This window comes from Sinisalibacter aestuarii (assembly GCF_027923545.1).
Classification (GTDB): domain Bacteria; phylum Pseudomonadota; class Alphaproteobacteria; order Rhodobacterales; family Rhodobacteraceae; genus Sinisalibacter; species Sinisalibacter aestuarii.
This window is the reverse complement of record NZ_BROH01000004.1, coordinates 54,246-250,582: the sequence shown is the minus strand read 5'-3', so window position 1 is coordinate 250,582 and position 196,337 is coordinate 54,246. Positions and strand designations below refer to the sequence as shown.

General features: G+C 66.2%; 206 protein-coding genes, 9 tRNA genes and 3 pseudogenes (1 of these 218 only partly in view). 76 read left to right on the top strand and 142 right to left on the bottom strand.

Going from position 1 to position 196,337, the window contains the following annotated elements; genetic code table 11:
* Positions 1 to 414: 414 nt before the first annotated feature.
* The 4 genes from QMG28_RS09640 to QMG28_RS09625 form a co-directional block, all read right to left on the bottom strand.
* Positions 415 to 491, bottom strand: a tRNA-Arg gene (locus QMG28_RS09640).
* 91 nt (positions 492 to 582) lie between these two features.
* Positions 583 to 1,077 (bottom strand): 30S ribosomal protein S9, encoded by a 495-nt coding sequence (gene rpsI, locus QMG28_RS09635; RefSeq protein WP_281842035.1) that lies wholly within the window; start codon positions 1,075 to 1,077, stop codon positions 583 to 585.
* 2 nt (positions 1,078 to 1,079) lie between these two features.
* Positions 1,080 to 1,544 carry a 50S ribosomal protein L13 gene (gene rplM, locus QMG28_RS09630; RefSeq protein WP_281842034.1) on the bottom strand — a complete coding sequence of 155 codons (465 nt, stop codon included), beginning with the start codon at positions 1,542 to 1,544 and terminating at the stop codon, positions 1,080 to 1,082.
* A gap of 127 nt (positions 1,545 to 1,671) precedes the next feature.
* Positions 1,672 to 3,138, bottom strand: coding sequence for an aminotransferase-like domain-containing protein (locus tag QMG28_RS09625; protein ID WP_281842032.1), 1,467 nt, complete (start codon positions 3,136 to 3,138; stop codon positions 1,672 to 1,674).
* A 95-nt stretch (positions 3,139 to 3,233) separates the two neighbouring features.
* Here QMG28_RS09625 and QMG28_RS09620 point away from each other — a divergent pair, with 95 nt between their 5' ends.
* The gene (locus tag QMG28_RS09620; protein WP_281842030.1) at positions 3,234 to 3,467 is read left to right on the top strand and encodes a DUF1127 domain-containing protein; all 234 of its coding nucleotides are present in this window, start codon (positions 3,234 to 3,236) and stop codon (positions 3,465 to 3,467) included.
* A 91-nt stretch (positions 3,468 to 3,558) separates the two neighbouring features.
* On the opposite strand, the gene QMG28_RS09615 is transcribed toward QMG28_RS09620, so the two are convergent.
* Together QMG28_RS09615 and QMG28_RS09610 are read right to left on the bottom strand one after the other, a co-directional pair.
* Positions 3,559 to 4,527: an SLAC1 anion channel family protein gene (locus tag QMG28_RS09615; protein WP_281842029.1), complete on the bottom strand. Its 969-nt coding sequence runs from the start codon at positions 4,525 to 4,527 to the stop codon at positions 3,559 to 3,561.
* Between the two features lie 79 nt (positions 4,528 to 4,606).
* Complete coding sequence (locus QMG28_RS09610) at positions 4,607 to 5,029, bottom strand: PaaI family thioesterase (protein ID WP_281842028.1); 423 nt, start codon at positions 5,027 to 5,029, stop codon at positions 4,607 to 4,609.
* Between the two features lie 57 nt (positions 5,030 to 5,086).
* Here QMG28_RS09610 and QMG28_RS09605 point away from each other — a divergent pair, with 57 nt between their 5' ends.
* Positions 5,087 to 5,881 carry an enoyl-CoA hydratase gene (locus tag QMG28_RS09605; RefSeq protein WP_281842027.1) on the top strand — a complete coding sequence of 265 codons (795 nt, stop codon included), beginning with the start codon at positions 5,087 to 5,089 and terminating at the stop codon, positions 5,879 to 5,881.
* A gap of 184 nt (positions 5,882 to 6,065) precedes the next feature.
* On the opposite strand, the gene QMG28_RS09600 is transcribed toward QMG28_RS09605, so the two are convergent.
* From QMG28_RS09600 to QMG28_RS09590, 3 genes are all read right to left on the bottom strand, one after another.
* Positions 6,066 to 7,454 (bottom strand): cytochrome P450, encoded by a 1,389-nt coding sequence (locus QMG28_RS09600; protein ID WP_281842026.1) that lies wholly within the window; start codon positions 7,452 to 7,454, stop codon positions 6,066 to 6,068.
* Positions 7,451 to 8,713, bottom strand: coding sequence for a hypothetical protein (locus QMG28_RS09595; protein ID WP_281842025.1), 1,263 nt, complete (start codon positions 8,711 to 8,713; stop codon positions 7,451 to 7,453). The genes QMG28_RS09600 and QMG28_RS09595 overlap by 4 nt, the downstream gene beginning before the upstream one ends.
* A 62-nt stretch (positions 8,714 to 8,775) precedes the next feature.
* Positions 8,776 to 9,675 carry a LysR family transcriptional regulator gene (locus QMG28_RS09590; RefSeq protein ID WP_281842024.1) on the bottom strand — a complete coding sequence of 300 codons (900 nt, stop codon included), beginning with the start codon at positions 9,673 to 9,675 and terminating at the stop codon, positions 8,776 to 8,778.
* Between the two features lie 108 nt (positions 9,676 to 9,783).
* Between QMG28_RS09590 and QMG28_RS09585 the strand changes: the two genes are divergently transcribed.
* Complete coding sequence (locus QMG28_RS09585) at positions 9,784 to 11,064, top strand: gallate dioxygenase (protein WP_281842022.1); 1,281 nt, start codon at positions 9,784 to 9,786, stop codon at positions 11,062 to 11,064.
* 70 nt (positions 11,065 to 11,134) lie between these two features.
* Here the strand turns inward: QMG28_RS09585 and QMG28_RS09580 are convergent, their stop codons facing one another.
* From QMG28_RS09580 to QMG28_RS09570, 3 genes are all read right to left on the bottom strand, one after another.
* Positions 11,135 to 11,887 carry a cytochrome c biogenesis CcdA family protein gene (locus QMG28_RS09580; RefSeq protein WP_281842020.1) on the bottom strand — a complete coding sequence of 251 codons (753 nt, stop codon included), beginning with the start codon at positions 11,885 to 11,887 and terminating at the stop codon, positions 11,135 to 11,137.
* A gap of 109 nt (positions 11,888 to 11,996) precedes the next feature.
* The gene (locus QMG28_RS09575) at positions 11,997 to 14,672 is read right to left on the bottom strand and encodes an Rne/Rng family ribonuclease (protein WP_281842019.1); all 2,676 of its coding nucleotides are present in this window, start codon (positions 14,670 to 14,672) and stop codon (positions 11,997 to 11,999) included.
* A gap of 516 nt (positions 14,673 to 15,188) precedes the next feature.
* A complete protein-coding gene (locus QMG28_RS09570; protein WP_281842018.1) occupies positions 15,189 to 17,705 on the bottom strand; it encodes a penicillin-binding protein 1A in 2,517 nt (838 codons plus the stop codon).
* Positions 17,706 to 17,888: 183 nt separating this feature from the next.
* On the opposite strand from QMG28_RS09570, the gene QMG28_RS09565 reads away from it, so the two are divergent.
* Positions 17,889 to 18,515, top strand: a complete 627-nt coding sequence (locus QMG28_RS09565) for a class I SAM-dependent DNA methyltransferase (protein ID WP_281842017.1) — start codon at positions 17,889 to 17,891, stop codon at positions 18,513 to 18,515.
* Between the two features lie 218 nt (positions 18,516 to 18,733).
* On the opposite strand, the gene QMG28_RS09560 is transcribed toward QMG28_RS09565, so the two are convergent.
* From QMG28_RS09560 to cysS, 4 genes are all read right to left on the bottom strand, one after another.
* Entirely contained in the window at positions 18,734 to 19,489 is a 756-nt protein-coding gene (locus tag QMG28_RS09560) for a squalene/phytoene synthase family protein (protein WP_281842015.1), read from the bottom strand.
* Positions 19,486 to 20,196, bottom strand: a complete 711-nt coding sequence (locus QMG28_RS09555; RefSeq protein ID WP_281842014.1) for a class I SAM-dependent methyltransferase — start codon at positions 20,194 to 20,196, stop codon at positions 19,486 to 19,488. The genes QMG28_RS09560 and QMG28_RS09555 overlap by 4 nt, the downstream gene beginning before the upstream one ends.
* Positions 20,193 to 21,836 (bottom strand): citramalate synthase, encoded by a 1,644-nt coding sequence (gene cimA / locus QMG28_RS09550; RefSeq protein ID WP_281842013.1) that lies wholly within the window; start codon positions 21,834 to 21,836, stop codon positions 20,193 to 20,195. The genes QMG28_RS09555 and cimA overlap by 4 nt, the downstream gene beginning before the upstream one ends.
* A 196-nt stretch (positions 21,837 to 22,032) precedes the next feature.
* Positions 22,033 to 23,502, bottom strand: coding sequence for a cysteine--tRNA ligase (gene cysS / locus QMG28_RS09545; RefSeq protein ID WP_281842012.1), 1,470 nt, complete (start codon positions 23,500 to 23,502; stop codon positions 22,033 to 22,035).
* Between the two features lie 177 nt (positions 23,503 to 23,679).
* Between cysS and QMG28_RS09540 the strand changes: the two genes are divergently transcribed.
* A complete protein-coding gene (locus QMG28_RS09540; RefSeq protein ID WP_281842011.1) occupies positions 23,680 to 24,027 on the top strand; it encodes an MmcQ/YjbR family DNA-binding protein in 348 nt (115 codons plus the stop codon).
* A 65-nt stretch (positions 24,028 to 24,092) separates the two neighbouring features.
* Here QMG28_RS09540 and QMG28_RS09535 read toward each other — a convergent pair whose 3' ends face one another.
* The 8 genes from QMG28_RS09535 to QMG28_RS09500 all read right to left on the bottom strand — a co-directional run bounded on the left by QMG28_RS09535 (position 24,093) and on the right by QMG28_RS09500 (position 30,951).
* Positions 24,093 to 25,103 (bottom strand): TDT family transporter, encoded by a 1,011-nt coding sequence (locus QMG28_RS09535; RefSeq protein ID WP_281842010.1) that lies wholly within the window; start codon positions 25,101 to 25,103, stop codon positions 24,093 to 24,095.
* 87 nt (positions 25,104 to 25,190) lie between these two features.
* Positions 25,191 to 26,012: a sulfite exporter TauE/SafE family protein gene (locus QMG28_RS09530; RefSeq protein ID WP_281842008.1), complete on the bottom strand. Its 822-nt coding sequence runs from the start codon at positions 26,010 to 26,012 to the stop codon at positions 25,191 to 25,193.
* Positions 26,013 to 26,325: 313 nt separating this feature from the next.
* A complete protein-coding gene (gene dusA / locus QMG28_RS09525; protein WP_281842007.1) occupies positions 26,326 to 27,354 on the bottom strand; it encodes a tRNA dihydrouridine(20/20a) synthase DusA in 1,029 nt (342 codons plus the stop codon).
* Between the two features lie 93 nt (positions 27,355 to 27,447).
* Positions 27,448 to 27,792 (bottom strand): DUF3817 domain-containing protein, encoded by a 345-nt coding sequence (locus QMG28_RS09520; RefSeq protein ID WP_281842006.1) that lies wholly within the window; start codon positions 27,790 to 27,792, stop codon positions 27,448 to 27,450.
* Between the two features lie 289 nt (positions 27,793 to 28,081).
* Entirely contained in the window at positions 28,082 to 29,191 is a 1,110-nt protein-coding gene (locus tag QMG28_RS09515; RefSeq protein WP_281842004.1) for a hypothetical protein, read from the bottom strand.
* Between the two features lie 2 nt (positions 29,192 to 29,193).
* Entirely contained in the window at positions 29,194 to 29,430 is a 237-nt protein-coding gene (locus tag QMG28_RS09510; RefSeq protein WP_281842003.1) for an acyl carrier protein, read from the bottom strand.
* A 2-nt stretch (positions 29,431 to 29,432) separates the two neighbouring features.
* Entirely contained in the window at positions 29,433 to 30,377 is a 945-nt protein-coding gene (locus tag QMG28_RS09505) for a ketoacyl-ACP synthase III (protein ID WP_281842002.1), read from the bottom strand.
* Positions 30,367 to 30,951 carry a hypothetical protein gene (locus QMG28_RS09500; protein WP_281842000.1) on the bottom strand — a complete coding sequence of 195 codons (585 nt, stop codon included), beginning with the start codon at positions 30,949 to 30,951 and terminating at the stop codon, positions 30,367 to 30,369. Before QMG28_RS09500 ends, QMG28_RS09505 begins: the two co-directional genes overlap by 11 nt.
* Positions 30,952 to 31,081: 130 nt before the next feature.
* Here QMG28_RS09500 and maiA point away from each other — a divergent pair, with 130 nt between their 5' ends.
* On the top strand, positions 31,082 to 31,729 hold the full coding sequence (gene maiA, locus QMG28_RS09495) for a maleylacetoacetate isomerase (RefSeq protein WP_281841999.1): 648 nt from the start codon (positions 31,082 to 31,084) through the stop codon (positions 31,727 to 31,729).
* A 53-nt stretch (positions 31,730 to 31,782) separates the two neighbouring features.
* Here the strand turns inward: maiA and QMG28_RS09490 are convergent, their stop codons facing one another.
* The 7 genes from QMG28_RS09490 to purC form a co-directional block, all read right to left on the bottom strand.
* On the bottom strand, positions 31,783 to 32,550 hold the full coding sequence (locus tag QMG28_RS09490) for an SDR family NAD(P)-dependent oxidoreductase (protein ID WP_281841998.1): 768 nt from the start codon (positions 32,548 to 32,550) through the stop codon (positions 31,783 to 31,785).
* Between the two features lie 67 nt (positions 32,551 to 32,617).
* Positions 32,618 to 33,397 (bottom strand): HpcH/HpaI aldolase family protein, encoded by a 780-nt coding sequence (locus QMG28_RS09485; protein WP_281841997.1) that lies wholly within the window; start codon positions 33,395 to 33,397, stop codon positions 32,618 to 32,620.
* Positions 33,398 to 33,472: 75 nt separating this feature from the next.
* A complete protein-coding gene (locus QMG28_RS09480; RefSeq protein ID WP_281841995.1) occupies positions 33,473 to 34,807 on the bottom strand; it encodes a sigma-54-dependent transcriptional regulator in 1,335 nt (444 codons plus the stop codon).
* Positions 34,808 to 34,877: 70 nt separating this feature from the next.
* The gene (locus QMG28_RS09475; protein ID WP_281842050.1) at positions 34,878 to 36,614 is read right to left on the bottom strand and encodes a sensor histidine kinase; all 1,737 of its coding nucleotides are present in this window, start codon (positions 36,612 to 36,614) and stop codon (positions 34,878 to 34,880) included.
* A 100-nt stretch (positions 36,615 to 36,714) separates the two neighbouring features.
* A complete protein-coding gene (gene purQ, locus QMG28_RS09470) occupies positions 36,715 to 37,383 on the bottom strand; it encodes a phosphoribosylformylglycinamidine synthase subunit PurQ (RefSeq protein ID WP_281841994.1) in 669 nt (222 codons plus the stop codon).
* A complete protein-coding gene (gene purS, locus QMG28_RS09465) occupies positions 37,383 to 37,616 on the bottom strand; it encodes a phosphoribosylformylglycinamidine synthase subunit PurS (RefSeq protein WP_281841992.1) in 234 nt (77 codons plus the stop codon). Before purS ends, purQ begins: the two co-directional genes overlap by 1 nt.
* 152 nt (positions 37,617 to 37,768) lie before the next feature.
* The gene (gene purC, locus QMG28_RS09460; protein WP_281841991.1) at positions 37,769 to 38,533 is read right to left on the bottom strand and encodes a phosphoribosylaminoimidazolesuccinocarboxamide synthase; all 765 of its coding nucleotides are present in this window, start codon (positions 38,531 to 38,533) and stop codon (positions 37,769 to 37,771) included.
* A gap of 190 nt (positions 38,534 to 38,723) precedes the next feature.
* On the opposite strand from purC, the gene QMG28_RS09455 reads away from it, so the two are divergent.
* From QMG28_RS09455 to bmt, 3 genes are all read left to right on the top strand, one after another.
* A complete protein-coding gene (locus QMG28_RS09455; protein WP_281841989.1) occupies positions 38,724 to 39,038 on the top strand; it encodes a DUF1476 domain-containing protein in 315 nt (104 codons plus the stop codon).
* 142 nt (positions 39,039 to 39,180) lie between these two features.
* Positions 39,181 to 41,094, top strand: coding sequence for a phosphatidylglycerol lysyltransferase domain-containing protein (locus QMG28_RS09450; protein WP_281841988.1), 1,914 nt, complete (start codon positions 39,181 to 39,183; stop codon positions 41,092 to 41,094).
* Positions 41,095 to 41,177: 83 nt separating this feature from the next.
* A complete protein-coding gene (bmt, locus tag QMG28_RS09445; protein ID WP_281841987.1) occupies positions 41,178 to 42,215 on the top strand; it encodes a betaine--homocysteine S-methyltransferase in 1,038 nt (345 codons plus the stop codon).
* A 148-nt stretch (positions 42,216 to 42,363) separates the two neighbouring features.
* On the opposite strand, the gene QMG28_RS09440 is transcribed toward bmt, so the two are convergent.
* On the bottom strand, positions 42,364 to 43,449 hold the full coding sequence (locus tag QMG28_RS09440) for a PA0069 family radical SAM protein (RefSeq protein WP_281841986.1): 1,086 nt from the start codon (positions 43,447 to 43,449) through the stop codon (positions 42,364 to 42,366).
* Positions 43,450 to 43,654: 205 nt separating this feature from the next.
* Here QMG28_RS09440 and QMG28_RS09435 point away from each other — a divergent pair, with 205 nt between their 5' ends.
* The 5 genes from QMG28_RS09435 to QMG28_RS09415 are packed head-to-tail and all read left to right on the top strand — an operon-like array spanning position 43,655 to position 45,747.
* The gene (locus tag QMG28_RS09435) at positions 43,655 to 44,356 is read left to right on the top strand and encodes a corrinoid protein (protein WP_281841985.1); all 702 of its coding nucleotides are present in this window, start codon (positions 43,655 to 43,657) and stop codon (positions 44,354 to 44,356) included.
* 4 nt (positions 44,357 to 44,360) lie between these two features.
* Positions 44,361 to 44,537: a hypothetical protein gene (locus QMG28_RS09430; protein WP_281841984.1), complete on the top strand. Its 177-nt coding sequence runs from the start codon at positions 44,361 to 44,363 to the stop codon at positions 44,535 to 44,537.
* Between the two features lie 51 nt (positions 44,538 to 44,588).
* Complete coding sequence (locus QMG28_RS09425) at positions 44,589 to 44,804, top strand: hypothetical protein (RefSeq protein ID WP_281841983.1); 216 nt, start codon at positions 44,589 to 44,591, stop codon at positions 44,802 to 44,804.
* On the top strand, positions 44,801 to 45,118 hold the full coding sequence (locus QMG28_RS09420) for a YbjQ family protein (protein WP_281841982.1): 318 nt from the start codon (positions 44,801 to 44,803) through the stop codon (positions 45,116 to 45,118). Before QMG28_RS09425 ends, QMG28_RS09420 begins: the two co-directional genes overlap by 4 nt.
* Entirely contained in the window at positions 45,115 to 45,747 is a 633-nt protein-coding gene (locus QMG28_RS09415; protein WP_281841981.1) for a DUF1638 domain-containing protein, read from the top strand. Before QMG28_RS09420 ends, QMG28_RS09415 begins: the two co-directional genes overlap by 4 nt.
* A 77-nt stretch (positions 45,748 to 45,824) precedes the next feature.
* On the opposite strand, the gene QMG28_RS09410 is transcribed toward QMG28_RS09415, so the two are convergent.
* The gene (locus QMG28_RS09410; protein ID WP_281841980.1) at positions 45,825 to 46,235 is read right to left on the bottom strand and encodes a SufE family protein; all 411 of its coding nucleotides are present in this window, start codon (positions 46,233 to 46,235) and stop codon (positions 45,825 to 45,827) included.
* Positions 46,236 to 46,370: 135 nt separating this feature from the next.
* Here QMG28_RS09410 and QMG28_RS09405 point away from each other — a divergent pair, with 135 nt between their 5' ends.
* Positions 46,371 to 46,841 (top strand): hypothetical protein, encoded by a 471-nt coding sequence (locus QMG28_RS09405; RefSeq protein WP_281841979.1) that lies wholly within the window; start codon positions 46,371 to 46,373, stop codon positions 46,839 to 46,841.
* Here the strand turns inward: QMG28_RS09405 and rnd are convergent, their stop codons facing one another.
* From rnd to purM, 3 genes are all read right to left on the bottom strand, one after another.
* Positions 46,842 to 48,002, bottom strand: a complete 1,161-nt coding sequence (gene rnd / locus QMG28_RS09400; protein ID WP_281841978.1) for a ribonuclease D — start codon at positions 48,000 to 48,002, stop codon at positions 46,842 to 46,844.
* A gap of 108 nt (positions 48,003 to 48,110) precedes the next feature.
* Positions 48,111 to 48,704 carry a phosphoribosylglycinamide formyltransferase gene (purN, locus tag QMG28_RS09395; protein WP_281841977.1) on the bottom strand — a complete coding sequence of 198 codons (594 nt, stop codon included), beginning with the start codon at positions 48,702 to 48,704 and terminating at the stop codon, positions 48,111 to 48,113.
* Entirely contained in the window at positions 48,701 to 49,747 is a 1,047-nt protein-coding gene (purM, locus tag QMG28_RS09390) for a phosphoribosylformylglycinamidine cyclo-ligase (protein WP_281841976.1), read from the bottom strand. The genes purN and purM overlap by 4 nt, the downstream gene beginning before the upstream one ends.
* Before the next feature lie 102 nt (positions 49,748 to 49,849).
* Here purM and QMG28_RS09385 point away from each other — a divergent pair.
* Positions 49,850 to 49,926: transfer RNA gene (locus QMG28_RS09385), tRNA-Ile, on the top strand.
* A gap of 73 nt (positions 49,927 to 49,999) precedes the next feature.
* Here the strand turns inward: QMG28_RS09385 and QMG28_RS09380 are convergent.
* A complete protein-coding gene (locus QMG28_RS09380) occupies positions 50,000 to 51,538 on the bottom strand; it encodes a trimethylamine methyltransferase family protein (RefSeq protein WP_281841975.1) in 1,539 nt (512 codons plus the stop codon).
* A gap of 135 nt (positions 51,539 to 51,673) precedes the next feature.
* Between QMG28_RS09380 and QMG28_RS09375 the strand changes: the two genes are divergently transcribed.
* The 4 genes from QMG28_RS09375 to QMG28_RS09360 all read left to right on the top strand — a co-directional run bounded on the left by QMG28_RS09375 (position 51,674) and on the right by QMG28_RS09360 (position 54,495).
* Positions 51,674 to 52,579 (top strand): MBL fold metallo-hydrolase, encoded by a 906-nt coding sequence (locus tag QMG28_RS09375; protein ID WP_281841973.1) that lies wholly within the window; start codon positions 51,674 to 51,676, stop codon positions 52,577 to 52,579.
* 62 nt (positions 52,580 to 52,641) lie between these two features.
* Positions 52,642 to 52,716 (top strand) — tRNA-Asn (locus QMG28_RS09370).
* 285 nt (positions 52,717 to 53,001) lie between these two features.
* Entirely contained in the window at positions 53,002 to 53,148 is a 147-nt protein-coding gene (locus tag QMG28_RS09365) for a hypothetical protein (protein ID WP_281841972.1), read from the top strand.
* Between the two features lie 426 nt (positions 53,149 to 53,574).
* Complete coding sequence (locus tag QMG28_RS09360; RefSeq protein ID WP_281841971.1) at positions 53,575 to 54,495, top strand: CE1 family esterase; 921 nt, start codon at positions 53,575 to 53,577, stop codon at positions 54,493 to 54,495.
* A gap of 88 nt (positions 54,496 to 54,583) precedes the next feature.
* Here QMG28_RS09360 and ndk read toward each other — a convergent pair whose 3' ends face one another.
* Positions 54,584 to 55,006 carry a nucleoside-diphosphate kinase gene (gene ndk / locus QMG28_RS09355; RefSeq protein WP_281841970.1) on the bottom strand — a complete coding sequence of 141 codons (423 nt, stop codon included), beginning with the start codon at positions 55,004 to 55,006 and terminating at the stop codon, positions 54,584 to 54,586.
* Positions 55,007 to 55,207: 201 nt separating this feature from the next.
* On the opposite strand from ndk, the gene QMG28_RS09350 reads away from it, so the two are divergent.
* Positions 55,208 to 57,055, top strand: coding sequence for an ABC-F family ATP-binding cassette domain-containing protein (locus QMG28_RS09350; protein ID WP_281841969.1), 1,848 nt, complete (start codon positions 55,208 to 55,210; stop codon positions 57,053 to 57,055).
* A 3-nt stretch (positions 57,056 to 57,058) separates the two neighbouring features.
* On the opposite strand, the gene QMG28_RS09345 is transcribed toward QMG28_RS09350, so the two are convergent.
* Positions 57,059 to 60,454 (bottom strand): indolepyruvate ferredoxin oxidoreductase family protein, encoded by a 3,396-nt coding sequence (locus tag QMG28_RS09345; protein ID WP_281841968.1) that lies wholly within the window; start codon positions 60,452 to 60,454, stop codon positions 57,059 to 57,061.
* A gap of 203 nt (positions 60,455 to 60,657) precedes the next feature.
* On the opposite strand from QMG28_RS09345, the gene QMG28_RS09340 reads away from it, so the two are divergent.
* The 3 genes from QMG28_RS09340 (at position 60,658) to purL (ending at position 65,120) form a co-directional block, all read left to right on the top strand.
* On the top strand, positions 60,658 to 61,551 hold the full coding sequence (locus QMG28_RS09340; RefSeq protein WP_281841967.1) for a LysR family transcriptional regulator: 894 nt from the start codon (positions 60,658 to 60,660) through the stop codon (positions 61,549 to 61,551).
* Between the two features lie 23 nt (positions 61,552 to 61,574).
* Entirely contained in the window at positions 61,575 to 62,681 is a 1,107-nt protein-coding gene (locus QMG28_RS09335) for a hypothetical protein (protein WP_281841966.1), read from the top strand.
* A gap of 273 nt (positions 62,682 to 62,954) precedes the next feature.
* A complete protein-coding gene (gene purL, locus QMG28_RS09330; protein ID WP_281841965.1) occupies positions 62,955 to 65,120 on the top strand; it encodes a phosphoribosylformylglycinamidine synthase subunit PurL in 2,166 nt (721 codons plus the stop codon).
* A 16-nt stretch (positions 65,121 to 65,136) separates the two neighbouring features.
* On the opposite strand, the gene QMG28_RS09325 is transcribed toward purL, so the two are convergent.
* Complete coding sequence (locus QMG28_RS09325) at positions 65,137 to 66,129, bottom strand: LLM class flavin-dependent oxidoreductase (protein ID WP_281841964.1); 993 nt, start codon at positions 66,127 to 66,129, stop codon at positions 65,137 to 65,139.
* Between the two features lie 131 nt (positions 66,130 to 66,260).
* On the opposite strand from QMG28_RS09325, the gene QMG28_RS09320 reads away from it, so the two are divergent.
* The 3 genes from QMG28_RS09320 to grxD all read left to right on the top strand — a co-directional run bounded on the left by QMG28_RS09320 (position 66,261) and on the right by grxD (position 67,473).
* A complete protein-coding gene (locus tag QMG28_RS09320) occupies positions 66,261 to 66,767 on the top strand; it encodes a GatB/YqeY domain-containing protein (RefSeq protein ID WP_281841963.1) in 507 nt (168 codons plus the stop codon).
* Positions 66,768 to 66,839: 72 nt separating this feature from the next.
* Positions 66,840 to 67,082 carry a BolA/IbaG family iron-sulfur metabolism protein gene (locus tag QMG28_RS09315; protein ID WP_281841962.1) on the top strand — a complete coding sequence of 81 codons (243 nt, stop codon included), beginning with the start codon at positions 66,840 to 66,842 and terminating at the stop codon, positions 67,080 to 67,082.
* Positions 67,083 to 67,113: 31 nt separating this feature from the next.
* Positions 67,114 to 67,473, top strand: a complete 360-nt coding sequence (grxD, locus tag QMG28_RS09310; RefSeq protein ID WP_281841961.1) for a Grx4 family monothiol glutaredoxin — start codon at positions 67,114 to 67,116, stop codon at positions 67,471 to 67,473.
* Between the two features lie 72 nt (positions 67,474 to 67,545).
* Here grxD and QMG28_RS09305 read toward each other — a convergent pair whose 3' ends face one another.
* Positions 67,546 to 67,926: a cell division protein ZapA gene (locus QMG28_RS09305; RefSeq protein ID WP_281841960.1), complete on the bottom strand. Its 381-nt coding sequence runs from the start codon at positions 67,924 to 67,926 to the stop codon at positions 67,546 to 67,548.
* A complete protein-coding gene (locus tag QMG28_RS09300) occupies positions 67,919 to 68,449 on the bottom strand; it encodes a hypothetical protein (protein WP_281841959.1) in 531 nt (176 codons plus the stop codon). Before QMG28_RS09300 ends, QMG28_RS09305 begins: the two co-directional genes overlap by 8 nt.
* A gap of 210 nt (positions 68,450 to 68,659) precedes the next feature.
* On the opposite strand from QMG28_RS09300, the gene tkt reads away from it, so the two are divergent.
* The gene (gene tkt, locus QMG28_RS09295) at positions 68,660 to 70,681 is read left to right on the top strand and encodes a transketolase (RefSeq protein WP_281841958.1); all 2,022 of its coding nucleotides are present in this window, start codon (positions 68,660 to 68,662) and stop codon (positions 70,679 to 70,681) included.
* A 283-nt stretch (positions 70,682 to 70,964) separates the two neighbouring features.
* On the opposite strand, the gene QMG28_RS09290 is transcribed toward tkt, so the two are convergent.
* Complete coding sequence (locus tag QMG28_RS09290) at positions 70,965 to 71,942, bottom strand: DUF808 domain-containing protein (protein WP_281841957.1); 978 nt, start codon at positions 71,940 to 71,942, stop codon at positions 70,965 to 70,967.
* A gap of 185 nt (positions 71,943 to 72,127) precedes the next feature.
* On the opposite strand from QMG28_RS09290, the gene gap (QMG28_RS09285) reads away from it, so the two are divergent.
* From gap (QMG28_RS09285) to QMG28_RS09270, 4 genes are all read left to right on the top strand, one after another.
* Positions 72,128 to 73,126 (top strand): type I glyceraldehyde-3-phosphate dehydrogenase, encoded by a 999-nt coding sequence (gap, locus tag QMG28_RS09285; protein WP_281841956.1) that lies wholly within the window; start codon positions 72,128 to 72,130, stop codon positions 73,124 to 73,126.
* Between the two features lie 64 nt (positions 73,127 to 73,190).
* Entirely contained in the window at positions 73,191 to 73,334 is a 144-nt protein-coding gene (locus tag QMG28_RS09280; RefSeq protein ID WP_281841955.1) for a glyceraldehyde-3-phosphate dehydrogenase, read from the top strand.
* 123 nt (positions 73,335 to 73,457) lie between these two features.
* On the top strand, positions 73,458 to 74,462 hold the full coding sequence (gap, locus tag QMG28_RS09275; protein WP_281841954.1) for a type I glyceraldehyde-3-phosphate dehydrogenase: 1,005 nt from the start codon (positions 73,458 to 73,460) through the stop codon (positions 74,460 to 74,462).
* Positions 74,463 to 74,649: 187 nt separating this feature from the next.
* Positions 74,650 to 74,814, top strand: a complete 165-nt coding sequence (locus tag QMG28_RS09270; RefSeq protein ID WP_281841953.1) for a hypothetical protein — start codon at positions 74,650 to 74,652, stop codon at positions 74,812 to 74,814.
* A gap of 125 nt (positions 74,815 to 74,939) precedes the next feature.
* On the opposite strand, the gene coaD is transcribed toward QMG28_RS09270, so the two are convergent.
* The 4 genes from coaD to QMG28_RS09250 form a co-directional block, all read right to left on the bottom strand.
* Positions 74,940 to 75,434, bottom strand: coding sequence for a pantetheine-phosphate adenylyltransferase (gene coaD, locus QMG28_RS09265; protein WP_281841952.1), 495 nt, complete (start codon positions 75,432 to 75,434; stop codon positions 74,940 to 74,942).
* 90 nt (positions 75,435 to 75,524) lie between these two features.
* On the bottom strand, positions 75,525 to 75,959 hold the full coding sequence (locus QMG28_RS09260; RefSeq protein WP_281841951.1) for a CBS domain-containing protein: 435 nt from the start codon (positions 75,957 to 75,959) through the stop codon (positions 75,525 to 75,527).
* Positions 75,960 to 76,017: 58 nt separating this feature from the next.
* The gene (locus tag QMG28_RS09255; protein ID WP_281842049.1) at positions 76,018 to 76,914 is read right to left on the bottom strand and encodes a LysR family transcriptional regulator; all 897 of its coding nucleotides are present in this window, start codon (positions 76,912 to 76,914) and stop codon (positions 76,018 to 76,020) included.
* Between the two features lie 2 nt (positions 76,915 to 76,916).
* Positions 76,917 to 77,402 (bottom strand): cupin domain-containing protein, encoded by a 486-nt coding sequence (locus QMG28_RS09250; RefSeq protein WP_281841950.1) that lies wholly within the window; start codon positions 77,400 to 77,402, stop codon positions 76,917 to 76,919.
* A gap of 117 nt (positions 77,403 to 77,519) precedes the next feature.
* Here QMG28_RS09250 and QMG28_RS09245 point away from each other — a divergent pair, with 117 nt between their 5' ends.
* From QMG28_RS09245 to QMG28_RS09220, 6 genes are all read left to right on the top strand, one after another.
* Positions 77,520 to 79,019, top strand: coding sequence for a CoA-acylating methylmalonate-semialdehyde dehydrogenase (locus tag QMG28_RS09245; RefSeq protein WP_281841949.1), 1,500 nt, complete (start codon positions 77,520 to 77,522; stop codon positions 79,017 to 79,019).
* Positions 79,020 to 79,099: 80 nt separating this feature from the next.
* Positions 79,100 to 79,528 (top strand): hypothetical protein, encoded by a 429-nt coding sequence (locus QMG28_RS09240; protein WP_281841948.1) that lies wholly within the window; start codon positions 79,100 to 79,102, stop codon positions 79,526 to 79,528.
* A 112-nt stretch (positions 79,529 to 79,640) separates the two neighbouring features.
* Positions 79,641 to 80,069: a hypothetical protein gene (locus QMG28_RS09235; RefSeq protein ID WP_281841947.1), complete on the top strand. Its 429-nt coding sequence runs from the start codon at positions 79,641 to 79,643 to the stop codon at positions 80,067 to 80,069.
* A gap of 108 nt (positions 80,070 to 80,177) precedes the next feature.
* The gene (locus QMG28_RS09230) at positions 80,178 to 80,762 is read left to right on the top strand and encodes a L,D-transpeptidase (RefSeq protein ID WP_281841945.1); all 585 of its coding nucleotides are present in this window, start codon (positions 80,178 to 80,180) and stop codon (positions 80,760 to 80,762) included.
* A 92-nt stretch (positions 80,763 to 80,854) separates the two neighbouring features.
* Positions 80,855 to 81,271, top strand: coding sequence for a hypothetical protein (locus QMG28_RS09225; protein ID WP_281841944.1), 417 nt, complete (start codon positions 80,855 to 80,857; stop codon positions 81,269 to 81,271).
* A gap of 90 nt (positions 81,272 to 81,361) precedes the next feature.
* A complete protein-coding gene (locus QMG28_RS09220; protein ID WP_281841943.1) occupies positions 81,362 to 82,495 on the top strand; it encodes a carboxylate-amine ligase in 1,134 nt (377 codons plus the stop codon).
* A 237-nt stretch (positions 82,496 to 82,732) separates the two neighbouring features.
* Here the strand turns inward: QMG28_RS09220 and speB are convergent, their stop codons facing one another.
* The gene (gene speB / locus QMG28_RS09215) at positions 82,733 to 83,695 is read right to left on the bottom strand and encodes an agmatinase (RefSeq protein WP_281841942.1); all 963 of its coding nucleotides are present in this window, start codon (positions 83,693 to 83,695) and stop codon (positions 82,733 to 82,735) included.
* 60 nt (positions 83,696 to 83,755) lie between these two features.
* Positions 83,756 to 84,916 carry a M20 aminoacylase family protein gene (locus QMG28_RS09210; protein WP_281841941.1) on the bottom strand — a complete coding sequence of 387 codons (1,161 nt, stop codon included), beginning with the start codon at positions 84,914 to 84,916 and terminating at the stop codon, positions 83,756 to 83,758.
* Positions 84,917 to 84,981: 65 nt separating this feature from the next.
* Here QMG28_RS09210 and mazG point away from each other — a divergent pair, with 65 nt between their 5' ends.
* The gene (gene mazG / locus QMG28_RS09205; RefSeq protein WP_281841939.1) at positions 84,982 to 85,806 is read left to right on the top strand and encodes a nucleoside triphosphate pyrophosphohydrolase; all 825 of its coding nucleotides are present in this window, start codon (positions 84,982 to 84,984) and stop codon (positions 85,804 to 85,806) included.
* A gap of 90 nt (positions 85,807 to 85,896) precedes the next feature.
* Positions 85,897 to 86,901, top strand: a complete 1,005-nt coding sequence (locus tag QMG28_RS09200) for a Fe(3+) ABC transporter substrate-binding protein (protein ID WP_281841938.1) — start codon at positions 85,897 to 85,899, stop codon at positions 86,899 to 86,901.
* A gap of 23 nt (positions 86,902 to 86,924) precedes the next feature.
* Here the strand turns inward: QMG28_RS09200 and QMG28_RS09195 are convergent, their stop codons facing one another.
* The 5 genes from QMG28_RS09195 to QMG28_RS09175 all read right to left on the bottom strand — a co-directional run bounded on the left by QMG28_RS09195 (position 86,925) and on the right by QMG28_RS09175 (position 92,997).
* Positions 86,925 to 87,809 (bottom strand): hypothetical protein, encoded by an 885-nt coding sequence (locus tag QMG28_RS09195; protein ID WP_281841937.1) that lies wholly within the window; start codon positions 87,807 to 87,809, stop codon positions 86,925 to 86,927.
* Positions 87,810 to 87,844: 35 nt separating this feature from the next.
* Entirely contained in the window at positions 87,845 to 88,744 is a 900-nt protein-coding gene (locus QMG28_RS09190) for a patatin-like phospholipase family protein (RefSeq protein ID WP_281841935.1), read from the bottom strand.
* Positions 88,745 to 88,843: 99 nt separating this feature from the next.
* A complete protein-coding gene (locus QMG28_RS09185) occupies positions 88,844 to 89,269 on the bottom strand; it encodes an NUDIX hydrolase (RefSeq protein WP_281841934.1) in 426 nt (141 codons plus the stop codon).
* Positions 89,266 to 92,148 (bottom strand): excinuclease ABC subunit UvrA, encoded by a 2,883-nt coding sequence (gene uvrA / locus QMG28_RS09180; protein ID WP_281841933.1) that lies wholly within the window; start codon positions 92,146 to 92,148, stop codon positions 89,266 to 89,268. Before uvrA ends, QMG28_RS09185 begins: the two co-directional genes overlap by 4 nt.
* Before the next feature lie 117 nt (positions 92,149 to 92,265).
* Positions 92,266 to 92,997 carry a hypothetical protein gene (locus tag QMG28_RS09175; RefSeq protein WP_281841932.1) on the bottom strand — a complete coding sequence of 244 codons (732 nt, stop codon included), beginning with the start codon at positions 92,995 to 92,997 and terminating at the stop codon, positions 92,266 to 92,268.
* Positions 92,998 to 93,141: 144 nt separating this feature from the next.
* Between QMG28_RS09175 and QMG28_RS09170 the strand changes: the two genes are divergently transcribed.
* On the top strand, positions 93,142 to 95,649 hold the full coding sequence (locus QMG28_RS09170) for a vWA domain-containing protein (RefSeq protein WP_281841931.1): 2,508 nt from the start codon (positions 93,142 to 93,144) through the stop codon (positions 95,647 to 95,649).
* Positions 95,650 to 95,871: 222 nt separating this feature from the next.
* Positions 95,872 to 96,240, top strand: coding sequence for a rhodanese-like domain-containing protein (locus tag QMG28_RS09165; RefSeq protein ID WP_281841929.1), 369 nt, complete (start codon positions 95,872 to 95,874; stop codon positions 96,238 to 96,240).
* A gap of 134 nt (positions 96,241 to 96,374) precedes the next feature.
* Here QMG28_RS09165 and lpdA read toward each other — a convergent pair whose 3' ends face one another.
* From lpdA to QMG28_RS09145, 4 genes are all read right to left on the bottom strand, one after another.
* Positions 96,375 to 97,769: a dihydrolipoyl dehydrogenase gene (gene lpdA / locus QMG28_RS09160; RefSeq protein WP_281841928.1), complete on the bottom strand. Its 1,395-nt coding sequence runs from the start codon at positions 97,767 to 97,769 to the stop codon at positions 96,375 to 96,377.
* Positions 97,770 to 97,933: 164 nt separating this feature from the next.
* Entirely contained in the window at positions 97,934 to 98,506 is a 573-nt protein-coding gene (locus QMG28_RS09155; protein WP_281841927.1) for a DUF924 family protein, read from the bottom strand.
* 76 nt (positions 98,507 to 98,582) lie between these two features.
* Positions 98,583 to 99,872 (bottom strand): MFS transporter, encoded by a 1,290-nt coding sequence (locus QMG28_RS09150; protein WP_281841926.1) that lies wholly within the window; start codon positions 99,870 to 99,872, stop codon positions 98,583 to 98,585.
* A 172-nt stretch (positions 99,873 to 100,044) separates the two neighbouring features.
* Positions 100,045 to 100,674 (bottom strand): helix-turn-helix domain-containing protein, encoded by a 630-nt coding sequence (locus QMG28_RS09145; RefSeq protein ID WP_281841924.1) that lies wholly within the window; start codon positions 100,672 to 100,674, stop codon positions 100,045 to 100,047.
* A 116-nt stretch (positions 100,675 to 100,790) separates the two neighbouring features.
* Between QMG28_RS09145 and QMG28_RS09140 the strand changes: the two genes are divergently transcribed.
* Positions 100,791 to 101,465 carry a DsbA family oxidoreductase gene (locus QMG28_RS09140; RefSeq protein WP_281841923.1) on the top strand — a complete coding sequence of 225 codons (675 nt, stop codon included), beginning with the start codon at positions 100,791 to 100,793 and terminating at the stop codon, positions 101,463 to 101,465.
* A gap of 120 nt (positions 101,466 to 101,585) precedes the next feature.
* Here the strand turns inward: QMG28_RS09140 and QMG28_RS09135 are convergent, their stop codons facing one another.
* From QMG28_RS09135 to ypfJ, 3 genes are all read right to left on the bottom strand, one after another.
* Entirely contained in the window at positions 101,586 to 101,948 is a 363-nt protein-coding gene (locus tag QMG28_RS09135; RefSeq protein ID WP_281841922.1) for a DUF6538 domain-containing protein, read from the bottom strand.
* Positions 101,949 to 102,036: 88 nt separating this feature from the next.
* Positions 102,037 to 102,123: transfer RNA gene (locus QMG28_RS09130), tRNA-Leu, on the bottom strand.
* A gap of 39 nt (positions 102,124 to 102,162) precedes the next feature.
* The gene (ypfJ, locus tag QMG28_RS09125; protein ID WP_281841921.1) at positions 102,163 to 103,005 is read right to left on the bottom strand and encodes a KPN_02809 family neutral zinc metallopeptidase; all 843 of its coding nucleotides are present in this window, start codon (positions 103,003 to 103,005) and stop codon (positions 102,163 to 102,165) included.
* Between the two features lie 110 nt (positions 103,006 to 103,115).
* On the opposite strand from ypfJ, the gene QMG28_RS09120 reads away from it, so the two are divergent.
* Both QMG28_RS09120 and QMG28_RS09115 read left to right on the top strand, forming a co-directional pair.
* Positions 103,116 to 103,694: a YqaA family protein gene (locus QMG28_RS09120; protein ID WP_281842048.1), complete on the top strand. Its 579-nt coding sequence runs from the start codon at positions 103,116 to 103,118 to the stop codon at positions 103,692 to 103,694.
* Positions 103,691 to 104,182: a disulfide bond formation protein B gene (locus tag QMG28_RS09115; RefSeq protein WP_281841920.1), complete on the top strand. Its 492-nt coding sequence runs from the start codon at positions 103,691 to 103,693 to the stop codon at positions 104,180 to 104,182. Before QMG28_RS09120 ends, QMG28_RS09115 begins: the two co-directional genes overlap by 4 nt.
* Positions 104,183 to 104,490: 308 nt before the next feature.
* On the opposite strand, the gene QMG28_RS09110 is transcribed toward QMG28_RS09115, so the two are convergent.
* Positions 104,491 to 105,228: an RNA methyltransferase gene (locus QMG28_RS09110; protein WP_281841919.1), complete on the bottom strand. Its 738-nt coding sequence runs from the start codon at positions 105,226 to 105,228 to the stop codon at positions 104,491 to 104,493.
* Positions 105,229 to 105,294: 66 nt separating this feature from the next.
* Here QMG28_RS09110 and QMG28_RS09105 point away from each other — a divergent pair, with 66 nt between their 5' ends.
* Complete coding sequence (locus QMG28_RS09105; RefSeq protein WP_281841917.1) at positions 105,295 to 105,624, top strand: TfoX/Sxy family protein; 330 nt, start codon at positions 105,295 to 105,297, stop codon at positions 105,622 to 105,624.
* A 52-nt stretch (positions 105,625 to 105,676) separates the two neighbouring features.
* Entirely contained in the window at positions 105,677 to 106,297 is a 621-nt protein-coding gene (locus QMG28_RS09100) for a thiamine phosphate synthase (protein ID WP_281841916.1), read from the top strand.
* 251 nt (positions 106,298 to 106,548) lie between these two features.
* On the opposite strand, the gene olsA is transcribed toward QMG28_RS09100, so the two are convergent.
* The 3 genes from olsA to QMG28_RS09085 all read right to left on the bottom strand — a co-directional run bounded on the left by olsA (position 106,549) and on the right by QMG28_RS09085 (position 108,471).
* Positions 106,549 to 107,391 carry a lyso-ornithine lipid O-acyltransferase gene (gene olsA, locus QMG28_RS09095; protein ID WP_281841915.1) on the bottom strand — a complete coding sequence of 281 codons (843 nt, stop codon included), beginning with the start codon at positions 107,389 to 107,391 and terminating at the stop codon, positions 106,549 to 106,551.
* Entirely contained in the window at positions 107,388 to 108,158 is a 771-nt protein-coding gene (olsB, locus tag QMG28_RS09090; protein WP_281841914.1) for an L-ornithine N(alpha)-acyltransferase, read from the bottom strand. The genes olsA and olsB overlap by 4 nt, the downstream gene beginning before the upstream one ends.
* Before the next feature lie 139 nt (positions 108,159 to 108,297).
* Positions 108,298 to 108,471: a DUF3553 domain-containing protein gene (locus QMG28_RS09085; RefSeq protein ID WP_281842046.1), complete on the bottom strand. Its 174-nt coding sequence runs from the start codon at positions 108,469 to 108,471 to the stop codon at positions 108,298 to 108,300.
* Positions 108,472 to 108,512: 41 nt separating this feature from the next.
* Between QMG28_RS09085 and QMG28_RS09080 the strand changes: the two genes are divergently transcribed.
* The gene (locus tag QMG28_RS09080; RefSeq protein ID WP_281841912.1) at positions 108,513 to 109,154 is read left to right on the top strand and encodes a histidine phosphotransferase family protein; all 642 of its coding nucleotides are present in this window, start codon (positions 108,513 to 108,515) and stop codon (positions 109,152 to 109,154) included.
* Here the strand turns inward: QMG28_RS09080 and QMG28_RS09075 are convergent.
* The 10 genes from QMG28_RS09075 to QMG28_RS09030 all read right to left on the bottom strand — a co-directional run bounded on the left by QMG28_RS09075 (position 109,114) and on the right by QMG28_RS09030 (position 117,007).
* The gene (locus QMG28_RS09075; RefSeq protein WP_281841911.1) at positions 109,114 to 110,367 is read right to left on the bottom strand and encodes a glutamate-5-semialdehyde dehydrogenase; all 1,254 of its coding nucleotides are present in this window, start codon (positions 110,365 to 110,367) and stop codon (positions 109,114 to 109,116) included. The two genes, QMG28_RS09080 and QMG28_RS09075, sit on opposite strands and share 41 nt — an antisense overlap.
* Positions 110,368 to 110,493: 126 nt before the next feature.
* The gene (gene proB / locus QMG28_RS09070; RefSeq protein ID WP_281841909.1) at positions 110,494 to 111,600 is read right to left on the bottom strand and encodes a glutamate 5-kinase; all 1,107 of its coding nucleotides are present in this window, start codon (positions 111,598 to 111,600) and stop codon (positions 110,494 to 110,496) included.
* On the bottom strand, positions 111,588 to 112,634 hold the full coding sequence (gene obgE, locus QMG28_RS09065) for a GTPase ObgE (protein ID WP_281841908.1): 1,047 nt from the start codon (positions 112,632 to 112,634) through the stop codon (positions 111,588 to 111,590). Before obgE ends, proB begins: the two co-directional genes overlap by 13 nt.
* A gap of 111 nt (positions 112,635 to 112,745) precedes the next feature.
* Positions 112,746 to 113,249 (bottom strand): GNAT family N-acetyltransferase, encoded by a 504-nt coding sequence (locus QMG28_RS09060; RefSeq protein WP_281841907.1) that lies wholly within the window; start codon positions 113,247 to 113,249, stop codon positions 112,746 to 112,748.
* A complete protein-coding gene (locus QMG28_RS09055) occupies positions 113,242 to 113,757 on the bottom strand; it encodes a GNAT family N-acetyltransferase (protein WP_281841906.1) in 516 nt (171 codons plus the stop codon). The genes QMG28_RS09060 and QMG28_RS09055 overlap by 8 nt, the downstream gene beginning before the upstream one ends.
* Positions 113,747 to 114,271, bottom strand: a complete 525-nt coding sequence (locus tag QMG28_RS09050) for a GNAT family N-acetyltransferase (protein WP_281841905.1) — start codon at positions 114,269 to 114,271, stop codon at positions 113,747 to 113,749. The genes QMG28_RS09055 and QMG28_RS09050 overlap by 11 nt, the downstream gene beginning before the upstream one ends.
* Before the next feature lie 6 nt (positions 114,272 to 114,277).
* On the bottom strand, positions 114,278 to 114,862 hold the full coding sequence (locus tag QMG28_RS09045; protein ID WP_281841904.1) for a GNAT family N-acetyltransferase: 585 nt from the start codon (positions 114,860 to 114,862) through the stop codon (positions 114,278 to 114,280).
* A 184-nt stretch (positions 114,863 to 115,046) separates the two neighbouring features.
* Positions 115,047 to 115,316 carry a 50S ribosomal protein L27 gene (gene rpmA / locus QMG28_RS09040; protein ID WP_281841903.1) on the bottom strand — a complete coding sequence of 90 codons (270 nt, stop codon included), beginning with the start codon at positions 115,314 to 115,316 and terminating at the stop codon, positions 115,047 to 115,049.
* 12 nt (positions 115,317 to 115,328) lie between these two features.
* The gene (locus QMG28_RS09035) at positions 115,329 to 115,937 is read right to left on the bottom strand and encodes a 50S ribosomal protein L21 (RefSeq protein WP_281842045.1); all 609 of its coding nucleotides are present in this window, start codon (positions 115,935 to 115,937) and stop codon (positions 115,329 to 115,331) included.
* Between the two features lie 239 nt (positions 115,938 to 116,176).
* Positions 116,177 to 117,007: a hypothetical protein gene (locus QMG28_RS09030; RefSeq protein ID WP_281841902.1), complete on the bottom strand. Its 831-nt coding sequence runs from the start codon at positions 117,005 to 117,007 to the stop codon at positions 116,177 to 116,179.
* Between the two features lie 150 nt (positions 117,008 to 117,157).
* On the opposite strand from QMG28_RS09030, the gene QMG28_RS09025 reads away from it, so the two are divergent.
* The 3 genes from QMG28_RS09025 (at position 117,158) to QMG28_RS09015 (ending at position 118,533) form a co-directional block, all read left to right on the top strand.
* Positions 117,158 to 117,247 (top strand) — tRNA-Ser (locus QMG28_RS09025).
* A 166-nt stretch (positions 117,248 to 117,413) separates the two neighbouring features.
* Positions 117,414 to 118,157, top strand: a complete 744-nt coding sequence (locus QMG28_RS09020) for a GIY-YIG nuclease family protein (RefSeq protein ID WP_281841901.1) — start codon at positions 117,414 to 117,416, stop codon at positions 118,155 to 118,157.
* Between the two features lie 178 nt (positions 118,158 to 118,335).
* The gene (locus QMG28_RS09015) at positions 118,336 to 118,533 is read left to right on the top strand and encodes a hypothetical protein (protein WP_307726348.1); all 198 of its coding nucleotides are present in this window, start codon (positions 118,336 to 118,338) and stop codon (positions 118,531 to 118,533) included.
* A 5-nt stretch (positions 118,534 to 118,538) separates the two neighbouring features.
* On the opposite strand, the gene QMG28_RS09010 is transcribed toward QMG28_RS09015, so the two are convergent.
* Both QMG28_RS09010 and QMG28_RS09005 read right to left on the bottom strand, forming a co-directional pair.
* Complete coding sequence (locus QMG28_RS09010) at positions 118,539 to 119,255, bottom strand: RlmE family RNA methyltransferase (RefSeq protein ID WP_281841899.1); 717 nt, start codon at positions 119,253 to 119,255, stop codon at positions 118,539 to 118,541.
* A complete protein-coding gene (locus QMG28_RS09005) occupies positions 119,255 to 120,370 on the bottom strand; it encodes a Ppx/GppA phosphatase family protein (protein ID WP_281841898.1) in 1,116 nt (371 codons plus the stop codon). The genes QMG28_RS09010 and QMG28_RS09005 overlap by 1 nt, the downstream gene beginning before the upstream one ends.
* Positions 120,371 to 120,601: 231 nt before the next feature.
* On the opposite strand from QMG28_RS09005, the gene QMG28_RS09000 reads away from it, so the two are divergent.
* From QMG28_RS09000 to QMG28_RS08990, 3 genes are read left to right on the top strand one after another with little or no spacing between them, the layout of a single operon-like run.
* Positions 120,602 to 120,898, top strand: a complete 297-nt coding sequence (locus QMG28_RS09000) for a virulence factor (RefSeq protein ID WP_281841897.1) — start codon at positions 120,602 to 120,604, stop codon at positions 120,896 to 120,898.
* A gap of 10 nt (positions 120,899 to 120,908) precedes the next feature.
* Positions 120,909 to 121,568 (top strand): HAD family hydrolase, encoded by a 660-nt coding sequence (locus QMG28_RS08995; protein ID WP_281841896.1) that lies wholly within the window; start codon positions 120,909 to 120,911, stop codon positions 121,566 to 121,568.
* The gene (locus tag QMG28_RS08990) at positions 121,565 to 122,617 is read left to right on the top strand and encodes a methyltetrahydrofolate cobalamin methyltransferase (protein ID WP_281841895.1); all 1,053 of its coding nucleotides are present in this window, start codon (positions 121,565 to 121,567) and stop codon (positions 122,615 to 122,617) included. Before QMG28_RS08995 ends, QMG28_RS08990 begins: the two co-directional genes overlap by 4 nt.
* A 33-nt stretch (positions 122,618 to 122,650) precedes the next feature.
* On the opposite strand, the gene QMG28_RS08985 is transcribed toward QMG28_RS08990, so the two are convergent.
* The 6 genes from QMG28_RS08985 to QMG28_RS08960 form a co-directional block, all read right to left on the bottom strand.
* Positions 122,651 to 123,145: a P-loop nucleotide/nucleoside kinase family protein gene (locus QMG28_RS08985; protein WP_281841894.1), complete on the bottom strand. Its 495-nt coding sequence runs from the start codon at positions 123,143 to 123,145 to the stop codon at positions 122,651 to 122,653.
* A gap of 207 nt (positions 123,146 to 123,352) precedes the next feature.
* On the bottom strand, positions 123,353 to 123,937 hold the full coding sequence (locus QMG28_RS08980) for an HNH endonuclease (protein ID WP_281841892.1): 585 nt from the start codon (positions 123,935 to 123,937) through the stop codon (positions 123,353 to 123,355).
* Between the two features lie 237 nt (positions 123,938 to 124,174).
* Complete coding sequence (locus tag QMG28_RS08975; protein ID WP_281841891.1) at positions 124,175 to 124,852, bottom strand: alpha/beta hydrolase; 678 nt, start codon at positions 124,850 to 124,852, stop codon at positions 124,175 to 124,177.
* Positions 124,849 to 125,478, bottom strand: a complete 630-nt coding sequence (locus tag QMG28_RS08970) for a DNA-3-methyladenine glycosylase family protein (protein WP_281841890.1) — start codon at positions 125,476 to 125,478, stop codon at positions 124,849 to 124,851. The genes QMG28_RS08975 and QMG28_RS08970 overlap by 4 nt, the downstream gene beginning before the upstream one ends.
* Positions 125,475 to 126,206 carry a cobalt-precorrin-6A reductase gene (locus QMG28_RS08965; protein WP_281841889.1) on the bottom strand — a complete coding sequence of 244 codons (732 nt, stop codon included), beginning with the start codon at positions 126,204 to 126,206 and terminating at the stop codon, positions 125,475 to 125,477. The genes QMG28_RS08970 and QMG28_RS08965 overlap by 4 nt, the downstream gene beginning before the upstream one ends.
* Entirely contained in the window at positions 126,203 to 127,252 is a 1,050-nt protein-coding gene (locus QMG28_RS08960) for a cobalt-precorrin-5B (C(1))-methyltransferase (protein WP_281841888.1), read from the bottom strand. Before QMG28_RS08960 ends, QMG28_RS08965 begins: the two co-directional genes overlap by 4 nt.
* A gap of 205 nt (positions 127,253 to 127,457) precedes the next feature.
* Between QMG28_RS08960 and cobA the strand changes: the two genes are divergently transcribed.
* From cobA to QMG28_RS08945, 3 genes are read left to right on the top strand one after another with little or no spacing between them, the layout of a single operon-like run.
* Complete coding sequence (gene cobA / locus QMG28_RS08955; protein WP_281841887.1) at positions 127,458 to 128,300, top strand: uroporphyrinogen-III C-methyltransferase; 843 nt, start codon at positions 127,458 to 127,460, stop codon at positions 128,298 to 128,300.
* A complete protein-coding gene (locus QMG28_RS08950; RefSeq protein WP_281841886.1) occupies positions 128,297 to 129,601 on the top strand; it encodes a cobyrinic acid a,c-diamide synthase CobB in 1,305 nt (434 codons plus the stop codon). Before cobA ends, QMG28_RS08950 begins: the two co-directional genes overlap by 4 nt.
* Positions 129,598 to 130,824 carry an MFS transporter gene (locus tag QMG28_RS08945; protein ID WP_281841885.1) on the top strand — a complete coding sequence of 409 codons (1,227 nt, stop codon included), beginning with the start codon at positions 129,598 to 129,600 and terminating at the stop codon, positions 130,822 to 130,824. Before QMG28_RS08950 ends, QMG28_RS08945 begins: the two co-directional genes overlap by 4 nt.
* Positions 130,825 to 130,837: 13 nt before the next feature.
* Here the strand turns inward: QMG28_RS08945 and QMG28_RS20960 are convergent.
* From QMG28_RS20960 to QMG28_RS08870, 16 genes and pseudogenes are all read right to left on the bottom strand, one after another.
* A pseudogene (locus tag QMG28_RS20960) lies at positions 130,838 to 131,218 on the bottom strand (transposase); the annotation flags it as partial.
* A 231-nt stretch (positions 131,219 to 131,449) separates the two neighbouring features.
* Entirely contained in the window at positions 131,450 to 131,860 is a 411-nt protein-coding gene (locus QMG28_RS08940; RefSeq protein WP_281841884.1) for a c-type cytochrome, read from the bottom strand.
* A 19-nt stretch (positions 131,861 to 131,879) separates the two neighbouring features.
* Positions 131,880 to 132,788 (bottom strand): FAD:protein FMN transferase, encoded by a 909-nt coding sequence (locus QMG28_RS08935; protein WP_281841883.1) that lies wholly within the window; start codon positions 132,786 to 132,788, stop codon positions 131,880 to 131,882.
* A 9-nt stretch (positions 132,789 to 132,797) separates the two neighbouring features.
* Positions 132,798 to 133,334, bottom strand: coding sequence for a nitrous oxide reductase accessory protein NosL (locus tag QMG28_RS08930; RefSeq protein WP_281841882.1), 537 nt, complete (start codon positions 133,332 to 133,334; stop codon positions 132,798 to 132,800).
* Positions 133,331 to 134,158, bottom strand: coding sequence for an ABC transporter permease (locus QMG28_RS08925; protein ID WP_281841881.1), 828 nt, complete (start codon positions 134,156 to 134,158; stop codon positions 133,331 to 133,333). Before QMG28_RS08925 ends, QMG28_RS08930 begins: the two co-directional genes overlap by 4 nt.
* Complete coding sequence (locus tag QMG28_RS08920; RefSeq protein WP_281841880.1) at positions 134,158 to 135,048, bottom strand: ABC transporter ATP-binding protein; 891 nt, start codon at positions 135,046 to 135,048, stop codon at positions 134,158 to 134,160. Before QMG28_RS08920 ends, QMG28_RS08925 begins: the two co-directional genes overlap by 1 nt.
* A complete protein-coding gene (locus tag QMG28_RS08915) occupies positions 135,017 to 136,345 on the bottom strand; it encodes a nitrous oxide reductase family maturation protein NosD (RefSeq protein ID WP_281841879.1) in 1,329 nt (442 codons plus the stop codon). Before QMG28_RS08915 ends, QMG28_RS08920 begins: the two co-directional genes overlap by 32 nt.
* Complete coding sequence (gene nosZ / locus QMG28_RS08910; RefSeq protein WP_281841878.1) at positions 136,342 to 138,288, bottom strand: TAT-dependent nitrous-oxide reductase; 1,947 nt, start codon at positions 138,286 to 138,288, stop codon at positions 136,342 to 136,344. Before nosZ ends, QMG28_RS08915 begins: the two co-directional genes overlap by 4 nt.
* Before the next feature lie 12 nt (positions 138,289 to 138,300).
* Positions 138,301 to 140,445 (bottom strand): NosR/NirI family protein, encoded by a 2,145-nt coding sequence (locus QMG28_RS08905; protein ID WP_281842043.1) that lies wholly within the window; start codon positions 140,443 to 140,445, stop codon positions 138,301 to 138,303.
* 80 nt (positions 140,446 to 140,525) lie between these two features.
* Positions 140,526 to 140,906, bottom strand: a complete 381-nt coding sequence (locus tag QMG28_RS08900; RefSeq protein ID WP_281841877.1) for a hypothetical protein — start codon at positions 140,904 to 140,906, stop codon at positions 140,526 to 140,528.
* Positions 140,907 to 141,266: 360 nt separating this feature from the next.
* On the bottom strand, positions 141,267 to 142,178 hold the full coding sequence (gene ubiV / locus QMG28_RS08895) for a ubiquinone anaerobic biosynthesis protein UbiV (RefSeq protein WP_281841876.1): 912 nt from the start codon (positions 142,176 to 142,178) through the stop codon (positions 141,267 to 141,269).
* Between the two features lie 5 nt (positions 142,179 to 142,183).
* Complete coding sequence (ubiU, locus tag QMG28_RS08890; protein WP_281841875.1) at positions 142,184 to 143,182, bottom strand: ubiquinone anaerobic biosynthesis protein UbiU; 999 nt, start codon at positions 143,180 to 143,182, stop codon at positions 142,184 to 142,186.
* A 19-nt stretch (positions 143,183 to 143,201) separates the two neighbouring features.
* Positions 143,202 to 143,663, bottom strand: coding sequence for a ubiquinone anaerobic biosynthesis accessory factor UbiT (gene ubiT, locus QMG28_RS08885; RefSeq protein ID WP_281841874.1), 462 nt, complete (start codon positions 143,661 to 143,663; stop codon positions 143,202 to 143,204).
* Between the two features lie 41 nt (positions 143,664 to 143,704).
* Positions 143,705 to 144,310, bottom strand: coding sequence for a hypothetical protein (locus QMG28_RS08880; RefSeq protein WP_281841873.1), 606 nt, complete (start codon positions 144,308 to 144,310; stop codon positions 143,705 to 143,707).
* Positions 144,311 to 144,844, bottom strand: a complete 534-nt coding sequence (locus QMG28_RS08875; protein WP_281841872.1) for a DUF2478 domain-containing protein — start codon at positions 144,842 to 144,844, stop codon at positions 144,311 to 144,313.
* A 9-nt stretch (positions 144,845 to 144,853) separates the two neighbouring features.
* Positions 144,854 to 145,369 carry a hypothetical protein gene (locus QMG28_RS08870; RefSeq protein WP_281841871.1) on the bottom strand — a complete coding sequence of 172 codons (516 nt, stop codon included), beginning with the start codon at positions 145,367 to 145,369 and terminating at the stop codon, positions 144,854 to 144,856.
* A gap of 68 nt (positions 145,370 to 145,437) precedes the next feature.
* On the opposite strand from QMG28_RS08870, the gene QMG28_RS08865 reads away from it, so the two are divergent.
* A complete protein-coding gene (locus tag QMG28_RS08865) occupies positions 145,438 to 145,851 on the top strand; it encodes an RrF2 family transcriptional regulator (protein WP_281841870.1) in 414 nt (137 codons plus the stop codon).
* Positions 145,852 to 146,517: 666 nt separating this feature from the next.
* On the opposite strand, the gene QMG28_RS08860 is transcribed toward QMG28_RS08865, so the two are convergent.
* Together QMG28_RS08860 and QMG28_RS08855 are read right to left on the bottom strand one after the other, a co-directional pair.
* Positions 146,518 to 147,741, bottom strand: coding sequence for an N-acetylmuramoyl-L-alanine amidase (locus QMG28_RS08860; RefSeq protein WP_281841869.1), 1,224 nt, complete (start codon positions 147,739 to 147,741; stop codon positions 146,518 to 146,520).
* Between the two features lie 47 nt (positions 147,742 to 147,788).
* A complete protein-coding gene (locus QMG28_RS08855) occupies positions 147,789 to 148,931 on the bottom strand; it encodes a pyridoxal phosphate-dependent aminotransferase (RefSeq protein WP_281841868.1) in 1,143 nt (380 codons plus the stop codon).
* Between the two features lie 140 nt (positions 148,932 to 149,071).
* Between QMG28_RS08855 and QMG28_RS08850 the strand changes: the two genes are divergently transcribed.
* Positions 149,072 to 149,827, top strand: coding sequence for a DsbA family protein (locus QMG28_RS08850; RefSeq protein WP_281841867.1), 756 nt, complete (start codon positions 149,072 to 149,074; stop codon positions 149,825 to 149,827).
* A gap of 64 nt (positions 149,828 to 149,891) precedes the next feature.
* On the opposite strand, the gene ispG is transcribed toward QMG28_RS08850, so the two are convergent.
* From ispG to QMG28_RS08830, 5 genes and pseudogenes are all read right to left on the bottom strand, one after another.
* Positions 149,892 to 151,010: a flavodoxin-dependent (E)-4-hydroxy-3-methylbut-2-enyl-diphosphate synthase gene (ispG, locus tag QMG28_RS08845; RefSeq protein WP_281841866.1), complete on the bottom strand. Its 1,119-nt coding sequence runs from the start codon at positions 151,008 to 151,010 to the stop codon at positions 149,892 to 149,894.
* A gap of 332 nt (positions 151,011 to 151,342) precedes the next feature.
* Complete coding sequence (locus QMG28_RS08840) at positions 151,343 to 152,299, bottom strand: DUF4115 domain-containing protein (protein ID WP_434784437.1); 957 nt, start codon at positions 152,297 to 152,299, stop codon at positions 151,343 to 151,345.
* A gap of 48 nt (positions 152,300 to 152,347) precedes the next feature.
* Positions 152,348 to 152,464: pseudogene (locus QMG28_RS21035) on the bottom strand (helix-turn-helix domain-containing protein); the annotation flags it as partial.
* Between the two features lie 222 nt (positions 152,465 to 152,686).
* Positions 152,687 to 153,916: a 5-aminolevulinate synthase gene (hemA, locus tag QMG28_RS08835; protein WP_281841864.1), complete on the bottom strand. Its 1,230-nt coding sequence runs from the start codon at positions 153,914 to 153,916 to the stop codon at positions 152,687 to 152,689.
* A gap of 164 nt (positions 153,917 to 154,080) precedes the next feature.
* The gene (locus QMG28_RS08830; protein WP_281841863.1) at positions 154,081 to 154,434 is read right to left on the bottom strand and encodes a hypothetical protein; all 354 of its coding nucleotides are present in this window, start codon (positions 154,432 to 154,434) and stop codon (positions 154,081 to 154,083) included.
* A gap of 115 nt (positions 154,435 to 154,549) precedes the next feature.
* On the opposite strand from QMG28_RS08830, the gene QMG28_RS08825 reads away from it, so the two are divergent.
* The gene (locus QMG28_RS08825) at positions 154,550 to 155,929 is read left to right on the top strand and encodes a M20/M25/M40 family metallo-hydrolase (protein WP_281841862.1); all 1,380 of its coding nucleotides are present in this window, start codon (positions 154,550 to 154,552) and stop codon (positions 155,927 to 155,929) included.
* 62 nt (positions 155,930 to 155,991) lie between these two features.
* On the opposite strand, the gene QMG28_RS08820 is transcribed toward QMG28_RS08825, so the two are convergent.
* From QMG28_RS08820 to QMG28_RS08805, 4 genes are all read right to left on the bottom strand, one after another.
* A complete protein-coding gene (locus tag QMG28_RS08820) occupies positions 155,992 to 156,231 on the bottom strand; it encodes an RND transporter (RefSeq protein WP_281841861.1) in 240 nt (79 codons plus the stop codon).
* A gap of 26 nt (positions 156,232 to 156,257) precedes the next feature.
* Positions 156,258 to 156,334 (bottom strand) — tRNA-Asp (locus tag QMG28_RS08815).
* 31 nt (positions 156,335 to 156,365) lie between these two features.
* A tRNA-Asp gene (locus QMG28_RS08810) sits at positions 156,366 to 156,442 on the bottom strand.
* Positions 156,443 to 156,550: 108 nt separating this feature from the next.
* Complete coding sequence (locus QMG28_RS08805) at positions 156,551 to 157,132, bottom strand: histidine phosphatase family protein (RefSeq protein WP_281841860.1); 582 nt, start codon at positions 157,130 to 157,132, stop codon at positions 156,551 to 156,553.
* A gap of 161 nt (positions 157,133 to 157,293) precedes the next feature.
* Here QMG28_RS08805 and QMG28_RS08800 point away from each other — a divergent pair, with 161 nt between their 5' ends.
* On the top strand, positions 157,294 to 158,073 hold the full coding sequence (locus tag QMG28_RS08800; RefSeq protein WP_281841859.1) for a polysaccharide deacetylase family protein: 780 nt from the start codon (positions 157,294 to 157,296) through the stop codon (positions 158,071 to 158,073).
* 36 nt (positions 158,074 to 158,109) lie between these two features.
* Here QMG28_RS08800 and QMG28_RS08795 read toward each other — a convergent pair.
* The 7 genes from QMG28_RS08795 to QMG28_RS08765 form a co-directional block, all read right to left on the bottom strand.
* A tRNA-Val gene (locus QMG28_RS08795) sits at positions 158,110 to 158,185 on the bottom strand.
* Positions 158,186 to 158,287: 102 nt separating this feature from the next.
* Positions 158,288 to 158,362: transfer RNA gene (locus QMG28_RS08790), tRNA-Val, on the bottom strand.
* Positions 158,363 to 158,382: 20 nt separating this feature from the next.
* A complete protein-coding gene (locus tag QMG28_RS08785; RefSeq protein WP_281841857.1) occupies positions 158,383 to 158,922 on the bottom strand; it encodes an HU family DNA-binding protein in 540 nt (179 codons plus the stop codon).
* 137 nt (positions 158,923 to 159,059) lie between these two features.
* Positions 159,060 to 161,465 carry an endopeptidase La gene (gene lon, locus QMG28_RS08780; protein WP_281841856.1) on the bottom strand — a complete coding sequence of 802 codons (2,406 nt, stop codon included), beginning with the start codon at positions 161,463 to 161,465 and terminating at the stop codon, positions 159,060 to 159,062.
* Between the two features lie 277 nt (positions 161,466 to 161,742).
* Positions 161,743 to 162,873 (bottom strand): tRNA guanosine(34) transglycosylase Tgt, encoded by a 1,131-nt coding sequence (gene tgt, locus QMG28_RS08775; RefSeq protein ID WP_281841855.1) that lies wholly within the window; start codon positions 162,871 to 162,873, stop codon positions 161,743 to 161,745.
* A gap of 84 nt (positions 162,874 to 162,957) precedes the next feature.
* Positions 162,958 to 163,293, bottom strand: coding sequence for a 4a-hydroxytetrahydrobiopterin dehydratase (locus tag QMG28_RS08770; protein ID WP_281841853.1), 336 nt, complete (start codon positions 163,291 to 163,293; stop codon positions 162,958 to 162,960).
* A 71-nt stretch (positions 163,294 to 163,364) separates the two neighbouring features.
* On the bottom strand, positions 163,365 to 164,225 hold the full coding sequence (locus QMG28_RS08765) for a LysR family transcriptional regulator (protein WP_281841852.1): 861 nt from the start codon (positions 164,223 to 164,225) through the stop codon (positions 163,365 to 163,367).
* A gap of 109 nt (positions 164,226 to 164,334) precedes the next feature.
* Here QMG28_RS08765 and QMG28_RS08760 point away from each other — a divergent pair, with 109 nt between their 5' ends.
* The 3 genes from QMG28_RS08760 (at position 164,335) to QMG28_RS08750 (ending at position 166,360) form a co-directional block, all read left to right on the top strand.
* Complete coding sequence (locus QMG28_RS08760; protein ID WP_281841851.1) at positions 164,335 to 164,808, top strand: c-type cytochrome; 474 nt, start codon at positions 164,335 to 164,337, stop codon at positions 164,806 to 164,808.
* 116 nt (positions 164,809 to 164,924) lie between these two features.
* Positions 164,925 to 165,818, top strand: a complete 894-nt coding sequence (locus tag QMG28_RS08755) for a cytochrome c (protein WP_281841850.1) — start codon at positions 164,925 to 164,927, stop codon at positions 165,816 to 165,818.
* A 74-nt stretch (positions 165,819 to 165,892) separates the two neighbouring features.
* On the top strand, positions 165,893 to 166,360 hold the full coding sequence (locus QMG28_RS08750) for a GyrI-like domain-containing protein (protein WP_281841849.1): 468 nt from the start codon (positions 165,893 to 165,895) through the stop codon (positions 166,358 to 166,360).
* A 59-nt stretch (positions 166,361 to 166,419) separates the two neighbouring features.
* Here QMG28_RS08750 and lipA read toward each other — a convergent pair whose 3' ends face one another.
* The 5 genes from lipA to prfA all read right to left on the bottom strand — a co-directional run bounded on the left by lipA (position 166,420) and on the right by prfA (position 171,313).
* Positions 166,420 to 167,370 (bottom strand): lipoyl synthase, encoded by a 951-nt coding sequence (gene lipA / locus QMG28_RS08745; RefSeq protein WP_281841848.1) that lies wholly within the window; start codon positions 167,368 to 167,370, stop codon positions 166,420 to 166,422.
* 91 nt (positions 167,371 to 167,461) lie between these two features.
* Positions 167,462 to 168,388: a LysR substrate-binding domain-containing protein gene (locus tag QMG28_RS08740; RefSeq protein ID WP_281841847.1), complete on the bottom strand. Its 927-nt coding sequence runs from the start codon at positions 168,386 to 168,388 to the stop codon at positions 167,462 to 167,464.
* Positions 168,389 to 168,638: 250 nt separating this feature from the next.
* Positions 168,639 to 169,196 (bottom strand): DUF4167 domain-containing protein, encoded by a 558-nt coding sequence (locus QMG28_RS08735; protein ID WP_281841846.1) that lies wholly within the window; start codon positions 169,194 to 169,196, stop codon positions 168,639 to 168,641.
* 231 nt (positions 169,197 to 169,427) lie between these two features.
* Entirely contained in the window at positions 169,428 to 170,261 is an 834-nt protein-coding gene (gene prmC, locus QMG28_RS08730; RefSeq protein ID WP_281841845.1) for a peptide chain release factor N(5)-glutamine methyltransferase, read from the bottom strand.
* Positions 170,258 to 171,313 (bottom strand): peptide chain release factor 1, encoded by a 1,056-nt coding sequence (gene prfA / locus QMG28_RS08725; RefSeq protein WP_281841844.1) that lies wholly within the window; start codon positions 171,311 to 171,313, stop codon positions 170,258 to 170,260. The genes prmC and prfA overlap by 4 nt, the downstream gene beginning before the upstream one ends.
* Positions 171,314 to 171,374: 61 nt before the next feature.
* On the opposite strand from prfA, the gene QMG28_RS08720 reads away from it, so the two are divergent.
* On the top strand, positions 171,375 to 171,692 hold the full coding sequence (locus tag QMG28_RS08720) for a hypothetical protein (protein ID WP_281841843.1): 318 nt from the start codon (positions 171,375 to 171,377) through the stop codon (positions 171,690 to 171,692).
* Here the strand turns inward: QMG28_RS08720 and QMG28_RS08715 are convergent.
* Positions 171,603 to 172,025: a DUF1499 domain-containing protein gene (locus QMG28_RS08715; protein ID WP_281841842.1), complete on the bottom strand. Its 423-nt coding sequence runs from the start codon at positions 172,023 to 172,025 to the stop codon at positions 171,603 to 171,605. The genes QMG28_RS08720 and QMG28_RS08715 overlap by 90 nt on opposite strands.
* A gap of 61 nt (positions 172,026 to 172,086) precedes the next feature.
* Between QMG28_RS08715 and QMG28_RS08710 the strand changes: the two genes are divergently transcribed.
* From QMG28_RS08710 to QMG28_RS08700, 3 genes are read left to right on the top strand one after another with little or no spacing between them, the layout of a single operon-like run.
* Positions 172,087 to 172,443, top strand: a complete 357-nt coding sequence (locus tag QMG28_RS08710; protein WP_281841841.1) for a hypothetical protein — start codon at positions 172,087 to 172,089, stop codon at positions 172,441 to 172,443.
* 40 nt (positions 172,444 to 172,483) lie between these two features.
* On the top strand, positions 172,484 to 173,107 hold the full coding sequence (locus tag QMG28_RS08705; RefSeq protein ID WP_281841840.1) for a MarC family protein: 624 nt from the start codon (positions 172,484 to 172,486) through the stop codon (positions 173,105 to 173,107).
* A gap of 52 nt (positions 173,108 to 173,159) precedes the next feature.
* Positions 173,160 to 173,738 (top strand): retropepsin-like aspartic protease family protein, encoded by a 579-nt coding sequence (locus QMG28_RS08700; protein ID WP_281841839.1) that lies wholly within the window; start codon positions 173,160 to 173,162, stop codon positions 173,736 to 173,738.
* 84 nt (positions 173,739 to 173,822) lie between these two features.
* Here QMG28_RS08700 and QMG28_RS08695 read toward each other — a convergent pair whose 3' ends face one another.
* The 3 genes from QMG28_RS08695 to QMG28_RS08685 are packed head-to-tail and all read right to left on the bottom strand — an operon-like array spanning position 173,823 to position 176,261.
* A complete protein-coding gene (locus QMG28_RS08695; RefSeq protein ID WP_281841838.1) occupies positions 173,823 to 174,284 on the bottom strand; it encodes a GFA family protein in 462 nt (153 codons plus the stop codon).
* A gap of 38 nt (positions 174,285 to 174,322) precedes the next feature.
* Positions 174,323 to 174,781: a DNA polymerase III subunit chi gene (locus QMG28_RS08690; RefSeq protein ID WP_281841837.1), complete on the bottom strand. Its 459-nt coding sequence runs from the start codon at positions 174,779 to 174,781 to the stop codon at positions 174,323 to 174,325.
* Between the two features lie 7 nt (positions 174,782 to 174,788).
* Entirely contained in the window at positions 174,789 to 176,261 is a 1,473-nt protein-coding gene (locus tag QMG28_RS08685) for a leucyl aminopeptidase (protein WP_281841836.1), read from the bottom strand.
* 307 nt (positions 176,262 to 176,568) lie between these two features.
* Here QMG28_RS08685 and QMG28_RS08680 point away from each other — a divergent pair, with 307 nt between their 5' ends.
* From QMG28_RS08680 to rsmA, 3 genes are read left to right on the top strand one after another with little or no spacing between them, the layout of a single operon-like run.
* The gene (locus tag QMG28_RS08680) at positions 176,569 to 177,834 is read left to right on the top strand and encodes a peptidylprolyl isomerase (RefSeq protein ID WP_281841835.1); all 1,266 of its coding nucleotides are present in this window, start codon (positions 176,569 to 176,571) and stop codon (positions 177,832 to 177,834) included.
* Between the two features lies 1 nt (position 177,835).
* Positions 177,836 to 178,795: a 4-hydroxythreonine-4-phosphate dehydrogenase PdxA gene (pdxA, locus tag QMG28_RS08675; RefSeq protein WP_281841834.1), complete on the top strand. Its 960-nt coding sequence runs from the start codon at positions 177,836 to 177,838 to the stop codon at positions 178,793 to 178,795.
* Positions 178,792 to 179,649, top strand: a complete 858-nt coding sequence (gene rsmA, locus QMG28_RS08670) for a 16S rRNA (adenine(1518)-N(6)/adenine(1519)-N(6))-dimethyltransferase RsmA (RefSeq protein WP_281841833.1) — start codon at positions 178,792 to 178,794, stop codon at positions 179,647 to 179,649. Before pdxA ends, rsmA begins: the two co-directional genes overlap by 4 nt.
* Before the next feature lie 21 nt (positions 179,650 to 179,670).
* On the opposite strand, the gene QMG28_RS08665 is transcribed toward rsmA, so the two are convergent.
* Positions 179,671 to 180,768 (bottom strand): anhydro-N-acetylmuramic acid kinase, encoded by a 1,098-nt coding sequence (locus QMG28_RS08665; RefSeq protein WP_281841832.1) that lies wholly within the window; start codon positions 180,766 to 180,768, stop codon positions 179,671 to 179,673.
* Between the two features lie 64 nt (positions 180,769 to 180,832).
* Between QMG28_RS08665 and tyrS the strand changes: the two genes are divergently transcribed.
* On the top strand, positions 180,833 to 182,086 hold the full coding sequence (gene tyrS, locus QMG28_RS08660) for a tyrosine--tRNA ligase (protein ID WP_281842041.1): 1,254 nt from the start codon (positions 180,833 to 180,835) through the stop codon (positions 182,084 to 182,086).
* 133 nt (positions 182,087 to 182,219) lie between these two features.
* Here tyrS and QMG28_RS08655 read toward each other — a convergent pair whose 3' ends face one another.
* From QMG28_RS08655 to yajC, 10 genes are all read right to left on the bottom strand, one after another.
* Positions 182,220 to 182,762: a DsbE family thiol:disulfide interchange protein gene (locus QMG28_RS08655; protein WP_281841830.1), complete on the bottom strand. Its 543-nt coding sequence runs from the start codon at positions 182,760 to 182,762 to the stop codon at positions 182,220 to 182,222.
* 1 nt (position 182,763) lies between these two features.
* A complete protein-coding gene (gene ccmD, locus QMG28_RS08650; protein WP_281841829.1) occupies positions 182,764 to 182,922 on the bottom strand; it encodes a heme exporter protein CcmD in 159 nt (52 codons plus the stop codon).
* The gene (locus QMG28_RS08645) at positions 182,915 to 183,691 is read right to left on the bottom strand and encodes a heme ABC transporter permease (protein WP_281841828.1); all 777 of its coding nucleotides are present in this window, start codon (positions 183,689 to 183,691) and stop codon (positions 182,915 to 182,917) included. Before QMG28_RS08645 ends, ccmD begins: the two co-directional genes overlap by 8 nt.
* Before the next feature lie 71 nt (positions 183,692 to 183,762).
* Positions 183,763 to 184,419: a heme exporter protein CcmB gene (ccmB, locus tag QMG28_RS08640; RefSeq protein WP_281841827.1), complete on the bottom strand. Its 657-nt coding sequence runs from the start codon at positions 184,417 to 184,419 to the stop codon at positions 183,763 to 183,765.
* Positions 184,416 to 185,042, bottom strand: coding sequence for a heme ABC exporter ATP-binding protein CcmA (ccmA, locus tag QMG28_RS08635; RefSeq protein ID WP_281841826.1), 627 nt, complete (start codon positions 185,040 to 185,042; stop codon positions 184,416 to 184,418). Before ccmA ends, ccmB begins: the two co-directional genes overlap by 4 nt.
* Positions 185,043 to 185,045: 3 nt before the next feature.
* Positions 185,046 to 185,399, bottom strand: coding sequence for an Mth938-like domain-containing protein (locus QMG28_RS08630; RefSeq protein WP_281841825.1), 354 nt, complete (start codon positions 185,397 to 185,399; stop codon positions 185,046 to 185,048).
* Between the two features lie 241 nt (positions 185,400 to 185,640).
* Positions 185,641 to 186,396: a sulfite exporter TauE/SafE family protein gene (locus tag QMG28_RS08625; protein ID WP_281841824.1), complete on the bottom strand. Its 756-nt coding sequence runs from the start codon at positions 186,394 to 186,396 to the stop codon at positions 185,641 to 185,643.
* Positions 186,389 to 187,357 (bottom strand): protein translocase subunit SecF, encoded by a 969-nt coding sequence (secF, locus tag QMG28_RS08620; protein WP_281841822.1) that lies wholly within the window; start codon positions 187,355 to 187,357, stop codon positions 186,389 to 186,391. Before secF ends, QMG28_RS08625 begins: the two co-directional genes overlap by 8 nt.
* 3 nt (positions 187,358 to 187,360) lie before the next feature.
* Complete coding sequence (gene secD, locus QMG28_RS08615) at positions 187,361 to 189,022, bottom strand: protein translocase subunit SecD (protein ID WP_281841821.1); 1,662 nt, start codon at positions 189,020 to 189,022, stop codon at positions 187,361 to 187,363.
* Between the two features lie 33 nt (positions 189,023 to 189,055).
* A complete protein-coding gene (gene yajC, locus QMG28_RS08610; protein WP_281841820.1) occupies positions 189,056 to 189,388 on the bottom strand; it encodes a preprotein translocase subunit YajC in 333 nt (110 codons plus the stop codon).
* 179 nt (positions 189,389 to 189,567) lie between these two features.
* On the opposite strand from yajC, the gene serS reads away from it, so the two are divergent.
* The 3 genes from serS (at position 189,568) to QMG28_RS21030 (ending at position 191,502) form a co-directional block, all read left to right on the top strand.
* Positions 189,568 to 190,860, top strand: a complete 1,293-nt coding sequence (gene serS, locus QMG28_RS08605; RefSeq protein ID WP_281841819.1) for a serine--tRNA ligase — start codon at positions 189,568 to 189,570, stop codon at positions 190,858 to 190,860.
* A gap of 162 nt (positions 190,861 to 191,022) precedes the next feature.
* Positions 191,023 to 191,253 carry a transposase gene (locus tag QMG28_RS08600; protein ID WP_281841818.1) on the top strand — a complete coding sequence of 77 codons (231 nt, stop codon included), beginning with the start codon at positions 191,023 to 191,025 and terminating at the stop codon, positions 191,251 to 191,253.
* Positions 191,254 to 191,256: 3 nt separating this feature from the next.
* Positions 191,257 to 191,502: an REP-associated tyrosine transposase gene (locus QMG28_RS21030; RefSeq protein WP_434784436.1), complete on the top strand. Its 246-nt coding sequence runs from the start codon at positions 191,257 to 191,259 to the stop codon at positions 191,500 to 191,502.
* 261 nt (positions 191,503 to 191,763) lie between these two features.
* On the opposite strand, the gene QMG28_RS08595 is transcribed toward QMG28_RS21030, so the two are convergent.
* The 3 genes and pseudogenes from QMG28_RS08595 to QMG28_RS08585 form a co-directional block, all read right to left on the bottom strand.
* On the bottom strand, positions 191,764 to 192,468 hold the full coding sequence (locus QMG28_RS08595) for an imm11 family protein (protein ID WP_281841816.1): 705 nt from the start codon (positions 192,466 to 192,468) through the stop codon (positions 191,764 to 191,766).
* A pseudogene (locus tag QMG28_RS08590) lies at positions 192,465 to 192,770 on the bottom strand (toxin-activating lysine-acyltransferase); the annotation flags it as partial. The gene QMG28_RS08595 and the pseudogene QMG28_RS08590, both read right to left, overlap by 4 nt.
* Positions 192,771 to 192,828: 58 nt before the next feature.
* Positions 192,829 to 193,818 (bottom strand): fatty acid desaturase, encoded by a 990-nt coding sequence (locus QMG28_RS08585; RefSeq protein WP_281841815.1) that lies wholly within the window; start codon positions 193,816 to 193,818, stop codon positions 192,829 to 192,831.
* Between the two features lie 420 nt (positions 193,819 to 194,238).
* Here QMG28_RS08585 and QMG28_RS08580 point away from each other — a divergent pair, with 420 nt between their 5' ends.
* Positions 194,239 to 194,550 carry an ArsR/SmtB family transcription factor gene (locus QMG28_RS08580; protein WP_281841814.1) on the top strand — a complete coding sequence of 104 codons (312 nt, stop codon included), beginning with the start codon at positions 194,239 to 194,241 and terminating at the stop codon, positions 194,548 to 194,550.
* A 2-nt stretch (positions 194,551 to 194,552) separates the two neighbouring features.
* Here the strand turns inward: QMG28_RS08580 and QMG28_RS08575 are convergent, their stop codons facing one another.
* Both QMG28_RS08575 and tatC read right to left on the bottom strand, forming a co-directional pair.
* Positions 194,553 to 195,398, bottom strand: a complete 846-nt coding sequence (locus QMG28_RS08575; RefSeq protein WP_281841813.1) for an ATP-binding protein — start codon at positions 195,396 to 195,398, stop codon at positions 194,553 to 194,555.
* Positions 195,398 to 196,337 carry the 3' portion of a twin-arginine translocase subunit TatC gene (tatC, locus tag QMG28_RS08570; RefSeq protein ID WP_281841812.1) on the bottom strand. Its footprint extends 110 nt past the window's final position, so only the last 940 of its 1,050 coding nucleotides appear in the window; the start codon falls outside the window, past its right edge; the stop codon is at positions 195,398 to 195,400. The genes QMG28_RS08575 and tatC overlap by 1 nt, the downstream gene beginning before the upstream one ends.

Sequence of the window (196,337 nt, the reverse complement as noted above, 5' to 3'; positions counted from 1 at the left end):
CTGAATGATCGACCATTCGTGCTCGGTGAGATCGTAACGTCGGCGCATGGCTGTCCTCCCCGTCGGCAGGACCAGTGAATCACCGCCTGAACGCGAAGGGAAGCAGGTTTATGGGTCCACGGCCTAGCCGCGCAGCACGGAATCAAGATCAACCTGAATGATGTCACCCCGCACACCCTGAAACACACCGCCATCACCTGGGCGATGCAAAAGGGTGCAACGACCTGGGACGCCGCAAGCTATTTTTTCGACCTCAATCGAGACGATTGAACGCGTCTACGGACACCATTCTCCCGAACATCAGAAGACTGCCGTGGAAGCGATGAATCGCAGGTTTTGAACGGAATCGGGACCCAAACAGGACCCGGGCCTCACCTAATCAAAGGCAAGATGCGAGCAACTTATTGAAAATATTGGCGCACCCGAGAGGATTCGAACCTCTGGCCTCTGCCTTCGGAGGGCAGCGCTCTATCCAGCTGAGCTACGGGTGCCTTGGAGCGGGGATATAGGCGATGCGCCCCGTCCCCGCAACATGAAAAGGGCCACCCGAAGGCGGCCCTTTTGCGAAATCTGCAAACGCGATCAGCGCTTGGAGAACTGGAAGCTGCGGCGGGCCTTGGCCTTACCGTATTTCTTCCGTTCCACCACCCGGCTGTCGCGGGTGAGGAAGCCGGCGGCCTTGAGGGCCGGGCGCAGCGACGGTTCGTACAATTGCAGCGCTTTCGAAATGCCGTGCTTGACCGCACCGGCCTGGCCCGAGAGGCCGCCGCCCTTGACGGTCGCCATCACGTCGAACTCGCCTTCGACGCCGGCCACCTGGAACGGCTGGCGCAGGATCATCTGCAGCACCGGACGGGCGAAGTACTTGTCCATTTCCCTGCCGTTCACGGTGACCTTGCCGGAGCCCGGCTTGATCCAGACGCGGGCGACCGCGTCTTTCCGCTTGCCGGTGGCATAGGCGCGGCCCAGCTCGTCGCGGACCGGCTCACGCGGGGCGAGGGTTTCTTCCACGACCGCGGCGGGGGTGCCTTCGACCACGGCGTTCAGCTCGTCGAGCGATTTGATCTCTTCAGCCATGATCAGCCCTCACGCGTGTTTTTCTTGTTCATCGACTTCACGTCGAGCACTTCCGGGTTCTGCGCCTCATGCGGATGGGCGGCACCGGCGTAGATACGCAGGTTCGACATCTGCTTGCGGCTCAGGCGGTTGCCCGGCAGCATGCGCTTGACCGCGAGGGTGAGCAGACGCTCGGGGTATTCGCCCTCGAGGATCTGGCCGGCGGTGCGGTTCTTGATCCCGCCCGGAAAGCCGGTGTGCCAGTAATGCACCTTGTCGGCGCGTTTCTTGCCGGTGAGCTGCACCTTGTCGGCATTGATGACGATGACATTGTCACCGCAATCCATATGCGGGGTATAGCTCGGCTTGTGCTTGCCACGCAGGCGCATGGCGACGATCGAGGCGAGACGGCCGAGAACAACGCCCTCGGCGTCGATCACGATCCATTTCTTTTCGATGTCTGCGGGAGTCGCAGAAAAAGTCTTCATCTGTTTCGGCCCTTGATGGGTTTCGGATGCGCCGGTTCTAGTGATTTCCAGAGCGCCGTCAAGGGCCGTGTTTTCGGTAAAGTCGTGCAAAAACAATGCATTAATAAATCGGTATTATTTTACCCCACTAAACGCCGCCCTGATCGGGCGGGTTGTCGAGGTGCCAGGCGATGCGCTCCAGCACGGCGCGGAAGCGCTCCAGCGGCATCTGGCCGTTGACCGAGACCCGCACCGCATGCACCGCCGGCCCGTCGCGGGGGCCGAACTCTTCACCGGGGCGCACCCGGATCCCCTCGCCTTCCAGCGCCTGAACGAAGCGGCTTTCACGCCAGCGTTCCGGCAGCCGCACCCAGAAGAACGGCATATCCTTGCCCCAGCCAAGGTCGAACCGGCCCAGCACATTCACCGCCACCTCGATATAGGCCCGCATCCGCGCGCTCATCGCATCGGTCAGCCCGGGCGTGTCGGGATGCGAGAGCACATAGCTCGCCACCTCCACCATCGGCACCGACAACCCGTAGTAATTGGCGTCCACCACCCGCCGCAGCCGCCCCGCCATGGTGCGCGGGGCCACCGCATACCCGACCCGCAGGCCGGGCGAAATCGCCTTGGACATGGACGAGATATACCAGCCCAGCTCCGGGGCCAGCCGCCGATAGCTCGGCCCCTGCGGCGGGCCGAGACGGTAGCAATCGTCCTGCACCAGATGCAGGCCCAGCTTGCGCGCGACCGCCGCCACCGCCTCGCGCCGGGCCGTGCTCGTCAGCGTGCAGGTCGGGTTATGCGCCTCGGGCATGGTGAAAAACACCTGCGCTCCCTCGGCGCGGGCGATCTCCTCCAGCGCCTCGGGCAGCACGCCCTCATCGTCCATCGGCACCGAAATCACGCGCGCGCTCAGAAGCTCGGCCGCCCGGCTCAGGCCGGGATAGGTAAGCTCCTCCACCAGCACCACCGGCGGGCTGTCATAGAGCAGCGCCTGCAGCGTGACCATGATCGCGCTCTGGCCGCCATTGGTCATCACGATCTGGCCGGGTTCGAGATCGGCCTGCATGTCTTCGGGCAGCCAGCCGCGCACGGCGGCGCGCAGATCGTCCTGCACCCGCGCGCCGGGATAGTTGAGCAGCACGGTCGTATCGGCCTCGGCGGCGCGGTGCAGCCCCTCGCGCACCAGCGCGATCTGGCCCACATCCGGCAGCCGGGGCGTGAACAGCACATCGCCCTCGCGCGGCATCTCGATATAGAGCGCCTCCACCTGCGCCGGGCGCGGCGCGGGGCGGCGCTCGGCCCAATTCGCCGCCGGCAGATCGGCGCGGCGCGGCGTCGCCACCGGGGCCGCCCGACGCTGAGCGGGATCGGCCACGAAAGTGCCGCGCCCGACCTCGCCGATCACGCGCCCCTCGTCCGACAGGATCGCGAAGGCCCGCGCCACCGTGCCCGGCGTCACCCCGATCCGCCAGGCCAGATCGCGCACCGGCGGCAGCTTTTCGCCCGGCGCGAGCGCGCCCGCCTCGATCGCCCGGGCCACCCCGTCGACAAGCCGGCGGTATTTCGGCCCTGCCCCGGTTTCCATCGCTCTGCGCAGAATTGTATCCATAACAATGTTTCCATTGTGCCGGTGAAAGTCGGATTGTATCACTTCAATACAGCACAATCGCCAGATTGTATCAATACAATTCTATGGAGGCCATCATGGACCACGGATATACGATCCGGCACGGCCGGCTCAGTTACCTCGACAGTCAGGCGCCGCTCCCGGCGGCGGCGGAGCTTGCTCTGCGCGTGGCCGTCGCGGTGACCAGGTGGTCCCAGCGCCAACGCACCCGAACTCAGCTCAAACGGCTGGAGCCGCACCGGCTCGCCGATATCGGCATGACCCCCGAAGAAGCCTGGCGTGAAGCCGCCCGGCCGTTCTGGCGGGATTGATCCCCGTTGCGTGGCACGGTCAAGGCCACGCAACCTCTTCCTGGGCCGGGGCTTGTCCCCGGCCTTTTTTTTGCCCGCGCCCTGCCCCGGCTTATTCCGGGTGGCAGATTTCATGGCGGGCAATGGCTTTCACCGTGCGGAAGATCAGCCCCAGCACCACGGCGAATAGGATGAGCAGCACGACGAGCCCCACATTCTGGTGGAAGGCGCTGTGCTCGATCCGGCCGAACAGGAACGAGGCGATGGCGAGCGCGGCGAGCGGGAAGGACAGCGCCCACCAGCTCAGCGCGAAGGGCAGCCGGGCGAGCTTGGGCAGTTCGGCGATCACCAGCGCGGCGAAAAACCAGCCGGCATAGATCAGCACCCGCGCGAAGCCGTCGACCACTCCGCCGGTCATCTTCACATAGGCCACGAAGGCCACCGAGGGCGGCGCGATCAGGATCACCATGGTCGGAAACAGCCGCCCGGGGATCGGATCGTGGAAGATCAGCCGGTTCATCACCAGCGTCAGCAGCACGCCCCAGAACATCATGCCGACGGCAAAAAACGCCCAGGAGGTTTCGATATAGCCCATCTCGGCCCCGGCCACGGGCACGATCACGTTGCCCACCGCGGGGATGAACCAGGCCGGCGTCAGATGCCCCACCTCGAAGCTGCGATGGCTGATCCAGCCATTGATCACGGCCACGGTCAGCACGCCCTGCCCGGCCACGCCGATCAGCCAGACGATCCGCGCAAGACCGGGGGAATGAGCCGACAGCGCGGCGGCCATAAGCAGCAGCGAAATGGTGATCGTCGGGAAGAAGGCGAGCCGCACCGGGTGATGCCATTCCCAGGCCACCATCGCCGGATAGCGCAGCGCCTTGGCGATGTAGAACGCGGCGATCAGCCCGGCGGCGGCGAGGCCGACCCAGAGCGTCGCCTGCGCCGCGGTCTCGGCCAGCGGATAGACCGGCGAGGCGGCGTGAAAGGCCAGAGTCAGCCCCATCAGGCCCATCACGACGGCGAAAAAGGTGATCGGAAAGTGTTTGAGCCGCGGCTCGGGCTGCGCATCGGTCATCGTCGGCCTCGTTATTCCTGATGGGTTCGCTCAGGTATCGCGAAGCGGCCCGCCCGGTCAACGTGGCGAAAGTGCCGCACTACCTGTCCGGCGGAATCGAATAGGTGAGCGAGGCGCGCGCCACCGGCGCCTCTTCGCCCTCCGAATAGATCAGCACATCGCCCACCGCGAGCACCCGGCCCAGCTTCAAAATCCGCGCCTCGGCCCGCAGATTGGCATCGGCCACCGGCTTGCGCATGAAGTCGATCGAGCAATTCGTGGTCACCGCCAGCGCCTTCGGCCCGATCATCGCGAGGATGGCGAGATAGAAGCCCACGTCCGCCAGCAAGAACATCGTCGGCCCGGACACGGTGCCGCCGGGGCGCAGATGCTTGTCATCCACCAGCCCGCGCAGCACCAGATGCATCGGGCTCACGTCGAGAATTTCGAGGTCCTCCGCCACCTGGCCGAAATGATCGCGCAGGAAGATGCGCAAGTCGTCGAGCGTCATTTTCAGCGACATGTCTTTTCCCTCTCCCGCCGGCCCCCTATCGTGACCGGGACGATCAGGGAGGACAAGATGGAAGAGCCGATTCTGCTGCGCGAAGATCACGGGGCCATCGCCCGGCTCACGCTGAACAATCCGCGCGCGCTGAATGCGCTGTCGGAGGAGATGCTCGACGCGCTCGCCGCCGCCTTCACCGCGCTGGCCGCCGACGAGACGATCCGCGTGGTGGTGCTGGCAGCGAACGGCAAGGCGTTTTCGGCGGGCCACGACCTCAAGCAGATGCAGGGTGCGCGCGGCGCCAATGACGGCGGGCAGAGCTATTACGAGCGGCTCTTCGCGCGCTGCGGCGAGGTGATGCAGATGATCCCCGCCCTGCCCCAGCCGGTGATCGCCGAAGTCCATGCCATCGCCACCGCCGCCGGCTGCCAGCTTGTCGCCAGCTGCGACATGGCGGTGGCCGCCGATGGCGCGATCTTCGGTGTGAACGGGGTCAATCTCGGCCTGTTCTGCTCCACTCCCGCGGTGGCGCTCGCCCGCGCGGTGCCGCGCAAGGTGGCCTTCGAGATGGCGGCGACCGGCGAATTCATCTCAGCCGCACGGGCGCGCGAGGTGGGGCTGGTCAACCGGGTGGTGCCGCTCGAAGAGCTCAGGGCCGCGACCACGGCGCTGGCCGAAGTGGTGGCACAGAAGCTGCCGGTGGCGATCCGCCTCGGCAAGCAGGGCTTTTACGACCAGATCCAGCAGCCCCTCGCCGCCGCCTATGACAGCGCCGGCGCAGTGATGGCCGCCAATATGATGGACCCGGGCACCGATGAGGGCGTGCAAGCCTTCATCGAAAAGCGCAAACCGAACTGGTCGGAGGGCTGAGGCGGGACGGTGCCCCGCGCGCATCTGCCGCGTATGGCGACCCTGGCCCGGCCCGCCTAGGGACATCCGGACATCCAGAAATCCGGATTTCCGGAGTCTGAGGCGCGCGAACTTCGGCAGACAGCAACCTGATAAAAAAGACGTTTTAGAACATCCCGCCGCAAGTGCAGCGTTAACGACAGGTTCACGTCTCCGCCGTGCCACCCTCCTCGCGCGGCGTCAGCCCGAGCCAGATCCCGTCGCGCCCGCGCACGGTGAGATGCGCCACCGGCATCGCTTCGCGCCCCGGCACCGTCTCGAACCGGAAGGCGCGCACGAGGAGCGACAGGATCAGCGGCCCCTCGGCCATCGCAAAGCCCGAGCCGGTGCAGACGCGCGGGCCGGCGGAGAACGGGAAATAGGCCGTCCGCAGCCCCTGCTTGCCGTTCTCGGTGGAAAAACGCCCCGGGTCGAACCCGTCCGGGTTGTCCCAGATCCGCTCATGGCGCTGCTGGTGCCAGGGTGAAAGCACGATCTGGCTGCCGGGCTTCACCTCGCGGTCGCGGAAATGCTCGCACTTCACCGCCTCGCGCACCATCATCGGCACCGGCGGGTAGAGCCTGAGCGTCTCGCGGAACACGTCGCGCGAGATTTGCAGCTTCTTCAGCGCCGAGAAGTAGATCTTGCCCGGGTCCATCACCTCATGCGCCTCCGCCGCGACCTTCTCCTGCCAGTCGGGATGGAGCGCGAGCAGGTAGAGCGCCCAGGCCAGCGCCGAGGCCGAGGTCTCGTGCCCCGCAAGGAAGAAGATCGCCACCTGGTCCACCATCTCTTCGGTGTCGAAGGTATGGCCGGTCTCGGGGTCGCGCGTCGTCATGATCTTGGTGGCGAGGTCGTCGGGCGCGGTGCCGGCCTCGATCTCTGCCATGCGCTCTGCGGTAAGCTTTGTGATCAGCGCACGGATATCGCGGGCGGTGCGCTTCGTCTCGCGCGAGTGGAAGCGCGGAAACCACTTCGGCAGCGGCAGCACCGCGCCGAGATTGAGCACCGGCTGGGCGCGCTGGTGGGCCTTGAACTTCGCAAAGACCTGCCCCGCTGTCTGATGCTCGATCGGGATGGAAAACAGGGTGCGGAAGATCACATCCGCCGCCGCCTCGCTGGTCTCGGCCTCGATCTCGATCGGGGTGCCATCGGCGCGGGCGGCGAGCCGCTCCACCGCCGCCACGCCCGCATCCCACATCGCCGGGAAGGTGTCGCGCAACCGGCCCCCTTCGAAGGCCGGGTCGATGATCCGGCGCTGGCGCTTCCAGGTCTCGCCATTGGTGATGAAGACGGAGTTGCCGAGCAGCGGCGCCAGCCCCTCGCGGATGCGGTTCGATTTGGGGAAATCGTCGGGCCGTTTCTTCAGCACCAGATCGACCAGTTCGGGATCGTTGCACAGATAGGAGCGGAAGAACGGCGTGCGGAACTCGGCCATCCAGGCATGGTAAAGCCGCGCCGGCTGGGCCGAGAGAATGTCCTGCCGGAAAAGCCTGGCATAGCGCCAGAGGCTCACTTTGCCCGCCCGCGCGGGAGGTTTTGGCGGAAGCGTCATGGCGCCATTGATCGGTATTTCGACGCCGCCCCGTCAATGCGGCTTTTCGACGGGGGGCGGCCCGCAAAGCGGCGCGCAAGCGAGAGCGGGCCGGCGGTGATCCGGAAATAGTCGTAGTCTCCGGGCCGGTCGAAAGCGCAGAGATACTGGAAATGCAGCCGGAAGAAGCGCCAGCGCAGCTCTTTCCAGCGCTTCGGGCTGAGCGTCTGGGTGAAGGCCGCCGAGATCACCAGCGGCCAGCGCTTGCCCGCGGGGGCCACGCCCGACACGCTCACCGGATCGCAGAGCGCGAAGGCGCAGCCGTCGCCCGGCGCGGTCACATCGACCCAGGTGATCTCCTCCGCCTGCGCCAGATCGTGCAGATCGCGCCGCAGCCGGTCGGCTTCCGGCAGGAAGCTCACCATCGGCACCACCTGCCCGAGCGACAGGAAGGCGAGCTTCGGTCCCGCCTCCGGCACCCGGCCCGCGCGGATCAGATCGGCGAGGATCGACACCCCCAGATGCGCCCCGGAGCTGTGGCCCACCACCAGCACCTCGTGGACATCCGCCTCCAGCGCCTCGGCGATCTGGTCGGCAAACACGCCCATGCGCGCCTCAAGTTCAGGCGGGTTCGCCCCCTTCGAGGCCGCCGAATAGGCATAATCGTGCATCAGGTAATAGACGTAGAGCCTGTTATCTATCTTGCGGAACCATTTGAGCAGCGCCACCGCCACCAGCGCGCCGATCAGCGTGGCCGCGAGCCATTGCTTGCCCGCCAGCGCAATGCCCGGTGCGAACTGCGCCATCAGCCAGCCCATCAGAATGGCGGCCAGCCCGGCTGCCAGCGCCCCGGCGCCGAGCGCCACCACCGCTTGCAGGATCAGCATTCCCACCGGGTAGAGGGCAGCGATCACCGGGCCCTTGCGCAGCCGCATCAGCCGGCGGAGCGTGCCGGAGGCGATATAGGTCCAGGCGGTGCGCGCCATCAGCGCATAGGTTTGCGCGATGCCCAGATCCATGCTTTCGCGCACGATATCGGACCAGACCAGCACATCGAACTCGGCTTCGGTCTCGGTGCCGTCGATCCGGCCCGTCACCTGCCAGCCATAGCTCGCCCCGCTCTGCCGGCCGATCAGCGCCACCTCGTAGCCGGAGATCCCGGCCTGCGTCCTGCCCTCGGACCGGTACAGCTCGCGGTAGCGGCGGGGGTGAATCGGGTCGTAGCCGGGGATATAGAACACCCGGCGGCGCTTCACGTCTTGTTGCAAGGGGCTACTCATGGCCCGGTCACTCATCATTTTGCGCGAGCCTAGCGGCGAAATCGGACATTGGTAAGGCCCCATCAGGCCGCAGGCGCGACGCTCTCGGTCAGGAAGTCGAGAAAGGCGCGCAGCCGTGGCGAGAGGTGCCGCCGGCTGGCATAGACCACCGAGAGCATCGCCGCCGCCCGGTCGACGCGGACATCGCGGCACAGCTCCACCAGCGATCCCTCGGCCAGTTGATCCCGGCAATAGCGCTCCGGCAGCAGCGTGATCCCCGCCCCCGCCAGCACCGCCCGGCGCACCACCAGCGGGTCGTTCACCTGGGTCACCCCGCGCGAGAGGTCGATCCGCCGCGCCTGACCCGCGACATGCACCGGCAGCCGGGCCTGGGCATAGCGGGTTTCGAGGATCTGCACATGGCGCGCCACCGCATCAAGCTCCGGCCCGATCTCATGCGCCGCGGCATAGGCCGGGCTCGCCACCCAGATCAGCCGGCCGCCGAGCAGCCGGCGCGAGATCAGTTCGCTGTCTTCCAGCGGGCCGACCACCACCGCAAGGTCCACCCGGTCGCGCAGAAGCTCAAGCCCGTGGCCGGTGACCACCAGTTCCAGCTCGATCTCGGGATGGCGGGCGCGGAAGGCGGCAAGGCGCGGGGCGACCATTTCCTGCGCGAAGGCCGGCGGCAGCGCCACGGCAAGCCGCCCGCGCGGCACCGCCGACAGCCCGGCCATGGCCGCATCGGCCTCGCGCGCCTCATCGAGAATAAGCTGGGCACGGCGAAAGAAGGTCTCGCCCTCCGAGGTCAGCCTCAGCCCGCGCGGATTGCGTTCGACCAGCCGCAGCCCAAGCCCCTGCTCGAGCCGCGACAGGGCCGCGCTCACCGTGGATTTCGGCATTGACAGGGCCCGCGCCGCCGCCGTCACGCCGCGCTGCTCGACCACGGCCACGAAGACCGGCAGATCGTCCATGTTCCAGTTCATGCCGCGATCCTCGTTCAGAAATCTGCACGCTTCATCCCAGTAGCTGATATTGTTCCGCTCAACAAACCGAATATCCTTCTGCCAACCCGTAACGAACAGGAGATCATCATGGCCCGCATCATCGGCGGCATCGGCGCATCGCATTCGCCCACCATCGGCTTCGCCAAGGACACCGGCAAGCAGAACGACCCGGCCTGGAAGCCCATCTTCGACGGGTTCGACGTGGTGCGCGGCTGGGTGCAGGACAAGAAGATCGACGTGCTGTTCATGATCTACAACGATCACATCACCTCGTTCTTCTTCGACCATTACTCGACCTTCGCGATGGGGATCGACGATACCTATCTGCCCGCCGACGAAGGGGGCGGCCCGCGCGACGTGGCCCCGGCGACGGGCCATCTGGGCCTTGCCCAGCACATCGCGATGGCGATGAGCGCCGACGAGTTCGATATGTCGTTCTTCCAGGGCAAGCCCGTCGATCACGGCTTCCTCTCGCCGCTTTCGATGCTGGGCGATGCCAATGGCCCCTGGCCCGGCAAGGTGGTGCCGTTGCAGGTGGGCGTGCTGCAATTGCCGATCCCCAGCCCCAAACGGCTGTGGAAGCTGGGCAAGACGCTGCGCAAGGCCATCGAGAGCTACCCCGAGGATCTGCGGGTGGCGATCTTCGCCACCGGCGGGCTGTCGCACCAGGTGCATGGCGAACGCGCCGGCTTCATCAACGAGGACTGGGACGACGAATTTCTCGATCTGCTTGAGAAAGACCCCAAGAAACTCGTGAAGATGCGGATCGCGGATTATGCCGTGAAGGGCGGCATGGAGGGGGCCGAGGTGATCATGTGGCTGATCATGCGCGGCGCGCTGTCGAAAAAGGTGAAGCTCGTCCACAAGCAGACCTATGCCCCCTCGGTGACCAATATCGCCACGCTGGTGTTCGAAGACCTGGGCGACGCGCCGGACCCGGACGACGTGGCCGCGTATCGCGCCCATATCGGCTACCAGTATGAGGGGGCCGACACGCTCGAAGGCACCTACCCCTTCACCCATGCGCGCAGCCACGAGAACTTCCGCATCAACACCTTCCTGCACGATCTGGTGATGCCCGCGCACCGCGCCCGCTTCATCGACGATTTCGACGCGCTGGCGGAGGAACGCGGGCTGACGGCGGACGAGAAAGACCTGATCGAAAACCGCAAATGGATCGAGATGATCCGCCGGGGCGTGAGCTTCTTCGTGCTGGAGAAGATGGCGGCGGTGATCGGCGTCTCGAACCCCGAGGTCTACGCCGCCTTCCGGGGCGAAACGCTCGACCAGTTCCTCGCCACCCGCAAAATGCCGATCACATATTCGGTGGCCGGCGGCGACAAGGTGAAGGAAATGGACAAGTCATAAGCGCGCTGAGCGGCGCGGCTTCATCGGGCCGGGGGCGCTGCCTCCGGCCCCTCTGCCTTGAAGCGTTGGCTTATCCCAGCACCGCGAGGCCGGGGAAGCTTTCCAGGAGCCAGTAGGAGAAGCGCGAGAAGCCGCCGGTGAGCATCATCAGGCCGATGGTCCACAGAAGCAGGCCCATGATCCGCTCGATCCGGCCCATATGCCGCTTCATCCAGCCCATCAGCCCCTGCATCCGCGGAAAGAAGGCCGCGACCAGCAGGAACGGGATGCCGAGCCCGGCGGCATAGATCGCCAGCAGGAAGGTGCCGCGCGTCACGCTCGCCTCGGAGGCGGCGATGGACAGGATCGCGCCAAGCTGCGGGCCGATGCAGGGCGTCCAGCCGAAGGCGAAGGCGAGGCCGAGCAGATAGGCGCCGAAGGCCGAACCACCCTGATCGCCCGCATCCAGCCGCGCCTCGCGGTTGAGGAAGGGAATGGTGAAAACGCCGAGGAAATGCGCCCCGAAAATCATCACAACAACGCCCGCCACGATGTTGAAAACATTCTGGTTTTGCAAAAAGAACGCGCCGAAGGCGGAGGCCGCGAATCCAAGGAACAGAAACACCGTCGACAGCCCGAGCACGAAGAACAGCGCCGTCAGCAGCGCCTTGCGCGAGGCTTGCGCCCCCGCCTGCAGATCGGTGATCGACACGCCCGACATATAGGCGAGATAAGGCGGCACAATCGGCAGCACGCAGGGGCTGAGGAACGACAACAGCCCCGCCACCAGGGCGATTGTCATGGCGGGCAGCAGGCTCGCGTCGATCAGGTCAATTCCAAACATCCTGCGATCTCTACCCCGAGCCGCGCGCGCCGTCACGCGCCAAGTCGTCACATCCGCGTGGGCGGGCCGTCACAGAGAAAAGGCCGGGGTTGCCCCCGGCCCTCTCGGCTTAGCGGCCGATCGACCACCAGCCCTTTTTCTTCGGCTTGTCGTCCTCGGCGGCCGCGTCGTCATTGGCGGGCGGCGTCGGCTCGACCCTGGCCGCCGGCTCAGCGGGTGCGGCGTCCGGCGTATCTTCCGCCACCGGCTCGGCGGCCTTCTTGGTCCGCGAGCGGGTGGTTTTCTTCACCGGCTTTTCGTCGTCCTCGGCCTTGGGCGCGGCGGGTTTCCTGCTGCTGCGCGAACGGGTCGGCTTTTCTTCGGCGGGCGCTTCAGCCCCGGCATCCGGCTCGGCCTTCTTCGCACGCGAGCGGGTGGCCCGTTTGGGCTTTTCTTCCGCCTCGGGCGCCGCCGCTTCGGCCTCGGTATCGGCCTTCTTCGCGCGCGACCGGGTGCTGGTCTTGCGCTTGGGCTTTTCCTCGGCCTCCGGCTCGGCTTCGGGCGCGGCTTCCGGCTCGGGCCGGGCCTCTTCGGCTGCCTCCGCCTCGGTTTCGGCTTCGGCTTCGCCATCGGTGTCCGGCGCCTGATCCTCGGCCTCGCCACCGTTCTCACCGCCGTTCTCGCCATTCGAGGAGCGCGACCGCGAGCGCGACCGGCGCCGCCGGCGGCGCTTCTTCTTCGGCTGGTCCTCGTCGTCCGAAACCTCCACGGCCTCATCGGCCTCATCGGACAGGTCTTCCTCAAGATCCTCCATCAGCGACGCATCGGCGGAGACCACCGGCGCCGTCGCCTCGGGCACCGCGCGGGTGGCGGTCTTGAACTTCTCGATCTCGAAATCGGGCGAGATCAGGAAGGCGTCGGCCTCGATGCGGATACCCATGCCATAGCGCTGCTCGATCTGGGCGATATGCTCGCGCTTGTGGTTCATCAGATAATTGACGATGGCCACCGGCGCTTTCAGCAGCACCTCGCGCGAACGGCGGCGCGTGCCCTCTTCCTCGAGCTGGCGCAGGATGGTCAGCGCGAGGTTGTCGTCGGAGCGGATCAGCCCGGTGCCATGGCAATGCGGGCACGGCTGGGTGGTGGCCTCGATCATGCCGGGGCGCAGGCGCTGGCGGCTCATCTCGAGCAGGCCAAAGCCCGAGATCCGGCCCACCTGAATGCGGGCGCGGTCGGTTTTCAGCTTGTCTTTCAGCTTCTTCTCGACGGCAGCGTTGTTCTTGCGCTCTTCCATGTCGATGAAGTCGATGACGATCAGCCCGGCAAGGTCGCGCAGGCGCAACTGGCGGGCCACCTCTTCGGCGGCTTCAAGGTTGGTCTTGAGCGCCGTGTCCTCGATCGAGCCTTCCTTGGTGGCGCGGCCCGAGTTCACGTCGATCGCCACCAGCGCCTCGGTGACGCCGATCACGATGTAGCCGCCGGATCTGAGCTGCACCGTCGGGTTGAACATCGAGCTCAGGTAGCTTTCCACCTGGTAGCGGGCGAAGAGCGGCAATGCCTCGCCGTAATGCTTCACGTTCTTGGCGTGGGACGGCATGATCATCTTCATGAAGTCCTTGGCCACGCGGTAGCCCTCGTCGCCCTCGACCAGCACTTCGTCGATCTCGCGGTTATACAGGTCGCGGATCGAGCGTTTGATGAGGTTGCCTTCCTCGTAGATCTTGGCCGGTGCGATGCTTTTCAGCGTCAGCGTGCGGATCTCTTCCCACAGCCGCTGAAGGTATTCGTAATCGCGCTTGATCTCGGCCTTGGTGCGCTTGGCGCCCGCCGTGCGGATGATCAGGCCCGCGCCCTTCGGCACGTCGATCTCGCCGGCGATTTCCTTCAGTTTCTTGCGGTCGGCGGCGTTGGTGATCTTGCGGCTGATCCCGCCACCACGAGCGGTGTTCGGCATCAGCACGCAATAGCGGCCGGCGAGGCTGAGATAAGTGGTCAGCGCCGCGCCCTTGTTGCCGCGCTCTTCCTTGACGACCTGCACCAGCAGGATCTGGCGGACCTTGATGACTTCCTGGATCTTGTACTTTTTCGGACGGGGCTTGCGCGGCGTGCGGATCTCTTCCGACACATCCTCTTCGGCGACGGACTCGATGGCCGCGTCATCCTCGTGTTCGTCCTCGTCGTCGTCGTGCTCCTCGGCGGCGGCCTCTTCAGCCTCACCTGCATCATCCGCTTCCTCGGCGGCCTCGGCGGGCTCTTCCACCGGGGTTTCCTCGACCCGCTCCATCGGCGATTCCGCCTCGTGGGTCTCGGGCTCCTCGCCGGTGTCGAGGTCGATCACCTCCATGCCTTCGGGGCTGGTCTCATCGGCCTCGATCTCGGCCTCGGCGGTGGTTACCGCATCGTCATTGCGTGCCTCTGCGGCCTTCGAGCGGCTGCGCGAGCGCGACCGGCTGCGCGAACGCGAGCGGGATTTCTTCTTCTCGTCGCGCTCTTCCTCCTCGGCGGCCATCGCTTCGGCATAGGCGTGTTCTTCCGCCAGCAGCGCCTCGCGGTCGGCGACCGGGATCTGGTAGTAATCGGGGTGGATTTCCGAGAACGCCAGAAAGCCGTGGCGATTGCCGCCGTAATCCACGAAAGCCGCCTGGAGCGAGGGCTCCACGCGGGTGACTTTCGCTAGATAGATATTGCCGGCGAGCTGGCGCTTGTTTTCCGACTCAAAGTCGAATTCCTCGACCTTGTTGCCGTCGACCACGACAACGCGGGTTTCCTCCGCGTGCGTGGCGTCGATGAGCATTTTCTTTGCCATTGTGTTCCGATGCACCCCGGCCTTGCCGCACCGTCAGAGAACGGTGCGCCGATGCGGGGGTGTCTTGTCAGGGCGAAAGCGGGCGCGCGGCGATCAGGCGAAGCAGTGCCCGAAAGGGCCCCTGCTCTCAGCTCGGTCTGTCCTGCGCGCCTCATCGCGGTTCTTCTCCGACGTCACCGGGCCGAAACCCGGGCGCCTGTTCATGGCCCGTCTGCCCCTCGGGGGTCCGGGCAAATGTTTGGCCTGTGGGCATAGCGCACCAAAGGCCCCTCTCGGTCTGACCGCGCGCCGGGGGCGACAACACACCTCGGGACAAGCGGGCCAGCGAAACTTTCGGGCGGGACATGCGCAACCGCGTCCCCGCCTTCGGACCTACATAGTGGCAGGGGGTAGGATATGACAATGGGCAAAATGCAATCCGGCCCGATTTGACCCACATCCTCAGGTTGATCGCGCCGCAAGCGCGCCCTCATGCGGAGAGCCGCGAGAACGTAAAAACAATTCTGGAACAATATGTTAGTAAAGTCCGCCCGCCGCAACCTGGCCAGAATCGGCACGCTCGGGGATCACCACGACCTCGCCGGTCGATGTCTGGACCTCGGTGGTGTCGCCGCCATCAATCTCGCCGGGCAGGAACAGCGGCAGATTGGCCCCCATCGCGAAGCCACCGTCAAACATCACGCCAAAGAGCGGCTCCTCGCCATCGCGGAAATACTCCGCCACCACGTAATCGCCGCTGGCATCGTCCGGCAGGCGCGCGCCGGAGAACCGGTCGATCTTGATGAAATGGCCGCCCGGTGGCAGCTTGAACTTGCCGCCGCCATATTTGCGCACGGCTTCGGTCATGAATTCCTGAAACACCGGCGCGCAGGTGCCGCCGCCGGAGGCACCCGCCATCCGGCGCGGCGTGTCGTAGCCCATATAGCAGCCCGCCACCACGTTCGAGGTGAAGCCGACGAACCAGACATCGCGCGAGTCGTTGGTGGTGCCGGTCTTGCCCGCGGTCGGCACGCCGAGATTCACCGCGCCCGCCGCAGTGCCACGCTGCACCACGCCCTGCATCATCGAGGTAAGCTGGTAGGCGGTGATCGCATCCATCACCCGCTCGCGGTTGGCGGTGATGCGGGGGCTGTCGCCCGCCGGCAGCGCCTCGGTTCCGCAATCGTCGCAGATCCGGGTGTCATGGCGATAGATGGTGCGGCCCCAGCGGTCCTGCACCCGGTCGACCAGCGTCGGCTCCACCCGCTCGCCGCCATTGGCGAACATCGCATAGGCCGCAACCATGTGAAACAGCGTCGTCTCCGACGAGCCGAGCGCATTGGCAAGAAACGGGTCGAGGTGATCGTAGACGCCGAACCGCTCGGCGTAGGAGGCCACCACATCCATCCCCACCTCCTGCGCGAGACGCACGGTCATGAGGTTTCGCGATTGCTCGATGCCGGTACGCAGCGGCGTCGGCCCGTAGAATTTTCGGCTGGCATTCTGCGGCCGCCAGATGCCGGCGCCGGTGTCGATCTCGATCGGGGCGTCGATGATGATCGAGGCGGGCGAAAAGCCGCTGTCGAGCGCGGCGGCATAGACGAAGGGCTTGAACGACGAACCCGGCTGGCGGGTGGCCTGGGTGGCGCGGTTGAACACCGAATACTGGTAGGAAAAGCCGCCCTGCATGGCCAGCACCCGGCCGGTATTCACGTCCATCGCCATGAAGCCGCCCTGGATCTCGGGCACCTGGCGCAAGGACCAGCGGATGAAATCGCCCGCGCCGTCATCGCCGCTCGTCACCCGGCGCACATGTACCACGTCGCCACGGCTGAAATTGTCGTGAAACGAGCCCGTCATCCAAGAGATATCGCTGCGCGGCACCTCCCACGGGCTCGGGTCCGGCTGGCCCTCGATCTTCAGCGTCAGCGTCTGGTCGCCCACCGCATCGACCACGGCGACGAACCACTGGCCATCGAGCGTGATGTCGCGGGCGACGCGGATATCGGCGAGCGCCGCTTCCCAGCTTTCATCGTCGAGGCTGGCCGGGTCGATGCTTTCGCCGGTGCCGCGCCAGGTGCCGCTGCGCCGGTCGAACTCCTCCAGCGCCTTCTGCAGCGCATGGGCCGCAACCACCTGCAATTCGGGGTCCACCGTCGCGCGGATGGTGAGGCCGCCGCCGAAGAATTCGTCTTCGCCGAAGTTGCGGCTGAGCTGGCGGCGAATCTCGTCGGTGAAATAGTCGCGTTCCGGCAGTTGCGAGCGGAACGAGGGATAATCGCCCGCCTGCACCGTGAGCAGCGGCCGGGCAACGGCCTCGTCATAGCTGGCGGCGTCGATATAGCCGTTCTCGCGCATCTCTCTCAGCACGTAATTGCGCCGCGCGATCGCGTCGTCATGCTGGCGCACCGGGTGCAGATTGCCGGGCCGCTGGGCGAGGGCTGCAAGATAGGCCGCCTCTTCCGGGCCGAGCTCGTCGAGGGTCTTGTCGTAATAGGTCTGGGCGGCGGCGGTCACGCCAAAGGAATTCTGGCCGAGAAAGATCTCGTTGAGATAGAGGCCGAGGATCTGCTCCTTGTCGAGCGATTGCTCAAGCCGGGTGGCGAGGATCAGTTCCTTGATCTTGCGCTCCGCCGACCTGTCGGACGACAGAAGGAAGTTCTTCATCACCTGCTGGGTGATGGTCGAGGCGCCGCGCAGGCGCCCGCCTTGCAGAGCCTCGACGGCGGCGGCCACCATGCCGCGCATATCGTAGCCCTTGTGGTGATAGAAGTTCTTGTCCTCCGCCGAAACGAAGGCATGTTTCACCAGATCGGGGATCTGCTCGGGCGGCGTGTAGAGCCGGCGTTCCCTGGCGAATTCGTCCATCAGCCGGCCCTGGCCCGAATAGATCCGGCTGATCGTCGGCGGCTGATAATTGGCAAGCTGCTCATGGCTCGGCAGATCTCTGGAATACATCCAGAAGATCGCGCCAAGCGTCAGCGCCCCCATGATCGCGGCCAGGGTCAGCCAGGAAAAGATCGAGCCGAAAAAGCCCAGGATGAATCGGATCACTCGCGCCCCCGAAGGTGAGTTCGGCCCGTCTATACGCGAGCGCGCGCGGGGGGTCAAAACACGATCTGGCGCGCTCGGCGGGGTTTCGCCCTATCCGTCTGAGATCGCGCGGCTTTGCGCCGGTTTCGCGCCGCACACCGGCGCGGGACTGGACGCGCGCGGCGCGAGACCCAATCTGTCACCATGAAAGACACGAGCCCCATGCCCCTGCCCGACCCCGACGACGTATTGAGAACCTATGAGGCGGTCGCCCAGGACTTTGCCCGCGCCCGCAGCCGTGCCCTGTTCGAGCGGCGCTGGCTCGACCGCGCCCTGGGCTTCGCCCCCGGCCGCGAGGTGCTCGATCTCGGCTGCGGCCCGGGCCGGCCCATTGCCAGCTATCTCGCCGAGCGGCGCTGCCGGATGACCGGGGTCGATGGCGCCGCCTCGATGTGCGCGCTCTATCAGGCCAATGTGCCCGGTGCCGTGACCTATCACGAAGACATGCGCGGGCTGGGGCTTGGCCGGCGCTACGATCTGATCCTGGCCTGGGACAGCCTGTTTCACCTCGCCCCCGACGACCAGCGCGGCATGTTCGCCACCTTCGCCGCCCATGCGCGGCCCCGCACGGTGCTGCTGTTCACCTCCGGCCCGGATGCGGGCGAAGTGGGCGGCCAGGCGGCGGGCCTGCCGGTCTACCACGCCTCGCTGTCGCCGGACGAATATCGCGGGCTGCTCGCACAGGCCGGGTTCGAGGTGCTGGATTTCGTGCCGGAGGATCCGAATTGCCACGGCCACACGGTGTGGATGGCGCGGTATGTCGGCGGATAGGGGCGGCTTTCGGTCCTTCAGGGAGCACCGTCACACGACAGATTGGAATGTGGGTAACGGGCGTTAACCCGTCTCCAGAAATCCGGTTAAGTGGAGGCGGAGCGGCGGGTCTTACGCCATGTTATCAACAGGTTATGCCTGCGCTCGCATGAACGGCCACTGAGATTTCCGAAGTATGAACGACTCAAGGCGCAAAACCGGCTCGCCACGCCCAGCCCTCACCACCGTCCAGTGAGGCTCTTCCACAACAGCCCGCCGCGCCGGCCAAACTCCGAGCCGCCGAGCCGGCCCGCGCCGATCGCCGTCGGGTCTCGCATTGCACGCATCAGCACGCTCTCGGCCCGCCATGCGGCCCTGAGCGCCGGCAGGGCCGCCCCGACACGCGCGCGCCGCGCTTCGCGAAGCGCAGCGTGCGTCTCTTCGATGAGCCCGGGCACATCCGCCGGTAATGGCCGCCAGCCCCGGCTGTCCAGATCCGGCACCGCCATCAGCCAGCTTGCCAGCCCCGCCGCCAGCCCCGCCGCCCGCGCCGGGGTTTCCAGCGCCGCATCACCGCCGAGCGCCAGCACCGACGCCCACATCAGGTTGCCCGCCGTCGCGGCCAGATAATCCCGCAGCGCCCCGGCATCGGCGAAGGGCGCGCGCTCGAGATCGGCCCATCGCGCGATCACCATCTCGTCCAGCAGATCGAGAGGCAGGCCCGCCGCCCGCACCGTCTCGGCAAGCGGGGCCGCCACTTCATGGGCGCGGGCGGGTTTGCCCGCGCCGATCTCCGCCAGCGTATCGCGCCAGAATTGCAGCCGCATCTGGCCGATCATCGGCTCGGACGCGACCCAGGGCGCGCGCGCCACTTCGAGGTTGAACGCATAAAGCGGAAACAGCCGCGCCCGCGCTTGCGGCCCGCCGGTCATCGCCGACAGGAACCGGTCCGGGTCGCCCTTTTCGACCAGCGCGGCACAGGCCGCGACGCTCATGCCGGGCGCGCCACGGCGAGGATATAACCCAACTGGTCGCGGTTCTCGCGCCAGAGCGCAATCTCCTCCCCGGCCGCATTCAGCACGTTGATGAGATCGGCATCGGCGCCCGGGCGCAAGGCGGCGATGCGCGCCTCCATCGGCGTGTAGTACGCCTCCCAGGCGGCATCATCGAGCACGCGCAGCCCGCAGATATCGTAGCCTGCCGCCATCACCCGTGCCTGCAGCGCTTCGGCCCCGCCGATCTCGGGATATTCCTTGCGCATCTCCCAGACGAGGCCCGGCGCGGGATCGTCCACAAGCCAGGCCAGTTCGCTGAACGCCACCACCCCGCCCGGCGCCAGGTGCGGGCGGAAGTGGCGCAGCCCGGCCTCGATACCGAGAAAATAGAGCGCCCCGGCGGCCCAGACGAGGTCGAACGGCCCCTCTGGCTCATCCATGCTCTGCACCCGCGCCGTCACGCGCGGCTCGTCCAGCCAGCGCGCCTTGACCGCGTCGATGAAGGGCGCGTGCAAGTCCACCGCCAGCACCTCGCCCGCCGGTGCATTCTCGAGGAGCGCGGCGATATCGGCGCCCGGGCCGCAACCCGCATCGAGGATCTTCGCGTCGCGCGCCACATTGCCGGTGGTGAAGGCCCAGTCGACGCTGGCGCGATCGCCCGGCGCTTCGCGCGGCAGACCGGAATGGAGCCGGAAGAACGGGTTCATTGCGCCGCGATCCCGGTGGCGCGCACCGGCTCCAGCCCGTCGCGCACCAGCTTCCAGTTGATCGCGTCGAGCAGCGCCTCGAACGAGGCATCGACGATATTGGGGCTCACCCCCACCGTCGACCAGCGCCGCCCGCGCCCGTCTTCGCTGTCGATGATCACGCGGGTCACGGCGTCGGTGCCGCCATTGGTGATGCGCACCTTGAAATCGACCAGTTTCAGATCGTCGATACAGGCCTGGTACGGCCCCAGATCCTTGCCCAGCGCGCGGGCCAGCGCGTTGACCGGGCCACGGTCGGAGCCGGTGGCATCGAGGCTTTCGGAGACCGAGAGCTTCTTCTCGTCGCCGATCTTCACCACCACCACCGCTTCCGACAGGCTGACCATCTTGTCATAGCGGTTCTTGCGCCGCTCGACGGTGACCTTGTAGCGCTTGACCTCGAAGAATTGCGGCAATTGCCCCAGCATCCGCCGCGCCAGAAGCTCGAAGCTCGCCTGCGCGCCGTCATAGGCATAGCCCTCGTCCTCGCGCCGCTTGATCTCGTCGAGGATCTCGCCCAGATGCGGATCGCCCTTGTCGATCCCGATCCCCGCTTCGGCCAGCCGCTTGCGCAGGTTCGACTGCCCGGCCTGGTTCGACATCGGCACGAGCCGCGCATTGCCGACCAGCGCCGGCTCGATATGCTCGTAGGTGGACGGGTCTTTCAGGATCGCAGAGGCGTGCAGCCCCGCCTTGTGGGTGAAGGCGCTGGCCCCCACATAGGGCGCGCTGCGCAGGGGCACGCGGTTGAGGATATCGTCAAGCTGGCGCGAAACGCGGGTCAGCGTGGTCAGCGCCGCCTCGGTGACGCCGATATCGAACCGGCTGCGATAGGGCTCCTTGAGCAGCAGCGTCGGGATCAGCGAGGTCAGGTTGGCATTGCCGCAGCGCTCGCCCAGCCCGTTCAGGGTGCCCTGCACCTGCCGCGCGCCCGCGTCGATGGCGGCGAGGCTGCCCGCCACCGCGTTGCCGGTATCGTCATGGCAATGGATGGCCAGCCGGTCGCCGGGAATGCCGGCCTCGATCACCGCGCGGGTGATATCGTGGATCTCCTGCGGCAGCGTGCCGCCATTGGTATCGCAGAGCACCACCCAGCGCGCACCGGCCTCGTAGGCGGCAAGCACCGCGTCCAGCGCATAGGGGGCATTGGCCTTGTAGCCGTCGAAGAAATGCTCGGCATCGAACAACGCCTCACGCCCCTGCGCCACGATATGCGCGACCGAGGCGGAGATGTTCTCGATATTCTCGTCGAGCGTGATGCCCAGCGCGGTGGTGACGTGGAAATCATGGGTCTTGCCAACGAGGCAGACGGCAGGCGTATTGGCGTTCATCACCTGCGCCAGCACATCGTCATTCGCCGCCGAGCGCCCGGCCCGCTTGGTCATGCCGAAGGCGGTGAAGGTGGCTTTGGTCTCGGGCCTTGCGGCGAAGAAATCGCTGTCGGTCGGGTTCGCCCCGGGCCAGCCGCCCTCGATATAGTCGACGCCCAGAAGGTCCAGCGCCTCGGCGATGGCGATCTTCTCGGGCACGGAGAACTGGACGCCCTGGGTCTGCTGGCCGTCGCGGAGCGTGGTGTCGTAGAGATGCAGGCGTTCAGTCATGACATGACCTCCTGAGAACCGAGGGCGGCGCCCGACCCTGGGTGGGCGCTGCGCAGCGGTTGTGCGGGGTAGTTTATCTCAAAAGCCCCGGACGAGGGATGTGCGCCACGCGACGTCGCCAATGCGCCCTCCCGGGGGGAGGGTCGGGCGCCGCCCGGGCTGGTCGCCCGCGCGAGGCGGTTGGGGAGGGAACGCATCATTCGAGCGCCTCCAGCTTGGCAGGGTCGAACCCGGCGCCCGGCATCAGCTCTACGCCATCTTTCGACATTCGCACCTCGACCCCAGCGGAGAGGAGCGCGGATTTGAGGGCATCGACGGCCGTGAAGTCCTTTGTTCTCAACGCTTCCTGACGCATTTTAAACAGCCGGTTTCCCAACTCCGTCATGGTTTCGGAATCGATCTCAAACTGGCCGCCCCAAGCCTCAAAACTAACACCTGAAGTAACGCCATTATCACGCGCGGCTAAGTGGAACGGCTTAAAAATCCTAAGCAATTCGTCGGGATTGAACCCTAGAAGCTGAAGTGACCCAACAAGCTCTGATTCCTGCTCATTCTTCAGGTATTTGTTGATCAGTGTGACCGCCAGCGCCGTGTTTAGATCATTCGAAAGCGCGTCCACGAACTCCTGGGGCGGTCTTTGCGGTCCACGTTTTCTGAAGGGAAACAGGTGCAGATTTCTGTCTATGAATTCGGCGATCTTCCGTAGCGTCGCCTCCGCCTCCGCCCGCTTCTTCTCCGTCCAGTCCATCGGCTTACGGTAATGCGTCCCCAGGAACACAAACCGGATCACCTCACCCGGCACCCCCTGCTCCAGCAAATCGTGCACGGTAAAGAAGTTGCCCAACGACTTGGACATCTTCTTCCCCTCCACCTGCAACATCTCGTTATGCAGCCAATACCGCGCGAAGCCCGCCCCCGGATGGGCGCACTTGCTCTGCGCGATCTCGTTCTCATGATGCGGGAATTGCAGATCGTTCCCGCCGCCGTGAATGTCGAAGGTCTCGCCCAGCAGCTCATAGCTCATCGCCGAGCACTCGATGTGCCAGCCCGGCCGCCCGCGGCCCCAGGGCGAGTCCCAGCCCGGCTCGCCGTCCTTCGCGGGCTTCCACAGCACGAAGTCCATCGGATTGCGCTTGTAGGGCGCCACCTCCACCCGCGCGCCGGCGATCATGTCGTCGACAGACCGCCCCGACAACGCGCCATACTCGTCATACGAGTCCACCGCAAAGAGCACATGGCCCTCCGCCGCATAGGCGTTCCCGCGCCCGATCAGCTCTTCGATCATTTTTACCATGTCGCCGATATGCTGGGTCGCGCGCGGCATCTCATCGGGGTCGAGCGCGCCGAGCGCGCGCATGTCGTCGAGATACCATTGCGTCGTGGTCGAGGTGATCTCGTCGATCGGCACACCGCTCTCATCCGCCCGGGCGATGATCTTGTCGTCCACATCGGTGAAGTTGCGCACATAGGTCACGTGATCCGGCCCGTAGACATGGCGCAACAGCCGGTAGAGCACGTCGAACACCACCACCGGGCGGGCATTGCCCAGATGCGCGCGGTCATAAACGGTGGGCCCGCAGACATACATCCGCACATTGTCCGCATCCAGCGGCTCGAAAAGCTGCTTCGAGCGGGTGGCGGTGTTGTAGAGCTTGATCTCAACCATGTCGTCCTCGCGCAGGCGTCCCGCGGCGGGCTTAGCAACTTCGGTAGAGAGAGGAAACAGAAGAACGGCCCGCCTGACGATGTCAGCCGGTAATGCAGCAGATGATGATGCCGTTCGTTGTCATGGCTCAGTGATAGCAGGCCTTGGCCGCGCCGCCAAGCCTGTTAGAGTGCATCCATGTCGCGCGATCTGGTCAACGATATCTGCCGCGCCCTGCCCGGGGCGGACTGGTCCGAACCGTTCGGGCCGGGGCACGATGTGTGGAAGCTGGGCGGCAAGATCTTCGCCGCCACCGGCGCGCAGGGGATCGGCGTCAGCGTCAAATGCCCCGATGTGGAAACCGCCGAGATGCTGCGCGATGCGGGCGTGGCGCAGAAGGCCCCCTATTTCCACAAATCCTGGGTGCTGGTGCCCTTCGCCTCCGCCGACCCGGCGGAGATCACCCACCGCATCCACACCGCCTATGACGTGATCCGCGAGAGCCTGCCGAAAAAGGCGCAGGCCGCCCTGCCCCCGCGCGGCTGACCCCCTTTTTCTTGGCAGAAATACTCCGGGGGAGCGCGAGGGGGCTGGCCCCCTCGCCCCTGCCCTCAGGCCACCGCAGAATTGGTCTTAACGGCCAACTGCCCCTTGAGCCAGAGCTGCACAACTTTGGTCAGTACCCAGGGGATGAAGAAGGTCGCCGCCACCAGCGCCACCGCGCCGATCAGGTCGAAGACCAGACCGTCCCGTGGCCCCATATTGGCGGTGCCGAGCACCATCATCAGCGACGAGAACGCCGCGAGCGGGAAGGTGAAGGCGCCCCAGAGCGGCGAGAAGCCTCCGGCGATCACCCAGCGGGCGCGGATCAGCAGTGCCGCCACCATGAGGATCGCCAGAATGCCGAAGGCGAGGCCGAGCCCGCCATTGCCCATCAGCAGCGCCACGGTGCCGAGCAGGCTGGCGGGGGCGACGTGGATCGCCAGGAGCGGGCGCAGCGGCGCCGGCACGTCCTGGCGGGCGAATTGCAGCGCCGAGGCGATCCAGATCGCCAGCGCGACCAGCACCGAGAACAGAAACACGATCTGGCTGAACGTGGCCCAGCCCATCTGCAAGGCTGCAAGCGGGCTGACGATGAAGCCCACCAGGGTCAGGTGCATCACCGGCGTGACGGTGCGCGCCTCGGCGGGACCGGTGAGGAACTGCCAGACAAACATCACCGCGATCACCGCATGGCCCGCGACCGCGAGCGCGAGGATCGCCTTCGCCAGCGGCATCGAGAACGGCAGCACCGCCAGCGCCAGCAGCATCCCCGCCATCGTCATCGCCGCGAGCCCGGCCCGGCCCGGCAGCACCCTGAGGTCTTCGCCCAGCACGCCGGGGCGTTTCGCCAGCTTGGCCACGTAATTGCCCAGCAGATAGAGGTAGAGCAACGTCACCGCCCCCATCAGGATCTGCCCCACGGCGGGGGTAAAGCTGAAGGCATCCACCGTGCGCCCCCAGGCGGTGGCGAGGCCGAAGGCCCCGAGCACGGGCGGAAACACCGCCGGCGGCATCTTGCGCCAGCGCGGCATCGCGGCCTCGGTCTGCGCCTTGAAGGCGGGCGGCTGCTGTCCGGTCATCTGAAAACTCCTCTCCTGTCGCGGGCCCCGGTATGGCGGGCTTTGGCGGATAATCCCATGCGCCCCTGCGTCGCGGGCAGATCCCGCTCAGAACAGCCCGAACGCCTTGCGCAGCATGTTCAGCGCCACCAGCGTCAGGAACACGCCGAAGGCGCGCTTGAGCGGCTTCGGGTCGAGCGCATGGGCGATCTTCACCCCAAGCGGCGCGGTGAGCGTGGTGGTGAGGATGACGATCAGGAAGGTCGGGATATTGACTGCCCCCAGCGTATAGGGCGGCGCATGGGCCACGTCGACGAACAGGAAGGCGATCACCGAGGGCAAGGCGATGATCAGGCCAAACCCGGCGGCGGTGGCCACGGCGCGGTGGATCGGCACGCCATGCAGCGTCATGATCGGCACCCCGAAGGAGCCGCCTCCGATCCCCATCAGCACCGAGAGAAAGCCGACAATGGGCGAAAGCACGGCGCGCAGAGGCCCGCCCGGCATCTCGTCGGCCAGCTTCCACGAGATCTTGCCAAACAGCATGTAGAGGCCGATGAAAAAGGCCAGCACACCGAAAATGCCCTGCAACGTGGCCGAGCGCAGGCCGGCGGCCACCAGCACCCCGATCACCGCGCCGATCGCGATGCCCGGCGCCCAGCTGCGCAGGATGCCCCAATCCACCGCGCCCTTCTTGTTATGCGACATCACCGAGCGGCTGGAGGTAACGATGATCGTGGCGAGCGAGGTGGCGAGGCAGACCTGCATCAGCTCACCCGACTCGTAGCCCATGCCGGAGAAGGTGTAGTAAAAGGCGGGCACCAGCACGATGCCGCCACCCACGCCCAGCAGCCCGGCGAGCACGCCGGCAAAGGCGCCGATGGCGAGCAGCAACAGCACCAGAGGTGCGAGCGTGGCGAAATCGAGCATGGCGGGCCTCCCTGGGCATCTGTCCGGCATGGCTTCATCCGGCACGGGGCCGCTCACGTCAAGGGGCGGCGCAGCCGGATGCCCGGCCTTGCGCGCCGCGGCGGCGCGATCCGCAACCGAGCGCGGGCGATGACCACGCCCGTCAGGTGTGGTGCCGGTCGGCCGCTGGCGGGCATTTACCCTTACCAAAGAACTGACCGGATCGCACCGACCACCGCGAAGACAAGCCATTGTTTGTGAATGATTTTATCGCAGATTCAGGATTCTAGAATCCTGGAATACCGGCATCGCATATCCGGCGCGCCCGCCCGGCTCACACCGTCTGGGCCTCTGCCGCGATCCCCTCCGGCACCTGTGCCAGCGCCTCCTCCACCAGCGCGGGTCCCGCGCCGGGCTTTGTCGCCCCTTCCGAGAGCACCCGCCGCCAGGCCCGTGCACCGGGCCGCCCGGTGAACAGGCCGAGCATATGCCGGGTGATCTCGTGCAGCCGCCCGCCCGCCGCGAGATGACGCTCGATATAGGGCAGCATGGCGCGGGCGATGTCATGAGCGCTGTCGCCGCCGGGCGCGGCGCCAAAGATCGCCTCATCCGCATCGAGCAGCACCGGGGCCGGATCGTGATAGGCCCGGCGCCCGATCATCACCCCGTCCATCCCCGCCGCGAGATGGGCGCGCGCCTCGTCAAGCGTGGCCACGCCGCCATTGATCGACAGGCTCATATCGGGAAAGTCACGCGCCATGCGGTAGACGAGATCGTAGTTCAGCGGCGGCACCTCGCGGTTTTCCTTCGGGCTCAACCCCTGCAGCCACGCCTTGCGGGCATGGATCGTGGCGCGCGTCACCCCGGCGGCACCGATCTTGTCGAGGAAATCGGGCAGAACCTCCTCCGGCTCCTGATCGTCGACCCCGATCCGGCATTTCACCGTCACCTCGACGTTCCCGGCAGCCTCGCGCATCGCCGCAACGCATTCGGCGACCAGTTCGGGCGTCTTCATCAGCACCGCGCCGAAAGTGCCCGATTGCACCCGGTCGGACGGGCAGCCGACATTGAGGTTCACCTCGTCATAGCCGCGCCCGACACAAGCCCGCGTGGCCGCCGCCAGTTCGTCGGGGTCCGAGCCGCCAAGCTGCACCGCCACCGGATGCTCCTGCGGGTTGTAATCAAGCAGATGCAACGCCCCACCGCGCACCAGCGCGGGCGCGGTAACCATTTCGGTGTAGAGCAGCGCCTCGCGGCTCATCAGCCGGTGGAAATACCGGCAATGACGGTCGGTCCAGTCCATCATAGGCGCGACGGAAAGGCGCCAGGGCGGCGTGGTCTGTGGCTGTCTGATCTGGTCCACGTCACTCTCCGAACCTTCGCCTCCCGCCCGTCCTGTCTGGCGCGATGCGGGCCGCCCGGGGATATAGCACGCAGGCCGCCCCGCGCAAACCGCTCAGGCCGCGCCGGCTCCACCGGTCCAACGGCGCTTCAGAAACGGATCGTTCAGAAAGGTGCCGAAGGGCAGGAACGACGCGAAGGTGGTGCGCAGCCAGTCGCCAGGGCTCCAGCCGCGCCCGCGCAGCGCCACCACCATCAATACCAGATAGGCAAGAAAGGCATAGCCATGGATCGGCCCCCAGAGCTGCACCCAACCCGGATTGCCGAACCCGTATTTGATCGGCATCGCGACGAAGAACAGCATGAGCGTGGTCACACCCTCAACCAGCGCGACGAGGCGGAAGAGACCGAAGATCCTGTCGGCGCGGGTCTGCCCCGCATTGGGGTCGGCGATGCTCATCGGCGTGGTCCTTTCTGTCCGGCTCCGGAACGGGCTTGGTAGCCGCCTCGCAGTCCGAAGGCCAGCGCCGCGATGCCGCAGCTCACGCCGGCGTGACCGATCCGGCCCGCCTGCCCGCCCGAGATGGCCGGGACCTGTCGCGCGCCCGCTTCGCGGTCACCGCTTGCCTTCGATGGAGGCAACAGAGCCGACCGGCGCGCACCCTGATACTGAAATCACACCGCGGAGCGGCAGAGACCCATCGCATATCGACTTTGCGGCCACCCAGATGGCTGAGCCCCCCTAGTGCTCAACGCAGGTCGACCGGCCGCGATTTCTCGCCTTTTACCACAGATATAAGCCGCCCATCTGCAATGCACATATCGGTCATGGAATGGTGCTCACAATCATAGATGTAGGGTACGACGACTTTGGTATTGTCTTTCAGGTGGGCCATCTGGGCCATGTCGAACTCATGCCCGCCAGACACGAAAAAATCCACGCGCTCAAGACCCGAACCGTTGACAAGTGCGGCGATATCCTTGTGCGGAACTAGGCCCGATTGCATATCGGCAAAAATGCGCCGGTAGACCTGCTTATCTTCGTGTTCGCCGCCAATCTCCAGCGAGGTCGGGCCGGCCAGCGCGACGACGCGCCTGACCTTCCCGATGCCGCTGCCAAATGCCAGAGCACCAAACGTCCCCCCGGACCCGCCGAGGAAGATAACCTCACCCAAGGCGGAATACTCATCGACCAGATCGCGCAGCCGGGCCTTCGTCGCCTCGAAATCGCCCACACTCGCAAGCCCCTTGAGATACAGCATTCGCTGCACATCCTTCAGCACCACCAGGTTGGCCCGCGCAGGGCATGCGACGGCGCGGTAGAACATCGTCCACCCGATTCCAAGGCAATTCCCATTCAGCCCCGAAAAGGCAATGATCGTGCGTTCGGCACCGGGGTAGAGCATGATGTCGATGTCCAAATCCCGGGTTTCGCGAACATCCGGCACCTCTGACGGCATATGCTCGAAGACAACCTTGTTCTTCTGGGCAAGATTGGTATCGGGCCGCGCCTCGAACATCGCTTGAACGAATGCGCGCTGATAGCCCAGAACCGGGCAATGCCATTCAATCTCCCAGAACTGGAGCCGGGCCTCGCTCATCCCGTTGAACGGCGCGTGGAAGACTCCTGATCGACGCCACTCGATCATCGAACGGTAGAGGCGCGCAATCGGGGTCATGCGTGCGTTCAGAGCTTTAGCGCCAAGCAACGCGCCGAGTTCATCGTCAAGTTCGGCCAGTGTGTTCTGGTCGGCCGGCGCCCAGATCGAAGCACGGCACGCCGCGAGGACATCACTCCACGGGCGGGGCTCAGGCTTTGCCTGCCCGAACGCGCCCAGACGGCGCAGCGCTTTGAACATATTCAGCTACTCTGCTTTTCGGAAACGAAAGCGACGAGCTTGGCGAGGGTGTCGTATTTGTCTTCTTCGCCATCGGGCACGATCACGCCGAACTCTTCCTGCACTTCGAGCAGGACCGACGCAATGTCGAGCGAGTCGAGACCGGTATCGAGCAATTCTGCATCGGCGTTCAGCGCCGCACCGTCAAACCCTTCGACAACATCAGAAATGATCTCCCGAATCCTGGTTTCCACCGACATGTTCAGTCCTTTCCTGGTTTAAGGACACAGGAGGCCCAACCGAGGCCGACACCGAATCCTGAAACAAAAACGTTGGGTGCGCTTGTAGCGTCGAGGTCTGCCAGAACCAAGGGAATAGACGATGAGATCGTATTGCCATAGGTGGCGCAATGCAGGGTCTTGGGCGGGTCGATCTTCACACGCGCCGCAATCGTGTCGACGATGTATTTCGACCCGGGATGAAACACGAAAGCATCGACCTCATCCTTTTCAAGCCCGTTTTTCTCAAGCGTTGCTTTCACGCTCTTCGGCACATTCAGCGCGCAGAAATTGAACACGGCGCGACCGTTCATCCGCAACACCCCATCGGCATCCCGCTCCAGGGCGTGATGTGCAGACCCATCCGTGCCGCTGTCGAAGGCACCGATCTGCCAGTCGGCGCCCGGTTCGATCAGGGTCACTGTTGCGGCATCGCCGAAGATCATTGCAGTGTTCTTGTCGTCCTCACTCAACGACTTGGAATAGGGATCGGCCGTGAACAGCAGCGCCCGTTTGCCGCCGGTCGCGATCAGGTGGCCCTTCACCGTCGCCAGAGCCGACACATAGCCCGAACAGCCGAGAGAGATATCGAAGGCGAAGCAGGTTTTTGGCAGGCCCAGCTTGCCGTGGAGGATTGCGGAGGTATGGGGCAGCCCAAAACCGTCCGGGTGCTGAGTCACCACCACGATCAGATCGAGGCTTTCCGGATCGAGTGCCTCGCCGAGTTTTTCCGAAAGATGTTCATATGCGCGAACGCACATATCCGACGTCTCTTCCTCCGCTGCCTTGCGCGCCGTCTGCATAACCCCAATCTTGTCGCGCAACGCATCGGGCGAATACTCGAACCTCTCGATGCGGGCGCCGTTGTCCAGACGTGCAGATGGAATATAGGTTCCGATTGCCCGAACCGCGAAATCGTCATTCGCCATAGTAGATGACCTCTCCGTTCAACTCGCCATTCACCAGCAAGGCTGACTTGAAAACCCGGTGCCCGACATTGCCCTTCAGCTTCAACGTGATCGGGGCATCGTCAGACGGGAAACCCTTTGTCGAGATTTTTGCCGCGATCAGTTTCACGCCGGGATTGAGCACTTCGTTGATCAGCGCTTTGTTGCCCGAGATCACCCGATCGAAGAAAGTGAACCCCTTCAACGGCGCGACCTCACAGGCACCGCCGGAAACATCCACGGCTTTGGGAACCGCGTCCTCGTCATAGGCCACACGCGCCACAACAGGATGCGCCATATCTTCTGAAATCTCAAAGATCCTGCGGGCGCCATCCTCGTTGATGATGACATGACCCTGCCCCCCGGGCGCCACACCCTCCGCCAAAGGTGTAAAAACCAAGCGGTGCGCCATCCAGTGTTTCAGCACGATGTCGAAGGACTCGGCATCTGGCGCCCGATCCCGCCAATAATTGCAGATCGACCCGGAATGCACATATGTGCGGTTCTCGCGGAAGGGGAAGTCTACCCAGAACGGGGTAAGGTCCTGCAATGCCACGTCGATCCCCAGGCTATCAGCTCGGCGGCATCCGACCTCAACCGAACACAAGAGTCAACGCGCACTCGTCCCCCCTTCCCCCCGCGCCCGCCTCATGGCAGGGTCTCGCTCACGATCAGGGACAGGGCCGATGACGCTGAAGCTGCACAATTACTTCCGCTCCTCCACCTCCACCCGGCTGCGCGCGGCGTTGAACCTGAAGGGGCTCGCCTATGAGTATCTCGGCGTGCATCTGCCCAAAGGCGCGCATCGCGATCCGGATTATACCGAGATCAACCCGCAGGGCCTCGTGCCCGCGCTGGAGCTCGAAGACGGCACCGTGCTCACCCAATCGCTCGCCATCATGGAGTGGCTCGACGAGGCCCATCCGGCGCGCCCGCTCCTGCCCGCCGAGCCGAAGGCCCGCGCCCGGGTGCGCGCGCTCGGGCAGATGATCGCGCTGGAGATTCACCCGATCAACAACCTGAGGGTGCTCACCTATATCGACGCCACGTTCGGCGCCGGCGACTCAGGCAAGAGGGCGTGGGTCAACCACTGGGTCCACACCACCTTCGCCCCGCTCGAACAGATGCTGGCGGGCAGCGACCAGACCGGCACCTATTGCCATGGCGAGACGCCGGGCTATGCCGATTGCTGCCTCTATGCGCAGATGTGGAACAATGCCCGTTTCGAGGTCGATATGAGCCCCTATCCGGTGATCCGCCGCATCCACGCAGCGCTGGATGAATTGCCGGCTTTTGCCGATGCGGCGCCCGGCCGGCAGCCGGACGCGCTCTGATCTTCACCCTTGCGCAAATACTCCCGCCGGAGGCATGAAATCGGCCCGCGCGCCTAGCGCGGCGCCATGCGGATCGCGCCGTCGAGGCGGATCACCTCGGCGTTGAGCATGTCGTTGCGGGCGATATGCAGGGCGAGTTCGGCGAATTCCGCAGGCTTGCCCAGCCGCGACGGAAAGGGCACCTGCGCGCCGAGGCTCTTTTGCACCTCTTCCGGCAGCGAATACAGCATCGGGGTAAGGAAGATGCCCGGCGCGATGGTGTTGACCCGCACACCGTCGCGGGCAAGATCGCGGGCCATCGGCAGGGTCATCCCCACCACGCCGCCTTTCGAGGCGGAATAGGCCACCTGCCCCACCTGCCCCTCGAAGGCGGCGACGGAGGCGGTGTTGATGATCACCCCGCGCGCGCCGTCCTCATCCAGCGGATCGGCGGCAACCATGCCCTCGGCGGCAATGCTGGCGCAGATGAAGCTGCCGCCCAGATTGACGGTGATCGTCTTCATGAACATCGCCGGGTCATGCGCCACGCCTTTGGCGACGGTCTTGGCCGCCGGGCCGATCCCGGCGCAGTTCATCAGGATGCGCTCCTGCCCGTTGGCCGCGCGCACCTTCGCAAAGCCCGCCCGCACGCTTTCGGGGTCCGACACGTCGACCCGCGCGAAGGTGCCGCCCAGTTCGGAGGCCAGGGCCTCGCCCTGCGCCTCGTTGAGATCGAAGATCCCCACCGGCGCGCCGGCGGCGGCAAAGGCGCGGGCGACCGCTTCGCCAAGGCCCGAGGCCCCGCCCGTCACCACGATCGGCGTCTTGTCGGAAATCTGCATCGTTATCTCCCATACCTATTTGCGGCATCGGTAGCAGCCGCACCGCCGCCGGGCAATTGCTTTCCGCCTACTGGCCGGAGGCGCGCCGCGCGGTGTCGAGCGTCTCGGCAAAGCTCGTGCGCATCAGCGATACATCCGCGCCGACGCCCAGAAAGGTGATCCCCAGATCGGCATAATAGCCGAAATTGCCCGGATCGTAGTGGATGATCCCCGCCGCCTTGCCCGCCGCGCGGATGCGGCGCACGGCCCCGGCGATGGTCGCCACCACCTCGTCGGCGCCCGGATTTCCGGGATAGCCCATATCGGCCGAGAGATCGGCGGGGCCGATGAACACACAATCCACCCCCTCGACGGCAAGGATATCGTCGAGATTGTCGATGGCGCGGCGGGTTTCGGCCTGAACGATCACGCCGATCTGGCCATTGGCCGTGGTCGGGTAATCGGCCGTCCGGCCAAAGCCCGACACCCGCGCCACGCTGGCGCCAAGCCCGCGCACGCCCTCCGGCGCGTAACGGGTGGCGCGCACCACCTGCCCGGCCTGCGCCGCGGTATCGACCATCGGCACCAGAATCGTCTGCGCGCCGAGATCGAGCACCTGCTTGATCACCCAGTCTTCGCCAACGGGCACCCGCACCACGGCGCTGGTGCCGCCAAGCGCGAGCGCGCGCAGCTGGTCGGCGATGCCGACCGGATCGTAGGGCGCGTGCTCGGCGTCGATCAGGCACCAGTCGAAGCCGGTCGCACCGGCGATCTCGCTCACCAGCGCGGAGCCGGAATTGAGCCAGAGGCCGATCTGCATCCGGCCTTCGTTCAGCGCGGTTTTCAGGCGGTTTTCGGGGGCGGGCATCGGCGGTCCTCCAGATGAACAACGCCCGACCCCTACACCGGGGGCCGGGCGCCGATCAATCGAAAGCCGGCAGGCTCAGAGGTAATCCGAACGCTGCAACCCGTATTTCGCCATCTTCTCGTTGAGGGTCCGGCGCGGCAGGCACAGCTCTTCCATCACCCCCACGATCGACCCCTTGTGGCGGCGCATCGTGTTGTCGATCAGCATCCGCTCGAAGGCTTCGACATATTCCTTGAGCGGCTTGCCCTCGGTGGTGATCGTGGTGGCCTGCACATCGTCATGATCGTTCATCAGCAGCGACGAGATCGTGCCCGAGCCGCGCCGCGATTGCAGCACGGCGCGCTCGGCGATGTTGATGAGCTGGCGGATATTGCCCGGCCAGGGCGCCTGCAGAAGCTGCGCCGCCTCCTGCGCCGTCACCGTCGGCGCGGCGCAGCCGTATTCCTCGGCGAACTGGTCGGCAAAGCCGGTGAACAGCATCAGGATATCCTCGCCGCGCTGCCTGAGCGGCGGCAGGGTGATCTTCATCTGCGCCAGCCGGTAGAACAGATCGGGCCTGAGCGCCTCTTCGCAGGTCTTGCCCGCCTCCTGCACGTTGCACACGGCGACGACGCGGGTTTCGGGCGGATTGCCCTGATCGTTGATCCAGGCGAGCAGCTTGGCCTGCAGCCCGATCGGCAGAGATTCGATATCTTCCAGCACCAGCGTGCCACCGCGCGCCTGTTCGACGTAAGGCTGCTGGCCGCCATCGTCCATCGGGCCAAAGAGCTTGGTGGCAAGCTCTTCCTCGTCCTGCCCGGCGAGGCGCACCACCACGAATTTGCGGCCGGCCTTGGCCCCCACCGCGTGCAGCGCATGGGCGACGAGCGTTTTGCCGGTGCCGGTTTCGCCGTCGATCAGCACATGGCCATCGGCCTGGCCGATATCGAGAATGTCTTCGCGCAGCCGCTCCATCACCGGGCTGGCGCCGATCAGCTTTTTCATGATCGTCGAGCCATCGCCCAGCTCGCGGCGCAGGGCGCGGGCATCGAGCGTCATCCGGCGCGATTGCGTGGCCTTCTTGGCCAGCTCCGTCATCCGGTCGGGGTTGAAGGGCTTTTCGAGGAAGTCATAAGCCCCGACCCGCATCGCCTCCACCGCCATCGGCACATCGCCATGGCCGGTGATCATGATCACCGGCAGCGCCGAATCGACGCTCATCAGCTTCTTGAGAAAGGCCATCCCGTCCATGCCGGGCATCCGGATATCGGAAATCACCACGCCGGGGTAATCGGTGCCCACGGTTTTCAACGCCTCTTCGGCGGAGGGGTAAGTCTCGGTATCGAAACCCGAGAGCGCCAGCCACTGGCTGATGGATTGGCGCATATCCTGTTCGTCGTCGACGATTGCGATCTTCATTGCCTGTGCCATTGTCTCTACCCTCTGGCCCCCCTTGGGCCGAAATATCCGGGCCTATCCCTCCCGGCAGGAGCCCGCGCGCTCATTCGGCCGCTTCGACTCCCGTCTCTTTGTCATGTTTGCTGCCTTTCAAGATAGGCAATTCCACCTCGAATACAGCCCCCCCCGTGGTTCCGTTGCGCGCCGTCAGCCGGCCGCCGAGGTCGGTGACGATGCCGGAGGAGATCGCAAGGCCAAGGCCCACACCGTCGCCGGGGGCCTTGGTGGTGTAGAACGGTTCGAAGAGTTTATCGAGATCGGCGACGCCGGGGCCGTTATCGCGCACCGAGATCCGCGCGCTGTCATCGGCGGTCAGCAGGATATCCACCTGCGGCTGGTCGACGGATTTGGTCGCGTCGATGGCGTTGCGCAGCAGATTGATCAGCACCTGTTCCAGCCGCACCCGGTCGGCCTCGACGATCACCGGCTCGCGCGGCACGTTGCGGGTGATGCGCACCTGCCGGCGTTTGAGCTGCGGCTCCATCATGCTCAGCGCGGTCGACACCGACTGGCGCACGTCGATCGGCTCGAAGGCGTCGCCCCCCTTGCGGGCATAGCTCTTGAGCTGGCGGGTGATCGCGCCCATGCGCTCGATCAGATCGTCGATCCGCTGGAAGCTGGAAAGCGCCTCTTCGGGCCGCTTGCGCTGGAGCAGCAGCTTGGCCCCGGCCAGATAGGTCTTCATCGCCGCGAGCGGCTGGTTGAGTTCATGGCTGACCGCCGCCGACATCTCGCCAAGCGCGGCCAGCTTCGAGCTTTGCGCCAGCGTCTGCTCGGCCACCTGCAGATGCGCCTCGGCCTTCTGGCGCTCCGACACTTCGCGCTGGAGCGCGGCGTTCAGTTCGCGCAACTCCGCGGATTCGAGCTGGAACAGCATCGAGCGCGAGGTGGCGCGGCGGGAAATGACATAGAAGGTGAAGGCCAGCAGGATGGCAAAGCCCATGATCTCCAGCGCCAGCACCCCGTTCACCCGCTCGCGCACCGAGGCGTAGGTGGTGAACGAGGTCATCCGCCAGCCCTGAAACGGGATGCGCGCATCCTGCCGCAGCACCGAATCGCCGGTAAAGAAGGCCTCGGCCGGCAGCGAGGCCCAGTTGGCCGTCGCCTCGATGGCGCGCTGGATGGCCGAGGTCGGCGCGACCAGCCCCAGCGCCTCCTGCTCCGAGAGCCCGCGCCATTTCGGCTCGGTCGAGAGGATGATGCGCCCCTCGCTGTCGCTCACCAGCACCGCGTCGGAAATCCCGGCCCAGCTCGCCTCGAACTTGGCAAGGTCGACCTCGACCACGATCACCCCGATCAGCTGGCCGCTATTCTCGATCTTGCGCGAATAGGTGAAGTAGAAGCCGCCCGCCTCGGTCTGGGTGGTGGTGAAGACCGTATCGGAATTGCGCAGCGAATTGACGAAGAAGGGCGCCTGGCGCAGCGTCTCGCCCAGCCGTTCGCGCACCGTCGCCGCCACCGTGCGCCCATCGGCGTCGAGCAGCATCAGAGAGGCGGCGCCGATCTCCTCCCGGTACGAGATGAGGCGCTGCGACGAGGCGGTATAATCCTTTGAATTCAGCGCGTTGATCAAAGCCGGATCGCGCGAGAGCAGGAGCGGCACCACCGAATTGCGCTGCAATTCCGAGATCAGGTTGCCGGAATAGAGCGCGCTGCGCAGCTCGGCGCGGGTCCGGGTGGTTTCGGTATACCGCTCGGTCAGCCAGACATTGGACACCCAGACCACCGCCACGGCGAGCGAGATCAGCACGATCAGCACCAGCCGGGCGCGCAGCGACATGCGCTGGGGCACCGGCAGCGCGGGCGCCTTGCGCTCGGGCGTGGAAGTCTGGGCGATAGCCATGCCGCGACGATACACTTTGGCGTCACGCCGCCACAAGTCAGGCCGAGACGAGACCCTCGGCCAACGAGCGGAACATTGCCACCCCGTCGGTGCCGCCATGCGCCGCGTCAACCGCGCGCTCGGGGTGCGGCATCATCCCCAGCACCCGCCGGTTGGCCGACAGAACCCCGGCGATATCGGCGGTGGAACCGTTGGGATTATCGGCATAGGTGAAGGCGATCCGGTCTTCCGCGCGCAATTGCGCAAGCGTCGCCTCATCCACCTGGTAATTGCCGTCATGATGGGCGACGGGCACGGTCAGCCCCTGCCCCTTCTGATAGCCGCCGGTAAAGGCGCTGTCGGTGGTTTCTACAATGAGTTCAACGGGTTTGCAGATGAACTTGAGATTGGAGTTGCGCATCAGTGCGCCGGGCAGCAAGCCGGTTTCGGTCAACACCTGAAAGCCGTTGCACACGCCCAGCACATAGCCGCCGCGCCCGGCATGGGCGGCAACCGACCGGCTGATCGGGCTCTTGGCCGCAATCGCGCCGCAGCGCAGGTAATCGCCGAAGGAAAAGCCGCCCGGAATGCCGACAATGTCGGTGCCCTCCGGCAGATGATCGTCCTTGTGCCAGACCATGGTCACATCGGCGCCCGCCCGCTCGAAGGCCACCGCCAGATCGCGGTCGCAATTGGAACCGGGGAAGACGATGACAGCGGCGCGCATCAGCCCAGCACCTCGATGGCGTAATTCTCGATCACCGTATTGGCGAGCAGCTTCTCGCACATGTCCCTGATCGTGTCTTCGCTGGTGCCCTCGGCCACGTCGAGCTCGATCACCTTGCCCTGGCGCACCTTCCCGACACCCTCGAAGCCAAGCGAGCCGAGCGCATGGCGCACCGCCTCGCCCTGCGGGTCGAGCACCCCGGTTTTCAGCATCACATCGACACGGACTTTCATGAGGCGCACTCCTTCGATTCCCTGCGGGGACACTTCGTTGCCGCCTCTTTACAGGACGTCTCGGGCCAGCGGTAGACCCGCGCCTCCTTCTTCGTTCCGAAAATACCTTGCAGGGGGTCCGGGGGATGCAAAATCCCCCGGCTCCGGCCGGCTCAGTTGATCAGCGTCGGCTTGGTCGGCGCGTGGGTCACGTTCGAGGGCAGCACACCGAGCCGGCGGGCCACCTCGGTATAGGCATCGGTAAGATTGCCCAGATCGCGGCGGAACACGTCCTTGTCGAGCTTCTGGCCGGTTTCCACATCCCACAGCCGGCAAGAATCGGGGCTGATCTCGTCGGCCACGATCAGGCGCATGTAATCATTGTCCCAGACCCGGCCGATCTCGATCTTGAAGTCGATCAGCTTGATGCCGACACCGAACATCACCCCGGACATGAAATCGTTCACCCGGAGCGCCAGCGCTACGATATCGTCCAGATCCTGCTGCGTCGCCCAGCCGAAGGCGATGATATATTCCTCCGGCACCAGCGGATCGCCAAGCGCATCGTCCTTGTAGGAGAACTCGACGATCGGCCGGGGCAGCGGCGTGCCCTCTTCCAGCCCGAGCCGCTTGGCCATCGACCCGGCGGCGAAGTTGCGCACGATCACTTCCAGCGGGATGATCTCCACCTGCCGGATCAGCTGCTCGCGCATGTTGAGCCGCTTGATGAAGTGGTTCGGCACGCCGATATTGGCCAGCCCGGTCATGAAAAACTCGCTCAGGCGGTTGTTCAGCACGCCCTTGCCCTCGATCGTCGCCTTCTTCTCGGCGTTAAAGGCGGTGGCGTCATCCTTGAAATATTGCACGAGGGTGCCGGGTTCCGGTCCTTCGTAGAGGATTTTGGCCTTGCCTTCGTAGAGCTTTTTGCGTCGTGCCATTGGCGTGCCTTCTCGCTAGCGGGGGTCAACACCCCGTTCGCGCCGTATAGTCCAATGCCCCTTGGCCCGCAAGCAGGGGCGGGGTTGCGCCCGGGCGCCGCGGCGAGGGACAAAATGGTTGCGCTCACGGGGTTGCCTGCCGCCGCGGGCGCGGGCATATGGTGAATGAGGATGAAACTGGGGGCCACAGATGACCACCTTCGACGATCGCGAAAATGCATATGAAAACAAGTTCGCTCACGATGCCGAGCTGAACTTCAAGGCCGAAGCGCGCTGCAACAAGCTGCTCGCCATCTGGGCCGCCGAAAAGCTCGGCAAGAATGAAGACGAAACAAAGGCTTACATCACCGAGGTGATCAAGTCTGATTTCGAGGAAGCCGGCCATGACGACGTGATCCGCAAGGTCGCGGGCGATCTCGGCGGGGCCTCGTCGGAAGACGAAGTGCGCGCCAAGCGCGCCGAGTTCATCATCGTCGCCCGTGAGCAGGTGCTGAGCGAGGCCTGACCGCCGCCCTGCCCGGGCCAAAGAGATTCGGAAAAAAAGCACGCCGGCCCCGCCCGGCGTGCTTTTTTCGTCCATTTTGAAATGTTAACCGGCCCTTCGCCCCCCCCTGCTAGACCCCGGACCGGGTCACAGGGGGGCGCCAATGCCAGATATGCCGGATCGAAGTTCTGCCACCGGGGCGCACGGAGCGGCGCTCGCCCGGGCCATCGGTCTGCGCCAGATTCTGCCGCTCGCGGTGCTCGCCGCCATCTTCTGGGCGATGTGGGACAGGCTGGGCGCCCTCGATCCGGCCCGCATCGGCGCGGCGCTGGCGAGCGTGACGCCGGACCAATGGGCGATCGGCGCGATCTTCACAGGGGTGAGCTTCTGGGCCGTGGGCCGGTATGACGCGGTGGCGCACCGGCTGGCCGACAGCCCCGTGCCCGCCCGCGCGGCGGTGACGAGCGGGGCCGCCGCCATCGCCGTGGCGCAAACCCTCGGCATGGGCACGCTCACCGGCGCGCTCGCCCGCTGGCGGCTGTTGCCCGCGCTCACGCTCTGGCAGGCGATGCGGCTGTCGCTCTTCGTCTCGCTCTCCTTTCTCGCCGGCTGGGCGCTGCTCGCCTCTTTCGCCGCGCTCGCCCTGCCCCTGCCCGGCGGGCTGGCTCTGGCGCTGACGGTCTGGGCCGGGGCGGCGGCGCTGGTGGCGCTGTCGCTCCTGCGGCCCCGCTTCGCCCGCCATCTGCCGCCGCTCCGCGCGATGGCGGCGATCCTCGGCCTCACGGCGCTCGATACGCTGGCGGCGGGCACGGTGCTCTGGGCGCTCATCCCCGCCGACCTCGCGGTGCCGCCCGGCCCGGTGCTGGCGGCCTATCTGCTCGCCCTCGGCGCGGGGCTGGTGCTGACCACACCGGGCGGGGTCGGCCCGTTCGAACTGGCCCTGCTCGCGCTGCTGCCGGATCTGCCCGAAGAACCGCTGCTTGCCGCCGTGATCGCCTACCGCGTGCTCTACTACGCCCTGCCCGCCCTGATCGGAGGGGTCCTGCTGCTGCGCGGGCCGGGCGCGGCCCTGGCCCCCGCCCCACCGTTGCGCGCGCCCCGGATCGACCGGCGCGCCAGCGCGCCGCAGCTGCCCTTTCTCGTCGATGCGATGATTGCACGGGCCCCGCGCGCCGAGGCCGCGCTCCTGCGTCACGGGCGGCTCGGCCTGCTGACCGACGCCGCGGGCCGCCCCACCGCCCTGGCCGCCGAGACCGGGCAGGCGCTGGTGCTCGTCTGCGACCCGCTGCGGCGCGAGGCCGATCCGGCGGCGGTGATCGCGCTGGCCGAACAGGCGGCGCGCCGGCGCTTCCGCGCGCCGGTGCTCTACAAGGCGGGCGCCCGGCTCGCCGCCGCGGCGCGGGCGCGGGGCTGGGTGGTGCTGCCGGTCGCGCAGGAAGCCTGGCTCGATCCGCGCGGCTTCACCCCCGATGGCCCGGCCCGCCGCCAGTTGCGCCGCAAGCTGCGCGCCGCCGAAGCGGCGGCGGTGACCATCCGCATCCCCGGCCCCGCCGCGCCCCTGCCGCTGGCCGAGATGGACCGGATCGCCGCCCGGTGGGCCAGAGCGCATGGCGGCGAGCGCGGCTTTTCCATGGGCACCTGGCGGGCCGACACATTGCCCTGGGCGCAGGTGCTCCTCGCCCATGATTCTACCGGGAAACTGGTGGCTTTTCTCACCCTCCATGCCAATGAAAACGAGCAGGCCATCGACCTCATGCGCAGCGCGCCCGACGCGCCCGAAGGCACGATGCAGGCCCTCGTCACCGCCGCCATCGCTGCCGCCGGCGCGGCAGGCCTGCCCAGGTTTTCGCTCGCCGCCGTGCCCCTCGCCGCCGATCCCGGCGATGGCCCCGCGCTCCGCCGCCTGCGCGGCCAGCTCGCCCGCCGCTCCGGCAGCGCCGGGCTGCGCCAGTTCAAAGCCGCGTTCGCCCCGCATTGGGAACCGCTCTATGCCGCCGCCCCGTCGCGGCGCGCACTCGTCCTCGGCGCGCTCGATCTGGCCCGCGAAATCGCGCCGGCAGGCCGGCGCCGCTCATGATCTTGTTGCAGGATTGCGATTTGCCAGCAGGGGCGTTTCATGGCAGGAAGCGCACGAACCCTGAGACCAGAAAGGCCGATGGCATGACCCAGGACGCGCTGAGCCGGATGCTCGCGGAAAAGGATTGGCTGATGGCGGACGGCGCCACCGGCACGACGCTGTTCAATATGGGGCTGACCTCCGGCGAGGCGCCGGAATTGTGGAATGTCGACCAGCCCGACAATATCCGCGCGCTCTACCAGGGGGCGGTGGATGCCGGGTCCGACATCTTCCTGACCAATTCCTTCGGCGGCACCGCCGCGCGGCTGAAACTGCATGACGCCCAAAGCCGCGTGGGCGAACTCAACCGCATCGCCGCCGAACTGGGCCGTGAGGTGGCCGACAAGGCCGGGCGCACGGTGATCGTCGCGGGATCCATGGGGCCGACCGGCGAGATCATGGAGCCGATGGGGCCGCTCAGCTTCGACGGCGCGGTGGAGATGTTTCACGAACAGGCCGAAGCGCTGAAAGCCGGCGGAGCGGATGTGCTCTGGGTCGAGACGATCTCGGCCGCCGACGAATACAAGGCCGCCGGGCGCGCCGCCGAACTGGCGGGAATGCCCTGGGTCGGCACGATGAGTTTCGACACCGCCGGGCGCACGATGATGGGCGTCACCTCGACCGATCTCGCCGCCCTTGTCGAGACCATCGCCAACCCGCCGCTCGCCTTCGGGGCGAATTGCGGCGTCGGCGCCTCGGACCTGCTGCGCACGATCCTCGGCTTCGCCGCCTCCGGCACCGAGCGCCCGATCGTGGCCAAGGGCAATGCCGGCATCCCGAAATATGTCGATGGCGAGATCGAATACGATGGCACCCCGGCGCTGATGGCCGATTACGCCCAGCTCGCCCGCGATTGTGGCGCCAGGATCATCGGCGGCTGCTGCGGCACCACCCCCGAACATCTGCGCGCGATGCGCGAAGCGCTGGAGACCCGCCCGAAAGCCGACACCAAGCCGACGCTCGACGAGATCGTCGAAAAGCTCGGCGCCTTTTCCTCCGCCAGCGACGGCACGGCCCATAGCTGCGCCCTGCATCCGCCGAAGCAGCGCGAACGGCGCGGGCGGCGGCGGCGGCCGGAGTAAGCTTTCGCCCCGCTGAAGCGGGCCGACCGAGGCGGGGGCTCTGCCCCCGCACCCCCGGGATATTTACGGCAAGATGAAAGAGGCGCGACGCTGCTCCTTTTTCTTGGCTCAAATACTCATTGCCTCCCCGGACCCGCTGAATTGGCGGTCAGAACAGGTCAAGCTGGTCGCCCACCTTTGGCGGCACGCGGAACAGATCCGTCCTCAGCGCCGGCAATCCGGTGGCGAGGCCCAGCCGTTTGACGGCGAGGCGGAAGCGCTGGCCGATCAGCTCGGCATAGGGCCCCTCGCCGCGCATCCGGTGGCCCCAGTCGGCGCGGTAATCCTGCCCGCCATGCATTTCACGCAGCCGCGCCATCACCCGGGCCGCCCGGCCGTGGTAATGCTCGTCCAGCCAGTCGCGAAACAGCGGCGACACTTCGCGCGGCAGGCGCAACATGATCCAGCTTGCCGCCCGCGCACCGGCCTGCGCCCCGGCGGCAAGGATCGCTTCCAGCTCCGGGTCGGTCAGCGCCGGGATCACCGGGGCCACCATGGCGCGCACCGGAATGCCCGCCTCGCTGAGCGCGCGGATCATCGCCAGGCGGCGCGCCGGCGCCGGTGCGCGCGGCTCCATCCGGCGGGCAAGCGCCGCGTCCAGCGTCGTTACCGAAACACCAACCTGCACCAGCCCCTGCCCGGCCATCTCGGACAGGATGTCGAGATCGCGCTCGATCAGCGCGCCTCTCGTGACGATGGCGACGGGATGGCGGTGGGCCGCCAGCACCTCCAGCACACCGCGCATCGCCCGCGCATCGCGCTCCACCGGCTGATAGGGATCGGTATTGGTGCCGATGGCGAGCACGCCGGGCCGGTAGCTCGGCCGCGCCAATTCGCGCGCCAGCACCGCACCGATGCCGGGGCGCACCACCAGCCGGGTTTCGAAATCGAGCCCCGGCGACAGGCCGAGCCAGGCATGGCTGGGCCGGGCGAAGCAATAGATGCAGCCATGTTCGCAGCCACGATAGGGGTTGAGCGAGCGGTCAAACGCCACATCGGGCGAGCTGTTGCGGGTGATCGCCCGGCGCGGGCGTTCCTCCCGCGTGACCGTGCGCAGGATGGCTGGCGCGTCGCGCTCCCAGCCATCCGCCACCGCCACCCGGGTCTCGCGCTCATAGCGGCCGGTTTCGTTCGTCGCCGCCCCCCGCCCGCGCCGCGCCTCGGGCGCCACTTTGTGCAATTCGCTCTCATCCATCGCGAAATCATCGAACAAAACGGGAACATATTCAACCGGCTCATGTTTGCGATGAGTATTTTTCGCTCAAGCCTGCGCGATTTCAGGTCTATAAGTCGGCGACGGGCCCGGCTGTGTCGCAAACCGGATATTGCGTTTCGTGCGCTGCGGCACTCTCGGGAAGAAGCGCGACAGGCCGCCGGGCGGCCCCATCCATGAGGACACCATGGCGGACGAAGAAGACGACATCATCCTTTCGGAGCTCGATGACGAAGAGCTTGTGCTGCAGATGCACGACGACCTCTATGACGGCCTCAAGGACGAAATCGAGGAAGGCACGCAGATTCTGCTTGGCCGCGGCTGGGCGCCCTACAAGGTGCTCACCGAGGCGCTGGTCTCGGGGATGAAGGTGGTCGGCGACGATTTCCGCGACGGCATCCTGTTCGTGCCGGAAGTGCTGCTCGCGGCCAACGCGATGAAGGCCGGCATGGCGATCCTGAAGCCGCTGCTGGCCGAAACCGGCGCGCCCACGATCGGCCGCGTGGTGATCGGCACGGTGAAGGGCGATATCCACGATATCGGCCAGAACCTGGTGACGATGATGATGGAGGGCGCCGGCTTCGAGGTGAAGAATATCGGCATCAACAACCCGGTCGAGGATTACATCGCCGCGCTGGAAGAGTTCGATGCCGATTTCCTCGGCATGTCGGCACTGCTCACCACCACCATGCCTTACATGAAGGTGGTGATCGACACGCTGGTCGAGGAAGGCAAGCGCGACAAATATATCGTGCTGGTCGGCGGTGCGCCGCTGAACGAGGAATTCGGCAAGGCGATCGGGGCCGATGCCTATTGCCGCGATGCCGCGGTCGCGGTGGAAACCGCCAAGGCGCTGATCGCCCGAAAGCACAACCAGATCGGGGCCTAACCCATTGGGCCGCAAGGTCTTCCTCGGGTTTCTCGCGCTCGCTTCGGCGGCGCTGGCCATCTTCGTTCTGGCCGAAGCGCTGGTGCATGACGCGCTCTCACGCTCGGTGATTTATGCGGTTCTGCCTCTGGTGATGATTTTCGCTGTGGCCTGGCAAAGTTTACGTAAGGGAAAGGACTGACTTGCCTGACTGGCCGCCGTCCCCCATGTTCTAGGGGAAAGGAGACCGCTCATGCCGCTCGACAAACTCGTACTGATCCTGGTCGTCGTGATCGCGGCCGCCGCCGCCACCGTCTGGATCGGCATGATCGTGGCGGCGATGATCGAGGTGCCGCTGGGCTGGATGGTGGCGATTCCGGCCGCGCTGGTGGCCTATATCGTCTGGCGGGTGATCGCCGAACGGATCGGCAATGACGAAGACGACCATTACGATGGGATAGACAGATGATCCAGATCGTCACCACCGATGGCGTGCCCGGGCGCGAGATCGCCCAGGCGCTCGGCGTGGTGCGCGGCTCGACCGTGCGCGCCAAGCATATCGGCTCCGATATCGTCGCGGGCCTGCGCAACCTCGTGGGCGGAGAAATCAAGGAATATGCCGCGCTGCTCGCCGGCGCGCGCGAACAGGCGCTCGACCGGATGATCGCGGAAGCGCAGGCGCTCGGGGCCGATGCGGTGGTGGCGGTGCGGTTCGAGACCTCGACCATCACCCAGGCCGCCTCCGAAATTCTCGCCTATGGCACCGCGGTGACGCTCAGGTGACCGCCACACCCGACGATGGCACCCTGACCAATGAGGGGCTCGCGGCCCCCGGCCAGGGCCGGGTGCTGGTGATCGGCTGCGGCGCGCTGGCGCGCGAGATTCTCGCCGTGCTGGAGACGAACGGACTTCGCCATGTCGATCTCACCTGCCTGCCGGCGATCTGGCACAACGCACCGGCAAAGATCGCGCCAGCGCTTGAGGAAAGCATCGTAACGCACCGGGATAACTACGAAAGTATCTTCGTCGCCTATGCCGATTGCGGCACCGGCGGCGAGATCGAGAAGGTCTGCGCCCGGCACGGGATCGAGATGATCGCGGGGCCCCACTGCTACAGCTTTTTCGACGGCAACACCACCTTTGCCACCCGCGACGAGGTAACGGCCTTCTACCTCACCGATTTTCTCACCCGGCAATTCGAGGCTTTCGTGATCCGGCCCCTCGGCCTCGACCGCCATCCGGAGCTGCGCGATATCTATTTCGGCAATTACGAGCGCCTGATCTACCTGGCCCAGACCGACGATCCGGCGCTGGACGACAGGGCCCGCGCCGCCGCCGAAACCCTCGGACTGACCTATGAGCGCCGCTTCACAGGCTATGGCGATCTCGCAGGCGCGCTGGCCGGGCTCTAGCCGCCACGGCCCCCTGCCTCTTCATCTTGCCAAAAATATCCCGGGGGTGTGGGGGCAGCGCCCCCACGCGCCGGCCCTCAGGCCGCTTCCGCCGCCAGTTTGCGAATCCGCTCCACCATCGCGCGCAGCCCGTTGGTGCGCTGGCCCGACAGGTGCTCTTCCAGCTTGAGCCGGCCCAGCTCGGCATGGGCGTCGATCGCGGCCACGTCGCGCAGCGGCACGCCGTTGAACAGCGCCTGCAGCACCGCGATCACGCCCTTCACGATCAGCCCGTCGGAATCGCCGGCGAAGTTGAAAATACCGTTGTCGATACGTGGCACGAGCCAGACCTGGCTGGCGCAGCCATCGACCTTGGTGGCGGGCACTTTCAGGGCGTCGTCGAGCCCCTCCATGCGCTTGCCGAGGTCGATCACCATCGCATAGCGGTCTTCCCAATCGTCGAGAAACTCGAAATCCTCGACAATGCTTTCGAAGGCGTCCGTGGCCATCGCGCTCCCCTTTCGCCGCATCCGGTTCCCTCCCACCTAAGGAGCCGGGCGGCAAAGGTCCAGACCCGCACGCGACGGGTTTTCAAACCGCGCGCCGTGGGGTAGTCAAAGTCTTGAACCACGGGGGAAGGCAACATGGTCCGTATTCTGGTCGCGCTCAGTCTCGTTCTCGGGCTTACCGCCTGTTCCGACGGCAATTTCAGCCTGAACCCGTTCAACTGGTTCACCACCCCCGGCGAAGAAGACTGGGTGGCGCTTGAGCCGGAAGGCGGCTGGGACGCGACGGAAGACCGCCGGCTGGTGGTCGATCAGGTGACGGCCCTGCGCATCGAGCGCACCACGGCGGGCGTGATCGTGCACGCCACCGGCCTGCCGCCGCGTCTGGGCTACTGGGATGCCGAGCTGGAAGCCGAGAATGACGGCGAGCCGGTGAACGGGGTGATGAGCTACCGCTTCCGCATCGCCACGCCCCGCTGGGCCACCGCCGCCTCCACCCCCTATGCCCGCACGGTTCATGTGGCGCAGTTCATCTCGAATGCCGAGCTGCGCGATGTGCGCACGATCCGGGTGGTGGGCGAGCGCAACGCGCTCACCGCCGGGCGCTGATCAGACCTCGACGACCCTGACGCTCTGACCTTTGGCCGCGAGCGCGATCCTGCCCTCGCAGAGCCGGATCGCATCCTGCCCGAACACCTCGGCCCGCCAGCCCTTCAGCGCCGGCACATCGCGTTCGCCCGCCGCCAGCAGATCGAGATCCGCCGCCGAGGCGATGAGCTTCTGCGCCACCTTGGTGTCTTCCGAGCGGGCCTTGAGCAGCACCCGCAGAAGATCGGCCAGCGCCGGGTTCACCTGCAGCTTTTCACGGCCCGTGGCGGGCACCTTCGGCATCTTGTCGGCGGGCATATCGAGCCCGGCTTTCACGGCGGCGAGGATACCTTCGGCAATCTCGCCGCGCCGCGCCTCGCGCAAGAGCAGCCGCGAGCGCCCGAGATCTTTCATATCGGCGGGCTTGGTCGAGGCGAGTTCCAGAAGCGCGTCGTCCTTGTATACCCGGTTGCGGGGCAGGTTGCGCGACTGGGCATAGCCCTCGCGGAAGCGCGCCAGCTCTTTCACCACGGCCAGGAACCGGCCCGAATTGGTCCGCGTCTTGACCCGCAGCCAGGCGTCTTCCGGCTCGACCCGGTAGGTGGCCGGATCCATCAGCGTCGCCAGTTCTTCCTCGACCCAGGGGCCGCGCCCGGTTTCCTCAAGCTCCGCCGCCAGCTCTTCGTAGATCCTGCGCAGATAGGTCACGTCGCCGATCGCGTATTTCTTCTGCGCCTCGGTGAGCGGGCGGCGCGACCAGTCGGTAAAACGCGACGACTTGTCAAGCGGCGCCCGGGCGATCTTGCGCACCAGCGTCTCGTAACCAACCTGATCGCCATGGCCGCAGACCATCGCCGCCACCTGCGTATCGAAGAGCGGCGTCGGGATCAGCCCGGCATCGACGTAGAAAATCTCAAGATCCTGCCGCGCGGCGTGAAACACCTTCACCACATCCTCGTTGCGCAAGAGATCGTAAAGCGGGTCGAGCGAGAGGCCAGCGGCCAGCGGGTCGACCAGCACGGCGTCGCTGTCGTCATCGCCGGGCATGGCAAGCTGAACCAGGCAAAGCCTGGAGTAGTAGGTGCGTTCGCGCAGAAATTCGGTGTCGACGGTGACGTAGGGATGTTCGGCGGCGCGGCTGCAGAACTCGGCCAGCGCCTCGGTGGTGGTGATGGTGATCATTCGGTCTTGCTACTCGCCGTTCCTTCGCGCGGGTTTGTCACGGTTTAGAGGGAAACCGGGGGGAATGAAAGGGCTGCGGCTATCGGCGACCAACATGGCTGCCCTGGGCTACGGCAAAAGCACCGGCGTCCGGTCGCCCGCGGCGTAGCGGCGCAGGACCGCCGGGTAGAGCCTGTGCTCCCAGGGCAGGATGCGCGCGGCGAGGCTCTCGGGTGTGTCGCCGGGCAGGATGGCCACCCGCGCCTGCCCAAGGATCGGGCCGCCATCGAGCTCTGCCGTTACCTCATGCACGCTGCAGCCGGCCTCGGCCTCGCCCGCCTCGATGGCGCGGGCATGGGTGTGGAGGCCGGGATATTTCGGCAGGAGCGAGGGGTGAATATTGAGCATCCGGCCCTGCCAGCGGGCCATGAACTCCGCCGACAGGATGCGCATGAACCCGGCGAGGCAGACGATATCTGGCCTCGCCGCCTCAAGCGCTTCGGCCAGCGCCGCCTCGAAGCTCGCCCGGTCCTTGCCGAACGCCTTGTGATCGACCACCGCCGTGGGGATGCCCATCGCCTGGGCCTTGGCCAATCCACCCGCGCCGGGCACGTTGGAGACCACCAGAACCGGCCGCGCCGGATGATCGCCCGCCATGCTCCCGGCCAGCGCCACCATGTTGGAGCCGGAGCCCGAGATCAGGATGGCGACACGTTTGGTCACGCAAGGCTCCCGAGATAGCTCACGCCCTCGCCCGCCTGCACCCGGCCGATCTGGACCACGGTTTCGCCGGCATTCTCCAGCACCGCGCGCACGGCGCCCGCCTGCCCCGGCGCCACCGCCAGCACCATGCCGATCCCGGCATTGAAGGTTTTCAGAAGCTCGGCCTGTTCCAGCCCGCCGACCTCCGACAGCCAGCGAAAGACCGGCGGCAGATCCCAGCTTTCGAGATCGACGAGCGCGCCCAGCCCCTCGGGCAGCACGCGCGGCAGGTTTTCGGTCAGCCCGCCGCCGGTGATATGGGCCAGCGCGTGCACGCCGCCCTGACGCACCGCCGCCAGCGCCGGTTTTACATAAAGCCGCGTCGGCGCCAGCAGCGCCTCGCCCAAGCTGCCCGCACCAAACGGGCAATCGGCATCCCAGCCAAGGCCCGAAACCTCGACGAGCTTGCGCACGAGGCTGTAGCCGTTGGAATGCACCCCGCTGGAGGCGAGGCCGAGCAGCACATCGCCCTCTGCCACCCCGGCGGGCAGATCCTGCCCCCGCTCCATCGCGCCCACGGCGAAGCCGGCAAGATCGAAATCCCCCGCCTCGTACATCCCCGGCATTTCCGCCGTCTCACCGCCGATCAGCGCGCAGCCGGTCGCGGCGCAGCCCTCGGCGATACCCTCGATGATCGTCGCGGCGGCCTCCGTCTCCAGCTTGCCGGTGGCGAAATAGTCGAGGAAGAACAAGGGCTCCGCACCCTGACAGACAAGATCGTTCACGCACATCGCCACGAGGTCGATGCCAATGGTGGAGACGTTGCCGGTGTCGATCGCGATCCGCAGCTTGGTGCCGACGCCATCGGTGGCGGCCACCAGGATCGGGTCTTTGTAGCCCGCCGCCTTGAGATCGAACAGCGCGCCAAAGCCGCCAAGCCCCGCCATCACGCCGGGGCGGTTGGTGCGCCTCGCCGCCGGCTTGATCCGCTCCACGAGCGCATTGCCCGCGTCGATATCGACGCCCGCATCGGCGTAGGTGATCCCGTTCTTCTTCGCGGTCATGGCAACCCCCGTTTGCGATGCCGCCGCGATAGCCCAGGCCGGGGCGAAAGGCAACGTCCGCTTGACCCGGCGGGCGCAGATGGTAGGAGCTTTTCTCACGGTGGGCCTGTAGCTCAATTGGTTAGAGCAGGGCGCTCATAACGCCTTGGTTGGGGGTTCGAGTCCCTCCGGGCCTACCAAAATCGCCGCCGGGACGGCAGAAGGCGAAATCTTTCTGAGATTTCGCGCAGGTTTCTCAAAAAGAAACCGGGCTCAGACCACCGCCCGCCGGCCCGAAACCGTGGCCTTCTCCGCGATCTCCGCATCCGCCCGCTTGCGCAGCGCGGCGATCTCGGCCCGCGCGGTCTGATCCGGCAGCCCCCTGGGCAGATCGGCGGCGATCAGGCGTCTGGCCCGGTCGCGTGCCTCTTCCCAGGCGCCGCGCCGTCCGGCCTTGTCGTAATCGTCGCGCCGGTCGCGGCGGAAGATGTCGGGGCGATACTGGCTGCGGCACAAGGCCAGCGTCTGCTCGGATGAGAGGAAATGCCCGCCGATCCCGATCCGGCTGAGCTCGTCCCAGTTGAAGGCAGCCTCGTCCACAGGCGGGGTGGCGATCAGGCCGCGCAGATAGCCGCCCAGAGCATCGTCCAGCACCGCCTGCACCGGGTCGAACACCGTCGCGGTCTGCAACTGCCCCACCCCGCCCAGTACGTCGGCCCCCGCCAGCGCCACCGCCTGCCCCAGCAGCGCCCGCTCGGCCATTGACTGGATATCGGCGGCGGGCGTGTCGGACCCCATGCCATAGGTGTGGGTCATCAGCCCGAGGCCGCGCAGCACCTCGACCGCCAGCGCCTTGGCCTGCAGGCTTTCGGGGCAGGCATGCAGCGCCTGCCCGGTGGCCATGTCGAGCGTGAACATGAGCGGCGTCGCGATGATCGGCAGGCCCGGCGCGAGCACATGGCCCATCGTCACCATGGCGAGGATCTCCGTCACCGCCATCAGCACATTGCCCGCCACCGAGAGCGGCGCGGTGCCCCCCGCCGAGGGCAGCGAGCAGGCATGAACCGGCAGCCCCGCCCGGCCCGCCCGGATCAGCGCCTCCACATCCATCACCTTGAATTCCAGCGGCGTGAAGGAGCACATGATCATCGAGGCAATGGGGCGCTCCCGCGTCGATCCCGCCGCCTCGACGATCTTTACCAGATATTCGACATTCTCGACGTTATAGGGCTGGAGCCAGATATGCTTGTCGGTATTGACGACAAGCTCGCCCACCCCGTGAATATCGCTCGTCAGCTCATGCACCCCGTAGGAGAACGGATGGGCGATGAAGCCCACCTCATCGAGCCCGTTGGCCAGCCGCGCAATGGTGGCGACATCGCCGATCTCCATGTTGCGGTAATCGCGGCTGTCGATCTCGACAAAGCCATGCGCGCCGGTGCCGGTGCGCATCACGAAGCCATTGTCGCGCCGCGGCAGGCGCAGATCGCGCGCCGGCCGCTTGCCCGCAAGCAGCGCGGTTTTCGGCGTCTCACCCAGCGCTTCCTCAACCAGTTCGCGCGGAAAGCGCAGCCGCTCGGGCGTGCTGCCCGGGTGCGCCCCGGCTTTCACCAGCGCCGCATGGGCCGCCTCGTGGATCACCGCAACGCCATGTTCGCCAAGCAGCCGCAGGGCGTGATCGAAGATCGCCGCCCGCGCCGCCTCGCCGCCGATCTCGAAGCGCGGGCGCGGCGCGGCAGCAGGCGCGAGGTGAAAAGCATCCGCCTTCGGCGGGATATCGGCATGGCGATCCTTGCGGGGGCGGCGGGCCATGGGCGTCTCCTCTGTCCTGCGGCACACACCGTTTTGGCTCACTGCGGGCCCACTTGAGCGGCGCGAGCATGGCGCGGGCGGCGCAGGCGCGCAAGGGGCTTGCCAAGGCCGGGCGGGCACGGTTTCGTGGCCGCCATGACAGACACCGCCCCCCTGCCCGGCACGGTCGTGCCGCTCGCCCCCGGCATCCGCCGCATCCTTGCGCCGAATCCCTCGCCGATGACCTTCTGGGGCACCAACACCTTCGTGATCGGCGAAGGCGAGGTGACCCTGCTCGATCCCGGCCCGGCGCTGCCGGTGCATTTCAATGCGATTCTCGCCGGGCTCGCTCCCGGCGAGCGGGTGGCGCGGATCCTCGTCAGCCATGCCCATCTCGACCATTCGCCCCTCGCCCAGCCGTTGGCCGAGGCCACCGGCGCCAGGGTGCTGGCCTTTGGCGGGGCCACTGCCGGGCGTTCCGAGGTGATGGCCGACCTTGCCGCGCGGGGCCTCACCGGCGGCGGCGAAGGGGTCGACACAACCTTCGCCCCCGACGAGCCGCTGGAGGACGGCGAGACGATCGATATCGGGGGCGGCCTGACGCTCGAGGCGATCTGGACGCCGGGCCATATGTCCAACCATCTCAGCTTCGCGCTCGGCGATACCGTGTTCACCGGCGATCACGTGATGGGCTGGGCCTCGACCCTGATCTCGCCGCCCGACGGCGATCTCACCGCCTTCCTTGCCTCCTGCGCCCGGCTCCGCACCCGGACCGACCGCATCTTTCACCCCGCCCACGGCGCCGCCGTGACCGACCCCGCCGACCGGCTCGACTGGCTGGTGGCCCACCGCAAGGCCCGCGAGTCGGCGATTCTCGACGCCCTCGCCCCGCGCCCCTCCGACATCCCCACGCTCACCGCCAGAATCTACACCGACACGCCCGCAACCCTCCTGCCCGCCGCCGAGCGCAACGTCTTCGCCCATCTGATCGACCTGACCACCCGCGGCCTCGTCCGCCCAGGCCCGGCGCTCGCCCCCAACGCCCTGTTCGAGCGCATTTGATCCGAAAATGAAATTTCCCCCCTTGCGCGGGGAATCCCTTGTTGCTAAATGCCCCTCCGTGTTCCGGCGTAGCTCAGCGGTAGAGCAGTTGACTGTTAATCAATTGGTCGTAGGTTCGATCCCTACCGCCGGAGCCAAAGATCTCCACTAAAACAAGGGGCTGGCGCCTCGTCTCGCAGCGTTTCAAGACATCTCTTGTCGCTGTTGCCAGAATCTTGCCACGGCCCCGTTCTGCCGGTCCGTCGCGGCGGCGGCGCGCGGCGATACCCGCATCAATCGCCCCATTTTCGCCACATTCCCGCCACGCAATCCCCCCATTCCGCGTCGACCCTGACCGGATGGACCTCCCGGCAGAAGGAGGCCTCAGGGCAAATGAAACCGGGCCCGACTTGCGCCACCGGGTCCGCTGAAGGAGCAGGCATATGGCGTCGTCTCAGGACCCCCGCAAGGCCCCGAAACCGCAATCTCCGAAAGATTCCAGGAAACCCGAAACCCCGAAGCAGCCGCCGAAACGGCCCGAGACGAAATCGGAGCCGAAGCCGGTCTATTCCGACTGGGCCATGATCTGAACCGAGGGGAGGCTTTGGGTTTCGGCGCGGCTGCGGCATGATCGGGCGCATGTCCGCGCCCGCCTCCGGCGTCCGCAACCCTGGCCCCGCTTCCGGGCGCGCCTTGCGCGGGCCGGGATCGACAGCGCCGAGGCACTGCGCCCACTTGCTGCGGATGCGGCCTGTGCGACGCCGATCGGATCCGGCGAGCGGCCGCATCTCATTGGCTGTGACGCGCTGGTCTGGGTCTCATAGGGCGCATCTGGACGGCGTGCGGCGCGGCTGAGACGCGCCGCCTGCACGCCAGGTTCGACGCAATCGCCGCCGCCGCGCGGCCCCGGCGCCCGGCGGGGTTCGGCCGCCTGCGCGCCGAGATCGGCCTGCGGCCTTCAGCCGAACGCCGGCCGGGCGATTGACCCGACGCCGCCCGCTACATAAATCTGCCGGATGATACACGCCCTCTCCCATGTTCTGCCCGTTGTCCTGCTGATTGCCAGCCTCGTCACCGGGCCCGCCGCCGGCGAGACCCGGACGATCACCACCGAACGCGACGACCTCGAACGCCATTACATGCTGACCGTGCCGAAGGGCCTTAGCGGCCCGGCACCGCTGGTGGTGGCGGTGCATGGGCTGCTGGAGGACGGCTCGTCGATGCGCGACCATCTGGCGCGCGGGCGGCTCGACGTCTTTGCCGAGCAATACGGGTTCGTCGTCGCCTACCCCTCCGCCTGGGGCCGGGTGTGGAATATTGGCGAAGGCGTGGGGGCCGAACGGCTGCGGCCGCAGCGCGACGATCTGGCCTATCTCGACTGGATGATGGCCGATATCCGCAAGCGGGCGGAGATCGACCCGCGCCGGATCTTTCTTGTCGGCTTCTCGCAGGGCGGCATGATCGGCTTTTCCTATGCCTGCAAGCGCCCCGGCCTGTTTCGCGCCGTGGCCACGGTGGCCTCGCAGCTGCCCGAATTGCTGGCCGACGATTGCACCCGCCGCCCGCCGCATGGCGTGTTGATGATCCATGGCAGCGACGACCGGGTGGTGCCCTATGAGGGCGGCCAGGTGCCGTCGGGTCCGCTGGCCCTGATGCGGCTGCGCGGGCATGACGAGACGGTACAGCTCTTTGCCCGGCTGAACGGCTGTTCCGGCGCCCCCGAAACGCGCAACTGGGACGAAAAGGACGATGGCACCAGCGTGCGCCGCGTCGGCTGGTATGGCTGCGCAGGCGGCCGCGCCGTGGAAGGTTACCGGATCGAGGGCGCCGGCCACCGCTGGCCAAATGGCGGGCCGATCCAGCCCATCACCGGCGACACCACCCGCGAGATCGACGGCACGGCGGCGGTCTGGAGCTTTTTCTCACGTTTCCGCTAGCGCGGGAAACGGATCACATAGCCCCGGCACCGCAACGAAAAAGGCCGCCCCCGGGGAGCGGCCCGTCTGTCGGATCGGTGTGGCTGGTTCAGCCGACCAGTTCGAGGCCCGAGAAGAAATAGGCGATCTCGACGGCCGCGGTTTCCGGCGCGTCGGAGCCATGCACCGAGTTTTCGCCGACCGAGAGGGCGAATTCCTTGCGGATGGTGCCTTCGTCGGCCTGCTCGGGGTTGGTGGCGCCCATCACGTCGCGGTATTTCGCGATGGCGTTTTCGCCTTCGAGCACCTGCACCACCACCGGCTCGGAGATCATGAATTCGACCAGCTCGCCGAAGAAGGGGCGGTCCTTGTGGACGCCGTAGAAGGTCTCGGCCTGGGCTTGCGTCATGCGGATGCGCTTCTGCGCGATGATGCGCAGGCCGGCGGCCTCGATCTTGGCGTTGATCGCGCCGGTGAGGTTACGCTTGGTGGCGTCGGGCTTGATGATGGAGAAGGTGCGTTGAATGGCCATGTCGGTCCTCTTTATCGTCTGCGGGCAATGCCCGGGGAATCTCGCGCGCCTGCTAACATGGGGCGGCGGTGATGGAAAGGGTTTCGAACCGGCTTGCGCCGGTCCGACCGGCGTGGGGGCGCTGCCCCCACACCCCCGGGATATTTCCGGCAAGATGAAGGGGGAATTGACGCTCCCGCGCGGTTGCGGCAGGGAGGGGCCATGTTGCGCATCGACGATATCTCATTTTCCATCGAGGGCCGGCCGCTGATCGAGCATGCCAGCGCCGTGATCCCGGAAGGCCACAAGGTGGGCCTGGTCGGGCGCAACGGCACCGGCAAGACCACGCTGTTTCGGCTGATCCGGGGCGAGCTGACGCTGGAGACCGGCGCGATCTCGGTGCCGAAGGGCGCGCGGATCGGCGGGGTGGCGCAGGAAGCGCCGGCGACGGACGAGAGCCTGATCGACACGGTGCTCGCCGCCGATACCGAACGCGCCGCACTGATGGCCGAGAACGAGGTGGCGACCGATGCCCACCGGATCGCCGAGATCCAGACCCGGCTGGCCGATATCGACGCCTGGTCGGCTGAGGCGCGGGCGGCCTCGATCCTGAAGGGGCTCGGCTTCGACGATGCCGACCAGAGCCGGCCCTGCGCCGATTTCTCCGGCGGCTGGCGGATGCGGGTGGCGCTGGCGGCGGTGTTGTTCTCGCAGCCCGATCTGCTCTTGCTCGACGAGCCGACCAATTATCTCGACCTCGAAGGCGCGCTGTGGCTGGAAAGCTACCTCGCGCGTTATCCGCATACGGTGATCATCGTCAGCCATGACCGTGCCCTGCTCAACCGCGCGGTCACCGGCATCCTGCATCTCGAAGACCGCAAACTCAGCTATTATTCCGGGCCCTACGACACCTTCGCCGAAACCCGCGCGGCGCGGCTCGCCGTGGCAGAGGCCGAGAACCGCAAGGCCGAGGCGCGGCGCGCGCATCTGCAAAGTTTCGTCGACCGGTTCCGCTACAAGGAATCGAAGGCCAAGCAGGCGCAGAGCCGGCTGAAGATGATCGAGCGGCTGAAATTCGTGGCGCTGCCGCAGGAGGCGGCCTTGCGCAAGTTCTCCTTCCCCGAACCGGAGGAGCTGTCGCCCCCCATCGTCAACATGGAAGGGGCGAGCGTGGGTTATGACGGGCGCGCGGTGCTCTCGCGGCTCGATCTGCGGATCGACCAGGACGACCGGATCGCGCTTCTGGGGCGCAATGGCGAGGGCAAGTCGACGCTGTCGAAGCTGATCGCCGGCGAGCTTGACCCGCTTTCGGGCCGGATCACCCGCAGTTCCAAACTCAGGATCGGCTATTTCGCCCAGCACCAGATGGATGTGCTGCGCCCGGAGGAGACGCCGCTCGACACGCTTAGGCGGCTGCGCCCCGGCGAAGGCCCGGCAAAGTGGCGCGCGCGGCTGTCGGGCTTCGGGCTGATGGCCGAGCAGGCCGAGACGCTGGTGGCGAAGCTCTCGGGCGGGCAGAAGGCGCGGCTGACGCTGCTGCTGGCCACGCTGGACGCGCCGCATCTCTTGATCCTCGACGAGCCGACCAACCATCTCGATATCGAAAGCCGCGAAGCGCTGGTGGAGGCGCTCACGGAATATTCCGGCGCGGTGGTGCTGGTCAGCCACGACATGCACCTGCTCAGCCTCGTCGCCGACCGGCTCTGGCTGGTGAAGGGCGGGCGGGTGGTGCCGTTCGAGGACGATCTCGACGCCTACCGCAAGCTGCTGCTGACGAGCGATGCGCCCGCGAAGGCCGAAAAGCCCCGGGACCAGCCGAGGAAGCCCGACCGGAGCGCGCTTCTGGCGCTGCGTGCCGAGTTGCGTAAATGCGAGGTGCGGGTGGAAAAGCTTGAGGAGATGCGCGGGCGGCTGGCCGAAAAGCTGGCTGACCCGGAGCTCTACGAGCCCGGCCGCGCCGGCGAGATCGAGGTCTGGCAGAAGAAATACGCCGAGGTGATGGAGGGGCTCGACCGGGCCGAGGCGCTCTGGATCGGCGCGCAGGAAAAGCTGGATGCGGCGGGCGGCTAGCCCCTACTCCGCCGCCTTCGCCAGCGCACCGCCGGCCCGGAATGCCGCAAGAAGCTCCGCCCGCCGCGCCCCGGCCGCCACCGCATTGGCCGCCTTCACCGGGCCGAAGCCGCGAATGGTGAGCGGCAGGCGCAGGAGTTCGCGGGCGATCTCTTCGGTGGCCGGGGTCAGCCCGGCGGCGATCTCGTCCAGATCGGTCTCGTATTGCCGGATCAGCATCCGCTCCAGCTTGCGCTCGGCACTGTAGCCGAACGGATCGAACGGCGTGCCGCGCAGGGTTTTGAAGTGTTTCAGGAGGCCCATCAGCGGCAGGAGCCAGGCGCCGAAGCGGCGCTTCACCGGGCGGCCATCGGGGCCGGTGCGGCTGAGGATCGGCGGCGCCATGTGAAGCGACAGGCGCAGATCGCCCTCGAACAGCGCTTCGGCCTTTGCCCGGGTCTCGCCCATCAGCCGGGCAACCTCGTATTCATCCTTGTAGGCCAGGAGCTTATGATAGCCCTCCGCCACCGCTGCCCGGACCGGCTCGGGCGCGGCCCCGACCCGCTCGCGGTAGCGCCCGGCCAGCGCCTTGCCCTGATAGGCGGTGAGGTGGTCGGCACGGAACGCGATCTTGTCCGCCAGGCTGTTCGGCTGCGCCATCGAAGGCCCGGCGATCCGCGCCGCAGCCGCCTGCGGATGCAGCATGGCCCAGCGGCCCAGTTCAAAGGCGCGGGCATTGGCCTCGACGGCCTGCCCGTTGAGCGCGATTGCCTCCATCAGCGCCGCATGGCCGATCGGCACCAGCCCGCATTGCCAGGCCGCGCCCAGCACCATCATGTTGGAATAGAGGCTGTCGCCCATCAGCAGGCGGGCCAGTTCCGAGGCGTCGAACAGCCTGAGCCGGTCCTTGAGCCGTGCCTCAAGAGCCAGCGCCAAACGGTCGTTTGGAATGCGAAAATCAGGATCGCGGGTGAAGGCGCCGGTGATCGTGTCATGCCCGTCCACCACCGCGCCGCTGCGCCCCGTGCGGGTGAGCGCGAGCGTGGTCGGGCTGGCCGACACCACCAGATCGCCACCGATCAGGGCATCGGCCTCGCCCGCCGCCACCCGGATCGCGGTGATGTCTTCGGGCCGTGCCGCGATGCGCAGATGCACCGTCACCGCGCCGCCTTTCTGGGCGATCCCGGTCATGTCGATCAGCGCCGCCCCGCGCCCGTCGAGATGCGCGGCCTGCGCCATGATCGCGCCGATGGTCACCACCCCCTTGCCGCCCACGCCGGTGACGATCGTATTCCATGTGCCTGAAATCGCGGGGAGGTCCGGCTCCGGCATGGCGGGAAGATCGAGCGCCTCGGCCGCCTCGCGGCGCGGGGTGCCGCCCTCCACCGTGACGAAGGAGGGGCAGAATCCGTTCAGGCAGGAGAAGTCCTTGTTGCAAGCGGATTGGTCGATGGCGCGTTTGCGGCCAAGCTCGGTGTCCACCGGCAGGATCGAGACGCAATTGGACTGCACGCCGCAATCGCCGCAGCCCTCGCAGATATCGGCGTTGATGAAGACCCGCCGGTCGGGATCGGGGAAGGTGCCGCGCTTGCGGCGGCGGCGCTTTTCGGCGGCGCAGGTCTGCGCGTAAAGAAGGACCGTTACCCCCTTGATATCGCGCAAGCTTTCCTCAACGCCGATCAACTCGTCCCGGCTGTGGCGCGCCACCTCGCGGGGGAAGGCGGCAAGGTCGATCTCTTCCTTCGGGTCATAGACCAGCACCACCTTCGCTGCGCCGGCGGCCAGCATCTCGCGGGCGATCTTCGGCGCGTCCAGCCCGCCATCGTTGCCCTGCCCGCCGGTCATCGCCACCGCGTCGTTATAGAGGATCTTGTAGGTCATCGTGGTGCCCGCCGCGATGGCCGCGCGGATCGCCATCAGGCCGGAATGATTATAGGTGCCGTCGCCCATGTTCACGAAGACATGCCCGGTGGTGGAAAACGGCGCCTCGCCGATCCAGTTCGCCCCCTCGCCGCCCATCTGGGTGAAGCCCAGCGTCTCGCGGTCCATGTGCTGCACGAGGTAGTGGCAGCCGATCCCGGCATAGGCGCGCGAGCCTTCGGGGAGCTTCGTGGAGGTATTGTGCGGGCAGCCGGAGCAGAAATAGGGCAGCCGGGCGGCGAGCGCCGGGGCATTGTCGGGCTGGGCCGCCTCGGCCAGCGTGGCGCGGGCGGCGGCGAGCCGGCCGGAGCCACGGCCCTCGGCCTCGATCAGCGCGGCGAGCTTCAGCCCGATGGTGACCGGATCGAGCACGCCATGCGCGGGAAACAGCTCCGCCCCGTCCGCATCGCGCGCGCCGAGCACCCGCAGGCCGGGCCGGCCGAACAGCAGGTCTTTCACCTGCCCTTCGATGATCTTGCGTTTCTCCTCGACCAGAACGATGAGGTCGAGCCCGTCGGCCCAGTCGGCAAAGCTCTGCCGGTCGAGCGGCCAGACCTGGCCGATCTTGTAGGCCGTCACCCCAAGGCGGGTCGCCTCGTCCTCGCCGATCCCGAGGAGGTCGAGCGCATGGGCCAGGTCGAGCCAGGATTTGCCCGCCGCGACGAAGCCGATCTTCGCCCCCGGCTGGCCGAGCCCGCGCCTGTCGATCCGGTTGGCGCGGGCGAAGGCTTCGGCGGCGGGGATCTTGTAACGGTGCAGGCGCGGCTCCTGCGGCACCCGGTCATCCACCAGCCGGATATGCAGCCCGCCCTCGGGCATGTCGATCTCCGGCGTGACGAAGGTCATCCGGTCCACCCGCCCGTCCACCACCGCCGTGCTCTCGACAGTATCCTTGATCAGCTTCAGCCCGACCCAGAGCCCGGCGAAGCGGCTGAGCGCCCAGCCATAGAGCCCGTAATCCAGCACCTCCTGCACCCCGGCGGGGGAAAGCACAGGCATTCCCGCATCAATCGCGGCGGTGTCGGAGGCATGGACCACGGTGGAGCTTTCGCCGGTGTGGTCGTCGCCCATCGCCATCAGCACGCCGCCATGGGGCGCGGTGCCGGCCATGTTGACGTGGCGCATCACATCGCCAGAACGATCCACCCCCGGCCCCTTGCCGTACCACAGGCCGAAGACGCCATCGAAGCGCCCTTCGCCGCGCAGCCCGGCCTGCTGGCTGCCCCAGAGCGCGGTGGCGGCAAGATCCTCGTTCAGCGCCGGCTGAAACCGGATATCCGCCGCCTCCAGCGCCGCCGCCTTGCGCACCATCCAGCTATCGACCGAGCCGAGCGGCGAGCCGCGATAGCCGGTCACGTAGCCGCCCGTATTCAGCCCTGCCGCCTCATCCCGCGCCTTTTGCATCAGCACCAGCCGCACCAGCGCCTGGGTGCCGGTGATCAGCACCGGGCTTGCGCTCAGGTCGAAGCGCTCGTCGAGGCTGTGGGCCTGTCTGGTCATCGTGGCGGGCAATCCTGTGACGTGGCCGCGATGCTAGAGGGCATTGCCCGGCGGGGAAACCGCTTTTCGTGCCCCGCTGCGCCCGGCCGCGCGGCGGAAACCGTGTCCCTAAAACGACAAACGCCCGCCATCCTTGGCTTTTGGCATGACGTGCCCATATCCGTGGTATACGAACGTTCACGGTAACGATTTCCGGTAGAAACATGGATTGGGACAAGCTCAGGATTTTCCACGCGGTGGCAGATGCGGGGTCTCTGACTCACGCAGGAGATTCGCTCAACCTCAGCCAATCCGCCGTGTCGCGCCAGATCCGCGCGCTTGAGGAAAGCCTCAACGCCACGCTGTTTCATCGCCATGCCCGCGGCCTGATCCTGACCGAGCAGGGCGAGCTTCTGTTCGACGCGACGAAGGCAATGGCGCAGCGGCTCGAAACCGCCGAGGCCCGCATCCGCGATTCGAAGGAAGAGGTGTTTGGCGAGTTGCGGGTGACCACCACCACCGGCTTCGGCTCGCTCTGGCTAGCGCCGCGCCTGCCCAAGCTTTACGAACAGCACCCGGATCTGAAGATCGACCTGATGCTGGAGGAGCGCGTGCTCGACCTGCCGATGCGCGAGGCCGACCTGGCAATCCGGATGAAAGAGCCAAGCCAGGCCGACCTCGTGCGCAAGCGGCTGATGAGCGTCAATATGCGGCTCTACGCCATGCCCGGCTATCTCGACGCGCATGGCCGGCCCGAGCAGCTTTCGGATCTCCATCATCACCGGCTGATCTGCATGAACACGACCACCGCGCAGGTATCGGCGGGCGCCAGCTATGTGCAGGAGCTGCTGACCTACGATATCCAGTCGCTGCTGACGGTGAACAATTACTTCGGCGTGTTGCAGGCGGTACTGAACGGCCTCGGCATCGGCGTGCTGCCCGATTATGTGGCGCAGGAATTCCCCGACCTCGAACCGGTCATGCCGTTCAGCGAATCGAAAGAAATCCCGGTCTTCCTTGCCTACCCGGAGGAATTGCGCCATTCCAAGCGCGTCGCGGCCTTCCGCGATTTCGTGACCGAGGAAATCTTTGAGTTCCGTCGCCAGGCGCAGCGCTGAGCCGGCGGCACGGAGGAGAATACGTGGCGAAGCATCCGGCCCCGCTCGCGGGGAAACTCCTGATCCATACCGGGGATCACAAGACCGGCACGACCTCGATCCAACATGCGCTGACGCGCGGCGACGTGACGCTGCCCGGGGGCCGGATCGCCTATCCGCTCGGCAAGCATCATTTCAATCACAACGGGCTGGCCGGGCGTGAGCGCGGCCGGTTCTTCTTTCAGCCCAAGCGGAGCGTCGTGCGCGACGAGCCGTTCAAGGGATTTGCCCGGCGCGCCTTGGCCGAACAGGCCGATCTGACCGTTCTTTCAGCGGAAAACCTCGAAGCGGTAGATCCCCGCGCGCTGGCCCGCGCGCTCGCCCGCCACCTGACGACCGCACCCGGTCAGCTCACCGTCACCACCTATCTCCGCCCGCATATCCCGCGGGTCATTTCGGGCCTGGCGGAGCATATCAAACTTGGCTGGTCGGCGGAAAACCCCTGGAACGGGGTCGAGGCCGGCGCCCGGGCACGGCGCAAATATACGCGCCGTCTGGCTGCCTGGCGGACGGTGTTCGGCGATGCCTACAAGGTTCGTCCGATGATCAGGGCGGAGCTGACCGAGGGCAGCGTGCTCAAGGATCTGATCGCCACCGCTCTCGGCCCCGGCGTGGCGACCTTCGCCCCCGAACACAAAAGCAACGAAAGCCTCGGCATCGAGGATCTGATGCGGCTTCACGTGGTGCACCGCGCCCTGCCCGATCTGGGCCGCGCGACACACCATGCGCTCGGCTGGATGCTCGCCGAACAGATCGACACGCTGCGCCCCGCCGGTGGCGCCTCGACGCGGCTGCGCCCGCATAAGGGCCTCGCCACCCGGCTGCGCAGCGCCTTTCGGGGCGATGCGGCCACAATCGATTCCGACTGGTTCGGCGGGCGGGCGCTGCTCGCGCAGGCGCTCGACGAAGCCGCCGACACCGCCGTGAGCGAACGGATGCCTTTACAACCGGAGGCATGGCTGACAACCGCCGAGATCGCCGCGCTGAAGGAACGGGCCGCGGAATACGGCGCCTTGACTGCTGAAAAAGGCTGGAAAGCCAAATACATGGCCGACAGGCTCGCCCGCATCAAAGCCGCGACGTCCGGCTAGAGATTCGCCTGCCCGCCGCAAGCCATGCATAAAATGCATAGCTGCATTGCAGCATTTACCCTTGAAGCATTTTCATTCCGCCCATAAATCAAGCTCAAAGCCGATCATAGAGGCAACTCCGATCGGCTTTTACCTCCCTGTTGGACTTAGGCCGGGCCTTGCGCCCGGTCTTTTTTTTGCGCACCGCGCACCTCTGCGGCGTGACGGGGCCTTTCCCCGCTTCACACCATCCCTTATGACACCGGCAAGGAAGCTGCCGCAGGGGATGCGCCGATGAGCCAAGAGCCCGAAATCACCGAAGACCTGATCGCCGCGCACGGGATCAAGCCCGATGAATATGGTGAGATTCTGCGCATCCTCAACCGGGCGCCCAATTTCACCGAGCTTGGCATCTTCTCGGCGATGTGGAACGAGCATTGCTCTTACAAATCGTCAAAGAAATGGCTGCGCACCCTGCCCACCACCGGCGACCAGGTGATCTGCGGGCCGGGCGAAAATGCCGGCATCGTCGATATCGGCGACGGGCAGGCGGTGGTCTTCAAGATGGAGAGCCACAACCACCCTTCCTATATCGAGCCCTATCAGGGCGCGGCCACCGGCGTGGGCGGGATCCTGCGCGACGTGTTCACCATGGGCGCGCGCCCGATTGCGGCGATGAACTCGCTGAGCTTCGGCGAGGTGGACCATCCCAAGACCAGGCGCCTCGTGCATGGCGTGGTCGAGGGGATCGGCGGCTATGGCAATTGCTTCGGCGTGCCCACCATCGGCGGCGAGGTGCGCTTCCACCCGGCCTATAACGGCAACTGCCTCGTCAACGCCTTCGCCGCGGGGCTGATCGACACCGACAAGATTTTCTACTCCGCCGCCTCGGGCGTGGGGATGCCGGTGGTCTATCTCGGCGCCAAGACCGGGCGCGACGGCGTGGGCGGCGCCACCATGGCCTCGGCGGAATTCGACGATTCCATCGAGGAAAAGCGCCCGACGGTGCAGGTGGGCGATCCGTTCACCGAGAAACGCCTGATGGAAGCCACACTGGAGCTGATGGCCACCGGTGCCGTCATTTCGATTCAGGATATGGGGGCCGCTGGCCTTACCTGTTCGGCGGTGGAAATGGGCGACAAGGGCGAGCTCGGCATCCGGCTCGACCTCGACGCGGTGCCGCAGCGCGAAGAGAACATGACCGCCTATGAAATGATGCTCTCGGAAAGCCAGGAGCGGATGCTCATGGTGCTGAACCCCGAGAAGGAAGCCGAGGCGCGGGCGGTGTTCGAGAAATGGGATCTCGATTTCGCCATCGTCGGCGAGACCCTGCCGGAAGACCGCTTTGTGATCATGCACAAGGGGGAATGCTGGGCCGATCTGCCGCTGCGCGCGCTTTCGGGCAACGCCCCGGAATATGACCGGCCCTGGGAAGAAACCGCCCCCGCCGACCCGCTCGACGATGTGGTCGAGGTCGACCCCATCGACGGGCTGAAGGCGCTGATCTCCTCGCCCAACTACGCCGCCAAGCAATGGGTCTATGAGCAATACGACCATATGGTCATGGCCGACACGGTGCGCGCGCCGGGCCTTGGCGCCGGTGTGGTGCGGGTGCATGGCACTGACAAGGCGGTGGCCTTCACCTCCGACGTGACGCCGCGCTATGTGAAAGCCAACCCGGTCGAGGGCGGCAAGCAGGCGGTGGCGGAAGCCTATCGCAACCTCACTGCCGTGGGCGCCCTGCCGCTCGCCACCACCGACAACCTCAATTTCGGCAACCCCGAAAAGCCCGCGATCATGGGCCAGTTCGTCGGCGCGATCAAAGGCATCGGCGCGGCGGTCGAGGCGCTGAACATGCCGATCGTGTCGGGCAACGTCTCGCTTTACAACGAGACCGATGGCGAGGGCATCCTGCCGACGCCCACCATCGGCGCGGTGGGGCTTTTGAAGAACCTCGACACCGACCTGATCGCCGGTGTGGCCCGCGACGGCCATGTCGCCCTCGTGATCGGCGAGACGCAGGGCCATCTCGGCCAGTCGGCGCTGCTTGCGGAAGTGTTCAACCGCGAAGACGGCGACGCGCCGCATGTCGACCTTGTGGCCGAGAAGCGCAACGGCGAGTTCATCCGCGACAACCGCGCGCTGATCAAGGCCTGCGCCGACCTCTCCGACGGCGGCCTCGCGCTGGCCGCCTTCGAGATGGCCGAGGCCGGTGGCGTCGGCGTGCATCTCGACGCGGGCGATACCGCGACGCTGTTCGGCGAAGACCAGGCGCGCTATCTCGTCGCCTGCAATTTCGACGAGGCCGAGGCGCTGATGGTGGCGGCGGGCAAGGCCGGCGTGCCCTGCGACACGGTGGGCCGCTTCACCGGCCACAACGTGAAGTTCGGCAGCTCCGACGCGCCGCTCGACGAGCTGGCCGCGCTCTATCGGTCGAGCTTCGAGGCCAAGGCCACCTGAGCGGCCCCGACCCCGCTCAGCCGCGCAAATCCGTCAGCACCTCGGCAGCGATCTCGAACGAGCGGATCCGCGCCTGCGGGTCGTAGATCATGCCGGTGATCATCAGCTCGTCGGGCTTCCAGGTTTCGATCAGGCCGGCCAGTTGGCGGCGCAGGGTCGCCGGTGCCCCGGTGGCGGAGCAGGAGAGCGACTGCTGCACCTGCGCCATGACCGGCGCCGGAATCTCGCTTTCGGGATCATGGGTCGGGCGCGGCAGCTTGCCCCGCTGCCCGGTTCTTATCCGCGCAAAGGCGATCAGTTGCGACGAGCGCAGATAGGCCGCCTCGTCGTCGCTGTCGGCCGCGAAGACACCGGCGGCGATCATCACATGCGGCTTGTCCAGATGTTCGGAAGGCCGGAAGGTGCGGCGGTAGACATCCAGCGCCTCCTCCAGCATGGCCGGGGCGAAATGCGAGGCGAAGGCATAGGGCAGGCCCAGATAGGCCGCCAGTTGCGCGCCGTAGAGGCTTGAGCCGAGAATCCAGACCGGCACATGGGTGCCGGTTCCGGGAATTGCCCGCACCGGCGCTGCCGGGTCGGCCTCGCCGAAATACGAGATCAGCTCCTGCACATCCTGCGGAAAACTGTCTTCCGGCGCCATGTAGCGGCGCAGGGCGCGGGCGGTGGCCATGTCGGTGCCCGGCGCGCGGCCCAGCCCAAGGTCGATCCGCCCCGGATAGAGCGTGGCGAGCGTGCCGAATTGTTCGGCCACCACCAGCGGCGCATGGTTGGGCAGCATGATGCCGCCCGCGCCCACGCGCATCGTCTCCGTCGCCCCGGCCACATGGCCGATCAGCAGCGAGGTTGCTGCGCTGGCGATACCCGGCATGTTGTGATGCTCTGCGAGCCAGTAGCGGTGATAGCCCGCCCGCTCGGCGGCGCGCGCCAGCGCAACGGTGCCCGCCAGCGCATCGGCGGCGCTGCCGCCCTCGGGAATGGGTGACAGATCGAGAAGTGAAAAATGCTGCATCGGCGCCTCCGTTGCGACAGAGCTAAGCGTTTCGTTCCGGGAAGCCAAGACCGCATCCGGTTTTGGCCGTGCGATGCCACGCGGCGCAAACACCCCTTGCCATGGCCCCGCGCCCGCGCCATCTATCGGCCATGTCGATGCTGCCCGACCTCCGCTCCGATTGCCAATCCTGCGCCGCCCTGTGCTGCATGGCGCTCGCCTTCGACGAGGGCGAGGATTTCGCCATCGACAAGCCTGCCGGGCTGCCCTGCCCCAATCTCGACGCCGGGATGGGCTGCAGCCTTTACGGGCGGCTCGAAGCGGAAGGGTTTCGCGGCTGCGCCCGCTACGAATGCCACGGCGCAGGCCAGCGGGTGACGCAGGAGCTGTTCGAGGGCCGCAACTGGCGCGACGAGCCGGAGCTGGCCCAGCCGATGATCGCCGCCTTCGCCGCGATGCGCCGGGTGCACGACGGGCTGGAATTGCTGGTCGCCGCCGGGCGGCTGGATCTGCCCGCCTCGCTGGAGGCCGAACGCGAAGACCTGCTCGAAGATTACCTGCCGGAAGAGTGGACCGAAGCCACCCTTGCCGCCTTCCTCGACAGCGGCGCCCCGGCCCGGCTCGCCGCCTTCCTGCCGCGCCTGCGCGACTGGGTGTGACAGCGCGCCCCTTGCGGGGGGCGAATTACCCGCCTATTTCTGTCAGAAACCGTCAGCAGGGAGACCACGCGCATGGCGATGGACGCACATGAGATCGAAGCGCTGATCCGGGCCGCCTTTCCGGACGCCAGGATCACGATCACCGACACTGCCGGCGACGGCAACCATTGGGCGGCGGAGGTGATCGACGAGAGCTTCCGCAGCATGAACCGGGTTCAGCAGCAGCGCGCGGTCTATGCCGCGCTCAAGGGCACGATGGACGGGCCGAACGGCGCGCTGCATGCGCTGGCCCTGACCACCAAGGCCCCCGGCTGACAGACGAGACGCGAACAGGAAGGACACTGACATGAGCGTTCAAGACACGATCCGCGACACGGTTACCACGAATGACGTGGTGCTGTTCATGAAAGGCACCAAGGAAATGCCGCAATGCGGGTTTTCGTCCCGCGTCGCGGGTGTGCTCACCTTCATGGGTGTGGAGTACAAAGACGTCAACGTGCTGGCCGACGAGCAGGTCCGCCAGGGCATCAAGGATTTCTCCGACTGGCCGACCATCCCGCAGCTTTACGTGAAGGGCGAATTCGTGGGCGGCTCGGACATCGTCACCGAGATGACCCTGTCGGGCGAACTCGACCAGCTTTTCGAAGACAAGGGCGTGGCCTATTCGAAAGAGGCCGCCGACAAGATCCGCGAAGCCAACGCCTGACCGGGCGGGGCACGCCGGAACGACAAACGCCGCCCACGGGCGGCGTTTTCGTATCAGGGGCAGCGGCCAGCGCTAGCTTGCCGCCTTCTCCTCCACCGCCATCGCAATCGCCTCGGCGCGCGCGGCGATCTCGGCCAGCGTGTCGGTCACCGATTCGGGCACGCTCGCCCCGCCGGCCCCGGCGGCGGCGCGGGCGGTGTCGAGCTGGCCCTCCAGCTCGATGATGCGTTTCTCGGCAAGCTTGAGCTGATCGTCGATCCCGGCGGTCTTGTCGGCCAGCATCAGCCCGGCCATCAGCAAAAGCCGGCTTTCGGTCAGGTGGCGGATCTGGCTCAGCAGCGTCTGCGCCTCCACATCCAGCATCTGCGCGGCGGAACGCAGAAAGTGCTCCTCGCCTTCCTGGCAGGCCACGTCGAAATCGCGGTTGCCGATGGTAATCTTCACGTCAGGCATCGGCCACTTCCTCTTCCTCGTTCCCTTCGGCGCGGGCGCCGGCCTCGGCCACCAGCGCGCCCAACTCGCCCAGCACCGCATCAAGCTCCGCGCGGTCCGCGCCCTGCGCGGCGCGCAAGGCTTCCAGTTCGGCCATCATCGACTTGTTGACCAGATGCGGCTCGGCCAACCCGGCCGCAATCGCATCGCGTAAGGCGGCGTTGTTCTCGCGCAGCTCGGCATTCACCCGCCCGAGCCGGGCGACGGCGCCTTCCTCCGTCGCCAGCAGCGCGCGCAGGCGTTCCACCTCGGCTTCGAGCGCCGCCACCGCGTGATCCTGCTTTTGCTTGATCGCGAGCACCCGCTCTTCGAGCTGGGCATTCGCCGTGCGTTCCTCGTCGAGTGCGGCGGTGAGGCGGTCGACCTCGCCGCTGTCATCCTGCGCCTCGCCCGCCGCGACCGGGCGCGACAGCCCTTCCAGCCCCGACCCGATCCGGTCGAGCGCCGCGGTGATCCTGGCCTGAAGATCGGAAATGTCCGTCATGGTCTGCCCGCTGTCTGACTGTTGTCGTTGTCGTGACCGCCGCCCCTGCCCGCGAATCGCAGGCGGTCCGGCTCGATCATGAGTGTATCCAAAGCCATTGGCAAATGCGCCCCCCTTTGCTTCCAAGCACTTGGGAGCCGCGCTTGATCTTGCCGCCCCGGCTGCTATGCACGCGGTCGACACCTATTGGCTGGAATGGGAGGCCCCCCCGTGGACATCGCAACGCTTCGTGAAAAACACCCCGACCACTGGATGCGCGCCGCTGCCGTGCGGATGCTGGCCGTCGACGCCGTTCAGGCGGCGAATTCCGGCCACCCCGGCATGCCGATGGGCATGGCCGACGTGGCCACCGTGCTGTTTTCCAAACACCTGAAATTCGATCCCAAGGCGCCGAACTGGTATGACCGCGACCGCTTCGTGCTCTCGGCCGGTCATGGCTCGATGCTGCTCTATGCGCTTCTGCACCTCACCGGCTACGAAGACATGACGATCGAGCAGATCAGGAACTTCCGCCAATGGGGCGCGATCACCGCCGGCCACCCGGAATACGGCCATGCCACCGGGATCGAGACCACCACCGGCCCGCTCGGCCAGGGCATCGCCACCGCCGTGGGCATGGCGATGGCCGAAGAAGCGCTGCGCGCGCGCTACGGGCGCAAGATGCAGGACCATTACACCTACGTGATCGCCGGCGATGGCTGCCTGATGGAAGGCGTCAGCCACGAGGCCATCGGCCTTGCAGGGATGCAGCGCCTGGGCAAGCTCATCGTGCTCTGGGACAACAACAACATCTCCATCGACGGCGAGATTTCGCTCTCCGACGTGACCGACCAGCGCAAGCGCTTCGCCGCCGCCGGCTGGCAGGTGCTCGCCTGCGACGGGCATGACCCGGAGGATATCGACCGCGCCATTGGCGAGGCGAAACTGTCGAAGAAGCCCACGCTGATCGACTGCAAGACCCATATCGGCCTCGGCTCGGCGGTGCAGGACAGCCCGAAGGCGCATGGCTCGCCGCTCGGCGCGGACAACATCGAGAAACTGCGCCAGACCTATGGCTGGAGCGCCGCCCCCTTCGAGATCCCCGCCGATATCGCCACATGGTGGGCCGGCATCGGCGCGCGGGGTGCCGAAGACCGCAAGGCCTGGGAGGCGCGCTTTGGCGAACTCAGCGAACAGCGCCAGAAGGAAATCACCCGCGTCTTCGAAGGCACCGCGCCGCGCCGGCTGAGCGCAACGATCAAGGCGCTGAAAAAGCAGATCAGCGACGAGGGGCCGAAAGTGGCCACCCGCAAATCGTCGGAGATGGTGCTGGAAGTGGTCAACCCGATCATGCCCGAAACCATCGGCGGTTCGGCCGACCTGACCGGCTCGAACAACACCAAAACCGGCGATCTCGGCATTTTCGACCCCTCCAACCGCAAGGGCCGCTACGTGCATTTCGGCATCCGCGAGCACGGCATGGCGGCGGCGATGAACGGCATGGCACTGCATGGCGGCATCCGCCCCTATGGCGGCACCTTCATGGCCTTCGTCGACTACGCGCGCGGCGCGATGCGGCTTTCGGCGCTGATGGGCATCCCCACGGTCTATGTGATGACCCACGATTCCATCGGCCTCGGCGAAGACGGCCCGACGCACCAGCCGGTCGAACACCTCGCCATCTGCCGCGCCACGCCCAACAGCTGGACCTTCCGCCCCTGCGACACGGTCGAGACGGCGGAAGCCTGGGAACTGGCGCTGACCTCGGAGAAAACCCCCTCCGTGCTGGCGCTCTCGCGTCAGAACCTGCCCACGCTGCGCCGCGAGCACCGCAACAAGAACCTCACCGCCCAGGGCGCTTACGTGCTGGCCGAGGCCGAGGGCAAGCGCCAGGCGATCCTGATCGCCACCGGCTCGGAGGTGGAGATTGCGATGGCGGCGCGCGAGGTGCTGCAGGAAGCCGGGATCGGCACCCGCGTCGTCTCGATGCCCTCGATGGAACTGTTCGCCGCGCAGGACGAAAGCTACCGCCGCAAGGTGCTGCCCGCCGGTCCGGTGCGCGTCGGCATCGAAGCGGCCCTGCGCGATGGCGGCTGGGACCGCTGGCTGCTTGGGGAACGTGGCCGCGAGGCAAAGGCCGGCTTCGTCGGCATGGAAAGCTTCGGCGCCTCGGCTCCGGCCCCGCGTCTGTACGAAGAGTTCGGCATCACCGCCGAAAAGGTGGTGGAGAAGGTCAAAGCCCTGCTCGGCTGAGCCCTTTCCAGCCTGCCCGCAGCAACCCAGCCCCCGCCCTCACCGGCGGGGGGTTTGCTTAGCCGTTCCGGCTGTCGCTTGCCAGCGGTTAACATATCCAGAAATCCGGATTTCCGGAGTCGTTGCACCCGGTTATTTCCAAGAAATATCCGATGGTTAAGTGGAAATCAGGCGGATGTCGACGCGCCGGGATCGTAGGCCCCGCCCACCGCAAGCCCGCGTCCCCTGCGCCGCACGCGGTTTCGAAACCGCGTGCCATCGCTTTTCGAAAAGCGATCCCGGCTCAGTGCCCCGCATCGGCCTTCCTGCCCGTCACCGCCGCAATCGCCGGGTTGATCAGGCGGGTCACCAGCGGGATCAGCGCGATGCCGTAGACCAGGCCGAATACGCCGTCCATCGCCGCCGTCACCGACCAGCCGACAAACCCGGCCCAGGCGTCGCTCACGCCAGCCGCGGCGATTTCGGACCAGTGGTGGATGAACTCGTAGATCGGGTGCCAGCCCAGCTCGTGCAGCCCGTGGACAACGATATTGCCCCCCACCCAGAGCATCGCCGCCGTGCCGACGATGGTGAGCGTTTTCATCAGCCCCGGCATCACCCGCACGATCCCCGCCCCGAGCGATCTTGTCGCCCCGAACCGGCCCTTCTCGACCATGGCGAGGCCGATATCGTCCATCTTCACCAGAAGCGCCACCGAGCCATAGACCGCCACGGTGATGCCGATGGCGACGATGGCGAGGGTGCCGGCCTGCATCCAGATATTCGACGGCGGGATCGCGGCGAGCGCGATGGTCATGATCTCGGCCGAGAGGATGAAATCGGTCTTGATCGCGCCGGCCACCTTTTCCTGCTCCAGATGCATCGGGTCGCCCGGCGCGTGCTCGGTCGGGTCGATCACCTGTTCATGCGGAAACAGCGCGTGCCAGATCTTCTCGGCGCCTTCGAAGCAGAGATAGGAGCCCCCCAGCATCAGGAGCGGCGTGATCAACCAGGGCGCGAAGGCCGACAGGATCAGCCCCAGCGGCAGAAGGATGATCAGCTTGTTGCGGATCGAACCCAGCGCGATCTTGCCGACGATCGGCAATTCGCGCGCCGGGGCGAAGCCGTGAATGTATTTCGGCGTCACCGCCGCATCGTCGATCACGGCGCCCGCGGCCTTGGCCCCGGCCTTCGCCGCGCCGGCCGCCACATCGTCCACCGAAGCCGCCGCCACCTTGGCGATGCCCGCCACGTCGTCGAGAAGGGCCAGAAGTCCGCTCATGTCATCCTCGCAAAACCAGTCCCCCCAAGTTAATCGCTGGCTCCCCCGGCACAAGAGGCACGTTTGCGCAAACCTATCGCCAGGGGAATGTTTGCGTTAACCTGTTGAAAATATGGCCTCTTCCTCTTGGACTCCACGGCACACCTTTGTATACCGCTCCCTGAACAGGATGAAGAGGACGCCCCATGACCGTCACCATCGGCATCAACGGCTTCGGCCGGATCGGTCGCTGCACGCTGTCGCACATTGCTACCTCGGGCCGCAATGACCTCACAGTGGTGAAGATGAACGCCACCGGGCCGCTTGAGACGACGGCGCATCTGATGCGTTACGATTCGGTGCATGGCCGCTACCCGCAGGAGGTGCGTATCGACGATGGCCGGCTCGATGTCGGCCAGGGCCCGATCGAGATGTTCTCGACCTACGATCCGGACGAGCTGGATTGGGAGGGCGTCGATGTGGTGCTCGAATGCACCGGCAAGTTCAACGACGGCACCAGGGCCGATGTCCACCTCAAGCGCGGTGCGCGCAAGGTGCTGATCTCGGCGCCGGCCAAGAACGTCTCGAAAACCGTGGTGTTCGGCGTGAACGATGAAAGCCTCACCGCCGCCGACCGGATGGTCTCGAACGGCTCCTGCACCACCAACGGGCTGGCGCCGCTCGCCAAAGTGCTGAACGACGCCATCGGCATCGAGCGCGGGATCATGACCACGGTGCATTCCTATACCGGCGACCAGCCCACGCTCGATCGCCGCCACAGCGATCTCTACCGCGCCCGCGCCGCCGCCATGGCGGTGATCCCCACCACCACCGGCGCGGCCAAGGCCATCGGCGAGGTGCTGCCGGAGCTTGCCGGCAAGCTCGACGGCACCGCCCTGCGCGTGCCCACGCCGAATGTGAGCTGCGTCGATCTCACCTTCGAGGCGGGCAAGGACGTGACGGTGGCGGACGTGAACGAGATCGTGCGCGAGGCCGCCGCCGGGCCGATGGGCCGGGTGCTGGGCTACGACCCCGAGCCGAAAGTCTCGATCGACTTCAATACCACCTCGCAAAGCTCGATCTTCGCCCCCGACCAGACCCGCGTGGTCGGCCGCACCGTGCGCGTGCTGGCCTGGTATGACAACGAATGGGGCTTCTCGGCCCGCATGGCCGACGTGGCCGCCGCGATGGGCCAGATCCGCTGAACTGCCCCGGCGCGGGCGCGGATTCCGCTTGCCCGCGCCCGTCCGATACCGCAAAAGCCGGAACATGACGAACAAGCTTGCGGTTATCCTGGCATTTCTGGTGATCGGCGTCTTCGTGGCCGACGCCTTCGCCTTCGGCGGCACGCTTCCCGTCTTCCTCGGCAAGAAGATGTTCGTCTTCCTCGACTGGCTCGCCTTCTGGCGGTGATGCAGCCGTGGCATGGCGGCCATACCTTGACTCCGCCCGGCTCTTCCCAAAGGTTGTCTCCGCGCATTTCCGCGCGCCGCGGGCCCGCCCCGGGGTGCCATCTCTAACCCAAGGATTGAGAACATGACGGTCAAAGTAGCCATCAACGGTTTCGGACGTATCGGTCGCAACGTGCTTCGGGCACTCGAAGAGAGCGGGCGCAAGGATATCGAGGTGGTCGCCATCAACGATCTCGGCCCGGTCGAGACCAATGCGCATCTGCTGCAATTCGACAGCGTGCATGGCCGTTTCCCGAACGAGGTGAAGGTGAAGGGCAACACCATCGACGCAGGCTCCGGCCCGATCGAGGTAAGCGCGATCCGCAACCCCGATGAGCTGCCCTGGGGCGATGTCGATATCGTGCTCGAATGCACGGGCATCTTCACCGCCAAGGAGAAAGCCAAGATCCACCTCGAAAACGGCTCCAGCCGGGTGCTGGTCTCGGCCCCCTCGGCGGGCGCGGACAAGACCATCGTCTATGGCGTGAACCATGAGACGCTGACCGCCGCCGACCTCATCGTTTCCAACGCCTCCTGCACCACCAACTGCCTCGCGCCGGTGGCCAAGGTGCTGAACGATACGGTCGGCATCAAGCGCGGCTTCATGACGACCATTCACAGCTATACCGGCGACCAGCCGACGCTGGATACGATGCACAAGGATCTCTACCGCGCCCGCGCCGCGGCGATGAGCATGATCCCGACCTCGACGGGGGCGGCCAAGGCCGTGGGCCTCGTCCTGCCGGAACTCAACGGCTTGCTCGACGGCGTGGCGATCCGGGTGCCGACGCCGAACGTCTCGGTGGTCGACCTCACCTTCGAGGCCGGCAAGGCCACCAGCGTTGAAGAGATCAACGAGGCAATCAAGGCCGCCGCTTCGGCCGGTCCGCTCAAGGGCATCCTCGGCTACACCGACCTGCCCAACGTCTCGATCGACTTCAACCACAACCCCAATTCCTCGACCTTCCACATGGATCAGACCAAGGTGATGGATGGCAATTTCGTCCGCATCCTCACCTGGTACGACAACGAATGGGGCTTCTCGAACCGGATGCTCGACACCGCGGTCGAGATGGGCAAATACCTCTGATCTCACCCGGATGTGACTGCTGTGGCAGAAAGGCCGCTCCCTCGGGGCGGCCTTTTTCGTTTGGTTTCAGGCCCTTCCCTGCCATGCAGCAGATGCAAGGCGGTTATCGCTAACGAGCGGTTGTGCTGCAGTGCAGCAAGGCTAGATTCAGGGCAGCAGGAATGACCAACCAGAAAAGGAGATTGTCATGGCCGCTATTGAAACCATCCGCGACGCGATTGCCAAACGGGCGCTCTACCACCGCACCGTGCGCGAGATCGAGGCGCTGCCGACCGAACTCGCCATCGAAGATATGGGGCTGAACCCCTACGACGCGAAAGCCATCGCCCGCGCCGCCGTCTACGGCCAGTGACCATGCCGCAGGACGATGACCCCGCAAAGCCGGGAACCACAGAGATACAAGCCTGACGGGCCGGACATGTTCCGGCCCTCATCTTTCCGGGGGCAGCTCAGCCGCCCCACCGCTTTCCCAAAAAATCAGACGCCCAGCTTCGCGTGCAGGCTCTCGCGCACGCCCGGGGTGACGAATTTCGACACGTCGCCGCCAAGCCGGGCGATTTCCTTCACCAGTTTCGAGGCAATCGGCTGATATTTCGCCTCTGCCATCAGAAACACCGTCTCGACCGAACTGTCGAGCGCGCGGTTCATCCCGACCATCTGGTATTCGTATTCGAAATCGGCCACCGCGCGCAGGCCGCGCACGATGATCTGCGCGCCGACGTCATGGGCGCAGTCGATCAGCAGGTTCTCGAACGGATGCGCCACGATCTCGCAGCCGCTTTCACGGGCCAGCGCGGCGCATTCGCTCTCGACCATCTCGACACGCTCTTCGAGCGAAAACAGCGGGCCCTTGTCGCGGTTGATGGCCACGCCGATCACCAGCCTGTCGACCAGCGCGCAGGCACGCTGGATGATATCGAGATGCCCGAGCGTGATCGGGTCGAATGTGCCGGGATACAGACCGGTGCGCATGGGCGTCCTCCTCGCTTGCGGGCGCACGCAACAATATTACGCCTTCGATTGCAAGGGCATTCTGCACCGCAGCGTGGCTGCGGCGCGGGCTCAGTAGCCCATGATCATGTTCTTGAGCGCCTCGGCCTGGCTGCCAAGCTCATCGAGCCGCGCCTTGACCACGTCGCCGATGGACACGAGGCCGACCATCTCGTCACCGTCGACCACCGGCATGTGGCGAAAGCGATGCTCGGTCATCACCTGCAGCACCTTGATCGCGCGGTCGCCGGGGCCGCAGGTGACAAGGGCGGTCGTCATCATGTCATCCACCTTGTCCTCAAGGCAGACCGAGCCGCGACGGCCCAGTTCGCGCACGATATCGCGTTCGGTGATGATCCCGAGCGGGTGCACGCCGTCTTGCGAAACGATCAGGCCACCGATGCGCTTGTCCGAAAGAATATTGGCCGCAGCGCCCACGGTGGTGCCCGGAACGACGGTGAGCACACCCTGTGTAGGCTTGTCTTTCAGAATCTGGCTGATGAGCATCGCATGTCCTCCGTGGATCGCCCCGAGATTGAATCGTCGCGCAGCCCGCGACACATTGTCAAGTGAGCGCTTCGAGCCGGGCCACCTCGGCGCGCAGCCCGGCGATCAGCATATCGCCCACCCGGCTCAGCCGCTCGATCCGCGCATCGCCCGCATGGCGGATCAGGTAATAGCTGCGCGTCAGCGCCACCGCCTCGGGCAGCACCTTCACCAGCCCCGGCACGAAGGGCAGCGAGAAATCATGCGCGATCCCGAGCCCGGCCCGTTCGCGCAGAAAGCCAAGCTGGACCGAAACCGCGCTGGAGCCGAGCGCGACCGTCACCGCGCCGGTCTCGGCGAGGTAGTCAAGCTCGGCATCGAAGATCATATCGGGGATATAGCCCACGATGGGATGCTGAGGAACATCCTCCAGAGCACTGATTTTCGGCGCATTTTCCAGATAGTCGCGATGCGCGACGAGGTGCAGGCGATAATCGGTGATCTTCTGCACCGTAAGCCGGCCCGCCGCCGGCGGCGAGACGGTGATGGCAAAATCCGCCTCGCGCCGCGACAGGTTGACCACCCGCGGCAGGGCGATGATCTGCAATTCCAGCCCCGGATGCTCGGCATGGATCCGGGCGCAGACCTGCGGCAGCAGGTAATTGGCGCAACCGTCCGGCGCGCCGATGCGCACCTGCCCCGACAGCCCCGCCGCCTCGCCGCGCAGCGCCTCGGCGCCGCGCGCCACCGCCTGCTCCACCGCCTCGGCATGGGCCAGCAGCCGCCCGCCCGCTTCGGTCAGCCCGTAGCCGGTGGGCGCGCGCACGAAAAGCGGCGCTCCCAACGCCTCCTCCAGCCGCGCCACGCGGCGGCCAACCGTGGCCGGGTCGCGCCGCAGCGCCTTGCCCGCCGCCGACAGGCTCTCGCCCCGCGCCACGGCGAGGAACACCTTGAGGTCGTCCCAGTCCGGCTCCACGCTCAATCGTCCTCGCCGTCCCAGTAGCCGAGGCTTTCGCCCGCCGGAACCAGCAGGCGCACATGCGGCCCGTCATGCCCGGCATAGGAGGTGATGCCGATCTTGCCGCTGTTTGGGTATTCCACCAGTTCCGGCTCCAGCCGGGTGGAAAAGGTCAGGTAACGCAGCGGCGCGTCGGAGGTGTTTTCAAGCTGGTGCGCGGTGCTGCCATCGCCCGGCGGCGCCGAGATCAGATCGCCCGTCCGCACCGGCGCGCTTTCGTCGCCGCAATGATAGCGGCCCTCGCCATCGAGGATCAGCATCATCTCTTCATTGACGTGGTGGGCATGTTTCGGCCAGGCGCGTTTGCCCGGCGGCACCACCGCAAGGCTCACGCCCAGCTTCTTCGCTCCGAGCGCCTGCGTGAGCGAGGCGAACTCGGCCATGAACGTGCCGCCATTGCCAACGGTGGCGAGGCTGGCATCGTCAAGGTTGAGGATCTGTTTCATCTGGCTCTCTCTGATTCAGCGTTTTGCATTTTCGCAAAACGCTTTTGAGAGCTTGCCGCTTTTCCCGGCAAATTTGCAAGGATAGAGTGCAGCCAACCGCAACCGGGAGGATTCCGCATGTATGAAGTCGAACACTGGATCAACGGCAAACGGGTGAAGGGCACTTCGGGCCGCTTCTCCGACATTTACAACCCCGCCACCGGCGAGGTGCAGGGCAAGGTGCCGCTGGCCTCCGTCGCCGAGATGGACGAGGCCGTCGCCAAGGCCGCCGAGGCGCAGAAGGCCTGGGCCAAGGTCAACCCGCAGCGTCGCGCCCGGGTGATGATGAAATTCGGCGATCTGATCCTGCGCGACATGGACAAGCTGGCCGAAACCCTCTCGCGCGAGCACGGCAAGACCATCCCCGATGCCAAGGGCGATGTGCAGCGCGGCCTCGAAGTGGTCGAGGTCTGCATGGGCGCGCCGAACCTGCTGAAAGGCGAATACATGGATTCGGGCGGCCCCGGCATCGACCTCTACTCGATGCGCCAGCCGCTTGGCGTGGTCGCCGGCATCACGCCGTTCAACTTCCCCGCAATGATCCCGCTGTGGAAGCTGTCGCCCGCCATCGTTTCGGGCAACGCAATGATCCTCAAACCCTCCGAGCGCACGCCCTCCACGGCGATGATGCTGGCCGAACTGCTGCAGGAAGCGGGCCTGCCCGACGGCGTGCTGCAGGTGGTGCATGGCGACAAGGAAGCCGTCGACGCGATCCTCGATAACGAGACGATCGAGGGCGTGGGCTTTGTCGGCTCGACCCCGATCGCGCAATATATCTATGGCCGCGCCGCCTCGAACGGCAAGCGCGCGCAGTGCTTCGGCGGCGCCAAGAACCACATGATCATCATGCCCGACGCCGACCTTGAAAAAGCCGCCGACGCGCTGGTGGGCGCGGGCTTCGGCGCCGCGGGCGAGCGCTGCATGGCGATCTCGGTCGCCGTGCCGGTGGGCCAGGAAACCGCCGACAAGCTGATCGACCTGCTGGTGCCGCGGATCGAAAAGCTGAAGGTCGGCCCCTACACCGCCGGCGACGATCTCGACTACGGCCCGCTGGTGACGCCGCAGGCGCGCGACCGGGTGATGGGCCTGATCTCCTCGGGCGCGGATCAGGGCGCGACCCTCGTCACCGACGGGCGCGACTTCACCCTGCAGGGCTATGAAGACGGCTTCTTCGTCGGCCCGACGCTGTTCGACAACGTCACGCCGGAGATGGACATCTACAAGGAAGAGATCTTCGGCCCGGTTCTGAGCCAGGTGCGCACCGACAGCTATGAGGAAGCGCTGTCGCTGGTGATGAAAAACCAGTACGGCAACGGCACCGCGATCTTCACCGCCGATGGCGAGATCGCGCGTGACTTCGCCAGCCGGGTGAATGTGGGCATGGTGGGGATCAACTTCCCGATCCCGGTGCCGCTCTCCTACTTCACCTTCGGCGGCTGGAAAAAGTCGGCCTTCGGCGATCTCAACCAGTATGGCCCCGACGCCTTCCGCTTCTACACCCGCACCAAGACGGTGACGGAGCGCTGGTTCCAGCACATCGCGCATGGCGGAGAATTCCACTTCAAAGCCATGGACTAACCTTCGGGTTTTGCTAAATTACGAAGGGGCCTGGAGGTTCTCCGGGCCCATTTCGTTTGGCCAGCGAGTGGGGCGCTGACATGCCAGTATCGTTCCGGATCCTCCCGGCGCGCGACCTGACGGTCGCCACCTATTCCGGCTTCGTCACCATCGACGATTCGATGCAGGCCGCGGCTGCATACGCCGCGCATCCCGATTTTCGCCCCGATCAGAAATTCCTGTTCGATTCCACGCGGGTGACAGGCCACGAGAAGGATTTTGCAAGGTTCCTGCAAATGCAGGGGCAGATGGCCGGGCTGTTTGCCCAGACCGGGCGCGACCAGCTGATCGGCTGCGTCGCTCCGAATGACACGGCGCGCGAGATGGCGCTGCTGGTCCAGCGCGGCTGGCAGAATGTGGACCGGCTGGTGATGATGATCCACGAGGACGAGGCAGAGGTGCTCGCCTTCCTCGGCCAGCCGGAAAGGAGCATCGCCGATCTTCTGGCGCCGACCGGCTCACAGCGTTGAAAACCCAATGCCATAAAGCCGTAGACTGCCACAGACGTTTCGACATGCTTTGAACATCGTATTGAGTTGCCGTTTTTTTCGAGCTGTTCCCAACCCAACGACAAGGTCCGTCGTGCCAGTCAGCTACACGATTTTTCCAAACCGCGATCTCGTGGTCGTGCATTACGAGGGCTTCGTCGGGCTCGACGAGACCATGGTCTCGATCGACACCTATGCGCGCGACCCGGATTTCCGCCCCGACCAGAAATTCCTGTTCGATCTGTCGCGCGTGACCGGGCACGAAACCGACTTCCTGCGGTTCTTCCAGATGCAGGGGCAACTGGTCGAGGTTTACGGCCAGACCGGGCATGATCAGCTGTTCGGCCTCTATGCGCCGACCGGACCGGCGAAAGCCATGGCGAATCTCGGCTACCAGAGCTGGGAGAGCGTGCCCGCCATCGTGATGCTGATCCATCACGACGAGGCAGAGGTGCTGCGCTTTCTCGGCCAGCCCGAAACACGGATCGCCGATCTTTTCGCCAGCATCGAAGCAGAGCGCTGATCGCGCCACGTCACACCCCCTCACATTCACGAGAGAGCATGGAACACCCGGTAGCGGCATCGCCCGCTTGATGCTACCGAACGGGCAACGAGCACTCCGAATACAGGCATGACCATGTCCCAGATCTCCCGCCGCGGCTTCATCGCCGCCGCCACCGCCCTGCCCCTCTGCGCTCCCGCCGTGCTGCGCGCCGAAACGCCGCAAGCCAGCATCGAGGCCGACAGCTTCACCCGCCGCAACATCTCGTCCTTCACCACGATGAACTGGCAGGATCATTTCGAGAGCCTCGGCAAAGGCGCCATCGTCGCCGACACGGTTTCGCGTGCGCTTCACTTCTGGTCGGGCGACGGCGAGACCTACAAGCTCTACCCCACATCGGTGCCGCGCTCCGACGAGCTCACCAGGCGCGGATACAGCGAGATCGTGCGCAAGAAAGTCGGCCCGACCTGGACGCCGACGGCCTCGATGCACGAGCGCTTCGACGATCTGCCCGAGGTTATGGGCCCGGGCCCCGACAATCCGCTGGGCACCCATGCGCTCTATCTGTCCTGGCCCGCCTATCTGATCCATGGCACCCACGACACCCGCAAGATCGGGCGGCGCAGCTCCGATGGCTGTATCGGGCTCTATAACGAGAAGATCGCCGAGCTTCATGACCTCGCCCCGATCGGCACACAGGTACGTCTGGTCTGACCCCCGGCCGCCGCACCTGCGCGCTTGAGGCTTGATCGCGGGCCGCCGGTGCCGCACACTGAGCCGATCTGCTGATGGGGATCGGTGGCAAGATGGGTATCGCAGTTCAGGTCTTTCCCGCGCGCGGGCTGGTGTTTGTCCGCTATGACGGGATCATCAATATCGCCGAAAGCAACGCGGCCTTTGCCGGCTACATGGCCGATCCCGGCTACCTGCCCGGCCAGCGCCAGTTGATCGACCTGCGCGACGCCACCGGCTGGGAGCCGGACTTTCCCCGCCTGATGGCGCTGCAGGCCAGGAAGGCCGAGGCCATCGCCCAGCCCGGATATGAAACCCTGTTCGTCTACCACGCCCCCGACGACACCAGCCGCGCCATCGCCCAGACGGTGTTGCGCTCCTGGGATGGGGTCGGCAGCGTGGTGCCGCTGATCATCGACACCGAGGCGGAGGCGCTGGCGGTGCTCGGTCAGCCCGAACGCAGCTTCGCCGACCTGCTGCAATCGGCCTGAGCGCGCGCGCCTGCGGCGGAGCGCACGCTTGCCCGGGGGCCGGTTTCCTGCCACGTTTCAACGGCAGGCGTAACAGCAAGGGGGAACGGGATGGCCACGGCAAGCCCGGATTTCACCATCGGGATCGAGGAGGAATACCTGCTCGTCGACCGCGAGACGCTGGCGCTGGTCGAGGCGCCCGAAGGTCTGATGGAAGCCTGCAAGGCGGAACTGGACGAACAGGTTTCGCCCGAATTCCTGCAATGCCAGATCGAGATCGGCACCCATGTCTGCGGCTCGGTCCCGGAGGCGCGCGCCGATCTCGCCAAACTGCGCAAGACGGTGGCCCAGCAGGCCGATGCGCTCGGCCTTGCCCCCATCGCCGCCTCCTGCCACCCGTTCGCCGCCTGGCGCGACCAGCATCATACCGACAAGGAACGCTATAACGAGCTGCGCCGCGACCTTGGCGGCGTGGCCCGGCGGCTGCTGATTTCGGGGATGCATGTGCATGTCGGCCTGCCCGACGAGGAAGACCGCATCGACGTGATGAACCAGCTCACCTATTTCCTGCCGCATCTGCTGGCGCTCTCGGCCTCGTCGCCGTTCTGGCAGGGCGAGGATACCGGGCTGGCCTCCTATCGCCTCACCATCTTCGACAACCTGCCGCGCACCGGGCTGCCGCCGCAATTCGGCTCGTGGTCGGAATACCAGCGCTCGGTGAAGGCGATCGTCGATCTCGGGCTGATCGAGGATGCCTCGAAAATCTGGTGGGATCTGCGCCCCTCGGCCCGCTTCCCGACGCTGGAGGCGCGGATCTGCGACGTGTCTCCACGGATGGAAACCACGCTCACCCTGGCCGCGCTGATCCAGTCGCTCACCCGCTTTCTCTGGCGGCTCAAGGGGCAAAACCGGCGCTGGCGCATGTACGACAATTTCCTGATCGCCGAAAACCGCTGGCACGCGATGCGCTACGGCACAACCAACGGGCTGATCGACCTCGGCCAGCGCAAGCTGGTGCCGTTCGAGGTGCTGGTGGAGGAAATGATCGAGCTGGTGCGCGACGACGCCGAGGCGCTCGGCTGCCTCGCGGAAGTGGAAAACGCCCGCAATATCCTCGCCACGGGCACCGCCGCCGACCGGCAACGCCAGGTCTATCAGGATGCGATTGAGGCGGAGATGCCGGTGGATGAAGCCCTGCGCGCGGTGGTGCGCCACCTGATCGACGAGTTCGGCGCGGGGCTGTAAGTCCGCTGCGGCGCGGCGATGCCTGGGGCTCCGGCGCCGGACGGATCAGTCTCCGCAAATCCGGATAAGTGGAGATGGAAACGGCACGACCGGGTGGCCCCGCGATCTCCAGAAATCCGGATTTCTGAAGATCGGGGGCACTGTGAGAACGCCGTCACCCTGTTGTTTCAAAACAATTTTTTCCGCGCCGCGCCCGAGTCACACAAGGTTAACGAATACTTGCGCGGCCGCGATGCCTCACCGCCGCCGCGTCCAGCCCCAGAGGCTCAGGATATCCACCGCCACATGCGCCGCCGCCATGGCGGTGATCCCGGCATGATCGAAGGGGGGCGAAACCTCCACCACATCGCCGCCCACCAGCGTCACCCCCGCGATGCCGCGCAAAATGGCCGAGGCCTGCGCCGACGAAAGCCCGCCCCAGACCGGCGTGCCGGTGCCCGGTGCGAAGGCCGGATCAAGCCCGTCGATATCGAAGGTGAGATAGGCAGGCGTATCGCCCACCACCTCTCTGATCCGGTCGGCCACCCGTTCCGGGCCGGTCCGGTGCACCTCCGGCGCGTCGACGATGGCGATCCCCATCGGATCGTCATTGGTGGTGCGGATGCCGATCTGGATCGACTTTTCGGGCAGGATCAGCCCTTCCTTCACCGCCTTGTAGACGAAGGTGCCGTGATCGACGCGGGCCGGATCGTCGTCGGGCCAGCTATCGGTATGGGCGTCGAACTGGATCAGTGCGAGTGGCCCGTGCTTCGCCACATGGGCGCGCAGGTTCGGCAGCGTGGTCGAATGGTCGCCGCCCAGCGTCACCACCGCGCAATCCTGCGCGAGAATGCCCGCGATATGCGCCTCCAGCGCGGCGGGAAAATCGGCGGGCGCGGCATAGTCGAAGGCCAGATCGCCGTAATCGGCGATGGCGAAGTCACTCATCACGTCATAGCCCCAGCCATAGGGCGCATCGGGGCTTTGCAGCGCCGAGGCTTCGCGGATCGCGCGGGGGCCGAGCCGCGCGCCGGGCCGGTTGGTCACCGCCTGATCGAAGGGCGCGCCTGTGACGCAGATATCGGCCCCGCTCAGATCTTTGGTGAAGGTCCGCCGCAGGAAGGTGGGCAGGCCGGAAAAGGTGTTTTCAAAGCTCGGCCCCTTCATGCCATCGCGGGTGATCGCGGTGTCGACCTGCTTTTTCGCGTCTTCCAGAGCCATGGTCGTCTCCTTGCCTCATGCTGTTTCGAAACCGCATGGCACGGCGGTTCGAAGCGCCGTCTATGCCGGGTTCAGGGTTTCGACGAGACGGGCGAAGAAGCTCGCGCCGACCGGGGCGATCTCGTCGTTGAAATCGTATTTCGGATGGTGCACCGACGGCCCCTCGCCCTGCCCGAGAAACAGGAAGGCGCCGGGCCGCGCTTCGAGCATGTAGGAAAAATCCTCCGCCCCCATCTCGCGGGCACGGTCCACCTCGACGGCATGGTCCCCCGCCACCTCGCGGGCCACCGCGGCGGCCTTGTCCACATTCGCCGCGTGGTTCACCGTCGGCGGATAGCCGCGCTCATAGTCCAGTACCGCCTCCACCCCGAAGGCCGCCGCGGTGCCCGCCACGATCTCGCCCATCCGCCGCTCGACCATGTCGCGCAGATCCGGGTCGAAGGTGCGCACCGTGCCGCCGACGAAGGCTTTGTCGGGGATCACGTTATCGGCGCTGCCCGATTGCACCATGGTCACCGAAACCACCAGATCGTCGCGCGGATGCGCGTTGCGGCTGACGATGGTCTGGCAGGCCTGGGCGATGGCGAGCGCGGGCGGGATCGGGTCCACCGTTTCATGCGGATAGGCGCCGTGGCCGCCCTTGCCCTGAATGTGGATGCGGAACGTATCGACAGCCGCCATGATCGGCCCCGGCGTGGTGGAAAAACTGCCCAGCGGCTGGCCCGGCTCGTTATGCAGCGCATAGACCTCGTCGATCCCGAAGCGCTCCATCATCCCCTCTTCCACCATGATCCGCCCGCCGCCGATATCTTCCTCGGCGGGCTGGAAGATGAGCGCGACGCGGCCCTTGAACCGGCGCGTCTCGGCCAGGTAGCGCGCGGCACCTAGGAGCATGGTGGTATGGCCGTCATGGCCGCAGGCATGCATCCGCCCCGGCACCGTCGAGGCGTGCTCCAGTCCGGTCATCTCGTCCATCGGCAGCGCGTCCATATCGGCGCGCAGCCCGATTGTCGGCCCCTCGCCCTGCCCCTCGATGATCGCCACGACGCCCGAGGTCGCCAGCCCCTCGTGAATCTCGTCCACCCCGAAACCGCGCAGCTTGTCGACCACGAAACCGGCAGTCTCGTGGCAATCGAGCTTCAGCTCGGGATGCGCGTGCAGCCAGCGGCGCCAGGTTTTCATCTCGTCGGCAAATTCGCCGATCCGGTTGACGATGGGCATGGGTTTCGGCCCTCCACGGGGAATGCTATTGAGCGCGAGACTTCCCTGAATTGAGGCCGCGCGCAATGGCGAAAACTTCCGACGAGATCGTTCACGACCCCGAAGGCGGCATCGCGCGGCTGGTGGAAATCATGGCCCGGCTGCGCGATCCGCAAACCGGCTGCCCCTGGGATGTGGACCAGAGCTTCGCCACGATCGCCCCCTACACGATCGAGGAAGCCTATGAGGTGGCCGATGCGATCGAGCGCGAGGCGTGGGATGAGTTGAGGGGCGAGCTGGGCGATCTGTTGTTCCAGTCGGTCTTTCATGCCCGCATGGCCGAGGAAGCGGGGCTGTTCACCTTTCATGACGTGGCCCGGCAGATGGCCGACAAGATGGTCGCGCGCCATCCGCATGTGTTCGGCAATCAATCGGGCGTGGAAACCGCCAACGACCAGAGCGAGAACTGGGAGGCGATCAAGGCCGCCGAGCGGGCGGACAAGGCACAGCATGGCGTGCTTGACGGGGTCGCCGTTGGCCTGCCCGCCCTGCTGCGCGCCTACAAGCTGCAAAAGCGCGCCGCCCGCGTCGGCTTCGACTGGCCCGATATCGGGCCGGTGCTCGCCAAGGTGGCCGAGGAGGCCCGCGAGGTGGCCGAGGCCCGTGCGACGGCCAGTCACGAGGCGGTGACCGAGGAAGTGGGCGATCTGCTCTTCGTCCTCGCCAATCTGGCGCGGCATCTCGGCGTCGAGCCCGAGGCGGCACTGCGGCAGGCGAATGCGAAATTCATCCGCCGTTTCGAGGGGATAGAGGCCCGTCTTGCGGCGATGGGCAAACGGCCGGAAGACAGCGACCTCGCCGAGATGGATGCGCTCTGGGATGCGGTGAAGGCCGCCGAGAAGCGCGCTTAGAATAATCCTAATGTTTTAGTCAGGTATTGACCTGAGAGAAACAGTCGGATTTAACCGGCGCAACAGGATCACATCAGAAGGAACGCCCCGATGGAGACCAAGCTCGGCCTCGCCGCCGCCCTCACCCTCGCCACCGCCCTGCCCGCGCTGGCCGAGGTGAATATCTATTCCTACCGCCAGCCCGAGCTGATCCAGCCGCTGGTCGATGCCTTCACCGCCGAGACCGGCATCGAGGTCAATATCGCCTTTCTCAACCAGGGCCTCACCGAGCGCCTGCTGGCCGAGGGCACCCGCACCCCGGCCGATGTGATCCTCACCGCCGATGTGCAGCACCTCGCCGAAGCGGTGGAGGCCGGGGTGACCCAGCCGGTCGAAAGCGACGTGCTCACCGCCAACGTGCCCGAGGGCTTTCGCGACCCGGACAACCAGTGGTTCGGCCTCACCTCGCGCGCCCGCATCGTCTACGCCTCGCGCGACCGCGTCAGACCCGGCGAGATCACCAGCTACGAAGATCTGGTGGACCCGAAATGGGCGGGCCGCATCTGCACCCGCTCGGGCACCCATGCCTATAACACAGCCCTCACCGCCGCGATGATCGCCCATCACGGCGAGGACTACACAAAGGAATGGCTGACCGGCCTCAAGGCCAACCTGGCGATGAAGCCGCAGGGCAACGACCGGGCGCAGGTCAAATCCATCTGGGCCGGGGAATGCGATATCTCGCTCGGCAATACCTATTACATGGGCGAGATGCTGGAAGACGACGAGCAGCGCCAATGGGCCGAGGCGGTGCGCATCGAGTTTCCCGCCTTCGAAGATGGCGGCACCCATGTGAACATTTCCGGCGTGGCGATGACCGCCCATGCCAAGCACCCCGAGGATGCGCTGAAATTCATGGAATTCCTCACCTCGCCCGAAGCGCAGGCGATCTATGCGGCGGCGAACCACGAATACCCGGTCTCGCCCACCGCCGCCCCCTCGGATCTGGTGGCGAGCTGGGGCAGCTTCACCCCCGACAATACCGACCTGATGGACCTGGCGGGCCTGCGCGGCACGGCGCTGAAGCTGGTGCAGGAAGTGGATTTCGACGGCTGAGGCCGAACATTTTGGCGGGGCGGCTACTCGCCCCGCCGATAGCGCACCCCCGCCATCGCCGCCAGCCTGTCGAGATCGGCGGCATAGCGCGCGTCGAGCCGTGCTTTCGCATCGGCGGTAAAGGCGGCAAAGGGGGCATCCGCCGTCTCGGCAGCATGGGCCAGGCGCACCTCTTCGAGCAGGTCGGGCGTATATGTCTCGCCCGCCCGCAGCCGGGCCTGCATGGCGAACAGCCCCGCATCGTTCAGCGACACATTCGCCTCGCGCCCCGGCTCGACCAGCGCTGAGGTATCGAGAAGCGGGCAGACCACGCCGGCCAGCTCCGCCTGCGGACGGCGGCGATAGTCGAGCAGCACGATCTCGGCGGGCTTCAGCCCCTCGCGCATCGCCGAAATGACCTCGACCCAGCCGCCTTTGAACTGGGCCATCTTGCCGGCATGTTCCTCGAACGGGGCTTGCAGGTTATCCTCGGCGCGCTTGCGGTAGCCGGAGACGAAAATCTCGGAATAGGGCCGTAGCACCAGCGTGATCCGCGCCACCGAACGCGGCGCGAGGGCGCGGGCGAGAAAGCCCGCCCGCAGCGGCGCGGTGGGAAAGAACAGCCCTTTGTGAAAATCCAGCATCCGCCCGCAGATATTCTCTTCCGACAGGATCACCGGGCGGTCGGGGCGCAGCACCCGCCCCAGGTTGCGGCGGGCGCGTATCAACCGTTGTTCGATCGCCCCGGCATCATGGCGCGGGGCGGGAAAGCGCAGCGCCAGCGTGCCCTGTTTCGCCGCATCGCGGCCGGGATAGTTCAGATCGACCCCCTGCGCGCGGATCGCTTCGGCATTCACTTCCAGAAACAGCTGGAAGCTCGACGTGCCGGTGCGCGGGCTTCCGGCGTGGAGATAAACCTCTTCACTCATGCGCTTGGTATGGCGCGGCGCGGCGGCCGGGTCCATCACCAATCGCTCAGGCAGACCTCGCGGATATGCTCCGCCTGGGCGGCGACCATGCGCTCGCCCTCGGCGATGGCCTCGGCGCCGCGATAGAGCTCCAGCACGGTGAGATCGGTGAAGGCCGCGTCAAGCTGAACATGCGGCGGCTCGCCGGCCAGCCGGGCGCGGCGGATCGTGTCGGTCATCACGTCGATGGCCGCCGTGAGCACGTCGAAATAGTTGGGCGTTACCGCTTTGGCGGGGGCCGCCGGGTCGATCCCGAGCGTGTCGTGCAGCGCTTCGGGCAGGACGGTGGCGAGCCAGGGCTTGCCGTGCTTCGGTTCCGGCGGCTGCCAGATCCGGCCAAAGGGCTTGGCATTGGGATTCACCGCGATAACCACATCGGCCCCCATCGCCCGGGCGGCGGATACCGGCACCGGGTTGGTCAGCCCGCCATCGAGCAGCCAGCGGCCATCGAGCTCGACCGGGCTCATCACGCCGGGAATGCCCGCGGAGGCGCGCACCGCGCGGAAGGTCGGCCCCTCGTCGAGCCAGATCTCGCGGCCCGTGGCCATATCGGTGGCGATGGCGGTGAAGGGATGGGCCAGATCCTCGATCCGGGGCGCGAGATTCAGGCTTTTCAGCATGGCCTCGATCTGGCGCGCCTCGACCAGCCCGCCGGAGCGCAGGCGCACATCCATGAGCGAGACGAAGCGCGCCGGCGTCAGGGCGCGCACCCAGTCTTCCAGCGCGTCGAGCCTGTCACCCGCCCAGGCCGCCCCCACCAGCGCCCCCATCGAGGTGCCGGCGATCACATCGGGCCGCACGCCGAGCGTATCGAGGCCGCGCAGCACGCCGATATGGCACCAGCCGCGCGCGCCGCCGGAGCCAAGGGCAAGGCCGATTTTGGGTTTCGAACTCATGGGCGGAGTGTGAGCCTGCCCGGCGCCGGAGGCAAGGCCGGGGGGCGCTGCCCCCCGGACCCCCCGGGATATTTTTGGCAAGATGAAAAGCAGAAAGCCTTAGCCGGAGGCCGCCCGGGCGGTTTTCAACAGGCGGGAGACGCCTTCGGAAAGCGGCAGGCGTCCGGCGTGGATGTCGTCGTCCGGCACCCAGGCGAGCGCGGCGGCGTCGTCCGCCGCTTCGGCCATGCCGGTCACGTCTTCACACAGAATGGCAACGAGGAAGAAGTGATATTCGAGCGCGCCGGCGGCGTCGCGGTGGATGATGTCTTTGGTGCCGAGCTGCGGCCCCGCGCTGGCGGTCAGCCCGGTTTCCTCCGCCAATTCGCGCAAGGCCGCTTCGGCCACCGTCTCGCCCGGCTCGACCTTGCCGCCGGGAAAGCCCCACAGGTGCCGGTCGGGCGGATTGGCGCGCTGGACCAGCAGCGCTTCGCCGTCGCGCAGGGCCACGGCGAGCACACCGAGCGTAGGGCGCCCTGCACTCATTCCGCCGCCGACCGGCGCGGTTTCAGCATGTCCTTGAGGTAGCGCCCGGTATGGCTTGCGGCCACGCCGGCCACCTCTTCCGGCGTGCCCTCGGCCACGATGGTGCCGCCGCCATCGCCGCCTTCGGGGCCGATGTCGATGATCCAGTCGGCGGTCTTGATCACGTCGAGATTGTGCTCGATCACCACCACGGTGTTGCCGGCCTCGACCAGCTCGTGCAGCACTTCCAGCAGCTTGCGCACATCCTCGAAATGCAGCCCCGTGGTGGGCTCGTCGAGGATGTAGAGCGTGCGCCCGGTCGAGCGTTTGGACAGCTCCTTTGAGAGCTTCACCCGCTGCGCCTCACCGCCCGACAGCGTGGTCGCCTGCTGGCCCACCTTGATATAGCCAAGCCCCACCCGCATCAGCGCATCCATCTTCTCGCGGATCGAGGGCACCGCCTTGAAGAACTCCTGCGCGTCTTCCACCGTCATATCCAGCACATCGGCGATGGATTTGCCTTTGTATTTAATCTCAAGGGTTTCGCGGTTGTAGCGGTGGCCGTCGCAGGTTTCGCAGGTGACGTAGACATCGGGCAGGAAGTGCATCTCGATCTTGATCACGCCGTCGCCCTGGCACGCCTCGCAGCGCCCGCCCTTGACGTTGAACGAGAACCGCCCCGGCTTGTAGCCGCGCGCCTGCGCCTCGGGGAGCCCGGCGAACCAGTCGCGGATCGGGGTGAAGGCGCCGGTATAGGTGGCGGGGTTCGAGCGCGGGGTGCGGCCGATCGGGCGCTGGTCGATGTCGATCACCTTGTCGAGATGTTCGAGCCCCTTCACCGCGTCGCAGGGCGCCGGCGTCTGGCGCGCGCCCATCAGCCGCATCGAGGCGGTCTTGAACAGGGTCTCGATGGTCAGCGTCGACTTGCCGCCGCCCGACACGCCGGTGACGCAGACGAACCGCCCGAGCGGAAACTCCACCGAGACGCCCTGAAGGTTGTTGCCGGTGGCGTTTTCCACCCGCACCGCCTTGCCGTTGCCCTCGCGCCGCAGCCGCGGCACCGCGATCTCGCGCGCGCCGGTGAGATACTGGCCGGTGAGCGAGGCCGGATCGTTCGCCACCTCGTCGGGCGTGCCCTGCGCCACCACCTGGCCGCCATGCACCCCCGCACCGGGGCCGATATCGAAGACGTAATCCGCCTCGCGGATCGCCTCTTCGTCATGCTCCACCACGATCACGGTATTGCCCTGATCGCGCAGGTGCTTGAGCGTGTCGAGCAGCCGGCCATTATCGCGCTGATGCAGCCCGATGGAGGGCTCGTCGAGCACGTAGAGCACGCCGGTCAGGCCCGAGCCGATCTGGCTCGCCAGCCGGATGCGCTGCGCCTCGCCGCCCGACAGCGAGCCCGCGTTGCGGCTGAGGGTGAGATATTCCAGCCCCACGTTATTCAGGAACCCAAGCCGCTCGCGGATTTCCTTCAGGATCGCGCGGGCGATCTCGTTCTTCTGCGCGGTGAGCTGCTCGGGAACAGAATCGATCCAGTCGAGCGCCTCGCGGATCGACATCTGCACCACCTGCCCCACATGCAGGAGTTTGTCTTGCCCGCCTCCGGCAGGACCAATCTTCACCGCCAGAGCCTCGTCGCGCAGCCGGTAGCCGTGGCAGGCGCCGCAGGGGCGGTTGTTCTGATAGCGCTCGAATTCCTCGCGGATCCAATTCGAATCCGTCTCGCGGTAGCGCCGCTCCATATTGGGGATCACCCCCTCGAACGGGCGCGTCACCTCGTAGACCCGCCCGCCTTCGTCGAAGCGGAATTTGATCTCGTCCTTGCCGGAGCCGTAGAGGAAGACCTGTTGCACCTCTTCGGGCAGGTCTTTCCACGGCGTGTTGCGGTCGAACTCGTAGTGCTTCGCAATCGCCTCGATGGTCTGGAGGAAATAAGGCGACTTGCCCTTGCGCCAGGGCGCGAGCGCGCCGTCATAGACCTTGAGCGAGGTGTCGGGCACGACAAGACGTTCGTCGAAGAACAGCTCCATCCCCAGCCCGTCGCAGACCGGGCAGGCGCCGAACGGGGCGTTGAACGAGAACAGGCGCGGTTCGATCTCGGGGATGGTGAAGCCGCTCACCGGACAGGCGAAGTTTTCCGAGAAGGTGATGCGCTCGGGCTCACCCTCTTTCGGTGCGGTTTCCAGAATAGCGATGCCATCGGCGAGGTTCAGCGCGGTGCGGAACGAATCGGCCAGCCGCGTTTCCAGCCCCTCGCGCACCACGATCCGGTCGACTACCACGTCGATATTGTGGCGGAAGTTCTTCTCCAGCACCGGCGGGTCTTCCAGCTCGTAAAAGCCGCCATCGACCTTCACCCGCTGGTAGCCCTGCTTGCGCAGCTCGGCAAACTCCTTGCGGTATTCGCCCTTGCGGTCGCGCACGATGGGGGCGAGCAGATAGGCGCGCGTGCCCTCCTCCATGCCCATCACCCGGTCGACCATATCCTGCACCTGCTGCGCCTCGATCGGCAGGCCGGTGGCGGGGCTGTAGGGCGTGCCGGCGCGGGCGAACAGGAGCCGCAGATAGTCGTAAATCTCGGTGACGGTGCCGACCGTGGAGCGCGGGTTCTTGCTCGTGGTCTTCTGTTCGATGGAAATCGCCGGGCTGAGGCCGGAAATATGGTCGACATCCGGTTTCTGCATCATGTCGAGGAACTGGCGGGCATAGGCCGACAGGCTTTCGACATAGCGCCGCTGGCCCTCGGCATAGATCGTATCGAAGGCGAGCGAGGATTTGCCCGAGCCCGACAGCCCGGTGATCACCACCAGCTCGTCGCGCGGGATATCGACGTCGATCCCCTTGAGGTTATGCTCGCGCGCGCCGCGTACTTCGATGAATTTCAGCTCTGCCATGACCACCCTCGTATGACCCGGCCTTGATACGCCAAAGCCGGGGCCGCGCCAACGGGAAAATGTGAACGAAGAGCGAACATCTGCCATGCCGCATCACCCTTTGGCGCGCGGCGGCGCTCAGGCCACCCTGTCTGCGCCCGGCTGTGCGGCAATGGGCGGCAGGGAGGCGGCCAGCCGGGCATAGCCGCTGCGCCGCCAATGCTGACAGACCGGCACCCAGACCGGGCGCGCCGCGACCAGCCCGAGACGGCAGGCGCCGAGCAAAAGCCGCCGCCGCCCGCGCTGCCTTGCCCGATGACGATCGACATAATCCAGCGCCGCCGCGACAAAGGCGGCATCCCAGGCGCGGCTCAGCAGATGCGCCCGCTCGGCGGCATATCCGGCCACGCGCCCGCCGCCGGTGGCCAGTTCGGCCTCGGCCCGGCGGATCGCCTGGCCCAGATCGTGGTAGATATGCGCGCGGGCCCCGAGCGAAACCAGCAGCAACAGGGCCGGAAACGGCGCGCGAATCGTCAGCCGCCGCGCCAGACGGTGATACCGCCGCCAATGCGGCGCCGTTCCGGCAACCGGCCCATCCAGCCGCGCGAGCACATGTTCACGGTAGAGATCGCGGAAATGGGGAATGACGACATAGGCAAAGCCCGCCTCCGGCTGCCGGGCGAGCCGGGCGAGCCAGTTGCGGGTGGTGCAGGCATAAAGCTCGACGAACAGCGCGTGAATATGGTCGGGGTGGTCTGGCCCGGCCTGCATCCAGGTTTCGAAGAGCGCATCGAGTTCGGCGGGCACGGCTTCCGCCCGCGCCCGCGCCTCGGCCGGGATCGCCATGCCAATCGGCACCGGCGCGATCATATCCTCAAAGCCCCGTTCATACCGGAATTGCTACACGACGCGCGCCAAAACGCAAAACCCGCTGCATCCGGCTGCGCGCCGCCGCTTTTATCGCGCCGAGAATCGGCTAGGCTGCCGCAAACCGCTTTGCGTCAGGGGATTTCCATGCTGCGCCTTCTTGCTTTTGTCCTTTTCCTTTTGCCCGGCCTCGCCTTCGCCCAGGGCGCGCCCCGCACCATTCTCGTGCTCGACGGCTCCGGCTCGATGTGGGGCCAGATCGACGGCGTGAACAAGATCGTCATCGCCCGCGAGGTGATGGCCGATCTGCTCGCCACCCTGCCCGCCGAGCGCGAACTGGGGCTGATGAGCTACGGCCATCGCCGCAAGGGCGACTGCGCCGATATCGAAATGCTGATCGAACCGGGCACCGACCGCGCCGCCATTGCCGATGCCGTCAACGCGATCAATCCGAAGGGCAAGACGCCGCTGTCGGCCGCCGTGATCCAGGCTGCCGAAGCCCTGCGCTACACCGAGGAAGAGGCAACGGTGATCCTGATTTCCGACGGGATCGAAACCTGCGAGCTGGACCCCTGTGCCGTGGGCCGCGAGCTTGAGGCCACGGGTGTGGGCTTCACCGCCCATGTGATCGGCTTCGACGTGGCCGACCCGGAGGCGCTGGCGCAGCTTCAGTGCCTCGCCGAAGAGACCGGCGGCCAGTTCCGCACCGCAGGCAATGCCGACGAACTCGCCGAGGCGCTCGACGTGGTGGTGGCAGAACCGGAACCCGAGCCCGAGCCGGAACCCTTCTTCGCCGAGGTCACCTTCCGCGCCACCGAGGGCGAGAACGGGCCGCAGATCACCGAGGGGCTGCACTGGGTCATCGGCAGCGATGAAGGCGGGCCGGAAGTGGCCGTGAGCGACGAGGCGACGCTGACCGTCACCCTCCCCGCCGCCACCAGCCGCGCCGACGTGACCCGGCTGGCCGACGAGGCGACGGCGAGCGAGGTCTTCACCCTGACCGAAACCTCGCCCACCAGCCTGACGGTCACCCTCGTGCTGCCGCCCTTCGCCCCCCCGGCCTCGCTCGACGCGCCGGGCAGCGCGCCGGCAGGCTCGGTGGTGCCGGTGACCTGGCAAGGCCCGAATGCCGAGCGCGATTACCTGGTGACCGCCACCGCCGACATGAGCGGCAGCCAGTATATCGACTACAGCTATCTCGAAAGCGGCGAGGGCAATACGGTGATGCTGCAAATGCCGCCGGAACCCGGCACCTATGAGCTGCGCTACATTCTCACCGAGGGCAACAAGGTGCTGGCGACGCGGATGATCGAGATTACCCCGCTGACCATCACCCTCGCCCCGCCCGAGGCCGCCACCATCGGCCAGGACGCGCCGGTAAACTGGACCGGGCCGGGCTACCCGCGCGACTACATCTCCGTCGCCGCGCCCGATCAGCCGGATAACCAGTATGTGACCTATTCCTATGTCGAAAACGGCAGCCCGCTCGATGTGCGGATGCCGCCGGAGCCGGGCAGCTACGAGCTGCGCTACGTGCTCGGCGCCTCGGGCCATGTCGCGGCGCGGATGCCCTTCGAGGTGGGCGACACCGCAACCAGCGTAAACGGCCCCGCCGAGGCCGCCGCGGGCGCGACCATCACCGTCGGCTGGACCGGGCCGGATGCGCAGAACGACTACATCGCCATTGCCCCGGTCGGCAGCCCCGACAACCAGTACAAGGGCTACACCTATACCGAGGCCGGCAATCCGCTGGAGCTGCGGCTGCCGCAGGAGCCGGGCGAGTACGAGTTGCGCTATGTGCTCAACCAGAAGGCCACGGTGCTGGCGCGCAGCCCGATCACCCTCACCCCCGTCACCGCCACGCTCGACGCGCCCGAAAGCGCAGCGGCGGGCAGCGCACTGGCAATCGGCTGGAGCGGACCGGATTACGACCGCGACTATGTGGCCATCGCCCCGCTCGGCGCGAAAGACGGCGATTATGTGAGCTACGGCTACACCGGCAACGGCAACCCGGCCACCTTCCAGGCCCCGACCGAACCCGGCGAGTACGAGCTGCGCTACATCGCCAATGACAATGGCAGCGCGGTCATCGCCCGCCGCCCGATCACCATCGTGGCGGTGACGGCAAGCCTCGACGCGCCAGCCAGCGCACCCGCAGGCAGCACCCGGCCGATCGGCTGGACCGGCCCGGGCAGCACCCGCGACTACATCGCCATTGCCCGCCCCGCAGACGCAGCCAACCGCTACGAAACCTACGAATATACCCGCGACGACAAGCCGGTGGAGATGGACATCCCCGCCGAACCGGGCAGCTACGAACTGCGCTATATCCAGGCGGGCAGCCCGGCGCAGATCCTCGCGTCAATGCCCTTCGAGGTGACCGCCGTCAGCGCCAGCCTCGCCGCCGCGCCCACCGCCCCGGCAGGCGGCACGCTCAGCGTGACCTGGGAGGGTCCGGGCTACAGCCGCGACTACATCGCCATTGCCGGGCCAGGCGATGCGGCGGCAGCCTATGAGAGCTACGAATACGCCCATCGCGGCTCGCCGCTCATCATCGACGTGCCGGACGAACCGGGGGCCTATGAGCTGCGCTACGTGATCTCCAACCGGGCCGGTCGGGCGGTGATCGGCGCGGTGCCACTCACGGTGGAGTAAGCCCGTCCCCGCCATGCAAGGCCCCGGCAGACAAGGCTCTGCCGGGGCCTTGCTCTGCGCCCGATCCGCACAAATCCGCGCAATCGCATTTTCGTGACCTTTTTTGCTTATTAGGATCTTGTAATATTCAATAACGTGAATATTATCGTTCCCAACACAGCAACACCGCCACCGGCCGAAGCGAACAGGGGCCGGTGGCACCAGCGCGAAAAAGGAAAACTCATGCTGAACTTCATGATGGGCCGTCAGGCCACCGCCTCCCGCCTCACCCCGCAAGAGGCCGTGGAAAAAGCCAAAAACGGCGAAATCATCGTCGTCGACGTGCGCGACCACAACGAGCTGGCGATGACCGGCAAAGCCGAAGGCGCGGTGCACATTCCGCTCTCGGTGCTGCAGATGCAGGCCAACCCGTCCTCGCCCGATTTCCACCCGGCGCTCGACAATTCCAAGCCCATCGCCGTCTACTGCGCCTCGGGCGCCCGCTCCTCGATGGCCGCCCAGGTGTTCCAGAGCCACGGCTTTGCCGAAGTGCACAATATCGGCGGCCTCGGCCACTGGCAGATGGCCGGCGGCGCGATCGAGCGCGTGTAAGACATTCGAAACGTCCCTCCCGGACGCTCACTTGCCCCGCACTCTCACCTGAGAGCGCGGGGCTTTTTCGTGGGGACAGCCCGGTTTGTTTGAAAGAAACCGGGCCGAAGTCTTTCTAAGACTTCGGTTTCCCGTCAGAAATGGATCGCCCGGCCCCAGGCGTCGAGCACGCTTTCATGCATCATCTCGCTCAGCGTCGGGTGCGGGAAGACCGTCTGCATCAGGTCTTCCTCGGTGGTCTCAAGCTGACGGCCCACCACGTAGCCCTGAATAAGCTCGGTCACCTCCGCCCCCACCATATGCGCGCCGAGCAGCTCGCCGGTTTTCGCGTCGAACACCGTTTTCACGAAGCCCTCCGGCTCGCCCAGCGCAATCGCCTTGCCATTGCCGATGAAGGGGAACTTGCCCACCTTCACCTCGTAGCCCAGCTCCTTGGCTTTCGCCTCGGTATAGCCGACGCTGGCCACCTGCGGATGGCAATAGGTGCAGCCGGCAATGCTTTCGGGGCGCACCGGGTGGGCGTGCTCACCGGCGATCAGCTCGGCCACCATCACGCCTTCATGGCTCGCCTTATGCGCCAGCCAGGGCGCGCCGGCGATATCGCCGATGGCATAGAGCCCCTCCACCCCGGTGCGGCAGAACTCGTCCACCACCACATGGGTGCGGTCGATCTTCACGCCGAGCGCCTCAAGCCCGAGATTCTCGACATTGCCGACGATGCCGACAGCGGAAATCACCGTGTCGAACTCATGGGCTTCGGTCTTGCCGCCCCGCTCGATGCTGGCTTTCACCTTGTCCTTCTGCCGATCGAGGCTCTTGACCGTGGATTTCTCCCAGATCGTCATGCCCTGCTTCTCGAACGCCTTCTTGGCGAAGGCCGAGACCTCCGCGTCTTCCACCGGCAGCACCCGGTCCATCACCTCGACCACCGTAACATCGGCGCCGAGCGTGTTGAAAAAGCTGGCAAATTCGATGCCGATGGCACCCGAGCCGATGACCAGCAGCTTTTTCGGCATATGCGGCGGGTTGAGCGCGTGCTTGTAGGACCAGACCCGCTTGCCATCCGCCTCAAGCCCCGGCAATTCGCGCGCCCGCGCGCCGGTGGCGAGGATGATGTTCTTGGCGCTCAGCTCCTCTGTGCCCTTGTCGGTCTTGACCGAGACCTTGCCCTTGCCCGGCAGCGTCGCCTCGCCCATCACCACGGTGACCTTGTGCTTCTTCAGCAAATGGCCCACGCCCGACGAAAGCTGCTTGGCCACGCCGCGCGAGCGTTTCACCACCGCGTCGAGGTCATAGCCGATCTTGTCGGCGGAGAGGCCGAACTCCTTGGCCCGCTCCATCAGGTGAAACACCTCCGCCGAGCGCAACAGCGCCTTGGTCGGGATGCAGCCCCAGTTGAGGCAGATGCCGCCAAGATGCTCGCGCTCGACCACCGCCGCCTTCAGCCCGAGCTGGGCCGCGCGGATCGCCGCCACATAGCCCCCCGGGCCCGCGCCCACCACGATCACGTCATAGGAATTTCCGGCCATACCTGCCTCCTTGAAAAGTGGTTCGGCATTAAACTACTTTACCGCGCAGTTCAATGTCGCACCGGGATGGCCGTCATCTGCCCGGCGCAAGGCCGCCCGGCCAGGCAAAAGGGGCACAAGAATATCCCACGCCCCAGCCAGGTCCAGCCGCTCCGTGCCTGCGTTCAGGCGCGCATCTCGCGCAGCACCGCGCCGTATCCGCCCTCGCGCTCGAAGGCGATCTCATGCGCCGTATCGGTCCGCGCCAGCGCCGCATTGCGGTAGGGGAAGCGGCCGAAACGGCGGATCACCTCGCGATGAGCCTTGGCGTGGATCAGGTTTTCCTCACCGCTCTGCGGCATCCGGCTGAGCATCAGCCGCACGCAGCGGTCCTGGTCGGTCTGGCTCTCGGAATGCATCAGCGGCAGGTAGAAGAATTGCCGCGCCGGCTCGTCGATCCTCAGATCCCAGCCCTTGTCGATGGCGCATTTCGTGGCCGCGAGCGCCGCGCGGTCCGACGAAAACGCCCGCCCCTCGCCACGAAACATGTTGCGCGGGAACTGGTCGGTCAGGATCAGATAGGCCAGCACGCCGGTCGGATAGGTAAGCCAGAGCGAATAGGCCCCGTCCTGGGCATTGCGCCAGGCCCCTTCAAACCGGTCGCGGATCTGCTGATCCAGCGCCGGATCGGTCGCATACCACCCCTTCGGCCCAACCTCGTCGAGCCAGAACGAGAGAATCTCATCAGGTTGCACCATCACCGCCTCCTTGCCGCATAAGTCCGGGCGATTCGAGCGTTACAAAAGTTTCATATTCGCGCAAGGGAATTTCTGTTTATTGCGCAGCAGAGTCCGCGCCTGTGTCGGGATTGCCCTCTTCGGCGGCTTCCTCAACCGCTTCTGCATACAATTCCTGCGCAATATCCATCACCACCGGCGAGGCGGATGGCAGCACCGCGGCATAGGAATGGGTGTCTTCCACCGGCACCGCCGGACGGCGCGTCATCCGCCACAGGCCGTAGCCGACCAGGATCAGCAGCACCGCGACGAGATAGACGAAAAAGCCGGTCGGCCCGAAGGCGCCCATCGCCCAGCCGGTCACCAGCGGACCGGCCACGGCGCCGACGCCATTGACGAACATCAGGCCCGAGGACGCCGCGGGCATATCGTCGGTCTCCAGAAAGTCGTTGGTATAGGCGATGATCAGCGCATAGAGCGGGTTCGCCGTGCCGCCGATCAGGAAGGCGGCCACGAGCAGCGCGCTGTAATGGCCGGGCATCAGCACCGGCACCAACGCGCCCAGCGCGCCCAGCCCGGCCACCGCGAGAATCAGCCGGCGGCGCTCGATCCGGTCGGACATCCAGCCGATGGGAAACTGCATCACCAGCCCGCCCACATACATCATCGAGATGAACAGCGAGAGCTGCCCCACGCTCAGCCCCGCCGCCGTGCCGAACACCGCAGCCATGCCGAACTGCGCCGAAAACACCGCGCCCATGAGCAGGATGCCCACCACGCCGAGCGGCGAGATCCGGTAAAGCTCCATAAGCGACATCCGCCGGGTGGTGGCGAAGGCCGGCGTCGGGCTGACGCTCAGCAGGATCGGCGCGAAGGCAAGCGAGACCAGCACCGAGGGCAGGATAAACAGCACGAACCCGCCCGGATCGGCCAGCACCACGAGGCCCTGCGCCGCGATGATGCCGATCATCTGCACGATCAGATAGAGCGAGAGCGCCTTGCCCCGGTTCTCGTTCGAGGCGGCGTGGTTCAGCCAGCTCTCGGCGGTCACATAGACGCCCGAGAAGGAAAACCCGATGGCCACGCGCAGCAGCATCCAGGCGACCGGCTCGGTCATCACCGGATAGAGGATCAGCACCGCCGAGATGAACGAGCCGAGCGCGGCAAACACCCGCACATGCCCCACCCGCCGGATCAGCCAGGGCGCGGCCCGGCTGCCGCCGAGAAAGCCCGCGAAATACCCCGCCATAACCAGCGACATCTCGAAGGTGGTGAAGCCTTCGATCTGGCCACGCAGGCCCAGCAGCGTGCCCTGAATGCCGTTGCCGACCATCAGGAGCATCATGCCAAAGAGCAGCGCCCAGGAGCTTTTCAACACATCGAACATGAGGGGAACCTTCGCAATCCCGCCGCGCCATATCAACCGCGCATCCCCCTGTCGCGCGGAAAACGACGTGATGGCGGCAAAAACCGCTCCCCTTCATCTTGCCGGAAATATCCCGGGGGTGTGGGGGCAGCGCCCCCACCCTGCCCGCCGCAGGCGGCGCGTCAGCGCAAAGTCAGAGCGAGGTCACCCAGAGGATCGTCGCATCCTCCTCGCTCACCGAGATCACGTTATGGCCCATCGACGCGTCGTAATAGGCCGAATCGCCCCGGCGCATCTCGACCGGCTCATAGAATTCGGTGATCAGCCGGATCGCCCCGGTGAGCACATAGAGGAATTCCTCGCCGTCATGGCGCACCCAGCCGTCGAATTCGTCGAAGCTGCGTGCCCGCACCCGGGCGCGGTAGGGCAGCATCGCCTTCTTGGTGAGCGCGCCGGCAAGCAATTCATGCTCGTAGGTGGCGGTGGGGTGGGCCTGCCCCTCGCCGGTGCGCGTCACCGTCATCCGGCCCGAGACGCGGTCGTCGCGCGGCGGGGTGAAGAGCTGCGGCACCGAGATTTCGAGCCCCACGGCAAGCTTCTTCAGCGCGTCATAGGTCGGGCTCATCTGGCCGTTCTCGATCTTCGACAGCGTCGAGCGGGCAAGCCCGGCCTGGCTCGCGGCCTGTTCCAGCGTCCAGCCCCGGCTCTTGCGCAGGGCACGCACCCGCTCGCCGAGGTCGAGCGGCTGCGGATCGGGCGCATCGTGATCCGACTGGCGGGCGAGCTTGATGAGGCTCGGCTCCCTGGGGGCGTTGCTGGTCATGCGCTTCCATATACGCCCCGGCGGGCCCCGCGCAACTCCCCGCCCCCCGCTTCACCTTGCCGCGACCGGCGCGCAGGCGGCTTTCCCTGCCCGGCAATCCCGGCTATCTCCCCCATATGGTCAAACTCGTCATCTTTTCCGATCCCGTCTGCCCCTGGTGCTATATCGGCAAGGCCCGGCTCGGCCGCGCCCTGGAGCAGCGGCCCGACCACCCGTTCGAGGTGGAATGGCACCCGTTCATGCTGAACCCCGACATGCCGCGCGCGGGCATGGATCGGCGCAGCTATCTCGAAGCCAAGTTCGGCGGCAAGTCCGGCGCGGTCGATGCCTATATGCCGGTGGTCGAGGAAGCGGCTAGATCCGGCCTCAAGCTCAACCTCGACGCCATCGCCCGCACCCCCAATACGCTCGACGCCCACCGCCTGATCCACTGGGCCGGGATCGAGGGGCGGCAAACGCCGGTCGTCTCGGCGCTGTTCGCCGCCTATTTCGTCGAGGGGCGCGATATCGGCGATGCGGGCGAGCTGGCGGCGATCGCCGAAAGCTGCGGCATGGACGGCGACATGATCGCGCGCCTGCTCGCCTCCGATGCCGATGCCGACGATATCCGCGCCCGCGACGCCGATGCCCGCCGCAAGGGCGTGCGCGCCGTGCCCACCTTCGTGGTCGCCAACCAGGCGGTGGTGCCGGGCGCGCAGCCGGTCGAGCTATGGCTGAACGTGATCGACGAACTCACCGGCCGCGGCGCCGAAGGCCCGGCAGAAGCGCCCGGCGCGGGCCAGACCTGCTGAGCCGGGCCGCATCCGGCGCTCCGGCCAGCCGCGGCACCTGCGATGAACCGCGCCATGGTGCCCGAGGTGGGACTCGAACCCACAAGCTGTTGCCACCGGCGGATTTTGAATCCGCTGCGTCTACCAATCGCACTTTGATTCCAAAGGGTTAACACCCAAGGTTTCTTCGCTGTAGTTGCTACTACGAGTACGACCCTTGGTCGAGTTCTTGATACCGTCCGACTCGGTGAGCCAGCGGTGGGCTGTGTCGCGCACAGTGGTAGCTTGGTGGACTTTGGTTGGCTGTAGAGAAAGCTCCGTACCGGGGGGAACCACTCCTGAGCGTATCGCCCCGATGATTTCCTGCAAGACTTCATCCCGCTTGGAAATCGCCTCGCCCAAATCCTGAGTTCCAAGCCCCCTGATGATCTCCTTTTTCCCGATGACACCTTGGTATTCCTTCGGGACCGAGAATCTAACCGCGTACCCTTTACCGCGTTTCATGAGGTGATCTGGTAGTGAAATATGTGCCAATTTCAGGTTCCTTTCGTCGTTACATTTGACGAAGAAACCGTTTGAAATCAAAGACCTATGGTGCCCGAGGTGGGACTCGAACCCACAAGGTGTTGCCACCGGCGGATTTTGAATCCGCTGCGTCTACCAATTCCGCCACTCGGGCCCGACGCTCCGTCTAGCGCCGGCGCCGGGTGCCGTCAATCTACAGACGATCCGTTCCGAACGTATCGCAGGCGCGCATGTCGCCGGTTTCGTAGCCGCGGGCAAACCAGCTTTGGCGCTGCGCCGAGCTGCCATGGGTGAAGGTATGCGGCATCGGTACCCGGCCGGCATTGCGCTGGAGCGTGTCGTCGCCGATCTGGCGGGCGGCGTTCAGCGCCTCGTCGAGATCGCCGGGCTCCACCGAGCCAAGCGTCTCAGCCGCCTCGCGCGCCCAGATGCCCGAATAGCAATCGGCCTGAAGCTCGATGCGCACCGAGATCGCGTTGCTCTCGGCCTCGCTCACCTGCGCGCGGATCCGGTTGGCCTCGCCGAGAATGCCAAGCTCGTCCTGTACATGATGCGCCACTTCATGCGCCACCACGTAAGCCGCGGCGAAATCGCCATGCGCGCCGAGCTGGCGCTGCATCGTGGTGAAAAAGGCGGTGTCGAGATAGATCTTGCGGTCGCCCGGGCAGTAGAACGGCCCCGTCGCGCCCGATGCCCCGCCACAGGCCGATTGCGTCACGCCCTTGTAAAGCACCAGCGTGACCGGGCTGTACGGCCCATCGACCTGTTCGGAAAAGACCTTGGCCCAGACCTGTTCGGTATCGGCCAGCGTGACCGAAACGAAGTCGCCCGCCTGACGATCGGCCTCGGTCAGCTCCTGCTGCGTGCCGCCACTCAGCCCGCCCTGCCCTTCGAGCAGCGGGGTCACGTCGATCCCGGCGAAATAGCCGATCGCCAGCACGAGCAGCAGACCGATGCCGCCGATCCCGGCAGCCGCCCCGCCGCCGCGGCGGCGATCCTCGATATTCCGGCTGCCCCGGCGCCCTTGCCACTTCATGCCACCCTCCACCTTGCACCCGCCCAGTATACCCTCACAGCCACTTCACGCCACTGTGCACTTGACCCGGCGCGCGCCCCATGCTGCAACGCATCAAAACGGGGCGGGACATGCTGCGCGGGTTGTACGACTGGACGATTTCCCTGGCCGAGAGCCGCTACGCGCTCTGGGCGCTCGCCTTCGTGGCCTTCGTCGAAAGCTCGGTCTTCCCGATCCCGCCCGACGTGATCATGATCCCGATGATCATCGCCGCGCCGCGCCGCGCCTTCCTGATCGCCACGGTGGCGCTGGTGGCCTCGGTCGCCGGCGGGATGCTCGGCTATTACATCGGCTGGGGCCTATTCGAGAGCGTCGGCCAGCCGGTGCTCGACTTCTACGGCAAGACCGATGCGGCGGCGGAGTTTGCCGCCAAATACAACGAATGGGGCGCCTGGGCGGTGCTGATCGCCGGGGTCACCCCCTTCCCCTACAAGGTCATCACCATCCTCTCGGGCTGGACCGGCCTCAGCTTCGGCGTCTTCATGATCGCCTCGATCCTCGCGCGCGGCCTGCGCTTCTTCGTGGTCGCGGCGCTCCTTTGGAAGTTCGGCGAGCCGATCCGCGACTTCATCGAGCGCCGGCTCGGCCTTGTCTTCATTCTGTTCGTCGTGCTTCTGCTCGGCGGCTTCTTCGCGGTGAAATATCTATGACCCGGATTACAACACGCCAGCTCATCCTGACCGCCACGCTCATCTCGGTAGCCTCCGCGCTCGGGGCATGGACCTTTCAGGCGTTCGGCTACGAGCCCTGCAAGCTGTGCTATTACCAGCGCTACCCCCATTACACCGCCGTGGTGATCGGGGTGATCGCGCTGGCGACGCGCTGGACCTGGCTGGCCTGGCTCGGCGCGCTGGCCGCCGCCACCACCTCGGCGATCGGTTTCTATCACAGCGGGGTGGAGCGCAAATGGTGGGAGGGGCCGGCCTCCTGCACCGGCGGGGGCGACATTTCGGGCCTGTCGCCAAGCGAATTGCTCAACCAGATCAACGCCGCCCCCCTCGTGCGCTGCGACGAGATCCCGTGGCGGCTGTCGGACATGATCCCGTGGGATGCACTCGATTTCACGATGGCCAATTTCAACGCCGTCGGCGCGCTGGTCACGGCGCTGATCTGGATCGCCGCCGCACGCCGGGGCTGAGCGAACGGCGTCGTTCCGGGTGGGGTGTGTTTGCGACGGATGCCGGGTGCCTGCTGCAAAGGCACGGCATGAGGTGGCGCAGCGCGCTCACGATCCGACGCCAGAGTTCTAGAGTTCTAGAGTTCTAGAGTTCTAGAGTTCTAGAGTTCTAGAGTTCTAGAGTTCTAGAGTTCTAGAGTTCTAGAGTTCTAGAGTTCTAGAGTTCTAGAGTTCTAGAGTCGCAACATTCCAAATTAAAATCAATTCCTTACAGGAAATTACTCGTTAGATGTCCGTTCATCTCTTCGTACATGGCGAGCGCCACCCCCCTAAGCGCGGTCGCGCAGCAACTGGCGCAGCATCCCGTGCAGCCGTTGAACATCGGATTTGGTCAAGCCCAGCCGCACCCACATATTGCGCAGCACCAGCTTCATCCCAGCCGCCTTCGTTTCGGGAAAGAAGAAGCCGGCGCGCTCAAGCTCGGCCTCGAAATGGTCGCCCAGCTTTTCCACCTCGATGGCCGAAGCAAACTCGGTGTTGGCCAGCACTTCATGCGCCACCTCACCCCCCTGCCGGCGCCATTCATAGGCCATGAGCAGCACCGACTGGGCGAGGTTGAGCGAGAAGAATTCCGGGTTGACCGGCACCGTCACGATGGCATTGGCGCGCGCCACGTCATCGTTCTCCAGCCCCGCCCGCTCGGGGCCGAAGAGAATGGCCACCTTCCGGCCCGCCGCCTGCAGTGCGCGGGCCTGTTCCATCGCCCGCTCGGGGCTGAGCACCGGCTTGGCCAGCTCGCGCCCGCGCGCGGTGGTGGCGAAGACATAGTCGCAATCGGCCAGCGCCCCGGCGAGGTCGTCGAACACCCCAGCCGCGTCCAGCACCCGCCCCGCGCCCGAGGCCATCGCCACCGCGTTCGGGTTCGGCCAGCCATCGCGCGGCGCGACGAGGCGCATCCGGTCGAGCCCGAAATTCAGCATCGCCCGCGCCGCCGCGCCGATATTCTCGCCCATCTGCGGGCGCACGAGCACGATGGCGGGCAGCGGCCCCTCTGCGGTGTCGATCATGAAATTTCCCCCGTTTCGCGGCGGTGTGATACGCTGGGGCCACAGGGGATGGCAAGGGAGGGGGCCTTGGCCTACGATGAAGGGCTCGCTGAAATCCTGCGCGAAGAACTCGCGGGGATGCCGGGGATCGGCGAAAAGCGCATGTTTGGCGGAATCGCCTTCATGCTGAACGGCAATATGCTCTGCGGCGTGCATCCCGGCGGCGGCATGTTTCGCGTCGGCAAGGACAACGAGGAATTCGCCCTCGCCGTGCCCGGGGTCAGGCCGATGGCCTTCACCGGGCGGCCGATGGGCGGCTTCGTCGAGATCGACGACGAGAACCTGGCCGACGACACCTGCCGGCGGCGGGTGATGGCGCTGGCGCTCGACTTCGTGCAGAGCCTGCCCGCAAAGTAGCCAAGGGGCGGAAAACCCGCTATGCAGCGCCTCGAATCCCCGAGGACAAATCATGGCCGACCAAGACCTTCCGCAGCTCTACCTCGTCACCCCGCCCGCGCTGGATCCGGACACCTTCCCCGACACGCTGGCGCGCTGCCTCGACGCGGTGGAGATCGCCTGTATCCGGCTCGACCTCGCCACCCGTGACGAAGACAGCATCGCCCGCGCGGCGGATGCGGTGCGCGAGGTGGCCCATGCCCGCGATATCGCCATTGTTGTGGCCGATCACGTGTTGCTGGTGGAGCGCCTTGGCCTCGATGGCGTGCATTTCACCGATGGCGCGCGCCATGTCCGCAAGACCCGCAAGGATCTCGGGGCCGATGCCATCGTCGGCGCCTTTTGCGGCGCCTCCCGCCATGACGGGATGAATGCCGGCGAGATGGGGGCGGATTACGTCACCTTCGGCCCGGTCGGCGCCTCAAGCCTGGGCGATGGCACGGTGGCGGAGTTCGAGCTGTTCGAATGGTGGAGCCAGATGATCGAGGTTCCGGTGGTGGCCGAGGGCGGCTTCAGCGAAGAGCGCGTGCGCGCGCTCACGCCGGTGGCCGATTTTCTCTCATTCGGCGAGGAAGTCTGGCGCGAGGCCGACCCGGCGGCAGCCCTCGCCCGGCTCGCCGCCGCGCGCGGCTGAGCCGGCGGCAGGCCCAAAGGAAGCGGGGGCCGTGCGCCCCCGGTTTCGTTTACGGCCCCGGCACGAGGGCAGCCGCAACCCCAGCATCTCCAGAAATCCGGTTTTCCGGTTTTCCGGTTTTCCGGTTTTCCGGTTTTCCGGTTTTCCGGTGAAAAACTGAATCTAGCCCCGGCCCGTCAACGGGTTTTCAGCCACCGCCCCGAAAACCCGCAGCCCAAACATGCCAAAACACAGGCAGAACGCGCCGCCCGCTACTCCGCCGCCTTCGCCAGTTCCAGATCCAGCGGATCGCGGACCACCCGTTCGCAATAGGCCGCCAGCGCCTTGCGGTCCTCGAATTCCGAGACCTGCACCGGCTCGTGGTAGACCAGTTCCACCTCGCCATTCCGCGCCTCGGCCAGAACTTTCAGCAAATGCGGCCCCATCGGCTGTGAGCCCCACCAGCCGTAAAAGCGCGCATCGCGCCCCGCCGGCGCCCGGTAAAGCACGGTCACCGGCTGGATATGCATGAAGCTGCGCAGGCCCTCATCGAAGAAGGCGGCGAAGAGCGTGGTCTTGAACGGCAGCACCCGGCGCGAATCCGTCGAGGTGCCCTCGGGGAAGAACAACAGCTTGTGCCCCGCCCCCAGCCGCTCGCGAAACAGCCGCACCTGCGCGCCCGCCTCGCGCCGGTCGCGGTTGATGAAGACCGTGCCCGTCGCCTTCGCCAGCCACGACACGCCCGGCCAGCCCGCCACCTCGGCCTTGGCCACGAAATAGACCCGCTTGCGCGCGTTCAGCACGAAAATATCGAGCCACGAGGCATGGTTGGCCACCACCGCGCCCTTGCGCCGGGTCATCTGCTCGCCCGACAGGCGCAGTTTCAGGCCGAGAATCCGCAGGGTGAGCGTGCAGACGGCCTGGGTAATCCACGGCGTCACCGGGCGGTTCACGCCGAATACCGGCTTTTCGATCAGCCGCAGGAACAGCATCAGCACCAGCCCGCTGAGGATCACCACAAGGATCAGCACCCCGCGCAGCACCGCCCGCAGCCAGCCGAGCGGCGTGATCCGCACCTGTTCCGGCGTGCTGCCATCGTTCCAGACCACGCTCACCCGACCGCTCCCCGTTCATAGATCGCGCGCACCTTCCCGGGCACCTGGGCGATATCGACAACGATGCAGACATCGGTGGTGTTGAACGGCAGGTCGATATAGGCGCCCTCGCCCACATAGCCGCCGAGCCGCAGGTAGGATTTGATCAGCGCCGGCACCGCGCGCATCGCCGCCACCCGGTCGATCTCGTCCTCCGCCATCAGGTCCATCCGCCGGAAATGCGCGGGCCGCGCCCGCACCCGCAGCGGCTCCGGCGCCAGGTGGCGGTGATGCAGGAGCGAAAGCGTCGGCGCCAGCGGGCCGATCTCGGTGCCATGGAACGAGGCCACGCCGAACATCACCTCGATGCCGTGGGTCTCGACATAGGCCAGCAGCCCCTGCCACAGCGCCATCAGCGCCGCGCCGCCCCGGTAATCGGGGTGAACGCAGGAGCGCCCGAGTTCCAGCAGCGTGCGGCCCGAGGCCTTGAGCACGTCGATATCGTATTCGTCCTCGGAATAGAAATTCGTGCCCGGCGCCAGCATGTCGCTGCGCATCAGCCGGTAGGCCCCGACCGCGGGCGCACCGGGGCGGGCCTTGTCGAACAGCAGCAGATGATCGTAGACGGGATCGAAGGCATCGCGCTCCAGCCGCGCGCCATGGTCCACCAGCGGCCCGTCGCTGCCCAGCTCTTCCACGAACACCTCGTAGCGCAGCCGTTGCGCGGCGCGGAGATCCTCCGCCCCCTGCGCCAGCCTCAGCTCGAAATCGGGACAATGCGCCGTCATGCTACCCTTGGGTTTCCTCGCGGCGTTCTAGGGCGCGGGGCCGGGTTTGGCAACTCCGCGCGCCGCTTGTTTCGCCCATAGGTTGTGCTACACTGGCCGCATGTTCGTCTTACCAGTTTCCCGCCCCGTTCGCGGCGCGTCACGGCTCGATCACAAGGTCCAGCTCGACGCGCGAAATGTCGATCACCCGCTTGCCGGCATGTTCGAAATTCACCGTCACCTTGCCGCCGATATTGCTCTGCACCTGCCCCAGCCCCCAATCGGGCTGGCCGGGGTGGCGCACAAGGGCGCCGGGTTCGAGAAGCGCGCTCATGCCGCTCATATCTGTCCTCCTCCTGCCGCCGGGGCCGGCGCATGAGCGCCCGCCCGCCTGTGCCCGATCTGGTTGCGCTGGTCGGCTCGCGCATCGCCCACGATCTCGCCAGCCCGATCGGCGCGATCGCCAATGGGGTCGAGCTGCTCGGCCTGACCGGCCCCGCCGACAGCCCGGAACTGGCGCTCATTGCCGCGAGCGTGGAGAATGCGAGCGCCCGGATCAAGGCCTTTCGCCTCGCCTTCGGCGCCGCCGCGCCCGGCCAGACCGTCACCGAAGCCGACATGCTTGCCCTCGCCACAGCGGGCGAGCGCAAGCTCACGCTCGACTGGCAGCCCGAGGGCGATGTGCCGCGCGCCGAGGCCAAGCTCGCCCTGCTGGCCCTCATGTGCCTTGAAACGGCGATGCCCTGGGGCGGCACCGCGCGGGCGAACCGGCAGGGCGCGCATTGGCGCATCACCGCCACTGCCGACCGGCTGAAGATCGACCCGCCGCTCTGGAATGCGCTCGATGGCGCAGCGCTGCCCGAAGGTCTCGCCGCCGCACAGGTGCATTTCGCCTTCTCCTCGCCGAGACGGCGGCGCAGGCGCGCCAGCTTCACGTCACCCGCGGCGAGGTGGCCATCAGCATCGGCTTCTGACCTCAGGGCCGCACCGTGCCATCGCCCTCGACGATATACTTGAACGAGGTGAGCTGCTCCGCCCCGACCGGCCCGCGCGCATGCATCTTGCCGGTGGCGATGCCGATCTCGGCCCCCATGCCGAACTCGCCGCCATCGGCGAACTGGGTCGAGGCGTTACGCATCAGGATAGCGCTGTCGATCCGCTCGAAAAACCGCTGCGCGGCGGCATCGTCTTCGGTCAGGATCGCCTCGGTATGATGCGAGGAATTGCGGTTGATATGGGCAATCGCGCCATCGACATCGTCAACGAGTTTCGCCGCGATATCCATGTCGAGATATTCGCGGCCCCAATCCTCCTCGGTCGCCGCGACTGTGCCGGTCAGCCCCGGCCCCACATGCACCCGCACGCCCGCCGCCATCAGATCGTCGATCACCGACTGGCCGAGTGCTGCGGCCTCCCTGTGGATCAGCAGGCATTCCGCCGCGCCGCAAATGCCCGGGCGCCTCGTCTTGGCATTCAGCACCACCGCACGGGTCTTGGCCGCATCGGCGGCCTTGTCGATGAACACATGCACGATGCCCTCGAGATGCGCAAAGACCGGCACCCGCGCCTCGCGCTGCACCAGCCCCACCAGCCCCTTGCCGCCGCGCGGCACGATCACATCGACATAATCGACCATGTGCAGAAGCTCCGTCACCGCCGCCCGGTCGCGGGTGGGGATGAGCTGGATCGCGTCTTCCGGCAGGCCTGCGGATTTCAGGCCATCGACAAGGCAGGCATGGATCGCCTGGCTCGAGTGAAAGCTCTCCGAGCCGCCGCGCAGGATCACCGCATTGCCCGCCTTCAGCGTCAGCGCCCCGGCATCGGCGGTCACGTTCGGGCGGCTTTCGTAGATCACCCCGATCACGCCAAGCGGGGTGCGCACGCGCTTGATGTGCAACCCATTGGGCCGATCCCATTCCGCCGTCACCTGGCCGACCGGATCGGGAAACCCCGCCACCGCCCGCAGCCCGTCGACGATGCCCTGTATCCGGCCCTCATCGAGCGCGAGCCGGTCCATCATCGCCGGGCTCAGCCCCTTCTCGCGGCCATAATCGAGATCCTTCGCGTTTGCGGCGATGATCTCGCCACGCCGCGCCCAGACGGCCTCCGCCGCCGCCATCAGCGCCGCCTCCTTCGCCGCCCCCGGCGCGAAGGCCAGCTCCGCCGCCGCCGCTTTCGCCCGTTTGCCGATGTCCTGCATCAGCGCATGAATATCCGCCTGGTCTTTCATCACCTCATCCTCCGCCACCCAGTCTGCCAGCGCATCCCCGCGCCGTCAAAGCGGCATATGTCTCTTCATCTTGCCCAAAATATCCCACGGGGGTCCGGGGGTGTGAAACCCCCGGCCTTGCCGCTCTCACAACGCCATGTCATCGCGGTGGATCAGCGCCGCGCGGCCCGGATAGCCCAGCACCGCCTCGATCTCGTTCGACCGTTTGCCGATCAGCCGTTTCGCCTCGTCGGCGGTATAGCGGGCCAGCCCCGCACCAAGCCGTGCGCCATCGGGCGCGATGATATCCACCGGATCGCCGCGCCCGAACCGGCCCGACACGGCGGTGACCCCCGCCGGCAGCAGCGATTTGCCCTGCCCCAGCGCATTGGCCGCGCCCGCATCGACGGTGACCGCGCCGCGCGGCTTCATCGAGGCGATCCAGTGCTTGCGCGCCGAAGCGGGGCTGAGCCGCGCCCGGAACAGTGTATGCGCCGCGCCCGCCTCCAGCCCGGCCAGCGGGTGCAGCCCCTCGCCCCTGGTGATGATCAGATCGCAGCCGGCTGCGGTGGCGGTCTTGGCCGCCATCACCTTGGTCTTCATCCCGCCTTTGGACAGACCCGACACCCCCTCGCCCGCCTGCGCTTCCAGCGCCGGGGTGATCTCGTCGATCACGTCGTAACGCCGCGCCGCGGGGTCGACCTGCGGATTGCCGGAATAGAACCCGTCGACATCGGAGAGCAGCACGGTGAGGTCGGCGCCGATGGTCACCGCCACCTGTGCCGCCAGCCGGTCATTGTCGCCAAAGCGGATCTCGTCGGTGGCCACGGTGTCGTTTTCGTTGACGATCGGCACGGTGCCGAGCGCCAGCAACGTCTCAAGCGTGGCGCGGGCATTGAGGTAGCGCCGCCGGTCGGCCGAGTCTTCCAGCGTCACCAGCACCTGCGCCGCCGTCACCCCGCGCTGGCCGAGCGCGGAGGAATAGGCCTGCGCCAGCCGGATCTGGCCTACCGCCGCCGCCGCCTGGCTTTGCTCCAGCGCCAGCCCGCCGGGGGCGAGCCCGAGAATGCCGCGCCCGAGCGCGATCGAGCCCGACGACACCAGCACCACATCGGCCCCGCGCCGCCTCAGCGCCACCACATCTTCGGCCAGCGCATCGAGCCAGCCCGCGCGCAATTGCCCGCTGGCGCCCTCCACCAGCAACGCCGAGCCGATCTTGACGACGATCCGTTTCGCCTGCGTCAAGGCTGCCAAGGCGCGTCCTCCTCCTCGGGCTCCTCGCCCTTGGCCTGGCGCAGCTTGTCTTCGGCGATCTGCGCCCGGAGCGCGCGCAGCACCTCGGTCACGCCCTGCTTCGACACGCCCGACATCACCATCACCGCCCCGCCCACGGCCTCTTCCAACTCCGCCTTCTTCTCGGCAATCTCCTCGTCAAGCAGCGCATCGACCTTGTTCAGCACCGTCACCCGGGGCTTTTCGGCGAGAATACCGCCATACATCTCGAGTTCGGTGACGATGGTCTGCCAATCCTCCACCACGTCCTCGGTGGTGCCGTCGACGAGATGCAAGAGCACCGAGGTGCGCTCGACATGGCCGAGAAACTGGTCACCGAGCCCCCGCCCCTCATGCGCGCCCTCGATCAGGCCGGGAATATCGGCCACCACGAATTCGACGCCATCGACGCCCACCACCCCAAGGTTCGGCACCAGCGTGGTGAAGGGGTAATCGGCGATCTTCGGCCGCGCATTGGAGGTGGCGGCGAGGAAGGTGGATTTACCGGCATTGGGCAGCCCGAGCAGGCCGACATCGGCGATCAGCTTCAGCCGCAGCCAGATCGTGCGTTCGATCCCCGGCTGGCCGGGATTGGCGCGGCGCGGGGCCTGGTTGGTCGAGGTCTTGAAATGCAGATTGCCGAAGCCGCCATTGCCGCCGCGCGCGAGCGTGACGGTCTGGCCCACCTCCATCAGATCGGCGATCACGGTTTCCTCGTCCTCGTCCAGCACCTCGGTGCCCACCGGCACCCGCAGCACGATATCGTCGCCCGACTTCCCGGTGCGCTGGCTGCCCTGACCGGGGCGGCCGTTCTCGGCGAAGAAATGCTGCTGGTAGCGAAAGTCGATCAGGGTATTCAGGCCATCCACGGCCTCAACCACCACGTCGCCGCCATGGCCGCCATCGCCGCCATCGGGGCCGCCATATTCGATGAACTTCTCGCGGCGGAACGAGATGCAGCCATTCCCGCCGGAGCCGGAGCGGATATAGACCTTGGCGAGATCGAGGAATTTCATATGTGGCCGCCTTTCTGGTTGGGCGAAGCGATAGTGGGAAACGGGCTTTCTCTCAAGGGGGCCCGAAATCTTAGAAAGATTTCGGGCCGGTTTCTTTCCAAGAAACCGGCTTCACGGTCGATAGAGACGATACCGGCGCACCGGCACCGGGCCGCCGCCCCGGGCACGCGAGGAACCCTCGCCGCGCTCAACCTCGGCAAAGCCCAGTTTTTCGATCACCCGTATAGAGGCGGGATTGTCCTCGAACACCGTCGCGCGCACCCAAGGCCAGTCGTAACGCGGCCAGATTTCGGCCAGCAGCGCGGCAGAGATCTCGGTGGCATAGCCTCGGCCCCACGCAAAGGGCGCGATCAGGTAGCCCAGCATCGGCCCCTTTTCGCTCTGGCGCACCGAACAGGTGCCGACGAGCGCCGCGCCTGCGAAGACATGGCCCACAAGCCCTTCGGCGGGGTCGACGGGCTGGCAGCGCGCCGCCGTCTCGGCCCGGTCCGGCGGCCAGGGGATCGTGCCGGACATACGCACCACGTCCCAGTCCGAGAACAGCGCGTGCAGCGCCTCGGCATCTTCGGCCCGCGCGGGACGCCAGACCAGCCGTTCGGTGACGACCTCAACCATCGCGTGCGGGCCGCACAAGGCGGAAGGTCCGCGTGGGAAACACGCCACCCTGCGCCGCACTCGGGCCGGTGCCGGCGGGGCCCTCCACGAAGCCGAGCTTCAGCAGCACCCGTGCCGAAGCCGGATTGTCGGCCAGCACATCCGCCGCGATCGCGGGCCAGTCATAGCGCGCCCAGCAATGGGCGATCAGCGCGCGGCCCATCTCGGTGGCATAACCCCGGCCCCAATGTGCCGGCGCGAACATGTAGCCCAGCTCAGGGCTGCCGCCGGCGCTCGTGGCGCCCATCATGCCCACCAGCACGTCACCGGCGAAGACCGGCCCTCCCATGCCGATCTCCGGCGCCATCGGCTCGGCCCGGGTCGCGGTATAGGCCCGGTCGGCGGGCCAGGGCCAGCTCGAGGTTTGCTTCACCACCTCGAAATCCGAGGCCAGCGCATGCAGCCCGTCAAGGTCTTCGGGCCGGGTGCGGCGCATCACCAGCCGCGCGGTGCGGAGTTCAGTGTCCATGCCGTGCCTCCCAGGCGGTCCGGGTGAGGATCATCTTTTCAAGCGTCATGTCCATGGCTTGCGCGCGGGACTTCACCCGCGCCGTTCCATCGGGAACGAAGCCGAGCTTGTCGAGCACATGACAGGAAGGGTGGTTGCCTTCGAAATAACCCGAGGCGAGGCGCTCGGCTCCGGTGGCGGCGAAATAGTGGCTCACCAGCGCCACAGCGGCCTCGCTGGCATAGCCCCGGCCCTGCGCCGCGCGCGCCAGCCAGTAGCCCAGCGAGTCGCCGATGCCGATCACCCCCACAACCGTGCCGCCCGCGACGATGGCGAAGCCGTCAAACCCGTCCGGCTCGCCGGCGATATGCGCGACGAACCCGCGCGCATCCTCTTCGGTATAGGGATAGGGCACCACCGTGAGCCAGCCCGACACGGTGAAATCGTTCAGCCCCGCGACCAGCGCCGGGATGTCGGCCTCGGTGAGCTTGCGGAGCGTCAGCCGCTCCGTGAGGAGGGTGACGCCCGCGTTCATCTCACGTCAGCCCATCTTCCGGATATAGGTCCAGGTCGGCACATTGGCGCCGCGCGCCACCGAATGGGCCTCGGCATCGCCGATATACTCAAAGCCGGCATTGACCAGCACCCGCGCCGAAGCCGGGTTGTCCTGAAACACTTCGGCGAAGATCTGGCTGTTGCCGAGCGGGTTGGCCTCGACCAGCGCGCGCACCGCTTCAGAGGCGATGCCGGTATTCCAGAAGGCGGGTGCGACCCAGTAGCCAAGCTGCGCCTGCCCCCGGTCCATCCGGGTGAGGCTGATCGCGCCCAGCACCTCGTGGCCGCGCAGGTCCTCGGCCCTCCAGGTGGCGTCGCCGCCCGAAGCCCCGGCACCGGCCGCGCCGTCCATGATCCAGACTTCCTCGACCCGCTCCGGCGCAAGCGCGCGGGCGACATAGCCCTCGACCGCACCGGGCGGCAGCGGATGGGGGATCGAGCGGGTGCCCTCTGCCACCCGCGCATCGCCCGCGAACAGGGTGAGCAGGCCGATATCGCCCCGCCGCGGCGCGCGCAGCACAAAGCGCGCGGCCTCGATCCGCGCCTGATCCGTAATGGTATCCTGCATCATATGCCTTCCTCCCTCAATGTCCTGCCGTCTTCATATGGGCCCTGTGCGGTCGTTCCGACCGTCCTCCTCACGCGGGCTTGAACACGCAGAATGTAACAAACAAACCGGGGCTCCTCCCCCGAAACGGAAAGGGGGACCGGCTTTTCAGCCGATCCCCCCGAAATGCATCTGCCCTGGGTCCGGCTTACTCGGCGGCCTCCGCGAGCGGGGTTACCGAAATGAAGGTGCGCTTCTTAAGGCCCTTGTGGAAGGTCACGTTGCCTTCGACGGTCGCGAAGATGGTGTGATCCTTGCCCATGCCCACGCCTTCGCCCGGCCAATATTTGGTGCCGCGCTGACGCACGATGATGTTGCCCGGAATGACCGCCTGGCCCCCCGATTTCTTGACGCCAAGGCGGCGACCGGCAGAGTCGCGGCCGTTGCGGGAGCTACCGCCAGCTTTCTTGTGTGCCATCTCGCTCTCTCCTTACTTCGCCAGGGTTTTGGCCTGGTCCACCCACTCGGCCTTGACCTTGACGGCGTCGAAGCTGTCGACGTCCACGGCCGCGAGCTGGGCGAAAGTGGTGATGCCGGCCTCGGCCAGCTTCTTGGCGGCGGCGGGGCCGACACCGTTGATCTCGGTCAGGTCGTCCGCAGCGGCGGCGGCCGGCGCGGCCTCAGCCTTGGCGGCCTTCGGCGCGGCGGCTTTCTTCGCCGGCTTGGCGGCGGCCACGGCAGCGCCCGACACCGACCCGACGCCGATCGCGGCCATCACGCCCGACTTGTCGGCACCCTTTTCGAGAATGTCGGTCACGCGCAGCAGGGTGAGCTGCTGGCGGTGGCCCTTGGTGCGCTGCGACGAGTGCTTGCGGCGACGCTTGACGAAGTGGATGACCTTGTCACCCTTGATCTGGTCGATCACCTCGGCCTGAACGCCCGCGCCCTCGACGAGGGGGGTGCCGATGGTGCCGCCGACCATGAGAATCTCGTTGAACTGGACCTTGTCGCCAGCATTGGCCGCAAGCTTCTCCACGCGCAGCACATCGCCGGCCTGGACCTTGTATTGCTTGCCGCCGGTCTTGAGGACCGCAAACATCTGATCTTCCTTCATTTCTTCCGCGTCCTTCGGCCCCGACATGGTCGGCGTTCCGGCATCCGCCGCCCTCGAACTGCGCGCCCTTATGGGCGTGGTTGCTTGACCTCCGGGCAGGGTCGCCCCCGTCCGGAAGCCCGGCTTATCGGAGGGAAACCAGTGAAAGTCAAGGGAATTCGGCGTGATTTCGCAGGCCAGGACGCGGGCTGCGGCGGGGCGCGACGAGGCCGCGCCCCCTGCCCTCAGATCTCCTGTTCCGGCGTCAGCCCTGACAGCTCACCCGCCAGCACCTCATAGCGCTCGGCCATCACCTCGAACTGGATCGCGTTCAGAAGCTCGTAGACCTGCCGCATATCCGCCTCTTCCAGCGCCTCGCGGTAGGCATGCACATCCTCATCGGAGAAATCGCGATAGGCATAGACGGCGCCGAGCATGGAATAAACGGCGATGTTCTGGCGGATATCGGGGATCTGCTCGGCGATCAGCGCACGCAACTCGGCCTCGGAATAGTCGATGTCGAGCGTCCCCGCCGCCATCGCCGCCAGCAGGTAGCGCAACTGCACCTCGACCACCGCGCGCACCGAGGCATCCACCCCGCCGATCGCATCCATCATCGCGCCGAGATCCTCGATCCGCCCGGGCGCCGTCTCGGTCAGCGTTTCCAGCAGCACCTGGCCCTCGGCATAGCGCGTGTCGTCGTCGGTCATGTGGCTTTCGTTTTCGGCCACCACCAGACGCTGACCCAGCGGGCTGCCGTAGAAATCCACCCCGTGCTGCACCAGCTCGTCGGGCATCACCGCTTCCATCATGTCGATGGCGCGCTCCAGCATCAGATCGGGGTCGAAGACCCGCTCGGCGAGCGCGGTATATTGCCGCCCGAAAGCGTCCGGCGCGTCGCCGGCAATACCCGGCCCGGCCATCGCGCCTTGCTGCATCGAGGTGATCGCCACGTCGAAGCCGGTGACTTCGAGAAAATGGCGCAGCGTCTCGCGCTCCGCCGCCTGCGCCGCAACCGCCCAAAGCGCCGCCATCATCACGACGGCAGCCGCCGCCACATTTCGAATTGCCTGCATCGCGGTCTCCTCGCGTGGTGCCCCTCGCCCCGAGACTAGGCGCGCGCCGGAGCCCTCACAAGCCCCGCGCGCGGGCCCGGCGGGGGATCGCCGGAAAAATGGGTTGCGCCGGCCAGCGCGCCGCATTATGTCCCGCTTCCAGACCCCCGCGGAGAGGTGCCGGAGTGGTCGAACGGGGCGGTCTCGAAAACCGTTGTCCCTTCACGGGGACCCAGGGTTCGAATCCCTGTCTCTCCGCCACTTGCCTTTGATTTCGCTTAGAAATTTGACAAGGCATGGCCTCTTCGACCAAACTAGCTCACTTCTTTGTCAGCGCCTGTGGGCGCGAAGCCTTGTGTGCGTGACCTTCGAGCGAGGCACCGCTAGAGTGACATGAACACACTGCATTTGACCCAGAAGCGCTCCCATGACGGTAACAAAACAAGAGATAGTCGAACACATTAGGCGCATTGCCGACGTGGATGGTGCGGCACCGGGTCGCCACCGTTTTGAAGTTGTCACAGGGATCAAGCGACACGATTGGTATGGGGTGTATTGGGCTCGATGGGGCGACGCGCTGAAAGAAGCCGGTCTAAAAACCAATACCATGCAAACGAAGTCTGAACGCGAACACGTTCTAAAGGCATATGTTGGTCTTATAGAGAAACTTGGGCGCGTTCCGACCGAAGGCGACATTCGTATTGAGCGCCGAACGAACGAGTCTTTCCCGTCGCATTCCACAATTGGAACCCGTATCGGGCTCAAGGGGGATAGGTTATTCGCCGCTCAAGAATATGCACAAGAACATGCACTAGGAAAACGGCTACGAGACATACTGTCCGAAGCCATTGCTGGTCTTCCAAAAGACAACGTAAGTGCTACCAAACAAACCGAAAAGCTCAACCCAGTGACAACCGGCTATGTCTATATGATGAAGTCAGGCAAATACTACAAAATCGGCAAAACTAACTCTATCGACCGACGGCAGTATGAAATCGGCTTACAGCTTGCCGAGGGCCTTGAGCCAATCCATAGCATAGAAACAGACGATCCAAGCGGCATAGAAGCCTATTGGCACAATCGCTTCAAAGACAAGCGCATGAAGGGCGAGTGGTTCAACTTGGACTCCAGTGACGTCCGTGCATTTCGATTACGCAAGAAATTTATGTGAAGGAACAAGTTTGAGACGGTGAAGCTAAGCCGTTGACAGTGCCCGCAACCATTTGTTCGCATCATCCCCCGCTCCCACACCCAAAATACCCCGTTTGCGCCACAATCCGGCGGAAAAATTGTCTCGATTCAATGCACAATCCGTTTCATCGACCACGATTAGATACGGAACGAGTAAAATGCACATGATCGAAACCGGCCCCGCCGCCGCCCATGCCGCCCTTGCCTTTGCGCTGAACGAGCGCGCCGCCTGCCTGTCGGACCGCGAATGGCGCTTTCGGCTGCGCGGCTATGGCTACGATATCCGCCAGACCGAACAGGGCCGCGTGCTGACCACGGTGACGACGGGGCTGGAACTGGGCGCGCTCGACGCCTGAGCGCCTCACCCGCGGAAGCCCGTGGCCACTACGAATTTTTCCGACGAGTCCGACCGGCTCGCGGGCGGCTTGATGTTCATCACCTTGGTGAATTTCTGCTTGAGCAGCTTCTGCAGATCGCCCTCGGCGCCGCCGGCGAGCACCTTGGCCACGAAGGTGCCGCCCTCTTCGAGCACGTCGAAGGCCAGATAGGCCGCGGCCTCGCCAAGCGCGATGATGCGCAGATGGTCGGTCTGCTTGTGGCCGGAACTGGCCGCCGCCATGTCGCTCATCACCACATCGGCCTTGCCGCCGAGCCAGGCTTTCACCTTGTCGTCGGCGCCATCGGCCATGAAATCGAGCACATGCGCCTCGGCGCCCGCCACCGGCTCGACCTCCTGCAGATCGACGCCCAGCACCGTGCCCCTCGGCTTGCCCGGGATATCGCCAAGCGCGTTCACCCGCCGCACCGCCACCTGCAACCAGCCCCCCGGCGCGCAGCCGAGATCGACCACCCGCGCGCCCGGCACGAGAAAGCCGAACTTGTCGTCCAGTTCGAGGATCTTGAAGGCGGCGCGGCCGCGATAGCCTTCGGTCTTGGCGCGTTTGACGTAAGGGTCGTTCAACTGGCGTTCGAGCCAGAGCGTCGAGGAGAGCTTGCGCCCCCGCGCCGATTTCACCTTCACCTTCAGATCGCGCTGACCGCGCCCGGAGGTGCCCTTGCCTTGCTTCTTGCCGCTCATCAGAATGCGCCGTCTTCCAACACGCCGTCCGAGGTCATCTGGCTGTAAAGCAGCCCCTCGCGCAGCCCCCGGTCGGCCACCGAGAGCCGGTCGGTCGGCCAGATCCGGAGCAGCGCCTGCAGGATCGCCGCGCCCGACATGATCAGCGCCTGACGGTCCTTGCCGATGCGCGGATCGCGCCGTCGCCCTTCCGGCCCGGCGCGCAGGTAGCCGCGGATCACCCTGTCGATCTGGTCGGATGTCATCCGCAGCCCGTCCACCTTGTTGCGGTCATAGCGCTTGAGGCCCAGATGGGTGGCCGCCACGGTGGTGACGGTGCCGGAGGTGCCGATGATCTGGAACCCTTCGCGCGCGGTGGTTTCCGCATGGAAGGGCGAAAACCCGTCAAGCTGCTCTTCGAAGAACCAGCTCATCAGCGCGAAACGGCCGGAATCGTCCTCGACATCGTCGAACTGCTCGCGCAACGTCGCCACACCGTAGGGCACCGAAATCCAGTCCACCACACGGGCGGCGGGAAACGGGCCGGGATCGCCCGAAAAGCCCGATTTGAGCCGCATGAGAGCGCGCGGGCGCTCCGCCGGGGGAACATTGGAGAGGTCGATCCAGACCAGTTCGGTCGAGCCACCGCCGATATCGACGACCAGAAGCTGCTCCGTCCGGGTCGAGACCAGCGGCGCGCAGGAGATCACCGCGAGCATCGCCTCTTCTTCCGGCTTGATGATCTCCAGCTTCAGCCCGGTTTCGCGCTCGATATACTCCATGAAGCCGCTCGAATTCGAGGCGCGGCGGCAGGCTTCCGTCGCCACCAGCCGCATATGGCCCACATCGTGCTTGGCCAGCTTGCGCTTGCAGATCTTCAGCGCCTGCACGGTGCGCGCCATCGAACTGCGCGACAAACGACCGGACCCGCCGAGCCCCTGCCCGAGCCCCACGGATTTGGAGAAGGAATCAACAACGTGGAACTGACTGCCATTGGGTTGGGCAATCAGCATCCGACACGAGTTGGTGCCGAGATCCAGCGCCGCATAGAGGCTGTCGGGATCCGGCAATGTGGGCGCGGGTGGTTCGACCGCTTTCGGGAACGCGCCCGCACCTTGGGAGCGCTTGGGCGCCATGATACACGCCCTCCATATCGAGTTGCCTCCAAGGTAGTGTCGGGCGGGCCATCTGGCAAGCGCCGTCGCCGCCGTTGATGATCATGAAGTTTTTTCATGCGCCGCGCCCTTGGCCCCGCGCGATTTGGCTGGCAAAGATCGCGGCCAAGGTCGCTTCCCGCCGGTGCGGTGTCGAAATTCGCGCCTGCCGGCCCCCCGGCCTCGCGTATGGGAAGCTGAAAGGAGAGCAATATGCCCGCTGTCACTATCGTTTACTGGCGCGATATCCCGGCGCAGGTGATCGTCGGAAAGGGCCGCGCCGCGGCCAAGCGCCCGCTGCCCGAGCGGTTCGAAAAGGCGATTGACCGGGCGGCGATGAAATCGGGCCTCGCGGGCACCGACGATTACCTCGCGCAATGGCGCCGGGGCGATCCCGTCGAGATGGCGGGCGAACCATCGGTCCTCGCCGCCAACGAGGCAGCGCGGCTTGACGCCGAATACAGCCAGGACCGGCTGCAGCAACTCATCGACAATGCGGGCAACGGGTAGACCGGCACCGATGCCCGCCCTGCTCTTCGATCTCGACGGCACCATGCTCGTCTCCGACCCGATCCACGAGGCGGTGTTTCGCGAACTCTTCGCCGCGCGGGGCGTGGCGCTCGAAGAGGATTTCTACATGCGCCGCATCCACGGGCGGCAGAACCGCGCCATCTTCGCCGAGATGCTGCCCGACGAGCCCGACCCGGCGGCGCTGGACGAGCAGAAAGAGGCGATGTTTCGCGCCCGCCTGCCGCGCCCCTACCCGGCCATGCCCGGCCTCGCCGCGCTGGTGGCGCAGGCAGAGGCAAAAGGCTGGGGCCTCGCCATCGTCACCAATGCGATGCGCAAGAACGCCGAGGCGATGCTGTCGGCCATCGGGCTGCGTGAGGCGTTCGGGATCATCGTCAGCAGCGACGATTGCGCCCATGGCAAGCCCGACCCGGCCCCCTACCGGCAGGCCATGCGCCTGACCGGCGAACCGCCGGCGGCCTGCATCGCCTTTGAAGACAGCGCCGCCGGGGTGCGTGCCGCGGCCGCGGCCGGCGCCTACACCATCGGCATCCGCTCCGCCCTCGACGACGCCACGCTGCGCGCCGCCGGGGCGGTGGCGAGCATTCAGGATTTTGAAGACCCCGCGTTGCCGGATCACCTGGCGCGCCTTGAAGGAGGACCCACATGACCCGGACCGTTCTGGAGAGCAAATCCAAGACCGTCACAATCGGCTTCGACGAGCCGTTCTGCGTGATCGGCGAACGTATCAACCCCACCGGCCGCAAGAAGCTGGCCGCCGAGCTCGAGGCGGGCGATTTCTCGACCGTTCAGAAAGACGCGCTCGCCCAGGTCGCCGCCGGCGCCTCGGTGCTCGACGTGAACGCGGGCGTGGTGTTCAACACCAACCCCGACCCGAACGAGACCGAACCGCCGCTGATGCGCGAGATCCTGAAACTGGTGCAGGGCCTGGTCGACGTGCCGCTGGCCATCGATTCATCGGTGCCCGGCGCGCTGGAAGCGGGGCTGGAGATCGCCGAAGGCCGCCCGCTGGTGAATTCGGTCACCGGCGAGGAGGAGCGGCTGGAGCGGGTGCTGCCGCTGATCAAGAAATACAACGTGCCGGTGGTGGCGATCTCGAACGACGATACCGGGATTTCCGAAGACCCCGATGTGCGCTTCGCGGTGGCGAAGAAGATCGTCGAGCGCGCCGCCGATTTCGGCATCCCGGCGCATGATATCGTGGTCGACCCGCTGGTCATGCCGATCGGCGCGATGGCGACGGCGGGCAAGCAGGTCTTCACCCTCGTGCGCCGGCTGCGCGAAGAGCTGGGCGTGAACACCACCTGCGGCGCGTCCAACATCTCCTTCGGCCTGCCCAACCGGCACGGGATCAACACCACCTTCCTGCCGATGGCCTATGCGGCGGGGATGACCAGCGCCATCATGAACCCGATGGCGCTGCCGGTGACCCAGGCGAAGATCGCCGAGAAGAAGGCCGCCGTGGAAGCCGCCGGCATCGTGCTGCCGCCGGATATGGATGACGAAGCCTTCGTCACCCTCTTCGGCATGGGCTCGACCGAATACAGGCCCGGGCGCGAAATCGAAGCGATCCACGCCGCCAACCTGCTGCTCGACAACGACGCCCATGGCGCGGCCTGGATCGCCTTCAACTCCCCCGGCGGAGCCGGCGGCGAGGCCCGCGGCGGACGGCGCGGCGGGCGCCGGCGGCGGGGGTGAGACACGGGCCCGGGGGGCTGCCAGCCCCCCGGATCACGGCGCCTCGTGCCGCAGGATGTTGAAGCCCTCGTCGTCCGCGGGCGGCACAAAGTGCTTCAATAGCGGCTCGAACTGCGCGTCGCTCACGGCAAAAGGGTGATCGCCCCCGGCATTGCACATTTGCAGCCGCGCCCGGCAGATTTCATCGGCAACATCGAGATAGTGCAGCCGATGCGCGGCGCCTGAGGCATCGACAAGGCCACGCATCCAGCGCCGGGTTTCGACCGTATTGGCCGGAAAATCGAGCACGACAGACAGCCCGGCGCGCAGAAGCGCGACAACATGCGGCCCCATGATGCCGCGCAGCTTGCCCGCGCAACGCACGTAATCCGGCAATGTGGTCATCTGGTCGGCAAACAGTGCCGACAGCCAGTCGTCTTCGGCGATGACGATGGCCCGTTCCGCCTGCCCCAGCCTCGCGGCGAGCGTCGATTTGCCCGACGCGGCCTTGCCGCAGACGAGGTGTAACGTGGCTGTGTTTTGAGACATGAAAATACCTTGAAGGCTGCATGGCGTAGCATGGACGTTGACGTTGCACGAGATCCGGCCCGGCTGATCAGGCCGGAGTGCTAATTCGCCCGCCGCGGGCGGCGTGCAATGTCCTGACATCGGTATTCATGGCTTCTCCCTCGCACGGATCGGCCGCCCGGTCCAGCCGGACGACCCACCCCGGCGGGGTCTTGCGGAAACAACGCCTCACGCATCCAGTTCAGCGTCCCAATAAAGAAAGTCCATCCAGCTTTCATGCAGATAGCCGGGCGGAAACTTCCGGCCCTGATTGCGCATCTCCTCCACGCCGGGCTGGCGCGGCGTCTTGCGCAGGGCCATGCCCGACTGGCGCAGAGATTTGGAGCCCTTCCTGAGATTGCATCTCGAACAGGCGGCCACCACATTTTCCCAGCTCGTCACCCCGCCGCGTGCACGCGGCACGACATGTTCGAAAGTCAGATCGCCCGTGGCGCCGCAATACTGGCAACAGAATTCGTCGCGCAGGAAGAGGTTGAACCGGGTGAAGGCCACACGCTTTTGCGGCTTCACGTAATCCTTCAGCACCACCACGCTGGGCATCCGCATTTCCATCGAGGGTGAGCGCACCACCTCGTCATATTCGGCAAGGATGTTCACCCGGTCGAGAAACACCGCCTTCACCGCCTCCTGCCAGGGCCAGAGCGACAATGGGTAATAGGACAGCGGCCTGAAATCCGCGTTCAGAACCAGTGCGGCATGGGCCTTCGGATTGGCCTGCTCGCGTACGAAATGTTGTCTGAAATCCCCGTCCATGATTGGTGACTCCGCCCTCACCCTGCGCCTCGTTGGTCTCAGGGCGGGGACCCCCGCCCCGTCATGCCATTGCCGGAACCATATCTGGTTTATGACACCTGACAAGCCCCATCATCTGGGCGCATCCTGCCCGGACTTCATGACGGCTCTATGACGGGGCAACCAGGGCGGCGACTGCACAGCAAAAAGGCAGCGGAAAAACCGCTGCCCCTCCTGCCCCCGCAAACGGGCCGGCGATCAGCCCTCGGGCATCTCGATGCCAAGCTTCGCCATCATAAAGGACAGCGCCACCGACAGCCCGTCGGGCGCGATGCCGTGGCCGGTGCCTTCCATCACATGCCCGAAGGTCTCGAACCCGGCAGCCTCCAGCGCCTGCCCGGCCTCGTTGAAATGCCCCGGCGGCACCACCTCGTCCTGATCGCCATGCATGAGCAGAACCGGCGGCTTCGACAGCACCGTATCGGCAAAGCTCTCCGGGTCGAGCAACCGGCCCGAACAGGCCACGATCCCCGCCACCGGCACATCGCGCAGCGGCAGGGCCCGCAGCGCCAGCATCGCGCCTTGCGAAAAGCCGAACACGATGAGCTTGTCGGGCGTCACCCCCTCCTGCGCCAGCATCTGCGAGATGAAAGCATCGACATCCTTCACCGCTTGCAGCGCCGCCTCGCTCGCCTCTTCGTCGGACGAGCCGTCGATCCAGGGGATCGGAAACCACTGGAACCCCATCGGCGCGCCGGCGCAGGGCTCGGGCGCATCCGGCGCGATGAAGGCGGTATCGGGCATATGCGGCGCGAGCGGATCGGCCAGCCCCAGAAGATCGGCGCCATCTGCCCCGTAGCCATGCAGGAACACCACCACCGATCCGGTCTGGCCCGAGGCCGGCGGGCGGCGTTTGAATTGCAACTCGCGCGTCATGGGGCAATCCCCTCCCTTTTTGTCATCACCCGGTAATAGGCCCAGAGCAGCCGGGCCGCAACGCCCCGCCAGGGCGACCAGCCTGCGGCCATCGCCCGCAGCTCGGCCTCGCGCGGGCGGGCCGCCAGCCCGAACAGCCCGCGCGCCGCTTCCTGCAGCGCCAGATCGCCCGGCGCAAAGATATCGGCCCGCCCGAGCGAGAGCATGGCATAGACCTCCGCGGTCCAGCGCCCGATACCGGGCACCCCGGTGAGCGTCGCGATCACCGCTTCGTCCGGCAACGCCGCGAGGGCCGCAAAGTCGATCTGCGCCGCCGCAAGCGCATGGGCATAGCGCGCCTTGGGGCGGCTGAGGCCATGGCTGCACAGCACCGCCTGCGGCGTGGCGGCGATGGCCTCGGGCGTGGTCAGCCCCGCCGCGTCCAGCCGGGCCCAGAGCGCAGCCGCCGAGGCGGTGGAGACCTGCTGGCCAAGAATCACCCGCAGAAGCGCGCCAAAGCCATGCGGATTGCGGCGCAGCGGCACCTCGGCCACCGCATCGCGCGCCAGGGCAAAACGCGGCTCGGCCCGGGTCAGCGCCGCGATACCCTCGGCAATATCGGCCTCGGTCTCGATTAACCGCCTCACAACCGGCGCTCCAGCCAGCCAAGCGCCTCGGCCACGCTCGCCACCTTGTCGCCGGGCGGCTGGCCGGGGCGGCGGATCACGATCACCGGCAGGCCGAGCGCGCGGGCGGCGTCGAGCTTCGATCCGGCCCGCCCGCCGGCATCCTTCACCACCAGAACGTCAACGCCCAAATCCTTGAAAAGACGCATCTCATCCTCGATGCTGAACGGCGGCGTGCCAACCACATAGCCGCCTGTCGGCAACGGAAACGGGCTGGACGGCGGGTCGATCTGGCGCAAATAGAGCGTCACATCCGCCCGCTTGGCAAAGGCCGCCAGCGTCTGCCGCCCGGTGGCCGCGAAGGCCACCGCGCCCTGCGGAATGGCCTGCGCGGCCCCCTCGGCATCGTCCACGTAACGCCAGCGATCGCCCGCAACCGGCTGCCAGCCGGGGCGCAGGATCTGCAGCCAGGGCAGGCCGAGCCGGTCACAAATCGCCTGCGTGCGGTGAGAAATACGCGAGGCAAAAGGATGCGTGGCATCAATAACCACCTCTATCCCATTGCTTTTCATAAACTCTTCCTGCGCCGCTGCACCACCGAACCCACCGATGCGCGTCTCCACCGGCAGCGGTGCGGGGTCGCGGGTGGCCCCGGCGAGCGAGGCGATCACGCTCACGCGCGGGTCATCCGCCAGCCGCCCGGCCAATGCCCGCGCCTCCGAGGTGCCCGCCAGCAGCAAGAGCTTCACGGACCGGCCCGCGCGATCACCGCGCCCTCCCGGCTGACCGCCACCACATCGAAATCCATCGCCGTTCCGAAGCGCTCACGCACCGCCGCGAGCGCCTGTGCCGCCACCGCCTCGGCCAGAGGTTTCCCAACGATCCCATAGGCTTCCAGCACAGTATTGCATCCGGCCACCTGCGGCACGCCGACCAGATCCGCAAGCCGGGCGAAATCCACCTGACTGCGCCCCGAATGCAGATCGACCGCGCCTTGCCCAAGCTTGGTAAGCTTGCCGAGGCCGCCGCCGATGGTGACCCGCGCCACCGGATGTTTCGCCAGATATTTCAGCATCCCGCCGGCGAAATCGCCCATATCCAGCATCGCATGGTCGGGCAAATCGTAGAGTGCCTGCACCACGCGCTCGGAGGTCGCCCCGGTGCAGCCGGCCACATGGGTGAGGCCGGTGGCGCGCGCCACGTCCACCCCGCGATGGATCGAGGCGATCCAGGCCGAGCAGGAGAAGGGCCGCACGATGCCGGTGGTACCGAGCACCGAAAGCCCGCCTGCGATGCCAAGGCGCGGGTTCCAGGTTTTCTCCGCCAAAGCTTCACCGCCGGGGATCGAGATCGTAATCTCCACATCCGGCGCCGCGCCGAACCGCCCCGCCTGCTCCGCCACCACGCCGCGCATCATCTCGCGCGGCACCGGGTTGATCGCCGGCTCGCCCGGCGGGATCGGCAAGCCCGGCTTGGTCACCAGGCCCACGCCCTCGCCCGCATGGAACGACACCCCCGCCCCCGGCGCTGCCGCCCGCACCCGCGCCAGGATCAGCGCGCCATGGGTCACATCCGGGTCGTCGCCCGCATCCTTGACAATCCCCGCCTCGGCCCATCCTTCACCCGCACCCTGCTGCGCCACGTCAAACATTGGCCGCTCGCCGCGCGGCAGGGTGATACGCACCGCCTCGGGAAAGGCCCCGCCCCAAAGCCGCTCCAGCGCCGCCTTCACGGCAGCGGTGGCGCAGGCCCCGGTGGTCCAGCCCCGGCGCAGCTCTTTGGGCGGCGTCTCCATGCCCCGGATCATAGAGCCGCGACCATCGCCAACAATCCCCCTTTCATCTTGCCAAAAATATTCCGGGGAGCGCGAGGGGCCGGCCCCTCGCCCCTTTCCATGCGCGCCTCCGGCGCGACGGGGCAGCGCCCCTCGCCCCGTTCCAGGCGCGCCTCCGGCGCGACGGGGCTGGCCCCTCGCTCCCACCCGCGCCATAAATCCCGACATGACAGCGACTCACCTCCCCCCGGGCGACTGGCCCGAGATGCTGCCCGGCTGGGTCTGGCTCACCGGCGCAGGCCCCGGCGATCCCGGCCTTCTCACGCTCCATGCGCTCAATGCGCTCAGGCAGGCCGAGGTGATCGTGCACGACGCGCTCGTCGCCCCGGCGATCCTCGACTGGGCCAATCCCGCCGCCACCCGCATCGACATGGGCAAGCGCGGCGGCACAGCCTCGCCGAGCCAGCGCGATATCTCGCTGGAACTGGTCGAGCTTGCGCGCGCCGGCAAGCGGGTGCTGCGGCTGAAAGGGGGCGATCCCTTCGTCTTCGGGCGCGGCGGCGAGGAGGCGCAGACACTGGCGCAGCATGGCGTTCCGTTCCGCATCGTGCCGGGGATCAGCGCCGGGATCGGCGGGCTGGCCTATGCCGGCATCCCCGTCACCCACCGCGATATCAACGCCTCGCTCACCTTCGTCACCGGGCATGACCCGAAAGGCCGCGCCCCGGCGCTCGACTGGCAGGCAATCGCGCGCGGCTCGGGCGTGATCGTGATCTATATGGGGATGCGCAATCTGGGCGAGATCGCCGGCAAACTGATCGCGGCGGGGCGCGGCGGCGATACCCCCGTGGCCATCGTCCAGAGCGCCTCGACCCCGGAGCAGCGCGTGCTGGAAACCACCCTCGCCCGCGCCGCCGCCGAGGCCGAGGCCGCGAATATCGGCGCCCCGGCGATTGTCTGCATCGGCGAGGCCGCGCTGATGCGCCAGGCGCTGGACTGGCAAGCCCTCGCCACCGGGGAGCCTTTGCGCAACACCGACCCGCTCGGGCTGGGGCCTGCCGAGCGGTGAGCGGGCGCGGGCTGATCCTCGCCGCGCCTGGCTCGGGCAGCGGCAAGACCACGCTCACGCTGGGGCTGCTGCGCGCACTCGCCCGGCAGGGCATTCCGGTGCGCGGCGCGAAATCCGGGCCAGACTATATCGACCCGCGCTTTCACGAGGCCGCCTGTGGTCAGCCCTGCCCCAATCTCGATGCCTGGGCGATGGGGCCGGAACGGCTCAGCGCGCTGGCGGCGGGTGACGGGCTTTTGCTGATTGAGGGCGCGATGGGGCTGTTCGACGGCGCGCCGCCTGCGGGCACGGGGGCGACCGCCGATCTCGCCCGGCTGTTCGGCCTGCCGGTGGTGCTGGTGGTCGATGCCGCCCATATGGCGCAGAGCGTCGCCCCGCTGGTGGCGGGGTTCGTGGCCCATGACCCAGGCGTGCACGTCGCCGGCGTGATCCTCAACAAGGTCGGCTCGCCGCGCCATGAGGCGATGCTGCGCGCCGCCCTCGCCCCGCTTGGCCTGCCGGTGCTCGGCGCGCTGCACCGCACCACGGGGATGGAACACCCCTCGCGCCATCTCGGGCTGGTGCAGGCAGGCGAACGGCCCGATCTCGATCGCTGGCTCGACCATGTGGCCGACGAGGTGGCGGCGGCTTTGGATCTCGGCGCGCTCGCGGCGCTGGCCGCCCCCCTGCCCGCGCCCGGCACGCCCCAGCGCCTCACCCCGCCCGGCCAGCGCATCGCCGTGGCGCAGGACCGCGCCTTCGCCTTCGCCTATCCGCATATCCTCGACGACTGGCGCGCAAGCGGGGCCGATATCCTGCCCTTCTCGCCGCTCGCCGACGAGGCGCCCGCGCCGGAGGCGGATTTCATCTTCCTGCCCGGCGGCTACCCCGAACTGCACGCCGCCACCCTCGCCGCCGCGACCACCTTCAAGGCCGGGATGCGCGCCGCCACCTGCCCCATCTACGGCGAATGCGGCGGCTACATGGTGCTGGGCGAGGCGCTGACCGACGCGGACGGCATCCGGCATGACATGCTGGGGCTGCTCGCGCTGGAAACCAGCTTCGCCGCGCGCAAATTGCACCTCGGCTATCGCCATGTCGAGGCCAGCACCGGCCCCTTCCCCGGCGCCTGGCTGGCGCATGAATTCCACTATGCCACCACCCTGCGCGCCGAGGGCAATCCGCTTTTCACCGCAAGCGATGCGGAGGGCAAAGCACTCGGGCCGATGGGGCTGGTGAACGGCACGGCCTGCGGCTCCTTCGCGCACCTGATCGACCGGGGCTTTCCTTCGCCGCGCCGGGCGGGTAGCACAGCCGGATGACCACGCACCACACCCATATCGACGACCGCCGCGCCAAGCGCAACGTGGCCGTGCTCGTGCTCGCCCAGGCCGTTGTCGGGGCACAGATGCCGATCATCTTCACCATCGCCGGGCTGGCGGGCATGTCATTGGCGACAAACCCCTGCTGGGCAACGCTGCCGATCAGCCTGACGGTGCTGGCCAACACGCTGATCGCCAACCCGATGAGCTGGTTCATGGGCCGCTACGGGCGGCGCGCGGGCTTCTGGCTTGGGGCCGCAGGCGGCACGCTCGGCGCGGTGATCGGGGCCTATGCGCTGACGCAATCGAGCTTCGGGCTGTTCCTCGTGGGCGCCTTCTTCACCGGCTTCTACCAGTCGGCGCAGGGCTTCTTCCGCTTCGCCGCCGCCGATACAGCATCGGACGCGTTCCGCCCCAAGGCGATCTCCTACGTGATGGCGGGCGGGCTGGCCTCGGCCATCGTCGGGCCGCAGATCGTCAAATTCACCGCAGAGGCTACCATCGTGCCCTTTCTCGGCAGTTACCTCGCGGTGATCGTGCTCAACCTGTTCGGGGCGATCATCTTTTCCTTTGTCGACATTCCGAAGCCCGAAGCGCAGGCCGAGGCGGGCCACCCCGCCGGGCGCTCGACGCTGGAGCTTCTGAAAACCCCGACCATCGCCGTGGCGATCATCATCGCCATGGTCTCCTACGCGCTGATGAACCTGGTGATGACCTCGACCCCGCTCGCCGTGGTCGGCTGCGGCTTCGAGACCTCGACCGCCGCCGATATCGTCACCGCGCATGTGCTGGCGATGTATGTTCCCAGCTTCTTCACCGGCCACATGATCGCCCGGTTCGGCGCGCGCAACATCTCGTCGCTGGGGCTGGTGATCGTGGCGCTGGCCGGCGTGGTGGCGCTGATGGGCGTGGAGATCGAGAATTTCTTCCTCGCGCTGATCCTGCTCGGGATCGGCTGGAATTTCGGCTTCATCGGCGCAACGACGATGCTCGCGGGCGCGCATGAAAGCTACGAGCGCGGCCGCATCCAGGGCGTGAACGACATGCTGGTCTTCGGCGGCGTGACGCTGGCTTCGCTCGGCTCCGGCGGGCTGATGAACTGCACCGGCGGCACCGCGCAGGATGGCTGGATGGCGGTGAACCTGACGATGGTGCCCTTCCTCGCACTGGCTGGCGCTGCGCTGATCTGGCTGGTGATGCGCCCGCAGGAGGAGGAGAGCTGAGGCGGCGAAGGCGTGCTGTCAGCTTCGAGAATGCTTGCTCGACGGCGTTCAGATCGGGAGGGTAAAGCGGCAGGCAGCGGAACCGGCAACCGTGATCGTTCAGGTCCTGTGCAGCCTCCCTATCCGTGGTAAGCAGCCAGCTTGTCGGGGACGACGATATTGGCCGACCCGATCTGTGGGACAGGAGCTTTGCGGATGTAGTGGCAAAGGCCGGTCCATCCATCGCGCCCCTGATGAACCACGGTGCGATCACTGCATCTTGCGTCACGCCCGCGATCAGGGTCTGTGTCCAGCAACGGCCAAAGGGCATATCCATGGTCGGGCGTTGGCCTCGCCTGGCCCTTCCGCGCAGGCGGGTCAGGTTGGTTTTCACTGCGGTTTCATCAATGAACACACATGATCAGGCTGCGCCGCAAAGGCGGGCAACCGGCCGATAGCCACACCCTGGTGCCACCGAGATTGAAATCCGCCTGGTTTTGATGGCTGAGCCGATCCCCTTCCCGATATTTGCCCGGAATTTGCGCGATCTCGCCCACCTCCGGACCAGCCCGCCAAGAAATATGGCGCGACCCCTTGAAGGTCGCGCCACACCGGCAATGAGCCTGCTCTCTCTCGTAGATGGTCGTCAGGAGCCAAGCGAGGCCAGATAGGCCGCGATGTCTTCCGCCCCCTTCTTGTGCTTGTAGGTCATATTCGACTTGGCCCCGGGATCGGCCAGAACCTCTTTGAGCCAGGCACTGGGATCGGTAATATAGACGGCCAGGTTTTCTTCGTCCCAGATCAGCCCCGCCTCATGCGCGGCTTCCAGCCCGCCGCCATAGCGGAAACCCTCGACCGAGCCGACCGGGCGACCGATGACACCAAACAGATCGGGGCCGGTTTTGCCACCTTTCACAATGTTCGTCCCATCTTCGGCAGTGATCGCGTGGCAGGCCTTGCAGCGTTTGAAATCGGCTTCGCCCGCTGTCGGGTCGGCGGCAACGGCCGGTGCAGCAAGGGTCACCGCCCCAATGGCAGAAAAGATGATCTTCTTCATGATGTGTTCCTATTTTGGATTACGTTGATGTCTGGATAAACCGTTCGAGCCGGACTTCTTTGACCAAACTCAAGAGCTTCGTAGCGGTCTGCGCGTCCGGAACGAGGCACAATGCGGTTGAAAGAGCGTCAGCAAGCCCCGCGCTCGGTGCGCTTACCGTAACCTGGGCCGGCAATGTAGCCATGCCATCCGGGGACAGGATATGGCCCTGCCGCCCATCGGCGTCCATGACCGTGCCGAGTGTTGCGGAACTGGCCAGCGCCCGCCCCTGCCATAGCCGCGCGCGATCTTCACCAAAGATCGTCACCGGCCATCCTGCCCTCTCCGGCCCGTTCCCGAGCGCCACGATCTCGCCCGTGTCGATCAGTACGTCCTCGACTCCGCGGGCGCGCATGAGGTCCGCGACCTTGTCGGCGATAAAACCCTGCGCAATTCCGTTCAGCGTCAGCGCCTGCCCGGTTCCAAGCGTGATGCGCCCTGTGTCGATTTTCACCCGGTCAAAGCCGATCAGCGAACGCGCCACGTCGATCGCGTGCCGGTCCGGCGCCGAACCGCGTGCGCCTGCCTCGGCCAGCACCCGCCAGAGCGGCTGCACTGTCGGATCGAAGCGACCGCCGGTCGCTCCGTATACCCGCCGCGCCAATACAAGACATTCGAGCATCTCGAACGAGGGCGTGTCAAGCCATCCGTCTCGGTTCAGGCGCATGATTTCGCTGTTTGCGCGATAGAGGCTGAATATCCCCTCGAGTCGGTCGATCTCGGCCTTGGCCCCGCGCGTGATCGCCTCGGCCTCAGGATGGTCCAGTACGATCTGCGCCCTGGCGCCGAGCGCCACGCCCTGCCAGCGGAAGGCGGCAACCGGGCTGGCCACACCGGTCAGGCAGGCAGCCGAGACGAAGCTGATGAATCTGCGTCTGTTGATCTGCATGTCGTTCTCCTACTGCCCCAGCGCCCTGAGGCGGGCATTGATGTCGCCTGCGCTACTATCTTCCACAGGCGCGGTGTCACCCAGAACATCCTCGGGCCGGATCTCGTCGAAAGCCATGATTCGCCCCCCACGCTCGTGCACGAAGGCCTCCGCCGCGACCCGATCGGAGAACGGTACGAATTCCGCCGCCCCCATGCCTCCCACCGCATCGGACCCCGCCACATAAAACGCATTCTGTGCCGGTATCCACGCACCGGGTGTCTCCCAGGTGGAACCGGTCATATCCTGAACATACGCCACCTGAACCGCGTGGTTCTGCTCGGGCATATGCAGATAGGCGATCACGTCGCGCACCTGACTGAAGAAGATCGGCGCGGGCATCCCGTCCAGATGGGCCTGCCCTTTCGGCCCGTCATGTTCGACCAGCGCCATCTGGCAGTAATATCCGAGCGCCTCTTCCGTCATTTCGACAGGTTCGGGCAGATTCGCCACCTCTTCCTTACAGGCCGCGAGGATCAGCAGCGGGAACAGAACGAGCTTTCTCATGGTGTCACCCTTTGAAACGAAAGTCGCGCGAGCGTCGCAGCGAGAAGTGGCCAGATCAGGATTGCGGCCAGCGGCTTCCATGGGGCGATGGAGGACGCGGCCCCCGACACTCCCGACGCGGCATCGACTGCGCCGGAGGCAGCGAGGTTGAAGATGCGGAAGGCATCCGCAGGGTTCGCGACCAGCGCCCACGGGAAGACATCCGTGGTAAACGCCCCGCCATCGTTGGCGACGACGGCGGCGAGCAGCCCCAGATCGTAGAGCACGATCATGACGAGCCAGAGCCCGATTGCCATCGCCGCCGCGCCTGACGGGCGACGGGACAGGCACGACACGGCGTGACCCAGCGACAGGAAAGCGGCCCCCAGCAGGACCGAGGTCCAGACCAGTCGCCAGAGCGCCGGCAACCCCTCCGCCGCATCGCCCCCGCTGGTGGCGAAGGCGACCACCGCTGCGACGGCATAGCCCGCGATGACGGCGATGGTGACCACACCTAGTTGCGCTATGAGCTTGCCCAGAAGCAGTTCGGTCCGCGCCAGCGGATAGGTGAGGGACAAGGCCAGCGTGCCACGTTCGCTTTCCCCGGCAATCGCATCGAAGGAGATCAGAAGCGCGATCAGCGGGACAAGGTACACGGCCAGCGAGATCAGACTTGCCACCGTCACCGACAGCGGGTCCGCTGCCATTTGTCCGGCAGGGGCCGAGCCCGCGAAGGCGAGCACCAGCGCGAAGAGCATCATCATGGCGACCGAGACGATCACCCAGCGGTTTCGCCGGGCGATCGCAAATTCGAGCGCGGCGGTGGCGAGGATACGGGTCAGCATCACGCGGCCCTCGTGGAAATGTGGGAATAGAGATCGTCGAGCGTCGCGGCGTGCACGTCGTAATCCTCTATATGGTCCCGTTGCGCCGCGATCCGTTCGAGCACGGCGAGCTTTTCGTCGGGCGCACATGTGAAGGTTACGCGATCTTCCAACACCAGCGCGCCGGGGAAGACCTCTGCAATCAGATCCTCCAGTCCCGCCTTGGGTGTGATCGTGATGGTAAGTGGCAGCGCCGCATCGTGTCGCAGATCGGCCAATGTGCCCTGCGCCACCTGCTTGCCTCTGGCGAGGACCACCATGCGGTCCGTCCGCGCCTCCAGCTCCGAAAGTGCATGGGACGACAGCAGGATCGCCGTTCCTTTCGCCGCCAATTCGTCAAGCAGCGCATAGAATTCACGCCGCGATACGGGGTCGAGACCCGAGGTCGGCTCGTCCAGCACCATCAGGCGCGGCGAGCCGATGAGCGCTTGCGCCAGCCCGACGCGCTGCCGCATCCCCTTGGAATAGGTGCCGATCCGACAGGCGGCGGCATCCGCCAGCCCGACCTTTTCCAGAAGCTCGTCGGCCTGCTTCACCGGCTGACCGCGCAACCGCAGATAGTAGCGCAGCTGTTCACGCCCGGTGATTGCGGGATGAAACGCCGCGCTTTCGGGCAGATAGGCGGTCAGCGCCCGCGCCACCGCCGACCCCGGCGCGTGGCCAGCAACCTCGATCCGGCCCCCGTCCGCGCGGATCAGGCCCAACACCAGCTTCATCAGCGTCGATTTGCCCGCGCCGTTGTGGCCCAGGAGCGCCACACGCTCACCGGCCGCGATATCGAGCGACACCTCGCTCAGCACCGTCGTGCCCGCGTAGCGCTTAGTGAGCTTCGAGAGGGTCAGAATCGTCATAGGTCTCTCCCCGGGCCCAGAGCGGTGTCGCCTGTGCCATATGTTGAACGGTCTCGGGCACCTCGCGCGTGGGCGCTGTGATGAGCGGATGGCTGTCAACGACCCCCCCCGTGCGCGCGGCCGGAAACTGCGACTGGCTCCAGCGCACGAGTTGCACGGCGGGCGTACCGAGAAGCAGCTTGGCGGCGGGCTGGGACCACAAGATGTGGTCCATCAGGTCGTTGGGGCGGTAGGAACTGTCTGCCCGGCTATCCCCGTCCAGATCGAAGGCCGGGTGATCGGACCAGTAATTCCCGCGTCCCTCATGGCTCCACTCAACATCGGTGGTGCCCACGTATTTTACCTGCGTCCTGTTGCCGATAAAAGCGTTTCCGGTGATTGTGTTCCGCTCCGAACCCGCTGTGAAATGCACACCGATATCGCAGCCGATAAAGCTGTTTTCCGCGATCAGGTTCTGGTGCGAGTTATAGACGAAGGTACACTTCCCGGTGCCGCCCGTGACGAGGTTCGCGAACACATCCGACTGCTTGGTGTAGTTCAGCATGACGCCGTGATCGCGGTCGTTGATCGAAATGTTGCTCTTAGCCACGATCCGGTCGGAGTACATCAGCGCGAATCCAAGGTGGTTGCCGATCGAGATATTGCCTTCGATCACGCTGTCGTTGGTATACATGTAGTGCACCGCAAAACGCAGATCTCGGAACAGGTTGTCGCGGAACACGTTGCTCTTGGACACGTTCGAGAAAATCCCGTCCCGCCCATAGCGCACATCATTGCCGATCACCTCGGCGCCCGGCGCGTTCCAGACGTAGATGCCGTTGCCCCGATCGTTCATGCGCCGCAGCCGCAGCCCCTCGATCCGGTTGCCCTGGACCAGCGCGTTGCGGGCACCGTGAATGTCGATGCCGACGAGATTCTCCGTCAACACATTGTCCAGAACTCTTGCGCCACGTGCGTTCCGGGTCAGCTTCACGCCCGCGTCGATGGGTTCGTGCACCCGCCCCGAGTTGGTCAGATGCAGGCCGCGCACCACCACGTCGGGCGCGTCGACGAGAACCACCGACAAGGTGCCGTTCCCGTCAATCACGGCGCCATCCTCGCCGCTGAGCGTCAGTGTCTTGTCGATCGTCACCGGGCCATCGTAACGGCCCGGCGACAGTATGATCTCATCCCCCTCCGCCGCCGCCGCGATTGCCGCGGCGAGCGCGCCGGGGCCAGGCGCGATGGTCACGCGCTCGGCCAGTGCCGGCGCCGCGCTCAGAATGAGCGCGGCAAGGAGGGAGATGAAGCGGGTCATGCGCCCGACGGTTCCACGAGCATCCGGCCGCGCATTTCCATGTGCAGCGCGTGGCAGAACCACTGGCAATAATACCAGTAGACGCCCGGTTTCGACGCGGTGAAAGTGACCGAGGCCGTGGCCTGCGGTGCGACTTCCATCGCCACCCCGTGGTTGTTCAGGCAGAAGCCGTGGGTCAGGTCGTCGATGTCGTCGAGGTTGGTCACGTAGACCGTCACTTCGTCACCCTGCTTGACCGTGAACTGCTCCAACGAGAATTGCGGCGCCTGGCTGGTCATGTAGACCCGCACCTTGTTGCCGTCGCGGATCACCGTGTCCTGCCAGTCGTCCAGATCGACGCCGTCGGCCTCCGCCTGCGCGCGCGCATCGGCCCACATCGGATCGTTGCGGTCCCAGACGTTCTTGGGATTCACCTTGGAGCGGTGCACGAGGATCGAGTCGTGCGGTTCGGCAAAGGTCGGCCCGTCGTGGATCAGCGTCATGTCGGTGCCGTCAATGGCAAAGAGCTGCTCGTTCTCGGGTTTCAGCGGGCCGGTGTTCAAGAACCGGTCCTTCGAAAACTTGTTCATTGACAGATACCACTTGCCGTCCGCCTCCAGCGTCTCGCCCATGGTAGTCGAGTTGTGACCAGGCTGATAGTGCACGTCCTGCTTGTTCAGAATCGGGTCCACGTCCTCGCCGTTATAGAGCTTGACCGCATCTTCGATGTTCCACATCACCACCTGACTGTCGAGGAACAGCGTCGTGAAGGCGTTTCCTTTGCCGTCGAAGCAAGTGTGAAGCGGCCCAAGGCCCAGTTCCGGCTCGGCCACGACGACCGACCGCGGGTCGACGCTGTCATCCTCGAACAGCGCGTCGAACTTGCGCACGTCGAGCACCGAAACCGTCGGCGACAGTTTCCCGGCCACGCAGAGGTGGATTTTGTCGGGAGCCATGTTGATGCCGTGCGGGCTGTTCGGGATCGGCACGTAACGGGTGTAGTTCTTGTTCTGGCCCTTACGACCGTCGATCACCGGCACGCCGTTCAGCTCGATGTAGTCGCCGCTCTCAAGCGCTTTCTCGATCTCGGCAATGTTGAAAATGACCACATGGTCCATCTCGGCTTCCATCATCTCGGCGAGGTTCATGCCCATTTCCGAGTTGTAGGAGGTCGAGAAAGCGTATTTGCCGTCATAGTCGCAATCGGTGTTGTCGAGGTTGCCCGACACCATGACCTGCCACGCGACCTTCATCTCGTCCGCATTCACGGCGCTGAAGAAGTTCACATATTGCGACGGATCGTCCAGCACGGAGCCGTCATTGACCATCGGCACCTCATCCTCGCCGTTGGCGAAGACATAGTTGGTGCGCGGCCATTTCTGCGGACGCAGACCGTGAATCGCCTTGGCGTTCGGGATGTCGATGATCTTGTCCGCCTTCATCACGTCGCAGCGCACGCGGGCCACGCGGGTGTTGGCCTTGTCATTCATGAACAGGTAACGGCCATCGTATTTGCCCTCGGTAAAGGACATGTGGACGTGGTGGAGGTCGCCGTTGTCGTGGATCTTCTTGCCTTGGGCGGCGAGGTATTCCCTGGTCTCCGGCAGCATGTCCTGCGTGAGGATCTTTAGCGACTCGTTGGTCTGGCCCCAACCGGTGGCAGAGCAGCGGTTGAACACCGGCACCCGCATCAGTTCGCGCATCGACGGCACGCCCAGAATGCGCATCTCGCCGGTCTGGCCCGAGGACCAGAAGCCGTAATATTCGTCCAGCTCACCCGGCGCCGGGCTCGCGTGGTCGGTCTGTGCGAATGCCGCACGCGGGGTCGTGGCGGCTGCGGTGATCGCTGCCGCACCGCCCAGCAGGCCGAGGCGGGTTCCGCCTGCGCCCATCATGGCCGCCCCGGTTGCCGATGCGCCCAGAAAACCGCGCCGGCTCAGTTCTGTTTTCTCTGTATCAGACATATCTGTCTCCTCTTAGTTTTTCTGAAGATTGGGGTGATTTTCCAACCCGTCCCTCTTCTTGAGAAACGCGGTCGGGTCCGAGGTTGAGCCCTTGCGTTTGAGCTTCTTGATGACCACGGGGCATTTGGTTTCGGACTGGTAGAGAACCTGACAATGCATGCAGTTCAGGCATTCGTTGGGGTTGATTTCTCCAGTTGGATGAATCGCCTGAACCATGCATTCGTTGGCACAGGTCTGACAGGGCGAGCCACATTCCTTGTAGCGCTTGAGCCAGTCGAACATTCTCAGCCGCGCAGGGATCGCGAGCGCGGCCCCCAGCGGGCAGAGATAACGGCAGTAGAACCGCTCGACGAAGAGACCGGCGATCAGAAGCGCTGCGGCATAGGCCACAAAAGGCCAGGCACGTACGAAGTTCAGAATGATGGCAGTTTTGAACGGCTCGACTTCCGCCAGATGCTCGGCCTGCTCGATCGAAGCCAGAGAGACACCAAAAAGACCAAGAAATATCACGTATTTAAGAGGCCACAATCGTTCGTGCAGGCCCCAAGGCAGCGTTATCTGCGGCACCTTGAGCGCCCGCGCGATGTGGTTGCTCAGTTCCTGCAACGCACCAAAGGGGCACAGCCACCCGCAATAGGCCCCCCTGCCCCAGAACAGGATCGCGGCAGCGACCGCGAACCACAGGATGAAGGTCAGAGGATCGAGCAGGAACGCCTGCCAGCTGAAGTTGGTGGTCAACGCGCCGAACAGCGCCATCAGGTTCACCACCGAAAGCTGAGCGTTGGCATACCAGCCGAGGAACACGAGCGTGATCGTCAGAAAGCTGTAGCGGAAGATCTTCACCGCCCGCTCCGACCGCGTCAGCTGCATCTGGAAGAAGAAGGCGAGCGTCAGGACCACAAGCATCGCACCGAGCACTGCGATCTCCAGCGTTTTGTCTTCCCAGATCTTCTTCCACAGCGCCGCCTGCGCAGCGCTTTCACCCTCGTCCGCCGCGGTGACGGGCGCGGTTTCCGCCGCCGTCGCGATGCGGGTCATGTAGGCCTGCGGAAGCTGATAGCCGAGGTCGTAGGTGGTAAAGATCTTTTCGATCGCCGCCACTTCGCGCTGCACCAGAAGTTGCAGGCGGAAGGGTTTGGTCGGATCGAACCCACTGTCGGCGGGGATCTTGAACAGGTCGCGCTCAGTGAACTCAGGCACATCGTCAAGCGGAATTACTCCCATGCGGCGATGGCCACGGTCACGGAAACGCACCGACACGTCGTCCTGAATAAGAACGATCCGGTCGAAGATGCCGCCACGCACATAACCCGACCCCTTGAAGGAATAGAGCCCGCGCCCGACCACGGCGATGGCGTGCTCTCCCGGCTCCAGCCAATCCTGCAGGTTGCCGTAATCGGCCTCGCCCAGCACCGCGCGGCCGATGGCAGGCACGGACACCAACGCCATCTGCATGTCGATGAAGGTCGTCTCCGGTGCTTCGGTCAGCGCGTATTTTTCCGCGCGCGGATCGCCCATAGCGGCGAAGGAGGCATTGACCTGGCCCACGTCCAGAGACAGGCGGCGCACGGTTCCGTCGCCCTCCATCACCATCCAGCTATCGGGTGCTTCGGCATCTTCCTTGATTTCATAGCGCGGGCCGGTGTCGACCTCTGCCGTCAACCCGCCAAGCCCCAGCGCCCGCGCGACTTTCAGCCCGGAACGGATGATCGAGTCGTCGATCACCATGATCGTGACGGTCGCGCCCGAAATTATCTCCAGATCATGACCCGAACCACCCGCGGCGGCTTCCTCTGCCAGAGACAGGCCGCGATAGTCCGAGGCGAGCTTCTTGATCTTCGAATCGGGGATACCGATCAGAACGATGGGCTCGGAGTGCTTGACCAGATCGACTCCCAGGATGACGGCATCGTCGTCGACCGCAACCATCGTGTGGATCGGCTTGCCGGAATAGCCTGTCGTGCCCACGAAATCCGATGTGACGAACACATGGCCGATCGCTACGCCACCAGACAGGACAGGCGCGACCGGCACATCCTCACGGATCGGGCCGAAGGCATCGGCTCCTTCGACCAGCGTGGCGGGTTCGATTTCGGGAAGGAATTGCGCCAGCACGCTTGAATTCGTTTGCGCCTGCGCCGTGGTCGAAACCAACATGGCGAGAACAAGCACGAACCAGGCCTGAACAAGTTTAAGCTGACGGGGCCGCAAAACGGCTTTGGCGATGGCCTGCATGATTACACGACTTTCTGGCTTGGGGGTCCGCGTGACGGATGTTCGACCGGTCGGGTGAGCTCGGGGGCTTCACCGGTCACGACAGAACCAGCCCGCAAGCCGGCCTGCCTCAGACACGGCTCAGGGTTGGACGGATCGATAAACACGGAAACGAGCGTGCAGTCGGCACAATGGACACAATCGGCGACGGGGTTTTCCACCCGATCGCCGTTCCGGTCGAGGGTGATCGTCTCAGCCTCGCCTGCCGTGCCGCAAATGACAATTGTCCGCGAACCCGCCGCAGTCAATGCGTGCGCGGTTTCGGCATAGCCGGCAAAAACGAGCGCGGCGATCAAATTCGCCACGAGCGTCATGACCAGAAAGGCTTTGTTCGCGGTACTCATGAGAACAGACCTATGTGTGCCACCCGGCTCCGTCATTGATTCATGTCAAAGGAACGCGTTGACCGAATTATAAAGAAAGCACTGAAAAATATAAAACAATGTATGAATTCATTGCCCGGTCCGCTCTTGAGTTCTCTGCCCCTCACCTGACCAACCCCGGCACAGATCGTTGTCTTATGCGAAGCGCCATTCCGCTCTTGAGGATGGTGGGGGAGACTTGGCACCGGCAGAACAATGGAAGGGTCGGCGGCCGCCATGCGATGGCTGCAAGAGCCCCGACTGCCGCCACAACCAAGTGCCTGCAGGACGCATCGCCGAAATACGACAGCGCAAAGCTTCCCGTCACCGGTCTTGCTCCGATCAGCCTGCCGCGGCTGCGGCAATACGCCGATATCCCGCCTGGCTGTGATAGAACCCGTTGGAAAACGAAATCCCGTCGCAGGTTTGGCGCAGTGTTGCCTCGGCCTCGGCCACGTTACGCCCGCCGTTCAGAAGCTCCCGGAACGTCGTAGCCACGGCCACCATATCCACCGCTTGAGGCATCAGCCGCAAATGGGTGATGCCGACTGCGACCATTTGTCCAGCTTCGGGAAGCAGGTCAATGTAGCTTTCCGACTGGGTCTGAATGCCATTCACGCGAAGGATCGGGTGGTCGTCAGTGGTGCGCAATGGCATGCCATCGGCATCTTCCTCGCAGACGAACTGGCAGTTGTCCTTGGTCCGGCCATGGGCGCGAGCGTGGTAGCATCGTGCTGACACCGCGAGCGAAGCACGCCCGAAAACCTGGACCTCTACCCCCAACCCAAGGTCGCGCGCCGTCGCCGCGGCGGTGGCGATCGCCGGGCCTGGCATTTCGGCGGGCAAGCAGACATGTGTCGCGCCCTGTCCAGCCATCCAGGCAATGGTCGCCTCGTTATAGGCATTCATGAAGGGTCCGATGCGGTGCGGGCGTTTTCCTCGTGCAAACAGGCCCGCAGCGTTGTTGATCTCGATCTCGGGGCTATCCATGGCGGCCAGATCTGCCGTCGCCTTGCGCTCACGCTTCAACATGACCTCGGCCAGCGTGGAAAGGATGACCCTCTTTCCACCGCGCTCCAGTCGTTCGATCGTGGCGGGCAGATCGACCTCGTGGAAGGGCGCACGCTTGGAGCAGATCACCTCGCCCAGATAAACCTCGTCGATCGGTGCTTCGTCAGCGATACGGGCATAGAAATCCCGCCGCGCCTCGGCGGACCAGTGATAGGCGATCGGGCCAAGGGTCAGTTTCGTCATGTCGCTCACCGCCATTTCTTTGTCTCGAACGCGCCCTGGGTCTGCTTCTGCCCTTCGGTCAGTGCAACCAGGTCGGCGATATTCGCCTCTCGGCCCGCGCGGATGTCGTCCACAGCCTGCCGGAAGGCCGAAACGACGCCGCGGACATAGCTCTTGGACCGCTGGCGCCCTTCGATCTTGAACGCATGCACACCGGCGTCGATCAGGTCGGGAAGCAGCCGGGAGAGGTTCAGGCTGACCGGCTCCTCGAAGGCATAATAGCCCTCGGGCCGGTGCGGCGCCGTGTAGCGCCCCTTACAGATTGTCGGGTAACCTGCCTTTTCGTCCGCCCCGAAGCAGTCAATTGTAAAACCTGCGAGTTGCGACGACATCGAGCCGTCCTCGTGGCGTTTGTATTCAACGTCGGAGGCCGGAGAGCACACCCCGTCCATGTTGGTCGATTGCCCGGTCAGGTAGTTGGTCAGGCTGCATCGGCCCTCGACCATCAACCCATGATTGCCGAAAATGAAGGTCTCGATCTCGCAGGGGATTTCTTTCCGGATTTCGCGGATCTCGGGTATCGTCAGGATGCGCGGCAGCACGACGCGCTTCACACCGAAATTTTGGCAATAATACCGAATTGCCTCCGGGCTGGACGCAGCGGCCTGCACCGACAGGTGCAGGCGGACTCCTGGATGGGTACGCGCGATGTAGTCGGCCACACCCATATCCGCAACGATGAAGGCATCCACCCCGAGGCGCGCGCCGGTATCGGCGGCCTGCCGCCACAGATCGACCTTGCCCGCCGGCGGATAGGTGTTCAACGCCAGCAACACCTTGGCGCCTTTGCCATGCGCATAAGTGACGGAAGCAGCCAGCTCGTCGGGGGTGAAGTTCAGCCCGGGAAAGTTGCGTGCGTTGGTGGCATCCTGAAAGCCACAATAAACCGCATCGGCGCCGGCATCGACAGCGGTGCGAAGGGCGGCGGGCGTTCCGGCCGGGCAGATCAATTCGGCTAGGCTCATGGGGCGGGAGGTCCTTTTGTCATGTTGGATAGGCGCGTCGCAGTCTTGCCAAAATGGCGCGGCCGGGAGGGCCGAACATCTCGGCGGTTTCCTCGGCGATGGACCCGTCGACATCGTCGAGCGCATTGCGAAGCCGCACCACGGCTTCGGTATCGCCTGTTACCTCCAGGTCGCGGGAAAAGAATGCGGCGTCACCATCCTCTTCGGAATCGACCAACTCCAGAAGCAGCATGAATTTTCCCCGAATTGTGGCGCCGGCCTCAGGCGTTGCATCGCGCGGGACAGCCCGGAAGAGCAGCGCTTGCGGATCCGGCCGCAGATGCAGGGCGAAGGGTAGTTCTACCGCATCAATCACGAAATCGGTCCCCTGATGTGGCCCGAGCCGCGCGAAGAGTGAGGGATGCCGTTTGGCGATACGCCGGACCACGCGGGTCAGGATGGGCTGCACCATCAGGCAGGACAGCCGAGCGAGGGTGGACATACCCGGGCCTGAGGCGCGGGGGAGTGTATCGGGCCTTGCGCTCATGACTGGGCCTTTCGATTTGTACGCATGGCAGATCCGGAATCGGGCGGCTTAAGCGATATGACAAAAGGGAGTGAATAGGTCGTCGCCGAACCACTTCCTGGCGGGGGGAATTGCACGGCTGCTTCGAAACGTGGAAACGGCACCTCGCTCCCGAAATATCCGTGTTCGTCGAGTTCTTCCGCCAGTTTGCCGCTCCACGCACAGCGCCTGCGCCAGGATCCGCCGGCATTTGGCGGCAGCCGGAATCCGTGGGCTGTGGCCGCGATCTGGTTCAGCGCCGTCTCGTGGTGCGCGCGGTCATGGCGCAAGCTGGCGAATATCAAGCGGGCGAATATATCGTGCGCCTGCCCGAAATTCCCATTGCCCAGTGCCGGAAAGACAGCCGCTTGGTCCTGGAATGTGCCAGCCTTGAGATGCATGGTGATGGCTTGCAGTGCCCGCGTGAGGCCGCGTGGCACATCGACGCGATCCGCGTGTCCGGTTTCCACCCGGAGGGCCGATCTGAGGCGCTTCGAGCGTTCCGGTCGACGAGCTTGGAGGAAACGCTCCCGGATGCAGGTCATCAGGGTCGGCGTCGGCATTTTGGTATCTGAAACCAGCATTTACACCTCTTCGCAAATGGCGGGGTGCGGTCGGGCGGCCGTTCGGCACCAGTCCAGGATTGCCGCTTCGTCGGGCGGCAGCGTCGTTTCGATCCCGCCGGCAAAGCGCTCGAAGGCGCTGCGGTGGGTGTCGGTCAACCCGGTCAGAACCGGCACCCCACGGCCAAGCGCCTCGGCGATCAGGGCGCGGAACCCGCGACCCTCGGCCTCACTCAGGCCAAATTTGTTCAGCACGATCAGATCGGCCCCCTCCGCGGACAGGCGTGCGGCCGAAATCCCGACACCGTCCTCAAGCGCACCGGCATCCATCCGGCAGGCACTCGATCCGGTGCCCAGATCCTGTGTGATCCGCACTACCGGCCCATCCGGCAACAACCACAGGTCACTGTTGCAATGGGTGTTTGCACCATCCTGTCCGGTCGCTCGGAGAGCGCCAAGAACCCTGTAACCTTCGGTACGCAACTGTGCGACCACGGCCTCCAATAGCCGGTCGGTTTCTCCGCGCTCCTTCGCCGAAACAGTCGCCAGGCGCATCACGTTTCCTCAGCCCTGTTCGAGACGCGGGAAAAGCACGTCGTTTTGCAGCGCAACATGCGCGGCCGGATGATTGCGGAGCTCATTCGTTCCGGCATAGCGCAAGCGCCGGGATCCGCAGGCGTGATCGGGGGGCGTCGGAGTGCCGGTCATGTCCCGGGTCTGTTTCATGCGCCCGGCGTGATCGCCACCGCCGGTCCGCATGACGGCGATCCGATACCCGGCGCCCGGTCTCACGCCCGTGCGCATCGCAGGGGACGGGATTATCTCTTCCATCGCCATGAATTCTCCCGTCCCACGACCGGGGGCAGCCAACCCTTCCGCCACACCTTCCGGGGCTTGCGGATCCTCCGCCTGCGCCGATCTGACGGTTCCGGCGCGCTCGATCGGGCCGGGCAGTTCGGCACGGTGGGTCTCGTGGTCGCGCGACAGGCTATGACCGAGCAGGACAACCGTCTCTGTGTGGATTCCGGCAGTGGCAGCTGTCATGGCAAAGCTTCCCAGATCGGGGATTCTTTCAGTCATTTGGCATTTGATTTACGGATTACACCCGCGTAATGCGTATTGTAAATACCAAATCAGGGAGTTGCCTTTTGCGCCTCACGTCTTTCACCGATTTCGGACTGCGTGTTCTTATGCGGATGGCAGGGACCCCCGACCAGCCATTCACCACCGCGGAATTGGCCGAGGAGTTCCGAGTGTCACGCAATCATCTGGCAAAAGTGATTTCGTCGCTGTCGGCCGTTGGCTACCTGGAAACTCGTCGCGGCGGCGGAGGCGGTGCGATGCTCGCGCGACGACCCGAAGAGATCCGGTTGGGCGATGTCGTTGCGTGTCTTGAGGCGGATCAGGCGCTGGTCGAGTGCTTTCTGCCCGGCGGCGCTGCTTGCACGCTGACGCCGCACTGCCGCCTGAAAGCCCGGCTCGCGGGCGCCGAGGCTGCGTTCATTGCAGATCTCAACCGCAGTTCGCTGGCGGATTGTGTCTATCGCCCATTTGAAACATGAAAGGCCGCCAGACTTATCGGGGCGAGCACGGCACAGCCTGGCTTCATTCCCATCGTGGTGCGCATCGCGAATACGTCGCCGCACACGCTACGAATGCCGAATGCGGTAACGACCAGCACGGTTACCGCGAAGACGGCACGCGCCTTGGGAAAAATCCGGGCTCGTCCGAACCATAGCCCCACACCTATCGCGACATAGAAAGCCCGCTGCGATATCGAACCACGGGGTGAAGAGGGCAACCGCTCGCATGACGCGTGCACCATGAAGAGTTGTTCCACCCGATTTGATCGTCCGAACGCCTAAGACTGGTGCCACCGGTTCCGAGGTGCCCACAGGCGCGGGCGCGGGGCGCCGAGATCTGCGTCTCGCAGCAGCCGAGCCACAATGCCCCGCTGGAGATCGGCCGCGACTTCTACACGCGCGTCACCAGATCGGGAACCTCTTCCGCAAACTCAATGAGTTCACCCGCATCGCCCTGCGAGCCGGCAAGCGCGGCAAAGCCCTTTGCGCCATGATCACCTCCTGCGCCCTTTCATAAATTCAAGACGGTCTCAACAGACGCCAGAATCCCAGCGTTTCCGTCGTCCCGATACAGAACTGAAACTTGATGCTTTTCCAGCCAGAGATGGCGCAGCACCACACGATATCAATGCCCCGAATGCAGCCTCACCTGCGCAGCCGGTCCGCCAGCGCCGCATCCTCGATCGACCAGTAAAGCAGCGCATCGCGGATGCCGAGCGCGGCCTGCCGCCGCCAGTCGGGATCGGTGAGCTTCTCGCGGTCGCGCTCGGAGGAGAGAAAGCCAAGCTCCACCAGCGCCGAGGGAATATCCGGCGCTTTCAGCACCGAAAAGGCCGCCTGATGGCGCGGGGTCTTGTAGGTCGATTGCGTCGCCGAATAGATCCCTTCCACCAGCGCATCGGCCAGCGCGTTGGAGCGCGGCGCGGTCTCGGTGCGCGCGAGGTCCATCAGAACCAGCGCCACCTCGTCATCGGTGTCCGACAAATCCACCCCGGCCAGCAGGTCGGCACGGTCATGCCGTTCGGCGAGCTTTTCCGAGGCTTCGTCGGAGGCATCCGTGGCCAGCGTATAGACGGTCGCGCCATGCGCCCGCCCCTCGGCCAGCGCATCGGCGTGGAACGAGAGGAACACATCCGCCCCGGCCCGCCGCGCGATCGTCACACGGGTTTCCAGCGGCACGAAAATATCGTCGTCGCGGGTCAGCACCACGTCGATATTGCCCGCACGCAGAAGCACCTCTTTCAGCTCGCGCGCGAAGGTGAGCATCAGATCCGATTCGCGCACCCCGTCGCGCTCGGCGCCCGGGTCGATCCCGCCATGGCCGGGGTCGATCACCACGGTGAGCGGCCCCGCGCCGCGCTGGCGTGGCCGGGCGGGAAGTGCGGCGCCGTCGGTCAGCCGAAACAGCGCACTTTCGGGCGCACCCGCCGCCGCGGCGAAGCTTTCGGCGTCACTGTCTTCAAGGCGCAGATCGAGCCTGGCGCCTGTGGCATCGGTGGTCATCCCCGCCTCGGCCACCCGCATCGGCCCGCCGAGTTCGATCACCATCCGCGACCAGCCGGGGCGAAACGTGCCCGCCGACAGCGCCGCCACCCGGCTCAGCCCGGCGGCAAGGGCATCGGGATCGGCGCCGGTCCAGTCCAGCTCCGACAGATCGAGCACCACACGCGGCGGCCCGTCGAGGGTAAACACCCGCCAGGGCACGCTCTGGCTCATCTCCAGCGAAAGCTCCAGCCGCCCGTTGCGTTCCACAAGAGCCGCGCCGGCGCCGGTCAGCCGGGCAAGGCCGGTCAGCTCTTGTTGCGCCGCCGCGGGCAACGCGGCGAGCAGGGTCAGCCCGAGCAGGAAAACGGTGAGAATGCGCCTCAAGGTCTCGTCCTTTTTTGCGCCGACTATAGCGGCGCCGCGGGCCTTGCCTAGCCCCGCGCTGCCATGAAGGCGGCGAGCCGCGCGAGGCCCTCCTCGATATCCGCCGTCGCCCGCGCATAGGAAAAGCGCAATGTACCATGGCCGCGCAGCGGGTCGAAATCGAGGCCCGGCGTCACCGCCACCCCGGCTTTTTCAAGGATCTCGGCGGCAAAGGCGCGGCTGTCGCCGGTAAGGTCGGAGACATCGGCATAGACGTAGAAGGCGCCATCGGGCGGCGCGATCTTGCTGAACCCGGCCTTCGGCAGCCCCTCCAGCATCAGTGCGCGGTTCTTCGCGTAGACGGCGCGGTTGGCCTCCAGTTCCGGCGTGCAGTCGAGCGCTGCCAGCGCCGCGACCTGGCTCGCGTGCGGCGGGCAGATGAACATGTTCTGCGCGATCCGCTCGACGATGCGGATGTGATCCTCGGGCACCACCATCCAGCCCACGCGCCAGCCGGTCATCGAGAAATACTTGGAGAAGGAGTTGATGACATAGACCTCATCGGTCAGCTCCAGCGCGCTCACGCCGCGCGCGCCGTAATGCAGGCCATGGTAAATCTCGTCGGAAATCAGGCTGATCCCGCGCGCCTGCGTTGCCTCCACCAGCGCCGCCATCCCGGCCTTGCCCAGCATCGTGCCCGACGGGTTGCCGGGGCTGGCCAGCATCAGCCCGGCCAGCCCCTCGGGCAGATCGGCGGGCACCGGCTGAAAGCGGTTGTCGGCGCTGGTCTGGATGCCCACCGGGGTGAAGCCGAGCGCCGAGAGGATCTGGCGGTAGGACGGGTAACCGGGATCGCCCAGCCCCACCCTGTCGCCGGTATCGAAGAGCGCGGTAAAGGCGAGGATGAAGGCCCCCGACGAGCCGGGGGTGACGACCACCCGGGCCGGGTCGAGATCGACGCCATACCACTCGCCGTAGAGCCTTGCGATGCGCGCGCGCAGCTCCGGCAGACCGAGCGCCACGGTATAGCCGAGCGGGCCCGCCTCCATCGCCGCCGCCAGCGCCCGGCGCGCGGCCTCGGGCGCGGCGGTGCCGGGCTGGCCCACCTCCATGTGAATAATATGCCGCCCCGCCTCTTCGGCGGCCCGCGCCGCTTCCATCACATCCATCACAATGAAGGGATCAACCTCGGAACGCCTTGAAGCCCGCATCTCGTCCTCGCTAGTCTTGCCGCAACCGGGGTGCCCCCTCGGGGGCGAAAGGTCAAGCCGCGACCGTGCGACGCGGTTGCCGCGCGCGCTCCCGGCGGCTAAGTCCCGATGAACCGCCACGAAACCCGATCGGAGATCACATGACCCGCCGTTTCCTTCCCGCCCTCGCGCTTGCCGCCGGGCTCGCCGCCGCCCCGGCCTTCGCCTTCGATGTCGGGGCGATGACCGACGCCGAGCGTGCCGCCTTCCGCGAGGAGGTGCGCGCCTACCTTCTGGAAAACCCCGAGATCATCATGGAAGCCGTGGCGGTGCTGGAACGCCGTCAGGCCGCCGAACAGGTGGCGAATGACGCGGCGCTGGTCTCGACCAATCACGACGCGATCTTCAATGACGGCTATTCCTATATCGGCGGCAATCCCGAGGGCGATGTGACCTTCGTCGAATTCGTCGATTACAAATGCGGCTATTGCCGCAAGGCCTTCCCCGAACTGGCCCAGCTGATCGAGCAGGACGGCAATATCCGCATCATCTACAAGGAATTCCCGATCCTCGGCGAAGAGAGCCTGCTGGCCTCGCGCTTCGCCGTCTCGGCCAAGCTGATCGCGGGCGACGACGCCTATGGCCGGCTGCATGACGCGATGATGACCATGCGCGGCACGATGACCACGGCAAGCCTGTCGGGCCTCGCCGGCGACCTCGGCCTCGATGGCGAGGCGATCGTCGCGGGCATGAGCGATCCGCAGGTCGATGCCATCATCGGGATGAACCACGAGCTGGCCGGGCGGCTGCAGATCTCCGGCACCCCCACCTTCGTGATGAGAGATCAGCTCCTGCGCGGCTACGTGCCGCTGGACGGGATGGTGCAGATCGTCGCCGAGCTGCGCGCGGCCCAGTAGCATAGCACTGGAAACAAACGAAAAAGGCCGCCTCAAGGGGCGGCCTTTTTGGTATCTGGCGGCCTTACTCGTCGGCCTGCGCCGCCTCGATCTCGGCGGCGCGCTTCTCGACCAGCTCAACGATATGGTCGATCATGCCGGCATTGGACTGCTTGTGGTCCTGCTTGCCGGCGAGGTAGATCATGCCGCTCCCGGCGCCGCCGCCGGTGAAGCCGACATCGGTCATCAGCGCCTCGCCCGGCCCGTTCACCACGCAGCCGATGATCGACAGGCTCATCGAGGTGTGGATATGGGCAAGCCGCGTTTCGAGTTCCGCCACGGTCGAGATCACGTCGAACCCCTGCCGGGCGCAGGACGGGCATGAAATGATGTTAACGCCACGGTGGCGCAGGCCCAGCGATTTCAGGATCTCGTAGCCCACCTTGATCTCTTCCACCGGATCGGCCGAGAGGCTCACACGGATCGTGTCGCCGATCCCGGCCCAGAGCAGGTTGCCCAGCCCGATGGCTGATTTGATCGTGCCGGAAACGAAGCCGCCCGCCTCGGTGATGCCCAGGTGAATCGGCGCATCGGTGGCCTCGGCGATGCCGTGATAGGCGGCGGCGGCGAGGAACACATCGGAGGCTTTCACGCTGATCTTGTATTCGTGAAAGTCGTTGTCTTCGAGAATACGAATATGGTCGAGGCCGGATTCCACCATCGCTTCGGGGCAAGGTTCACCATATTTTTCAAGCAGATGCTTCTCAAGGCTGCCCGCGTTCACGCCAATGCGGATGGAACAGCCATGGTCTTTCGCAGCCTTGATCACCTCGCGCACCCGATCGGGCGAACCGATATTGCCGGGGTTGATCCGCAGGCAGGCCGCGCCCGCCTCGGCCGCCTCGATGGCGCGTTTGTAGTGGAAATGAATGTCGGCCACGATCGGTACCGGGCTTTCGGCCACGATCTCTTTCAGCGCCTTCGTCGCGGCCACATCGGGCGTCGACACGCGGACGATATCGGCCCCCACCTCGGCGGCGGCGTTGATCTGCGCCAGCGTCGCCTTCACATCGGAACTGTCGGTATTGGTCATCGTCTGCACCGCAATCGGCGCACCGCCGCCAACGGGCACATTGCCCACCATGATCTGGCGGGATTTGCGGCGCTCGATATCGCGCCAGGGACGGATCGGGTTGTGGCTCATCTCACTCTCGCCTCAAGACTGGTCGCGCAAGGGATAGCGCGCGGGCGGCGGGGGAACAAGGCAAGAGGCTGTGACGGTTGCGCCCCGGCGCGAAGTGGCGCGGGCGGCCCGGGCCGGAGCGGTGTCCGGCAGGGCCATGTGAGGGAGCCGGCGTGCGCCCCTCCGGCTGGCCGTGACTCCGGGAATCCGGATAAGTGGAGATCCGGAAACAGGTCATCCCATTGATAAGGAACGAATAATCCAGGTCTCCAACTGGCAGGATCGAGGAAATTCACCAGATGTTAACGTTGCAAACGCCATCCCGGCGCCGCATCTGTCAAAGCCGGATCGGTTTATTGCTGTTCGGCGGCCGCCACGGCGATGAAATCGGCCAGGGCCTGATCGGCGGCCACATCGGCCACGGCATAGGCGCCGGCAAGCGCGTCGGGGGCCAGGGCGATGTTCTTCACCACCGATGCGCCCTCGCCCGCCGGGCCATAAGCGGTGCCGTTCACCGCGAAATAGACCGAGCCGGCATTGCCGGTGCGCAGGATCGGCGCGCTTTCCATCTTCGGCAGCACGTATTGCTCACCGGTATCGAGGATCTTTTCGAGGATCACCGAACCATCGGCGGCCTGCACCCGCACCCAGGAGGGGCGCACGGCGAAGATCGCCACTTCCGGCGCGTCGGGGCCGAAGACCCGTACCGCACCGGAGGCCGCCACCGGGGCCGCCTCAGCCATCTCGGCCTCACCCGTATCGCCCGGCACCGGCACGACGCCCGGCAGGCCGGCGTCGCGGGCGGCGAGCACACCCACTTCGGACGGGTCGAGGGTGGAAATCGGGCCGTCGCGCGCGATCAGAACCGGCACGTCCAGCGCATCGGGGCGATAGAGCCGGTCGAGCGCTTCCGGGCTCGGCGGCGTCATCGTGGCGGCGCCGTCATCCCCGGCCATCGCCAGCGCGGCGGGGGCCTGCGTATCGCCAAGGCCCGGCAGGTCTTCCATCACGCCCACAGCCTGCTCCACGGGCGCGAAATCGACCTTCTGGATCTCTTTCAGCACCGACCAGCCGCCAAAGCCCAGCACCCCCACCAGCGCGATCAGCACGGCGACGGAGCCAACTGCGCCGGGCTCGATCCCCTCGAAGATAGAGGTCGGGCGCGGCACGAAACTGGCATTGGGATTGGCGAGCGGATCGCCGGTATGCACCGGCTTCTCGGGCCTGGGCTTCACTTGCGGCGCGAGGCCGTGGGTGGGGCGAAAATCGGATTCGCGGCAGAACGCCTCGAAGGCCCATTCCGGGTCCATCCCCAGATAGCGGGCATAGGAGCGAACATAGCCGGCGATGAAACTCGGCGTCTCGAACGCCTTCATGTCGGCGTTTTCGATGGCGGAAATATAGGTGGCCTTGATCTTCAGTTCGCGCTGCACGTCGAGCAGCGATTTGCCGAGCGTGGCGCGCTCACCGCGCATCACGTCGCCCAGCCGCAGATCGTAGGAGTCGAACCCGCCAGGCGCGTCGTCCTGCTCGGTGATCTTGGGTGTCACCCACCGCCGGATCATGGTCGATATCCCTCGTTGCAGCAGCGCGGCAAACGCACACATCCCCATTGTGCGCCGGCGATTCTTTATGTCCCCGGCCTCTTGCGCTTTTTCATACCACAGCACAAGGGATGTTGAACACGCAGAAGGCGATCAGGCGCTGAGCTCGGCGCGATTCAGCGCACAATGCGACCAGAGCCCGTCGAGCGAGCGCACCAGCGTCTCCATCTCCTTCGGCCCATGCACCGGCGACGGCGTGAAGCGCAGCCGTTCGGTGCCGCGCGGCACGGTCGGGAAGTTGATCGGCTGGACGTAGATTCCGAACTGTTCCAGCAGCATGTCGGAAAGCTGCTTGGTGTGCACCGGGTCGCCCACGATCACCGGCACGATATGCGAGCCGTGGTCGATGATCGGCAGACCAAGGCCCTTGAGCCGGGTCTTGAGAATCTTCGCCTGCTCCTGGTGCTTGTCGCGCAGCTTCTGGCCTTCGGCGGTCTTCAGCCAGGCCACCGAGGCGGCGGCACCCGCAGCGATGGCCGGCGCCAGCGAGGTGGTGAAGATGAAGCCCGGCGCATAGGAGCGGATCGCGTCGACCATCTTGGCCGACGAGGCGATGTAGCCGCCCATCACGCCATAGGCCTTGGCGAGCGTGCCGTTGATGATGTCGATCCGGCCCATCAGCCCGTCGCGCTCGGCCACGCCGGCGCCGCGCGGGCCATACATGCCGACGGCATGCACTTCGTCGATATAGGTGAGCGCGCCGAATTCGTCGGCGAGATCGCAGATCGCCTCGATCGGGCCGAAATCGCCATCCATCGAATAGACCGATTCGAAGGCGATCAGCTTCGGCGCTTCGGGATCGTCGGCGGCGAGCAACTCGCGCAGATGCTCCACATCGTTGTGACGGAAGATCCGCTTGGCCCCGCCATTGCGGCGCACGCCCTCGATCATCGAGGCGTGGTTGAGCTCGTCGGAATAGATGATCAGGCCGGGGAACAGCTTGGGCAGGGTCGACAGCGTGGCGTCATTGGCGATGTAGGCCGAGGTGAACAGCAGCGCCGCTTCCTTGCGGTGCAGATCGGCAAGCTCGGCCTCCAGGCGCTTGTGATACACCGTCGTGCCGGAAATATTGCGCGTGCCGCCCGATCCTGCGCCAGTGGCGTCGATCGCCTCGTGCATCGCCTTGAGCACCGCCGGGTGCTGGCCCATGCCGAGATAGTCGTTGCCGCACCAGATCGTCACAGGCTGCTGGCTGCCATCGGGCCGCGACCAGGTCGCGTGGGGAAATTTGCCGTTTTCCCGCTCGATGTCGATGAAGACCCGGTAACGGCCCTCTTCATGCAGTCGCCCAAGCGCCGCATCCAGCTTGGCTTCGTAATTCACGCGCGTTCCTCCCCGCAGGTATCGGTTACGTGGTGTTACACAAAACTTTCGTTCCGGTAAACGTATTGGGATGTTTAGATACGATATGCCGCAGTGGCGGCCTTGACCTGTGTCAATATCTGGAACCATTCCAATGTGACGTAACGTCCCGCGTCTGGCCAGACCTAATTGCCCGCCGGCACGATCAGCCCGATCACCGTGCATTCCGCGCCGGTCAGCTCGCTGCAGGCGTCGAGCACGGCGATCCGGGCCGCCTCGGCGCTTTCGTGATTGGCGACCGAGGCCAGCAATTCCGGCTTCAGCTCCACCCCTTTCGGCACCGCGATGGCGCCGTAGGAGCCGAAGCCCTGCGCCTCGAAGGCCGCCATCTGTGCCGGCATCCCGGCCTGAAGCGCCTCGACCATCTGCTCGGCGGTGGCGTCGAGCCCCTCCGGCGCCACCGGCTCGAAGGCCAGCGCCCCGGCAAATAGCGGGACGGCGGCGAAGGACAGGCCAAGGGCGGATACCAGTTTTTTCATGCGGGAAACCTCCGTTCGTTGAGCGGAACATAGGAAGCGCCGCGCCCGGATGCCAGCCCGTCTGGACAGTGCCGGGCGGCATGATACGGTTTCCGCCGACTGACAGGAGACAGACATGACCCTCGCCCCCGTTCTCACCCGCCTCGACAACGATCTCGACCGCGCCGTCGAGCGCCTGATGGAATTGCTCAGGATTTCCTCGATCTCGACCGATCCGGCCTATAAGGGCGATTGCGACACCGCCGCCGACTGGCTGGTCGCCGACCTCGCCTCGATCGGCTTCGACGCCGCGAAGCGCCCGACACCGGGGCATCCGATGGTGGTCGCCCATGGCGGCACGGGCGCGCCGCACCTGTTGTTCTACGGCCATTACGATGTGCAGCCGGTCGACCCGCTGGCGCTGTGGGACAAGCCGCCCTTCGAGCCGGCCATCGAAGACACGCCCAAGGGCAAGGTGATCCGCGGCCGCGGCACCTCGGACGACAAGGGCCAGCTGATGACCTTCGTCGAGGCGATGCGCGCCTGGGTGGCGGAGACCGGCGAATTGCCCTGCCGGATCACGATTTTCCTCGAAGGCGAGGAGGAATCGGGCTCGCCCTCGCTGGTGCCCTTCATGAAGGAGAATGCCGCAGAGCTGAAAGCCGATTTCGCGATGATCTGCGATACCGGGCTGTTTGATGGCCGGGTGCCGGCGATCACCACGCAATTGCGCGGGCTGCTGGCCGAAGAGGTGATCGTCAAGGCCGCCAGCCGCGATCTGCATTCGGGCATGTATGGCGGGCTGGCGGTGAACCCGATCCATCTGCTGACGACGATCCTCGCCGATCTGCATGACGAAAACGGCCGCGTCACCCTGCCCGGCTTCTATGACGATGTGCCGGAGCTGCCCGACGAGATCCGCGCGCAATGGCAGGCGCTGTCCTTCGATCACAGCCGCTTTCTCGGCGATATCGGCCTCTCGGTGCCCTATGGCGAGCCCGACCGCACCCCGCTCGAAAAGCTCTGGGCGCGGCCCACGGCAGAGGTGAACGGCATCACCGGCGGCTATACCGGCGAAGGCTTCAAGACCGTGCTGCCCGCCGAGGCCAGCGCCAAGGTGAGCTTCCGCCTCGTCGGCGAGCAGGACCCCGAGAAGATCCATGCCGCCTTCGTGGCGCATGTGGAAGACCGGCTGCCGGCGGATGTGAGCGCCGAATTCCCGGCCGGCCACGGCGCGCCCGCCAGCCGGATGCCGACCGATGCGCCGGAATTCGAAACCGCCCGCAAGGCGCTGTCGGAGGAATGGGGCATGGAGGCCGCCTTCATCGGCTCCGGCGGCTCGATCCCGATTGCGGGCCATTTCCAGGACGTGCTGGGCATGGATTCGATGCTGATCGGCTTCGGCCGGGACGACGACCAGATCCACTCGCCGAACGAGAAATACGATCTGGAGAGCTTTCACAAGGGCATGCGCAGCTGGGCGCGGATCATGGCGGCGCTGTCGGGCAAGGGGTGAGACCGGGCCGGGGGCGCTGCCCCCGGACCCCCGGGATATTTTTGGCAAGATGAAAAGGCGCGTCAGTTTGCGCGGCGCAGCGCCATCCGCCCCAGCTTGGCGGCGAGCAGCAGCCAGGGCGCGCCGTGCATGAGCAGATCGAAGATGTCGACCGGCGTGACCAGCGTGCCGGTCACCAGCATTCCCAGCTTTTCCCAGACATGCGGCTCCGGCGTGAACGGGGCGAGGCCCAGCGTCAGCGCGAAGAGCAAGGCATAGCCCAGCGGCAGATCGTCGATCAATCGCAGAAGACGGTCACGCATCGGGCGGCTTGCTGTTCGGGGAAAAGTGGCGCGGTTGACGGGACTCGAACCCGCGACCCCCGGCGTGACAGGCCGGTACTCTAACCAACTGAGCTACAACCGCGTGTGGACTTGCGTCCGGGTTTTGGCAGCGGTGGCGCGGTTGACGGGACTCGAACCCGCGACCCCCGGCGTGACAGGCCGGTACTCTAACCAACTGAGCTACAACCGCCCGCTGCCGATGCCCCATACGGGGCGTCGTGAGGCTGCGTTCTAGAAGCGGCGCGCCGGGGCGTCAAGCGGTTCTGAATGGGCGGGCGCGGTTTTTTCGCCGGACCGGTCAGGCAAGCACGCTGTGCGCCCCGTCGCGCAGGCGCCAGACCACGCCCTGCCCGCCCGGCAGATCGCGCATTCCACTGCTGTCGAGGCCAAGGCACAGCCCGCGCAGCACCCTGAGCGCAACCCCGTGCGCGACGATCACGGCGGGGCCGGCCAGCCCGTCGAGAAAGGCGCCGAGCCGCGCCGAGAGCAGCGGCAGCGTCTCGCCGCCGGGTGCCATGAAATTCCACATGAACGGGTCGGCCTCGCGCGGTGCTTCGGCCCAGGGGTAGCGGGCGAAGATCTCGGCGTCGGTCAGCCCCTGCCAGGCGCCGAAATGGACCTCTTTCAGCCGGTCGTCGGCGGTGGCGGTCAGGCCGAGCGGGGCAAGCGCGATCGCGGCCGTCTCCGAGGCGCGCAGGAGCGGGCTGGTGAAGGCGGTGAACCGGGCGGGTTCGGCGATCTCGCGCGCCAGCACCGCCCCCATCGCCGCTGCCTGGCTGCGCCCGAGTTCAGTGAGTCGGCTTTCGAGCTGGCCCTGATGGCGGCGCGCGGCGTTCCACTCGGACTGACCATGGCGCAAAAGGTAAAGCTCGTTACACATATCGAACCTCTTCTCGCCCCATGAGTCCGAAATCTGTGCGCAGAGTGCAACAGGCTTGCCCTTCGCCATCCGCCGCAGCCGAAACCGGCCTTGTGCGACCGTGCCCCGTACATGAAAACTGTCCGCTAACATATTGAGACGCTTTGGCCTGGGGGGCAAGAGTGCTTGACAGACGAAACCTGATCCTCGGGTCGGGCGCGGCACTTGCGGGAGCGGGGCTGATCGCGCCGGGCCGGGCGCTGGCCGCCGGCACGCAGATCGCGTTGCCGCAGGATGTATCGACCGAGCGGCGCAACACCGTCACGGCGGCCCCCACCCGCGCACGGCTCGTCGCGCTGACCTTCGATGACGGCCCTCACCCCAGGCTCACCCCGCAGCTGCTCGATCTGCTCAAGGCCCGGCGCGTGCGGGCCACCTTCTTCGTCATCGGCCGCAACGTGGCGCGCTACCCTGACATCGTGAAGCGCATGGTCGACGAGGGCCATGAGATCGGCAATCACACCTGGCGGCATCCGGTGCTGTCGCAGCTTGGCACCGCCTCGGTCCTGCGCGAGCTCGACCGGACCTCGGAGGCCGTCTACAGGGCCGTTCAGCGCATCCCGGTCACCATGCGCCCGCCCTATGGCGCGCTCAGCGCATCGCAGCGGGCGATGGTCGCCAGGGAGCGCGAGATGCCGACGATCCTGTGGTCGGTCGATCCCGAAGACTGGCGCCGGCCCGGCGCGGAGGTGGTGGCCAGCCGCATCGTCGGGCGCGCCCGGCCCGGCGCGATCATCCTCAGCCACGACATTCACGCCCCCACCGTGCGCGCCATGCCCGCCGCCATCGACGGGCTGAGCGAGGCGGGCTACCGCTTTGCCACCGTGTCGATGATTCTGGGGCAGCGCGACTGGTCGAAGCTGCGCTGGCGGCTGCCGGGTGCGGCGCGCGTTTCGGACTGACCGGGGCCTGCGGACGGGGCGCGATACGGGGTGCGATGGTGGGTCGTGACGGGTTCGAACCGCCGACATCTTCGGTGTAAACGAAGCGCTCTACCAGCTGAGCTAACGACCCATTGCCGCGCGGTCTTACCCGCATCGGCGCACACCCTGCAAGGGGCAAGCGCATCTGCCGCCCCCCAAATGCAAACGGCCCCGCAGGGGGCCGAGAGGGGGATGGTGGGTGATGAGGGATTTGAACCCCCGACATCTTCGATGTGAACGAAGCGCTCTACCACTGAGCTAATCACCCGACGTCCGGGGCTTTTAGCGTCACTCCGCAGCCTCTGCAAGAGGGTCTTTCCCCCCGATCTTCGCCTTTTTCCGGCGCAGTTTGCAGACCACCACATTGGCGCCGTTGGTGACCCGGCGCTTCTGCACCTTGAGATTGCCGAGCGGCTGGGCGTTGAGCCCCTCGCCCTCGGCGAGCAACGTGCCAAGCTCTTCCAGCACCGCGTCGAGCACCAGCCGCACGTCGCGGCCTTTCACGTCGCCCGAACGGGCTTTGACCCGCTCGAAGAATTCCTTTTTCTTCAGCGGATCGCCCGCCTGCGCCACATCGGTCAGCGAAACGCCCTTTACCGCCGGCGCGGCTTTTTCCGGGGCCGGCGCCGCCGGCTTCGGTGCGGCCATCGCCGCGGCCACACTGGTTGGCCTGGCACTTGCCGCCGCCGGCCTGGTGCTCACCTTCGGGCTGGCGGGCTTGGCGCTCGCCTTGGGCGGCGCGCTTGCCGTCGTCTTGCGGCTCGTGGAGGTCTTGGCCCGGGCGGAGGCCGGGGCGGCCTTGCGGGAACTCGTCTTACGGGTTGTCATGAATACCGCCTTCTTCGCCTCATTGTTTCGTTTTCCGAAACCCTAGCGAAAAAACGTTAACAAATCCAGTGCCACGCACAGACGAAATGGCGCACCCCAAGGGGTGCGCCTGGCGTTTTCATATCTGTAGCGGGTGGTTAGTGGGCCACCTGCCCCGCCGTTTCGCTATCGGTCTTGAGCGCCGCCGCCGCGGCTTCCTCGGCGGCCTCGTCCCATTCCACCGGCTCGGGCTCGCGCACCAGCGCCAGTTTCAGCACGTCGCGAACCTGGCTGACGGGGATGATCTTCAGCCCCTCTTTCACGTTGTCGGGAATCTCGGCGAGATCCTTTTCGTTCTCCTCCGGGATCAGCACCGTCTTGATGCCGCCACGCAGGGCCGCGAGCAGCTTTTCCTTCAGCCCGCCGATCGGCAGCACGTTGCCGCGCAGGGTGACCTCGCCGGTCATGGCGATATCCTTGCGCACCGGAATCTGCGTCAGCACCGAGACGATGGAGGTCACCATCGCGATGCCGGCACTCGGCCCGTCCTTCGGGGTTGCCCCTTCCGGCACGTGAACGTGAATATCCCATTTCTCGAATTTCGGCGGTTTCACCCCGATCTCCGGCGCGATGGAACGCACGAAGCTGGAGGCGGCGTCGATCGATTCCTTCATCACCTCGCCGAGCTTGCCGGTGGTCTTCATCCGGCCCTTGCCCGGCAGGCGCAGCGCCTCGATCGAGAGCAGATCGCCGCCCACGCTGGTCCAGGCCAGCCCGGTGACCACGCCGATCTGGTCTTCCTTCTCGGCCAGCCCGTAGCGGAACTTCTTCACCCCGAGGAAGTCCTCAAGGCTCTCGGGCGTGACCTCGACCGTTTTCACATCGCCGCGCACGATCAGCGTTACCGCCTTACGGGCGCATTTGGCGATCTCGCGTTCAAGGCTGCGCACCCCCGCCTCGCGGGTGTAGTAGCGGATGATGTCGGTCAGCGCCGCCTCGGACATGGCAAACTCGCCCTTGCGCAGTCCATGCGCCTTCACCTGCTTGTCGATCAGGTGCTGGTGGGCGATCTCGCGCTTCTCGTCCTCGGTGTAGCCCGCGAGCGGGATGATCTCCATCCGGTCGAGCAGCGGCCCCGGCATGTTGTAGCTGTTGGCCGTGGTCAGGAACATCACGTTCGAGAGGTCGTATTCCACCTCCAGATAATGATCGACGAAGGTGCCGTTCTGTTCCGGGTCGAGCACTTCGAGCATGGCGCTGGCCGGGTCGCCCCGGAAATCGTGGCCCATCTTGTCGATCTCATCGAGCAGGATCAGCGGGTTGGTCGTTTTCGCCTTTTTCAGCGCCTGGATGATCTTGCCCGGCATCGAGCCAATGTAAGTCCGCCGGTGACCCCGAATCTCGCTCTCGTCGCGCACACCGCCAAGGCTGATGCGGATGAACTCGCGCCCGGTGGCCCGCGCCACCGATTTGCCCAGCGAGGTCTTGCCGACGCCCGGCGGGCCGACGAGGCAGAGGATCGGGCCTTTCAGCTTTTTCGAGCGCTGCTGCACGGCGAGATATTCGACGATGCGTTCCTTGACCTTCTCAAGCCCGTAATGGTCGGCGTCGAGCACCGTCTGGGCATTGACGAGGTTTTTCTTCACGCGGCTCTTCACGCCCCACGGGATCGACAGCATCCAGTCGAGGTAATTGCGCACCACCGTGGCCTCGGCGCTCATCGGGCTCATGTTCTTGAGCTTCTTGATCTCGCCATCGGCCTTTTCGCGGGCTTCCTTCGAGAGCTTGGTATTGGCGATGCGCTCTTCGAGCTCCGCCACCTCGTTCTGGCCCTCGCCGTCTTCGCCCAGCTCCTTCTGAATGGCCTTCATCTGCTCATTCAGATAATATTCGCGCTGGGTGCGCTCCATCTGGCTTTTCACCCGGGTCTTGATCTTTTTCTCGACCTGGAGCACCGACATTTCGCCCTGCATCAGGCCAAAGACCTTCTCCAGCCGCGCGTCGATCGACAGCGTTTCAAGCAGTTCCTGCTTCTGCGCCACGTCCACGCCGAGATGGCCGGACACGAGGTCGGCGAGCTTGGCGGGCTCGGTGGTTTCCGAAACCGCCGCCAGCGCCTCTTCGGGGATGTTCTTCTTGATCTTGGCGTAGCGCTCGAATTCCTCGTTCACCGAACGGGTCAGCGCGGTGGCGGCATCCTCGTCGGTGATGGTTTCGATCAGCGGCTCGGCATCGGCCTCGAAATAGGCCGGGTTTTCGATGAAATCGGTGATCTTCACCCGGCTCTGGCCCTCGACCAGCACCTTCACCGTGCCATCGGGCAGCTTGAGCAATTGCAGCACGTTGGCGAGCACGCCGACGCGGTAGATGCCGTCGGTTTCCGGATCGTCGACCGACGGGTCGATCTGGCTGGCCAGCAGGATCTGCCGGTCATCCGCCATCACCTCTTCGAGCGCCTTCACGCTCTTCTCGCGACCGACGAAGAGCGGCACGATCATATGGGGGAACACCACGATATCGCGCAGCGGCAGCACCGGGTGAGAATGGGTCTTATGCTCGGTCATTTGTTTTCCTTGTCTGCGGCAGGCGAAACGGCCCCGACCGTCGGCAGCGCGCAACGCCTCCTGTTCGCTGGTTAGAATTGGGGGCGAAATCCCGCGGTTTCAACCAGCCCCGTTGGTTTGCAGGTATTGTGCCTTGCATGGCTCTGACGGGCAAGAGCTTGTGGTTGACGCGGTGAGCGAGAGGTAAACGCGCCGCGGCACGGGCGCCCGGCCTCTTCCGGGCGTTGCTCCGGCACCGGGTCAGGACGGCACGGCGCGCCGCGCGCGCAAAGCCCGCTCACAGCGGCTCGATATCGCCCGCGGCCCGCTGAGCATGAAAATCCGCCTCGAACGCATTGAATTCGCCCGCAGAAATCGCGTCGCGCAGCCCCTGCATTAAGTCCTGATAGTAATGCAGATTGTGCCAGGTGAGCAGCATCGACGAGATGATCTCGCCCGACCGGAACACATGGTGCAGGTAGGCCCGGCTGTAATTGCGGCAGGCCGGGCAGGTGCACTGCTCGTCGAGCGGGCGCGGATCGTCGGCGTGGCGGGCGTTCTTGATGTTGACCTGCCCGCGCCGCGTCCAGGCCTGACCGGTGCGCCCCGAGCGCGAGGGCAGCACGCAATCCATCATGTCGATGCCGCGTTTCACCGCGCCGACGATATCGTCGGGTTTGCCCACGCCCATCAGGTAGCGCGGCCGGTCCTCGGGCAGCATCCCCGGCGCGTAGTCGAGCACGCCGAACATCGCCTCCTGCCCCTCGCCAACGGCGAGCCCGCCGACCGCGTAGCCCTCGAAGCCGATCGCCTTCAGCGCCACGGCGCTCTCCTCGCGCAGCGCGCGCGTCACCCCGCCCTGCATGATGCCGAACAGCGCATGGCCAGGCCGGTCGCCGAAGGCGTCGCGCGAACGTTGCGCCCACCGCATCGAGAGCCGCATCGACTCCGCCACCACGCTTTCCTCCGCCGGCAGCGCCGGGCATTCGTCGAAGGCCATGACGATATCGGAGCCGAGCAGGCGCTGGATCTCCATGCTGCGCTCGGGGGTGAGCATGTGCTTCGACCCGTCCACATGAGAGCGAAACGCCACGCCCTCCTCGGTGAGCTTGCGCAGATCGGCAAGGCTCATCACCTGAAAGCCGCCCGAATCCGTGAGGATCGGTTTGTCCCAGTTCATGAACTTGTGCAGGCCCCCGAGCCGGTCGATCCGCTCGGCGCCGGGGCGCAGCATCAAATGATAGGTGTTGCCCAGCAGGATATCGGCCCCGGTGGCCGCCACGCTCTCGGGCATCATCGCCTTCACCGTCGCCGCGGTGCCCACGGGCATGAAGGCGGGCGTGCGGATCTCGCCGCGCGGGGTGGAGATCAGCCCGGCACGGGCGGCGCCATCTTTGGCGTGAAGGGAAAAGCTGAACCGCTGGGTCATGCCCGCCCGCATAGTCCACCCGAGCGCCACCCGCAAGCGCGGCAAGGCCAGGCCCAGCGCCGGAGGCACGCCCGTGCGGCGGCGCTACCCGGCCACCAGTGCGTCGAGCTTGGCGGCGCAGATGAAATCGTTCTCGCTGAGCCCGCCGACCGTATGGGTCCAGAAGGTCACCTCGCACCAGCCCCAGCCAAAGGAAATGTCGGGGTGATGCCCCTCGCGCTCGGCGAGGAAGGCGGTGGCATTGGCGAGCATATGGGCGGGGGCATAGCCCTTCACCTCGAAGCGCCGGGTGAGCTTGCCGCCGCCCGCGTGCCAGCCCGGATCGAGCCGGGGCATCAGCGCGGCGATCTCGCCCGCGCCCAGCGCCGGGCTGCCCTTGGGCAGATCGCGGCATTGCCGTTTGGTCAGATCGTCACTCATCGCGGTCTCCTTCCGCTGCGAGCCTAACGCGCCAGCCCGGTCCTGTCGCGCTCACTTATCCGCGAGCGCGCTCATGGCTCGCCCAGCAACCGTGGCGCCTCGCGCCGCAGCGCCTCGGCGAGCATCCGGCGCACCGCCTCGATGCGCGGCACATCGGCAAGATCGTGATGCGTGGCGACCCAGAGATCGACCCGCATCGGCGGCATGATCCCATCGAGCCGCAGCAGACGCGCATCCACATCGCCCAGCACGCAAGGCAGCACCGCGCGGCCCTGCCCCGCCGCCGCCATCTCGCGCAGCACCACGAAGCTGTCGGCGCGGCCCGCGATCTCGGCATCCGGCATTGCCTGCGCCAGCCAGGAGGCCGGCAGCGACCGTTCAAGGCTGCCGGCGAAACCGAGCCAGCCGGGCTGCCCGCCGGGCGCCGCATAGACGGCAAACGCCATCTGCCCGGCTTGCGTGGCCGTCAGGTTGTCGGGCAGCCGTTGTGCCGGGCGCACGGCGATATCGGCATCGAGCCGCGCCAGATCGGCATGCAGGTTTTGCGAATTGAGCTCGATGGTCAGCCCTTCCGCCTCGGCCATCAGCCGGGCAACGATCGGCGGCAGGACCGCCTGGCAGATCGTATCGGTCGAGGTCACCCGCACCACGCCCGACAGCGGCGCGCGCGCCGCCATCAGCGCCCGCTCGACGCCGAGCGCGCCCGCCTGCATCGCCTCCATCGCCGCGATCACCCGGCCCCGGCGCGGCGCCACCCGGTAGCCGCGCGCGGTCCGGTCGAAGATGGTCACCCCCAGCGCCGCCTCGAAGCCCGAGATGCGCCGGAGCACGGTGGCATGATTCACCCCCAGCGCCCGCGCCGCACCGGACAGCGACCCCTCCTGCGCCACCGCGAGGATGAAACGGATATCGTCCCAGTTCATCCTTTGCATATTTTCACAGATCCCATGCGAAATTGGCGAGTTCCACCAAAAAGCCTAACAGATAACCTGAGCGAACACGACTCTTCCGTGATCCGAACCTGACCCGAAAGGAAATGCCATGCCGACCATTCGTCCCCTCGCCCTCGGTCTCGGCCTCGCCGTCGCCGTGGTCAGCGCTCCGCCTCTGCATGCTCAGGACGCAATGCCCAACCCGGCGGTGAAGGCCCGCCAGTCGCTGATGACGCTCTTTGCCTTCAATCTCGGCACGCTCGGCGCAATGGCGCAGGGCAATATGGAGTATGACGCCACCGCGGCCGGTGCGGCGGCCAATAATCTCATGGCGCTCTCGCATCTCGATCTCGCCGCGCTCTGGCCCGAAGGCACCGACGCCGACAGTATCGACGGCACCCGGGCGCTGCCCGATCTCTGGGCCAATTTCCCCGATGTCACCACCAAGATCGCCGCGCTTCAGACCGCCACCACGGCGATGGCCGACGCCGCCGGCACCGATCTTGCCGGCCTGCAGGGCGCGATGGGGCCGCTCGGCGCGGCCTGCGGTGCCTGCCATCAGGCGTATCGCGCATCCGAATGACCTCACGTTCGCGTGCGCCAGCCCCGGCCATGCGTGGCGAATCCCCGCGCTTGCGCTAGGCTCGGCCAAACCGCCGGGGCGCTTTCCGCCCCGGCGCCCCTTGTTCGGAGTTCCCTATGCGCCGCTGGTTTGTCCGCCTCCTGATCCTCGCCGTCATCGTCATCGCCCTCGGGCTCTGGATCACCCGCCCGCGCAGCGACGGGGCAGAGGCGCTGGCCGGGCTTACCGGCGATGTTACCCGCGGCGAAGCGGTGTTCACCGCCGCCGGCTGCGCCTCCTGCCACATGGCCGAGGGTGCAAGCGACGAGGCCAGGCTGGTGCTGACCGGCGGGCAGCGCTTCGCCTCGCCCTTCGGCACCTTCACCGCGCCCAATATCAGCCAGGACCCCGATCAGGGGATCGGCACCTGGTCGGCGCCCGATCTTTGGAACGCGCTGCATCACGGCACATCGCCGCAGGGGCGGCACTACTACCCGGCCTTCCCCTATGCCTCCTATATCCGCATGGAGCCGCAGCAGGTGGCAGACCTGCACGCCTATCTGGCCACCCTGCCCGCCGACCCCACGCCGAGCCAGCCGCATGACGTGCCCTTCCCGTTCAATATCCGCACCGCGCTCGGCGGCTGGAAGCTTCTGTTTCTGCGCGATGGCTGGGTGATGCAGGGCGATCTGAACGAGGCCGAACAGCGCGGCCGGGTGCTGGTCGAAGCGCTGGGGCATTGCGCCGAATGCCACAGCCCGCGCAATGCGCTCGGCGGGCTGAAAACCGGGGCCGACTGGCTCTCGGGTGCGCCCAACCCCGCCGGGCGCGGCTCCTTCCCCGACCTGACGCCACCGGAAATGAGCTGGTCCGAGGCCGAACTGGTGGAATATTTCACCTCCGGCTTCACCCCCGAATTCGATATGGCCGGCGGGCATATGAGCCATGTGGTGCAGAACCTCGCGCAACTGCCCGAGAGCGACCGCGCCGCCATCGCCGCCTATCTCAAGCGCCTGCCGCTGGGGCAATAGGCCGATTTGACCCAGCGCATGGCCGTGCACGCCGATCCGGTGCAGGCTGGCGCATATCGACATGGGAGGGCAGCATGACGGAATTCAGCCTGATCGACGTGGCGGAAACGCCATATCTCTACGTCGACCGCGAAACGGGCATGGCAATGGCGGAAATCGGCGAGGCGATGGGATCGGCCTTTGCCGAGGTCTGGGCGTTCATGCAGAAACATGGCGTGCCGCCTGCGGGGGCGGCATTGGCCGTCTACTACGACTACAGCCCCGACAGGATGGCGTTCCGCGCCGGCTTCACCATCGCGCGCGACGATATGGCGGCCGCCGAGGCGCCGGTGAAGGCGGATGTGACCCCGGCGGGCCGGGTGGCGCACGGGATGCACCGGGGCAGCTATGCCGGGCTCCAGGCCGCCTATGGCGAGATGGCCGCCTTCGTGCAGGCCCAGGGCGTGGACTTCGCGCCGCCGACATGGGAGGTCTACCTCAACAGCCCCGACGAGGTGCCCGAGGAGCAATTGCTCACAGGGCTCTATCAGGCGCTGGCCTGATCAGAGCAGCCCGGTTTCTTTCCAGGAAACCGGGCCGAAATCTTAGAAAGATTTCGCCTTCACGCCTGGCCGAGCTTGTCGAGCCGCGCCGCGCGCAGCCGGGCGAAATCGTCGCCCGCATGGTAGGAGGAGCGCGTGAGCGGGGTGGCCGAAACCATCAGGAAGCCCTTGCCCCATGCCGCTTTCTCGTAAGCCTGAAACTCTTCCGGCGTCACGAAGCGATCCACCGCGTGGTGCTTCGGCGTCGGCTGCAGATATTGGCCGATGGTGATGAAGTCGATCTCCGCCGCGCGCATATCGTCCATCACCTGCATCACGCCCTGCCGGTCTTCACCCAGCCCCACCATGATACCCGATTTGGTGAACATCGCGGGGTCAAGCTCCTTGACCTTCTGCAACAGCCGCAGCGAGTGGAAATAGCGCGCGCCGGGGCGCACTTCCGGATAGAGGCCGGGCACCGTTTCCAGGTTGTGGTTGAACACATCGGGGCGCGCCTCGACCACCGTCTCCAGCGCGCCGGGCTCGGTTTTGAGGAAGTCGGGCGTGAGAATCTCGATCGTCGTGCCGGGGCTTTTCTTGCGGATCGCGCGGATCGTCATGGCAAAATGCTCCGCCCCGCCATCGTCCACATCGTCACGGTCGACGGAGGTGATCACCACATGGTTCAGCCCCAGCCTGGCCACCGCATCGGCCACCCGGCCCGGCTCGAACACGTCGAGCGGATTGGGCTTGCCGGTGGCGACATTGCAGAAGGTGCAGCCGCGGGTGCAGATCTCGCCCATGATCATCATCGTGGCGTGGCCGGCGTTCCAGCACTCGCCGACATTGGGGCAGCCCGCCTCTTCGCAGACCGTGGCCAGCCCATGCTCGCGCATGATCTTGTGAGTTTCGGCATAGCCCTTGCCGCCCGGCGCCTTCACGCGAATCCAGCCCGGCTTTTTCGGCTGGGCATTGTCGGGGCGGTGGGCCTTTTCCGGATGACGACCGGAGGGGGTTTTCAGATCACGCATAGGAATCTCCCTTTCGCGTCTCTATACAGGGGATCGGGCGGCGCTGTCACATCGAAACGCTGTGACACGGCTATGCAACGAATGCATGGGCTCATATCGCAGCCGCCTTCGCCAGCAGCGCTTCGCCCGCTTCCTGCAAAATCTCCGCCAATTCGCGAAACCAGCCATCGGGGCCGCCCAGATCGCGGCGCACGAGGCCGATCATGCGCATCGGCTCCGGCGCGGCGAAGCGCACCACATCCATCTCGGGCGCCGCGGCGGTTTCCGGCACGCAGGCGATCTCGGGCAGGAGCGTCTGGCCGAAGCCCGCCGCCACCAGCCCGCAGAGCGTGGGCAGCGACGAGGCGCTGAGATCCACCCGGGTCGAGACCCGGCTGGTGCCGCAAACCTCCAGCGCCTGATCGGCCAGGCAATGGCCTTCGTCGAGCAGCAGAAGCTGCGACGGGTTGAGTTCGCCCGGCCGCGGCACCTGCCCGCTGCGGCGCATCTCGGCAATCGGCTCCCGGCGCCCGGCAAGCAGGAAGCGATCCATGAAAAGCGGCTCCTCGATCAGCCCCGGCACGCCCGAGGGCACCGCGATGACCGCAGCGTCGATCAGCCCGTCCGACAATTCACCGAGCAGCGCCTCGGTCTGCGCCTCGCGCAGCCTGAGATCGAGCGTCACGTCGCGCGCGCGCAGAAGCGGCAGCGCCTGCGGCAGCAGATAGGGCGCGACGGTGGGGATGATGCCCAGCTTGAGCCGCCCGCGCAGCCCGTCCTGCCAGCGCACATTGGCCTCCATCCGCTCAACCTCGCCGACGATCCGGCGGGCCGAGGCGAGCACGTCCTGCCCGGCCGGGGTGAGGCTGAAGCCGCGCCCGGAGCGGTCGACCAGCGCGGTGCCGATCCGGTCTTCGAGTTCGCGGATCTGGGTGGAAAGCGCCGGCTGCGTGACGTGAACGCGCGCCGCCGCCCGCCCGAAATGGCGTTCTTCGGCGAGGGCGATGAAATAGCCGAGCTGACGGAGCGTAACGTTCATAACCGTCACTTATCATTTTCATCGAAAATTGCAATTTCCCCTGATCGCCACCGCATGCGATTTTCACCGGGACAGGATCGGGCGGACCATACGCGATGGTCTGCCGCTCGCGAGAAGGCGCATCCCACAGGGGCGCGGGAGGGTATCTCCCGCGCCCCACAGGTTTTTGGGGCGTCACACCAGAACAGGCATGAAAAAAGGCCGCCCCGTTCAGGGCGGCCTCCGTCTCGTCTCGCAATCTGCCCGGATCTTACTCCGCGGCCTCGGTCGCGTCGCCGCCATCCGGCGCGGCAGGCTCGGCAGCCTCGGCCTCCGGCTTCGCCTTTGGCTTGCGTGTCCGGGTGGTCTTGCGCGGGGCCGGTTTGGTTTCGGGGGTTTCGACCAGCCCGCTATCCTCCTCGGACGGCAGATCGACCACGTCGGGCTGCGGCTGGCTGGCGGGATCGTCGCTGCCCTGGTCCTCGTCGCGGCCCCGGCGATCGTCGCGATCACGCTGTTTTTGCTGTTGCTGCTGGCGGTCGCGGTTGGCCTTCTCGGCCTGCGCCCGCTTTTCCTCGGCGTCGTTCTGCGCCTCGGCCAGCAGGCGGGTGTAATGTTCCGCGTGCTGCTGGAAATTCTCCGCCGCCACCCGGTCGTTGCTCAGAAAGGCATCGCGGGCGAGCTGCGTGTATTTGTCGATGATCTGCTGCGGTGTGCCCCGCACCTTGCCTTCCGGCCCCGAACTGTCGAAGACGCGGTTGAGGTTGTTGGCGGGAGAGCGGTTGTTGCTCCGGTTCTTGCCACGCGAACGTGATTTCGAAGATCTCATAAATCCAGTTTTCCAGCCTGTTTCTGGCTTCTGCGGGTCGCGCGCATCTCGTGCGTGTTCAATACGTCCCAGCTTTGCGGCTTATCAGCGACAGGCAATCGAAAGACTGCGCCCTGTCGCTGCACCCTGCATAAGCAGGTAACCAAGCGGGAGCAAGCGGAAAGTGCAGCGGTTGCATGTTCCCGCCGGCAAGCGCCCCCTGCGCCACAGGGCGCGCCCCGGTGGCCGGCCTCAGGCACGCAGGCCCAGCACCACCCGCGCCCGACCGTCGAGATCGGGCCGCACCGCCACATGGGCAAAGCCCGCCGCCTCGAACAGCGCCGTCACCGCCGCGCCCTGGCTCGGGCCGATCTCGACCATCAGCCGCCCGCCCGGCGCCAGATGCGCCGCAACGCCAGCCAGGATCGCGCGGTAGGCGTCCAGCCCGTCGCCGCCCGGCGTCAGCGCCATTTCGGGATCGTGGTCGCGCACCTCCGGCTCCAGCCCGGCCATCTCGTCGGCGGCGATATAGGGCGGGTTGGACACGATCAGATCGAACACGCCTTCGACCCCGGCGAACCAGTCGGCTTCGATCAGGCTCAGCCGGTCGGCCACGCCATGCGCCCGGGCATTCTCGCGCGCCACCGCCAGCGCCCCGGGCGAAAGATCGGTGGCCACCCCCTCGGCGCCGGGCCATTCGGCCAGCAACGAGATCGCGAGAATGCCCGAGCCGGTGCCCAGATCGAGCAGCCGTCCGGGCGCGGAGCCGCGCAGCGCCTCGGCAATGATAATTTCCGTTTCCGGCCTTGGATCAAGCACTTGCGGGCTGATCTTGAAGTCCCGACCCCAGAAGGCGCGCTTGCCGATGATGCGGCTCACCGGCTCATGTTCCAGCCGCCGGTGCAGCAGCACCTCATAGGCCGCCATCTCGTCGTCGCTGACCTCGCGGTCATGCTCCAAGATCAGCCGGTCGGGCGCCATGTCGAGCGCATGGGCGAGCAGCGCCCGGCTGTCGCGCCCCGAATTGCCCATGCCGCCAAAGCCCAGAAGGCCGGTGCCCTTGCCGAGTGCCTGCGTCAGTCTCATGCGTCCATCTCCGCCAGTTGCTGCGCCTGGTCGGCCTCGGTGAGCGCGTCGACGATCTCGTCGAGATCGCCGCCCATCACCTCGCCCAGCTTGTAAAGCGTAAGGCCGATCCGGTGGTCGGTCATCCGACCTTGCGGGAAGTTGTAGGTGCGGATGCGCTCGGAGCGGTCACCCGAACCCACCTGGGTCTTTCGGTCGGCGGCACGGGCGTCATGCGCCTTCTGCCGCTCCATGTCGTAAAGCCGGGTCTTGAGCACCTGCATGGCGATCTCGCGGTTGCGGTGCTGCGACTTTTCGCTGCTGGTGACGACGATCCCGCTCGGAATATGGGTGATCCGGACGGCGGAATCGGTGGTGTTCACATGCTGCCCCCCGGCCCCGGATGCGCGCATCGTGTCGATGCGAATATCGTTCGGGTCGATGTGAATATCCACATCCTCGGCCTCGGGCAGCACCGCCACGGTGGCGGCGGAGGTGTGAATGCGGCCCCCCGATTCGGTCTCGGGCACGCGCTGCACGCGGTGCACGCCGCTTTCATACTTGAGCCGGGCGAAGACGTTTTCGCCCACCACCCGCGCCACCACGTCCTTGACCCCGCCAAGCTCGGTGAGCTGTTCTTCCAGAATGTCCACCTGCCAGCCGCACCGCTCGGCATAGCGCTGATACATCCGCAGCAGATCGCCCGCGAACAAAGCCGCCTCCTCGCCGCCGGTGCCGGGCCGAATCTCGACGATGGCGGGGCGGGTATCGGCCTCGTCGCGCGGCAGAAGCGCCAGCCGCATCGCCTGTTCGGCCTCGGGCAGACGCGCGGTGAGCGCGGGCAGCTCCTCTTCCGCCAGCGCCTTCATCTCCGGATCGGCCAGCATCGCCCGCGCCTCGCCGATATCGGCGAGAAGCTGCAGATACTCGCCGATCTGCTCCACCACCGGCTTCAACTGGGCATATTCGCGCCCCACCCGCGCGATCTCGTCGCCGGAGAGTCCTTGCGCCATCCGCGCTTCGAGATACTCGAAACGCTCGGTGATCGCGGTGAGCTTGTCGACAGGAACCATCCGCCTCAGGTGGCCCATCGGCGTGATTTGGTCAAGGGGCGGGCATGGTGTATCATGCCCCATGCGCTGGATGATGATCGCCCTGGTGAGCCTGCCCGGCGCCGCCCCGGCCGATGTCACCGGCCCCGGCGGCAGGGTGATCGACTGCTATTGCACCGATTCCACCGGCGGCCGGGTGGAGCTGGAGGAAGAGATTTGCCTCACCGTCGACGGGCGCGCCTTTATTGCCCGCTGCGAGATGAGCCTCAACAACCCGATCTGGCGCGATACCGGGCGCGCCTGCCTCAGTTCATCCCTCGCCCCGCTCCAATGCCTCGAACCACCGCGCGGCGCGGGCGGCGTTGACGCCCATATCTCCCTTGCCGAACACAAGGTGTGAGTGCAGGTGCAGGTGCTCCCCATCCGACCAGATCAGCGCGATATCGGGAAAACCCCAGAGCTTCGAGCGGGTGACGAAGGCGAGCGGATCGTCGCCCAGCTTCATCGTGCGCGGGGTGGCGGCAGCGATGGCGGCGAGCCGGTCCAGCGCGCCGGGCGGCAGCTCGGCCAGCGGACGGACGATCTTCACCCCGCCTGTCATCGGATGCACCCCCGGCTCCATCGGCCCCGGCCGGGCCGTAAGCCGGGCGCGCGGCAACGGCGCGAGGCGGATCCAGGCTTGCAGGAGCACGATGAGGCCCAGCAGGACGGCAAGAGATTTGACGAATATCATGGACGGCGCGCCTTCTGTTCGTGCCTCAGTTTCGGACCAAAGCGGTGAAAGGATCAATCCCATGCGGCGCATTTTTTCGGCTCTCGCGGCCTGTATCCTGATCCCGGCGGCGGCGGGCGCCGGCCCGTTCGACGGGCTGTACCGTCCGAATGACGACTGGGCCGAACGCTGGGATTGCCAGAGCGTCGGCATGGAGGGCGGCGCGCTGGAAATCACCGGGACCACGATCACCGGGGTCGACAATGCCTGCACCCTCGCCGACCCGGTAGAGGTGCGCGGCCTGAACGCCGTGCTCTATGACCGCACCTGCACCGGCGAGGGCGAACCCTATAGTGAGCGGCTGATGCTGATGGGCCACGATTTCGGCGTCTACGTGATCACCGACGGGCTGGTGCTCGACTGGCTGCGCTGCGACTAGGCTTGCCTTCGCGCGCCGGCGCTGTCACCGTCCGGCGGAGATGATGCCCGACCTCCTCATACCGGCCTTCGTCACCCTCTTCGTGGTGATCGACCCGATCGGCCTGATGCCGCTGTTCCTCGCCCTCACCAAGGGCGCGTCGAAGGCGGAGCGGCGGGCGATCGCGCTGCGCGCCATCGGCGTGGCCGCGATCCTGCTCACGCTGTTCGGGCTGCTGGGCGAGCAGGTGCTGGGCTTTCTCGGCATCTCGATGCCCGCCTTCCGTATCGCCGGGGGGCTGCTGCTGTTCCTGACCGCGCTCGACATGCTGTTCGAGCGCCGCGCCCAGCGGCGCAAGGACCAGTCGGAACCGGGGCTCGATCCGGCGGAAGACCCGTCCGTCTTTCCGCTCGCCACGCCACTGATCGGCGGCCCCGGCGCGATGGCGGCGATGATCCTGCTGGCGGGCCAGACCACCACGCCGCTGCAGCTTCTCGCGGTGCATCTCGTGATGCTGGCGGTGCTGGCGGTGGTGTTCACCCTGTTCCTCGCCTCGGGCCTGCTCGAACGGCTGCTGCGCGAAACCGGGATCAACGTGCTCACCCGCCTGCTCGGCATGTTGCTCGCCGCCCTCGCGGTGCAATTCGTGCTCGACGGTCTGGCGAATTTCGGCCTTGTGAACTGAGCGGACAGCCGGTCGCATTTGCCCGCGCGGGAGGCGTGCCTATATGGGCGGAATGGATACAACCGATATCGGACGCCTCGCCTATCTCGTTCTCCTCGCCGCCGCGGTGGGGGGCTATTTCATCGCCCAGCATCGCCGCAACTGGTCGAAGCTGGCCCAGCAGGCGATGGTCTGGGCGCTGATCTTTGTCGGCGTGATCGCCGGTTACGGACTCTGGGGCGATATCTCGCGCGATCTCGCCCCGCGCCAGTCGGTGCTGGAAAGCGGCCAGATCGAGGTGCCGCGCATGTTCGACGGGCATTTCTACCTGACCGCGCGGCTGAACGGCGAGCCGGTGGATTTTGTCGTCGATACCGGGGCGACGGATGTGGTGCTGACGATGAAGGATGCCGCGCGGATCGGGATCGACCCCGACGGCCTCGCCTTCACCGGCCGCGCCTTCACCGCCAACGGCATGGTGCGCACCGCCCCGGCCACGGTGGACGAGATCCGGCTTGGCGATATCACCGACCGCAACCTGCGGGTCTTCGTCAACGAGGGCGAGATGGATCAGTCGCTGCTCGGCATGGCTTATCTGCGCCGCTTCTCGAAGATCGAGATCGCGGGCGACATGCTGGTTCTGACGCGGTAGGCGGTCAGGGGGCGCATCAGGGGGCGCTGCCCCCTCTTGGCCTGCGGCCAATTCACCCCCGAGGTATTTTGCGAACAGAGAAGATCAGAGCGGATATTGCCGGGAGGTCTCGCGGATATGGGCGATCGCCGCGGCGTCGATGAGCTCGTCGCTTGTGTAGCGCTCGACATGGCCGAGCCTGTCGATCTGCGGCAACCGGCTTTCGATGCCGAACTCGTAGAAGAGCGGCACGCTGGCCGGGTCGTCGAAAGTGCCGATCATGATCGAGCAGTGGGAACCATCCCGGTGGCGGTAGAACATCGGCGTGCCGCAATCGCGGCAGAAGCCCCGCTCGACCCCTTCGGAACTTTCGAAGATGGCCGGTTCGCCCTGCCATGTGAGCGCTTCGTTCGGCACGCCGACGAGGGCGGCGAAGAAATTGCCGCTGGCGCGCTGGCACATCCGGCAATGGCAGATATGGGGATTGTCGAGGATCGCGCGGGCCTCGTAGCGCAGCGCGCCGCATTGGCAGCCGCCGCGGCGGGTGGTTTGGTCGAGCAGTTCCATTCGCACCTCGCTTCCACGATGCAATCCCCTGACGGGGTTCAGTTTTCCGCCTTCATCTCCCAGCGCCCGCTTTCCTGGCTCCAGTATTTGGCTTTCGCTCCCGCGCCGGTCAGGGCGCGCCATTGATCGCGGGCGCGCTGGAGCGCCTCGGGGTCGTTGCCGTCGAACAGGATCATCACCCGCTCCATCGCCGCGACCTCGCCCGGCGCCACCTCGGCCCCGTCGATGGAGACGAGGCAATTCGCGCCGTTCGCGGCCTCCGGCGCGCTGGTGAGCAGCACTGGCTGATCGGCGTCATGCGGCCCCCCCGCCACCCCATGCGGCAGAAAACTCTCCTCATGGCCGAGCCAGAGCCGCTGGTCGAGCCAGTCGAGCCGGGCCGGGTCCTGCCCGCGCACCGCCACCCGCCAGCCCGCCTCAAGCGACTTCGCCAGCAGCACCGGCAGGGTGCCCTCCAGCGGCGTGCGGGTCATGTGGTAGAAATAGGCCTCGCCCATCGGCGGCTTATCCTTCGTAGCTGTCGCGCACCAGCCGGTCGAGCGCGCGCACGAACCAGCCCGTCGCGCCCTTGGGCGCAAGGTCGCCATCGTCCGAGCGGCTGGCCACGCCGGCAATGTCGAGATGAATCCAGGGCGTGCCCTCCCTGACGAAGCGTTGCAGGAACTGCGCCGCGGTGATCGAGCCCGCGGGCCGCCCGCCGACATTCTTCATATCCGCGATCCGGCTTTTCAAAAGCTTGTCATAGGCCTCGCCCAAGGGCATCCGCCAGGCGCCCTCGCCCTCGGTCTCGGCGGCTTTCAGGAAGGATTTGGCGAAGCCGTCGTCATTGGAGAACACGCCCGCATTTTCATGGCCGAGGCTCACGACGATGGCGCCGGTCAGGGTGGCGAGGTCGATCAGGCCAGCGGGGGCGAAGGTGTCCTGCGCATACCAGAGCACATCGGCCAGAACGAGCCGCCCCTCGGCATCGGTGTTGATCACCTCGATCGTATCGCCCTTCATCGAGGTCACCACATCGCCCGGGCGCTGCGCGATGCCGTCGGGCATGTTTTCGACAAGACCGACAAGGCCCACCACATTGGCCGGCGCATTCCGCAGCGCGAGGGTCTTCATCACCCCCGCCACGGTGCCCGCGCCGCCCATATCCATCGTCATGTCTTCCATCCCGGCGGCGGGTTTGAGGCTGATACCGCCGGTATCGAAGACCACGCCCTTGCCGATCAGCGCCAGCGGGGCCGCGCCCGCCTGGCCGCCCTTCCAGTTCATCACCACCACCTTGGAGGGGCTTGCCGAGCCCTGGCCGACTCCCAGTAGCGCGCCCATGCCAAGCGCGGCGAGCCTGTCTTCCTCCAGCACCTCGACCTCGACGCCGAGCTTGCCGAGCGCCTCGAGCTGATCGGCGAAGCTCTGGGTGGTGAGCACGTTGGCGGGTGCATTCACCAGATCGCGGGCGAAGAAGACGCCCTCGGCCACCGCCGTCAGATCGGCCTCCCGCGCCTTCAGCGCCTCGGGATTGGTGACGGCGAAGGTCAGGCTGCCCCCGGGCGCCTTGCCCGCCTCGCCCGATTTCTGGGCCCGGTATTCATAGCCGCGCAGCATGGCGCCAAGGGCAATCTCGGGCGTGTGGCGCAGCGATCCGGCAAGCACCAGCACATCCTTGCCGGGCAGGCCCTTGCCGATCGCCCCGCCCACCCTGCGCGCCGCCGCGCTGTCCATCTTGCGGTCGATGCGCACCACCTGCACCGCCTCGGCGAGCATTCCGGCAGGCCAGGCCAGTTCCATCGCCTCGCCGGGCTTGAGCTTGGCGAAGGCCTCGCTTTCCACCAGCCGGGCCAGCGCGCCGCGGGTGAGCCGGTTGATCCGGCGCGCGCCCTTGTCCATCCGGCCGCTCTCGGCCAGCACCACCACGCGCCCCTCGGCGGTGGCGATGAGGTCGATATCGAGCGGAATGAAGCTGGGGGCGAAGATGTCGGTCATGTCTGTCTCCTTGAAACGCGCGCGCCGGGGGCCGGCCTTGCCGCCAGCCTAGCCCCGCCCGGCGGCGGGCGCCAGATCGCATCCGGGGGAGAATCGCCCCCGCCCGCCAGATCCGGCACCCGCCAAACCCGGGGCCACCAGATATGCCAGCCCCCGGCCCCGCGCCGCAATGCGCCCAATTCCAGCCGCTTGCGCCGCTTAGGGGCGCGATTAACCCTCGCACCACCTCGCAACCTCGACTAATGTAGCCCCCAACCGGGCGCGGCCCCGGATGAGAATGACAGGCGGAAGACGAAGTGGGGCGATGATGAGGACCACGGCAGCAGGGATCGGCAAAGGCGGGATCGGCAATCGGGCCCGGCGGTTCGGAGCGGCAATGCTACTGGGGCTTGGCGCCCTCGTCGCGCAGCTTGCCCCGGCACAGGCGCAGGGGCAGTTTTCGCCGGTGGTGCGGATCGACGGCAACGTGATCACCGCCTATGAGCTGAGCCAGCGGCAGGCCTTTCTGACGCTGCTGCGCGCCCCTGGCGACGTGCGCGCCCTCGCCCTCGACCAGCTGATCAACGAAGCGCTGCAGATGCGTGAGGCGGCCCGGGCCGGGATCGTGGCCGAGGAAGAGGATATCACGGCCGGGATGGAAGAATTCGCCGCGCGCGGCAACCTCTCCGCCGACCAGCTCGTCCAGCTTCTCGCCCAAGGCGGAATCGCCGCCGAGTCGTTTCGCGATTTCGTCACCGCCGGGATCACCTGGCGCGATTTCCTGCGAGAAGTATTCCTGCCGAAAGTGTCGATATCGCAATCCGATATCGACGCGGCGATGGCGGTGAGCGTGCCCGAGCCGGGCACCCGCGTGCTGCTGTCGGAGATCATCCTGCCGGCAGCCGACGATGCCAGCCGCAAAGCCTCGCGCGCCCGCGCCGACCGGCTGCGCGATCTCGACGAGGCCGGATTTGCCGATGCCGCGATGCGCTTCTCGGTCGGCCCGTCGCGCAACAATGGCGGCAAGATGAAATGGCTCGATATCGAGGCCCTGCCCGCCCCGGTCAGCGCCGCGGTGCGCGGGCTTGAGCCGGGCCAGACCAGCCGGGTCGTCGAGGTCGAAGACGGGGTGCGCCTGTATTACATGCGCGACCGCGAGGAAGTGTCGGGCGGCGAGCCGCGCATTGCCGTCGAATACGCGGCCCTCCTGCTGCCCGGCGGGCAATCGGGCGCGAACGTGGACGAGGCCGCACGCATCCGCGAGCGGGTGACCAGCTGCGACGATCTCTATCCCATCGCCCGCGGCCTGCCGCCCGAGCAACTGGTGCGCGAGACCCTGCCCGAAAGCCAGGTGCCCGGCGCCTATGCCGGTGAGCTGAACCTGCTCGATCCGGGCGAAATCTCGGCGCGGCTGACCACCTCGTCGGGCGCGATGGTGGTGCTGATGCTGTGTTCGCGCGGCAACGAACTGCCCCGCTCGCTCACCGAAGAGATGGTCGAGGAGCAGATCCGCAACCGCCGGGTGACGACGCTGGGCCAGGCCTTCCTCGAAGAACAGCGCGCCAACGCCCATATCGAGATTCTCGGCCAGTAACATGGCCGCGCTTCCCATTGCGCTGACCTCGGGCGAGCCCGCGGGCGTCGGCCCCGAGATCGCGCCAAAAGCCTGGGCAGCGCTGAAGGACGAGCTGAGTTTCTTCCTGATCGGCGATCCGCGCCACCTGCCCGGCGGCACGCCCGTCGTCGAGATTGCCGACCCGTCCGAGGCCCCCGGAGCAATGGCGCGCGGCCTGCCGGTGCTGGCGCGCGATTTCGGCGCGCCACGGGTGCCGGGGCGGGCCAATCCCGTCCACGCGGCCCATGTGGTCGGGGCCATCGCCGAGGGCGTGGCGCTGGTGCAGGCGGGCAAGGCCGCCGCGATCACCACCAACCCGATCCATAAGAAGGCGCTGCAGGATGGCGCCGGCTTCGCCTTTCCCGGCCATACCGAATATCTCGGCCATCTCGCCGGGCGCGACCGGGTGGTGATGATGCTGGCCTGTTCCGCGCTGCGGGTGGTGCCGACCACCATTCACATCCCGTTGCGCGATGTGCCCGGAGCACTCACGCCGGCGCTGCTGGAAGAGACGATTCGCATCACCGATGCCGATCTCGCCGCACAGCTTGGCCAGCGTCCCCGCATCGCGGTGGCGGGGCTGAACCCCCATGCCGGCGAAGAGGGCGCGATGGGGCGCGAGGAGATCGAGATGATCGCGCCGCTGCTCGACCGGCTGCGCGGCGAGGGCTTTACCCTGCTCGGCCCCCTGCCCGCCGACACGATGTTTCACCCTCCCGCCCGCGCCCGCTATGACGTCGCCGTCTGCATGTATCACGATCAGGCGCTGATCCCGATCAAGACGCTGGACTTCGCCTCCGGCGTGAACGTGACGCTCGGCCTCGGCTTCGTGCGCACCTCACCCGATCACGGCACCGCCTTCGACATCGCCGGCACCAGCACCGCCGACCCCTCGTCGCTGATCGCCGCGTTGCGGATGGCGAAGGAGATGGCGGCGTGAGCGCCATCGACGGATTGCCGCCGCTGCGCGAGGTGATCGCGGCGCATGGGCTGAGCGCCAGAAAGTCGCTCGGCCAGAACTTCCTGATGGATCTGAACCTGACCGCCAAGATCGCGCGGGCGGCGGGCGACATCACCGGCGCGGATGTGCTGGAAGTCGGCCCCGGCCCCGGCGGGCTGACGCGCGGGCTGCTTGCCGAGGGCGCGCGCCATGTGCTCGCGGTCGAGAAAGACGCCCGCGCCATGGGCCCGCTCGCCGAGATCGCCGCCGCCTATCCCGGCCGGCTCAAGGTGCTGAACGCCGACGCGCTGGAGATCGACCCTGTCGCGCATCTCACCCCGCCGATCCGGGTGGTGGCCAACCTGCCCTACAATGTCGGCACCGAGCTTCTGGTGCGCTGGCTCACGCCGGAGGTCTGGCCGCCGTTCTGGCAAAGTCTGACGCTGATGTTCCAGAAGGAAGTGGCGCAGCGGATCGTGGCGCAGCCCGGATCGAAAGCCTATGGCCGCCTCGCCATCCTCGCCCAATGGCGCTGCGAGGCGCGGGTGGTGATGGAACTGCCGCCCGAAGCCTTCACCCCGCCGCCCAAGGTCCGCTCGGCGGTGGTGCATCTGGTGGCCCTGCCCGAGCCGCGCTTCCCGGCCAGTGCCGCCACCCTGCAAAAGCTCACCGCCACCGCCTTCCAGCAACGCCGCAAAATGCTGCGCGCCTCGCTGAAGGGGCTGCATCCGCAGATCGAGGCGGTGCTGGAAAGCGTCGGGATCAGGCCCACCTCGCGGGCGGAAGAGATCGGGCTGGAGCAGTTCTGCGCCCTGTCGCGGGCGCTGGACGCAGGCGGACAGGCCGGATTTTGAGTATTTTTGCCAAGAAAAAGGTCAGCCGGGTTCGGAGATGACCCCGCCGCCCACCGCCGCCGCAACGCCGGTGGTGCCGGGGCACGACGTGGGCAGGCCGCGCGCGACCCGGACGGCCAGAAAGGCCACGGCCTGGGCCGCAAGCATATCGCCATCCAGCCCGGCCTCTTCGACCGGCAGCACCGGCATGGCGAGCGCATTGGCAAGCCCCGCCATCAGCGCGGTATCGTGCCGCCCGCCACCGCTCACCAGCAGGCGCGCGGGCGGTTCGGGGCAATGCGCCATCCCCTGCACGACAGCCGCGACGGCGCACGCGGCCAGCGTCGCCGCCGCGTCGGCGTCGGACAGCCCCGCCACCCGATCGGTCAGATCGCCAAAGGCGCCGTGGCCGAGCGTCTTGGGTGGCATCCGGTAGAAATAGGGATGATCGAGGATAGCGGCCACGATCCCTTCATCGGCGGTGCCAGACGCGGCCAGCGCGCCACCCTCGTCAAACGGCAGGCCGCGCCGGGCCATCGCGAGATCGTTGAGCGGCGCGAGCCCCGGGCCGGTGTCGAAGGCGAGAAGCGCGCCCGCCTCTTCCGGATTCTCCTTCGCCGGATCGACCCAGCTCAGGCTGGCAACCTCGCCGAGATCGAGAAAGGCCAGTGGCGCGCCCTCGCCCAGATATTTCGCCAGCGCGAAATGGAAGAAGGGCGCAAGCGGCGCGCCCTCGCCACCGAGCGCCACATCGGCGGTGGCAAAATCCCAGGCCACCGGCCGCCCCAGCACCTGCGCCAGCCGTGCCCCGTCGCCCGCCTGATGCGTGCCCTGCCCGCGCGGATCATGTGCCAGAACCTGACCGAAAAAGCCGATCAGCGCGGGCGCCTCGAACAGCGCCAGCAGCTCCGCATGGGCGGCCTCGACCACCAGCGCCGCCGCCTCCACGCCCGGCGCGCCGGGCCAGCACCCGAGGGCGGCGCGGATCGTCTCCCGCTCGGCATCGGTATAGCTGCGCGACCCGCTCTCGCCAAAGCCGAGGATCGTCACGCCATCGGTCTCCACCAGCGCCGCATCCACGCCGCCAAGCGCGCTGTCCGGCATCGCGCCCAGTGCCCATACGGGCCCCGTGACCTTCATGGCTTCCCCTCCGCCCCCGCCCCCGATATAGAGGGCTACGCTTGGAAATATGGACCGGAACCCGATGACCTACCACCCGAAATCCGACTTCATGCGCGTGATGATCGAGCGCGGCTATCTGGCCGATTGCACCGATTACCAGGCGCTCGACGAGGCGCTCGTGAACGGTGTGGTCCCGGCCTATATCGGCTTCGACGCCACGGCATCGTCGCTGCATGTCGGCTCGCTCATTCAGATCATGATGTTGCGCTGGCTGCAAAAGACCGGCCACAAACCGATCGTGCTGATGGGCGGCGGCACCACCAAGGTGGGCGATCCCTCGTTCCGCGCCGATGAGCGCCCGTTGCTGACACCGGAGCAGATCGACGCCAATATCGAGGGCATCCGCCAGGTGTTTTCGCATTACGTCACCTTCGGCGAGGCCGCGACAGATGCGATCATGGTCAACAACGCCGAATGGCTCGACCAACTCAACTATCTCGATTTCCTGCGAGATATCGGGCGGCATTTCTCGGTCAACCGGATGCTGAGCTTCGAGAGCGTGAAATCGCGGCTCGACCGCGAGCAAAGCCTGAGTTTCCTCGAATTCAATTACATGATCCTGCAGGCCTATGACTTCCTCGAGCTCAACCGCCGCTATGGCTGCCTGTTGCAGATGGGCGGCTCGGACCAGTGGGGCAATATCGTCAACGGCATCGACCTCACCCGCCGGGTGCTGGATGCCGAGATCTTCGGCCTGACCTCGCCGCTGCTCACCACGTCCGACGGCAAGAAGATGGGTAAGAGCCAGTCCGGCGCGGTCTGGCTCAATGGCGATCTGCTGAGCCCCTACGAGTTCTGGCAGTTCTGGCGCAACACCACCGATGCCGATGTGGGCCGGTTCCTCAAGCTCTATACCGAGCTGCCGCTGGAAGAATGCGAGCGGCTCGGGGCAGCGGAAGGCGCCGGTATCAACGACGCCAAGATCGTGCTCGCGAACGAGGTAACGGCACTTCTGCATGGCCGCGAGGCGGCAGAGGCGGCGGAGGCGACCGCGCGCGAGGTTTTCGAGAAAGGCGGTGTGGGGGACGATCTGCCCACCCTCGCGCTGAGCGCCGACGAGGTGGCGGACGGGATTTCCATCGTCCAGCTCATCACCCGCTCGGGGCTTGCCAAATCGGGCAAGGAGGCCAAGCGCCTGATCGCCGACAAGGGCGCGAAGATGAATGACGAGGACGTGACCGATCCCGGCCTGATGATCAGCGCCGCCGATCTTGGCCAGCCGATCAAGCTGTCAGCCGGCAAGAAGCGCCACGCGCTGGTGGTGCTGGAGGGCTGAAACGCCGCCCGAACAACACAAGGGGCGCCCGCGGACCGGCCGCAGGCGCCCCTTTTTCTTCGTTCCGTAAATACCTTGGGGAGTTTGAGGGGTGAAACCCCTCATCACCAGGATCGAGCGCCGCGTCAGCGGCTCATTCGGACCGCGCCCGCGCCTCTTCAATGGCGGGGCGGATGGTGTTTTCCAGAATGCTGGCGGTGATCGGCCCGGCGAAGCGCTTCACCACGGTGCCGTTGCCGTCGATCACATAGGTCTCGGGCACGCCGTAAAGGCCCCAGTCCAGCCCGGTACGGCCGGAGGGATCGGCGGCAAGGCGCTGGTACGGATTGCCGAGTTCGTCGACGAAATCCTGCGCATTGCCCGGCGTGTCCTTGTAGTTGATGCCGTAGATACTGATGCCCTCCTCCGCCATCTCGATGAGCTGCGGGTGTTCGGCGCGGCAGGGCGCACACCAGCTGGCCCAGAAATTCACCAGCACCACCTCGCCATCGGCCAGGTCGTCAACGGTGAAGGGCGGCTCGCCGCCGAACTCGGCCAGCGTCAGCGCGGGCACCGGGCCACCTTCGCGCGTCGAGGGCAAAGCGGTCGGATCGTCGCGCTCCATCCCCCACAGAAACATTGCCGCGAGGCCGGCAAAGATCAGCGGCGGCAGCGCCATCATCGGCTTGATCTTCATATCAGCTCCCCCCGCCCGCGCGGCGTGCCTCGATCTCGTCGAGCGTTCTCTTCGCCTTGCGCGACTGCACCCAGGTAAGCGCGATGAGCGCGGCAATGAGGCCGAGCGTGACCGCCCAGGAGCTCAGCACGGCGCTGGCGTATTTTCCCAGTTCAGGCATCTTTCATCCTTTCGCGAAGTTCGAGCGCATGGACCCGGCGCAGGCGGATCTCGGTGCGGGTGCGGATGAACACCAGCGTCACGAAGAACAGCATGAAGCCGACAATGCCGATCACCAGCGGAATCCAGTAGCTGTCGGCGATGTTCTCTTCCTTGTCGAGGCTGAGCGTCGCGCCCTGATGCAGCCCCTGGTTCCAGAAATTCACCGCATAGCGGCTGAGGAAGGCGAAGACGGAACCGACCACGGCGAGCACCGAGGTGAGGTCGGCCGCCGTATCCGGATTCTCGATCGCGGCCCAGAGCGCCATGTAGCCAAGATAGAACAGAAACAGGATCAGGAACGAGGTCAGCCGCGGATCCCAGGCCCACCAGGTGCCCCACATCGGCTGGCCCCAGATCGCGCCGGTGGCGAGCGCCGCAAGCGTCATCACCATGCCCACCGGAGCCGCCGCCCTGGCGGCCAGCGCCGAGACGTGGTGGCGGCGGATCAGCCAGATCAGCGAGGCCGCGAGCATCATGAACCAGGCCGAGATCGCCACGGTGGCGGTCGGCACATGGACATAGATGATCTTGACCGAAGAGCCGAAATTCACCGCCTCGGGCGTGAAGAAGAAACCCCAGATCAGCGAGACCGCCATCGTCAGCACGGTAAGCCCGATGAGCCAGGGCAGCGCCTTGCCCGAAAACCACATGAATTTGACCGGGTTGGCCCATTCCCACAGGAAGTTGAAGCGGTCTCGGGCCTGTCTGGTGCGGTGCATATCTGCCATGGCGTGTCTCTATGTCCGGTTATGCGTCCGCGCAAGATAGCGGGGATCACGTTTGCGCTGGTTGATCCGGATCAACGCAGATTGATACGTATTGCCGCAGAAGCGGCGAAGGGCAGCAGCGCGACCGAGGCCGCGGTGATGCCCGCGAGCATGAGCAGCGGCGTGGTGTTGTCAAACCCGCCGATCCCGCGCGTGGCCGCCTCGGCGCCGAAGATGAGCGTGGGGATGTAGAGCGGCAGCACGAGGAGCGACAGGAGCAGCCCGCCGCGCTTCAGCCCCACCGTGAGCGCCGCGCCGAAAGCCCCGATCATGCTGAGCGCGGGGGTGCCGATCAGCAGGGTGACGAAGATCCACCAATAGCCCGGCTCGGGCATGTTCATCAGCGCGCCGAAGACGGGCGCGGCAACGACCAGCGGCAGGCCGGTGGTGATCCAGTGCGCCAGCGCCTTGACCGCAACCGTGCCCTCCATCGGGATCGGTGCTGTGGCCAGAAGATCGAGCGAACCGTCTTCGAAATCGAGCTGGAAGATCCGGTCGAGCGACAACAGGCAGGCCAGCAGCGCGCCAACCCAGAGAATGCCCGGCGCGATCCGCGCCAGCACCGCGCCTTCGGGGCCGACGGCGAAGGGCACCAGCGTCGAGACGATGAGGAAAAAGGCGAGCCCGAGGCCAAAGCCGCCGCCGGCGCGGATGGCAAGGCGCATATCGCGGGCGAGAAGGGCGATCATGTGAAAGCCTCGTCGAAGGCGGCGGGGGTGCGGCTGGGCGCGTCGGGATCGGCCTTGAATGGCGTCACGTCGAAGATCTCCGCCTCAAGCCCAAGGTCGATATGGGTGGCGATCAGCGCCGCGCCGCCGCTGGCCACATGGGTGCGCACGGCATCGGCGAACAGCCCGACCGAGGCGGCGTCGAGCGAGACGGTGGGCTCGTCGAGCAGCCAGATCGCCCGGCCGGTGACCAGAAGCCGCGCCAGCCCGAGCCGGCGTTTCTGCCCCGCCGACAGGCTTTGCGCCGCGCGGTTGCGCAGGCCCAGCAGGTTGAACCGGGTGAGCGCCGGTTCAATATCGCGGGTGCCGTGAACGCTGGCCCAGAAGGCCAGGTTTTCGGCCACGGTGAGCGTGCCTTTCAACCCGTCGGCATGGGCGCCGTAGGCGATGGCCTCGGGCGGCAGGCTGACCTCGCCCGCCAGCGGCGGCTGCAGCCCTGCAAGCGTGCGCAGAAGCGTGGTCTTGCCCGAGCCGTTCGGGCCGCGCAGCACCAGCACCTGGCCCGGCTTCAGCGTGAAGGAGAGCCCTTCCAGCACCGGCACGCCGCCGCGCGAGACGGTGAGATCACGGGCGGTCAGCTCCATCGCTCACACCGGCAGCGCGGCGAGGGCGACGCGGCGGCCCTCGGCAAGAAGAACATTATAGGCGCGGCAGGCCGAGGGCGAGGCCATCGGCTCCAGCCCGATCCCCGCCGCTTCCACTGCCCGCACGAGCGCCGCGGGCGCGCCGGTCATCTCGGCGCCTGAGCCGAACAGGATCACATCCACCTGCCCCGCCAGAGCGGTGAGCGCCCCGGCATCGTCGATGCCATGCCAGCCCCGCGCCGCCGAGGCGGTGACGATCACCGCCCCCTCGATCACCTGCCCGCCAACGCGGAAAAAGCCGGGGCCGTAACCGTCGATCGGCTGGGCATTGTCATATGTGATCTCGACGAGTTGCATGGCGGTGTTGGTAGCCGGATTTGCCGGCGAAGGAAAGCGTCAGGCGGTCGCGGCTGGGGTTCGGCATCCTGACGGGGCGCCACTGTGCGGGGTGGCACGGCAGGTGCCGCTCAGAATCCGGAAATCCGGATTTCTGGATTCGGAGTTTCCACCTAAGCCATTGCCATTCATTACGTTTCCGTAACGCAGCCGCCGCACGCACATCAATCGTTCAGGCGAAAGCCTGGCCTCCAGGCACCGCTCAACCGTCAAACAGCGGCAACCCGGTGAGGATCGCGCCGCCGATCACCGCATAGGCGAGCCGGCGATAGGCCCGTTCGCGTTCGGGGTGGAAAAGCCTCTGCCCCGACATGATCCCGGCGCCATAGGGCAGCGCCAGAAGCACGGCGAGCGGCAGGATGCTCCAGCCAAGGCGGCCCTGCAGCACGAGATTGGCGACAATGCCAAGATCCAGGAGGGCGAGGAACAGGATCGTGTTGGCCCGCACCACCGCCGCGCCAAGCTGGCCGGCGAGGTAGAACAGGATCACCGGCGGGCCGGTCAGCCCCGTCGTGCCGCCAAGCACCCCCGCCGCCGCGCCGATCAGCACAAGGCCCGCAGGGCGCACCCGGCCCTGGTATCGCCAGCCGGAGATCAGCGCCGCCAGCGTAAGCGCCGCCGCCGCCGCCACACCCCAGCGCAACAGCTCGCGGTCGGCCCAGCCCAGCACCCAGACCCCCAGCGGCGCCAGCGCCACGGCGGCCACAGCCAGCACCGTCACCTCGCGCTTGTCAGCCTCGCGCAGCGCCCGGGGCACGATCAGCGGCCAGGTGATCATGCCGGAGATCATCACCAGCGCGATGGCGTCGGAGACAGGCAGAAACAGCGCGCCCACCGGCATGAAGATCAGCGCGGTGCCGAAGCCGGTGAAGCCGCGCACCAGGCCGGCAACGAGAAAGGTAAGCGCCAGCCAGACCAGGCCGGGGGTAGCCAGCACCCCCGACAAAAGGTCAGGCATCGACGTCGGCGAACTGCGTGCCGGCCTCGCCATCGGGCTTCGACCAGTCGCGCTTCACGCCAAGCTTCAGCAGGAAGGCCGAGGCGACGAAGACCGACGAATAGGTGCCGATGATGATGCCGAAGGTCATCGCGAAAACGAAGCCGCGGATCACGTCGCCGCCGAGCACGAGCAGCGCGATGAGCGCGAGCAGCGTGGTGCCCGAGGTCATCACCGTGCGGCTCATGGTCTCGTTGATCGAGAGGTTCAGCACCTCCTTGAGCTTCATCACCTTGTAGCGGCGCAGGTTTTCGCGCACCCGGTCGAAGACCACCACGGTATCGTTCAGCGAATAGCCGACGATGGTGAGCAGCGCGGCGATGGTCGACAAATCGAACCGGATCTGAAACAGCGCAAAGACCCCGATGGTGATCGCCACGTCATGCACCAGCGCCGCCACCGCGCCCACGGCGAACTGCCATTCGAACCGCAGCCAGATATAGACGAGCACCGCCGCGATCGCCGCGAGGACCGAATAGATCGCCGTCATCACCAGTTCGCCCGAGACTTTCGGGCCAACGCTTTCCACCGAGGGGAAGGTGATGGCGGGATCGACCGTCTTGAGCGCGTCCTCGATCTGCTGCACCGTCTCGGGGGTGATGCTCTCTTCCTCGTTCTGCGCCTCGATACGGACCATCGCCACATGCTGATCGTCGCGGAAGGACGGGTCGAACACTTCGGTGATCGAAACGTCGCCCAGCCCGAGTGGCGAGATCGCATCGCGGTAGGCGCCCACATCCACCGCCTGGGTGCTTTCGGTGCGGATCGTGGTACCGCCGCGGAAGTCGATGCCGAAATTGAGCCCCATCACGAAGAAGGCGACAACGGAGACGACGAGCATCAGCCCTGAAAAGCCGAGCGTGATCGGAAGCCGGGCGAAGAAATCCCAGTTGGTTTCATCGGGGACGAGTTTCAGGCGCATGTCTCAGACCTCGATCTGTTTCGGGCGGCGGCGCTCAAACCACATCACGATCAGCAGCCGGGTCACGTAGATCGCGGCGAAAACCGAGGTGAGGATGCCGAGCGCCAGCGTCACGGCAAAGCCCTTCACCGGGCCGGACCCCATAATGAACAGGATCACGGCGGTGATGAAGGTGGTGATATTGGCGTCGATGATCGCCGAGAGCGCCTTTTCGTAGCCAAGCTCGATGGCGCGCGCCGGGCCCCTGCCCGCGCGCAGCTCTTCGCGGATCCGCTCGAAGACCAGCACATTGGCATCGACCGCCATGCCGATGGTGAGCACGATCCCGGCGATGCCGGGCAGCGTCAGCGTAGCGCCGATGGCCGAGAGCAGGCCGAAGACCATGCCCACGTTCAGCACCAGCGCCACATTGGCGAGCATGCCGAACCAGCCATAGGAGGCCACCATCACGATCAGCACGCCAGCAAAGGCCACGATTGAGGCGATCTTGCCCGCCTCGATCGAATCGGCCCCAAGCTCGGGCCCGATCGTGCGCTCTTCGAGAAAGGTCATCTCGGCGGGCAGCGCGCCGGCGCGCAGCAGCACCGCAAGATTGGTCGATTCCTCGACGGTGAAATTGCCGGTGATGATGCCCGATCCGCCGGGGATCGGCTCGTTGATCCGCGGCGCCGAGATCACCTCGCCATCCAGCACGATGGCGAAGGGTGCGCCGACATTCTCGGCGGTGTATTCGCCGAATTTGCGCGCGCCGGACACGTTGAACTGGAAATTGACCGCCGGGCGGCCGTTCTGGTCGAAGCTCGGCTGGGCATTGGTCAGCTCCTCGCCGGTAACGACGGGAGTTTCCTCCAGCACGTAGTAGATGCCCTCTTCGTCCATGGAGGGATAGATCACCTGGCGCGCACCGGGCCGGGTGCCCGGATCGCCGGTGCGGCTGACCACCGGGTTGAAGGTAAGCTGCGCCGTGGTCCCGATCAGCGCTTTCAGCTCCTCCGCCGAGCCAAGGCCCGGTACCTGGATCAGAATGCGGCGCTCGCCTTGGCGCTGGATCACCGGCTCGCGGGTGCCGACCTCGTCGACGCGGCGGCGGATGATTTCCAGCGATTGCTGGATCGTGCGGTCGTCGGTGGCGAGTTGCTCGGCATCCGAAAGCTGCACAGTGATCGTATCGCCCTCGCCCGCCACCTCGATATCGTTCGAGCCGACGCCGGTCAGCGTCACCACCGGCGAGGCCAGCGCGCGCACCGTCTCAAGCGCGACCGGCATGCCCGCCGGCGTTTCGATCCGCACCTTGAGCTGGCCCTCGGGCGCGTCGATCCGGCGGATCGCGCCGACCGCATCGCGCTCGTCGCGCAGCGCGTCGCGCACTTCCGGCCAGAGCGCATCCATCCGGTGGGCGTAGACGTCTTCCACCTTCACCTCGGCGAGCAGATGCGCGCCGCCGCGCAGATCGAGCCCGAGATTCACCAGGCTCGACGGCAGCCAGCCCGGCCAGGCCGACAGATCGGCCTCGCGTTCGGCCGTGGCGCCGAATTTCTCGATCGCCGTCGCCGCATCGTTATGGGTTTCGACCCGGCCGTAGAACAGGTTGGGCGCCGCATAGACAAGGCCCAGCACAACGAGCCCGATCACGATGATCCGTCGCCAAAGAGGATAATGCAGCATCTGGGGCCCCTTCCCGTGAGCCGCGCCCGGGCCTCAGCCCTCGGCGGCGGGCTCGGTCTTCGACATCACCTGGACGATGGCGGCCCTGGTCACGTGCACTTTGACGCCGGCCGCGATCTCGACCTCGATCTCGCCGTCATCCTTGACCTTGGTGACCTTGCCGATGATGCCGCCCTGGGTGAGCACCTTGTCGCCCCGGCGCAGCGCGCTGCGCATGGCTTCGTCTTCCTTCACCTTCTTCTGCTGCGGGCGGATGAGGAAGAACCACATGATCCCGAAAACCAGGATCATCGGGATCAGCATGGAGCCGAAAAGCCCCCCGGCGGGGGCCGCCGCGCCTTGGGCGAATGCGGGCGAAACGAGCATATGGGTAGTCCTTTGTCAGCGGGGCCCGGGCCCCTTTCGATTGGCGCGCACCCTACTCGCGGGGGCATGGGTTGGCAAGCAAGGCACACCCGCTTTTTCCCGGCACTTTTGCCCCTGTCAAAGCGCGGCCGTCTGGGGCATATGGGGGCCGCGAGACGCAATTCAATCGGGAGAGCCCCATGCACGATATCCGCCTGATCCGCGAGACCCCCGCAGCCTTCGACGCCGCGATGGCGCGCCGGGGCCTGTCGGGCGTATCGGCCGAGGTGCTCGCGCTCGACGAGGCGCGCCGGGCCGCGATCACCGCCGCCGAGGCGGCGCAGGCCGAGGCCAACAAGGCCGCAAAGGAGGTGGGCGCGGCCAAGGCGAAGGGCGACGAGGCCGAATTCGAGCGGCTGCGCGCGCTGGTGGCGGAGAAGAAGGGCGAGATTGCCCGGCTGACCGACGAGGCGAAGGCGAAAGATGCCGCCCTCACCGATCTGCTCATGGGCCTGCCCAATGTCATGGCCGATGACGTGCCCGACGGGGCCGACGAAGACGATAACGTGGAGTTGAAGCGCTGGGGCACGCCGCGCAGCTTCGATTTCACCCCCGTGGAGCATTACGAGCTGCCGGCGACCAAATCCGGGCTCAATTTCGAGCTTGCCGCCAAGCTCTCGGGCGCGCGCTTTGCCGTGCTGTCAGGCGCCGTCGCCCGCCTCCACCGCGCGCTGGCCCAGTTCATGCTCGATACCCATGTCACCGAGAACGGGCTGACCGAGGCGATCACCCCCGTTCTGGTGCGCGAAGAGATGATGTATGGCACCGGGCAATTGCCGAAATTCGGCGAAGACAGCTACAAGACCGAGGAAGGCTGGTGGCTGATCCCCACGGCGGAGGTGACGCTGACCAACTTCGTCAACGGCGAGATCGTCGAGGGTGCCGATCTGCCGATGCGCTATGTCGCCCATACCCAGTGTTTCCGCTCCGAGGCGGGCAGCGCGGGGAAAGACACGGCGGGGATGCTGCGTCAGCACCAGTTCGAAAAGGTCGAGATGGTGTCGATCGCCGCGCCCGACCAGTCGGAGGCGGAACATGCGGCGATGACGCGCCGGGCCGAGGATATCCTCGAACGGCTCGGGCTGCCCTACCGCACCATCGTGCTCTGCACGGGCGATACCGGCTTCGGCGCGCGCCGCACCCATGACATCGAAGTCTGGCTGCCGGGCCAGAACACCTATCGCGAGATCTCGTCTGTCTCCACCACCGGCGATTTTCAGGCCCGCCGGATGAATGCCCGCTACCGCCCGGAACCGGGGGCGAAGCCCGAATACCTGCACACGCTGAACGGCTCCGGCCTCGCCGTGGGCCGCTGCCTGATCGCGGTGCTGGAAAACGGCCAGGAAGCCGATGGCTCGGTGACCCTGCCCGCCGCGCTGCACCCCTATCTTGGCGGCAAGACCCGGCTCAGCGCCGAGGGCGTGCTGGCGTAGGGTGCGCATTTACTGCGCACCGCGTGTCCAAACAGGCGGTCAGGAATTGGTACGCATGAATCACCGCGTCGCCAGAGTCCGCCGGGGAGTGGTGCGCAGTAAATGCGCACCCTACGGGTCGGGCGAAACGGTTTGCTAACCGTGATCGGCCATGCTCACCCCATGTCGGTTTACGTCCGCCCACGCATCCCCGGGGCCAGCATCTTCTTCACCGTCAACCTGCAAACGCGCGGACGCGATCTGCTGACCCGCGAGGTCGAAACGTTACGCAAAGCTGTGGCGCAGACCCGGGCGGAACGCCCGTTCCGCATCGACGCCTGGGTCGCGATGCCCGATCACATGCACGCGGTCTGGACCCTGCCCGAGGGGGATGCGGATTACGCTGCGCAATGAAGCATGATCAAGGCGCGGTTTTCCCGGGCGGTTGCCCCGGGACGCCGCCGAGCATCCCATGTGAAACGGCGCGAACGTGGCGTTTGGCAGCGGCGGTTCTGGGAGCGCCACGTGAGGAACGAGGAAGAAATGGCCGCCTGCATTCGCTATTGCCATTTCAATCCGGTGAAACACGGGTTTGTCGCGCGCCCACAGGATTGGCCGTTCTCGTCGGTCCACCGCGACATCCGCGCCGGCCGGTGGCCGTAGGGTGCGCATTCATGCGCACCGCGTGTCAAACCGGGGCCGGGCGATGACTTGGCGCGCATGGAGATGAAGCGGTGCGCATGAATGCGCACCCTACGCTTGCTTGTTCCCGATACCATGCGCCGCGTCATGGGAATCCTTGAAAGTAGCGTTGCCGTCCGCGTCTGTTCCGCCCCCTCGCAGAAGAAACATCGTGCTCCAGAGCGGGCTGTCACTGCTGAAACTTTTCATCAAATCACCTCGTCAAAGCTGTCTTTTCGACGTTCAAACCACCGAATAGGGCCCAACGAACTGCATCCCTACCAAGTCGGCCGCTTCCAAAGCCTGTTTCAGCCGGTCGGAAATAAGGATCCTATTGCGGAAACCTCCGTCGCAGAACAGATCCCGATCGCCGATGATCTCGCTTCGGAAAACCGGCACCCAATCCTTGGGGTCGCCGCGTTGATCCGCACGTATCGCCGGCCCATCGTCATAAGGATTTCTCCAGTCCGGGCCGGTTGGGTAATGCCGCACCGGTGGCTGGCTTCTTTCACGGTCAAGGGCAAACACCCTATACCCCACGGCGAAATAGAAAAACTCCAGGTCAATCACGTCGCCATGCCCGTCCTCAATCTGCACCGGAACGAATTGATGAATGCCCGGATCATGCGCCTCGATAACATCGCGGAAGGCTGAGGTGACGATCGTTGTGGACACAAAAGCACGCCCGAAATCGCAATAATACGCCGGGCGGTCCTTTCGGCAGCCGCTTGCCGTCACCCGCAGGCGGGTCGGCATATGCGTCGTATCCATGTGCCGCCCAGAATCCCACCACGCCGTAATCGCCAGCGGATTGGCACCGATGTCGATGCTCATGTCGAGCGGTTTGACGGCCCGAATATCGCCGTCCAGCTCGTCAATCTCCCTGTAACAGCCTTCGTTTTCGTCGTGAATGTCGTCCGTCAACAACGCCCAGATTGGACCTGTCATGTCTCTCCACCTCTTTGTTCTTGTCCTGCGGTCTGCGCCGCCCCCATCTTCTCCAGCCTGTCCTTATCCACCAGCCGGGCGATGATCGGGTGCAGCCGCAGCTCGCCCTCTTTCACGACCTGTTGGAAGTTACCGATGACGCTGGCGGTGGTCTTCGCATCCGGCGCGATCACGTCGATCAGCCAGTTGATCTCACCGCTCGTCCAGTCCTCGGCCTTGAGCCGCACAGGCCATGTCCCCGATTTGATCTGCTCGCGGATTTTCGCATCCACCTCTTCCGAGACCGACGCCCAGATCGCGAGGACGAGCGGTGCGCATGAATGCGCACCCTACGGGGCGTGCATTGTGCGCGCCATCCGGTCACTCCGCCGCAACCGCCGCCCGGGTGCGCGCCTTCGGGAAGGGCACGAGTTGCTCCGCCTCCTCGTCCCAGAGCTTCAGCGTGAAGGCGTGCAGCGCCTCACCGAAGCTGATCCGGCGCAGCTGGTGCGTCTTCTCCAGTTGCCGATGGGCGGCGCGCAGCCGGTAGGAGGGGATCGACGCGACAAGGTGGTGAATGTCGTGCTTGGTGATATTCGCCACCGCCTCGTCGAAGACCCAGCCGAAATCGAGGCAGGAGCCGCCCTGGATCGCCGCGCGCGACGGGTCGAGATCGGGCCGCCTGTCCCACCAGGTGCCCTCGAAATTGTGCTGGAGATAGACGAGAAACACGCCGATCATCCCGCCGAGCCAGACCGCCAGCGCCACGGTCAGCACCCCGGCCCAGCCCGCCCAGAGCCAGAGCAGGCCGAAATAGGCCAGGATCGCCACGTTATGCGCCAGCATCGCCCCCGCTCCGACCCGGGCGGCGTTCTTCGGCCAGCGATAGACGAAGAAGTAGGTGTAGAGCGCGCCGACCGGGATCAGCACCAGTGGATGACGGTAGAGCCGGTAATAGAGCCGCTGCCAGAACCCGGCCTCGCGCCACTCGCGCAGGGTCATGGTATGGATCTCGGTCGTCTCGCGCGCGTCGAGGTCGCCGACATAGGCGTGGTGCATGTTGTGGTTGTAGCGCATCTGCGGATAGGCGGCCATGGTGAAGGGCGAGACGAGGTAGCCCCAGATCTCGTTCTGCCGCCTTGTGCGGAACAGCGAGAGATGGCCCAGATCGTGCTGCAGCACGTAAAGCCGCACGCCCGCGAAGGCCAGCACGATCACCCCCAGCGCCGCGATCGGCCACCGCCCCTGCCCCGCCGCGGTGACCGAGACCGCAACCCCGGCGGCATAGACGGCAAGATTGCCGAGCAGGCTGGCATAGGCCAGCCAGTTATCCTTGCCGGTGAAACGCCGCAGCTCCTGTTTGAGCTCCATGATCGCCCCCATCGTTGCACGCCCCGGTTGTGAGCGCCGGATGCAATAGCAGGTTTGTGCAACAGCTTAATGGCGCGCCACGAAGGCGCAAGGGGGCAATGCGGGATCGGCAGGAAGCGGCGGGAGAGCGGCGCGGGGACGGCAAGCGGGGCCGATCACACCCGGCTTGCGAACGCCGCAGCGCGCCAGGGACGCCGTGGCCGATGCGGTGATCCAGGCGCTGTCTTGCCCCCTTCCGGCACCACCACCAACTTCAGAAATCCGGATAAGTGGAGTCTGGCGCGGGGCAGACCTCTGAGTGTTTTCTCGTAAAATCATACCCATACACCAACCTCCACCACATCCCGCCAGCCCGTAAACGATTTGGAAACCTGCCGCGCACTATGGTCTCGGCAGATCCAAGCCACGGGGAGGCCCCGCATGTTCACCGATGAAACCCTTGCCCTCAACTTCAAGGCCCTGTCCCATCCGCGCCGGGCGATGCTGTTTCGCCTGCTCGTCAACAGGCCGGAGGCGGGCGACAATCTCGACCGGCTGATCGCCGAAAGCCGGCTGAGCTATTCCACCGCCATCCACCACCTGCGCGAGATGGAGCGTTGCGGCCTCGTGCAGCGCCAGCGGCGGGGGGTTCACACCGCCTACCGGCTGGCGCCCGGCGCTTTCGCCCGGGCCCTGGCGGCGGTACTGCGGATGAGCGAGGCGGCGCGGGCCAAGCCCCGGCGTGTCGCCTGAGGTCAGCGGCGGATCGGCACGCCGCGCCGGCCGGCGAGGTCGGTGACGTATTGCCAGGCCACCCGGCCCGAGCGGGCGCCGCGCGTGGCCTGCCATTCGATCGCCTCGGCGCGCAGGGTCTCGTCGTCGATGTCGATGCCGAAGGCGTCGCAATAGCCGCGGATCATGGCGAGGTAGTCGTCCTGGCTGCAGGGATGGAAGCCGAGCCAGAGGCCGAACCGGTCGGAGAGCGACACTTTCTCTTCCACCGCTTCCGACGGGTTGATTGCGGACGAGCGCTCGTTCTCGATCATGTCGCGCGGCATCAGGTGGCGGCGGTTCGAGGTGGCGTAAAACACCACGTTTTCCGGCCGCCCCTCGATCCCGCCATCGAGCACCGCCTTGAGACTTTTGTAATGCTCGTCGTCATGGCTGAACGAGAGATCGTCGCAGAACAGCAGGAAGCGGTGATCGCTCGCACGCAGATGAGCGAGCAGCCGGCCCACCGAGGGCAGATCCTCGCGCTGCAGCTCGACGATCTTCAGCCCCGCCGCCTCGGCATTCACCGCCGCATGCACCGCCTTGACCAGCGAGCTCTTGCCCATCCCGCGCGCGCCCCAGAGCAGGGCGTTGTTGGCGGGCAGGCCACGGGCGAACTGGCGGGTATTCTCCAGCAGGATATCGCGCACCCGGTCAACGCCCACGAGCAGGCCAACATCGACGCGCGCCACCTTCTCCACCGGTACCAGCCGGTCGGGCGCGACATGCCAGACAAACGCCTCCGCCGCATCGAAATCCGGGGCCGCGAGGGGCGCCGGGCTGATCCGTTCCAGCGCCTCGGCGATCCGTGTCAGCGCCGCGTCAGACATCAGCCCTTGTCGCCCTTGCCGCCATCCTTCGCGTCATCGTCGTCGGCGATATCCCAAACCTCGCCCTCGGCGGCCTTATCGGCCTCTTCCTCGTCGTCGAATTCGCGGAAGATCGGGTCGTCCTTGGCCGCTGCTTCGGCCTCGGCGCGGGCTTTTGCCTCGGCTTCCTCGGCGGCAACGTCCTCATCGGGGTCGACCCAGAGCCCCTCGGCGCGCAGCTGCGCCTCGCGCTGCTTCTCGAAGCGGCGCACCAGGTGGATGGAGATTTCGTAAAGCCCATAGACCACGGTGAACAGGATCACCTGGGTGATCACATCCGGCGGGGTGACGACGGCGGCCAGCGTCAGGATGCCGACGATGGCGTATTTGCGCATCCCCGCCAGCCCGACGGAGGTGGCAAGCCCGGCGCGGCCCATCAGCGTGAGCAGCACCGGCAACTGGAACGACAGCCCGAAGGCGACGATCAGCTTGAGCGTGATGTCGAGCGTCTCGTTCACCTTACCCTGAAAGACGATCTCGATCCCCTGCCGTGCCGCCGGTTCGACGGTCTCGCCGGTACTGTCGGGCAGGATCGCAGTGAGCAGCGACGAGGCATCGGCAAAGCCGAGGAAGAACTTCATCGCCAGCGGCGTGACGATGAAATGGGCAAAGGCCCCGCCCGCGAGAAACATCGCCGGCGAGGCGATCAGGAAGGGCAGAAACGCCGCCTTTTCAGACTTGTAGAGGCCGGGCGCGACGAAGCGCCAGAGCTGGTTGGCGATGAAAGGAAAGCCCAGCACCAGCCCGCCCACCATGCCGATACGCACCAGCGTGAAGAAATATTCCTGCGGCGCGGTGTATTGCATCACCGGGTTGGGGTTGCCGAGCTGGCGCATGCTCGCCTCGATCGGGATCAGCAGCCAGTCGAGGATGGTGCCCGCGAAGATGAAGGCGACGACA

Excerpts from the sequence above, each read along its gene's own strand:
- rpsI (WP_281842035.1), bottom strand. The coding sequence starts at position 1,077 with ATGGCTGAAGAGATCAAATCGCTCGACGAGCTGAACGCCGTGGTCGAA.
- rplM (WP_281842034.1), bottom strand. The coding sequence starts at position 1,544 with ATGAAGACTTTTTCTGCGACTCCCGCAGACATCGAAAAGAAATGGATC.
- QMG28_RS09625 (WP_281842032.1), bottom strand. The coding sequence starts at position 3,138 with ATGGATACAATTCTGCGCAGAGCGATGGAAACCGGGGCAGGGCCGAAA.
- QMG28_RS09620 (WP_281842030.1), top strand. The coding sequence starts at position 3,234 with ATGGACCACGGATATACGATCCGGCACGGCCGGCTCAGTTACCTCGAC.
- QMG28_RS09615 (WP_281842029.1), bottom strand. The coding sequence starts at position 4,527 with ATGACCGATGCGCAGCCCGAGCCGCGGCTCAAACACTTTCCGATCACC.
- QMG28_RS09610 (WP_281842028.1), bottom strand. The coding sequence starts at position 5,029 with ATGTCGCTGAAAATGACGCTCGACGACTTGCGCATCTTCCTGCGCGAT.
- QMG28_RS09605 (WP_281842027.1), top strand. The coding sequence starts at position 5,087 with ATGGAAGAGCCGATTCTGCTGCGCGAAGATCACGGGGCCATCGCCCGG.
- QMG28_RS09600 (WP_281842026.1), bottom strand. The coding sequence starts at position 7,454 with ATGACGCTTCCGCCAAAACCTCCCGCGCGGGCGGGCAAAGTGAGCCTC.
- QMG28_RS09595 (WP_281842025.1), bottom strand. The coding sequence starts at position 8,713 with ATGAGTAGCCCCTTGCAACAAGACGTGAAGCGCCGCCGGGTGTTCTAT.
- QMG28_RS09590 (WP_281842024.1), bottom strand. The coding sequence starts at position 9,675 with ATGAACTGGAACATGGACGATCTGCCGGTCTTCGTGGCCGTGGTCGAG.
- QMG28_RS09585 (WP_281842022.1), top strand. The coding sequence starts at position 9,784 with ATGGCCCGCATCATCGGCGGCATCGGCGCATCGCATTCGCCCACCATC.
- QMG28_RS09580 (WP_281842020.1), bottom strand. The coding sequence starts at position 11,887 with ATGTTTGGAATTGACCTGATCGACGCGAGCCTGCTGCCCGCCATGACA.
- QMG28_RS09575 (WP_281842019.1), bottom strand. The coding sequence starts at position 14,672 with ATGGCAAAGAAAATGCTCATCGACGCCACGCACGCGGAGGAAACCCGC.
- QMG28_RS09565 (WP_281842017.1), top strand. The coding sequence starts at position 17,889 with ATGAAAGACACGAGCCCCATGCCCCTGCCCGACCCCGACGACGTATTG.
- QMG28_RS09560 (WP_281842015.1), bottom strand. The coding sequence starts at position 19,489 with ATGAGCGTCGCGGCCTGTGCCGCGCTGGTCGAAAAGGGCGACCCGGAC.
- QMG28_RS09555 (WP_281842014.1), bottom strand. The coding sequence starts at position 20,196 with ATGAACCCGTTCTTCCGGCTCCATTCCGGTCTGCCGCGCGAAGCGCCG.
- cimA (WP_281842013.1), bottom strand. The coding sequence starts at position 21,836 with ATGACTGAACGCCTGCATCTCTACGACACCACGCTCCGCGACGGCCAG.
- cysS (WP_281842012.1), bottom strand. The coding sequence starts at position 23,502 with ATGGTTGAGATCAAGCTCTACAACACCGCCACCCGCTCGAAGCAGCTT.
- QMG28_RS09540 (WP_281842011.1), top strand. The coding sequence starts at position 23,680 with ATGTCGCGCGATCTGGTCAACGATATCTGCCGCGCCCTGCCCGGGGCG.
- QMG28_RS09535 (WP_281842010.1), bottom strand. The coding sequence starts at position 25,103 with ATGACCGGACAGCAGCCGCCCGCCTTCAAGGCGCAGACCGAGGCCGCG.
- QMG28_RS09530 (WP_281842008.1), bottom strand. The coding sequence starts at position 26,012 with ATGCTCGATTTCGCCACGCTCGCACCTCTGGTGCTGTTGCTGCTCGCC.
- QMG28_RS09520 (WP_281842006.1), bottom strand. The coding sequence starts at position 27,792 with ATGAGCATCGCCGACCCCAATGCGGGGCAGACCCGCGCCGACAGGATC.
- QMG28_RS09515 (WP_281842004.1), bottom strand. The coding sequence starts at position 29,191 with ATGTTCAAAGCGCTGCGCCGTCTGGGCGCGTTCGGGCAGGCAAAGCCT.
- QMG28_RS09510 (WP_281842003.1), bottom strand. The coding sequence starts at position 29,430 with ATGTCGGTGGAAACCAGGATTCGGGAGATCATTTCTGATGTTGTCGAA.
- QMG28_RS09505 (WP_281842002.1), bottom strand. The coding sequence starts at position 30,377 with ATGGCGAATGACGATTTCGCGGTTCGGGCAATCGGAACCTATATTCCA.
- maiA (WP_281841999.1), top strand. The coding sequence starts at position 31,082 with ATGACGCTGAAGCTGCACAATTACTTCCGCTCCTCCACCTCCACCCGG.
- QMG28_RS09490 (WP_281841998.1), bottom strand. The coding sequence starts at position 32,550 with ATGCAGATTTCCGACAAGACGCCGATCGTGGTGACGGGCGGGGCCTCG.
- QMG28_RS09485 (WP_281841997.1), bottom strand. The coding sequence starts at position 33,397 with ATGCCCGCCCCCGAAAACCGCCTGAAAACCGCGCTGAACGAAGGCCGG.
- QMG28_RS09480 (WP_281841995.1), bottom strand. The coding sequence starts at position 34,807 with ATGGCACAGGCAATGAAGATCGCAATCGTCGACGACGAACAGGATATG.
- QMG28_RS09475 (WP_281842050.1), bottom strand. The coding sequence starts at position 36,614 with ATGTCGCTGCGCGCCCGGCTGGTGCTGATCGTGCTGATCTCGCTCGCC.
- purQ (WP_281841994.1), bottom strand. The coding sequence starts at position 37,383 with ATGCGCGCCGCTGTCATCGTCTTCCCCGGTTCCAATTGCGACCGCGAT.
- purS (WP_281841992.1), bottom strand. The coding sequence starts at position 37,616 with ATGAAAGTCCGTGTCGATGTGATGCTGAAAACCGGGGTGCTCGACCCG.
- purC (WP_281841991.1), bottom strand. The coding sequence starts at position 38,533 with ATGGCACGACGCAAAAAGCTCTACGAAGGCAAGGCCAAAATCCTCTAC.
- QMG28_RS09455 (WP_281841989.1), top strand. The coding sequence starts at position 38,724 with ATGACCACCTTCGACGATCGCGAAAATGCATATGAAAACAAGTTCGCT.
- QMG28_RS09450 (WP_281841988.1), top strand. The coding sequence starts at position 39,181 with ATGCCAGATATGCCGGATCGAAGTTCTGCCACCGGGGCGCACGGAGCG.
- bmt (WP_281841987.1), top strand. The coding sequence starts at position 41,178 with ATGACCCAGGACGCGCTGAGCCGGATGCTCGCGGAAAAGGATTGGCTG.
- QMG28_RS09440 (WP_281841986.1), bottom strand. The coding sequence starts at position 43,449 with ATGGATGAGAGCGAATTGCACAAAGTGGCGCCCGAGGCGCGGCGCGGG.
- QMG28_RS09435 (WP_281841985.1), top strand. The coding sequence starts at position 43,655 with ATGGCGGACGAAGAAGACGACATCATCCTTTCGGAGCTCGATGACGAA.
- QMG28_RS09425 (WP_281841983.1), top strand. The coding sequence starts at position 44,589 with ATGCCGCTCGACAAACTCGTACTGATCCTGGTCGTCGTGATCGCGGCC.
- QMG28_RS09420 (WP_281841982.1), top strand. The coding sequence starts at position 44,801 with ATGATCCAGATCGTCACCACCGATGGCGTGCCCGGGCGCGAGATCGCC.
- QMG28_RS09410 (WP_281841980.1), bottom strand. The coding sequence starts at position 46,235 with ATGGCCACGGACGCCTTCGAAAGCATTGTCGAGGATTTCGAGTTTCTC.
- QMG28_RS09405 (WP_281841979.1), top strand. The coding sequence starts at position 46,371 with ATGGTCCGTATTCTGGTCGCGCTCAGTCTCGTTCTCGGGCTTACCGCC.
- rnd (WP_281841978.1), bottom strand. The coding sequence starts at position 48,002 with ATGATCACCATCACCACCACCGAGGCGCTGGCCGAGTTCTGCAGCCGC.
- purM (WP_281841976.1), bottom strand. The coding sequence starts at position 49,747 with ATGACCGCGAAGAAGAACGGGATCACCTACGCCGATGCGGGCGTCGAT.
- QMG28_RS09380 (WP_281841975.1), bottom strand. The coding sequence starts at position 51,538 with ATGGCCCGCCGCCCCCGCAAGGATCGCCATGCCGATATCCCGCCGAAG.
- QMG28_RS09375 (WP_281841973.1), top strand. The coding sequence starts at position 51,674 with ATGACAGACACCGCCCCCCTGCCCGGCACGGTCGTGCCGCTCGCCCCC.
- QMG28_RS09365 (WP_281841972.1), top strand. The coding sequence starts at position 53,002 with ATGGCGTCGTCTCAGGACCCCCGCAAGGCCCCGAAACCGCAATCTCCG.
- QMG28_RS09360 (WP_281841971.1), top strand. The coding sequence starts at position 53,575 with ATGATACACGCCCTCTCCCATGTTCTGCCCGTTGTCCTGCTGATTGCC.
- ndk (WP_281841970.1), bottom strand. The coding sequence starts at position 55,006 with ATGGCCATTCAACGCACCTTCTCCATCATCAAGCCCGACGCCACCAAG.
- QMG28_RS09350 (WP_281841969.1), top strand. The coding sequence starts at position 55,208 with ATGTTGCGCATCGACGATATCTCATTTTCCATCGAGGGCCGGCCGCTG.
- QMG28_RS09345 (WP_281841968.1), bottom strand. The coding sequence starts at position 60,454 with ATGACCAGACAGGCCCACAGCCTCGACGAGCGCTTCGACCTGAGCGCA.
- QMG28_RS09340 (WP_281841967.1), top strand. The coding sequence starts at position 60,658 with ATGGATTGGGACAAGCTCAGGATTTTCCACGCGGTGGCAGATGCGGGG.
- purL (WP_281841965.1), top strand. The coding sequence starts at position 62,955 with ATGAGCCAAGAGCCCGAAATCACCGAAGACCTGATCGCCGCGCACGGG.
- QMG28_RS09325 (WP_281841964.1), bottom strand. The coding sequence starts at position 66,129 with ATGCAGCATTTTTCACTTCTCGATCTGTCACCCATTCCCGAGGGCGGC.
- QMG28_RS09320 (WP_281841963.1), top strand. The coding sequence starts at position 66,261 with ATGTCGATGCTGCCCGACCTCCGCTCCGATTGCCAATCCTGCGCCGCC.
- QMG28_RS09315 (WP_281841962.1), top strand. The coding sequence starts at position 66,840 with ATGGCGATGGACGCACATGAGATCGAAGCGCTGATCCGGGCCGCCTTT.
- grxD (WP_281841961.1), top strand. The coding sequence starts at position 67,114 with ATGAGCGTTCAAGACACGATCCGCGACACGGTTACCACGAATGACGTG.
- QMG28_RS09305 (WP_281841960.1), bottom strand. The coding sequence starts at position 67,926 with ATGCCTGACGTGAAGATTACCATCGGCAACCGCGATTTCGACGTGGCC.
- QMG28_RS09300 (WP_281841959.1), bottom strand. The coding sequence starts at position 68,449 with ATGACGGACATTTCCGATCTTCAGGCCAGGATCACCGCGGCGCTCGAC.
- QMG28_RS09290 (WP_281841957.1), bottom strand. The coding sequence starts at position 71,942 with ATGAGCGGACTTCTGGCCCTTCTCGACGACGTGGCGGGCATCGCCAAG.
- gap (WP_281841956.1), top strand. The coding sequence starts at position 72,128 with ATGACCGTCACCATCGGCATCAACGGCTTCGGCCGGATCGGTCGCTGC.
- QMG28_RS09280 (WP_281841955.1), top strand. The coding sequence starts at position 73,191 with ATGACGAACAAGCTTGCGGTTATCCTGGCATTTCTGGTGATCGGCGTC.
- gap (WP_281841954.1), top strand. The coding sequence starts at position 73,458 with ATGACGGTCAAAGTAGCCATCAACGGTTTCGGACGTATCGGTCGCAAC.
- QMG28_RS09270 (WP_281841953.1), top strand. The coding sequence starts at position 74,650 with ATGGCCGCTATTGAAACCATCCGCGACGCGATTGCCAAACGGGCGCTC.
- coaD (WP_281841952.1), bottom strand. The coding sequence starts at position 75,434 with ATGCGCACCGGTCTGTATCCCGGCACATTCGACCCGATCACGCTCGGG.
- QMG28_RS09260 (WP_281841951.1), bottom strand. The coding sequence starts at position 75,959 with ATGCTCATCAGCCAGATTCTGAAAGACAAGCCTACACAGGGTGTGCTC.
- QMG28_RS09250 (WP_281841950.1), bottom strand. The coding sequence starts at position 77,402 with ATGAAACAGATCCTCAACCTTGACGATGCCAGCCTCGCCACCGTTGGC.
- QMG28_RS09245 (WP_281841949.1), top strand. The coding sequence starts at position 77,520 with ATGTATGAAGTCGAACACTGGATCAACGGCAAACGGGTGAAGGGCACT.
- QMG28_RS09240 (WP_281841948.1), top strand. The coding sequence starts at position 79,100 with ATGCCAGTATCGTTCCGGATCCTCCCGGCGCGCGACCTGACGGTCGCC.
- QMG28_RS09230 (WP_281841945.1), top strand. The coding sequence starts at position 80,178 with ATGACCATGTCCCAGATCTCCCGCCGCGGCTTCATCGCCGCCGCCACC.
- QMG28_RS09225 (WP_281841944.1), top strand. The coding sequence starts at position 80,855 with ATGGGTATCGCAGTTCAGGTCTTTCCCGCGCGCGGGCTGGTGTTTGTC.
- QMG28_RS09220 (WP_281841943.1), top strand. The coding sequence starts at position 81,362 with ATGGCCACGGCAAGCCCGGATTTCACCATCGGGATCGAGGAGGAATAC.
- speB (WP_281841942.1), bottom strand. The coding sequence starts at position 83,695 with ATGGCTCTGGAAGACGCGAAAAAGCAGGTCGACACCGCGATCACCCGC.
- QMG28_RS09210 (WP_281841941.1), bottom strand. The coding sequence starts at position 84,916 with ATGCCCATCGTCAACCGGATCGGCGAATTTGCCGACGAGATGAAAACC.
- mazG (WP_281841939.1), top strand. The coding sequence starts at position 84,982 with ATGGCGAAAACTTCCGACGAGATCGTTCACGACCCCGAAGGCGGCATC.
- QMG28_RS09200 (WP_281841938.1), top strand. The coding sequence starts at position 85,897 with ATGGAGACCAAGCTCGGCCTCGCCGCCGCCCTCACCCTCGCCACCGCC.
- QMG28_RS09195 (WP_281841937.1), bottom strand. The coding sequence starts at position 87,809 with ATGAGTGAAGAGGTTTATCTCCACGCCGGAAGCCCGCGCACCGGCACG.
- QMG28_RS09190 (WP_281841935.1), bottom strand. The coding sequence starts at position 88,744 with ATGAGTTCGAAACCCAAAATCGGCCTTGCCCTTGGCTCCGGCGGCGCG.
- QMG28_RS09185 (WP_281841934.1), bottom strand. The coding sequence starts at position 89,269 with ATGAGTGCAGGGCGCCCTACGCTCGGTGTGCTCGCCGTGGCCCTGCGC.
- uvrA (WP_281841933.1), bottom strand. The coding sequence starts at position 92,148 with ATGGCAGAGCTGAAATTCATCGAAGTACGCGGCGCGCGCGAGCATAAC.
- QMG28_RS09175 (WP_281841932.1), bottom strand. The coding sequence starts at position 92,997 with ATGATCGCGCCGGTGCCGATTGGCATGGCGATCCCGGCCGAGGCGCGG.
- QMG28_RS09170 (WP_281841931.1), top strand. The coding sequence starts at position 93,142 with ATGCTGCGCCTTCTTGCTTTTGTCCTTTTCCTTTTGCCCGGCCTCGCC.
- QMG28_RS09165 (WP_281841929.1), top strand. The coding sequence starts at position 95,872 with ATGCTGAACTTCATGATGGGCCGTCAGGCCACCGCCTCCCGCCTCACC.
- lpdA (WP_281841928.1), bottom strand. The coding sequence starts at position 97,769 with ATGGCCGGAAATTCCTATGACGTGATCGTGGTGGGCGCGGGCCCGGGG.
- QMG28_RS09155 (WP_281841927.1), bottom strand. The coding sequence starts at position 98,506 with ATGGTGCAACCTGATGAGATTCTCTCGTTCTGGCTCGACGAGGTTGGG.
- QMG28_RS09150 (WP_281841926.1), bottom strand. The coding sequence starts at position 99,872 with ATGTTCGATGTGTTGAAAAGCTCCTGGGCGCTGCTCTTTGGCATGATG.
- QMG28_RS09145 (WP_281841924.1), bottom strand. The coding sequence starts at position 100,674 with ATGACCAGCAACGCCCCCAGGGAGCCGAGCCTCATCAAGCTCGCCCGC.
- QMG28_RS09140 (WP_281841923.1), top strand. The coding sequence starts at position 100,791 with ATGGTCAAACTCGTCATCTTTTCCGATCCCGTCTGCCCCTGGTGCTAT.
- QMG28_RS09135 (WP_281841922.1), bottom strand. The coding sequence starts at position 101,948 with ATGAAACGCGGTAAAGGGTACGCGGTTAGATTCTCGGTCCCGAAGGAA.
- ypfJ (WP_281841921.1), bottom strand. The coding sequence starts at position 103,005 with ATGAAGTGGCAAGGGCGCCGGGGCAGCCGGAATATCGAGGATCGCCGC.
- QMG28_RS09120 (WP_281842048.1), top strand. The coding sequence starts at position 103,116 with ATGCTGCGCGGGTTGTACGACTGGACGATTTCCCTGGCCGAGAGCCGC.
- QMG28_RS09115 (WP_281841920.1), top strand. The coding sequence starts at position 103,691 with ATGACCCGGATTACAACACGCCAGCTCATCCTGACCGCCACGCTCATC.
- QMG28_RS09110 (WP_281841919.1), bottom strand. The coding sequence starts at position 105,228 with ATGATCGACACCGCAGAGGGGCCGCTGCCCGCCATCGTGCTCGTGCGC.
- QMG28_RS09100 (WP_281841916.1), top strand. The coding sequence starts at position 105,677 with ATGGCCGACCAAGACCTTCCGCAGCTCTACCTCGTCACCCCGCCCGCG.
- olsB (WP_281841914.1), bottom strand. The coding sequence starts at position 108,158 with ATGACGGCGCATTGTCCCGATTTCGAGCTGAGGCTGGCGCAGGGGGCG.
- QMG28_RS09085 (WP_281842046.1), bottom strand. The coding sequence starts at position 108,471 with ATGAGCGCGCTTCTCGAACCCGGCGCCCTTGTGCGCCACCCCGGCCAG.
- QMG28_RS09080 (WP_281841912.1), top strand. The coding sequence starts at position 108,513 with ATGAGCGCCCGCCCGCCTGTGCCCGATCTGGTTGCGCTGGTCGGCTCG.
- QMG28_RS09075 (WP_281841911.1), bottom strand. The coding sequence starts at position 110,367 with ATGAAAGACCAGGCGGATATTCATGCGCTGATGCAGGACATCGGCAAA.
- obgE (WP_281841908.1), bottom strand. The coding sequence starts at position 112,634 with ATGAAATTCCTCGATCTCGCCAAGGTCTATATCCGCTCCGGCTCCGGC.
- QMG28_RS09060 (WP_281841907.1), bottom strand. The coding sequence starts at position 113,249 with ATGGTTGAGGTCGTCACCGAACGGCTGGTCTGGCGTCCCGCGCGGGCC.
- QMG28_RS09055 (WP_281841906.1), bottom strand. The coding sequence starts at position 113,757 with ATGGACACTGAACTCCGCACCGCGCGGCTGGTGATGCGCCGCACCCGG.
- QMG28_RS09050 (WP_281841905.1), bottom strand. The coding sequence starts at position 114,271 with ATGAACGCGGGCGTCACCCTCCTCACGGAGCGGCTGACGCTCCGCAAG.
- QMG28_RS09045 (WP_281841904.1), bottom strand. The coding sequence starts at position 114,862 with ATGATGCAGGATACCATTACGGATCAGGCGCGGATCGAGGCCGCGCGC.
- rpmA (WP_281841903.1), bottom strand. The coding sequence starts at position 115,316 with ATGGCACACAAGAAAGCTGGCGGTAGCTCCCGCAACGGCCGCGACTCT.
- QMG28_RS09035 (WP_281842045.1), bottom strand. The coding sequence starts at position 115,937 with ATGTTTGCGGTCCTCAAGACCGGCGGCAAGCAATACAAGGTCCAGGCC.
- QMG28_RS09030 (WP_281841902.1), bottom strand. The coding sequence starts at position 117,007 with ATGCAGGCAATTCGAAATGTGGCGGCGGCTGCCGTCGTGATGATGGCG.
- QMG28_RS09020 (WP_281841901.1), top strand. The coding sequence starts at position 117,414 with ATGACGGTAACAAAACAAGAGATAGTCGAACACATTAGGCGCATTGCC.
- QMG28_RS09015 (WP_307726348.1), top strand. The coding sequence starts at position 118,336 with ATGCACATGATCGAAACCGGCCCCGCCGCCGCCCATGCCGCCCTTGCC.
- QMG28_RS09010 (WP_281841899.1), bottom strand. The coding sequence starts at position 119,255 with ATGAGCGGCAAGAAGCAAGGCAAGGGCACCTCCGGGCGCGGTCAGCGC.
- QMG28_RS09005 (WP_281841898.1), bottom strand. The coding sequence starts at position 120,370 with ATGGCGCCCAAGCGCTCCCAAGGTGCGGGCGCGTTCCCGAAAGCGGTC.
- QMG28_RS09000 (WP_281841897.1), top strand. The coding sequence starts at position 120,602 with ATGCCCGCTGTCACTATCGTTTACTGGCGCGATATCCCGGCGCAGGTG.
- QMG28_RS08995 (WP_281841896.1), top strand. The coding sequence starts at position 120,909 with ATGCCCGCCCTGCTCTTCGATCTCGACGGCACCATGCTCGTCTCCGAC.
- QMG28_RS08990 (WP_281841895.1), top strand. The coding sequence starts at position 121,565 with ATGACCCGGACCGTTCTGGAGAGCAAATCCAAGACCGTCACAATCGGC.
- QMG28_RS08985 (WP_281841894.1), bottom strand. The coding sequence starts at position 123,145 with ATGTCTCAAAACACAGCCACGTTACACCTCGTCTGCGGCAAGGCCGCG.
- QMG28_RS08980 (WP_281841892.1), bottom strand. The coding sequence starts at position 123,937 with ATGGACGGGGATTTCAGACAACATTTCGTACGCGAGCAGGCCAATCCG.
- QMG28_RS08975 (WP_281841891.1), bottom strand. The coding sequence starts at position 124,852 with ATGACGCGCGAGTTGCAATTCAAACGCCGCCCGCCGGCCTCGGGCCAG.
- QMG28_RS08960 (WP_281841888.1), bottom strand. The coding sequence starts at position 127,252 with ATGGAGACGCCGCCCAAAGAGCTGCGCCGGGGCTGGACCACCGGGGCC.
- cobA (WP_281841887.1), top strand. The coding sequence starts at position 127,458 with ATGACAGCGACTCACCTCCCCCCGGGCGACTGGCCCGAGATGCTGCCC.
- QMG28_RS08945 (WP_281841885.1), top strand. The coding sequence starts at position 129,598 with ATGACCACGCACCACACCCATATCGACGACCGCCGCGCCAAGCGCAAC.
- QMG28_RS08940 (WP_281841884.1), bottom strand. The coding sequence starts at position 131,860 with ATGAAGAAGATCATCTTTTCTGCCATTGGGGCGGTGACCCTTGCTGCA.
- QMG28_RS08935 (WP_281841883.1), bottom strand. The coding sequence starts at position 132,788 with ATGCAGATCAACAGACGCAGATTCATCAGCTTCGTCTCGGCTGCCTGC.
- QMG28_RS08930 (WP_281841882.1), bottom strand. The coding sequence starts at position 133,334 with ATGAGAAAGCTCGTTCTGTTCCCGCTGCTGATCCTCGCGGCCTGTAAG.
- QMG28_RS08925 (WP_281841881.1), bottom strand. The coding sequence starts at position 134,158 with ATGCTGACCCGTATCCTCGCCACCGCCGCGCTCGAATTTGCGATCGCC.
- QMG28_RS08920 (WP_281841880.1), bottom strand. The coding sequence starts at position 135,048 with ATGACGATTCTGACCCTCTCGAAGCTCACTAAGCGCTACGCGGGCACG.
- QMG28_RS08915 (WP_281841879.1), bottom strand. The coding sequence starts at position 136,345 with ATGACCCGCTTCATCTCCCTCCTTGCCGCGCTCATTCTGAGCGCGGCG.
- nosZ (WP_281841878.1), bottom strand. The coding sequence starts at position 138,288 with ATGTCTGATACAGAGAAAACAGAACTGAGCCGGCGCGGTTTTCTGGGC.
- QMG28_RS08905 (WP_281842043.1), bottom strand. The coding sequence starts at position 140,445 with ATGTTGGTTTCGACCACGGCGCAGGCGCAAACGAATTCAAGCGTGCTG.
- QMG28_RS08900 (WP_281841877.1), bottom strand. The coding sequence starts at position 140,906 with ATGAGTACCGCGAACAAAGCCTTTCTGGTCATGACGCTCGTGGCGAAT.
- ubiV (WP_281841876.1), bottom strand. The coding sequence starts at position 142,178 with ATGACGAAACTGACCCTTGGCCCGATCGCCTATCACTGGTCCGCCGAG.
- ubiU (WP_281841875.1), bottom strand. The coding sequence starts at position 143,182 with ATGAGCCTAGCCGAATTGATCTGCCCGGCCGGAACGCCCGCCGCCCTT.
- ubiT (WP_281841874.1), bottom strand. The coding sequence starts at position 143,663 with ATGTCCACCCTCGCTCGGCTGTCCTGCCTGATGGTGCAGCCCATCCTG.
- QMG28_RS08880 (WP_281841873.1), bottom strand. The coding sequence starts at position 144,310 with ATGCTGGTTTCAGATACCAAAATGCCGACGCCGACCCTGATGACCTGC.
- QMG28_RS08875 (WP_281841872.1), bottom strand. The coding sequence starts at position 144,844 with ATGCGCCTGGCGACTGTTTCGGCGAAGGAGCGCGGAGAAACCGACCGG.
- QMG28_RS08870 (WP_281841871.1), bottom strand. The coding sequence starts at position 145,369 with ATGACTGAAAGAATCCCCGATCTGGGAAGCTTTGCCATGACAGCTGCC.
- QMG28_RS08855 (WP_281841868.1), bottom strand. The coding sequence starts at position 148,931 with ATGCGGGCTTCAAGGCGTTCCGAGGTTGATCCCTTCATTGTGATGGAT.
- QMG28_RS08850 (WP_281841867.1), top strand. The coding sequence starts at position 149,072 with ATGACCCGCCGTTTCCTTCCCGCCCTCGCGCTTGCCGCCGGGCTCGCC.
- ispG (WP_281841866.1), bottom strand. The coding sequence starts at position 151,010 with ATGAGCCACAACCCGATCCGTCCCTGGCGCGATATCGAGCGCCGCAAA.
- QMG28_RS08840 (WP_434784437.1), bottom strand. The coding sequence starts at position 152,299 with ATGGACCCGGAATGGGCCTTCGAGGCGTTCTGCCGCGAATCCGATTTT.
- QMG28_RS08830 (WP_281841863.1), bottom strand. The coding sequence starts at position 154,434 with ATGAAAAAACTGGTATCCGCCCTTGGCCTGTCCTTCGCCGCCGTCCCG.
- QMG28_RS08825 (WP_281841862.1), top strand. The coding sequence starts at position 154,550 with ATGACCCTCGCCCCCGTTCTCACCCGCCTCGACAACGATCTCGACCGC.
- QMG28_RS08820 (WP_281841861.1), bottom strand. The coding sequence starts at position 156,231 with ATGCGTGACCGTCTTCTGCGATTGATCGACGATCTGCCGCTGGGCTAT.
- QMG28_RS08805 (WP_281841860.1), bottom strand. The coding sequence starts at position 157,132 with ATGTGTAACGAGCTTTACCTTTTGCGCCATGGTCAGTCCGAGTGGAAC.
- QMG28_RS08785 (WP_281841857.1), bottom strand. The coding sequence starts at position 158,922 with ATGACAACCCGTAAGACGAGTTCCCGCAAGGCCGCCCCGGCCTCCGCC.
- lon (WP_281841856.1), bottom strand. The coding sequence starts at position 161,465 with ATGACCGAGCATAAGACCCATTCTCACCCGGTGCTGCCGCTGCGCGAT.
- tgt (WP_281841855.1), bottom strand. The coding sequence starts at position 162,873 with ATGACCCAGCGGTTCAGCTTTTCCCTTCACGCCAAAGATGGCGCCGCC.
- QMG28_RS08770 (WP_281841853.1), bottom strand. The coding sequence starts at position 163,293 with ATGAGTGACGATCTGACCAAACGGCAATGCCGCGATCTGCCCAAGGGC.
- QMG28_RS08765 (WP_281841852.1), bottom strand. The coding sequence starts at position 164,225 with ATGCAAAGGATGAACTGGGACGATATCCGTTTCATCCTCGCGGTGGCG.
- QMG28_RS08760 (WP_281841851.1), top strand. The coding sequence starts at position 164,335 with ATGCCGACCATTCGTCCCCTCGCCCTCGGTCTCGGCCTCGCCGTCGCC.
- QMG28_RS08755 (WP_281841850.1), top strand. The coding sequence starts at position 164,925 with ATGCGCCGCTGGTTTGTCCGCCTCCTGATCCTCGCCGTCATCGTCATC.
- QMG28_RS08750 (WP_281841849.1), top strand. The coding sequence starts at position 165,893 with ATGACGGAATTCAGCCTGATCGACGTGGCGGAAACGCCATATCTCTAC.
- lipA (WP_281841848.1), bottom strand. The coding sequence starts at position 167,370 with ATGCGTGATCTGAAAACCCCCTCCGGTCGTCATCCGGAAAAGGCCCAC.
- QMG28_RS08740 (WP_281841847.1), bottom strand. The coding sequence starts at position 168,388 with ATGAACGTTACGCTCCGTCAGCTCGGCTATTTCATCGCCCTCGCCGAA.
- QMG28_RS08735 (WP_281841846.1), bottom strand. The coding sequence starts at position 169,196 with ATGAGATCTTCGAAATCACGTTCGCGTGGCAAGAACCGGAGCAACAAC.
- prmC (WP_281841845.1), bottom strand. The coding sequence starts at position 170,261 with ATGAGACTGACGCAGGCACTCGGCAAGGGCACCGGCCTTCTGGGCTTT.
- prfA (WP_281841844.1), bottom strand. The coding sequence starts at position 171,313 with ATGGTTCCTGTCGACAAGCTCACCGCGATCACCGAGCGTTTCGAGTAT.
- QMG28_RS08720 (WP_281841843.1), top strand. The coding sequence starts at position 171,375 with ATGCGCTGGATGATGATCGCCCTGGTGAGCCTGCCCGGCGCCGCCCCG.
- QMG28_RS08715 (WP_281841842.1), bottom strand. The coding sequence starts at position 172,025 with ATGATATTCGTCAAATCTCTTGCCGTCCTGCTGGGCCTCATCGTGCTC.
- QMG28_RS08710 (WP_281841841.1), top strand. The coding sequence starts at position 172,087 with ATGCGGCGCATTTTTTCGGCTCTCGCGGCCTGTATCCTGATCCCGGCG.
- QMG28_RS08705 (WP_281841840.1), top strand. The coding sequence starts at position 172,484 with ATGATGCCCGACCTCCTCATACCGGCCTTCGTCACCCTCTTCGTGGTG.
- QMG28_RS08700 (WP_281841839.1), top strand. The coding sequence starts at position 173,160 with ATGGATACAACCGATATCGGACGCCTCGCCTATCTCGTTCTCCTCGCC.
- QMG28_RS08695 (WP_281841838.1), bottom strand. The coding sequence starts at position 174,284 with ATGGAACTGCTCGACCAAACCACCCGCCGCGGCGGCTGCCAATGCGGC.
- QMG28_RS08690 (WP_281841837.1), bottom strand. The coding sequence starts at position 174,781 with ATGGGCGAGGCCTATTTCTACCACATGACCCGCACGCCGCTGGAGGGC.
- QMG28_RS08685 (WP_281841836.1), bottom strand. The coding sequence starts at position 176,261 with ATGACCGACATCTTCGCCCCCAGCTTCATTCCGCTCGATATCGACCTC.
- QMG28_RS08680 (WP_281841835.1), top strand. The coding sequence starts at position 176,569 with ATGAGGACCACGGCAGCAGGGATCGGCAAAGGCGGGATCGGCAATCGG.
- pdxA (WP_281841834.1), top strand. The coding sequence starts at position 177,836 with ATGGCCGCGCTTCCCATTGCGCTGACCTCGGGCGAGCCCGCGGGCGTC.
- QMG28_RS08665 (WP_281841832.1), bottom strand. The coding sequence starts at position 180,768 with ATGAAGGTCACGGGGCCCGTATGGGCACTGGGCGCGATGCCGGACAGC.
- tyrS (WP_281842041.1), top strand. The coding sequence starts at position 180,833 with ATGACCTACCACCCGAAATCCGACTTCATGCGCGTGATGATCGAGCGC.
- QMG28_RS08655 (WP_281841830.1), bottom strand. The coding sequence starts at position 182,762 with ATGAAGATCAAGCCGATGATGGCGCTGCCGCCGCTGATCTTTGCCGGC.
- ccmD (WP_281841829.1), bottom strand. The coding sequence starts at position 182,922 with ATGCCTGAACTGGGAAAATACGCCAGCGCCGTGCTGAGCTCCTGGGCG.
- QMG28_RS08645 (WP_281841828.1), bottom strand. The coding sequence starts at position 183,691 with ATGGCAGATATGCACCGCACCAGACAGGCCCGAGACCGCTTCAACTTC.
- ccmB (WP_281841827.1), bottom strand. The coding sequence starts at position 184,419 with ATGATCGCCCTTCTCGCCCGCGATATGCGCCTTGCCATCCGCGCCGGC.
- ccmA (WP_281841826.1), bottom strand. The coding sequence starts at position 185,042 with ATGGAGCTGACCGCCCGTGATCTCACCGTCTCGCGCGGCGGCGTGCCG.
- QMG28_RS08630 (WP_281841825.1), bottom strand. The coding sequence starts at position 185,399 with ATGCAACTCGTCGAGATCACATATGACAATGCCCAGCCGATCGACGGT.
- QMG28_RS08625 (WP_281841824.1), bottom strand. The coding sequence starts at position 186,396 with ATGCCTGACCTTTTGTCGGGGGTGCTGGCTACCCCCGGCCTGGTCTGG.
- secF (WP_281841822.1), bottom strand. The coding sequence starts at position 187,357 with ATGCGCCTGAAACTCGTCCCCGATGAAACCAACTGGGATTTCTTCGCC.
- secD (WP_281841821.1), bottom strand. The coding sequence starts at position 189,022 with ATGCTGCATTATCCTCTTTGGCGACGGATCATCGTGATCGGGCTCGTT.
- yajC (WP_281841820.1), bottom strand. The coding sequence starts at position 189,388 with ATGCTCGTTTCGCCCGCATTCGCCCAAGGCGCGGCGGCCCCCGCCGGG.
- serS (WP_281841819.1), top strand. The coding sequence starts at position 189,568 with ATGCACGATATCCGCCTGATCCGCGAGACCCCCGCAGCCTTCGACGCC.
- QMG28_RS08600 (WP_281841818.1), top strand. The coding sequence starts at position 191,023 with ATGTCGGTTTACGTCCGCCCACGCATCCCCGGGGCCAGCATCTTCTTC.
- QMG28_RS21030 (WP_434784436.1), top strand. The coding sequence starts at position 191,257 with ATGATCAAGGCGCGGTTTTCCCGGGCGGTTGCCCCGGGACGCCGCCGA.
- QMG28_RS08595 (WP_281841816.1), bottom strand. The coding sequence starts at position 192,468 with ATGACAGGTCCAATCTGGGCGTTGTTGACGGACGACATTCACGACGAA.
- QMG28_RS08585 (WP_281841815.1), bottom strand. The coding sequence starts at position 193,818 with ATGGAGCTCAAACAGGAGCTGCGGCGTTTCACCGGCAAGGATAACTGG.
- QMG28_RS08580 (WP_281841814.1), top strand. The coding sequence starts at position 194,239 with ATGTTCACCGATGAAACCCTTGCCCTCAACTTCAAGGCCCTGTCCCAT.
- QMG28_RS08575 (WP_281841813.1), bottom strand. The coding sequence starts at position 195,398 with ATGTCTGACGCGGCGCTGACACGGATCGCCGAGGCGCTGGAACGGATC.